This is a genomic window from Aquabacter cavernae (assembly GCF_003993795.1).
Taxonomy (GTDB): domain Bacteria; phylum Pseudomonadota; class Alphaproteobacteria; order Rhizobiales; family Xanthobacteraceae; genus Aquabacter; species Aquabacter cavernae.
On the sequence record NZ_RWKV01000008.1, the window covers coordinates 568,785 to 795,482 of the forward strand.

Annotated in this window: 216 protein-coding genes, 3 tRNA genes, 1 pseudogene and 1 riboswitch (1 of these 221 cut by a window edge); of the genes and pseudogenes, 103 read left to right on the forward strand and 117 right to left on the reverse strand. The window is 66.9% G+C overall.

Features of this window, described 5'->3' with window-relative positions; all coding sequences use genetic code 11:
• Positions 1-39 precede the first annotated feature (39 nt).
• Complete coding sequence (locus tag EJJ38_RS07295) at positions 40-1,323, forward strand: O-acetylhomoserine aminocarboxypropyltransferase (RefSeq protein ID WP_127089429.1); 1,284 nt, start codon at positions 40-42, stop codon at positions 1,321-1,323.
• A gap of 123 nt (positions 1,324-1,446) precedes the next feature.
• On the forward strand, positions 1,447-1,962 hold the full coding sequence (locus EJJ38_RS07300) for a hypothetical protein (protein WP_127089430.1): 516 nt from the start codon (positions 1,447-1,449) through the stop codon (positions 1,960-1,962).
• An 18-nt stretch (positions 1,963-1,980) separates the two neighbouring features.
• Here EJJ38_RS07300 and EJJ38_RS07305 read toward each other — a convergent pair whose 3' ends face one another.
• Positions 1,981-2,862: a LysR family transcriptional regulator gene (locus tag EJJ38_RS07305; RefSeq protein WP_127089431.1), complete on the reverse strand. Its 882-nt coding sequence runs from the start codon at positions 2,860-2,862 to the stop codon at positions 1,981-1,983.
• A gap of 112 nt (positions 2,863-2,974) precedes the next feature.
• On the opposite strand from EJJ38_RS07305, the gene EJJ38_RS07310 reads away from it, so the two are divergent.
• Complete coding sequence (locus EJJ38_RS07310) at positions 2,975-3,388, forward strand: CidA/LrgA family protein (protein ID WP_127089432.1); 414 nt, start codon at positions 2,975-2,977, stop codon at positions 3,386-3,388.
• On the forward strand, positions 3,375-4,073 hold the full coding sequence (locus EJJ38_RS07315) for an LrgB family protein (RefSeq protein WP_127089433.1): 699 nt from the start codon (positions 3,375-3,377) through the stop codon (positions 4,071-4,073). Before EJJ38_RS07310 ends, EJJ38_RS07315 begins: the two co-directional genes overlap by 14 nt.
• A 4-nt stretch (positions 4,074-4,077) precedes the next feature.
• Here the strand turns inward: EJJ38_RS07315 and EJJ38_RS07320 are convergent, their stop codons facing one another.
• On the reverse strand, positions 4,078-5,160 hold the full coding sequence (locus EJJ38_RS07320) for a COX15/CtaA family protein (protein ID WP_127089434.1): 1,083 nt from the start codon (positions 5,158-5,160) through the stop codon (positions 4,078-4,080).
• Positions 5,161-5,273: 113 nt separating this feature from the next.
• Here EJJ38_RS07320 and EJJ38_RS07325 point away from each other — a divergent pair, with 113 nt between their 5' ends.
• The gene (locus tag EJJ38_RS07325) at positions 5,274-5,498 is read left to right on the forward strand and encodes a DUF2842 domain-containing protein (RefSeq protein ID WP_127089435.1); all 225 of its coding nucleotides are present in this window, start codon (positions 5,274-5,276) and stop codon (positions 5,496-5,498) included.
• A gap of 49 nt (positions 5,499-5,547) precedes the next feature.
• Here the strand turns inward: EJJ38_RS07325 and EJJ38_RS07330 are convergent, their stop codons facing one another.
• Together EJJ38_RS07330 and EJJ38_RS07335 are read right to left on the reverse strand one after the other, a co-directional pair.
• Positions 5,548-6,924, reverse strand: a complete 1,377-nt coding sequence (locus tag EJJ38_RS07330; protein WP_127089436.1) for a hypothetical protein — start codon at positions 6,922-6,924, stop codon at positions 5,548-5,550.
• Between the two features lie 80 nt (positions 6,925-7,004).
• Positions 7,005-7,832 (reverse strand): enoyl-CoA hydratase, encoded by an 828-nt coding sequence (locus EJJ38_RS07335; protein ID WP_127089437.1) that lies wholly within the window; start codon positions 7,830-7,832, stop codon positions 7,005-7,007.
• A 75-nt stretch (positions 7,833-7,907) separates the two neighbouring features.
• On the opposite strand from EJJ38_RS07335, the gene EJJ38_RS07340 reads away from it, so the two are divergent.
• The 3 genes from EJJ38_RS07340 (at position 7,908) to rpsI (ending at position 9,738) form a co-directional block, all read left to right on the forward strand.
• The gene (locus EJJ38_RS07340; RefSeq protein ID WP_127089438.1) at positions 7,908-8,369 is read left to right on the forward strand and encodes a PaaI family thioesterase; all 462 of its coding nucleotides are present in this window, start codon (positions 7,908-7,910) and stop codon (positions 8,367-8,369) included.
• Between the two features lie 435 nt (positions 8,370-8,804).
• On the forward strand, positions 8,805-9,266 hold the full coding sequence (gene rplM / locus EJJ38_RS07345; protein ID WP_127089439.1) for a 50S ribosomal protein L13: 462 nt from the start codon (positions 8,805-8,807) through the stop codon (positions 9,264-9,266).
• A gap of 1 nt (position 9,267) precedes the next feature.
• Positions 9,268-9,738: a 30S ribosomal protein S9 gene (gene rpsI / locus EJJ38_RS07350; protein ID WP_127089440.1), complete on the forward strand. Its 471-nt coding sequence runs from the start codon at positions 9,268-9,270 to the stop codon at positions 9,736-9,738.
• A 149-nt stretch (positions 9,739-9,887) separates the two neighbouring features.
• Here the strand turns inward: rpsI and EJJ38_RS07355 are convergent, their stop codons facing one another.
• Positions 9,888-10,196 (reverse strand): hypothetical protein, encoded by a 309-nt coding sequence (locus EJJ38_RS07355; RefSeq protein ID WP_127089441.1) that lies wholly within the window; start codon positions 10,194-10,196, stop codon positions 9,888-9,890.
• 297 nt (positions 10,197-10,493) lie between these two features.
• Between EJJ38_RS07355 and EJJ38_RS07360 the strand changes: the two genes are divergently transcribed.
• Entirely contained in the window at positions 10,494-11,660 is a 1,167-nt protein-coding gene (locus tag EJJ38_RS07360; protein WP_127089442.1) for a GGDEF domain-containing protein, read from the forward strand.
• Positions 11,661-11,664: 4 nt separating this feature from the next.
• Here the strand turns inward: EJJ38_RS07360 and EJJ38_RS07365 are convergent, their stop codons facing one another.
• Positions 11,665-11,988 carry a YXWGXW repeat-containing protein gene (locus tag EJJ38_RS07365; RefSeq protein ID WP_127089443.1) on the reverse strand — a complete coding sequence of 108 codons (324 nt, stop codon included), beginning with the start codon at positions 11,986-11,988 and terminating at the stop codon, positions 11,665-11,667.
• Positions 11,989-12,265: 277 nt separating this feature from the next.
• Here EJJ38_RS07365 and EJJ38_RS07370 point away from each other — a divergent pair, with 277 nt between their 5' ends.
• On the forward strand, positions 12,266-15,553 hold the full coding sequence (locus EJJ38_RS07370; protein WP_127089444.1) for a right-handed parallel beta-helix repeat-containing protein: 3,288 nt from the start codon (positions 12,266-12,268) through the stop codon (positions 15,551-15,553).
• 167 nt (positions 15,554-15,720) lie between these two features.
• Positions 15,721-16,548, forward strand: a complete 828-nt coding sequence (locus EJJ38_RS07375) for an O-methyltransferase (RefSeq protein ID WP_164738450.1) — start codon at positions 15,721-15,723, stop codon at positions 16,546-16,548.
• 140 nt (positions 16,549-16,688) lie between these two features.
• On the opposite strand, the gene EJJ38_RS07380 is transcribed toward EJJ38_RS07375, so the two are convergent.
• A tRNA-Lys gene (locus EJJ38_RS07380) sits at positions 16,689-16,764 on the reverse strand.
• 142 nt (positions 16,765-16,906) lie between these two features.
• Here EJJ38_RS07380 and EJJ38_RS07385 point away from each other — a divergent pair.
• On the forward strand, positions 16,907-18,070 hold the full coding sequence (locus EJJ38_RS07385) for a M20 aminoacylase family protein (RefSeq protein WP_127089446.1): 1,164 nt from the start codon (positions 16,907-16,909) through the stop codon (positions 18,068-18,070).
• On the opposite strand, the gene EJJ38_RS07390 is transcribed toward EJJ38_RS07385, so the two are convergent.
• Together EJJ38_RS07390 and gltX are read right to left on the reverse strand one after the other, a co-directional pair.
• The gene (locus EJJ38_RS07390) at positions 18,056-18,322 is read right to left on the reverse strand and encodes a sulfurtransferase TusA family protein (protein ID WP_127089447.1); all 267 of its coding nucleotides are present in this window, start codon (positions 18,320-18,322) and stop codon (positions 18,056-18,058) included. The two genes, EJJ38_RS07385 and EJJ38_RS07390, sit on opposite strands and share 15 nt — an antisense overlap.
• Entirely contained in the window at positions 18,319-19,734 is a 1,416-nt protein-coding gene (gltX, locus tag EJJ38_RS07395) for a glutamate--tRNA ligase (protein WP_127090313.1), read from the reverse strand. Before gltX ends, EJJ38_RS07390 begins: the two co-directional genes overlap by 4 nt.
• A 122-nt stretch (positions 19,735-19,856) precedes the next feature.
• Here gltX and EJJ38_RS07400 point away from each other — a divergent pair, with 122 nt between their 5' ends.
• A complete protein-coding gene (locus EJJ38_RS07400; RefSeq protein ID WP_127089448.1) occupies positions 19,857-22,100 on the forward strand; it encodes a ComEC/Rec2 family competence protein in 2,244 nt (747 codons plus the stop codon).
• An 11-nt stretch (positions 22,101-22,111) separates the two neighbouring features.
• Here EJJ38_RS07400 and EJJ38_RS07405 read toward each other — a convergent pair whose 3' ends face one another.
• From EJJ38_RS07405 to EJJ38_RS07425, 5 genes are all read right to left on the reverse strand, one after another.
• Positions 22,112-22,882 (reverse strand): proteasome-type protease, encoded by a 771-nt coding sequence (locus tag EJJ38_RS07405; RefSeq protein WP_127089449.1) that lies wholly within the window; start codon positions 22,880-22,882, stop codon positions 22,112-22,114.
• Positions 22,883-22,984: 102 nt separating this feature from the next.
• Positions 22,985-24,175 (reverse strand): GNAT family N-acetyltransferase, encoded by a 1,191-nt coding sequence (locus tag EJJ38_RS07410; RefSeq protein ID WP_127089450.1) that lies wholly within the window; start codon positions 24,173-24,175, stop codon positions 22,985-22,987.
• A 58-nt stretch (positions 24,176-24,233) separates the two neighbouring features.
• Entirely contained in the window at positions 24,234-25,262 is a 1,029-nt protein-coding gene (locus EJJ38_RS07415; protein WP_127089451.1) for a DUF4424 domain-containing protein, read from the reverse strand.
• A 10-nt stretch (positions 25,263-25,272) separates the two neighbouring features.
• Positions 25,273-26,031 (reverse strand): glycerophosphodiester phosphodiesterase family protein, encoded by a 759-nt coding sequence (locus tag EJJ38_RS07420; protein WP_127089452.1) that lies wholly within the window; start codon positions 26,029-26,031, stop codon positions 25,273-25,275.
• 24 nt (positions 26,032-26,055) lie between these two features.
• Positions 26,056-26,520, reverse strand: coding sequence for a RidA family protein (locus EJJ38_RS07425; RefSeq protein WP_127089453.1), 465 nt, complete (start codon positions 26,518-26,520; stop codon positions 26,056-26,058).
• 175 nt (positions 26,521-26,695) lie between these two features.
• On the opposite strand from EJJ38_RS07425, the gene EJJ38_RS07430 reads away from it, so the two are divergent.
• The 4 genes from EJJ38_RS07430 (at position 26,696) to EJJ38_RS07445 (ending at position 30,024) form a co-directional block, all read left to right on the forward strand.
• On the forward strand, positions 26,696-27,538 hold the full coding sequence (locus EJJ38_RS07430; RefSeq protein ID WP_164738451.1) for a cell envelope integrity EipB family protein: 843 nt from the start codon (positions 26,696-26,698) through the stop codon (positions 27,536-27,538).
• Between the two features lie 5 nt (positions 27,539-27,543).
• Positions 27,544-27,837 carry an acylphosphatase gene (locus EJJ38_RS07435; RefSeq protein ID WP_127090314.1) on the forward strand — a complete coding sequence of 98 codons (294 nt, stop codon included), beginning with the start codon at positions 27,544-27,546 and terminating at the stop codon, positions 27,835-27,837.
• Positions 27,838-28,095: 258 nt separating this feature from the next.
• Positions 28,096-29,544, forward strand: coding sequence for a glycosyltransferase family 39 protein (locus EJJ38_RS07440; protein ID WP_127089455.1), 1,449 nt, complete (start codon positions 28,096-28,098; stop codon positions 29,542-29,544).
• Between the two features lie 27 nt (positions 29,545-29,571).
• Positions 29,572-30,024: an ROK family protein gene (locus tag EJJ38_RS07445; RefSeq protein WP_127089456.1), complete on the forward strand. Its 453-nt coding sequence runs from the start codon at positions 29,572-29,574 to the stop codon at positions 30,022-30,024.
• Between the two features lie 57 nt (positions 30,025-30,081).
• On the opposite strand, the gene EJJ38_RS07450 is transcribed toward EJJ38_RS07445, so the two are convergent.
• The 3 genes from EJJ38_RS07450 to groES form a co-directional block, all read right to left on the reverse strand.
• Positions 30,082-30,315, reverse strand: coding sequence for a DUF2188 domain-containing protein (locus EJJ38_RS07450; RefSeq protein WP_127089457.1), 234 nt, complete (start codon positions 30,313-30,315; stop codon positions 30,082-30,084).
• 376 nt (positions 30,316-30,691) lie between these two features.
• Positions 30,692-32,335, reverse strand: a complete 1,644-nt coding sequence (groL, locus tag EJJ38_RS07455; protein WP_127089458.1) for a chaperonin GroEL — start codon at positions 32,333-32,335, stop codon at positions 30,692-30,694.
• A gap of 48 nt (positions 32,336-32,383) precedes the next feature.
• Positions 32,384-32,671 carry a co-chaperone GroES gene (gene groES / locus EJJ38_RS07460; protein ID WP_127089459.1) on the reverse strand — a complete coding sequence of 96 codons (288 nt, stop codon included), beginning with the start codon at positions 32,669-32,671 and terminating at the stop codon, positions 32,384-32,386.
• A gap of 327 nt (positions 32,672-32,998) precedes the next feature.
• On the opposite strand from groES, the gene EJJ38_RS07465 reads away from it, so the two are divergent.
• The 9 genes from EJJ38_RS07465 (at position 32,999) to recJ (ending at position 42,807) form a co-directional block, all read left to right on the forward strand.
• On the forward strand, positions 32,999-33,268 hold the full coding sequence (locus EJJ38_RS07465) for an usg protein (RefSeq protein WP_127089460.1): 270 nt from the start codon (positions 32,999-33,001) through the stop codon (positions 33,266-33,268).
• A 96-nt stretch (positions 33,269-33,364) separates the two neighbouring features.
• The gene (locus tag EJJ38_RS07470) at positions 33,365-33,967 is read left to right on the forward strand and encodes an exopolysaccharide biosynthesis protein (RefSeq protein WP_127089461.1); all 603 of its coding nucleotides are present in this window, start codon (positions 33,365-33,367) and stop codon (positions 33,965-33,967) included.
• A gap of 138 nt (positions 33,968-34,105) precedes the next feature.
• Entirely contained in the window at positions 34,106-35,179 is a 1,074-nt protein-coding gene (gene queA, locus EJJ38_RS07475) for a tRNA preQ1(34) S-adenosylmethionine ribosyltransferase-isomerase QueA (RefSeq protein ID WP_127089462.1), read from the forward strand.
• Entirely contained in the window at positions 35,176-36,312 is a 1,137-nt protein-coding gene (tgt, locus tag EJJ38_RS07480) for a tRNA guanosine(34) transglycosylase Tgt (protein WP_127089463.1), read from the forward strand. The genes queA and tgt overlap by 4 nt, the downstream gene beginning before the upstream one ends.
• Before the next feature lie 54 nt (positions 36,313-36,366).
• Positions 36,367-37,239, forward strand: coding sequence for a bifunctional methylenetetrahydrofolate dehydrogenase/methenyltetrahydrofolate cyclohydrolase FolD (gene folD, locus EJJ38_RS07485; RefSeq protein WP_127089464.1), 873 nt, complete (start codon positions 36,367-36,369; stop codon positions 37,237-37,239).
• 207 nt (positions 37,240-37,446) lie between these two features.
• Complete coding sequence (locus EJJ38_RS07490) at positions 37,447-38,664, forward strand: LL-diaminopimelate aminotransferase (protein ID WP_127089465.1); 1,218 nt, start codon at positions 37,447-37,449, stop codon at positions 38,662-38,664.
• Positions 38,665-38,685: 21 nt separating this feature from the next.
• Positions 38,686-39,981 carry a homoserine dehydrogenase gene (locus EJJ38_RS07495; RefSeq protein ID WP_127089466.1) on the forward strand — a complete coding sequence of 432 codons (1,296 nt, stop codon included), beginning with the start codon at positions 38,686-38,688 and terminating at the stop codon, positions 39,979-39,981.
• Positions 39,982-39,983: 2 nt separating this feature from the next.
• Entirely contained in the window at positions 39,984-40,967 is a 984-nt protein-coding gene (locus EJJ38_RS07500; RefSeq protein ID WP_127089467.1) for a fructose-bisphosphatase class II, read from the forward strand.
• A gap of 40 nt (positions 40,968-41,007) precedes the next feature.
• On the forward strand, positions 41,008-42,807 hold the full coding sequence (recJ, locus tag EJJ38_RS07505) for a single-stranded-DNA-specific exonuclease RecJ (protein WP_127089468.1): 1,800 nt from the start codon (positions 41,008-41,010) through the stop codon (positions 42,805-42,807).
• 237 nt (positions 42,808-43,044) lie between these two features.
• On the opposite strand, the gene EJJ38_RS07510 is transcribed toward recJ, so the two are convergent.
• Both EJJ38_RS07510 and EJJ38_RS07515 read right to left on the reverse strand, forming a co-directional pair.
• Positions 43,045-44,340: a DNA polymerase IV gene (locus EJJ38_RS07510; protein WP_127089469.1), complete on the reverse strand. Its 1,296-nt coding sequence runs from the start codon at positions 44,338-44,340 to the stop codon at positions 43,045-43,047.
• Position 44,341: 1 nt separating this feature from the next.
• Entirely contained in the window at positions 44,342-44,668 is a 327-nt protein-coding gene (locus tag EJJ38_RS07515; RefSeq protein ID WP_127089470.1) for a DUF3572 domain-containing protein, read from the reverse strand.
• 218 nt (positions 44,669-44,886) lie between these two features.
• On the opposite strand from EJJ38_RS07515, the gene EJJ38_RS07520 reads away from it, so the two are divergent.
• The 3 genes from EJJ38_RS07520 to mfd all read left to right on the forward strand — a co-directional run bounded on the left by EJJ38_RS07520 (position 44,887) and on the right by mfd (position 49,470).
• The gene (locus EJJ38_RS07520; RefSeq protein WP_127089471.1) at positions 44,887-45,255 is read left to right on the forward strand and encodes a response regulator; all 369 of its coding nucleotides are present in this window, start codon (positions 44,887-44,889) and stop codon (positions 45,253-45,255) included.
• A gap of 319 nt (positions 45,256-45,574) precedes the next feature.
• On the forward strand, positions 45,575-45,871 hold the full coding sequence (locus EJJ38_RS07525; protein WP_127089472.1) for an FAD assembly factor SdhE: 297 nt from the start codon (positions 45,575-45,577) through the stop codon (positions 45,869-45,871).
• A 71-nt stretch (positions 45,872-45,942) separates the two neighbouring features.
• Entirely contained in the window at positions 45,943-49,470 is a 3,528-nt protein-coding gene (gene mfd, locus EJJ38_RS07530; RefSeq protein ID WP_245454148.1) for a transcription-repair coupling factor, read from the forward strand.
• A 44-nt stretch (positions 49,471-49,514) separates the two neighbouring features.
• Here mfd and EJJ38_RS07535 read toward each other — a convergent pair whose 3' ends face one another.
• Entirely contained in the window at positions 49,515-51,308 is a 1,794-nt protein-coding gene (locus EJJ38_RS07535; RefSeq protein WP_245454149.1) for an extracellular solute-binding protein, read from the reverse strand.
• Positions 51,309-51,519: 211 nt separating this feature from the next.
• Here EJJ38_RS07535 and EJJ38_RS07540 point away from each other — a divergent pair, with 211 nt between their 5' ends.
• Entirely contained in the window at positions 51,520-52,287 is a 768-nt protein-coding gene (locus EJJ38_RS07540) for an invasion associated locus B family protein (protein ID WP_127089473.1), read from the forward strand.
• Between the two features lie 73 nt (positions 52,288-52,360).
• On the opposite strand, the gene EJJ38_RS07545 is transcribed toward EJJ38_RS07540, so the two are convergent.
• Positions 52,361-53,209 (reverse strand): fumarylacetoacetate hydrolase family protein, encoded by an 849-nt coding sequence (locus EJJ38_RS07545; RefSeq protein ID WP_127089474.1) that lies wholly within the window; start codon positions 53,207-53,209, stop codon positions 52,361-52,363.
• A 459-nt stretch (positions 53,210-53,668) separates the two neighbouring features.
• On the opposite strand from EJJ38_RS07545, the gene EJJ38_RS07550 reads away from it, so the two are divergent.
• From EJJ38_RS07550 to EJJ38_RS07565, 4 genes are read left to right on the forward strand one after another with little or no spacing between them, the layout of a single operon-like run.
• Positions 53,669-54,475: a UDP-2,3-diacylglucosamine diphosphatase gene (locus tag EJJ38_RS07550; RefSeq protein ID WP_127089475.1), complete on the forward strand. Its 807-nt coding sequence runs from the start codon at positions 53,669-53,671 to the stop codon at positions 54,473-54,475.
• Complete coding sequence (locus EJJ38_RS07555; protein ID WP_127089476.1) at positions 54,475-55,542, forward strand: glycosyltransferase family 4 protein; 1,068 nt, start codon at positions 54,475-54,477, stop codon at positions 55,540-55,542. The genes EJJ38_RS07550 and EJJ38_RS07555 overlap by 1 nt, the downstream gene beginning before the upstream one ends.
• Positions 55,539-56,525: a threonine/serine dehydratase family protein gene (locus EJJ38_RS07560; protein WP_127089477.1), complete on the forward strand. Its 987-nt coding sequence runs from the start codon at positions 55,539-55,541 to the stop codon at positions 56,523-56,525. Before EJJ38_RS07555 ends, EJJ38_RS07560 begins: the two co-directional genes overlap by 4 nt.
• Positions 56,525-57,703, forward strand: coding sequence for an MFS transporter (locus EJJ38_RS07565; RefSeq protein WP_127089478.1), 1,179 nt, complete (start codon positions 56,525-56,527; stop codon positions 57,701-57,703). Before EJJ38_RS07560 ends, EJJ38_RS07565 begins: the two co-directional genes overlap by 1 nt.
• Here EJJ38_RS07565 and dgcA read toward each other — a convergent pair.
• Positions 57,700-58,680, reverse strand: a complete 981-nt coding sequence (gene dgcA, locus EJJ38_RS07570; protein ID WP_127089479.1) for an N-acetyl-D-Glu racemase DgcA — start codon at positions 58,678-58,680, stop codon at positions 57,700-57,702. The two genes, EJJ38_RS07565 and dgcA, sit on opposite strands and share 4 nt — an antisense overlap.
• Before the next feature lie 145 nt (positions 58,681-58,825).
• Between dgcA and EJJ38_RS07575 the strand changes: the two genes are divergently transcribed.
• From EJJ38_RS07575 to EJJ38_RS07590, 4 genes are read left to right on the forward strand one after another with little or no spacing between them, the layout of a single operon-like run.
• The gene (locus EJJ38_RS07575; protein ID WP_420836869.1) at positions 58,826-59,962 is read left to right on the forward strand and encodes an ABC transporter permease; all 1,137 of its coding nucleotides are present in this window, start codon (positions 58,826-58,828) and stop codon (positions 59,960-59,962) included.
• Between the two features lie 6 nt (positions 59,963-59,968).
• Complete coding sequence (locus tag EJJ38_RS07580) at positions 59,969-60,775, forward strand: ABC transporter ATP-binding protein (protein WP_127089481.1); 807 nt, start codon at positions 59,969-59,971, stop codon at positions 60,773-60,775.
• A gap of 15 nt (positions 60,776-60,790) precedes the next feature.
• Positions 60,791-61,711 (forward strand): MlaD family protein, encoded by a 921-nt coding sequence (locus tag EJJ38_RS07585; protein ID WP_127089482.1) that lies wholly within the window; start codon positions 60,791-60,793, stop codon positions 61,709-61,711.
• A 6-nt stretch (positions 61,712-61,717) separates the two neighbouring features.
• Positions 61,718-62,344 carry an ABC-type transport auxiliary lipoprotein family protein gene (locus EJJ38_RS07590; protein WP_127089483.1) on the forward strand — a complete coding sequence of 209 codons (627 nt, stop codon included), beginning with the start codon at positions 61,718-61,720 and terminating at the stop codon, positions 62,342-62,344.
• A 624-nt stretch (positions 62,345-62,968) separates the two neighbouring features.
• On the opposite strand, the gene EJJ38_RS07595 is transcribed toward EJJ38_RS07590, so the two are convergent.
• Positions 62,969-68,182 (reverse strand): apolipoprotein A-IV repeat region-like domain-containing protein, encoded by a 5,214-nt coding sequence (locus EJJ38_RS07595; protein ID WP_127089484.1) that lies wholly within the window; start codon positions 68,180-68,182, stop codon positions 62,969-62,971.
• 253 nt (positions 68,183-68,435) lie between these two features.
• Here EJJ38_RS07595 and EJJ38_RS07600 point away from each other — a divergent pair, with 253 nt between their 5' ends.
• The 3 genes from EJJ38_RS07600 (at position 68,436) to EJJ38_RS07610 (ending at position 70,939) form a co-directional block, all read left to right on the forward strand.
• Positions 68,436-68,756, forward strand: coding sequence for a 2Fe-2S iron-sulfur cluster-binding protein (locus tag EJJ38_RS07600; RefSeq protein ID WP_127089485.1), 321 nt, complete (start codon positions 68,436-68,438; stop codon positions 68,754-68,756).
• Positions 68,757-68,819: 63 nt separating this feature from the next.
• Complete coding sequence (gene murI / locus EJJ38_RS07605) at positions 68,820-69,689, forward strand: glutamate racemase (RefSeq protein ID WP_127089486.1); 870 nt, start codon at positions 68,820-68,822, stop codon at positions 69,687-69,689.
• Positions 69,689-70,939, forward strand: a complete 1,251-nt coding sequence (locus EJJ38_RS07610) for a lytic murein transglycosylase (RefSeq protein ID WP_127089487.1) — start codon at positions 69,689-69,691, stop codon at positions 70,937-70,939. The genes murI and EJJ38_RS07610 overlap by 1 nt, the downstream gene beginning before the upstream one ends.
• A gap of 9 nt (positions 70,940-70,948) precedes the next feature.
• Here EJJ38_RS07610 and EJJ38_RS07615 read toward each other — a convergent pair whose 3' ends face one another.
• A complete protein-coding gene (locus tag EJJ38_RS07615; RefSeq protein ID WP_127089488.1) occupies positions 70,949-71,659 on the reverse strand; it encodes a type 1 glutamine amidotransferase in 711 nt (236 codons plus the stop codon).
• A gap of 276 nt (positions 71,660-71,935) precedes the next feature.
• Between EJJ38_RS07615 and rpsD the strand changes: the two genes are divergently transcribed.
• Entirely contained in the window at positions 71,936-72,553 is a 618-nt protein-coding gene (rpsD, locus tag EJJ38_RS07620) for a 30S ribosomal protein S4 (RefSeq protein ID WP_127089489.1), read from the forward strand.
• Between the two features lie 63 nt (positions 72,554-72,616).
• Here rpsD and EJJ38_RS07625 read toward each other — a convergent pair whose 3' ends face one another.
• The 3 genes from EJJ38_RS07625 to EJJ38_RS07635 form a co-directional block, all read right to left on the reverse strand.
• Positions 72,617-73,309, reverse strand: coding sequence for an MgtC/SapB family protein (locus EJJ38_RS07625; RefSeq protein WP_205666119.1), 693 nt, complete (start codon positions 73,307-73,309; stop codon positions 72,617-72,619).
• A gap of 175 nt (positions 73,310-73,484) precedes the next feature.
• Positions 73,485-73,991 carry an SH3 domain-containing protein gene (locus tag EJJ38_RS20435; protein ID WP_205666120.1) on the reverse strand — a complete coding sequence of 169 codons (507 nt, stop codon included), beginning with the start codon at positions 73,989-73,991 and terminating at the stop codon, positions 73,485-73,487.
• A 96-nt stretch (positions 73,992-74,087) separates the two neighbouring features.
• Positions 74,088-74,411, reverse strand: a complete 324-nt coding sequence (locus EJJ38_RS07635) for a DUF1476 domain-containing protein (RefSeq protein ID WP_127089491.1) — start codon at positions 74,409-74,411, stop codon at positions 74,088-74,090.
• 265 nt (positions 74,412-74,676) lie between these two features.
• Here EJJ38_RS07635 and purC point away from each other — a divergent pair, with 265 nt between their 5' ends.
• From purC to grxD, 6 genes are all read left to right on the forward strand, one after another.
• Complete coding sequence (gene purC / locus EJJ38_RS07640) at positions 74,677-75,471, forward strand: phosphoribosylaminoimidazolesuccinocarboxamide synthase (RefSeq protein WP_127089492.1); 795 nt, start codon at positions 74,677-74,679, stop codon at positions 75,469-75,471.
• Positions 75,472-75,539: 68 nt separating this feature from the next.
• Positions 75,540-75,782 (forward strand): phosphoribosylformylglycinamidine synthase subunit PurS, encoded by a 243-nt coding sequence (purS, locus tag EJJ38_RS07645; protein WP_127089493.1) that lies wholly within the window; start codon positions 75,540-75,542, stop codon positions 75,780-75,782.
• Positions 75,779-76,477, forward strand: a complete 699-nt coding sequence (purQ, locus tag EJJ38_RS07650) for a phosphoribosylformylglycinamidine synthase subunit PurQ (protein ID WP_127089494.1) — start codon at positions 75,779-75,781, stop codon at positions 76,475-76,477. The genes purS and purQ overlap by 4 nt, the downstream gene beginning before the upstream one ends.
• A 191-nt stretch (positions 76,478-76,668) precedes the next feature.
• Positions 76,669-78,882, forward strand: coding sequence for a phosphoribosylformylglycinamidine synthase subunit PurL (purL, locus tag EJJ38_RS07655; RefSeq protein WP_420836870.1), 2,214 nt, complete (start codon positions 76,669-76,671; stop codon positions 78,880-78,882).
• Positions 78,883-78,897: 15 nt separating this feature from the next.
• On the forward strand, positions 78,898-79,131 hold the full coding sequence (locus EJJ38_RS07660) for a BolA family protein (RefSeq protein WP_127089495.1): 234 nt from the start codon (positions 78,898-78,900) through the stop codon (positions 79,129-79,131).
• A 142-nt stretch (positions 79,132-79,273) separates the two neighbouring features.
• Positions 79,274-79,612: a Grx4 family monothiol glutaredoxin gene (gene grxD, locus EJJ38_RS07665; protein ID WP_127089496.1), complete on the forward strand. Its 339-nt coding sequence runs from the start codon at positions 79,274-79,276 to the stop codon at positions 79,610-79,612.
• A gap of 75 nt (positions 79,613-79,687) precedes the next feature.
• Here grxD and purB read toward each other — a convergent pair whose 3' ends face one another.
• Positions 79,688-80,995, reverse strand: coding sequence for an adenylosuccinate lyase (purB, locus tag EJJ38_RS07670; protein ID WP_127089497.1), 1,308 nt, complete (start codon positions 80,993-80,995; stop codon positions 79,688-79,690).
• Positions 80,996-81,067: 72 nt separating this feature from the next.
• Positions 81,068-81,904: a hypothetical protein gene (locus tag EJJ38_RS07675; RefSeq protein WP_127089498.1), complete on the reverse strand. Its 837-nt coding sequence runs from the start codon at positions 81,902-81,904 to the stop codon at positions 81,068-81,070.
• Positions 81,905-82,204: 300 nt separating this feature from the next.
• Between EJJ38_RS07675 and thrC the strand changes: the two genes are divergently transcribed.
• The 3 genes from thrC to EJJ38_RS07690 are packed head-to-tail and all read left to right on the forward strand — an operon-like array spanning position 82,205 to position 85,580.
• Entirely contained in the window at positions 82,205-83,617 is a 1,413-nt protein-coding gene (thrC, locus tag EJJ38_RS07680; protein WP_127089499.1) for a threonine synthase, read from the forward strand.
• Complete coding sequence (locus EJJ38_RS07685; protein ID WP_127089500.1) at positions 83,614-84,879, forward strand: M16 family metallopeptidase; 1,266 nt, start codon at positions 83,614-83,616, stop codon at positions 84,877-84,879. The genes thrC and EJJ38_RS07685 overlap by 4 nt, the downstream gene beginning before the upstream one ends.
• Before the next feature lie 44 nt (positions 84,880-84,923).
• The gene (locus EJJ38_RS07690) at positions 84,924-85,580 is read left to right on the forward strand and encodes a GNAT family N-acetyltransferase (RefSeq protein ID WP_127089501.1); all 657 of its coding nucleotides are present in this window, start codon (positions 84,924-84,926) and stop codon (positions 85,578-85,580) included.
• A gap of 33 nt (positions 85,581-85,613) precedes the next feature.
• On the opposite strand, the gene EJJ38_RS07695 is transcribed toward EJJ38_RS07690, so the two are convergent.
• The 6 genes from EJJ38_RS07695 to EJJ38_RS07720 form a co-directional block, all read right to left on the reverse strand.
• Complete coding sequence (locus EJJ38_RS07695) at positions 85,614-87,515, reverse strand: AsmA family protein (RefSeq protein WP_164738454.1); 1,902 nt, start codon at positions 87,513-87,515, stop codon at positions 85,614-85,616.
• Positions 87,516-87,663: 148 nt separating this feature from the next.
• Entirely contained in the window at positions 87,664-89,370 is a 1,707-nt protein-coding gene (locus EJJ38_RS07700; RefSeq protein ID WP_338021863.1) for an ABC transporter permease, read from the reverse strand.
• Positions 89,371-89,459: 89 nt separating this feature from the next.
• Positions 89,460-90,500 (reverse strand): extracellular solute-binding protein, encoded by a 1,041-nt coding sequence (locus tag EJJ38_RS07705; protein WP_127089503.1) that lies wholly within the window; start codon positions 90,498-90,500, stop codon positions 89,460-89,462.
• 184 nt (positions 90,501-90,684) lie between these two features.
• Positions 90,685-91,167, reverse strand: coding sequence for a bacterioferritin (gene bfr, locus EJJ38_RS07710; RefSeq protein ID WP_127089504.1), 483 nt, complete (start codon positions 91,165-91,167; stop codon positions 90,685-90,687).
• 155 nt (positions 91,168-91,322) lie between these two features.
• Positions 91,323-91,559, reverse strand: a complete 237-nt coding sequence (locus tag EJJ38_RS07715) for a (2Fe-2S)-binding protein (protein ID WP_127089505.1) — start codon at positions 91,557-91,559, stop codon at positions 91,323-91,325.
• Between the two features lie 295 nt (positions 91,560-91,854).
• Positions 91,855-94,365, reverse strand: coding sequence for a PAS domain-containing protein (locus EJJ38_RS07720; RefSeq protein ID WP_127089506.1), 2,511 nt, complete (start codon positions 94,363-94,365; stop codon positions 91,855-91,857).
• 323 nt (positions 94,366-94,688) lie between these two features.
• Between EJJ38_RS07720 and EJJ38_RS07725 the strand changes: the two genes are divergently transcribed.
• The 9 genes from EJJ38_RS07725 to EJJ38_RS07765 all read left to right on the forward strand — a co-directional run bounded on the left by EJJ38_RS07725 (position 94,689) and on the right by EJJ38_RS07765 (position 103,450).
• On the forward strand, positions 94,689-95,240 hold the full coding sequence (locus EJJ38_RS07725) for a phasin family protein (protein ID WP_127089507.1): 552 nt from the start codon (positions 94,689-94,691) through the stop codon (positions 95,238-95,240).
• A gap of 177 nt (positions 95,241-95,417) precedes the next feature.
• A complete protein-coding gene (locus tag EJJ38_RS07730; RefSeq protein WP_127089508.1) occupies positions 95,418-95,876 on the forward strand; it encodes a phasin in 459 nt (152 codons plus the stop codon).
• Between the two features lie 193 nt (positions 95,877-96,069).
• The gene (gene waaF, locus EJJ38_RS07735) at positions 96,070-97,092 is read left to right on the forward strand and encodes a lipopolysaccharide heptosyltransferase II (protein WP_127089509.1); all 1,023 of its coding nucleotides are present in this window, start codon (positions 96,070-96,072) and stop codon (positions 97,090-97,092) included.
• Positions 97,089-98,177, forward strand: a complete 1,089-nt coding sequence (waaC, locus tag EJJ38_RS07740) for a lipopolysaccharide heptosyltransferase I (protein WP_127089510.1) — start codon at positions 97,089-97,091, stop codon at positions 98,175-98,177. The genes waaF and waaC overlap by 4 nt, the downstream gene beginning before the upstream one ends.
• Before the next feature lie 100 nt (positions 98,178-98,277).
• Positions 98,278-99,279: an ADP-glyceromanno-heptose 6-epimerase gene (gene rfaD, locus EJJ38_RS07745; protein WP_127089511.1), complete on the forward strand. Its 1,002-nt coding sequence runs from the start codon at positions 98,278-98,280 to the stop codon at positions 99,277-99,279.
• A 7-nt stretch (positions 99,280-99,286) separates the two neighbouring features.
• Positions 99,287-100,726 carry a PfkB family carbohydrate kinase gene (locus EJJ38_RS07750; protein WP_127089512.1) on the forward strand — a complete coding sequence of 480 codons (1,440 nt, stop codon included), beginning with the start codon at positions 99,287-99,289 and terminating at the stop codon, positions 100,724-100,726.
• A gap of 103 nt (positions 100,727-100,829) precedes the next feature.
• Positions 100,830-101,363 carry a bifunctional adenosylcobinamide kinase/adenosylcobinamide-phosphate guanylyltransferase gene (gene cobU / locus EJJ38_RS07755; protein ID WP_127089513.1) on the forward strand — a complete coding sequence of 178 codons (534 nt, stop codon included), beginning with the start codon at positions 100,830-100,832 and terminating at the stop codon, positions 101,361-101,363.
• A complete protein-coding gene (cobO, locus tag EJJ38_RS07760) occupies positions 101,360-101,980 on the forward strand; it encodes a cob(I)yrinic acid a,c-diamide adenosyltransferase (protein WP_127089514.1) in 621 nt (206 codons plus the stop codon). The genes cobU and cobO overlap by 4 nt, the downstream gene beginning before the upstream one ends.
• A 6-nt stretch (positions 101,981-101,986) precedes the next feature.
• Positions 101,987-103,450 (forward strand): cobyric acid synthase, encoded by a 1,464-nt coding sequence (locus EJJ38_RS07765; protein ID WP_127089515.1) that lies wholly within the window; start codon positions 101,987-101,989, stop codon positions 103,448-103,450.
• Here EJJ38_RS07765 and cbiB read toward each other — a convergent pair.
• The 4 genes from cbiB to cysQ form a co-directional block, all read right to left on the reverse strand.
• Positions 103,434-104,414, reverse strand: coding sequence for an adenosylcobinamide-phosphate synthase CbiB (gene cbiB, locus EJJ38_RS07770; RefSeq protein ID WP_127089516.1), 981 nt, complete (start codon positions 104,412-104,414; stop codon positions 103,434-103,436). The two genes, EJJ38_RS07765 and cbiB, sit on opposite strands and share 17 nt — an antisense overlap.
• 98 nt (positions 104,415-104,512) lie before the next feature.
• Entirely contained in the window at positions 104,513-106,420 is a 1,908-nt protein-coding gene (gene cysN / locus EJJ38_RS07775; protein ID WP_127089517.1) for a sulfate adenylyltransferase subunit CysN, read from the reverse strand.
• On the reverse strand, positions 106,420-107,367 hold the full coding sequence (gene cysD / locus EJJ38_RS07780) for a sulfate adenylyltransferase subunit CysD (RefSeq protein ID WP_127089518.1): 948 nt from the start codon (positions 107,365-107,367) through the stop codon (positions 106,420-106,422). Before cysD ends, cysN begins: the two co-directional genes overlap by 1 nt.
• Before the next feature lie 3 nt (positions 107,368-107,370).
• Complete coding sequence (cysQ, locus tag EJJ38_RS07785; RefSeq protein WP_420836881.1) at positions 107,371-108,177, reverse strand: 3'(2'),5'-bisphosphate nucleotidase CysQ; 807 nt, start codon at positions 108,175-108,177, stop codon at positions 107,371-107,373.
• A 265-nt stretch (positions 108,178-108,442) separates the two neighbouring features.
• On the opposite strand from cysQ, the gene EJJ38_RS07790 reads away from it, so the two are divergent.
• Both EJJ38_RS07790 and EJJ38_RS07795 read left to right on the forward strand, forming a co-directional pair.
• A complete protein-coding gene (locus EJJ38_RS07790; protein ID WP_127089520.1) occupies positions 108,443-109,789 on the forward strand; it encodes a UDP-glucose dehydrogenase family protein in 1,347 nt (448 codons plus the stop codon).
• A gap of 120 nt (positions 109,790-109,909) precedes the next feature.
• On the forward strand, positions 109,910-110,416 hold the full coding sequence (locus EJJ38_RS07795; protein WP_127089521.1) for a YciE/YciF ferroxidase family protein: 507 nt from the start codon (positions 109,910-109,912) through the stop codon (positions 110,414-110,416).
• 148 nt (positions 110,417-110,564) lie between these two features.
• On the opposite strand, the gene uxuA is transcribed toward EJJ38_RS07795, so the two are convergent.
• On the reverse strand, positions 110,565-111,758 hold the full coding sequence (uxuA, locus tag EJJ38_RS07800) for a mannonate dehydratase (RefSeq protein WP_127089522.1): 1,194 nt from the start codon (positions 111,756-111,758) through the stop codon (positions 110,565-110,567).
• A 51-nt stretch (positions 111,759-111,809) separates the two neighbouring features.
• Complete coding sequence (locus EJJ38_RS07805; protein ID WP_127089523.1) at positions 111,810-112,634, reverse strand: MBL fold metallo-hydrolase; 825 nt, start codon at positions 112,632-112,634, stop codon at positions 111,810-111,812.
• A gap of 223 nt (positions 112,635-112,857) precedes the next feature.
• On the opposite strand from EJJ38_RS07805, the gene EJJ38_RS07810 reads away from it, so the two are divergent.
• On the forward strand, positions 112,858-114,861 hold the full coding sequence (locus EJJ38_RS07810; RefSeq protein WP_245454150.1) for an AI-2E family transporter: 2,004 nt from the start codon (positions 112,858-112,860) through the stop codon (positions 114,859-114,861).
• Here the strand turns inward: EJJ38_RS07810 and EJJ38_RS07815 are convergent.
• Positions 114,840-114,917, reverse strand: a tRNA-Pro gene (locus EJJ38_RS07815). The genes EJJ38_RS07810 and EJJ38_RS07815 overlap by 22 nt on opposite strands.
• A 546-nt stretch (positions 114,918-115,463) precedes the next feature.
• Here EJJ38_RS07815 and EJJ38_RS07820 point away from each other — a divergent pair.
• Positions 115,464-116,078 carry a septal ring lytic transglycosylase RlpA family protein gene (locus EJJ38_RS07820; RefSeq protein WP_127089524.1) on the forward strand — a complete coding sequence of 205 codons (615 nt, stop codon included), beginning with the start codon at positions 115,464-115,466 and terminating at the stop codon, positions 116,076-116,078.
• A 1,411-nt stretch (positions 116,079-117,489) separates the two neighbouring features.
• On the opposite strand, the pseudogene EJJ38_RS20600 reads toward EJJ38_RS07820, so the two are convergent.
• The 6 genes and pseudogenes from EJJ38_RS20600 to EJJ38_RS07850 all read right to left on the reverse strand — a co-directional run.
• A pseudogene (locus EJJ38_RS20600) lies at positions 117,490-117,840 on the reverse strand (MerR family transcriptional regulator); the annotation flags it as partial.
• 103 nt (positions 117,841-117,943) lie between these two features.
• Positions 117,944-118,261 carry an integration host factor subunit alpha gene (locus EJJ38_RS07830; protein ID WP_127089525.1) on the reverse strand — a complete coding sequence of 106 codons (318 nt, stop codon included), beginning with the start codon at positions 118,259-118,261 and terminating at the stop codon, positions 117,944-117,946.
• 86 nt (positions 118,262-118,347) lie between these two features.
• Complete coding sequence (locus tag EJJ38_RS07835; protein WP_127089526.1) at positions 118,348-119,322, reverse strand: beta-ketoacyl-ACP synthase III; 975 nt, start codon at positions 119,320-119,322, stop codon at positions 118,348-118,350.
• Entirely contained in the window at positions 119,319-120,392 is a 1,074-nt protein-coding gene (gene plsX / locus EJJ38_RS07840) for a phosphate acyltransferase PlsX (RefSeq protein WP_127089527.1), read from the reverse strand. Before plsX ends, EJJ38_RS07835 begins: the two co-directional genes overlap by 4 nt.
• A 98-nt stretch (positions 120,393-120,490) precedes the next feature.
• The gene (locus EJJ38_RS07845) at positions 120,491-121,024 is read right to left on the reverse strand and encodes a DUF177 domain-containing protein (protein WP_127089528.1); all 534 of its coding nucleotides are present in this window, start codon (positions 121,022-121,024) and stop codon (positions 120,491-120,493) included.
• The gene (locus EJJ38_RS07850) at positions 121,017-121,565 is read right to left on the reverse strand and encodes a ubiquinol-cytochrome C chaperone family protein (protein WP_127089529.1); all 549 of its coding nucleotides are present in this window, start codon (positions 121,563-121,565) and stop codon (positions 121,017-121,019) included. Before EJJ38_RS07850 ends, EJJ38_RS07845 begins: the two co-directional genes overlap by 8 nt.
• A gap of 193 nt (positions 121,566-121,758) precedes the next feature.
• On the opposite strand from EJJ38_RS07850, the gene EJJ38_RS07855 reads away from it, so the two are divergent.
• Entirely contained in the window at positions 121,759-122,208 is a 450-nt protein-coding gene (locus EJJ38_RS07855; RefSeq protein ID WP_127090320.1) for an outer membrane protein assembly factor BamE, read from the forward strand.
• Positions 122,209-122,386: 178 nt separating this feature from the next.
• Here the strand turns inward: EJJ38_RS07855 and tpiA are convergent, their stop codons facing one another.
• Positions 122,387-123,142, reverse strand: a complete 756-nt coding sequence (gene tpiA / locus EJJ38_RS07860) for a triose-phosphate isomerase (RefSeq protein WP_127089530.1) — start codon at positions 123,140-123,142, stop codon at positions 122,387-122,389.
• Between the two features lie 155 nt (positions 123,143-123,297).
• On the opposite strand from tpiA, the gene EJJ38_RS07865 reads away from it, so the two are divergent.
• Entirely contained in the window at positions 123,298-125,190 is a 1,893-nt protein-coding gene (locus EJJ38_RS07865; protein ID WP_164738455.1) for a peptidylprolyl isomerase, read from the forward strand.
• A 7-nt stretch (positions 125,191-125,197) separates the two neighbouring features.
• Entirely contained in the window at positions 125,198-126,709 is a 1,512-nt protein-coding gene (trpE, locus tag EJJ38_RS07870) for an anthranilate synthase component I (protein WP_127089532.1), read from the forward strand.
• Between the two features lie 16 nt (positions 126,710-126,725).
• On the opposite strand, the gene EJJ38_RS07875 is transcribed toward trpE, so the two are convergent.
• On the reverse strand, positions 126,726-127,889 hold the full coding sequence (locus EJJ38_RS07875; RefSeq protein ID WP_127089533.1) for an MFS transporter: 1,164 nt from the start codon (positions 127,887-127,889) through the stop codon (positions 126,726-126,728).
• 252 nt (positions 127,890-128,141) lie between these two features.
• Between EJJ38_RS07875 and EJJ38_RS07880 the strand changes: the two genes are divergently transcribed.
• Positions 128,142-129,680: a DEAD/DEAH box helicase gene (locus tag EJJ38_RS07880; RefSeq protein ID WP_127089534.1), complete on the forward strand. Its 1,539-nt coding sequence runs from the start codon at positions 128,142-128,144 to the stop codon at positions 129,678-129,680.
• A gap of 125 nt (positions 129,681-129,805) precedes the next feature.
• Here EJJ38_RS07880 and EJJ38_RS07885 read toward each other — a convergent pair whose 3' ends face one another.
• From EJJ38_RS07885 to fumC, 44 genes are all read right to left on the reverse strand, one after another.
• A complete protein-coding gene (locus EJJ38_RS07885) occupies positions 129,806-130,147 on the reverse strand; it encodes a TfoX/Sxy family protein (RefSeq protein WP_245454151.1) in 342 nt (113 codons plus the stop codon).
• A gap of 3 nt (positions 130,148-130,150) precedes the next feature.
• On the reverse strand, positions 130,151-130,918 hold the full coding sequence (locus EJJ38_RS07890) for an ATP12 family chaperone protein (protein ID WP_127089535.1): 768 nt from the start codon (positions 130,916-130,918) through the stop codon (positions 130,151-130,153).
• Between the two features lie 65 nt (positions 130,919-130,983).
• Entirely contained in the window at positions 130,984-131,670 is a 687-nt protein-coding gene (locus tag EJJ38_RS07895; protein WP_127089536.1) for an HAD-IA family hydrolase, read from the reverse strand.
• A complete protein-coding gene (locus EJJ38_RS07900) occupies positions 131,667-132,305 on the reverse strand; it encodes a zinc ribbon domain-containing protein (RefSeq protein ID WP_127089537.1) in 639 nt (212 codons plus the stop codon). Before EJJ38_RS07900 ends, EJJ38_RS07895 begins: the two co-directional genes overlap by 4 nt.
• A gap of 81 nt (positions 132,306-132,386) precedes the next feature.
• A complete protein-coding gene (locus EJJ38_RS07905; protein WP_127089538.1) occupies positions 132,387-133,472 on the reverse strand; it encodes an RluA family pseudouridine synthase in 1,086 nt (361 codons plus the stop codon).
• Between the two features lie 155 nt (positions 133,473-133,627).
• Entirely contained in the window at positions 133,628-134,014 is a 387-nt protein-coding gene (gene crcB / locus EJJ38_RS07910) for a fluoride efflux transporter CrcB (RefSeq protein ID WP_127089539.1), read from the reverse strand.
• 28 nt (positions 134,015-134,042) lie between these two features.
• Positions 134,043-135,032 carry an alpha/beta hydrolase gene (locus EJJ38_RS07915; RefSeq protein WP_127089540.1) on the reverse strand — a complete coding sequence of 330 codons (990 nt, stop codon included), beginning with the start codon at positions 135,030-135,032 and terminating at the stop codon, positions 134,043-134,045.
• 39 nt (positions 135,033-135,071) lie between these two features.
• The gene (locus EJJ38_RS07920) at positions 135,072-136,382 is read right to left on the reverse strand and encodes a replication-associated recombination protein A (protein ID WP_127089541.1); all 1,311 of its coding nucleotides are present in this window, start codon (positions 136,380-136,382) and stop codon (positions 135,072-135,074) included.
• Positions 136,383-136,420: 38 nt separating this feature from the next.
• Entirely contained in the window at positions 136,421-137,848 is a 1,428-nt protein-coding gene (locus EJJ38_RS07925) for a Do family serine endopeptidase (RefSeq protein ID WP_205666122.1), read from the reverse strand.
• A gap of 122 nt (positions 137,849-137,970) precedes the next feature.
• Positions 137,971-138,390, reverse strand: a complete 420-nt coding sequence (rplQ, locus tag EJJ38_RS07930) for a 50S ribosomal protein L17 (protein ID WP_127089543.1) — start codon at positions 138,388-138,390, stop codon at positions 137,971-137,973.
• A gap of 77 nt (positions 138,391-138,467) precedes the next feature.
• Complete coding sequence (locus EJJ38_RS07935) at positions 138,468-139,493, reverse strand: DNA-directed RNA polymerase subunit alpha (protein ID WP_420836871.1); 1,026 nt, start codon at positions 139,491-139,493, stop codon at positions 138,468-138,470.
• A gap of 127 nt (positions 139,494-139,620) precedes the next feature.
• Positions 139,621-140,010, reverse strand: a complete 390-nt coding sequence (gene rpsK, locus EJJ38_RS07940) for a 30S ribosomal protein S11 (RefSeq protein ID WP_127089545.1) — start codon at positions 140,008-140,010, stop codon at positions 139,621-139,623.
• A gap of 123 nt (positions 140,011-140,133) precedes the next feature.
• On the reverse strand, positions 140,134-140,502 hold the full coding sequence (rpsM, locus tag EJJ38_RS07945) for a 30S ribosomal protein S13 (protein WP_127089546.1): 369 nt from the start codon (positions 140,500-140,502) through the stop codon (positions 140,134-140,136).
• Between the two features lie 188 nt (positions 140,503-140,690).
• A complete protein-coding gene (locus tag EJJ38_RS07950; protein WP_127089547.1) occupies positions 140,691-141,281 on the reverse strand; it encodes an adenylate kinase in 591 nt (196 codons plus the stop codon).
• Complete coding sequence (secY, locus tag EJJ38_RS07955) at positions 141,278-142,612, reverse strand: preprotein translocase subunit SecY (protein WP_127089548.1); 1,335 nt, start codon at positions 142,610-142,612, stop codon at positions 141,278-141,280. Before secY ends, EJJ38_RS07950 begins: the two co-directional genes overlap by 4 nt.
• 226 nt (positions 142,613-142,838) lie before the next feature.
• Positions 142,839-143,327, reverse strand: coding sequence for a 50S ribosomal protein L15 (gene rplO / locus EJJ38_RS07960; protein ID WP_127089549.1), 489 nt, complete (start codon positions 143,325-143,327; stop codon positions 142,839-142,841).
• An 11-nt stretch (positions 143,328-143,338) separates the two neighbouring features.
• A complete protein-coding gene (gene rpmD, locus EJJ38_RS07965) occupies positions 143,339-143,533 on the reverse strand; it encodes a 50S ribosomal protein L30 (protein WP_127089550.1) in 195 nt (64 codons plus the stop codon).
• A 28-nt stretch (positions 143,534-143,561) separates the two neighbouring features.
• Positions 143,562-144,119 carry a 30S ribosomal protein S5 gene (gene rpsE, locus EJJ38_RS07970; RefSeq protein ID WP_127089551.1) on the reverse strand — a complete coding sequence of 186 codons (558 nt, stop codon included), beginning with the start codon at positions 144,117-144,119 and terminating at the stop codon, positions 143,562-143,564.
• 17 nt (positions 144,120-144,136) lie between these two features.
• Positions 144,137-144,499 carry a 50S ribosomal protein L18 gene (rplR, locus tag EJJ38_RS07975; protein ID WP_127089552.1) on the reverse strand — a complete coding sequence of 121 codons (363 nt, stop codon included), beginning with the start codon at positions 144,497-144,499 and terminating at the stop codon, positions 144,137-144,139.
• Positions 144,500-144,511: 12 nt separating this feature from the next.
• Entirely contained in the window at positions 144,512-145,045 is a 534-nt protein-coding gene (rplF, locus tag EJJ38_RS07980) for a 50S ribosomal protein L6 (RefSeq protein ID WP_127089553.1), read from the reverse strand.
• Between the two features lie 18 nt (positions 145,046-145,063).
• The gene (gene rpsH, locus EJJ38_RS07985; protein ID WP_127089554.1) at positions 145,064-145,462 is read right to left on the reverse strand and encodes a 30S ribosomal protein S8; all 399 of its coding nucleotides are present in this window, start codon (positions 145,460-145,462) and stop codon (positions 145,064-145,066) included.
• Positions 145,463-145,472: 10 nt separating this feature from the next.
• Positions 145,473-145,778 (reverse strand): 30S ribosomal protein S14, encoded by a 306-nt coding sequence (rpsN, locus tag EJJ38_RS07990; protein WP_127089555.1) that lies wholly within the window; start codon positions 145,776-145,778, stop codon positions 145,473-145,475.
• 98 nt (positions 145,779-145,876) lie between these two features.
• The gene (gene rplE, locus EJJ38_RS07995; RefSeq protein WP_127089556.1) at positions 145,877-146,434 is read right to left on the reverse strand and encodes a 50S ribosomal protein L5; all 558 of its coding nucleotides are present in this window, start codon (positions 146,432-146,434) and stop codon (positions 145,877-145,879) included.
• Complete coding sequence (rplX, locus tag EJJ38_RS08000) at positions 146,427-146,744, reverse strand: 50S ribosomal protein L24 (protein WP_127089557.1); 318 nt, start codon at positions 146,742-146,744, stop codon at positions 146,427-146,429. The genes rplE and rplX overlap by 8 nt, the downstream gene beginning before the upstream one ends.
• Positions 146,744-147,112 carry a 50S ribosomal protein L14 gene (gene rplN / locus EJJ38_RS08005; RefSeq protein WP_029006297.1) on the reverse strand — a complete coding sequence of 123 codons (369 nt, stop codon included), beginning with the start codon at positions 147,110-147,112 and terminating at the stop codon, positions 146,744-146,746. Before rplN ends, rplX begins: the two co-directional genes overlap by 1 nt.
• A 156-nt stretch (positions 147,113-147,268) precedes the next feature.
• Positions 147,269-147,517 (reverse strand): 30S ribosomal protein S17, encoded by a 249-nt coding sequence (gene rpsQ, locus EJJ38_RS08010; RefSeq protein ID WP_127089558.1) that lies wholly within the window; start codon positions 147,515-147,517, stop codon positions 147,269-147,271.
• Between the two features lie 9 nt (positions 147,518-147,526).
• Positions 147,527-147,733 carry a 50S ribosomal protein L29 gene (gene rpmC, locus EJJ38_RS08015; protein WP_127089559.1) on the reverse strand — a complete coding sequence of 69 codons (207 nt, stop codon included), beginning with the start codon at positions 147,731-147,733 and terminating at the stop codon, positions 147,527-147,529.
• Positions 147,734-147,743: 10 nt separating this feature from the next.
• Positions 147,744-148,157 carry a 50S ribosomal protein L16 gene (rplP, locus tag EJJ38_RS08020; protein ID WP_127089560.1) on the reverse strand — a complete coding sequence of 138 codons (414 nt, stop codon included), beginning with the start codon at positions 148,155-148,157 and terminating at the stop codon, positions 147,744-147,746.
• A 29-nt stretch (positions 148,158-148,186) separates the two neighbouring features.
• Positions 148,187-148,927, reverse strand: coding sequence for a 30S ribosomal protein S3 (gene rpsC / locus EJJ38_RS08025; RefSeq protein WP_127089561.1), 741 nt, complete (start codon positions 148,925-148,927; stop codon positions 148,187-148,189).
• Positions 148,927-149,307: a 50S ribosomal protein L22 gene (rplV, locus tag EJJ38_RS08030; protein ID WP_127089562.1), complete on the reverse strand. Its 381-nt coding sequence runs from the start codon at positions 149,305-149,307 to the stop codon at positions 148,927-148,929. Before rplV ends, rpsC begins: the two co-directional genes overlap by 1 nt.
• Before the next feature lie 6 nt (positions 149,308-149,313).
• Positions 149,314-149,592: a 30S ribosomal protein S19 gene (rpsS, locus tag EJJ38_RS08035; RefSeq protein WP_127089563.1), complete on the reverse strand. Its 279-nt coding sequence runs from the start codon at positions 149,590-149,592 to the stop codon at positions 149,314-149,316.
• Positions 149,593-149,603: 11 nt separating this feature from the next.
• Positions 149,604-150,437 carry a 50S ribosomal protein L2 gene (rplB, locus tag EJJ38_RS08040; protein ID WP_127089564.1) on the reverse strand — a complete coding sequence of 278 codons (834 nt, stop codon included), beginning with the start codon at positions 150,435-150,437 and terminating at the stop codon, positions 149,604-149,606.
• Between the two features lie 22 nt (positions 150,438-150,459).
• On the reverse strand, positions 150,460-150,768 hold the full coding sequence (locus EJJ38_RS08045) for a 50S ribosomal protein L23 (protein ID WP_127089565.1): 309 nt from the start codon (positions 150,766-150,768) through the stop codon (positions 150,460-150,462).
• Positions 150,765-151,385 (reverse strand): 50S ribosomal protein L4, encoded by a 621-nt coding sequence (gene rplD, locus EJJ38_RS08050; protein WP_127089566.1) that lies wholly within the window; start codon positions 151,383-151,385, stop codon positions 150,765-150,767. The genes EJJ38_RS08045 and rplD overlap by 4 nt, the downstream gene beginning before the upstream one ends.
• On the reverse strand, positions 151,385-152,119 hold the full coding sequence (gene rplC, locus EJJ38_RS08055; RefSeq protein WP_127089567.1) for a 50S ribosomal protein L3: 735 nt from the start codon (positions 152,117-152,119) through the stop codon (positions 151,385-151,387). The genes rplD and rplC overlap by 1 nt, the downstream gene beginning before the upstream one ends.
• Positions 152,120-152,141: 22 nt before the next feature.
• Complete coding sequence (gene rpsJ / locus EJJ38_RS08060) at positions 152,142-152,450, reverse strand: 30S ribosomal protein S10 (RefSeq protein ID WP_012113701.1); 309 nt, start codon at positions 152,448-152,450, stop codon at positions 152,142-152,144.
• Positions 152,451-152,514: 64 nt separating this feature from the next.
• Positions 152,515-153,708: an elongation factor Tu gene (tuf, locus tag EJJ38_RS08065; protein ID WP_127089568.1), complete on the reverse strand. Its 1,194-nt coding sequence runs from the start codon at positions 153,706-153,708 to the stop codon at positions 152,515-152,517.
• A gap of 53 nt (positions 153,709-153,761) precedes the next feature.
• Positions 153,762-155,837, reverse strand: coding sequence for an elongation factor G (gene fusA, locus EJJ38_RS08070; RefSeq protein WP_127089569.1), 2,076 nt, complete (start codon positions 155,835-155,837; stop codon positions 153,762-153,764).
• A 17-nt stretch (positions 155,838-155,854) separates the two neighbouring features.
• The gene (gene rpsG, locus EJJ38_RS08075; protein WP_127089570.1) at positions 155,855-156,325 is read right to left on the reverse strand and encodes a 30S ribosomal protein S7; all 471 of its coding nucleotides are present in this window, start codon (positions 156,323-156,325) and stop codon (positions 155,855-155,857) included.
• Between the two features lie 17 nt (positions 156,326-156,342).
• Positions 156,343-156,714 carry a 30S ribosomal protein S12 gene (gene rpsL, locus EJJ38_RS08080; RefSeq protein WP_127089571.1) on the reverse strand — a complete coding sequence of 124 codons (372 nt, stop codon included), beginning with the start codon at positions 156,712-156,714 and terminating at the stop codon, positions 156,343-156,345.
• Positions 156,715-157,177: 463 nt separating this feature from the next.
• Positions 157,178-157,708, reverse strand: coding sequence for a TPM domain-containing protein (locus tag EJJ38_RS08085; RefSeq protein ID WP_127089572.1), 531 nt, complete (start codon positions 157,706-157,708; stop codon positions 157,178-157,180).
• 95 nt (positions 157,709-157,803) lie between these two features.
• Positions 157,804-158,601: a TPM domain-containing protein gene (locus EJJ38_RS08090; protein ID WP_127089573.1), complete on the reverse strand. Its 798-nt coding sequence runs from the start codon at positions 158,599-158,601 to the stop codon at positions 157,804-157,806.
• 17 nt (positions 158,602-158,618) lie between these two features.
• Entirely contained in the window at positions 158,619-159,224 is a 606-nt protein-coding gene (locus tag EJJ38_RS08095) for a LemA family protein (RefSeq protein ID WP_127089574.1), read from the reverse strand.
• 109 nt (positions 159,225-159,333) lie between these two features.
• Complete coding sequence (gene fumC / locus EJJ38_RS08100) at positions 159,334-160,725, reverse strand: class II fumarate hydratase (protein WP_127089575.1); 1,392 nt, start codon at positions 160,723-160,725, stop codon at positions 159,334-159,336.
• Between the two features lie 280 nt (positions 160,726-161,005).
• Here fumC and EJJ38_RS08105 point away from each other — a divergent pair, with 280 nt between their 5' ends.
• The 6 genes from EJJ38_RS08105 (at position 161,006) to EJJ38_RS08130 (ending at position 165,640) form a co-directional block, all read left to right on the forward strand.
• Complete coding sequence (locus EJJ38_RS08105; RefSeq protein WP_127089576.1) at positions 161,006-161,194, forward strand: DUF4169 family protein; 189 nt, start codon at positions 161,006-161,008, stop codon at positions 161,192-161,194.
• On the forward strand, positions 161,191-161,466 hold the full coding sequence (locus tag EJJ38_RS08110) for a ribbon-helix-helix domain-containing protein (RefSeq protein WP_127089577.1): 276 nt from the start codon (positions 161,191-161,193) through the stop codon (positions 161,464-161,466). The genes EJJ38_RS08105 and EJJ38_RS08110 overlap by 4 nt, the downstream gene beginning before the upstream one ends.
• 194 nt (positions 161,467-161,660) lie before the next feature.
• The gene (hflK, locus tag EJJ38_RS08115) at positions 161,661-162,812 is read left to right on the forward strand and encodes an FtsH protease activity modulator HflK (protein WP_127089578.1); all 1,152 of its coding nucleotides are present in this window, start codon (positions 161,661-161,663) and stop codon (positions 162,810-162,812) included.
• Entirely contained in the window at positions 162,809-163,735 is a 927-nt protein-coding gene (hflC, locus tag EJJ38_RS08120) for a protease modulator HflC (protein WP_127089579.1), read from the forward strand. Before hflK ends, hflC begins: the two co-directional genes overlap by 4 nt.
• A gap of 13 nt (positions 163,736-163,748) precedes the next feature.
• The gene (locus EJJ38_RS08125) at positions 163,749-163,934 is read left to right on the forward strand and encodes a DUF2065 domain-containing protein (protein WP_127089580.1); all 186 of its coding nucleotides are present in this window, start codon (positions 163,749-163,751) and stop codon (positions 163,932-163,934) included.
• Positions 163,935-164,152: 218 nt separating this feature from the next.
• A complete protein-coding gene (locus EJJ38_RS08130) occupies positions 164,153-165,640 on the forward strand; it encodes a DegQ family serine endoprotease (protein ID WP_127089581.1) in 1,488 nt (495 codons plus the stop codon).
• Between the two features lie 93 nt (positions 165,641-165,733).
• Here the strand turns inward: EJJ38_RS08130 and serB are convergent, their stop codons facing one another.
• Positions 165,734-166,633 carry a phosphoserine phosphatase SerB gene (gene serB / locus EJJ38_RS08135; protein WP_127089582.1) on the reverse strand — a complete coding sequence of 300 codons (900 nt, stop codon included), beginning with the start codon at positions 166,631-166,633 and terminating at the stop codon, positions 165,734-165,736.
• Positions 166,634-166,661: 28 nt separating this feature from the next.
• Here serB and miaA point away from each other — a divergent pair, with 28 nt between their 5' ends.
• On the forward strand, positions 166,662-167,597 hold the full coding sequence (gene miaA, locus EJJ38_RS08140) for a tRNA (adenosine(37)-N6)-dimethylallyltransferase MiaA (protein WP_127089583.1): 936 nt from the start codon (positions 166,662-166,664) through the stop codon (positions 167,595-167,597).
• On the opposite strand, the gene EJJ38_RS08145 is transcribed toward miaA, so the two are convergent.
• The 3 genes from EJJ38_RS08145 to EJJ38_RS08155 form a co-directional block, all read right to left on the reverse strand.
• The gene (locus EJJ38_RS08145) at positions 167,598-168,347 is read right to left on the reverse strand and encodes a hypothetical protein (protein ID WP_127089584.1); all 750 of its coding nucleotides are present in this window, start codon (positions 168,345-168,347) and stop codon (positions 167,598-167,600) included.
• A gap of 63 nt (positions 168,348-168,410) precedes the next feature.
• Complete coding sequence (locus EJJ38_RS08150) at positions 168,411-169,301, reverse strand: protein-methionine-sulfoxide reductase heme-binding subunit MsrQ (protein ID WP_127089585.1); 891 nt, start codon at positions 169,299-169,301, stop codon at positions 168,411-168,413.
• A 127-nt stretch (positions 169,302-169,428) separates the two neighbouring features.
• Positions 169,429-170,223, reverse strand: a complete 795-nt coding sequence (locus EJJ38_RS08155) for a thymidylate synthase (protein ID WP_127089586.1) — start codon at positions 170,221-170,223, stop codon at positions 169,429-169,431.
• 268 nt (positions 170,224-170,491) lie between these two features.
• On the opposite strand from EJJ38_RS08155, the gene tssA reads away from it, so the two are divergent.
• The 16 genes from tssA (at position 170,492) to EJJ38_RS08235 (ending at position 189,510) form a co-directional block, all read left to right on the forward strand.
• On the forward strand, positions 170,492-172,183 hold the full coding sequence (gene tssA, locus EJJ38_RS08160; RefSeq protein ID WP_127089587.1) for a type VI secretion system protein TssA: 1,692 nt from the start codon (positions 170,492-170,494) through the stop codon (positions 172,181-172,183).
• Positions 172,184-172,206: 23 nt separating this feature from the next.
• Positions 172,207-172,701 carry a type VI secretion system contractile sheath small subunit gene (gene tssB / locus EJJ38_RS08165; protein ID WP_127089588.1) on the forward strand — a complete coding sequence of 165 codons (495 nt, stop codon included), beginning with the start codon at positions 172,207-172,209 and terminating at the stop codon, positions 172,699-172,701.
• A gap of 47 nt (positions 172,702-172,748) precedes the next feature.
• Complete coding sequence (tssC, locus tag EJJ38_RS08170; protein WP_127089589.1) at positions 172,749-174,233, forward strand: type VI secretion system contractile sheath large subunit; 1,485 nt, start codon at positions 172,749-172,751, stop codon at positions 174,231-174,233.
• Between the two features lie 53 nt (positions 174,234-174,286).
• Positions 174,287-174,718: a type VI secretion system baseplate subunit TssE gene (gene tssE, locus EJJ38_RS08175; RefSeq protein WP_127089590.1), complete on the forward strand. Its 432-nt coding sequence runs from the start codon at positions 174,287-174,289 to the stop codon at positions 174,716-174,718.
• Positions 174,719-174,722: 4 nt separating this feature from the next.
• Entirely contained in the window at positions 174,723-176,471 is a 1,749-nt protein-coding gene (tssF, locus tag EJJ38_RS08180; protein WP_127089591.1) for a type VI secretion system baseplate subunit TssF, read from the forward strand.
• Positions 176,472-176,494: 23 nt separating this feature from the next.
• A complete protein-coding gene (tssG, locus tag EJJ38_RS08185) occupies positions 176,495-177,508 on the forward strand; it encodes a type VI secretion system baseplate subunit TssG (RefSeq protein ID WP_164738456.1) in 1,014 nt (337 codons plus the stop codon).
• A gap of 229 nt (positions 177,509-177,737) precedes the next feature.
• Entirely contained in the window at positions 177,738-179,492 is a 1,755-nt protein-coding gene (tagH, locus tag EJJ38_RS08190) for a type VI secretion system-associated FHA domain protein TagH (RefSeq protein ID WP_205666123.1), read from the forward strand.
• Positions 179,492-180,010: a type VI secretion system lipoprotein TssJ gene (gene tssJ / locus EJJ38_RS08195; RefSeq protein ID WP_127089594.1), complete on the forward strand. Its 519-nt coding sequence runs from the start codon at positions 179,492-179,494 to the stop codon at positions 180,008-180,010. Before tagH ends, tssJ begins: the two co-directional genes overlap by 1 nt.
• A 43-nt stretch (positions 180,011-180,053) precedes the next feature.
• Complete coding sequence (gene tssK, locus EJJ38_RS08200) at positions 180,054-181,394, forward strand: type VI secretion system baseplate subunit TssK (RefSeq protein ID WP_127089595.1); 1,341 nt, start codon at positions 180,054-180,056, stop codon at positions 181,392-181,394.
• Between the two features lie 14 nt (positions 181,395-181,408).
• Positions 181,409-182,299 carry a type IVB secretion system protein IcmH/DotU gene (gene icmH / locus EJJ38_RS08205; RefSeq protein WP_127089596.1) on the forward strand — a complete coding sequence of 297 codons (891 nt, stop codon included), beginning with the start codon at positions 181,409-181,411 and terminating at the stop codon, positions 182,297-182,299.
• A 9-nt stretch (positions 182,300-182,308) separates the two neighbouring features.
• Entirely contained in the window at positions 182,309-185,896 is a 3,588-nt protein-coding gene (tssM, locus tag EJJ38_RS08210; RefSeq protein WP_127089597.1) for a type VI secretion system membrane subunit TssM, read from the forward strand.
• Complete coding sequence (gene tagF, locus EJJ38_RS08215; RefSeq protein ID WP_127089598.1) at positions 185,893-186,633, forward strand: type VI secretion system-associated protein TagF; 741 nt, start codon at positions 185,893-185,895, stop codon at positions 186,631-186,633. The genes tssM and tagF overlap by 4 nt, the downstream gene beginning before the upstream one ends.
• On the forward strand, positions 186,630-187,358 hold the full coding sequence (locus EJJ38_RS08220; RefSeq protein WP_127089599.1) for a PP2C family protein-serine/threonine phosphatase: 729 nt from the start codon (positions 186,630-186,632) through the stop codon (positions 187,356-187,358). The genes tagF and EJJ38_RS08220 overlap by 4 nt, the downstream gene beginning before the upstream one ends.
• Complete coding sequence (locus tag EJJ38_RS08225) at positions 187,342-188,313, forward strand: serine/threonine-protein kinase (RefSeq protein ID WP_127089600.1); 972 nt, start codon at positions 187,342-187,344, stop codon at positions 188,311-188,313. The genes EJJ38_RS08220 and EJJ38_RS08225 overlap by 17 nt, the downstream gene beginning before the upstream one ends.
• Position 188,314: 1 nt before the next feature.
• Positions 188,315-188,749, forward strand: a complete 435-nt coding sequence (locus EJJ38_RS08230) for a hypothetical protein (RefSeq protein ID WP_127089601.1) — start codon at positions 188,315-188,317, stop codon at positions 188,747-188,749.
• Positions 188,746-189,510, forward strand: a complete 765-nt coding sequence (locus tag EJJ38_RS08235; protein ID WP_127089602.1) for a MinD/ParA family ATP-binding protein — start codon at positions 188,746-188,748, stop codon at positions 189,508-189,510. The genes EJJ38_RS08230 and EJJ38_RS08235 overlap by 4 nt, the downstream gene beginning before the upstream one ends.
• A 61-nt stretch (positions 189,511-189,571) precedes the next feature.
• On the opposite strand, the gene EJJ38_RS08240 is transcribed toward EJJ38_RS08235, so the two are convergent.
• The 11 genes from EJJ38_RS08240 to EJJ38_RS08290 form a co-directional block, all read right to left on the reverse strand.
• Positions 189,572-190,882 carry a serine/threonine-protein kinase gene (locus EJJ38_RS08240; protein ID WP_127089603.1) on the reverse strand — a complete coding sequence of 437 codons (1,311 nt, stop codon included), beginning with the start codon at positions 190,880-190,882 and terminating at the stop codon, positions 189,572-189,574.
• 167 nt (positions 190,883-191,049) lie between these two features.
• The gene (locus EJJ38_RS08245) at positions 191,050-192,687 is read right to left on the reverse strand and encodes a sigma 54-interacting transcriptional regulator (RefSeq protein WP_127089604.1); all 1,638 of its coding nucleotides are present in this window, start codon (positions 192,685-192,687) and stop codon (positions 191,050-191,052) included.
• A gap of 6 nt (positions 192,688-192,693) precedes the next feature.
• Positions 192,694-195,450, reverse strand: coding sequence for a type VI secretion system ATPase TssH (tssH, locus tag EJJ38_RS08250; protein WP_127089605.1), 2,757 nt, complete (start codon positions 195,448-195,450; stop codon positions 192,694-192,696).
• A 202-nt stretch (positions 195,451-195,652) separates the two neighbouring features.
• Entirely contained in the window at positions 195,653-196,168 is a 516-nt protein-coding gene (locus tag EJJ38_RS08255; protein WP_127089606.1) for an Hcp family type VI secretion system effector, read from the reverse strand.
• A 259-nt stretch (positions 196,169-196,427) separates the two neighbouring features.
• Positions 196,428-196,766: a hypothetical protein gene (locus tag EJJ38_RS08260; RefSeq protein WP_127089607.1), complete on the reverse strand. Its 339-nt coding sequence runs from the start codon at positions 196,764-196,766 to the stop codon at positions 196,428-196,430.
• Entirely contained in the window at positions 196,763-198,550 is a 1,788-nt protein-coding gene (locus EJJ38_RS08265; RefSeq protein ID WP_127089608.1) for a tetratricopeptide repeat protein, read from the reverse strand. Before EJJ38_RS08265 ends, EJJ38_RS08260 begins: the two co-directional genes overlap by 4 nt.
• A gap of 6 nt (positions 198,551-198,556) precedes the next feature.
• The gene (locus tag EJJ38_RS08270; protein WP_164738460.1) at positions 198,557-199,207 is read right to left on the reverse strand and encodes a DUF3540 domain-containing protein; all 651 of its coding nucleotides are present in this window, start codon (positions 199,205-199,207) and stop codon (positions 198,557-198,559) included.
• Positions 199,208-199,233: 26 nt separating this feature from the next.
• Entirely contained in the window at positions 199,234-201,732 is a 2,499-nt protein-coding gene (locus EJJ38_RS08275) for a type VI secretion system Vgr family protein (protein WP_127089610.1), read from the reverse strand.
• Between the two features lie 23 nt (positions 201,733-201,755).
• On the reverse strand, positions 201,756-202,160 hold the full coding sequence (locus EJJ38_RS08280; RefSeq protein WP_205666124.1) for a DUF4150 domain-containing protein: 405 nt from the start codon (positions 202,158-202,160) through the stop codon (positions 201,756-201,758).
• A complete protein-coding gene (locus tag EJJ38_RS08285; protein ID WP_127089611.1) occupies positions 202,161-203,267 on the reverse strand; it encodes a pentapeptide repeat-containing protein in 1,107 nt (368 codons plus the stop codon). It lies immediately after the preceding gene.
• The gene (locus EJJ38_RS08290) at positions 203,260-206,388 is read right to left on the reverse strand and encodes a DUF2169 family type VI secretion system accessory protein (protein WP_127089612.1); all 3,129 of its coding nucleotides are present in this window, start codon (positions 206,386-206,388) and stop codon (positions 203,260-203,262) included. The genes EJJ38_RS08285 and EJJ38_RS08290 overlap by 8 nt, the downstream gene beginning before the upstream one ends.
• A 125-nt stretch (positions 206,389-206,513) precedes the next feature.
• Positions 206,514-206,649, forward strand: a riboswitch (TPP riboswitch).
• A gap of 90 nt (positions 206,650-206,739) precedes the next feature.
• Here EJJ38_RS08290 and thiC point away from each other — a divergent pair.
• Positions 206,740-208,590: a phosphomethylpyrimidine synthase ThiC gene (gene thiC / locus EJJ38_RS08295; protein ID WP_127089613.1), complete on the forward strand. Its 1,851-nt coding sequence runs from the start codon at positions 206,740-206,742 to the stop codon at positions 208,588-208,590.
• Between the two features lie 71 nt (positions 208,591-208,661).
• Here the strand turns inward: thiC and EJJ38_RS08300 are convergent, their stop codons facing one another.
• Positions 208,662-209,048 (reverse strand): TFIIB-type zinc ribbon-containing protein, encoded by a 387-nt coding sequence (locus EJJ38_RS08300; RefSeq protein ID WP_164738461.1) that lies wholly within the window; start codon positions 209,046-209,048, stop codon positions 208,662-208,664.
• Positions 209,049-209,215: 167 nt separating this feature from the next.
• Between EJJ38_RS08300 and EJJ38_RS08305 the strand changes: the two genes are divergently transcribed.
• The 4 genes from EJJ38_RS08305 (at position 209,216) to EJJ38_RS08320 (ending at position 213,518) form a co-directional block, all read left to right on the forward strand.
• Positions 209,216-209,569 (forward strand): DUF1428 domain-containing protein, encoded by a 354-nt coding sequence (locus tag EJJ38_RS08305; protein ID WP_127089615.1) that lies wholly within the window; start codon positions 209,216-209,218, stop codon positions 209,567-209,569.
• 126 nt (positions 209,570-209,695) lie between these two features.
• On the forward strand, positions 209,696-210,736 hold the full coding sequence (locus tag EJJ38_RS08310; protein WP_164738462.1) for an HlyD family secretion protein: 1,041 nt from the start codon (positions 209,696-209,698) through the stop codon (positions 210,734-210,736).
• 7 nt (positions 210,737-210,743) lie between these two features.
• Positions 210,744-211,832: an FUSC family protein gene (locus tag EJJ38_RS08315; RefSeq protein WP_127089617.1), complete on the forward strand. Its 1,089-nt coding sequence runs from the start codon at positions 210,744-210,746 to the stop codon at positions 211,830-211,832.
• A gap of 294 nt (positions 211,833-212,126) precedes the next feature.
• Positions 212,127-213,518, forward strand: a complete 1,392-nt coding sequence (locus EJJ38_RS08320) for a GntP family permease (RefSeq protein WP_127089618.1) — start codon at positions 212,127-212,129, stop codon at positions 213,516-213,518.
• Positions 213,519-213,602: 84 nt separating this feature from the next.
• On the opposite strand, the gene metG is transcribed toward EJJ38_RS08320, so the two are convergent.
• The 5 genes from metG to EJJ38_RS08345 form a co-directional block, all read right to left on the reverse strand.
• Positions 213,603-215,159, reverse strand: coding sequence for a methionine--tRNA ligase (gene metG / locus EJJ38_RS08325; protein WP_127089619.1), 1,557 nt, complete (start codon positions 215,157-215,159; stop codon positions 213,603-213,605).
• Between the two features lie 77 nt (positions 215,160-215,236).
• The gene (locus tag EJJ38_RS08330) at positions 215,237-216,265 is read right to left on the reverse strand and encodes a DNA polymerase III subunit delta' (RefSeq protein ID WP_127089620.1); all 1,029 of its coding nucleotides are present in this window, start codon (positions 216,263-216,265) and stop codon (positions 215,237-215,239) included.
• On the reverse strand, positions 216,262-216,927 hold the full coding sequence (gene tmk / locus EJJ38_RS08335) for a dTMP kinase (protein ID WP_127089621.1): 666 nt from the start codon (positions 216,925-216,927) through the stop codon (positions 216,262-216,264). Before tmk ends, EJJ38_RS08330 begins: the two co-directional genes overlap by 4 nt.
• Positions 216,924-218,162, reverse strand: a complete 1,239-nt coding sequence (locus EJJ38_RS08340; RefSeq protein ID WP_245454152.1) for a D-alanyl-D-alanine carboxypeptidase family protein — start codon at positions 218,160-218,162, stop codon at positions 216,924-216,926. The genes tmk and EJJ38_RS08340 overlap by 4 nt, the downstream gene beginning before the upstream one ends.
• Positions 218,149-219,108 carry a septal ring lytic transglycosylase RlpA family protein gene (locus tag EJJ38_RS08345; protein WP_127089622.1) on the reverse strand — a complete coding sequence of 320 codons (960 nt, stop codon included), beginning with the start codon at positions 219,106-219,108 and terminating at the stop codon, positions 218,149-218,151. Before EJJ38_RS08345 ends, EJJ38_RS08340 begins: the two co-directional genes overlap by 14 nt.
• 437 nt (positions 219,109-219,545) lie before the next feature.
• Here EJJ38_RS08345 and EJJ38_RS08350 point away from each other — a divergent pair.
• The 4 genes from EJJ38_RS08350 to EJJ38_RS08365 all read left to right on the forward strand — a co-directional run bounded on the left by EJJ38_RS08350 (position 219,546) and on the right by EJJ38_RS08365 (position 221,579).
• Positions 219,546-219,635, forward strand: a tRNA-Ser gene (locus EJJ38_RS08350).
• Positions 219,636-219,993: 358 nt separating this feature from the next.
• Complete coding sequence (locus EJJ38_RS08355; RefSeq protein ID WP_127089623.1) at positions 219,994-220,269, forward strand: hypothetical protein; 276 nt, start codon at positions 219,994-219,996, stop codon at positions 220,267-220,269.
• A 150-nt stretch (positions 220,270-220,419) separates the two neighbouring features.
• Positions 220,420-221,151 carry a DUF2161 domain-containing phosphodiesterase gene (locus EJJ38_RS08360; protein WP_127090324.1) on the forward strand — a complete coding sequence of 244 codons (732 nt, stop codon included), beginning with the start codon at positions 220,420-220,422 and terminating at the stop codon, positions 221,149-221,151.
• An 80-nt stretch (positions 221,152-221,231) separates the two neighbouring features.
• Positions 221,232-221,579: a hypothetical protein gene (locus EJJ38_RS08365; RefSeq protein ID WP_127089624.1), complete on the forward strand. Its 348-nt coding sequence runs from the start codon at positions 221,232-221,234 to the stop codon at positions 221,577-221,579.
• 184 nt (positions 221,580-221,763) lie between these two features.
• Here the strand turns inward: EJJ38_RS08365 and EJJ38_RS08375 are convergent, their stop codons facing one another.
• Together EJJ38_RS08375 and EJJ38_RS08380 are read right to left on the reverse strand one after the other, a co-directional pair.
• Positions 221,764-223,167, reverse strand: coding sequence for an enolase-like domain-containing protein (locus EJJ38_RS08375; protein ID WP_127090325.1), 1,404 nt, complete (start codon positions 223,165-223,167; stop codon positions 221,764-221,766).
• 53 nt (positions 223,168-223,220) lie between these two features.
• Positions 223,221-224,078: an IclR family transcriptional regulator gene (locus tag EJJ38_RS08380; protein ID WP_127089625.1), complete on the reverse strand. Its 858-nt coding sequence runs from the start codon at positions 224,076-224,078 to the stop codon at positions 223,221-223,223.
• Positions 224,079-224,297: 219 nt separating this feature from the next.
• Here EJJ38_RS08380 and EJJ38_RS08385 point away from each other — a divergent pair, with 219 nt between their 5' ends.
• The 3 genes in view from EJJ38_RS08385 to EJJ38_RS08395 are tightly spaced (at most 20 nt apart) and all read left to right on the forward strand, a layout consistent with a single transcriptional unit that may run on beyond the window.
• Complete coding sequence (locus tag EJJ38_RS08385) at positions 224,298-225,341, forward strand: NAD-dependent epimerase/dehydratase family protein (protein ID WP_127089626.1); 1,044 nt, start codon at positions 224,298-224,300, stop codon at positions 225,339-225,341.
• 20 nt (positions 225,342-225,361) lie between these two features.
• Positions 225,362-226,051 (forward strand): hypothetical protein, encoded by a 690-nt coding sequence (locus EJJ38_RS08390; protein WP_127089627.1) that lies wholly within the window; start codon positions 225,362-225,364, stop codon positions 226,049-226,051.
• On the forward strand, positions 226,048-226,698 hold the 5' portion of the coding sequence (locus EJJ38_RS08395; protein WP_127089628.1) for a fumarylacetoacetate hydrolase family protein. It continues 189 nt past the right edge of the window; 651 of the gene's 840 nt are visible here — the first part of the coding sequence; it begins with the start codon at positions 226,048-226,050; the stop codon falls past the right edge of the window. The genes EJJ38_RS08390 and EJJ38_RS08395 overlap by 4 nt, the downstream gene beginning before the upstream one ends.

Genomic DNA, 226,698 nt, shown 5'->3' on the forward strand with positions numbered 1-226,698 from the left:
TACATACTGATACGCGAATAAGGCACTGGAGGACCCGCCATGACCCATCGTGAACCCGGTTTCGCGACCCTCGCCGTCCATGCCGGCGCGCAGCCCGACCCCACCACCGGGGCCCGCGCCACGCCCATCTACCAGACCACGTCCTTCGTGTTCGACGACGTGGACCATGCGGCGGCCCTGTTCGGCCTCCAGACCTTCGGCAACATCTATACCCGCATCGGCAACCCCACCACGGCGGTGCTGGAGGAGCGGGTGGCGGCGCTGGAGGGCGGCACGGCCGCGCTCGCGGTGGCCTCGGGCCATGCGGCCCAGCACCTCGTCTTCCACACCCTGCTGACGCCCGGCGACGAGTTCGTGGCTTCGCGCAAGCTCTATGGCGGCTCCATCAACCAGTTCACCCACGCCTTCAAGAGCTATGGCTGGAAGGTGGTGTGGGCGGACCCGGAAGACCCGGCCTCCTTCGAGCGCGCCATCACAGACAAGACCAAGGCCATCTTCACCGAGAGCATCGCCAATCCCGGCGGCGTGGTGTGCGACATCGCCGCCATCTCGGCCGTGGCCAAGCGCGCGGGCGTGCCGCTCATCGTCGATAACACGCTGGCCAGCCCCTATCTGTGGCGCCCCATCGAGCACGGCGCGGACATCGTCATCCATTCCGCCACCAAGTTCCTGGGCGGGCACGGCAATTCCATCGGCGGCGTGATCGTGGACGCGGGCACCTTCGACTGGTCCGCCTCCGGCCGCTATCCCTTCCTCTCCCAGCCCCGGCCCGAATATCAGGGCATGGTGCTGCACGAGACCTTCGGCAATTTCGCCTTCGCCATCGCCGCCCGTGTGCTGGGCCTGCGCGACCTCGGCCCGGCGCTCTCGCCCTTCAACGCCTTCCTCATCCTCACCGGCATCGAGACGCTGAGCCTGCGCATGAAGCAGCACAGCGAGAATGCCCTGGCGGTGGCGAAGTATCTCGCCGCCCATCCGGCGGTGGAATGGGTGAGCTATCCCGGCCTTGAGGGCGACCGCTATTACGGCCTCGCCCGCAAGTATCTGCCGCGCGGCGCGGGAGCCGTGTTCACCTTCGGCCTGAAGGGCGGCTATGAGGCCGGCGTCGGGCTGGTCTCCAAGGTGCAGCTCTTCTCGCATCTCGCCAATATCGGCGATACCCGCTCCCTCATCATCCATCCCGCCTCCACCACCCACAAGCAGCTCTCCGACGACGCCAAGCGCGCCTCGGGCGCGGGGCCGGAAGTGGTGCGCATCTCGGTGGGCATCGAGGATGTGGGCGACATCATCGCCGATCTCGACCAGGCGCTGGTGGAGGGTTGATCCACCCTGGCTGCGCCTCCTGCGTATAATATCTCTGCCCTCCGGCGACGGCCGCAGGGCAATGACCTGCCGATGAGGCTTCGCTGACGGCGAAGACACCACACGAACCACAAAGGCCATTTCATGTTCAACGCCGGATCTCTGGCCTCAACCGCACGTTCCGCCATTCTGGTCTGCGCCATGGGCATCGCCTCCGTGGCGTCCGCCCACGCGCAGACGAAACCCTTCGGTCCCGGCTTCGACGGCTGGTCCTTCACGGCGACCACGGAAAAGCCCGGCCTTGTGGTTTGCCGCGCCACGCGGACGGCGGGCAACCGGGAGGACATCCTGGGCATGCGCAACGACCTGAAGCCCTATTTCAGCGTCAAGGCGGAAGGCCGGAAGGGCAAGTGGCCGGGCACGATCATCAATGTCCCCGGCAAGCCGAGAGGCGTGCTCGAATGGACCAGCACGGGCGAGGCCAACGGTATCCGCATGTGGTTCCCCCTGCCGACCAGCGCCGTAGACAGGATCGTGGAGGCGGGGGCTTTCGAGTTCAGCCTCCCCGACACCGAGGATTCCGGCAAGGTCAACCTCGGCAAGCGGGCCATGGACGCCTGGGTTCGCGTGCATGAGTGCGTCAAGGCCAATTCCCGCTGACGGGTGAGGGCGGGCCGTTCATGCGTGATAATGCTCGCGCACCAGATCGAGCCAGGCGCGGGCGGCATCGGAGAGATAGCCGCCCCGCCGCCAGATGAGCGCCATGCTCCAGTCTGTGCCCGGCTCGTCCAGCGGCACGCGCGCGACGCCCTCATGGGCGCGCTGCTCGGCGATCATGCGGGGCAGGAAGGCGATGCCGAGGCCCGCCGCCACCAGGGCCACGATGAAGTCGATCTGCGCGCTCCGGGCCACCACTTCGGGGGTGACGCCGCGCCGCTCGCAGGCGTCCAGCAGGATGGCGTTGAGCGCGAAGCCGCTCTCGAACAGGATGAAGGGAGAAGGGGCAAGCTCCTGAAAATTCACATGTCTTGCATTTTGGAAAGGATGGTTCGCGGGCAATAGGGCCACCAAAGGCTCGCTGCGCACCGGCTCCGCCTCGAACGCATCCGGCACCGGCATGAGGGAAGCGGCGAAGTCCACCTCGCTCGCCTGCAGCATCTCCTCCAGGCGCTTCGACCCATGCTCCACCAGCCGGATCTCGATGCCCGGATAGCGGCTGCGGAAGCTGGCGAAGAGCGGCGCGAACAGGGTCGGAGACCCCAGCGGCGGCAGGCCGAGCCGCAGCGTGCCGCGCTTCAGCCCGCGCAACTCGTCCAGCTCGGCGATGAGGTCGTCCCGCTCCGCCAGCATGGCGAGCGCCCGGCGATAGACGATCTCGCCCGCGGCGGTCAGCGTGGAGCGGTGGCCGTAGCGCTCCAGCAGCGGGATGTTCAACTCGTCCTCAAGCTGCTTCACCGCCTTGCTCACGGTGGACTGGGTGGCGAACACCACCTTGGCCGCCTGGGAGAACCCGCCCTGGCGCACCACTTCCACGAAGGCCCGCAAGGTGCGTAGCTCCATCGCCCTATTCCATTCTCGACTGATCTGAATTCATTCAATTCATTTTGAGCATATCGCAGTGCAGCGTATCTTCCATCCCTAGGGAGCGCTGGGCGCTCCGGGATTCATCGACATGACACTCGCAGCTCTCCGCCTGCGTGCCGTGCTTCGCCGCACGCGCCTGCTCCAGATCCTGTTGATCGCCGCCATCTGGCTGGCGGGAGATGCGCTGGTCCGCATCCTCGGCCTGCCCGTGCCGGGGGGCGTGGTGGGGATGGTGGGCCTGCTGGTGCTGCTGGCGCTGGGCTGGGTGAAGCCTGCCAGCGTGCGGCTCGGCGCCTATTGGCTGCTGGCGGAAATGCTCTTGTTTTTCGTGCCCGCCGTCATCGCGGTCATGGACCATGGCGAGTTCATGGGCGCGCTCGGCCTCAAGGTGGCCCTGGTGATCGTGGTGGGCACGCTGCTGGTCATGGCCGGCACGGCGCTCACCGTGGACCTGCTCTATCGCTGGCGGATGCGCGATCGGATGCGCCATGCGGTGGAGTGACCCGACGCTCCATCTCCTGTTCTGGCCGCTGGCGACCGTGGCCATCTATATCCTCGCCAAGCGCCTCTACAGGCGCTGGCATTATTGGTGGACCGGCCCGCTGCTGGTGACGCCGCTGGCGGTATTGGCGCTGCTGGCGATCCTCGGCGCGGACTACCGGCAATATATGAGCGGCACCCATTGGCTGGTGCTGATGCTCGGCCCGGCCACGGTGGCGTTCGCCATCCCCATCCATGAGCAGCGGACGGTGATCCGCCGCCATTGGCCGGTGCTGCTGGTGGGCGTGCTGGCGGGCAGCTCCATCGCGCTCGCCTCGGCCTGGGCGCTGGCCCATGCGCTGGGCGTGCCGGACGCGGTGGGACGCAGCCTGATGCCGCGCTCCACGACGACACCATTCGCCATGGCCATGTCGGGCGAGATCGGCGGCGTGCCCCAACTCACGGCGGTGTTCGTCATCCTCACCGGCGTGTGCGGAGCGGCCATGGGCGAGGTGATGCTGAAATGGCTGCCCCTGCGCTCGGCATTGGCGCGCGGCGCCCTGTTCGGCATGGCCGCCCATGGCGCGGGCGTCGCCAAGGCCACTGAGATCGGCCGCGAGGAAGGCTCCATCGCCGGGCTGGTCATGATCCTGGCCGGGCTGCTGAACCTGATGCTCGCCCCGCTCGTGATGCTGGCGCTGCGCTGACCCCTCAGGCCGGCAGCGCCCCGCCGCGCGCGGGTACCGCGGTCAGGTCGCACCAATGCTGCGTGGCGTAGACCAGCACCACGGTCGCCCCGAACTGGTGGGCGAGGGCGATGTCGATGGGCACCACATAGAGCAGCGTGAGGATGCCGAGGGCCGCCTGGAGCGTCACGAGGCCGAGCAGGATCCACGCCTGCCGCGCCGCCGGGCCGCCGCGCATGCCAGCATGGAGCGCATGCAGGAGTGCCACTGCCCAGATCGTGTAGGCGATCATGCGGTGCTGGAATTGCACCGTCATCACATTCTCGAACAGGTTGCGCCAGCCGGGCGAGATGACGCCCAGCTTGTCCAGCGGCGGGATGACAGACCCGTCCATGAGCGGCCATGTGTTGAAGGTCATGCCCGCATCGAGCCCGGCGACGAGCCCGCCAGAAAAGATCTGGAGCAGCACCAGTCCCACCAGGACGACCGCCCCCAGCCGTACGCCCGGTCCGGCGACGATGAGCGCGCGCCCCTTGAGGCTCCGGGCAACCGCCACGGTGGCGGCGAGGATCACGCAGGCGAGGGTGAGATGCACCGCCAGCCGGTACTGGCTGACGGACACGCGCTCCGTGAGGCCCGAAGCCACCATCCACCAGCCGATGGCGCCCTGCAGCCCGCCCAGCACGAACAGGCCGAAGCATTTCCACAGCAACGGTCCGCGCAGCACGCCGCGCGCCGCGAAATAGAGGAAGGGCAGCAGGAAGGCGAAGCCGATGACGCGGCCCAGCAGGCGATGGGCCCATTCCCACCAGAAGATGCGCTTGAAGCTCTCCAGGCCCATCCCCTTATTGAGGATCTCGTATTGGGGAATGGTCTTGTACTTGTCGAACTCGGCCTGCCACTGGGCCTCGGACAAGGGGGGCAGGGCGCCGGTCACGGGCTTCCATTCGGTGATGGAGAGGCCCGATTCGGTAAGCCGCGTCGCGCCGCCCACCACCACCATGGCCACGATCAGGGCGGCGACCACCGCCAGCCAGATGCGGACGCCCGTGAAGCCACGCGCTCCGGCCTGCCGCGATGTCGTGCCCTGCGCCAGTGTCTGCGCCATCTACCCGCGCTCCGTTTTGGCCCCCGCGTGGGTTCCGTTATAGAGGCAGAGCGCTCCGGACAAGACGACCGGCTGTCGCCGGGGGACGGAAAGGCCGTCCGAGGGGGAAACGGATGCCTCAACGCCTGCGGAAACTGATGGGCACGGTCCTGCTGCTGATCCTTGTGGTGGTCTGGGCGCTGGGAGCGATGGCGGTAGCGCAGGGGCGGGTGACCGATCTGCCCTGGGGACTCCAGACCATCAGCTACATCCTGCTGGGCACGCTGTGGGTGATCCCCGCCGGTCTCCTCATCCGCTGGATGGAGCGGCCCGATGACCGAAATTCAACCAAGACGTGACCTGAGGATTTTCAGCTAATCTCTTGGTATGTCATCGAGAAGGCTGAGTTCAGGCGGCGCTCAAAGTCGGGAGCATGCTGCGCCCCACGGGGCGCGCGACCGCTTCGGGCTCGTCCATGGCACGCACCATGAGCACCCGGTCGAACCCTTGGGCTGCCAGTGCGGCATAGGGCTCGACGCTGGGCTCGTCCGCGCAGGGCGGCTCGACGCAGACCACATAGGGCGAGAGGCGCGCGAGCTTCACGGCCTCCGGAGCCGCGCCGAGCACGGGCGCAGCGACGATCACGAAATCGTAGGTCTCCCGCAGGGCGGTGAGGATCAGGCCCAGCCGATCCGCGCCGACAACGCCCGGCCCGCCGCGCGTGTCCCGCCCCGGCGGGATGACATGGGCGCGGGAGAGAGGGTCGCGATAGATGGTCTCGCCGAATCCGGCGACACCGAACAGCATCTCGGCCATGCCCGGTGCCCAGGGGTCCGAGATGAGGGCGGACAATTCCCCGGAGAGACCGTCCAGCGCCACCAGGGCCACGCGGCTGTCCTCGGCCAGATGCCGGGCGAGCGTGATGGCGAAGGTGGCGGGCATTTCGGAGGGCATGTCCGAGGTCGTGATGATAAGCTGACGATCCCGGGGCGCGGCGGCGATCTGGTCCGCCAGGAGATGCGCGGCCCGGCGGCAGGGCAGGCCCGCACCACGGCCCGCATCGAGCCACGCGACGCGCGGCGCGGCCTCATGGGCGCGGGGCAGATCTTGGCGTTTGCCTTGGGGCTCCATAGGCGTAGGACGGGGGCGGCCGGACACCAGCAGAAGCGCCAGCGCGCATCCGCCCGCCGCCAGGAGAAAGCCGAGGGAGGGCGGATCGCGCCGCGCCGGGGCGGCGGGACCGCTGCTCACGGAGAGGCGGGGCAGGGCCGCTTCCGCCTGTTCCGGCGCACTGTTCCGGGCACCCGCCTGCATGGCGCCGAAGGCCGCCACATAGGCGCGGACCACCTCGGAGGCGAGGCGCGGGTCTGAGGCGGTGATGGCGATATCCAGCAGTCGCCCGCCCTGGCGGGGCTCGACGGACAGGCGCGCCAGCAATCTGGCGGCGGCCCGCTCGCGGGGCACCACGGGGTCGGCGCCCAGCCAATCCTGGAGCGGGGCGAGGGGTGTCGTGAGGCGTGCCGCGTCCGCCGGGGGCAGCCGGTCCAGCACCTCCAAGGCGAGGTCGCGGGAGGTGAGGACCTGGGTGATGCCGCGCACGGTGGCGGGGGGCGGCTGAACGGCCACGTCGAAGGACAGCACCGCCTGGGCGGTATAGCGGGCGGGCAGCACCACGAAGAGCACGGTTATGGCCAGCAGAACCCATCCGGCCGCCAGCCAGTAACGGAAGGCTGTTCCCCGACCGAGTGTGCCGGCGTGCCGACGATCGGCCCATCCTGCTGCCATGGGTGCGTTCCCGCTTCCTCCCGACGACATGCCGGGAGACTTGAGAATGCGACCTTATGGTTTAGGGAAGGTAAATCCGCTCACCGGTCCTCCCAGACCGGGTGGCGCTTGGCGAGTACTGCCGAGATGCCCTCGTCGGCGTCGCGGGCCAGCATGTTGGTGGCCATCACGTCCGAGGCGAGGGCATACGCCTCGTCCAGCGTCATCTCCGCCTGCCGGTAGAAGGCGGCCTTGCCGAGCTTCACGGGCACCTGGGATTTCGCCGCGATGCGCGCTGCCATTTCGCGGGCGGCCGCCAGTGCCTCGCCCTGCGCCACCACGCGGTTCACCAGCCCCATGCGCAGGGCCTCCGGGGCCTCCACCCATTCGCCCAGCAGCAGCATTTCCATGGCGTGCTTGCGCGACACGGCCCGCGACAGCGCGACCATGGGCGTGTGGCAGAACAGGCCGATATTCACGCCCGGCGTGCAAAAGCGCGCGGCAGCCCCCGCCACGGCCAGATCGCAGCTCGCCACCAGCTGGCAGCCGGCGGCGGTGGCCATGCCTTCCACTGCGGCGATGACGGGCTGGGGCAGGCGGACGATGGCGGTCATGAGCGCGGAGCAGCGCTTCAGCACATCCTGGTAATAGGCCCGCCCCCGGTCGGCATCGCCGCGATGGGCCTGGATCTCCTTCAAGTCATGCCCGGCGGAGAAGACCGGCCCCTCTGCCGTCAGCACCACGGCGCGCACGCTTTTGTCTTCCGCAATGTCGGCAAGATGGGCGGTGAAGGCCGCCATGGTGGCGTCGGACAGGCTGTTGCGACTCGCCGCGCGAGCCAGGGTCAGGGTGGCCACATGGTCCGCATCGGAGCGAAGCACCGGCGCGTCCATGGGATCGGCCACCGGGGCGAGGTTCGAGGCGGGCATGACGCTTCCTTCCATACGTTGATCTTTTCGCGGCCTACTTTAAGCAAGTTCGACTTCAATAAGCGAGGCGAACGCATGAACACGCAGGGTGGGGCGACGCGGAATAATGGGGGTGTCGCGGTCACCCTTGCGGAGTTGGAGGCATTCCTGGCGCGGGAATTCCCCCAGGCCTTCGGGCCCGGCCGCCCTCATGCGGTGGAGAGCATCGGCCCGCGCATCGCCACGGTTCGCCTCGATGCGGGCGAAGAGCAGTTGCGGCCGGGCGGCACCATTTCCGGCCCGGCCATGATGGGGCTGGCGGACGTGGCCGTTTATGTGGCGCTGCTCGGCCAGATCGGCCTCGTGCCCCTGGCTGTTACCACCAACCTGTCCATCAACTTCCTGCGCAAGCCGGCCCCCGGCGCCCTTTATGCGGATGCGCGCCTGATCAAGCTGGGCAAGCGGCTGGCGGTGGGGGATGTGGGGATTCGCGGGGCGGAGCGGGACGACTTGGTCGCCCACTGCGTCGCCACCTATTCCATTCCCGACCGGGCGTGAGGGGCGGGCACTCCTGATGTTATGGCGGAAGTTCAGGAAGCGTTCGGCGGGTGTTTCCCCTCTGTCGCGATTACATGCCGGCGGCTCTTAAGGGGCTGCTCGAACAGGCCTCCCGTCCGGGATTTGCCTTCCGCCCAAAAGCCGCGCGGCTTTCCCGAGGCGAAGCTCTGGCGCGCGCGCCTCGACGGCGGAGCGGAGGGCGGGGCCACGGAGGTTATGGGACGAGAGACCGGACGAAAGGGCTGAAAAACCCCGTGTTTCAGCGCCTTGATTTATGGTGTTAAAATACCATTTTTTCAAGCCATTGAAATCATTGATTTATTATCCGCCTTCGCGCGTTGACCGGTGTTCGTGCTTGGGCTAAAAGCCGCTCCATCGCCGGATCGTGCCGCGCCTCGCGTGGTGCTACCGGCTTTCTTATTCGGAAAACGACCCATGAAGACGTATTCGGCCAAGCCTGCCGAAATCGAGAAGAAGTGGGTGGTGATCGACGCTTCCGGCCTCGTGGTTGGTCGCCTCGCGACCATCATCGCCATGCGCCTGAAGGGCAAGCACCGCCCCATCTACACCCCGCACGTTGACTGCGGCGACAATGTCGTCGTGGTGAATGCCGAGAAGGTGGTCCTCACTGGCCGCAAGCGCGACCAGAAGGTCTATTACCACCACACCGGCTTCCCCGGCGGCATCAAGGAACGCAGCGCCAAGTTCATTCTCGAAGGCCGCTTCCCGGAGCGGGTCATCGAGAAGGCGGTGGAGCGCATGCTCGCCCGCGGCCCGCTCGGTCGCAAGATCATGGGCAACCTGCGCGTCTATAAGGGCCCGGAGCACCCCCACGAGGCTCAGCAGCCCGTGGCGCTGGATGTGGCGAGCCTCAACCGCAAGAATGTGAGGAACTGACATGACCGAGGTTCTGCAGTCCCTCGATTCCCTGAACACCCGCTCCGAGCAGGAAGCGCCGGTCCACGTCCAGAAGCTGGACAAGTTTGGCCGCGCTTATGCCACCGGCAAGCGTAAGGATGCCGTGGCCCGCGTGTGGGTTCGCCCCGGCACCGGCAAGATCACCGTCAATGACCGCGACGTCGAAGTCTACTTCGCTCGTCCGGTGCTGCGGCTCATGATCAACCAGCCGTTCCAGACCGCTGCCCGCGAGGGCCAGTATGACGTGGTGTGCACCGTTTCCGGCGGCGGCCTTTCCGGCCAGGCCGGCGCGCTGCGCCACGGCATCTCCCGCGCTCTGACCTTCTACGAGCCCGAGCTGCGCTCCCCGCTCAAGAAGGGCGGCTTCCTGACCCGCGACAGCCGCGTGGTCGAGCGCAAGAAGTACGGCCGCGCCAAGGCTCGCCGCAGCTTCCAGTTCTCGAAGCGCTGATCGGCGTCCATACGGATACGGAAAAGGCGGGGCTTGGCCCCGCCTTTTTTGTTTTGCCCGATGCGGTGCTTGTCGCTGGCCCCTTCAAAAGGATCGGGCGCCGCTCTCGAAAGAGAGGGCGCCCGCATATTCCGCGCAAGCTCGGCCGTTCAGAAGCTCGGCGTATCGCCGGGCAAGGGGCTCCACTGGCCATTGGCCGTGGGATCGCCGGGCGGGGACGAGCCCATCCACCCGTCGAGGTTCGGCGGGAAGACGTAATCCTCGTTCCGACCACCGCCGATGCTCACATCCGGCTTGATGGCGGCGCCCGGGCCGGGATCGAGATAGCTGCCCTGCGGGATCACCGGCAGGTTGATGATGTTCGGATTGTGCGGCGTGATGGGGATATGCGGCGCACTGGTGCTCTGCGCCAGCGCCGGGGCGGCGAGGCCCGCGCCCATGGCGAGACCCAGTCCCATCAGAGCGCAACCGATCCACGAAAATTGCGTCCGCATCGAACCCCCCGGAAGACCAAGCGACATTCGGCATAGGCGAGGGCGAGGGGATTGGCAAGGCGAGCCTGATCCCCGCCGTTTCGGCGATGCCGCCCACAAGAGGTGCCATTGCTGTGCCTATGCCATCCGCGTGAAATTTCGTATCATTTGAATCAAGATGGAACCGTTAGATCACGGCGCCGTCGAGCTTGCCGCTATGGAAGCCGCTCATCGGCGATCCGTTGCGGCCACCGCAGGTCCCAAGCCGGTCCGTGTGGGGACATGAAGATCGACCTGTTCACGGTTCATGTGTTCCTGCTGTGCCTGGGACTGACCTTCGCCTTGGCCTGGGTGGTCCTCTGGCGCGCTTTCTCCCATGTGCGCGGCGTCGGCTTGTGGTCGATGTCCGTCTGCGTGCTGGTGCTGGGCGGCGCCTTGGTGGTGCGCCGCTATGTGCTTTATGGCTATGGCGAAGCCTTTCTCGGCCATCTGCTGGTCATCATCGGTTTCAACCTGTCCTGGATCGGCACGTGCCGCTTCTACGGACAGGCGGCGCCCTGGCGTACCTTCCTGCTGCTGACAGCCCTGGGGGCCGCGGCGCTGCTGGCGGCGGGGACGAACCTCCAGTTTCTCGATTTCGTCTATGCGACCACCGCCTGCATTCCCTTCATGCTGACTGCCCGAACCGCCTGGCCTCAGATGAAGGTGAGCCTGGCGGCGCGGGTGATCGTCATCGCCCTGTGCTTTGCCGCCATCGGAGAAGTGGTGCGCATGCTGGTGGTGCTGTCGTTTTTCGTCGATACGATCCCAGCCGTCATCACCCGCCCGCCGGCGGTGATGGTGATCATGGCGATCGCGGTCGGCTGGACGGCCAGCATGTTCGGCTTCATCCTCGCCCTCATGGAACGCGAGCGCTCCATCCTGTCGGCGCTTGTGGTCGAGGATGATCTGACGGGACTCGCCTCCCGCCGGCACTTTTATGTGCGCCTCGCGGAGGAATGCGCCCGCTCGCAGCGGAGTGGCACGCCCTTCTGCCTGTTGATCCTGGATCTCGACGGCTTCAAGACCATCAACGACGCCTATGGCCATGCGGCCGGGGATGCCTGCCTGCGCACTTTCGGGGCGATTCTGACGGGGCGCCTGCGGCGCAGCGACGTGGCCGCGCGCATGGGCGGGGACGAGTTCGGCATCCTCCTGCCGGACACATGCATCGCGGATGGGCTTCAGGTGGCCGAGAGCCTGCGCCGGGCGGTGCGGAGCGAGAGCGTGCCCTGGAAGGAGGGGGCATTGCCGCTCTCCGTCTCCATCGGCGTCGCCCAATGGGACCCCGCGTCACGCACCAGCCAGGATGACCTGGCCGCCGAGGCCGACAGGGCACTTTATAAGGCGAAGCAGGACGGGCGAGACTGCGTGGGCTGCATCTCGTCCCTCCTGCCGCAGTCGGGCTGAGCGCTCAGCGCACCCAGCGGCCGGGCACGTAGACCCAGGTGCCGCCGCGCCGGACCCAGCCGGACGGCACATAGCGCCAGCCGGGACGCGAGGGCATCCACGTGCCGGACACCCAGACATAACGCTGCGCGCGCGGGCTCCAGCGCCAATAGCCCGGCGCCCACGTCTGGCCCCGGCGCGGCGGCGGGAAGGGCTCGCGGCGCGGCGGAGGCGGGGGCACCCGGACGATGACCTGGGCGTCCGCCTCGGACGCGCCGAGCACGGCCGCAGCCGGCGCCAGGGCGGCAGCGCCCAGCAAGGTACCTATGAAACGTCTGCGCGACAGCATGTGCGAATCCTGTCTGAATGAACCGGGAGAAAGCTTCCACCGAACAGCGGCCGAACCGCGAGGGAAGTAGGGCGAAGGCGCGATTGCGGGAACAGGGTTAATGCAATGCCACGGGCGTCCGCAAGCGGGACAGTCAATTCGATAGAGTTGAAAAATCAATTTATTAGCCGCGAAATTTGACTGGGATCACGGCCTGTCACGCGCCTTTCCCATGCGTAGGACATAAAGCCGGTGGAAATTGCCGGCGCTGCGGCGTGGGGAAGTGGGAGGGACGGCTGTGGAGTTCTGGGTTTCGGCGAACGGCACCGCGTCGGGTAACGGCACGCGCGAAAATCCCTTCGCCACCATTGAGGCGGCCCAGGCGGCGGTGCGCGCGGTCTTGGCGTCGAGCGCGCCCCTCGCCAGCGACATCACGGTCCATATCGGCGGCGGCACCTACCAGCTTTCGCAGCCTCTCACCTTCACGGACGCGGATTCCGGCCGCGACGGGCATGTGGTGCGCTATCAGGCGGTCGCGGGTGAGCATCCGGTGATTTCAGGCGGGCAGGCCGTCACCGGCTGGACGGCCGTTTCCGATCCCCATCTGACGCTCGCGTCCGGCACGCAGCTCTGGGAGGCGAATGTCGGCCTCGGCGTGGACAGCGCCCAGCTCTATGTGGACGGCGTGCGCGCCACCGTGGCGGAGAGCAATTCGGCCGATATCTATCCCGAAGGCTTCCGTCCCACCTATTATGACCTGCCGGGCGTGTCCGGCATCCAATATGCGGTGGATTCGTCCAACGGGACCAACTGGCAGGACCCCACCACCTGGACCAATGTCAGCGACATCTCCGCCGTGGTCTATACACAGTGGAAGATGATGTCGGTGCCGCTCACCAGCGTCGCGGCGCCCTCGTCCAGCATTCCCTCGCTCAATCCGGTCGATGCCCCCACCGTGGGGCTGATCTCGCTCCTCGATCCGGCCTGGACCAACGCCAACCTCATTCGGAGCATTCCCACAGGCACCTCCACGTCCGACCCGTTCGTCATCACCCTGGATGGAACGCTGGCCGCCACCGAGATCCAGGTCGGCATGACGGTGGCGATCACTGCCTCCGGCAACCAGCAAGATCTGGGCATCATCACCGGGGTCGATCCGGTCACCAACCAGATCTCCGTCAGCCTGCCGGCCATCCTGTCCGCCGGCACGGACGTGACCTTGAGCATCATCGATCCGCTCACGGGCGAACAGGTGCTCGGCCAGCCCAATGAATGGAGCTTCTGGCGGGTCACCAAGTTCATCAATGCCTATCAGTTCATGGACGAGGCCGGGGAATGGTATCTCGACCGCTCCACCGGCAAGATCTATCTGGTGACGAAGGCGGGAGATAATCCCAACAATCACGACGTGCAGCTTCCCGTGCAGGAGACGCTGATCTCCGGCAACGGTGCGTCCAACCTCACCTTTGACGGCCTCACCTTCCAGTACGCTACTTGGCTCGACGCGGCCGAGAACGGCTATGTGAGCGACCAGGCGGGCTTCCACCTGACGGGCAGCGGCCACGAGGTGAACCAGATCGGCCATTTCGAGGAGGTGACCCGCACGCCGGGCAACCTCTCCTTCGTGAACGGCACCGGGATCACTTTCTCGAACAACGTGTTCGCCCATCTGGGCGGCGCGGCGCTGGACTTCTCCGGCGGGGCCCAGGACAATTCCATCCTCAACAACATCTTCAAGGATATCTCGTCAGCCGCCATCCAGATCGGCGGCGTGAATGCCGAGGATGCGCGCCCCGCTACAGATGAGGGCATCACCCGCAACAATGTGGTGGATGGCAACGTCATCCAGAATATCGGCGTCGATTATATCGACGTGCCGGCCATCTTCCTCGGCTATTCGCAGAACAGCCGCATCAGCAACAATTACATTGCCGATGTACCGTGGTCCGGCATTTCCATTGGCTGGGGCTGGGGGCTGCGGGACCAGTGGCTGGTCTATGACCCGTTCACGGGCACCTATGTGGACATGGGCAGCTTCCCCGGCCTCGACGGCGCCCTGCCGGGGCAATGGGGGGACAACACAACCCCCACCATCATGGGCGGCAATGAGATCACCGGGAACACCATCACCCGCTTCCTCCAGGTGGCCTGGGACGGAGGGGCGATCTACACGACCGGCTTCCAGGACGGGAACCCGTTCGACATCGGCCTCGACGGAACGGTAATCGCCAACAACTATGCCTATGACAAGGCGTCCTATGCGGGCGGAAATGTCTTCTACACGGATGGCGGAAGCCGGTTCCTGGAGCTGATTAACAACATCTCGTTCGGCAACGCGGTGGGCACGTTCAATTTCGGCCCGCTCTTCTCCGCCGATGATCCGCTCAACGCGAACAACCCTTTCAAAGTCTTTCCCGAGGGCAATAGCCTCAGCTACGGCAGCGATATCGGCGGCTGCGTTACGTTCGGCGACATCCTCTATGTGGCGAACCGCTGGGAGAATTGGTGGCTCGCCAATGTCTTCAGCGAGAACCCCTCCGCCTTCCCGTTCAACCCGCTTTATTACGACCCCGGCCGGCGCGGCACCACGTTCGACCCTTGGACGGACACCTTTCCGCTGCCGGGCGCGCCTTATCCGGCGAACCTTGAATTCCTCGGCAATATCCAGGTTTCCGGCTGGTGGGGCGCTCCCCTTCAGAATGTCTCGGTAAACGACGTGCTGGCCTTCGTCCGGCCCACCGCCTTGTCCGCCACCCGCGACGACGCGCTCGGCGGGGTGGCCACCTTCGGGCTGCAGTCCCTGGACGATGCCAGCATCCACACCGTGCTGGAGAATGCCGCCTCGCGCAGCGCGGCTGCACTCTCCTATGATGGCGTGACCCATGCCGCGTGGCTCGCCTCGGAAGGGCAGGCGGTGGGCACCATGTCCACGGTGCCAGGCGGGCAGATGGGGGCGGGCGTCTGGTTGCCCGTCGCCATGGTGGACGGGCAAGCGCTTGCCCTCACGGAACTGCACGCGGACGGCAACAGCGCGCACGCCACCTTCGAGGGCGGTTACGAATTCACCTTCACGCTGGGCGGCAGCCGCTCCATCGCCACGGGCGTGCTGCTGGATCAGCCCACGGTCACCGTGCAGCGGCTGGCCGCCTTCGAAAACGGGCTGGCTTTCTATGAGGCCGACCAGAGCACCGGCCAGATCACTTATGATGGCCAGACCTATCTTCCCGGCGACGAGGGCTACCTGGCCGCCGCGCTTGCACTCGCCGAGGGGGCTGATCTGGTCCTGCATGCGGACGACCTGCCGGATTTCGGCGGGCAGGCGTCATTCGACCAGCTCGGCCTCAACCCCGCGCGTAATTACGGCCTGCTTCTGCTGGTGAATGATGAGTCCACCAACCTCCTGTCTTCCTATGCCGCGGCCAATCCCGGCGGCATGGTGCAGGTGATGGCGCTCGGCCAGAGCGATGGCGGGGTCACGTTCGGCATCGAGGACACGCTCGTGACGGACGCCCATTCGGACCGCGACTATAACGACCTCGTGGTCACGCTGGGCTTCAGCCAGGGGACGAGCGACTGGTTGATTTAGGTCCGATCTGAATCCAGGGCACCCCGTCCCCAATCCCATACCTTTTAAGCTGAGCTTGACGAAGCTTGCAGCGACGCGCAAGCATTCAACGAGGGGATGCAAGCCTTAGAATGCTTGCGCTTGCATGAATGCGTACCGAGGTGCGCATCGATTTTATGGGACGGGGAATGAAGCATCATCTGGCCGCGGTGGGGGACCGTATCTTTTCCTCCATCTCTCACATCGCTGACTGGAGATGGTATAATGATCCGCTCGGCGCCGCCCCACGGGCAAGTGCCGAGGAATATACCCGGCTCTTCCAGGCCGCCCGCAAAGCGGAATACTCCCAGATCGATGCGTTGGAATCGGAGATCGGATTTTCCATCGACCGCGAATGGATGGATAGCTTGGCGCTGCATACGCAGATAACAGTCAAGAAGAGCGATCTCGCCTATCCTCACGGTAGGATTCTCTACAGCTTGCTCAGGAAATATATCGCTGAGCATCCGGGCGAATATATCACCATTATCGAGACCGGGACGGCGCGGGGCTTCTCCATACTCTGCATGGCCAAGGCGCTTATGGATGGCGGCGCGCAAGGGCGCCTGATCACGCTCGATGTCCTGCCCCATCATCAGAAGATGTACTGGAACTGCATTGACGATTCCCAGGGGCGCAAGACCCGTGCGGAATTGTTGAGCCCCTGGTCGGACCTTCTCAAATACGTTGTTTTCGTTCAGGGCGATTCCCTGCTCCAACTCCCGAAAGTTGGCGTCGATCGCGTGAATTTCGCCTTCATTGACGCTCAGCACACGAAGAAAAATGTCCTGCTTGAGTATCAGGCCGTGTCCAAGCTCCAGGAAAAGGGCGACGTGATCGTCTTTGATGATGTGACGCCGGGCACGTTCGACGGCGTGGTCGAAGCGGTGAAGGACATTGATACCGGGGGGCGCTACACCATGCGCTATCTCACGGCTTCCAAGCAGCGGGCTTATGCGTGGGGCACGAAAACGTAGCGAGCGCCCATCTGAGGGTAGGGCCGGCGCCGCGTCCACGCCCCGCCGGAGCTGAGGTGCATACGGTGACCTTGTGCCGCCGGCACACCATCCACCTGCCGCGCCTATAGCGCAAAAGTTTCAAAGTCATCGGAAGTTCATGGTGAGCCCGTTGGGATTCGAACCCAAGACCCCATGATTAAAAGTCACGTGCTCTACCGACTGAGCTACGGGCTCACTGAGGGCGCGTTCGTAGGCCGGTGGCGCCGCAGGGTCAAGGGCCGTTTCCGGGAAATGGCGGTGCCGGGGCAAGGTCGCCCGGCCGGCCGCCATTGACCCGATTACCGTGGGCGCGCACCATCGGGCCAAGGAGCCCATTATGCCTGTCAACAACCGCCTTGCCGACGCCCTGGAAGACATGACTGCGTGGCGGCGCCGTCTGCATGAGACCCCCGAGCTGATGTACGACCTGCCCGAGACCTCGGCCTTTGTGGCCGGGCAATTGAAGGCGTTCGGATGCGATGAGGTGGCCACGGGCATCGGCCGCTCGGGCGTCGTGGGCGTCATCAAGGGCCGTGGCGAGGGGCGGGTGATCGCGCTTCGCGCTGACATGGACGCCCTGCCGATTCGCGAGATCACCGGCGCCTCCTATGCCTCCAAGGTGCCCGGCGTGATGCATGCCTGCGGGCATGACGGCCACACCACCATGCTTCTGGGTGCGGCGCAGCATCTCGCTGACACGCGGGCCTTCGCAGGCACGGCGGTCGTGGTCTTCCAGCCCGCGGAAGAAGGCGGCGCCGGGGGCAAGGCCATGCTGGATGACGGCCTCATGGAGCGCTTCGGCGTCGAGGAGGTCTATGGCATGCACAATCTGCCGGGGCTGCCCGTGGGTCGCTTCGCCATGCGCCCGGGCCCCATCATGGCCTCGGCGGATCATGTGGAAATCACCATCGAGGGGAAGGGCTCCCACGCGGCCAAGCCCAATGAGGGCATCGACGTGGTGCTCACGGGCGCGGCCATCGTCACCGCGCTCCAGCAGGTGGTTTCGCGCAATGTGGACCCACTGGCGTCCGGCGTCGTCTCCATCACCATGTTCCATGCGGGCGAGGCGGACAATGTGCTGCCGCCGCGCGCGGAACTCACCGGCACCATGCGCAGCCTCGGCGCCCATATCCGCCAGCAATTGCGGGACCGGGTGAAGGAGGTGGCGGAGGCCGTGGGCGGCGCCTATGGGGCGAAGGTGAGCGTAAAGATCGTCGAGGGTTATCCCGCCACCGTCAATCACGCGGCCCAGACCGCCTTTGCGCAGGACGTGGCGGAGGACGTGGCGGGCACGGCGAACGTGGATCCCATGGCGCCCCCGCTCATGGCGGCCGAGGACTTCGCCTATATGCTGGAAGCGCGGCCCGGTGCCTATATCTTCATCGGCAATGGCGACAGCGCGGGCCTTCACCATCCCGCCTATGACTTCAACGATGCGGCCCTGCCGCTCGGGGCGTCCTATTGGGTGCGCCTCGTGGAGCGGGCGCTACCTCTGGTCTGACGCCAGGGGACGGCGCAGGAGGCGGAATGTCAGCACGCCGTCGGCCATTTCCTTGGCCTCCAGCGCGTGTCCGGTCTCATGCACCAGATGGGGAATGTCGATGGCCGACATGGGGTCCGTGCAGCGCACCACGATGCGCGTGCCGGGCGCCGCCTTGGCCAGCGCCTTGCGGGCATGAAGGACGGGCAGGGGGCATTTGAGCCCCCTCAGGTCCAGATGGACCGTCCCGTCGTCCGGCCCGGCCTCTGTCACGCCGCCTGATCCCGCAGCCGGGCGAGGCTTTCATCGCGGCCCAGCACGATCAGCACGTCGAAGATGGGCGGCGAGGTGGTGCGGCCGGTCAGCGCTGCCCGCAGGGGCTGCGCCACGGCGCCCAGCTTCACGCCGGTCTCCTGGGCATAGGCGCGCACTGCCGCCTCGGTGGCTTCCTGGGTCCAGTTCGCAGCTTCGAGAGCCGGGAGCAGGGCCGTGAGGTGCCCGCGCGCTTCCGCCGTCAGCAGGGCGGCAGCCTTCTCCTCCACGGGCAAGGGGCGCTCGGCGAACAGGAACTCGGCATTGTCCAGAAGCTCAATCAGGGTCTTGGCACGCTCCTTCAGGCCCGGCATGGCCATGAGCAATTGCGCGCGGCGCTCGGGCGTGAAGCGGGCGACGCGGGCCGCGCCGTCGGGCAGATGGGGCATGAGCGCTTCCACCGCCGCCAGCAGATCCGTGTCGGACGCCGCGCGCATATATTGGCCGTTGAGGTTTTCCAGCTTCTGGAAATCGAACCGGGCGGCGGAGCGGCCCACGCGGTCGAGATCGAAATATTCGATCATCTCGGCGGTGGAAAACAGCTCCTGGTCACCATGGCTCCAGCCGAGGCGCACCAGATAATTGCGCAGCGCCTCCGGCAGATAGCCGAGGTCCCGGTAGGCATCCACGCCCAGCGCGCCGTGGCGCTTGGAGAGCTTGGCCCCGTCCGGCCCGTGGATGAGTGGGATATGGGCCATGGCCGGCACGTCCCAGTCCAATGCACGGTAGATCTGGGTCTGGCGCGCGGCATTGGTGAGATGGTCGTCGCCCCGGATGATGTTGGTGACGCCCATGTCGTGGTCATCAACCACCACGGCCAGCATATAGGTGGGCGTCCCGTCCGAGCGCAGCAGAACCAAGTCGTCCAGATCCTTGTTGGGGAAGGTCACGGTGCCCTGCACCATGTCCTCAATCACCGTCACGCCGTCCTGCGGCGCCTTCAGGCGGATCACGGGCTTGCGGTCGGTGGGGAATTCGGACGGGTCGCGGTCGCGCCAGCGGCCGTCATAGCGCGGCGGCCGGCCTTCCTTGCGGGCCAGTTCGCGCATCTCGTCCAGCTCCGCGGGCGTGGCGAAGCAGGGATAGGCATTGCCGCGCGCCAGCATCTCCTCCACCGCCGCGCGGTGACGCTCGGCGCGGGCGAACTGGTAGATCACCTCGCCGTCCCAATCGATGCCGATCCAGGACAGCCCTTCCAGGATGGCGTCGATGGCCTCCTTGGTGGAGCGCTGCCGGTCGGTGTCCTCGATCCGCAGCAGCATCCGGCCGCCCTTGGCCTTGGCATAGAGCCAATTGAACAGCGCGGTGCGGGCGCCGCCGATATGCAGGAAGCCGGTGGGGGAGGGAGCGAAACGGGTGACGATCTCAGACATCGCGGTCCAGTCGGGCGGGTCGGGAAACGGGGTCGCCAGGAGGGCGCGCATGTCGCGCGGCGGCCCATGGCGCTCGGGCGGCGCCCATGTAGCATAGGAGCCGCCTTGAAGGAACTTGATGGGTGGCCGAGCCCCGCGAGAGACCCGTCCCGAAAGCGCGCGCCCTGGCGGCGGCCGTGCGGGGCGCCGCTTATCCCGGCGCAGGGATGGGGCAGGTGCTGGAAGCCCTCCTCTCCCGCCTCACCGGCCGCCTGGAGGCAGATGCGCGGGCGGAGGTCCTGTCCGGTCGGCTGATCCTCTGGCTGCCCGTGGCCTTCGCAGGCGGCATCCTCATCTATTTCGCGGCGGAGCAGGAGCCTTCGCTCATTGCCGCGCTCCTGCTGGCCGCTGTGCTCAGCGCCGCCTCCTTCGTCGCGCGTATGCGCCCGCTGGCCTTCGGAATCCTCCTCGGGTTCACCGCGCTCGCCTGGGGGTTCGCCATTGCCACGGTGCAGACGGCGCGCCTTGACCGGCCCGTGATCATCCCGCCCACGGGCGCGGTACGGCTCACGGGCCATGTGGAAGGGGTGGAGCGCCGGGCCAATGCGGACCGCATGCTGCTGCGGGTCACCTCCGCCGAAGGGCGCGGGCTGGAGCGCCGGCCTGATTTGGTGCGCCTGTCCGTGCCCAAGGGCGGCGCGCCGCCGCCGGGAAGCGCCGTGTCGCAGCTTGCGCGCCTTCTGCCGCCGCTCAGTCCCGCCGAGCCCGGCGCCCATGATTTCGGGCGGGGGCCATGGTTCGACGGCATCGACGCCGTGGGCTACGGCCTTGGGCGGCCGAAGCCTGCCCGGATCGCGGGCGATCCGCCCTGGAGCGTCAAGGTCGCGACCTTTGTGGGCGAGGTGCGCACGGGGCTTGCCGCCCGCATCCGCGCTTCGCTGAGCGAGCCCTCCGCCGGGATCGCCGTGGCGCTGGTGACGGGGGACCGCTCGGGCGTCTCACCCGCCATCGAGGACAGCATGCGCAGCTCGGGCCTGACCCATGTGCTGTCCATTTCCGGGCTGCATATGGCATTGGTGGCCGGAACCCTGTTCGCCTTGGTCCGCGCTCTGCTGGCGCTCTCGCCCACATTGGCGCTGGGGTTTCCGGTCAAATCCTTTGCGGCCGTGGTGGCGCTGGCGGGCAGCGCCTTCTATCTGCTCCTGTCCGGCAATGACGTTCCGGCCCAACGCTCCTTCATCATGACCGCTCTGGTGCTGCTGGGCGTAATGGTGGGACGGCGGTCTCTCAGCCTGCGGACGGTGGGAGTGGCCGCATTCGTCGTTCTGGCGCTGTCGCCGGTCTCGGTGCTGGAGGCGGGCACGCAGATGTCGTTCGCCGCAACGCTGGCGCTGGTGGCCGCCTATGAACGAATTCAGCCGCTCAGGGGCCGCAAGCCGCCGGAAGGGCTTTGGGGGCGCCTCGCTTTCAAGGTGCTGGTCTTCTTCGCGGCGCTCGCCTTGACCTCTTTGGTGGCAGGGCTCGCCACGGCCCCGTTCGGGGCGCTGCATTTCCAGCGGCTCGCACCCTATGGCCTGCTGGCGAATCTCGCGGCCATGCCCGCCGTCTCCCTGCTGGTGATGCCGTTCGGCCTTCTGGGCGTGCTGCTGCTGCCCTTCGGGCTCGACGGCCTCGCCTGGCCCGTCATGGGAATTGGGCTCTCCATCATGACGCTGGTGTCCGACCATGTGGCGGCCATGCCGGGTGCCTCGCTCCATATGTCGGCCATCGGCGTTCCCTCGGCGCTGGCGGCGGCATTGGCGCTGTTCTGCCTCTGCCTGCTGCGGGGAAGCCTCGTGCTCCTGGCCGTCATCCCGGCGGCATTCGCCATCCTGCTGGCGGGCGCGCCGCCCCGTCCGGACGTGTTCGTGAGCGCAGATGGGCGCACGGTGGCGGTGCGCGGGGCGGATGGTCGCCTGTCCGTGGCTGGCGCGTCCAGCAACAAGATGGTCGTCTCGCAATGGCTCGGGCGGGACGGGGATATCCGCAAGGCGGATGACAAGACCCTCGGCGGCGCGTTCCGGTGCGACAGGTCCGCCTGCCGCGCGCCTCTGCAGCGGGGTGGCACACTCACGCTGCTGCGCAAGCGGGATGCTCAGCCGGGGGCGTGCGGCCAGCACGATATTCTCGTCACGTCTGCCCGCGAGGCGCCGCCCTGTGCCGGGCGCGTCTATTCGGGCGCGAGCCTCGGCCGGACGGGAACCGTGGCGCTATATGGGCAAGAGGCGGGGTGGCGCGAGGTGCCGTCGCGGGATCCGCGGGTGCAGCGTCCCTGGATGGCGCCTCTACCGGCGCAGGCGCCGGACCGAGCGTCCGAGGGCGACCCGGCGGCCGACGCCGCCGAATAGCCGCCCCTTTTTCACTCGCCGGAGTGGCGCTCCGTGAGGCCGTGCTTCAGGTAAGGCGGGCGGGGAATGGAGGCGTGCGCGGCCCGCAGCGCGGCGGACCAACGCTCGCGCAGATCGTGGAAATAGGGCTCGCCCGGCTCGATCCGGTATTTCATCTCGGCCTGGAGCGCATCCGGCACCACCACCATCATGTCGATGGGCAGGCCCACGCCCAGGTTCGAGCGCATGGTGGAATCCATGGAGATCAGGCTGGCCTTCAGCGCTTCCGAGATGTCCATCTCATAATTCACCGCGCGATCCAGCACCGGCTTGCCGTATTTGTGCTCGCCGATCTGGAGGAAGGGCGTGTCGGTGGTGCATTCGATGAAATTGCCCGCCGAGTAGATCATGAACAGGCGCAGCGGGCCGCCCGCGATCTGGCCACCCAGCAGGAAGGACACGTCGAAGCTCACATTGCTCTGGTCGAGCGCGCCGCCATCCACCTGATGCACCTGCCGGATGGCGCGGCCCACCAGCTGGGCGGCCTGGAACATGGTCTTGGCATCGCGCAATTGCTGGCGCTCGCCCGCCTCATGGTCCTCGACGCCTTCATGCAGGAGGCTGATGACCGACTGGGAGACCGAAAGGTTGCCGGCGGAGGCGATGGCCATGATGTAGTGGCCCGGCTCCTCGAAAATATGGAGCTTGCGGAAGGTGGAGATGTTGTCGAGCCCCGCATTGGTGCGGGTGTCCGCAATCATCACCAGGCCGTTTCGGACCAGAACCCCGCAACAATAGGTCATCACCATCCCCTTCGCTCGGCACGATTTATACCGAGCGGAGGCCCCTTGCCGCAATCGTATGTGCACATATTGCAGGCGAAAAATCGCTTTGCGTGAAAGAGGCTAGTCCTGCTCCTCGGGAGCGGCGCCGCGGCGGAACGGTCCAAGGTCCGCCAGTTCCTCGCCCATGCCGCGCACATGGGCCCGTTCCCGCTCCAGATAACGGGCGACAGCACGCCGCAGGTCCGCATTGGCGATCCAGTGGGCGGAATGGGTGAGACGCGGCAGGTAGCCGCGCGCCAGCTTGTGCTCGCCCTGCGCCCCGGCCTCCACCACCGACAGTCGCCGCGCGATGGCATAGTCGATGGCCTGATGGTAGCAGACCTCGAAATGCAGGAAGGGATGGTGCTCCACGGCGCCCCAATAACGGCCATAGATCGTGTCCGCGCCGATGAAATTGAGCGCCCCGGCAATGTAGCGGCCCGCGCGCTTCGCCATGACCAGCAGGACCTGATCGGCCATCCGCGCGCCGATCAGAGAGAAGAAGGCCCGGTTCAGATAGGGCTGGCCCCATTTGCGCGAGCCGGTGTCCATGTAGAAGGCGAAGAAGGCGTCCCAGGCCGATTCTGTCAGGTCCGGGCCGGTCAGGGCTTCGATGGTGATGTCCTCACCCAGCGCCTCCCGCCGCTCCCGGCGCAGCGCCTTGCGCTTGCGGGAGGCGAGGGCCTCCAGGAAATCCTCGTACGAGCCATAGCCCTGGTTGAGCCAGTGGAATTGCTGGTCGATGCGCTGGAGGAAGCCCAGATCTCCCAGCTTCTCCCATTCCCCCTGGGTGGCGAAGGTGACATGGGCCGAGGAGGCATCATGCCGCCGGGCAAGCTGCACCAGACCCGCCCCGAGCACGTCCATGGCAGCCGCATCGGACGGATCCCGCGTCAGGAGACGGCGCCCGGTCACGGGTGTAAACGGCACGGCCACCTGGAGCTTGGGATAATAGCTGCCTCCCGCGCCCTCAAACGCCTCCGCCCACCCCTGGTCGAAGACATATTCGCCGCGCGAATGGCTTTTCAGATAGGCCGGAACGACGCCTGTGGGCGTGCCGTCCGCATCCGCGAGCATGAGATGCTGCGCCATCCAGCCCGTGCGCCGGCCCACGCATCCTGCCTCCTCCAGCGCGGAGAGGAAGGCATGGCTCACGAACGGTTCCGGCCGCTCCGCGCCCCCGGCGGCACAGGCATCCCATGCGGCGGCGGGGATATCGGAGATCCGGCCGAGGACCTGGAGCGTGACGTCGTGGCGTGTCGTCTCGGGCATGGAGCGTCAAAGATGGGTCCCGCCACCGGGTGACGGCAGCGCGGTGGAAGGTCGCAGCTTACTTGGGATAGGGCTTCAGGATCAGGATGTTCAGGTCAGTCTCGGGCGTGAAGTCCTTGGCCTGCATCTGGAAGGTGGTGGGGCCGATCTTCTTCACGCCCGTGCCGCAGAAGCTCACCAGATTCTCCGGCGCGCCCTTGTCCACGGTCAGGGTGAAGCTGGAGATGGGGCCGCTCCAATTGGCGCCGGTCTTCAGGATATAGCCCAGCCGAACCTCGCTGAGATTGGGCAAGGACGAGCCCTGCATGCGCGGCACCTTCGCCGCCGCCGCTTTGAAGGCGCTGTCGATGCAAAAGGTCTCGTCCATGCGGCGCAACTCGCGGCGGGCATAATCGTCGGGTTTCGTATCGCCCACCAGCGTGCCCACGGACATGCCCACGCTCGGGGCATAGTGGTGCTCCACCTTCAGGTCGCGCTTCGCGGGGAAGGTCTGGGTCCAGTAATAGGTGGTCTTCAGGGTCCAATCGAGCGGCGCCAGATGACGCTCCCAGCCCTTGCCGGCATCATATTCGTCCACACGGACGAGGCCGATTTCGAGAAGCTGTCGCTTGGCCTCGTCGGGCAGGGCGTCAAGCGCGGCCACCGTCTTCCGCCATGTGGGATCCAGCGGGATCTTCAGGTCTTCCAGGAGCTTGGTGCGATCGAGCCCGAAGCTGATCACGCGCCGCTCCATCTTCGTCTCGACCGGCTTTCCGTCGATCCGGGTCTTGAAGTCGAGGAAATTATCCACGTCCGGGAAGGGAATGGAGATGGGGCTCTCGGAATAGGCCAGGTCCGGCATGGGGAAGGCCACCAGCAGGGTCACGTCCTTGTCCGAGGTGTTGCGGAACAGGTAGCGGACCCGCACCTCCTTCTCGGAGACGAACAGGTCCTCCGAGACCATGGAGACCACCTCGTTCGGCACGAGCACCAGCCCTCCGGCGCGCAATTCGGCACTGGAATCGTTCGCCGCGGCCGGTCGGGCAATGCCGGTGGCAAAGAGCGCGGCCAGGGCGGCCACCGGAACCCACTGCTTCACGCGCCGCATCACGCTCTCCTCACTCGGGCGGATGGCCCGGAACGAAACTCTCGAAAATGATCTGGTCGGCAAGGGTCGCTCCCCGCGCCCGCTGCTCCGGCGTGCGCACCGTCCAGGCGAAAACCGGGATGCCGAGCCGCCGCATGAGGCGGGGCGTGCCATCTCCCAGGTCGCGCACCCGATAGGCGACGAAATCGAAGCGGGTGCGCGGCCAATGCAGCAGGCGGGGCAGGCTGCGGCGCAGGCGGTTGGAGAGGTCCGGCCATTCCCGCTCATCGTAGCGGCCCTCCGCGACGATCCCGCGAAGGATGGACGGCGCCGTATGCCGCACATGGGCGATGAGATCGGGATCGAACGACATGAGGGCGAACGGGCCCGCATAGTCCGCCAGCAACGCGACGCAGGCATCCGCGAGCCGCATGTCGCCGTCGAAGGCGCTCTTCATCTCGATCAGCAGAGGGGAACGGCCCGCGACGATGTCCAGCACATCGCGCAGCTTCAGAATGTGGTCGGGCGTGTCCAGCAGGGTCATGCCGTGGAGGGTCGCGGCGGGCTGTGCATTCACGGCCCCGCGCCCCTGCGTGAGGCGGTCGAGGCTCGTGTCGTGGAACACGACCACCTTGCCGTCCGCGCTCAGCTGCACGTCGATCTCAACGCCGAAACCGCCGGCCACGGCCGCGGAAACGGCGGAACGCGAATTCTCCACGATGCCGCGCGCGGCATCGTGGAGGCCGCGATGGGCCACCGGCTGACGGGTGAAGAGAGTCAGGTCGCGCATGGACGGCCCGTTGCGAAGAGTGCCTCAGGCGATCTCGACGATGGCTTCCACTTCCACGGCGGCGTTGAAGGGCAGGGACGCGACGCCCACGGCCGAACGAGCATGGCGCCCCTTGTCGGCGAACACCTCGACCAGCAGGTCCGAGCAGCCGTTGATGACCGCGGGCTGGTCGGTGAAGTCCAGCGAGGAGTTCACGAAGCCCACCACCTTCACCACCCGCACCACCTTCTCGAGATCGCCGGTGGCGGCCTTGATCTGGGCGATGACATTGATGGCGCACAGGCGCGCGGCGGCGCGGCCGTCCTCGATGCTCAGGCCCGCGCCCAGCTTGCCGGTGGTCACCGTACCCGCGCTGTCCAGCGAGACCTGGCCCGAAATGAACAGGAGATTGCCGGTCCGGACCACCGGAACATAATTCGCGACGGGCGGCTTGGGGGAGGGCAGGGCAATCCCGAGATCGGCGAGCTTCTGGTCAATGGACATGCGCATCTCCTGCGGCGATGAGGAAAATTCGGACGTCAACGCGGAGGGCGCCATGGAAATGGCATGAAAATCCGCGCAAATCTCTTGGCTGAACACGACTCGGCGCGCAAGTCGTCGGTCAGCCGGGTCGGCATATGAGCACAGTTTTGCAAGGAGAACAGGAATGATGCGGATGCGCCGGATGCCCGTCCTCGGTCTGGCCGCGGGCTTGGCCGTACTCGCGTCCCATGTGCCCGCCTCTCTTGTGCTCGCCCAAACCACCCCGGCCGCCCCCGCCATGCCCCTTCTGGCGCACCGGGCCAGCTACATGCTCGGGCTCGACGCCTCGAAGCCCTCCGTGAAGCTGGAGAGCGCCAACGGGCGGATCGACTATGAAATCAAGGGCGATGCCTGCAAGGGCTATGACGTGAAGCTGCACCAGGCCAACGAGGTGGATACGGGCGAGGGCGCGACCGCCAAGAGCGACATGCTCTCCACCAGTTGGGAGGACGGCGATGGCAAGTCCTATCGCTTCCAGACGGTGAACCGCACCGGCAGCCGGGTGAGCAGCGATGTGGCCGCCACCGTGAACCGCGTGCCGGACGGCCTCTCCATTGACGTCACCAAGCCGCGCCGCGAGCTGTTGGAGCTGAAGGGGCAGATCCTGCTGCCGACCCAGCATGTGATGAAGGTGCTCGATGCGGCCCGCAGGAACGAGACCACCCTGGAGGCGCGGGTCTTCGACGGCTCCGACGATGGGGACAAGGTCTATGACACCCTCGCCGTCATCGGCCAGGGGACCAAGGATGCCCGCAACCTGCCGGACGCCGCCAAGCTGGTTCTGTCCGGCATCACCTATTACCCGGTCTCCGTGAGCTATTTCGATGCCGGCTCCGACAGCCAGACCCCGGCCTATGTCATGTCCATGACCCTCTATGAGAACGGCGTCATCGGCGACATGAAGATCGACTATAACGACTTCATCCTGAGGGGCCGCATCGAGACCCTGGAGACCTTGCCCGCCTCGGAGGGCTGCCAGCGGTGACCGAGATGCGCATCGTCCATCTGACCGTGCGCGGGCGTGTCCAGGGCGTCGGCTATCGCGCCTGGTGCGCGCGCGAGGCCGGCACGCTCGGCCTGCGGGGCTGGGTGCGCAACCGCAGCAGCGGTGCGGTGGAAGCGGTGATCGCGGGGCCTGTGTCCGCCGTCGATGCGATGACCGATGCATGCCGCTCCGGCCCGCCGGGCGCGCGGGTGGACGACCTGCTGGCCCATGAGGCGGCCGACACGGCGCTCGCGGCAGGCGGCGGCGGGGCCGGTTTCCACATTCTCGAAACCTTGTAGATGCCGGACTATCACCGCATTCCGCGAGATGAGTGTATCCCTGGCGCTACGGTTGCGGGTTTCCTGCGTGGCGGCAGGGACGACATATGGCGATCAGCCCGGCGCGGCGATATACAAAAAGTGGCCCAGCTTCCGGAGTGAGACGTGCCCGCGACCGTTCCGGCCGAGCGCAGTCTGCTTCGGCCTCCCGTCTTCCCCAAATCCTGGGGATATCAAGAAACCGTCCCGTCCGCCCCCTGGTGGGCGACGCCGACTGGCGTGGCGGTCATCGTCGGGCTTTGGGCCCTCATCCATGGTGCCATCTCGGTGTTCATGGAAGGGGCCATCAATGTCGATGACTCCATCGAGAGCTACCTCGTCCAGTCCTTCGAGATCAGCTATGTGCCTCGCAATCCGCCAGTCTTCGACTGGCTGCTATGGGCCATCCAGCGGGTCACGGGGCCGGGGCCGCTCTCCTTCGCCCTGCTGCGCTACGGCCTGCTGTTCGCCTGCGCCATGCTGGTCTACCGGGTGGCGCGGCACGCGCTGACGGACCCGCGCCTCCAGGCGCTCGCGGTCTTCTCGCTCTCCTGCTTGTGGGTGGTGGGCTATCACAGCCACCGCATCCTCACCCATTCCAACGTGATGATCGTCGCCATCGCGGGCTTCATGCTCACGCTGATGGCCATCGCGCGGGGCTCGCGCTCGCCCTGGCTCTATGCCGGGCTGGGCGGGTGGATCGTGGTCGGCGTGGTCGGGAAGTTCGGCTTCTTTGCCTTCTTCATCGCGCTGTTCCTCGCCGCCATGCTGGAGCCCAGCTTCCGGCGCGCCTTCCTCAATCCGCGCTTCGGCATCACGGTGCTGGTGGCGGCGGTGCCCATCGGCCTCTATGCCCTCGCGCTCCATCTGCTGAAGCAGGATGTGGTGGCCGCCACGGCGGACGTGGTGGCGGGCGATCCTGCCGCGCGCATGTTCAAGGTGCTGGATACGTTCATCAGCGCCTGGGTCGGTTATCTGCTGCCCTTCCTCGGCCTCGCGGCCCTCGTCTTCCTGCCCTGGAACCGGGGCGAAGGCGCACGGGAGGGTACGTCGGAGCAGGCCTCCATCCGCCATATCCTGCGTTCGCTGATCCTCATCGGCACCATCGGAACGCTGATCGGCGTTCTCGCCATGGGCTCCACAAGCCTGCGCGACCGCTATTTCCACGTCTTCTTCCTGTTCGCGCCGGTCTATGTGTTCATGGAACTGGAGCGGCTGGGCGGATGGCAGGACCGGGTGCGGATCTACCTCACCCTGCTGTTCCTGGTGGCACTGGGCGTCGTGGGCGCGCGCGCGGCCATCACCCTATGGCCCGATCCGCGCCTGTGCGGGCGCTGTGTGGCGGCCGAGCCCCTCGCGGCCTTGCGTCCGGTGGTGCTGGAGAAGTTGGGCGCCCATCCCACCCTCGTGGCGGCCGACCGCAATGCCGCGGGACGCCTGCGCGCCGCCATTCCGGAGGCCCGGGTCGTCATCGTCAACGAGCCGACCTACCGGCCTCCGGCGCGGCCGGCGACGGGATGCGGGCAGGTGACGGGCGTCATCAATGGCTCGGGCGCGCTCGCCCCGCCGCGCATGGAAGGCACCGCCATCGATGTGTGGGCGAAATGGTGGGCGCCGCTCATGAAGCCGAAGCGCGAGAGCTTCTGGCAGATCACGCCGCTGCCCCTCGATAGCGAGTTATGCCGGTAGAGTGCGCAAGCTGGAGGTGACGGTCCCATGAAGTTCGTTGCGATCGTCACCCGCACCCTGAAAGCCGGCAAGACCTACGACGATTATCGGCAGGCCTGGTTCCACAGCCGTGGCTTTGGCGTGCCCACCGCTATGTACACGGTGATCAACGCCTTCAATCCCCGGGAGATCATCTCCATCGGGGTCATCGACTGCACCCTTTCGGAATTGACGGCGGGGATGGAGATCGAGGTGGAGGATCGCCTCGGCAAGCCCATGGACGATGTGATCGAGACGACCATCGTCCGGACATTCGGGCTGGTTGCGGCGGTGGACGATTTTTCGGCCGCCGGCGAACTGGCCTATGTGCCTCCGTCCGTGGACGGCGTACCGCAATCCTTCGACGAGATTGCGGGGATGCTCGAAACCGTGGCGAGCGAACTGCGCGCCGCGAGCGCCCGGCGCGATGTGCTGAAGGCATCCCTTTCCCCTAAGGGGTAAAGGAAGATCGCCACTCGGCATTTAAGCCGACCCACAGGGCATCTTCGTGACGGCGGATCAGCCCGGCGGTGGATAGGGATCGTTCCCGTAAGTCCATTCCGTCCGGAACTGATTATCCATGCCTTGCACAAGCACTTGGGCGGAGCGTCCATTGTTTCCGGTCTGCTGCGCAGCATCCACCGCGATCCGGATCGCCATTTTCTGTGTGTCGTACGGGCCGTAGTGTGTCCCGTCCAGTTTGACCTTCCATGCACCATCCTGGTGCACAACGAAATAATGAACCCTTGGCATTTTCGAGCCCCCGAAATACTGGGATCACGCCTGAAAACATCACGCAGAACGCGCACTTACGAAGACCTGCCAACAGCGTGTGAGCAGGGTGTCTTTAGAGTTGTCACAAACAATTATGAATTGATTTTACGCGGGAATATCACAATCAAGAATTGTAGTCACGTCGAGATCGGCGGACCGCCGGATCGACTGCGGAACAGCATTAAAAAAGGGCGCAGCTTTCGCTGCGCCCTTTGATTTTGAGCACCCGAAGCCGGCGCTGCCGGCCTCGGCACTGAGAACTGTTGGTTGGATGGACGTCCTCAGAAGTCCATGCCGCCACCGAAGCCGGCGCTGCCGGCCTCGGCCCTTAGAACTGTTGGTCGGATGGACTTCCTCAGAAGTCCATGCCGCCCATGCCACCCATGCCGCCGCCCGGCATGGCCGGAGCAGCCGACTTCTTCGGCAGCTCGACCACCAGGGCCTCGGTGGTGATGAGCAGGCTGGACACGGAAGCCGCATCCTGGAGCGCGGTGCGCACCACCTTGGCCGGATCGATGATGCCGGCCTTCACCATGTCCACATAGGTGCCGGTCTGGGCGTCGTAGCCGAACGAATACTCGGCGTTCTCCAGCACCTTGCCCACGACCACGGAGCCGTCGTCGCCGGCATTCTGGGCGATCTGGCGAGCCGGGGCCTGGATCGCCTTGCGGACGATCTCAACGCCGGTCTTCTGGTCCGCATTGGCGACCTTGATGCCCTCAAGAGCCTTCGAGGCACGCAGGAGCGCCACGCCGCCACCGGGCAGCACGCCTTCCTCGACCGCAGCGCGGGTGGCGTGCAGCGCGTCGTCAACGCGGTCCTTCTTCTCCTTCACCTCGACCTCGGTCGCGCCACCGACGCGGAGCACCGCGACGCCGCCCGCGAGCTTGGCCAGACGCTCCTGGAGCTTCTCACGGTCATAGTCCGAGGAGGTCTCCTCGATCTGCGCCTTGATCTGGGCCACGCGGGCTTCGATCTCGGCCTTGTCGCCGGCGCCGTCCACGATGGTGGTGTTTTCCTTCTCGATCACCACCTTCTTGGCGCGGCCGAGCATGGAGAGGTTCACGTTCTCAAGCTTGATGCCGAGATCCTCGGAGATGGCCTGGCCGCCGGTCAGGATCGCGATGTCCTGCAGCATGGCCTTGCGGCGGTCGCCGAAGCCGGGGGCCTTCACGGCAGCGATCTTGAGGCCGCCGCGCAGCTTGTTGACCACCAGGGTGGCCAGAGCCTCGCCTTCCACGTCCTCGGCCACGATCACCAGCGGCTTGCTGGACTGAACCACGGCCTCAAGGACCGGGAGAAGCTCCTGGAGACCGGAGAGCTTCTTCTCGTGGATGAGGATGTAGGGATCTTCGAACTCAACGCGCATCTTCTCGGCGTTGGTGACGAAGTAGGGGGAGAGGTAGCCGCGGTCGAACTGCATGCCTTCCACGACATCCAGCTCGGTCTCGGCGGTCTTGGCTTCCTCGACGGTGATGACACCCTCGTTGCCGACCCGCTGCATCGCCTCGGCCAGGAACTTGCCGATCTCGGCGTCGCCATTGGCGGAGATGGTGCCGACCTGCGCGATCTCCTCGTTGGAGGTGACCTTCTTCGCGTTGGCGGCGAGGTCCTTCACGATGGCTTCCACCGCGAGATCGACGCCGCGCTTCAGGTCCATGGGGTTCATGCCGGCGGCAACCGCCTTGGCGCCTTCCCGCACGATGGCCTGGGCCAGCACGGTGGCCGTGGTGGTGCCGTCGCCGGCCAGGTCATTGGTCTTGGAAGCGACTTCGCGAACCAGCTGCGCGCCGAGATTCTCGAAGCGGTCTTCCAGCTCGATCTCCTTGGCGACGGTGACGCCGTCCTTGGTGATGCGCGGGGCGCCGAACGACTTCTCGATGACCACGTTGCGACCCTTGGGGCCCAGCGTCACCTTCACCGCATTGGCGAGGATATCCACGCCGCGCAGCATCTTCTCACGGGCATCGCCCGAAAATTTCACGTCCTTGGCAGCCATGTGCCGTCTCCTAAATCAGGAAAAAGGGAAAGGCGGAGGGAGCGATGCTCAGGCGACGACGCCGAGAATGTCGCTTTCCTTCATGATCAGGAGGTCCTGACCGTCGATCTTCACTTCGGTGCCGGACCACTTGCCGAACAGCACGCGATCACCAGACTTCACGTCGAGGGCGACCAGCTCGCCCTTCTCGTTGCGGGCGCCGGGACCCACGGAGACCACCTCGCCCTCCTGGGGCTTTTCCTTGGCGGTGTCGGGGATGATGATGCCGCCGGCCGTCTTCTGCTCGGCTTCGATGCGCTTCACGACGACGCGGTCGTGCAGGGGGCGGAAACCCATCGGGAAAACTCCGGTTTGATTGTATCTGCCTGGGCGCCGGTTTCTCGGCGTCCGGCGGGCATCTAAGGACGCGCCGGGGCGCCCGCAAGAGGGGTAGGGCAAAAATCTGGCACTCTTGAGTTGGGAGTGCCAAGGCGCCCTGTGAAGAAGCCCTCGGATTCGATCGTCCCGCCCCCGATTGTCAGCACTGTCCGGGCATCGCTGCTAACGCATTGTTTTTAAACAATTAAACCAAATTTTCATCTGGCGACCCCAGGCTTATGAGCCGACAATCGACCTGTCCTTCGGAAGAAGGCGGCGTGTCGCGTGAAGCATGGAGGTCGAAACATGGTTTCCGACGGCTTCGTTAAGCAGATGTCCGGTTATGGTCTCGCCACAGCGCGGATCCTTTATCACCTGCCTGATCATCCCAGCTTCCTGCAGGCCTATGTCTGGCAGGATTACGACCTCTGCCCGCACTTTCCCGAGCTGCGGAAGTTCCTGGAATTCTGGCAGCGGGAACTTGAGGGGAAGCTGCATTCCGTCGCCGTCGCCCATAATCAACTTATCAAGCCAGCGGAGTTCCGTGCGGTGGAAGGCCTCGTCAGCCTGCATTGACGGGCGTCAGGGCGGGGGCTGTGGATACGTCCGCAAAACCCGCCCTGACACCGCCGCTTTCTCGGTGCTAGAAGGAGCCGAGCACCGAGGATCGACGTGGACCACCGCACTCCGAGAACTTCTGAACTTCTCGCCGCCGTCCTGGCTTCCCAGGAAGGGGACAAAGTCGCCATCGGCGATCTCGTCAACGCATTGCGCAATCGCGCCTTCGGCATTCTCTTTCTGATTTTTGGCATCCCCAACTGCATCCCCATGCCTCCGGGCGTCCCGGTGATCTGCGGCATCGTGCTGGGGCTCATCGGCCTGCAGATGGCCATGGGGCGGCAGGAATTGTGGTTGCCCGAGCGCCTCGCGCGGCAGACCTTCTCGCGCTCCATGCTGGACGCCATCGTCACCAAGTCGCGGCCCTATATCGAGAAGTTCGAGCGCTTCTCCCGTCCCCGCATGGAACAGTTCGCCGGCCCCATCGCGCGGCGCGTGGTGGGCGCGACGGTGGTTCTGCTGGGCTTCATCCTGCTCCTGCCCATCCCTTTCCTGGGCAACCTGCCTCCCGGATTCGCCGTGTGCATCTTCGGCCTCGGCCTTGTGGAGCGGGACGGGGGCGTGATCCTCGCGGGCTTCTTCGCCACCGTGCTCGGCCTGCTCATCACAGCCGCCATGAGCTGGGCCATCTGGCAGGGCGCCGTCGCCATCTTCTGACCGGCGGTAGCCCTCCTTTTCACACCTGCCAATTCACACCTGCCATGCGTGCCAAGGCTTCCGTCCCCGTGCGAAGCGATCTAGGAGAGCGCGCACGTAGAGGACGCCCGCCACCGGCGGGTAATGGCCCGAGGCTCCATGCGCGTTGACGCATTCGATTTTCCACTCCCGCCGGAGCTGATCGCCCTGCGGCCCGCCGAGCCGCGCGAGAGCGCGCGGCTGCTCGTGGTGCGGCCCGGCGGCGAACCGGACCTGTGCGACCTGCGCGTCGGCGACCTGCCGTCCTTGTTGCGGGCAGGGGACGCGGTGGTGGTGAACGACACGAAGGTCATCCCCGCGCGCCTCGACGGCACCCGCACGCGGACGGGTGGAAGCCCTGTTCATCTGGAAGCGACCCTGGTTCGCCGCCTCGCTGAGGATCGCTGGACGGCGCTTTGCCGTCCCGCCAAGCGCCTCGCGCCGGGAGACCGCATCATCTTCGCCAAAGGCGAGGCGCGCCTCGAAGCCGAGGTTCTGGCCAAGGGCGAGGAGGGCGCCGTGGACCTGGGCTTCGCCCTGTCCGGCCCCGCATTAGACGGCGCCATCGACGCGGTCGGCCACATGCCCCTGCCGCCTTACATCGCCGCCCGCCGCCCCGAGGACGAGCGCGACCGGGCGGACTACCAGCCTTTGTTCGCGCGCGTCGAAGGCTCGGTCGCGGCCCCCACGGCCAGCCTCCATTTCACGCCCGCCCTCATGGAGGCCGTGACGCAGGCGGGCGTGAGCGTGCACAAGGTGACGCTCCATGTGGGGCTCGGCACCTTCCTGCCCGTGAAGGCCGAGGACACGGCCGACCATCGCATGCATGCGGAATGGGGCGAGGTGACCGCCGAGACCGCCGACGCGCTTAACGCCGTGAAGGCGCGAGGCGGGCGCATCCTCACCGTGGGCTCCACCTCCACCCGCCTCATCGAGACCGCCGCCGCGGGCGGCGCGATCGCCCCCTATCGGGGCGAAACCGATATCTTCATAACGCCCGGATACCGCTTCCGGGCCGTGGACCTGATGATGACCAATTTCCATCTGCCCAAATCCACCCTCGTCATGCTGGTGGCCGCCTTCGTGGGACACGACTTGCAGGCGCGCGCCTATGCGCATGCGGTTGCCGAGGGCTATCGCTTCTATTCCTATGGCGATGCCTGCTTCCTCCAGCGCGCGGGAGAGCCGGCATGAGCGAGGGCTTTTCCTTCCGCCTGAACGCCACCGACGGCACGGCGCGCACCGGCGTCGTCTCCACCCCGCGCGGCGACATCGCCACCCCGGCCTTCATGCCCGTGGGCACGGTGGCCACCGTGAAAGGGGTCTATCCCGAGCAGGTGCGTGCCACCGGCGCGGACATCCTTCTGGGCAACACCTACCATCTGATGCTACGCCCCGGCGCGGAGCGCATCGCGGCGCTCGGCGGGCTGCATAAGTTCATGCGCTGGGACCGGCCCATCCTGACCGATTCTGGCGGCTTCCAGGTCATGTCCCTGTCCGAGTTGCGCAAGCTGGACGAGAACGGGGTGACGTTCCGCTCCCATATCGATGGGGCGATGCACCAGCTCACGCCCGAGAGGGCCATGGAGATCCAGGGGCTTCTGGGTGCGGACATCCAGATGCAGCTGGACGAGTGTGTGAAGCTGCCCTGCACGGACGAGGAGGCGGCGCGCGCCATGCGCCTGTCGCTGCGCTGGGCGGAACGCTCCAAGCGCGCCTTCGAGCAGCAGCCCAAAGGGCGGGCCGTGTTCGGCATCGTCCAGGGCGGCGCCGTGGAGGCGCTGCGCATCGAATCCGCCCGCGCCCTCGCGGATATGGACTTCCCCGGCTATTCCATCGGCGGTCTGGCCGTGGGCGAGCCGCAGGACATCATGCTGCGCATGATCGAGACGGTGGAGCCGCACCTGCCCTCCACCAAGCCGCGCTATCTCATGGGCGTCGGCACACCGGATGATCTCATCGAGGCGGTGGGGCGCGGCATCGACATGTTCGACTGCGTGATGCCCACCCGCTCGGGCCGCCACGCGCTGGCCTTCACGCGCTTCGGCCGCATCAACCTGAAGAATGCGCGCCACCAGAACGATCCCCGCCCGCTGGACGAGGAAAGCGACTGCCCGGCGCTCCGGGACTATTCGCGGGCCTATCTGCACCACCTCATCCGCTGCGGCGAGATGCTGGGCGGCATGCTGCTCTCCTGGGCGAACCTGCACTACTATCAGGACCTCATGCGCGGGGCCCGTGCCGCCATCGCCGAAGGGCGCTACGAGGCCTACAAGGCGCAGACCAAGGAGGGATGGGCGCGCGGCGACATTCCTCCTGTTGAATAAAATTATTTTCTCTTTAAGAAAAAAATCGAACCCGAACCTGGTGCGGAGGCATGCGTGACGCAGACACGGATCATCGACGGCAAGGCCGTCGCGGCGGAACTGCGCGGCGAGATCGCCCGTGAGGTCGCGGGCCTGAAGGCGAGGGGCCTCGTGCCCGGCCTTGCGGTGGTGCTGGTGGGCGAGGATCCGGCGAGCCAGGTCTATGTGCGCAACAAGGGGGCCCAGACGCTGGAATGCGGCATGGCCTCCTTCGAGCACAAGCTGCCCGCCGACACGGCCGAGGCGGACCTGCTCGCTTTGGTGCAGCGTCTCAACGCCGACCCTGCCGTGCACGGCATCCTCGTCCAGCTTCCGCTGCCCGGTCACATCGACAGCATGAAGGTGCTCTCGACCATCGACCCGGCCAAGGATGTGGACGGCTTCCATGTGGTGAATGCCGGCCGCCTCGCCGTGGGCCTGGATGCGCTGGTGCCCTGCACGCCGCTCGGCTGTGTCATCCTGCTGAAGCGGGAGCTTGGCTCGCTGGCGGGCCTGAAGGCCGTGGTGGTGGGCCGCTCCAACATCGTGGGCAAGCCCGCCGCCCAGCTTCTCCTGAAGGAGGACTGCACCGTCACCATCGCCCATTCGCGCACCCGCGACCTGCCGGGCGAATGCCGCACCGCCGATATCCTGGTGGCGGCCGTGGGACGGCCGGAAATGGTGCGCGGGGACTGGATCAAGCCCGGCGCCACTGTCATCGACGTGGGGATCAACCGCATCGCCAAACCCGAGGGCGGCACCCGCCTCGTGGGCGACGTGGCGTTCGCGGAGGCCCAGGGAATCGCCGGGCGCATCACCCCCGTGCCGGGCGGCGTCGGTCCCATGACCATCGCCTGCCTGCTCCAGAACACGCTGACGGCGGCCAAGCGCCAGGCCGGTCTCGGCTAGAGCTTTTCCAATGGATGCGTGACCGGCCGGCGTGAATTTTTCATTCATCGCCGACGGGTAGTATAAGATCCGTCATGCCCCTCGCGGGTGCATGCCTCCACTGCCGCCACTTCGATGCGAAAACGCTTTCATGCGTGGCGGCGGCGATCTAGAAAGCCCGTTCGCCGCGCGGGAGACTAAAGACGCGGCACTTGGAGCTTGAGTGAGATGACCGATTTTCACCGTATTCGCCGGCTGCCGCCCTATGTGTTCGAGCAGGTGAACCGCGTGAAGGCCGCTGCCCGCAACGCCGGGGTGGACATCGTCGATCTCGGCATGGGCAATCCGGACCTCGAAGCCCCCGCCCACGTCATCGAGAAGCTCAAGGACACCATCGGCCGCCCGCGGACCGATCGCTATTCCGCATCCAAGGGCATTACCGGCCTGCGCCGTGCCCAGGCGGGCTATTATGAGCGCCGCTTCGGCGTGAAGCTCAATCCCGATACGCAGATCGTCGCCACGCTGGGCTCGAAGGAAGGCTTCGCCAACATGGCGCAGGCCATCACCGCCCCGGGCGACGTGATCCTGACCCCCAATCCGTCCTATCCCATCCACGCCTTCGGCTTCCTCATGGCGGGCGGCGTGATCCGCTCCGTGCCGGTGGAGCCGGGTCCGGGCTTCTTCCACGCCATGGAGCGGGCGGTCCAGCACTCCATTCCCAAGCCCATCGCGGTGGTGCTGTGCTATCCGTCCAATCCCACGGCCACCGTGGCGAGCCTGGATTTCTACAAGGACGTGGTCGCCTTCGCGAAGAAGAACGACCTCATCATCCTGTCCGACCTCGCTTATGCGGAGCTGTATTTCGACGGCAACCCGCCGCCCTCCGTCCTCCAGGTGCCCGGCGCCATGGACGTGACGGTGGAATTCACCTCCATGTCCAAGACCTTCTCCATGGCGGGCTGGCGCATGGGCTTCGCGGTGGGCAATGAGCGGCTGATCGCCGCCCTGTCACGGGTGAAGTCCTATCTGGATTACGGCGCCTATACGCCCATCCAGGTGGCGGCCACCGCCGCGCTCAACGGGCCGCAGGACTATATCGGCGAGATGCGCGAGACCTATAAGCGCCGCCGCGACGCCATGGTGGACAGCTTCGGTCGCGCCGGCTGGACCATTCCCGTGCCTGCCGCCTCCATGTTCGCCTGGGCGCCCATTCCCGAGCCCTTCCGCGAGATGGGCAGCGTGGAATTCTCCAAGCTGCTCATTGAGAAGGCGGAAGTAGCCGTGGCGCCGGGCGTCGGCTTCGGCGAACACGGCGACGACTATGTCCGCATCGCTGTGGTCGAGAACGAGCAGCGCATCCGGCAGGCGGCGCGTAACATTCGCCGCTTCTTCGACACCGCCGGCACCACGCTCCACAATGTGGTTCCCCTGAGCGCTGCCCGCTGATCCCAATTTGACGGTTCGACAATGCGTGAGATGAAAGTTGGGCTGGCCGGCCTCGGAACGGTCGGGGCTGGCGTGGTGCGGATGCTGGAACGGCAGGCGGCGTCCATCGCCGTGCGCACCGGCTGCACCCTCAAGGTGGTGGCCATCGCCGCCCGCGACCGTACCCGTGACCGCGGCATCGATCTGTCCGGCATGCGCTGGTTCGACGATCCCGTGGCGCTGGCGCGCGACCCGGACATAGACGTGTTCGTGGAGCTGATGGGCGGCGACGGCGATCCCGCGCGGGCCTCCGTCGCGGCGGCCCTGAAGGCGGGCAAAGCCGTCGTCACCGCCAACAAGGCGCTCCTCGCCAAGCATGGCGTGGAGCTGGCGGCTCTCAGCGAGGAGCACGGTGCGTCCCTGCGCTTCGAGGCGGCGGTGGCGGGGGGCATTCCCATCGTCAAGACGCTGCGCGAGGCGATGGCGGGCAACCACATCGCGCGGGTCTCGGGCATCCTCAACGGCACCTGCAACTACATCCTCACCCGCATGGCGGACGAGAAGCTGTCCTTCGACCTCTGCCTCGCCGATGCCCAGCGCCTCGGCTATGCGGAGGCGGACCCGACCTTCGACATCGACGGCTACGACACCGCCCACAAGCTCTCCATCCTCACCAGCCTCGCCTTCGGCACGAAGGTGGATGCGGAGGCCATCTATGTGGAGGGCATCCGCTCGCTCACCCTGGCGGACCTCGAAGCGGCGGATGACCTTGGCTACAAGGTGAAGCTGCTGGGCGTCGCGGTGCGCACCGACGAAGGCGTGGAGCAGCGCGTGCACCCCACCATGGTGCCCAAGCACTGGCCCATCGCCCAGGTCTCCGGCGTGACCAATGCGGTGGCGGTGGACGGCGACGCCGTGGCCCTGACCCTGGTGGGTCCGGGCGCGGGCGGCGATGCCACCGCCTCGGCCGTGGTGGGTGATCTCTCCGACCTCGCCGCGGGCGGCGGCGGCTTCGCCTTTGGCGCGCCCGTGGCGGCGCTGGTGGCCGCTGAGCGGGCGCCCATGCAGCATCACGAGGGCGGCTACTACATCCGCCTCGCCGCCGTGAACAAGCCGGGCACCGCCGCGACCATCGCGCGCCGTATGGCGGACGAAGGCATCTCGCTGGAATCCATCGTCCAGCGCCGTCCTGAGCGCAGCCGCAGCGACGAGCCCGCCAGCGTCATCCTCATCACCTATGCCACCACCGAGGCCGCCGTGCGCCGCGCGGTGGCGGCCATCGATGCCGACGGCGTCCTTGCCTCGGTGCCCCAGGTCATCCGCATCGAAAAGGATTAGCGATGGACACTCGCCCCGCGCCCGTCCTCGACCGCCGTCTCGCCATCGACGCGGTGAGCGTGACCGAGCGCGCGGCGGTGGCTGCGGCCCGCTGGCGCGGCCGGGGCGATGAGCCCGCCGCCGACGAAGCCGCCATCCAGGGCGCCCATCGCGAATTGCTCCGCGCCGCCTTGTCCGGTTGCATCGTCATGGGCGAAGGCGGGCAGGGGGAGACCGAGCGCCTCCATGTGGGCGAGGCCGTCGGCACCGGCGGCATCGAGGTGGACATCGCTATCGATGCCCTCGAAGGCACGACGCTGTGTGCCAAGAACATGGCGGGCTCCATTTCCGTCATCGTGCTGGCAGAGCCCGGCTCCCTGCTCCAGGTGCCCGCCGTCTATATGGAGAAGGTGGCCATCGGCCCCGGCTATCCGCCCGGCACCGTGTCCCTCTCCGTGACGCCGGAAGCGAATATCAAGGCGGTGGCCGACGCGCGGGGCGTCTCCCCCTCCGAGATCACGGCCCTGGTGCTGGACCGGCCCCGTCACGGCGCCCTCATCGAGGCCATTCGCGCCACCGGCGCGTCCGTGCAGTTCATCACCGATGGGGACGTGGCGGGCATCATCCACACCACCAACCCGCAGGCGAGCGGCGTGGACATCTATCTCGGCAGCGGCGGGGCGGCCGAGGGCGTGCTCGCGGCGGCCGCGCTGCGGTGCCTCGGCGGGCAGATGGAAGGCCGCCTGATCCTCGACAGCGACGCGAAGCGCAAGCAGGCCAAGGCGCTGGGCATCAAGGATATGTCCGCGATCTACGGACTTGCCGACATGGTGCGCGGCGATTGCCTCATGGCCATTTCTGGCGTCACGGACGGCCCGCTCCTCTCGGGCGTGCGGCTGCTGCGCGACAGCGTGGAAACCCACACCCTCCTCATGCGCGCCGCCACCGGCACCGTGCGACGCATCTCGTCCACCCATCGCGACCTCGGGCGGTTCGTCTCCGAGTGACGGTCTCGACGGCGGCGGCTGTGTCTGGCTTCATACGCCTGTGAACGTTCATTCGCCGAATCGCTTCTTCCTTGGCGTCTCCGCGTCCGCCACCGGGCGGGGCTGGAGCGACCGGCTGGACGCGCGCGCCTCACAGCTGGCGCTCGCCATCGCCCAGCGCCACAACGTGCCGGAGATCCTGGCGCGGGTGCTGGCCGGGCGGGGCGTGCCGCTGGACGAGGTGCCCGGTTATCTCGACCCATCCATCCGCGCCCTCTTGCCCGACCCGCTCGTCCTCACCGGCATGGCGGACGGGGTGGAACGCATCGCGCAGGCGGCGCGCTCCGGCGAGCGTGTGGCGGTGTTCGGCGACTATGACGTGGACGGCGCCACCTCCACCGCGCTGCTGGTCAGCTTCCTGCAGGCCGCCGGGCTCGATCCCCTGTTCCATATCCCGGACCGCATCTTCGAGGGCTACGGCCCCAATATCGGCGCCATCGAGCAATTGGCGGCGAAAGGCGTGAGCCTGCTTGTGACGGTGGATTGCGGCACCACGAGCATCGAGACCCTGGCCGCCGCCAAGACGCTGGGCGTGGACGTGGTGGTGCTCGACCATCACCAGGCGGGCGAGCACCTGCCCGACGCCGTGGCCGTGGTGAACCCGAACCGGGCAGACGATTTGTCCGGGCTCGGCCATCTGTGCGCGGCGGGCGTCGTGTTCATGACCCTGGTGGCGCTTTCCCGTCGCCTGCGGGAACTGGGCCACTGGAATGATCGCCCCGCGCCCGACCTGCTGCAGAGCCTCGATCTCGTGGCGCTGGGAACAGTGGCGGACGTGGTGCCGCTGCGGGGACTCAACCGCGCCTTCGTCTCCAAGGGCCTCATTGCCCTCAAGCGCCGCCAGCGCCTGGGCCTCACCGCACTCATGGACGTGGCCCGGCTCGACGGGCCGCCGCGCCCCTGGCACCTGGGCTTCCTGCTGGGGCCGCGCATCAATGCGGGCGGGCGCATCGGCGACGCGGCATTGGGCACGCGCCTCATGCTCACCGACGATCCGGTGGAGGCCAAGCGCATCGCCGCAGAGCTGGACCGGTTGAACACCGAGCGCCAGGAGGTGGAACGCGCCATCCTGGCGGCGGCGGAGGGCGAGGCCATCGCCGCCGTGGGGCTGGAGGACACCGGGGCGACGGTGGTCGTGACCGGAGACGGCTGGCATCCCGGCGTGGTGGGCCTCGTGGCCTCTCGCCTGAAGGAGCGCTTCAACCGGCCCGCCTTTGCCATAGCCTTCAACGGCGAGACCGGCACGGGCTCCGCGCGCTCCATTCCGGGCGTGGATGTGGGCCGCGCCGTGCATGGAGCGGTGGATGCGGGGCTGCTGCGCAAGGGCGGCGGCCATGCCATGGCGGCGGGTCTCACCGTGGAGCGCGGCCAACTCGGTGCCCTGCGGGCCTATCTTGAGGAAACGCTGGCCACCGCTGTCATGAAGGCCCGCGCGGATCGCACCCTCGCGCTGGACGGCGCCCTGACGGCGAGCGGCGCCACCATTTCTCTGGTGGAGCAACTGGCCAAGGCCGGCCCCTTCGGCGCGGGCAATCCCGAGCCCGTCTTCGCCTTTCCCAACCACAAGCTCGCTTATGTGGAAGCGTTCGGCGCGGGCCATGTGCGCGGGCGCCTCATGTCCAATGACGGCACGGCGTTGAAGATCATGGCCTTCCGCATCGCCGAGGAGCCGCTGGGCAAGGCACTCCTCGCATCGCGCGGGCGCATGATCCATCTCGCCGGTACGCTGGACCTGGACCATTGGCAGGGCGAGACGAAGGTCTCGGTGCGCATTCGGGACATGGCCGAGGCGCACGGGTAGGGGCGGGGTCTTTTCCCCTCCCAGTGGCTTTTCCCCCTCCCAACCCTCCCCCGCAAGCGGGAGAGGGCTACCTGCTCCGGGGGAATGAGGCGGCCTTTTCTCGATGCCGCAGTTGCTTGCCGGCGAGGGAGCCTCCATCGCGTGTGAAAGAGCCACATCTCCTTTCGCACACCGCAAAGCCCTCTCCCGCTTGCGGGGGAGGGTTGGGAGGGGGAAACCGCCCCAAGAGGCACATTCTCACTCCCGCGTCGGACGCCCCCGTTTCCCCGTGCCCAGCAGGATGCCCCGCGCCACCGCGCCGTCGCCGAATTTGGAGCGCAGCGCTTCCATGGCCTGCTCGGTAGCCTTCAGCTTGGGCGTTCGGGTGTCCAGAAGGTCCGCCTGGTCCGCGTCGGCCCCATCGCACAAATCGGACACACCCACGCCCACGAGGCGGAAGAAGGTGCCGTCCGTCTCGCGCAGCAGCAGGTCGTGGGCGGCGTCATAGATGCGCGCCGTGAGTTGGGTGGGATCCTCCAGGGTGCGGGCGCGCGTGCGGGTGCGGAAATCCTGGGTCTTCAGCTTCAAGGTCACGCTGCGCCCGGCAATGCCCTTGCGCCGCAGGCGGCCGCTGACTTCCTCCGCCAGGGCATAGAGGGTCTGCTCCAGCGGGCGCAGGTCGCGGATGTCGGTGTCGAAGGTGGTCTCGGCCGAAACGCTCTTGGCCTCCCGCTCCGGATTGACGCTGCGCGTGTCCATGCCGCGCGCCAGCCGCCACAGGCGCAGGCCTTCCGCCCCGTAGCGCCGGGCCAGATCGGAATCGCCCATGGCCTGGAGATCGGCGATGCGGTGGATGCCGTCCTTGGCGAGCCGGGCACCGAAGGCGGGGCCGACGCCCCAGATGAAGGTGACGGGCCGGTCCGCCAGGAAGGCCATGGCCTCCTCTTGCCCCAGCACGGAGAAGCCGCGCGGCTTGTCCAGGTCCGAAGCAGTCTTGGCGAGGAACTTGTTGGCGGCGAGGCCCACGGAGATGGTGATGCCGATGTCCCGCTCCACCTCCGCCGCGAACCGCGCGAGGCAGCGGCCGGGGGAAAGGCCGTGCAGGCGCTCGGTGCCCGACAGATCGAGGAACGCCTCGTCGATGGAGAGCGGCTCCACCAGGGGCGTCAGCGCCTGCATCTTGGCGCGCACCTCGCGCCCCACCTCCACGTATTTGCGCATGTTCGGCTTGACGATCACCGCCTCCGGACAGAGCGCACGGGCCTTGAACATGGGCATGGCCGAACGCACGCCCTTGATGCGCGCGATATAGCAGGCGGTGGACACCACACCCCGCACGCCGCCGCCGATGATGACAGGGACATCGCGCAGGCGTGGGTCGTCGCGCTTCTCGATGGTGGCGTAGAAGGCGTCGCAATCCACATGGGCGATGGAGAGTGTGTCGGCCAAGGGGTGGCGCACCAGCCGGGGGCTGCCGCAGGCCGTGCAGCGCGGGCCGGAGCCCGCATCCGCAAGGCAATCGCGGCAGAAGCCTCCGCCCGGCAGGCCGCCCATGTCAGTCGCCTCGGCGCACGGGCGCGTCAGGGTCGAACGGAGGCTCCAGCACATGGAAGGCGTGGACCACGTCCTGGGGGCGCAGGGTCGTGTCCGCCGCGAAGGCGAGGAGCAGGGCCTCGTCGGACAGGAGATAGGAGAGGATGGCGGCACCGAAGGCCGGTTCCTGGGCGCGGACGCGCAGGTCGCCGGGGCCCATCCCGCTCTGGGCGAGGAAGCCGCCGATTCTCTCCATGTCCTGCGCGAGCCAACCCAGCGCGCGGATGGCAAGGGCGCCCGCCGCCTCACGGGCACGGGCTTGGGACGGCGTCTTCTCTCGGATCGGCATTTGCGCTTCCGCAAGGAATTGTCAGTAGAGTCTGATCCGATCAGATTGAATCAATCGGATCGGTGAATCAGCCTCTAAATTATCGATCGAGAGCGATTCACGATCATCATCGAAGCGCAGGCGCTTCGATGATGATCGATCGCACTCTTGTCAGCGAAGATGCATCATGTCCGATCCGCGCGCGCCTGCGAAGCGGCTGCGGAAGGCGGGGAACGGAAATGGCCAAGACAGTGATGATTGTTGAGGACAACGAACTCAACATGAAGCTCTTCCACGATCTGCTGGAAGCGCACGGCTACCGCACCGTCGAGACGCGGAACGGCATCGAGGCCGTGGGGCTGGCGCGCGAGCACATGCCGGACCTGATCCTCATGGACATCCAGCTGCCCGAGGTGTCCGGCCTGGAAGTCACCAAATGGCTGAAGGCGGACCCGGAGCTGAAAGCCATCCCGGTGGTGGCCGTCACCGCCTTCGCCATGAAGGGCGACGAGGAGCGCATTCGGGCGGGCGGGTGCGAGGCCTATCTCTCCAAGCCCATTTCCGTCGCCAAATTCCTGGCGACCGTCAAAGAATATGCGGGCTCCTGATTCTCGTGATTTGATTTCGCGGATGGTTCGGATACCCTCAGGGGCATCGGGAAAGAGAGCCTTGGAAGCGCTTGCAGGCGCTCAGGTTCGTGACAACCCTACGGGGTGCTCAGGTCCGCCGCATCTCCTGGGTCCGTGGGGTTCGGCCGGCGGTGGGACGCATTCGGGAGGCCTCCCCGCGCGTTCCCCGCCGGCCACCCGCCCCCGGTGGCCCTTCCGAAATGCAGAAGACTGGCCATCCCCGCCGGTTTCCCCCTATAAGCGCCGCTCCAGAGCCGCGCGCCGATCCTTGAGCGCCCGCGCGAAAGGAAGCTGAACCATGACGGGAACCGTGAAATCCAGCGCCGGCCTCGATGTGCGGCGGCGGCGCATCCTGTTCCGCTCCTGGCACCGGGGCACCCGTGAGATGGATCTGCTCATGGGCCGCTTCGCGGACGCCATGATCGAGGACCTGACGGAGGAGGAGGTGGAAGCCTTCGAAGTCCTCATCGAGGTGCAGGACCCCGATCTGTTCGCCTGGATCAACGGCTCAAGCCCCGTGCCGGCCGACATGGACACGCCCATGTTCCGCAAGTTCAAGGACTGGCACCTGTCCGGCGTCGGCGTGCCGGACTGAGGCGCCGCGCCCCATCCCTGGAATTGGAGGCCGGCGCGGCGCGCCGCCTCGTGTCTTATCTGGATCGTCCCGTGAAGCGTCCCCGTCTCCTTGCCGCCGATATCGCCCCCGGTCGCCCGCTGACCTTGTCCCGCGTGCCGGACGGCATGGAAGGGCTCGTGGTGGCGGACATCGCCCGCACCATCGCGGCCCAGAAGGATGCGCCCTGGCCGAGCCTTGCCGTCATCTGCCGCGACGGCCAGCGCATGGCGGCGCTGGAGCGCGGGCTCGCCTTCTTCGCGCCCGAGATCGAAGTGCACGGCTTTCCCTCCTGGGATTGCCTGCCCTATGACCGGGCCTCTCCGAACGCGGCCATCACCGCCCAGCGCATGACCACGCTCGCCCGCCTCGCGCGGGTGAAGGGCGGGGCGGCGAGCATCCTGCTCACCACGGTGAACGCCACCGTCCAGCGCGTGCCCGCCAAGGCGCTGGTGGCGGCCCAGTCCTTGTCCGCCGCTCCCGGCAACGCCATCGCCCTGGACGGGGTGGTGGAATGGGCGGAGCGCAATGGCTATCTGCGCACGCCAACGGTGCGCGACACCGGCGAATATGCGGTGCGCGGCGGGCTCATCGACCTGTTCCCGCCCGGCCTGCCCCAGCCCATCCGCCTGGATTTCTTCGGCGACACGCTGGAGAGCATCCGCTCGTTCGATCCGGAGACCCAGCGCACCTCCGGCCAGATGCGGGCGCTGGACCTCGTGCCCATGGCGGAGTTCCAGCTCACCAGCGACACCATGCGCAAGTTCCGCATGGCCTATCTCGCGGAGTTCGGCGCCAACACCAAGGGCGACACGCTTTATGAGGCGGTGAGCGAGGGGCGGCGCCATCCCGGCATGGAGCATTGGCTACCGCTGTTCCATGAGGGCCTGGACACGCTGTTCGACTATATCGACGGCACGCCTTTGGTGGTGGACCCGCTCACCGAAGAGGCGGCGGGCGAGCGCATCGCGCAGATCCGCGACTATTACGACGCGCGCCGCGAGGCGCTGGCCCAGGCGGGCACGCAGCCCGGCTCCGGCTCGGTCTACAAGCCGCTGCCGTCTGACCGGCTCTATCTGAAGGGCGCCGAATGGACCGGGCGCCTGAAGGATGCCGCCTGCGTGCGCATCAGCCCCTTCGCGCTGCCGGACGGCGGGCAGGGGAAGATACTGGATCTCGGCGGCGTCCAGGGCCGTTCCTTCGCGGCGGAGCAGGCGGACCCGGAGGCCAATGTCTTCGATCTGGCCGTGGAGCACATCCGCGCGCTCCAGAAGGAGAAGAAGGTGGTTCTGGCCGCCTGGAGCGAAGGCTCCCGCGAGCGGCTCGGCACGGTGCTGGCCGATCATGGCCTGAAGAACACCACCGCCATCTCCCGCTTCCAGCTGCTGGACGCGCTGCCCAAGACCCAGGTGGCGCTGGCGGTCTATGGCGTGGAATCCGGGTTCGAGACCGACGACTTCGCCCTTGTGGGCGAGCAGGACATTCTGGGCGACCGCCTGGTGCGCCCGAAGCGCAAGGCGCGCCGCCCGCAGGACGTGTTGTCCGAGCTGACGGCGCTCACCGCCGGCGACCTCGTGGTGCATGTGGACCACGGCATCGGCCGCTTCGTGGGCCTCAAGGCCATCGAGGCCATGGGCGCGCCCCATGACTGCCTGGAGATCCATTATGCCGGCGGCGACAAGCTGTTCCTGCCGGTGGAGAATCTGGAACTCCTGACCCGCTACGGCTCCGAGGAGACTGAGGCGCAGCTGGACAAGCTGGGCGGCGTCGGCTGGCAGACCCGCAAGGCGCGGATGAAGAAGCGCATCCGCGAGATGGCGGGTGAGCTGATCAAGATCGCCGCCGCGCGCCAGCTCAGCGAGGCGCCGCGCCTCGTGCCCACCGCCGGGCTCTATGACGAATTCCGCGCCCGCTTCCCCTATGAGGAGACCGAGGACCAGGAAGCCGCCATCGAGGCGGTGCTGGACGACCTCGCCGCCGGTCGCCCCATGGATCGCCTCGTGTGCGGCGACGTGGGCTTCGGGAAGACCGAGGTGGCGCTGCGCGCCGCGTTCGCGGTGGCGCTCTCGGGCAAGCAGGTGGCGGTGGTGGTGCCCACCACGCTTCTGGCCCGCCAGCATTTCAAGACCTTTTCGGAGCGCTTCCGGGGCCTGCCGGTGAACATCGCCCAGGCCTCGCGCCTCGTGACCGGCAAGGATCTTTCGGCCATGAAGGCCGGGCTGCAGAGCGGCGGCGTGGACATCGTGGTGGGTACCCATGCCCTGCTCAGCAAGAGCATCCATTTCAAGGATCTCGGCCTCGTCATCGTGGACGAGGAGCAGCATTTCGGCGTGGCCCATAAGGAACGGCTGAAGGCCCTGCGCTCGGAAGTGCATGTGCTGACGCTCACCGCCACGCCCATTCCGCGCACCCTGCAACTGGCCATGACCGGCGTGCGCGAACTCTCGCTCATCGCCACCCCGCCCGTGGACCGGCTGGCCGTGCGCACCTTCATCACGCCGTTCGACCCGCTCATCGTGCGCGAGGCGCTGCTGCGCGAGCGCTATCGCGGCGGCCAGAGCTTCTATGTGGTGCCGCGCATCGACGATCTCGCCGAGGTGCGCGAATTCCTGGAGAAGAACATTCCCGAGGTGAAGGTGGCCGTCGCCCATGGGCAGATGAGCGCCACCATGCTCGAAGACATCATGTCCGCCTTCTATGACGGGCAATATGACGTGCTGCTCTCCACCACCATCGTGGAAAGCGGGCTGGACGTGCCCAACGCCAACACGCTGATCATCCACCGCGCCGACATGTTCGGCCTTGCCCAGCTCTACCAGCTGCGCGGCCGTGTGGGCCGGGCGAAGGCGCGGGCCTATGCCATCTTCACCGTGCCCGCCGCCAAGCCCATCACGGCGCAGGCGGAACGGCGGCTGAAGGTGCTGCAATCCCTGGAGACGCTGGGCGCGGGCTTCCAGCTGGCGAGCCACGATCTGGACATTCGCGGCGCCGGCAATCTGCTGGGCGACGAGCAGTCCGGCCATATCAAGGAAGTGGGCTACGAACTCTACCAGGAGATGCTGCAGGAGGCGATCACCAACCTGAAGGCCGGCATCACCGACCTCGCCCAGGACAAGTGGTCGCCCAACATCACCATCGGCATGCCCGTGCTGATCCCGGAAGACTATGTCCAGGACCTGCATGTGCGTCTCGCCCTTTATCGGCGCCTCGCGGATATCGACGATGACCAGGCGCTGGACGCCTTTGGCGCGGAGATCGTGGACCGCTTCGGAACCGCGCCGCCCGAGGTGGACCACCTGCTGCGTCTCGCCCAGATCAAGGCGCTGGCCCGTAAGGCCAATGTGGGGAAGGTGGATGCCGGGCCGAAGGGCGTGGTGCTCACCTTCCGCGAGAACCAGTTCGCCGATCCCTCCGGCCTCGTGGCCATGATCCATGCGGAGGGGCCGCAGGCCAAGGTACGGCCGGACTTCAAGGTGGTGTTCCTGCACGACTGGCCCACCGCCGCCGCGCGGTTGAAGGGCACCCACGCCGTGCTGAAGAAGCTCGCCGCTCTGGCGGAGAAGAAGAAGGTTCTGGCCTGATATCGAGGCCGGGGTGTTTCAGGCCGGAACGGCGTCGATCCGCCCTAACGCCCCTCGGCCCGCCACCATGTGTCCGGCAGCGTGCCGTAGAGCGAAAGAGGCGCGGGTCGGCGGATATGGCTCCAGCGCGCGAGCCATTGGCCGGGCGCATAGAAGAGCGGCACGCCATAGGCGCCGGAAATGAGCGCCCGGTCGATGACGCGAGCGGAGGTTTCGAGATCCGCCCGGCCCGTCGCCCCCGCGAGTGCTTCGATGGCCGCATCCGCCGCAGCGTCCCGCATGCCCATATAATTGCGCGTGCCCGGCGTCCCGGCGGCGTCCGAGCCGAAATAGAAAGCCTGCTCGTTGCCCGGCGACAGGGACTGGACCCAGGTGAAGGGCACCATGTCGAAATCATAGGATGCCCGCCGCGCGTCGAACTGGACGGCATCCACCATCTGCACCCGGGCCTCGATGCCCGCGCGGGACAGCTGGCTGGAGAAGGCCAGCGTCAGGCGCTCCTGTTCGCGCGTCGTCACCATGATGGAAAACGCGAAGGGCTGCCCGTCCGCATTCAGGAGGCGTCCGTCTTTCGGCTGCCAGCCGGCCTCCGCGAACAGCGCCAGGGCACGGTGCAGCTGTGCCCGATCCCGCCCGCTGCCGTCCGCTTCGGGCGAGGTGTAGGTGCCGTCCATCACCTCCGGAGGGACACCGAGGGTGCTGCGCGCCAATAGCGCGCGCTCTTCCGGAGTGGCGGAGCGGCCGACGGAGGAGAGGTCCGAGCCGTCGAAGAAGCCCGTGGTGCGGGCATAAAGGCCGTGGAACAGGTTGCGGTTGATCCAGGGGAAGTCCAGCAGCTCGATGACGGCGCGGCGCACGCGCACATCCGCGAAGAGCGGGCGGCGGGTGTTGAAGACCAGCGCGTAATGGGGCTTCGGCAGTTTGGTGGGGATGGTCTCCTTGATCACCGCGCCGTCGCGCACCGCCTGGAAGTGGTAGCCGGTCTCCCAGCGCGTGGGGTCGGTCTCGAAGCGGGCATCCACGAGGCCGCGCTTGAACGCTTCGAACTCGGTATTTCCGTCGCGGAAATACTCGAACCGCAGCTCGTCGAAATTATAGAGGCCGCGATTGACCGGCAGGTCCGCGCCCCAATAGGCCCGGTTGCGCGCGAGCGTGACGCCTGCGCCGGGCTGGACGGCTGCCACCACATAGGGCCCGGACCCGAGGGGAGGGGCGAGGCTGGTCGAATCGAATGTCGCCTCATCGGTGGCATGGCGCGGCAGCACGGGCATGAGGCCCATGATGAGCGGCAATTCCCGGTCCGGCGCCGCGAAAGTGAAGCGCACCGTGCGCGCGTCCAGCGCCTCCGCCTGGGTGACTTTCCCGTAATAGAGCTTGTAATTGGGCCGGCCCTTGTCGCGCAGCAGGGCGAAGGAGAACAGGACATCCTCAGTGGTGACCGCCACTCCATCCGAGAAGCGCGCCCGGGGATCCAGGGTGAAGGTCACATAGCTGCGCGCATCGTCCGTCTCCACGCCCGAGGCCAGCAGCCCGTAGAGGGTGAACGGCTCCCCATAGCTGCGCGCCAGCAGCGACTCGAACACGGCGCCGCGCACGAACGGCGTCGCAGATCCCCGGACAATGAAGGGGTTGAGGCTGTCGAACGTGCCCGTGACGGACAATGTGAGGCGCCCGCCCTTGGGCGCGTCGGGGTTCACATAGGGAAAATGCGCGAAGCCGTTCGGAAAGTCGGGCGCGCCGTGCATGGCGATGGCGGATGCCGAATGCGACATGTGCGCGCCGGCCCCGGAAAACACCACTGCCAGAATCGCTGCCGCCACCGCCCGGATGCTTGCCATGCCTCGCATCATGCAGATTTGTGCGCTCGAGACCACGCTGTCGCGCGGAGGCCGCAATTTCAAGCGATTCAGGGCTTCGGCCGAGGAACAGGCGGTGTCACCGTCTTGCCTCATTTGACACGGAAATAGCCGTCGCTAAGACGTGACCAGGCTCGCCTCCGCGTTTTTTCTTGCCCGGCCTGGCGTATCGCATCACGGGGATCGTTCCGGAATGACCAAAGCCACCATCTTGCGCCGCGCGAGCGGTTTGGCCGCTGTTGTGGTGGCCCTCGGATTTGCCGGCGGCGCGCTGGCGCAGACCACTCCCGCCGCGCCGGCCAAGCCCGCGCCCGCCAAGCCTGCCCAGGCGGCCCCCGCCCAGGCCGCTCCTGCCCAACAGCAGCAGCAGGCCCAGGGCGCCGCGGCGGCCTCCGTCGCCGTCCCCGGCATCAGCACCGCCTGGACCAAGGTGTGCGGCAACGATCAGGCTGCCGGCAAGCAGATCTGCATGACCACCCAGGACTTCACCGCCGAGACCGGGCAGCCGCTCGCTTCCGCCGGTATCCGCGAGGTGAAGGACGATCCGAACAAGAAGTTCATCGTCTCCGTGCCGATCGGCATGCTCGTGCAGCCCGGCACCCGCGTGATCCTCGACCAGCAGCCCCCGCTGGCGCTGAAGTACGAGATCTGCTTCCCCAATGGCTGCTTCGCCAGCATGGATGTGAATGCGGACTTCGTGAACAAGCTGAAGAAGACGCAGACCATCACCATCCAGGCCCTGCAGATGGGCGGCCGCACGCTGAACTTCCAGCTGCCCGGCAAGGACTTCGCCAAGGCGTATGACGGCCCGCCGTCCGACCCGAACGCGGTTGCCGCCGAGCGCCAGAAGATGGCCGAGGAACTCCAGAAGCTCGCGCAGAAGAAGGCCGAAGAGCGCGCCGCCACCGGCGCCGCCGCTCCCGGTGCCACGCCCGCCGCTGCGGCTCCTGCCAAGCAGTGAGCCTCGCTCAAAGGTCGCAATAAAGAAGGGGCGGCACCCACGGGTGCCGCCCCTTTCGTTTGTGCGGCTTCCGTCAGAGCTTGAAGGGCACCACTTTCTGGGTCTGCACGCCCAGCCCCTCAATGCCCACCCGCATCACGTCGCCCGCCTTCAGGAAGCGCGGGGGCTTCATGCCGAGGCCGACGCCCGGCGGGGTGCCGGTGGTGATGAGATCGCCCGGATCCAGCACCATGTACTGGCTGATATAGGAGACCAGGTGGGCGACGCCGAAGATCATGGTCTTGGTGGAGCCGTTCTGGACCTTCTCGCCGTTCACCTCCAGCCACATGGGCAGGTTCGACGTATCGGGCATCTCATCGGCGGTGAGCAGATAGGGACCGATGGGGCCGAAGGTCTCGTTGCCCTTGCCCTTGGTCCACTGGCCGCCGCGCTCGATCTGGAAATTGCGCTCCGACACATCGTTGCAGATGGAATAACCGGCCACATGCTTGAGCGCGTCGGCCTCGTCCACATAGCGGGCGCGCGCGCCGATAACGATGAGCAGCTCCACTTCCCAGTCGAGCTTGGTGGACCCGCGCGGGATCATCACGTCGTCATCGGGCCCGACCACGCAATTGGGGGCCTTGTTGAACAGGACCGGCTCGCTCGGGATGGGATTGTTGGTCTCCGCCGCATGGTCGGCGAAGTTCAGGCCCACCGCGACGAAATTGCCCGGCCGGGCCACGCACGATCCGAATCGGACGCCGGGGGGCACCACCGGCAGGGAGGAGGGGTCCACGGCGCGGATGCGGTCGAGCCCGGCGGGCGTGAGAACATCGCCCGCAATGTCCGGAACAATGCCGGAAAGATCGCGAACTTGGCCGGTCAAATCGATTAAGCCGGGCTTTTCTTGCCCTTTCTCGCCGAATCGGACGAGCTTCATGGAGGATCTCCCTGGATGTCGTTGAGGGTTGCGGGCGCGATTGCGCTCGGCCGGAAAGCTCGCGCGCGACGCCTGGAAGGTCAATGCCAAAGGTGCAGGATTTGCGGCCCGCTGTTACGGGCTCACCATGACTTTAGGGGAATCGGCCCCGCTCGGCGGAGTTGTGGCGCCCCCTTACGTAGAACAAGTGCTGCGGCGTTGCTTCGCCTTACCCCGCTGGCCGCCCGCATTCCCCGGCACCGATTGCGCATCTGGACACAAGAGCGACGCTTACCTCGACCGATCAACCCGTTATCCGGCGTTTCCCTACTTTCGTAGGGTCGAAGCTGATCTTTCGCAGGTGGTCGCCGAGGGGTCAAAACCCTGTCATTTCGCGGGTGCGTCATAAAAGGGATACACGACTCCGGCTAATTCCGACAGAATGCTCCCGGTAAGCATTGCTTCGAGAAGGGATGGCACGTGAGCGAGACCCCTGAGCACAAACATTACCGCTCGTTGTTCATCTCCGATGTCCATCTCGGCACGAAGGGCTCGCAGGCCGACCTGCTGCTGGACTTCCTGAAATACAACGATTCCGACACCCTTTATCTGGTGGGTGACATCGTGGACGGATGGCGCCTGCGCTCGTCCTGGTACTGGCCCCAGCAGCATAATGACGTGGTGCAGAAGCTGCTCCGCAAGGGCCGCAAGGGCACCCGGATCGTGTACCTTCCCGGCAATCACGACGAATTCCTGCGCGATTATTACGGCACGCATTTCGGCGGGATCGAAGTGGTTGAGACCTGCATCCACGAAGCGGCCGACGGCAAGAAGTATCTGGTGATCCACGGCGATGTGTTCGACGTGGTGGTGCGCCATGCCAAGTGGCTCGCCTTCCTGGGCGACGGCGCCTATACGCTGGCGCTGGGCATCAACACCTATATCAACCTCGTGCGGCGCAAGCTCGGCCTCACCTATTGGTCACTCAGCCAGTGGGCGAAGCTGAAGGTGAAGAACGCCGTCAATTATATCGGCAAGTTCGAGGAAGCCGTCGCCGACGAGGCGAAGCGCAACGGAGTGGACGGGGTCATTTGCGGCCACATCCACCACGCCATGATCCATGACCAGTTCGGCGTGCGCTACATCAATAGCGGCGATTGGGTGGAGAGCTGCACCGCCGTGGCGGAGCATGAAGACGGGCGCATGGAAATCATTTGCTGGACCCGGCGCCAGCCTATGCTATCGCTGGCCACATCGGATGTGGAGACCGCCCGCGCGGCAGCTTGATGCGCATTCTTGTGGCCACCGATGCGTGGCATCCTCAGATCAACGGGGTCGTGCGCTCGCTTGAGCATACGGCCCACGAAGCCGCCAATCTGGGCGCACAGATGGAATTCCTGACCCCTCAGGAATTTCGCACGGTGCCTCTTCCCACCTATCAGGAAATCCGGCTCTCCCTGGCCACGCCCCGCATGATCATGCGGCGCATCGAGGCCATGCAGCCGGACTTCGTGCATGTGGCGACGGAGGGTCCCATCGGCATGCTGGTGCGGCGGGCCTGCATCGCGTCCAAGCGCACCTTCACCACGTCCTACCACACGAAATTCCCGGAATATCTCTCCGCCCGCGCACCCGTGCCGGAGCGGCTGACCTATGCCTGGCTGCGCAGCTTCCACAATGCGGGCGGCGGCGTCATGGTGGCCACCGCCACCCTGGAGCGGGAGCTGGAGCAACGCGGCTTCAAGCGCCTGATGCGCTGGTCGCGCGGTGTGGACGCGGAGATGTTCCGCCCCCGCCCCGAAGTGAATCTGGGCCTGCCCGGTCCCGTCTTCCTTTATGTAGGCCGCGTGGCGGTGGAGAAGAATATCGAGGCATTCCTCGCGCTCGACCTTCCCGGCTCCAAGGCCGTGGTGGGCGGCGGCCCCGCGCTCGCCAGCCTCAAGGAACGCTTCCCCGAAACGCGCTTCTACGGCCCCAAGGAGGGCGAGGAGCTGGCGGAAATCTATGCGGGCAGCGACGTCTTCGTCTTCCCGAGCCGCACCGACACGTTCGGCATCGTCCTGCTGGAGGCCATGGCCAGCGGCCTGCCCGTGGCGGCCTATCCCGTGACCGGCCCGAAGGACGTGCTGAGCGAGGCGACCGAGCCCGTGGGCGTTCTGGACGAGGATTTGCGGACCGCCTGCCTCAAGGCCCTGGAACTCTCGCCGCGCGCCGCGCGCGATTTCGCCTTGCGCTATACATGGCGTGAATGCGCCCGGCAGTTCCTCGACAATGTGCTGATCGCGCACGATTTCGGCCCCGTCGCGAGACGGTTTCGCCTGTTGCGCCGCTCCAGGCTGGCCTCCCTCGCATGACCGCGCGCACCACACCCCCCACCGCCGCCGATATCCTCGCCGCTGCCGCCCGCCTGAAGGGCGTCGCCGTGCGCACGCCGCTGATTTCGTCCCCGATCCTCGACGAGGTCACCGGTGCCCGCGTCTTCCTGAAGCCCGAGACGCTCCAGCGCACCGGCTCCTTCAAGTTTCGCGGCGCCTATAACCGCATCGTCCAGATTCCGGCCGAGCGCCGCGCCACAGGCGTGGTGGCCTGCTCCTCGGGCAACCATGCCCAGGGCGTGGCCGCCGCCGCTCGTCTTCTGGGAATGCCGGCCGTCATCGTCATGCCCAGCGACGCCCCCGCGCTCAAGCTGCGGCGGACCCGGGATCTTGGCGCCCAGGTGGTGGAGTACAATCGCGTCACCGAGGACCGCGACGCCATCGCCAATGCCATCGCGGCAGAACGCGGCGCGGTGTTCGTGCCGCCCTATGACGATCCGGACGTGATGGCCGGGCAGGGCACGGTGGGCCTGGAAATCGCGGAAGACCTCGCGGCGCTCGGCATCGCCCCGGACATCGTGAGCGCCAACGTCTCCGGCGGCGGGCTCATTTCCGGCATCGCCCTGGCGGTGAAGGCCCGCTTCCCGCAGGCGCGCGTGGTGGCCGCCGAGCCCGAAGGCTTCGACGATCACGCCCGCTCCTTCCGCTCCGGCCAGAGGGAGCGCAATCCCGCTCCCACCGGCTCGTTCTGCGACGCGCTTCTCGCGCCCACGCCCGGCGCGCTCACCTTCCAGGTGTCCAGCGTCCTGGTGGGCGAGGGGGTGCAGGCGAGCGATGCGGAAGTGGCGGCGGCCGTGAGCTTCGCCTTCCGTGAGTTGAAGCTGGTGGTCGAGCCGGGCGGCGCGGTGGCGCTGGCGGCCCTGCTGAACGGACAGTTCCAGGCGGCCGGAAAGACGGTGGCCATCGTCCTGTCCGGCGGCAATGTGGACCCGGAGACGTTCGGGGCCTGTCTGCGCGCCTGATGCGCGTCGCCATGCGTCTCCTCTCCCAATCGTCCGAGCGGCCCGTGAAGCTCGCGCTCGCCAGCGCCTACGGCACGCTGTTCTTCTCCTTCGGCATCTACATGCCCTTCTTCCCGCTCTGGCTGACGGATCGGGGCATGACGCCGCAGCAGATCGGGGCGGCCATCGCCATTCCCATGTGCGCGCGCCTCGCGGCGACGCCGCTCCTCGGCATCCTGTCGGACCGGGTCGGACGGCCAAAGGCGGTGCTCGTCATCCTCGCGTTCGCGGCCACCCTCTTCATGGCCGTGCTCAGCCTTGGCCACACGCCGCTCGCCATCTATGTCGCCCTGAGTTTCGGGGCCATGGCCTGGAGCCCCAGCTTCGCGCTGCTGGATGCCTATGCCACCCGGCAGGCCCGCGCCGGGCGGGTGGATTATGGCCGCAGCCGCCTGTGGGGCTCCGCCACCTTCATCGCCGCCAATCTGGTGGGGGGCGTGCTGATCGCGCAGGCGGGCGCCTCCATGGTGCTGCTGCTCATGATCGCAGGGCAGGCGAGCTTCGTCGTGGCCATGCTGGTCCTGCCCGAGCTGCCTCGCCCACCCGTCCACACCACGCCCCATCTGTCCCTGCCGCGCACGCGGGCAGTGTTGGTGCTCGGGGTTCTGGCATCGGCCCTGATCCAGGCCAGCCACGCCACGCTCTATGCCTTCGCCACCGTTCATTGGACGGAGCGGGGCTTCTCCCTCTCGGTGATCGGCGGCCTGTGGGCGCTGGGCGTGGTTTCGGAGATCGTCCTGTTTCGCTACGGAACCTGGATCGTGGCCCGCATCGGCCCCTCGGCCCTGCTGGCGGCAGGCGGGCTTGCGGCGCTGGTGCGGTTCGGCATTCTCGCCATGGATCCGCCCATGTGGATCCTGCTGCCGCTCCAGGTGCTTCACGGGCTCACCTTCGGCGCCGCCTTTCTCGGGCTCGTGGAACTGGTGGCGCGCAATACGCCCGAGCATCGCGCGGGCACCGCCCAGTCACTGGCAGCCTGGACGGGCAGCCTCGCCATGGCCTGCGCCAGCTTCGCGGCGGGCCAGCTCTGGGTCGCCTACGGACATTGGGCCTTCCTGGCCTCGGCGGCGCTTGGGCTGGCCGGAGCGTGTCTCGCCCTGGCTTCCCACCTCGCCAACAAGAAGCGTCCCGTTCTTTAGCCCCACAGCGTGGGCGGTGCGGGGAAGACGGTGGCGCCCTCATAATGCAGGCCGCCCTCCCGGTCCCGCGCCAGAAGCAGCGGGCCGTCCAGATCCACCACCTGCGCGCGCTGGGCCACCAGCAGCGCGGGCGCCATGGCGAGCGAGGTGGCGAGCATGCAGCCCACCATGACGGAGAAGCCCAGGCCATGTGCCGCCTGGGCCATGGCAAACGCCTCCGTGAGCCCGCCCGCCTTGTCGAGCTTGATGTTCACCGCGTCATACTTGCCCACGAGGCCCGGCAAGCTGGCCCGGTCATGGACGCTCTCGTCGGCACAGACGGGCAGGGGGCGGACGATGCGGCGGAGCATCTCGTCATCGGCGGCGGGAAGGGGCTGCTCCACCAGCTCCACGCCGGCCGCCGCGCAGGCGGCAAGGCGCGCCTCCAGTGTGTCGGGCGTCCAGCCTTCATTGGCGTCCACGATGAGGCGGGCTGCGGGGACCGCGTCACGGATCGCCGCGAGCCGGGCCGCATCGCCGTCACCGCTGCCGAGCTTCAGCTTGAGCAGCGGCCGGCCCGCCGCCCGCGCCGCCGCCGCCATGGCTTCCGGCGTGTCCAGGCTGAGCGTGAAGGCGGTGACCAGGGGCTTCGGCTCCGGCAGGCCGAGGCGGACATGGACGGGAATGCCAGTGCGCTTCGCCTCCAGGTCCCAGAGCGCGCAGTCCAGGGCGTTGCGGGCAGCACCTGGGGGCAGGCGCGCCTGCAGGGTCGCATGGTCCAGTCCAGCGGCAATGTCCGGGGCGAGCGTCGCGATGTCGGCCCGCACCTGCTCCGGCGTCTCGCCATAGCGGGCATAGGGGACGCACTCTCCACGTCCCGTGAGATGTCCGTCTCGCAACTCCACGACCACCACCACGGCCTCGGTCTTCGAGCCGCGCGAGATGGTGAACGTGCCGGATATGGGAAAGCGCTCGATGCGCACGTCGAGGGAGGTCATTTGCATAAGGTGTGGTAGGTAGAGAGGAATCGTCGCGGGCGCTGGGGCGCGGGGATGGATTTTGGTCCACCCTCGACGCCATGTCGTGCTGCGAGTATGACCATCGTGTGCAGCGCACTCAAGCCATGCACGCACCGACAGGGAATTGTCCGTGGCGCCTGCCTCGCTTCTCGATGTCCGACGTGACGGCGATGAGCTGAAGGCCATCGGCTCGGGCGTCTGGACATCGGAAAACGCCGATGCGCTGGAACAGCTCGTCACGAACGCAACTCAGGCGCCGCCGCCCGAGACCCATTCCGCCCAGATCGACCTCAGCGGCGTCGAGCGCATGGACACGTTCGGCGCGCTGCTTCTGGAACGGCTGCGCCGCGCCTGGACCCAGGAGGGCATTGAGCCCCGCGTGGTCGGGCTGAAGCGCCGCTACGGCGTGCTGATCCAGGAAATGAGCCGCACCGGGCGCGAGCCCCATCCCGAGCCCCGTCGCCAGGAAGCCACGGTGGAGCGGCTCGGCCACAATATGGTGGATATCGGCAAGGACGCGCGGCTCCTGCTGAACTTCGTCGGCGCCACGGTGGCCGCCATCCTGCGCATGGGTGCGCGGCCCCGGACCTTCCGCTTCACCTCCATGGTGAACCAGATCGACCGGGTGGGCCTGCGCGCCGTGCCCATCATCATCCTCATCACCTTCCTGATCGGCTGCATCCTGGCCCAGCAGGGCATCTTCCATTTCCGCCGCTTCGGTGCCGACATCTATGTGGTGGACATGGTGGGCGTGCTCGTGTTGCGCGAGCTGGGCGTGCTCATCGTCTCCATCATGATCGCGGGCCGCTCCGGCAGCGCCTACACGGCCGAGCTTGGCTCCATGCGCATGCGCGAGGAGGTGGATGCCTTGCGGGTCATGGGGTTCGACCCCGTGGAGATCCTGGTGATCCCGCGCCTGTTCGCGCTGCTCATCGCCCTGCCGCTGCTCACCTTCATCGGCTCCATGTCGGCTTTGGTCGGCGGCGGCCTCGTGGCGTGGTTCTATGGCGGCATCCAGCCGGGCGTGTTCCTCGACCGGCTGAAGGACGCCATCTCCATCGACCATTTCATGGTCGGCATGATCAAGGCGCCCTTCATGGCGGCCGTCATCGGCATCGTCGCCTGCATGGAAGGACTGCGGGTGGGCGGAAGCGCGGAATCGCTGGGCGCCCACACCACCGCCTCGGTGGTGAAGGCCATCTTCCTCGTCATCGTGATGGACGGCCTGTTCGCCATGTTCTTCGCGTCCATCGACATGTGAGGGGGCATGGACGCTGTGGCAGGCCAGGACGACACCGATATCGACGGCAAGCGCGATGTGCTGATCTCCGTGCGCGACCTTGTGGTCGGGTTCGGCGATCGCACCATTCTCGACCATCTGAACCTCGACATTTATCGCGGCGAGATCCTCGGCTTCGTGGGCACGTCCGGCGGCGGCAAGTCGGTGCTCACGCGCACCATTCTCGGCCTCGTGCCGAAGCGGTCCGGCGTCGTGGAGGTATTCGGGCAGGATCTCGACACGCTCTCCGAGGAGCAGCGCTCGGCGGTGGAGCGGCGATGGGGCGTGCTGTTCCAGCAAGGCGCGCTCTTCTCGTCGCTGACCGTGAAGCAGAACATCCAGTTTCCGCTGCGGGAGAATCTCAAGCTCTCCCAGGCCCTCATGGACGACATCGCCTACGCGAAGCTCGAAATGGTCGGGCTGAAGACCGATGCGGGCGAGAAGCTTCCCTCCGAATTGTCCGGCGGCATGATCAAGCGCGCGGCGCTCGCCCGCGCCTTGGCTCTTGATCCCGACATCCTGTTTCTGGACGAGCCCACGTCCGGCCTCGACCCCATCGGCGCCGGTGATTTCGACGAACTGATCCGGACCCTGCAGCAGACTTTGGGCCTGACGGTTTTCATGGTAACGCACGATCTGGACAGTCTGCATACGGTCTGCGATCGAATCGCCGCGCTGGGCGACGGCAAGATCATCGCGCAGGGTACGATCGAGACGATGATGGAATCCCACCATCCTTGGCTGCGGGCCTATTTCCACGGAACCCGCGCCCGCGCGGTCCGTTCCGACCGGTGAAGTGAGGAAGGGCGGATGGAGACACGGGCCAATTACACCATAATCGGCGCCTTCACCCTCCTCGTGCTCGCGGGGGCTTTCGGCTTTGTCTACTGGTTCATGCGTCCCCTGACCTCGGACAACCGGCGGGCCTACGAAATCGTCTATGAGGGCACGGTGAGCGGCCTGCGCCAGGGCAACAGCGTCACCTTCAACGGTATCCCCGTGGGCCAGGTGGCGAGCCTGGGCCTGCTGCCGGACCGGCCCAATGAGGTGCTGGTGCGCGTGGACGTGGACGCCAACGTGCCGGTCCTCTCCGACGTGCAGGCCGGCCTGGAATCCCAGGGATTGACGGGCATCGTCATCGTGTCGCTGCGCGGCGGCGAGCCGGGCGCCAAGCCCCTTCCGCTCGGCCCCAACGGCGTGCCGCGCATGGAAGCGGAGGGCGGCACGGGCATGGCCGGCCTTATCTCCACCGTCCAGGACGTGGCGCGGCGCATCAACGGCATTCTCGACGCCGTCGATCCCGGCCAGGTGAAGCAGATCGTCGCCAACGTGACGACCTTCTCCCAGGCCCTGTCGGACCATTCCGAGGACGTGGGCAGCCTGCTGAAGCGCTCCAACGAGATTGCCGGGCAGCTCCAGGATCTGGCCACCAAGGCCGATTCCATCGTCTCCGATCTGAAGAAGGCGTCCAGCGAGCCCACCGGCCTGCTCAATCAGGCCACCGAGGCGGCCACGTCCGTGCGCAAGCTCGCCGACAATATCGACGCCCGCACGGCGGAATTGTCCGCGCAGCTCAGGCAGTTCACGGGACCGGGCCTGCGCCAGTTCGAAGCCCTTGCAGTTGACGGACGCCGCACTTTGTCGGACATCGACCGCACCTTGAGAAATTTCGAGCGCAATCCGCGCCAGTTCCTTTTCGGCGGCAATACGGTGCCGGAATATAGGCGGTAGGCAATCATGAGTCGTCAGGGGATGGGTGCGAAGGTGCGCCGCTTTCCACGTGTCACCGCCTTCGCTCCCGGCGCCGCTTTGGCGGCGGCGCTTGCGCTCGCGGCCTGCGGCTCCACGCCGACCCCCACTTTCGACCTCTCCGCTCCCACCGCCTTCGCCGCGCGTGGGGCAGGCGAGGGGCAGCTGGTGGTGGTGACGCCCACCGCGCTTGCCGCCCTCGACACCGAGCGCATCCTTGTCGAGCCGACGCCCGGCCAGATCACCTATCTGCCCGACGCCCAGTGGAGCGACCGCCTGACGGCTTTGCTGCAGGCGCGCACCATCCAGGCTTTCGAGAATGGCAGCAAGCTGCGCCGCGTCGCCCGCCCGGGCGATGGCATCCAGCCCGACTACCAGCTCAATCTCGATATCCGCACCTTCGGCGTGAAGGTGACCGCTGGCGCGCCGGAAGCAGTTGTGGAACTGTCGGCCAAGGTAATCGGCGTCACCGCCGGCAAGATCCTCGCCGCCCGCGTCTTCAGCGCCCGCGTGCCCGTCACCGCCATGAACGGCGCAGGCGCCACGGCGGCGCTCGATACGGCCTCCAACAAGGTGCTCACCGACGTGGTGATCTGGGCGTCCTCCCGGTTCTGACGGTTCTGACGGTTCGGCGTTTTCGGGATGCGGATGTCCCGTTGCGCCTGGGGCTGATCGGCCGTCACGGCGTTGGCGGGCTTTCGCCTATTCAGGCTCGTCATGGCGGGGCTTGTGCTGGGCACCCACGCCTCTGCGTCGAGCGCGCACTTGCCGGAATTTCATAGATGGCCGGGACAAGCGCGGCCATGACGTTGCTCTGTTAGACAAGCCGCTCACACCGCTTGGATGTCGATGCGAAACTTAGGGCGGCCCCGTTGAGGGGCTGTCCGTCTACCGCATTTGCCATGTCGGTATTTGAGCACGCACGACGATCCCCCTCGACCTTCCCCCTCCCAACCCTCCCCCGCAAGCGGGAGAGGGCTTCGCGGTGCGCAAGCTGGAAGAGCGCCCCGTTGCCTTCAACGCAACAGATCCCCTCTCCCGCTTGCGGGGGAGGGTTAGGGAGGGGGCGAGTCGCGAGACGAGCCAAGACCACCGCTCGCTCTCAATGAATGAGAGGCTGTGCAGCCGATCCGCCGCTCAGCCGAAAACGCAAACGGCCCGTGAGCGGGGCTCACGGGCCGTTTGCAGTGACATCCGGCAATCCCCCCGCCTCCGGCGCGAAGACCGGAGGCGATTGCCTCAGTCGAAGTGACCGGCCGCGTGGGCCAGCATGGTGTAGACCTTGCCCGTATCCGAGGTGAGATAGGTCTTGGTCAGCACATTGCCGCGGTCATCCGCCCCCACCTGCTCCAGCAGGCGGTCGAACTCTGCGATGTAGCGGTCCACCGTGTCGCGGAACTCGGCATCGGTGCGGTACTTGCGGCGCAGCTCGTCGAAGGTCTGCTGCCCTTGCATGGTGTAGAGGCGGCGGGTGAAGACGTTGCGCTCGCCGCGCTTGTAGCGGTCCCACAGTTCCACAGCCGCGTTGTGGTCCATCATCCGGGCGATATCCACGGACAGGGAATCCAGGGATTCGATGGTGTGCCGCGGCAGGCGGGTGCGGGTGGGCTCGGCCCGGCGGGGCGGCTCCGCCACGGGGGCCGGGACATCCGCCAGATCGCCGGAGGCGCGGGCCAGAAGCTCGGAGAGCCAGCTGTCGCGGCCACCCTCGGCCTCACGGGGAGGCTGGGCGCGCTCGACGGGAGCCCGCTCCTGCGGGGCCGGGCGCTCGGGAGCCACCTCGGCACGGCGCGGGGGCAAAGGCGACATGCGACGCGGCGGCTCGCTCTGGGCCGGCGGCTGGACCGGGGCTTCGGCGCGCGGGCGCACCGGGGCGGGACGGTCCATCGCGGGACGTTCCACCGGAACGCGCTCCGGCTGACGCTCCACAGGCCGTTCGACCTGTCGCTCCACCACGCGCTCAACCGGGGCGGGACGCTCGACCGTACGCTCGACGGGCGCGGGGCGCGGGGCCTCGCGGGTCACGATCCGGCCCGGCGCGGCGGACACGTCCACCGACTGCCCCTGGCGGGCGACGATCTCGTTCAGTTCCGCGAGCGCCTTGATCTGCTCGGCCACGGCGCGGCGCATGGAGGCGGCGGTCGCCTCGGTCTCGGCGGGGAGTTCGAGGATGCCCTTCTTCATCTCCTCGCGGGCCAGCTCAATGGAGCGCTGCACGTCGCCGGCCGCGCCCTTGAACTGGCGCGACACTTCGGTGAAGCGGCGCCCGGTCTCCTCGAACATGCGGTTCACCTCGCCGAGCGAGTCCTGGTAGGAGGCGCGCAGCAACTCCGCCACGCGCTCGCGCTCCGCACCGGAGGCGTTGCGCACCTGCTCGAACTGGGTTTCCAGCGCCTTGGTGGTGTTCGCGGCGGAATTGACCACGGTGTTGGAAATGTCCTGCGCGCGCCGCTGGGCGGCCATGAAGGACTGTTCCAGCATGCCCTGGAAGGTGGAGAGCCGCCCTTCCAGATCCTGCGCCTGCTGCGACAGGTCCAGACCGAGGGCGTCGATGGCCGCCTTGCGCTGGGTGAGCACGGCTTCCACCTGCTCGTTGGTCTGGCCGAAGGCCTGCGAGCTTTCCTGCACGGCCCGCGCCTGCGCCTCGAAGCGCTGGGTGAGGGCGCCGATCTCCACGAGCGCCCCATCGCTGAGGGCCCGCAGATTCTCCACCTCGATGCCGAGCTGGCCCACGGTGCCCGCCGCGGAATTGTTCAGGGCGCGCGCATTGTCCTGCAGCGCCTGGACCTGATCGGCGAAGCCGGTCTCGAAATGGCCGAGGGCGGCCACCACGCTGCTCATGGCCTGCTTGAACGAGCTGTCCGTCTCGCCCAGGCGCTGGATCATGGCGTCCACGTCGCCCTTCACCGAGGCATTGGCCGCAGCGATCTCGAAGGCGGTGCGGCTCGCCGCATCCTGGAGACCGGAGAGGAACTGGGCGTTCTTGCCGTCGATGGCGTCGGTGAGTTCCTGCAGACGATCGGTGAGCGCCTGGGAGATGGCATCCGCCTGCCCGCTGAGGGTCACGCCCACATTCTGCGCAAGGCCCGACAGGGTGAACTCCACCTGGGCGGCGTCCTGGCGCAGGCGGGACGAGACCGCCTCCACCTTGCCGATGAGGTTCTGGGTGACGGCGGTGCCGCGCATCTCCAGGGCGGCGGAGACGCCTTCCAGGCGGTTCGCGACAAGATCCTCGATCCGCAGGACGCGGTGGTCGATCTGGTCGGCAATCTCCTGGGCCCGCGACGCCAGCGTGTCGTTGACGAAGTCGGTGCGCTCGGTGAGCAGGGCGCCCACGTCCTGGGCGCGGGCGGTAAGGGTGTCGCCCAGCGCCTGGGCCTGCGCGCTCAGCATGTCGCCGACGCTCTGCGCCCGATAGCCGAGGCTGGCGCCCAGATGCTCCGCCCGCTCGTTCAGCAGGGCGCTGATGGACTGGGTGCTCTGGGTCAGGGTCGTGTCGAAGCGGCTCGACTGCTCCGAGAGGACGTCCGAGATGGCGCGGGTGCGCTCGGCGAAGAAGCCGTCGAGGCTGGACAGCGCCTGATCGACACCGACGCCGGCCGAGAGGGCACCGGCCGACAAGGCGCGGTCCAACTCGCCGGAGCGCGCATCGAGCGTGGCGGTGAGGGTGTTGGCGCGCTCCGTGAAGACCGCCTCCAGGTTCGCCACGGCCTGGTCGAGGCCGTAGGTGGCCATCTGCGCGCCCGAGGAAATGGACTGCGCCAGATCGCTGGAGCGTGCATCAAGCGCCGCGGTGAGGCTGTCGGCGCGCTCCGTGAAGACCGCCTCCAGGTTCGCCACGGCCTGATCGAGCCCATAGGTGGCCATCTGCGCGCCCGAGGAAATGGACTGCGCAAGCGCGTTGGAGCGCATGTCGATGGCATCGGTGATGAAGCCGGTGCGTTCGGTGAAGAAGGTATCGAGGCTCGCGAGGGCCTGATCGACGCCTGCATTCGCCGAGAGCGTGCCGGAGGAGAGGGCACGGTCCAGCTGGCCGGCGCGCGAATCCAGCGCGGCGGTGAGCGTGTTGGCCCGTTCCGTGAAGACCGCTTCCAGGTTCGCCGCCGCCAGATCCAGACCGTCGGTCGCCATCTGCGCGCCCGCCGTGATGGACTGCGCCAGCTCGCTGGAGCGGGCGTCGAGGGCCGAGGTGAGCGCGCCGGCGCGCTCGGAGAAGAAGCCGTCGATGGTGGCGAGCGCCTGATCGAGGCTGTCGGTGGCCGCCTGGGCGCCCTGCGTCACCGCGCTCGACAGCGCATTGGAGCGCGCGTCCAGGGTGGCGGTGAGCGCCTCGGTGCGCTCGGAGAAGAAGGTGTCGATGGTGGCCAGAGACTGGTCGAGGCTGTCGCCGGTGGTCTGGACGCCGGTGGCCAGGGCCTGGGAGAGCTGGCCGGCACGCTGCGCAAGGCTATCGGCCAGTGCACGGGTGCGGGTCTCCACCACGCGCTCCGCCTGGGTGAGGCGGGTGTCGATGGCGCCGGTGAGGGCTTCCGCCGTGGCGTCGAGCCGCTGGTCGAGCCCGTTGAGCGTGCTCTGGAGGCTTTCGTTGAGCACGTTGATCTGCGTCGAGAGGCCGTCCACCAGGGTGGGCGCATGCTGGCGCAGGGTGGAATCCAGGGTCTCGACGCCCTGCCGGACGGCCTGGGCCATGAGCTGGCTGTCATGGCCGATGCGCTCGGCGAGGTTGGCGCCGTCCACGGTGACAGTCTCCTCGATGCTGCGCAGGCGGTCGGACAGCATCTCGCTGAGCGCGTCGCCCTTGGCACCGATGGAGGCGAGGACATCCTCGGCGGTCTCGCCGAAGGCCTCGGTGATGCTGGCGCCCCGGGCGCCAATGGATTCGGTGACTTCCAGGCCCACCGTGCCCAGGCGATCGGACAGGTCGGAACCGGCGGAGGCGAGGGCCTCGGCGATCTCGTCGCCCTTCTGGAGCAGGGAGGTGGTGACGTCCTGTCCGCTGCGGGCGAGGGCCTCGGTCAGGCGCTCGCCGGTCTCCGCCAGACGCGCCTGGAGGTCTTCCCCATGCACCGCCACGGCGTCGTGGATGCGGTTGCCCGCCGCCTCGATGCGATCGGCCAGATCTCCGCCATGCACCGCAAGCGTCTCGCCGACGCGGGTGCCGGTCGCCTCGATCTTGCGCACGAGATCGCCGCCGCGCTGGGAGAAGTCCTGCACCATGCCTTCGCCGGCTTCCCGGAAGGAGGTGGTGATTTCCTCGGCGCGCACCGCGATGTCGTCGGAGAAGCGGGCGCTGTTGGCTTCCAGCGCCTCGACCACCGCGTTGCGGTTGAGATCGGCGCCGGTCGCGACTTCCTCGCTCCAGCGGGAAATGAGCACCGCCACTTCGGTGGAGGAGGAGAGCAGGCTGGCGCTCAGCTCGTCCGTGCGGGTCTTCATGGTGGTGGCGAGCGTGTCGGAGGCGCGGGTGAGGTTGCCCTCCAGCGTGGCGCCGATGGCCTGGAGCCGGTCGATCAGGTCGCCGCTCTTGCTGCTCAGGGTCTCGGCCACGTTGTCGCCGGCGCTGGTGAGGGCGGAGGTCAGTTCCGCCCCGCGCTGGGTGAGCATCTCGTTCGCCTGGTCAAGGGCGGCGGTCACATTGTCCTGCACCCGGTCCGCGACCTCGCGCACCTCGGTGGAGAGCATGGTCTCGGCATCCAGGATGCCTTCGCGCAGCCGCTCGGTGTGGTCGAGGATGTTCTGGCGCTCGCCCTGAAGCTCCTCGATCAGGTGGCGGATGCGGATCTCGTTGTCCTCATAGGCGCGCTCCAGGATGGAGACTTCGTTGCGCACCACGGTCTCAAGCTCGGCGGCCCGGGCGATGGCGCGGTCGAGGCCCTCGCCCATGGCGGCCACCTCGCGGCGCACGGCCTGGCCCACGGTGACCACGGCGTCGATGCCGAGGGATTCCGGCTGGGCGAGCCGCAGCGCCACTTCCGTCATGGAGCGGCCGATGAGCTGAAGGTCTCGCGAGCGGCGCACCATGGCGGCCAGGGCGAAGAAGGCGATGGGCGGCAGGATCAGCCCGGCGAGAATGGCGAGCAGAGCAGGGGAGGCGAGCAGGGCGTCAATGCCGGAGACGCCGGTGAAGGCGGCCTTCTGTGTGGCGATGGCGTAGGGGGCGCCGAAGCCGAGCCACAGGATGGCGAAGCCGGCGGCCCACCAATAGGGCGCGGCGGAAGAGCGGCGCTGAAGCTGGCTGAGGAGCTGGCCGACGGTCTGCCGGTCGTCATTGGCGGCGCGGCGGTCGGCCACTTCCACACGGGTACGGCGGGGCCTGGGCTCCCGGCTGGGGGCGACGGTGCGCTCCTCGGCCGGAGGCGCGCTATCCGGATTGTCCATCTGGAGCGAGAGGGCTTCCTGAATGGCCGACAGAGCTGCCTCGGTCGGATCCTGGATCTTACGCGGTTGCTTCATGTTCGCCTCGTCGCCCCCGGTGCGGCTGTGCCGCACGGTTACATTCGTCTGGTCTCGCGCTCCGCCGGACTGCGCATACAATCCGGCAAGAGTTTATTTACCTTGCTGCATCCTACCTTTGAGGGGCGACTCATTGAAACCGCCCCCTGCCGCAGTTGTGAAGATATCGTTAACGCGCGCATCGCCCCGCGATCTCGTCTTATCGGAGCGAAGCCGCTATAGGGACGCCCGGACCACAGGACATTCTTCGCACATGCCTCGCATTACGTTCGTTTCCTTCGATGGCGCGGAACGCACCGTGGAGGCCCCCGCGGGGGCGACCGCCATGGAGGCGGCGGTGAAGAACCGGGTGCCGGGCATCGACGCGGAATGCGGCGGCGCCTGTGCCTGTGCCACTTGCCATGTCTATGTGGATGAAGCGTGGCAGGCGGCGGTGGGCGAGCCGGAGCCCATGGAAGAGGACATGCTGGACTACGCCTTCGACGTGCGCCCGTCCTCGCGCCTGTCCTGCCAGATCTCGCTGACCCCCGCCTTGGACGGCCTCGTGCTGCGGGTTCCCGAACGTCAGGGATAAGTCCCGCGCTCATGCTTCGTTTACCGGGAGGCCACATTATTGCCCGGGGGATGAGGACAGATCATGACCCGTGCCATTGCTTCGGCTGAGAGATATCCCGCCGTGCCGTCCGCTGACCTGCGCTCGCCCACCATCCTCGTCTTCGATTCCGGCCTCGGCGGATTGTCCGTCTTCCGCGAGGTCGCCCGCGTCCGTCCGGACGCCCAGTTCGTCTATGCGGCGGATACGGCCGCCTTTCCCTACGGCGCCTGGAGCGAAAGCGCGCTCACCGGGCGCGTGGCGGAGGTGATGGACGGCCTGATCACCCGCTACCGGCCGGATCTGGTGGTGATTGCCTGCAACACGGCCTCCACTTTGGCTTTGCCGGTGCTGCGCGCCCAGCACGCCATCCCCTTCGTCGGGACGGTGCCCGCCATCAAGCCGGCTTGTGCGACATCCATCTCAAAACATATCAGCGTGCTGGCGACCCCCGGCACGGTGCGCCGTGACTATACGGCGGCGCTAATCCGCGACTTCGCCAGCGCCTGCAAGGTAGCCCTGGTGCCCAGCGATCGCTTGGCGGGCCTCGCCGAGGCAGTGATGAATGGCGATCCGGTGGATGACGCCGATATCCGCGCGGAGATCGCGCCCTGCTTCGTGAAGGCGGACGGCGGACGCACCGACACCGTGGTCCTGGCCTGCACCCATTATCCGCTCATTCTCGACCATCTGAAGCGCCTCGCGCCCTGGCCCGTGACCTGGGTGGACCCCGCGCCCGCCATTGCCCGCCGCGTCGCCTCGCTGCTCGGTCCCACCAGCCGCGCCTCCAGCCCCAAGCCTGTCCTTCTGGCGGCAACAGGGGAGACATTGGACGCCCGTCTCGTGGGTGGCCTGTTGCAGCGGCCCATTGAACGCTCCGACCTCTTGGACGAACCCCGAAGGATCGCCTCTTGATGACCGGTGGACGCCTCGTTACCACGCGCCGCACCTTCCTCACCGGCCTTGCCGGCGCAGGTGCCCTTGCCGCATTGGGCGGCAGCGCGCTGGCGCAGAGCAGCAATCTGAGCTTCCATGCCTGGGTGGCCAAGTTCAAGGCCCGCGCCACCGCGCGCGGCATCAATGATCAGGTCTATGCCAGTGTCATGCGGCAGGTGGTGCCGGACACTTCGGTTTATGCGGCCGACAAGGCCCAGCCGGAATTCCAGGAAGAGGTCTGGCAATACCTGAATCGCCGGGTCTCCGATTGGCGCATCTCCACTGGCAAGCAGAAGGCGGTGCAATATGCCTCGCTCTTCGCGCGCATCGAGACTGAGTTCGGCGTCGATCGCCGCATCATGCTCGGCTATTGGGGCATGGAATCCGCCTTCGGTCAGGTGGTGGAAAATCCCCAGCATATGAAGCCGGTCTTCAACTCCCTCTCGGCACTCGCCTGGGGGGAGCCGCGCCGCCGCAAATATTGGGAAACCGAGCTTCTGAACGCTTTGGTCATTGTCCAGCGGGGCTGGGGGACGCCAGATGAGATGGTCGGCTCATGGGCCGGCGCCATGGGGCATACCCAGTGGATGCCCGAAGTCTGGCTCAATATGGGCGTGGATTTCGACGGCAACGGCCGCATCTCGCCCTTCGGCCGCCCCGACGATGCGCTGGCGGGCACCGCCAATTATCTGGTGAAGCGCGGCAAGTATCGGCGCGGGGAGCCTTGGGGCTTCGAGGCGCGCGTGCCGGAGGGCTTCGACAGCCAATTGGCGGATAATCGCACCTGGCGTTCGCTGGATGCCTGGGCCGCGCGGGGCGTGACCACGGTGGAGGGCGGCTCGCTGTCGGGCTACGACGCCGAGGCGCGCATGTGGCTGCCGGGCGGGCCGGGCGGACCGGCGCTGCTGCTGTTGCACAATTTCTACGCCGTGCGCTCCTACAATCCGTCCTCCAGCTATGCCCTCGCGGTCTGCCATCTGGGCGACCGGGTGGTGGGGGAGGGGCCGTTCCTCACCCCCTGGCCCGGCGGCGAGCGGACGCTGAGCCTTGCCGAAATCCAGGAAATCCAGGTGCGCCTGACCCGCGCCGGCTTCGACACGGGCGGCACGGATGGGCGCGTCGGCACCGGCACCATGCGCGCGGTGCGGGCCTTCCAGGAGCGGGCCGGCCTCCAGCCCGCCGACGGCTATCCCGGCCTCAAGGTGCTGGTGGCATTGCGGGGCGCATAAGCCTCGCACTCACGAGATGGCAGTCTTGAAATTTCCGTAGAGCAACGCTGCCGCCGCCTGGAGTTCCGCCAGACGCTCGGCCGCCGCGCGCTCGAACCATTCCTGCCCGCCCGGACCTGTGATGGATTCCAGCGCGGCCTTGTATTCGGGAATGGCGCCCCAGTCGCTCACCGTGCTGTCGATGATCTCCACGTGATATTGCGTGCTGAAGGCGCGCGGCCCCACCTGCAGCGCCTGGATGGCGCAATGGTCGTTGGCCGCGAGAATACGCGCACCAGAGGGGGCAGTCGTCACCGCCGCGCCATGCCATTGCAGCGTGGGAAAGCGGCTGTCGAACCCGGCGAGAAATGGCGCCTCCCGGCCTTCGACGGTGAGATGAACGTCGCATATACCCACTTCGGGGCGCGCCATTTTCTCCACCTTGCCGCCCAGCGCATCGGCCAGAAGCTGGTGGCCCAGGCAGATGCCGAGATAGGGCCGCTCCTTCGTCACCCAGTTGCGGATGAAGGTCTTCTCCGCCCGCATCCAGGGAAGGATGTCGTCGTCCCACACATCCATGGGGCCGCCCAGCACCATCAGCGCGTCATATCCATCGGGGGAGGGGATCGGGTCGCCCATGTCCAGCGCCACCGTGTCCCATTGGAAGCCATCGGCCCGCATCATGTCGCGGAAACTGCCGGGATGCTCGGAGGCGGCGTGCTGGAAGACGAGCAGGCGCATGGACTGTCCTATGGAGTGGCACCAGGATAAGCTAACGGAAGCCTCCCGAAGCCGGAAGCCGCCTATGCATTGACTTTGCGGCGGCACGCCCTTAGAAGCCTGCACTTCGCTGGCCGGGATCTCCTGGCCGGTGAAAAGGCATTTGGCATTTGCACCCGTGGTCTTTCCGGCAGCGCGCCGGCGGGCCTGTCAGTGGTTCCGGGATCCTTGATCCCACGGGCCACAGAGGAGGGGCGCGATCCAATCCATAGAACGTAACAATGGGATCAGCGTTACATGAGCAAGCGCATCGCGGCGAAGCATAAGCTCGACCGCCGCATGGGTGAGAATATCTGGGGCCGCCCGAAGAGCCCCGTGAATCGCCGCGAGTACGGCCCCGGCCAGCACGGTCAGCGCCGCAAGGGCAAGCTGTCCGACTTCGGCGTGCAGCTGCGCGCCAAGCAGAAGCTGAAGGGCTATTACGGCTCCATCGGCGAGAAGCAGTTCCACGCGGTCTACGTGGAAGCTGGCCGCATGAAGGGCGACACCGGCGCCAACCTGATCGGCCTGCTGGAGCGCCGCCTCGACGCGGTCGTCTACCGCGCCAAGTTCGTGCCCACCATCTTCGCCGCCCGCCAGTTCGTGAACCACGGGCATGTGAAGGTGAACGGCCGCCGCGTGAACATCGCCTCCTACCTTGTGAAGGTGGGCGACGTGATCGAGGTGAAGGACGCTTCCAAGCAGATGGCCCTGGTCCTCGAAGCCCAGCAGCTCGCCGAGCGCGACGTGCCGGACTATATCGAGCTGGACGCCAACAAGCTGGCCGCCACCTTCGTGCGCGTGCCGGACCTCAACGAGGTGCCCTATCCGGTTCGCATGGAACCGAACCTCGTGGTCGAGTTCTATTCGCGCTGATCGCCCGACGATCCGCCGACAGTTCGAAAGGCCGCCCCTCGGGGCGGCCTTTCTTGTTTCAGACTACATGTCCCAGTCCAACTGCTCGACCCCCGGCTTCGTGCAGAGCGCGCCCACCAATGCGGGCGCTTCCCCGGGCCGGGCCGCGCACCACAGGGTGAAGCGGTAGTCCCGCCGCCCGCTCGCCGGCTCATGGCGGACGAACATCCGGCGGATTCGCGCCCGCGACTGCCCGATGATCTGCCGGATCTCTTCCTCCGAGGGGCCTTCCCGACCCAGCGTCAGGGTCAAGGTGGCCTCGCGCCAGCGGTGGAGCCACGTTTCGACGCGCTTCAGTCCCCAGAGCGTGGCAAGGGCCAGCGCCCAGGCGAGCCCGCCCAATATGAGCTGGCCGGAGCCGAAGCACAGGCACATGACGGTGACGAACCAGAGCGTCGCGGCCGTGGTGACGCCCTGAACCAGCCCATCGGCCCGGCGCATGATGGCGCCCGCGCCGATGAAGCCCATGCCGGTCAGGATGCCCAAGGGCAGGCGCAGCACATCCATGCGGGCGAAGTCCTGGGACTGCCAGCCCTGGGTGGCCAGCATCAGATTCGCGCTCATGGCGGCCAGGCAGGCGGCCAGCCCCACGAGAATCGTGGTGCGCATGCCCGCCGCACGCTCCTGCCACTCGCGGTCGAGGCCGATGGTCAGGCAGGCGAGAAAGGCGCAGACGAGCCTGAGGCCGAGATCGGTCCAGTCGGGATTGAACGGCACGATGTCCTCCTTGGACGGAGGAGCTTAAAGCGCGTTCGGGTCAGATGGCATCCATCCATCGGGGGAAATCACTCAAAGGGTGCTCAATGCGAGCCCCACAGACAGATAGGGCGCTTCGCGCGATCGCACGAAACGCCCCAGCCGAAGATCGAGAAAGCCGGAAGGGAAGCGGTGGCTACCAGCCGCCTCCGCCCCAGACGCCCCAGGCGCCGTAATAGCCGGGCACGGGTCCGGGCGGGTTCACGAACACGCGGGAGGGCGGGCCGTAATAGACCGGGGGAGGCGGCACCACCACCACGGAGGCCTGCGGCTCTGCCACCACCAGCGGCACGCCCGGCACGGTGCCGGGCATGGCGGGAACGGGAACGGGGACCGCGATGGGAGCGGCCGGCACCACGGGCACGCCGACCGGGCCGCTCGCATAAGGCGGCGGGCCGTTGAAGCCGAGATAGGCGGCGGACACGAAGGCCGCGTTCGGCCAGGCGATGCTGCACCAGGCGGGAGTGCAGCCGACCACTTCGATATTGGTGCCGCCGCGCACGCTGCCGATCACCCGGAAATTGGTGCCCGGCCCGGCGCGGACGTTCAGGTCGCGCAGAACCACGGCCGAAGCCGCGAACGCAGGAGCCGCGGAAAGCGCGACCAGCACGCCCGCCATCACCCAACCGATTGAACGTCCCATACCGACCGCTCCGAAACTGCGCGCGCCCCGTGTCCGGGATCGCGCCAGTCTAAACCGGCCAAACTTGCCCCGGACTTGCGGCGCGGCGTCGGCGGCTCACTCGGCGGTGCGCACCGCCTGGACCGCCTGGGTCAGGAACTCGTCCATGTTGCGACGAATCTGGTGGTCGGAGATGTCCAAGCCCTTGGCATCGAAGTCGGTGCGCAGCTTGCGGAACACGTCTTCGTCGCCGTGCTCCTCAAGATCGGCGACGACCACTTCCTTGGCGTAGGCCTGCGCCTGCTCCTCGGAGAGGCCGAGCTTCTCCGCAGCCCACAGGCCGAGCAGCTTGTTCCGCCGCGCCAGGGCCTTGAACCGAATCTCCTCGTCCAGCGCATAAGCCTTTTCAAAGCCGTCCTCGCGCTTGTCGAAGGTGGTCATGGCTGCCCTCATAATGACGTTTTTGTGACCCATGGGGGTAGGGAACACCCCACCATCCCGCTCAGCGCCCTTGAATATAGGGGAGGTTCCCCTAGATCAACGGCAAGGGTGTCGCCGTCTCGACGCAGGGGCGGGGATGGCTGACAGCGCGTTGTAACCCGCTCGCCAATGGGCTAGTGTCCGAAAGGGTGTCGCGTGCGCCGCAGCAACGGCTATCGATGCACCTCGCCGAGGAGCGTTACATGAACGGAGCCTTGGCAAACCCATGGATTTCCTCAATCGACGGTATACCCCTATGAGCCGCCGCCGCCGCATCTATGAAGGCAAGGCGAAGGTCCTGTATGAAGGCCCGGAGCCGGGCACCCTCATCCAGCACTTCAAAGATGACGCCACCGCCTTCAACAACAAAAAGCATGACGTCATCGACGGCAAAGGGGTCCTGAACAACCGGATCTCGGAATATATCTTCTCGCGACTGAATGAGATCGGCGTTCCGACTCACTTCATCCGCCGGCTCAACATGCGCGAGCAGTTGATTCGTGAAGTGGAGATCATTCCCCTCGAGATCGTGGTCCGCAATGTCGCGGCCGGCTCCCTGTCCACCCGCCTCGGCATCGAGGAAGGGACGGCGCTGCCGCGCTCGATCATCGAATTCTACTACAAGAACGACGCGCTGAACGATCCGCTCGTCTCCGAGGAGCATGTGACGGCCTTCGGCTGGGCCACCACCCAGGAGATCGACGACATCATCGCGCTGGCGATCCGCGTGAACGACTTCCTGTCCGGCCTCTTCCTCGGGGTCGGCATCCGGCTGGTGGACTTCAAGATGGAGTGCGGCCGGCTGTGGGAGAACGACATGATGCGGATCGTGGTGGCTGACGAGATCAGCCCCGATTCGTGCCGCCTGTGGGACATCAAGTCCTCCGACAAGTTGGACAAGGACCGCTTCCGCAGGGATATGGGCGGCCTCGTTGAAGCCTATTCGGAAGTCGCCCGGCGGCTCGGGATTCTCGCCGAGAACGAACCGACACAGGGTAAGGGTCCGCTCCTGGTGAAGTGAGCGGGACATCTTGATCGAAACCTGAACGGGGGGCATAACGCCCCCCGCTTCCGTTACGAGTGGTGCTCATGAAAGCGCGTGTGATCGTCACGCTGAAATCCGCGGTGCTGGACCCCCAGGGCAAGGCGATCGAGGGCGCGCTGCGCTCACTCGGCGTCTCCGGTGTCCAGAGCGTCCGCCAGGGCAAGGTGTTCGACGTGGAACTCTCCGGCAACGACAAGGCGTCGGCCGAGACGGTCCTGAAGGATGCCTGCGACAAGCTTCTCGCCAACACGGTCATCGAGACCTATCGGGTCGAGTTCGCCGAATGAAATCCGCCGTCATCGTCTTTCCGGGCACCAATCGCGAGCGCGACATTCAGCGCGCGCTCTCGCTGGTGTCCCACTCGAAAGTGGTGCCGGTCTGGCATGCGGAGACCGACCTGCCGTCCAACACCGATCTGGTGGTGCTGGCCGGCGGCTTCTCCTACGGCGACTATCTGCGCTGCGGTGCCATCGCCGCGCGGGCGAAGATCATGGACTCGGTGCGCGCCCATGCGGAGCGCGGCGGGCTGGTGCTCGGCATCTGCAACGGCTTCCAGATCCTGTGCGAGGCGGGCCTTCTGCCGGGCGTGCTGGTGCGCAACGCGAAGCTTCGCTTCGTGTGCCGGGAAGTGAACCTGCGGGTGGAGCGGGCCGATACGCCCTTCACCAAGGCCTATCGGAAGGGTGAGCTGCTGCGCATCCCCGTGGCCCATGGCGAGGGCAACTACACCGCCGACGAAGAGACCATCCGCCGCCTGGAAAGCGAGGGCCGCGTGGCCTTCCGCTATGCCCGCAGCGACGGTGAGATCGACGAGACGGACGGCCCCAACGGCGCCATCAACGGCATTGCCGGCATCTATTCCGAGAGCCACAACGTGCTCGGCATGATGCCGCATCCGGAAAACTACATCGAGCCGGAGATCGGCCCCATCGACGGGCGCGGACTGTTCGAAAGTCTCGCGGCCGCGCTGAAGGCGGCCTGACGGACGCCGCGGGCCGAAGCCTCACCGCTTCCGGCCCGGACCGCGCGACGCTGGAACGAAACCCGCCCGGCGCCGGTCATGGACCGGAGCCGGCGGGACAAAAGACTGAACCGGGACGATTGGCCCCTGGCAGAGGATCGAGGCGGCCGCCGGCTTGCGGGCCGGGGCACGCCGGACGGGATCGGACGGACGTGAACCTTATTCCCAACACCCCGAACATCACGCCTGAGCTGGTGGCCGAGCACGGCCTGAAGCCGGAGGAATATCAGCGCTTCGTGGAGCTGATCGGCCGCGAGCCCTCGGTCACGGAGCTGGGCATCGTCTCGGCCATGTGGAACGAGCACTGCTCCTACAAGTCGTCCAAGGTCTGGTTGCGCACCCTGCCCACCAAGGGCGCCTGCGTCATCCAGGGCCCGGGCGAGAATGCGGGCGTGGTCGATATCGGCGACGGGCTCGCCGCCGTCTTCAAGATGGAAAGCCACAATCACCCGTCCTTCATCGAGCCCTATCAGGGCGCGGCGACGGGTGTAGGCGGCATCCTGCGCGACGTGTTCACCATGGGCGCCCGCCCGGTGGCCGCGCTCAACGCGCTGCGCTTCGGCGACTGTCACCACCCCCGCACGCGCCATCTGGTGGCGGGCGTGGTGGCGGGCATCGGCGGCTACGGCAATTCCTTCGGCGTGCCCACGGTGGGCGGCGCGGTGGGCTTCCACGAGCGCTATAACGGCAACATCCTCGTCAACGCCATGGCGGTGGGCCTCGCCCGCACGGACGAGATCTTCTATGCGGCGGCGAGCGGCGTCGGCCGCGCCATCGTCTATCTCGGCTCCAAGACCGGCCGCGACGGCATCCACGGCGCCACCATGGCCTCGGCGGAATTCGGCGAGGGCGCCGAGGAGAAGCGCCCCACCGTACAGGTGGGCGACCCCTTCGCGGAGAAGCTGCTGCTTGAAGCGTGCCTTGAGATCATGAAGGCGGGCTGCGTGGTGTCCATCCAGGACATGGGCGCCGCCGGCCTCACCTGCTCGGCCGTGGAGATGGGCGCCAAGGGCGACCTCGGCATCGAGCTGAACCTGGACGCCGTGCCGTGCCGCGAAACCGGCATGACGGCCTATGAGATGATGCTGTCGGAGAGCCAGGAGCGCATGCTCATGGTGCTCGCGCCCGGCAAGGAAGAAGAGGCCGAGGCCATCTTCCGCAAATGGGGGCTCGATTTCGCCATCATCGGCCACACCACCGATACGCTGCGCTTCGTGGTGAAGCATAAGGGCGTGGTGGAAGCGGACCTGCCCATCAAGGAATTGGGCGACGAGGCGCCGGAATATTACCGCCCGTTCGTGGAGAGCGAGCCCCGCAAGGTGCTGAAGCCCTCCGACGTGTCGGATGCGGTGTCCGTGCCCGACGCTTTGGACAAGCTCATCATGTCCCCGGACCTGTGCTCCAAGCGCTGGATCTGGGAGCAGTATGACCATCTCATCCAGGGCAACACCGTGCAGAAGCCGGGCGGCGACGCCGCGGTGGTGCGCGTGGAAGATGGCCCGAAGGCGCTCGCCCTCACGTCCGACGTGACCCCGCGCTATTGCGAAGCCGATCCCTTCGAGGGCGGCAAGCAGGCCGTGGCCGAGGCGTGGCGCAACCTGACAGCCGTGGGCGCGATCCCGCTCGCGGTCACCGACAACCTCAATTTCGGCAATCCCGAGCGCCCCGAGATCATGGGTCAGTTCGTGGGCTGCGTGAAGGGAATCGGTGCGGCCTGCGAGGCGCTCGACTTCCCGGTCGTGTCCGGGAATGTGAGCCTCTACAACGAGACCAACGGCAAGGCGATCCTGCCCACCCCCACCATTGGCGGCGTGGGCCTCGTGGAGGATCTCCACAAGAGCATGACGCTCGGCTTCAAGGCCGCGGGCGAGGCCATCTATGTGGTGGGCAAGACCGAAGGCTGGCTCGGCGCCTCCGCCTATCTGCAGACCGTCTGCGACCGGGAAGAGGGCGCGCCCCCGCCGGTGGACCTGGTGGCCGAGAAGCGCAACGGCGACTTCGTGCGCTCCCTGATCCGCGATGAAGTGGTGACGGCCGTGCATGACGTCTCCGACGGCGGCCTTCTGGTGGCCATCGCCGAGATGGCCATGGCCGGCGAGCTGGGCGCTTCCCTGGACAAGCCCGCGAGCATCCCCGCCCACGCCTTCTGGTTCGGCGAGGATCAGGCGCGCTACGTCATCGTCGCCGCCCATGGCGAGGGGCCGGACATCGTGCGCCGCGCCGAGGCGGCGGGCGTGCCGCTGCTCAAGCTCGGCAAGACCGGCGGCGACCGCATCCTCCTGCCCGGCGAGCGCTCCATCTCCGTGGAGGGCCTGCGCGACCGGAACGAAACATGGCTGCCCATCTATATGGGCGCCAGCTCCTGACGAGGGGATAAGACCATGGCTATGGCCGCCGCAGATATCGAGCGCCTGATCAAGCAGGCGCTCCCCGATGCCGAAGTGACCATCCAGGACCTCGCCGGAGACGGCGACCATTATGCCGCGACCATCGTGTCGGAGGCATTCCGGGGCAAGTCGCGGGTGCAGCAGCACCAGCTCGTCTATGCCGCCCTCCAGGGCAATATGGGCGGCGTGCTGCACGCGCTCGCGCTCAAGACCTCGGCCCCTGCCTGAGGTTTCGGCTGCCTGAGCCTGCGGCGAACCGCGACAGGCAGCCATTTTCCCGTGGCCGTCACCGCCCCTTGCGCTTTGACGGCCGAGCCCCGATCTTCAAGGCCATATACCGGCGCCGCCGGGCCATATTCGGACGAACGACATGAGCATTCGCGAATTCATCGACCGCGAGGTCAAGGGCAACGATGTGGTGGTGTTCATGAAGGGCACGCCGCAATTCCCCATGTGCGGCTTCTCCGGTCAGGTCGTCCAGATCCTCGACCATGTCGGCGTGCCGTTCAAAGGCATCAACGTCCTGGAGTCCGACGAGCTGCGTCAGGGCATCAAGGATTATGCGAGCTGGCCCACGATCCCGCAGATCTATGTGAAGGGCGAGTTCCTGGGCGGCTGCGACATCGTGCGCGAGATGTTCCAGGCCGGAGAGCTGATCCCGCTCTTCGAGGAGAAGGGCATCGCCGTGCGCGATCGCGCCATCGGCTGACGCCATCCAGCACATGACGTGAATAAAAAAGCCCGGGCGAGAGCCCGGGCTTTTCTTTTGGGAATGCGCCGGCGATCAGGCCCGGCCGAACACCCGCTTGAAGATCGTATCGGCGTGCTTCAGGTGGTAGCCGAGATCGAACTTCTCGTTGATGTCGTCTTCCGAGAGGAAGTTGCGCACGTCCGCATCATTCAGCAGGAAGGTGCGGAAGTCGCCTTCGCCGCGCCAGACCTTCATGGCGTTGCGCTGCACGAGGCGATAGGAATCCTCGCGGCTCGCGCCCTTCTGGGTCAGCGCCAGCAGAACGCGCTGGGAGTGGATGAGCCCGCCCAGCTTGTCCATGTTCTTCTGCATGTTGTCGGCATGGACAACCAGCTTGTCCACCACGCCGGCGAGCCGCATCAGCGCGAAGTCCAGGGTCACGGTGGAATCGGGGCCGATCATGCGCTCCACGGAGGAGTGCGAAATGTCGCGCTCGTGCCAGAGTGCCACATTCTCCATGGCGGGCAGGGCATAGGCGCGCACCATGCGGGCAAGGCCGGTGAGGTTCTCGGTCAGCACCGGGTTGCGCTTGTGCGGCATGGCCGAGGAGCCCTTCTGGGCCTCGGAGAAATATTCCTCCGCTTCCAGCACCTCGGTGCGCTGCAGGTGGCGGATCTCGGTGGCGAGCCGCTCCACGGACGAGGCAACGACGCCAAGGGTGGCGAAGAACATGGCGTGCCGGTCGCGCGGGATCACCTGGGTGGAGACGGTCTCCACCTCCAGGCCCATCTTCTGCGCCACATATTCCTCAACGCGGGGATCCACGTGGGCGAAGGTGCCCACCGCGCCGGAAATGGCGCAGGTGGCGACTTCCGCGCGGGCGGCCACGAGGCGGGCGCGGCTGCGCTGGAATTCCGCATGGGCGATGGCCAGCTTGATGCCGAACGTGGTGGGCTCGGCATGGATGCCGTGGGAGCGGCCCACGGTGGGGGTGAGCTTGTGCTCGAACGCCCGGCGCTCCAGCACCGTCAGAAGCTGGTCCACGTCCGCGATCAGCAGGTCCGCCGCGCGGGTGAGCTGGACGGCAAGGCAGGTGTCCAGCACGTCGGACGAGGTCATGCCCTGGTGGACGAAGCGCGCTTCGGGGCCGACGATCTCGGAGAGATGGGTGAGGAAGGCGATAACGTCGTGCTTCACCTCGCGCTCGATGGCGTCGATGCGCTCCACGTCGAACTGGGCGTCCCGGCCCTTCTCCCAGATGAGCGCGGCCGCCTCCTTGGGGACGATGCCGAGGTCCGCCATGGCCTCAGCCGCATGGGCCTCGATCTCGAACCAGATGCGGAACCGGGCTTCCGGGGTCCAGATGGAGGCCATTTCAGGCCGGCTGTAGCGGGGGATCATGGCTTGGCTCGCTTCAGGAGGTGTTGGGCTGCGCTCTAACAGATTGGAGCCCTCTCCGGTAGCGCGCCGATGTCAGGGCGGCCCTGCGCGGCGCAGCAGGCGGGCGGCGAGGGGACGCAGCAGATAGGGCAGGAGGTAAATGGGGAATTGAGCCAGGGCCACATAGAGCCAGGTGGTCTCCGGCAGGACACCACCGGCCGCAGCCACCATGAGGCCGAAATTCCGGTTGCCCGCCGCATAAGCGAGCATCAAATCCTGTCCCGCCTCCACCCGCCGGAACAGTGCCAGTGTCGCCAGGAGCGCGCAGACGGACACCAAAGCGGCGAGCCCCGCCATGCCCAGCACCAGCCAGGGCTCCACGAGAAGGCGTGCCGTCACCCCATCCATGAAAGCGACGGCAAGAACCAGCAGCAACAGGGCGTTGAGGCCGTTCAGCTGGTCGTTCCAGCGCACCATCCGCACCGGCCCGATGAGCCCGCGCAACAGGAGGCCCGAACCCGCGCAACCGGCGATGATGAGCACAAGCCGCCCGCCGAGCGCCATCCCGTCCAGCGCCAGCGCGCCATCGGTGAAATAGGCCACGAACACAGGGGCCGTGAAGGGCAGGATGCACAAGGCCAGCAGCATCACCGCGAGGCTGAGCGCCGCATCTATCCCCAGAAGCAGCGCGAAAGCAGGCGTGGACATGATGGGCGGCGCGGCGGCCTGCATCACCAGGGCCAGCATGAGGCCGTTATCGGCCGGCGGCAGCAGGCGGTTCACGGTGAAGCCGAGGGCGAGCGGCAGCACGCCCATGATCCAGACCAGCGCCCCCGCCAGCAGCAGGGCATGACGCCCCCCGGCCATCTGGCGCAGGTCGGTGCGCATGAAGGACATGGCCAGCAGGCATAAAATGCATGGCACCAGCACGGGCTTGGCCAGAGCCGCCAGAGGCGGCAAGGCGAGACCGACGAAAATGCTTGCGGCAACGGCCTTTGTGCCCTGTCTGCCGATGACCGCAAGCAGGTGGGAAAGCAGTGAAATCAATGATAGAAATCCGTGCAGGCAGATGCGGCATCCTGGTCCGCCCCGCGTCGGCGGGCAAGGCGGACTGGCATTCCCGCGCAAGGGCGGATAAGAGCGGCACAAATCGCCGTGTCAGCGCTTTCAGTCACTGACGAGACCCGGCGTATCCCGTTTCGGCGCGCGACGCCCACCCGGAGCGACACGGTGCACTACATTTCCACCCGCGGCGAAGCGCCGCTCCTGGGCTTTTCAGATGCCTTGCTCGCGGGACTCGCCCGCGACGGCGGGCTTTATGTGCCCGAGGATTGGCCCACTCTGTCCACGCAGGAGATCGCCTCCCTGGCGGGCAAGTCCTATGCGGACGTGGCGCGCCGGATCATCACCCCCTTCGTGGGCGACGCCATTCCCGCCGCCGCCCTCGATGTGATGATTTCGGACGCCTATGCGGGCTTCCGGCACACGGCCACCACCCCCCTGCTGCAGGTGGCGCCCAATACCTTCGTGCTTGAGCTGTTCCACGGCCCGACGCTGGCCTTCAAGGACGTGGCGATGCAGTTGCTCGCCCGCCTCATGGACCATGTCCTCTCCCAGCGCGGCGCACGGGCGACCCTGGTGGGCGCCACGTCCGGCGACACGGGCAGCGCCGCCATCGAGGCGTTCCGCCACTCGGATGCGCTCGACGTCTTCATCCTCTATCCCCACAACCGGGTCTCGGAGGTGCAGCGGCGCCAGATGACCACGGTGGGCGGGCAGAATGTTCACGCGATCGCGGTGGAAGGCACGTTCGACGACTGCCAGGCCCATGTGAAGGCCATGTTCAACAACCACCTGTTCCGGGATCGCATGTCCCTGGCCGGGGTCAATTCCATCAATTGGGCCCGCATCGTCGCCCAGGTGGTCTATTATTTCTATTCCGCCGTGGCGCTGGGCAGCCCCCATCGGGAAGTGTCCTTCGTCGTTCCCACCGGCAATTTCGGCGATATCTTCGCGGGCTGGGTGGCCAAGCGCATGGGGCTTCCCATTCGCGACCTGACCGTCGCCACCAATGTGAACGACATCCTGGCCCGGACCATCGAGACCGGCCGCTACGAGGTGCGTGGCGTGCACGCCACCTCCTCGCCCTCCATGGACATCCAGGTCTCGTCCAATTTCGAGCGCCTGCTGTTCGAGGCCCTGGACCGCGACGCCGAGATCGTCCGCCGGTTGATGGCCTCCCTCGGCCAGTCCGGCAGCTTCACCATCCCGCGCGACGCCTTCACCGCCATCGTCAGCGACTTCTCCGCCGGCCGCGCCGATGAGCCGGAGACCGCCGCCACCATTTCCCGCCTCTATCGCGAGGCCGGATACATGCTCGACCCGCACACCGCCGTCGCCATGAACGTGGCGGGCAAGGTGGAGCATTCCGCCTCCGTGCCGCAGGTCATCCTGTCCACGGCCCATCCTGCGAAGTTCCCGGACGCCGTCGAGGCCGCCACCGGAAAGCGCCCGGCCTTGCCGCCGCACATGGCGGACCTGCTAACGCGCAAGGAGCGGTTCACCGTGCTGCCCAACGATCTCGGGGCCATCCAGTCCTTCATCACCACCCACGCCCGCACCGCTTCGGGGGCCGCCGCGTGAGCGTGCGCCTTACCCGTCTCGACAACGGAATCAGCGTCGTCACCGATGCCATGCCGCATTTGGGCACGGCCTCCCTGGGCATCTGGGTGGGCGCGGGCGCCCGCGATGAGAGCGAAGGCGAGCACGGCATCTCGCACCTGCTGGAGCACATGGCCTTCAAGGGCACGCGCCGACGCTCCGCACGCGGGATCGCGGAGGAGATCGAGCAGGTGGGCGGCGACATCAATGCCGCCACCTCGGTGGAGCAGACCTCCTACAATGTCCGCGTGCTGGGCGAGGATGTGGGGCTCGGCCTCGATATCCTCGCAGACATCCTCACCGAGCCCGCCTTCGCGCCGGACGAGCTTCAGCGAGAAAAGAACGTCATCGTCCAGGAAATCGGGGCTGTGATGGACACGCCCGACGACCTGGTGTTCGACCTGTTCCAGGAGGCCGCATTCCCCGGCCAGAGCGTCGGCCGCTCCATTCTCGGCACGCCGGAGACCGTGCGCGGCTTCGACCGCGACCGGCTCGGCGCCTATCTGGCCCGCACCTATCGCGGCCCGGGCATGGTGGTCGCGGCGGCGGGTGCCGTGGATCACGACCAGCTTGTGGCGGAAGCCGCCGCGCGCCTCGGCTCCCTGAGCAGCGCGGGCAAGGCCGAGCCGCCGCCCGCGCGCTTTGCGGGCGGGACGACCCTCACCCCGCGCGACCTGGAGCAGGTCCATGTGGTGCTGGGCCTGGAAGGGCTCTCCTACAAGGATCCGGGCTTCCACGCGCTCCAGGTCCTGGCCAATGTGCTGGGCGGAGGCATGTCCTCGCGCCTGTTCCAGGAAGTGCGCGAGGAGCGAGGCCTCTGCTATTCCATCTATGCGTTCCACTGGCCCTATGCCGATGCCGGGCTGTTCGGGATCTATGCGGGCACCGACGATGGGGATGTGGGCGAGCTGACCAATGTGGTCATCGACCAGTTGGAGGCGGTCGCCCGCGACGCCAGCGACGTGGAGGTGGCCCGCGCCAAGGCGCAGATGAAGGTGGGCCTGCTGGCGGCGCTGGAAAGCTCCGGCGCGCGGGCCGATCAGCTGGCGCGTCAGATCCTGGGTTTCGACCGCATCATCCCCGTGGAGGAGATCGTCGCCAAGGTGGAGGCCGTGGACGTGGCGGCCGTGCGCGCCGCGGCTGAAGGTCTCCTGGGCGGCGGACGGCCGGTTCTGTCCGCCATCGGGCCGGGAAGGGGGCTTGAACCCGCGGCCCGGGTGGTGGAACGTCTGCGAGTGAGCTGACGCCGGGGCGGGGACCGGCTGAGGCGTGCGTAAAGAGCTTGGGCATGTGGCTCCTGTCCTCGATCCTCTCGCCCGATGTGCTCCCCGCCGTGAACGGGGATGGCGTCTATCTGCGCGTGCCGCAGATGCGCGACTATGACGAATGGCGTGAGCTGCGGGAGACGAGCCGCGCCTTCCTGACGCCGTGGGAACCCATCTGGGCCGCCGACGACCTCACCAAGCCCGCCTTCCGGCGACGGCTGCGCCGCTACGCGCGGGACATGGTCCGCGACGAGGCCTATCCGCTGTTCCTGTTCCGCGCCTCGGACGACCGCCTCATGGGCGGGCTGACCCTGTCCAACGTGCGCCGGGGAATCTGCCAGGCGGCGAGCCTCGGCTATTGGATGGGCGCGCCCTTCGCCGGGCAGGGCTATATGCGGGCCGCGGTGCGCACCATGTTGCCCGTCGCCCATCAGGCGCTCGGCCTGCACCGCATCGAAGCCGCCTGCATGACCAACAACACCCCGTCCATCCGGCTGCTGGAGGGCCTGGGATTCGTGCGGGAAGGTCTGGCGCGCCGCTATCTGTGCATCAACGGGATGTGGGAGGACCATTTCCTGTTCGCGCGCCTTGCGGACGATCCGCCGGGCGCGGTGGCGTCACCCGCGCGCAACGATTTGCCCCTGGAGGCGACGACGGCAACCACCATCGCCCCCGCCTGAGGGACGCTTCGGACGGACGCGAGGAGCGGGAAATCAGTTCGCCGGTTTCGCCGGGGGCAGGGCGGTGGGCTTGGCCAATTGCTCGATCACGGAACGAACGGCGGCCTCGCCGCTGGGGCCGCGATTGCGCACCGCTTCCAGAAGCGGCTGGGCGGCCCCGGAGCGCTCGATCAGGCTGCGCGGGTCCAGCATGACGAACGGGCTGCTCCAGGGACCCTGGATGATGAAGGGCAGGTCGAAAGGCGCACTGCGTTCCGCCGACGCGGACGGCAGCAGGATCGCCCGCCCCTGGAGATCGATGTCGCGCGAGCCCACATCCACCGCGCCGTCGAGGGCGAGGTTCACCTGCTTGCCGGACATCTGCGCCTGGATCAGGCGGGCGACGCCGTCGGTCAGGTTGATCTTGGCCACCAGCCGGTCGAAGGGGGTGCGCCCGCCGCGCAGGTCGCCGCCGCCGGAGAGGGGGCGCCGCTCGATGCGCCGCATCACCTGCGCCACGTCGATGCCCGCGATGGAGCCGTTGGTGGCCTGCAGCAGCACCATGCCGGACAGCGCCTGGGCGATCTCGTAATAGCTGTGGCCGGCGCCTTCCAGCACCGCTTCCACGTCGCCCGTGCCTTCGATGCGCCGGATGCTCAGCAGGTCGCCGAAGGCGCGCTCAAGGGCGATGCCGGTGCCGGTGCCCTGGAATTTCAGGGCCGTGCCCTCGGCGCCGCCATTGGCGACGATATCCAGCGAAGCCCGCACCGAGCCGCCCCACGCCTGCGCGGTGCCGAGCGCCAGGACCAGATGCCCCGAGCGCAGGACGGCGCTGGTGGCCACCCGCTCGAACACACTGTCCTCCACCTTCATGCGCGCGGCGGAGAGGCGCAGGTCGAGGTCGAGCCGGGAGAGGGGGCGCGGATTGAGGTTGGTTCGGTCCCAATCCCCGTCGGCCCGCTCGGTCATGGCGATCCGGCCATAGGGGGTCAGGTCCACCGCATTGGCGGCGAACGTGCCTTCCAAAGAGGGGCGGGGACCGCCGAGCTTCAGCGTCAGCGCGCCTTCGCTCTTGTTGCCGTCGAGGGTGGCGACGACCGGAGACAGTTGGACCGATTCACGATCCGCTTTCACCGAGCCGGAAAAGGCGAACTGGTTGAACCCGCCGGAAATGGGCAGGGATGTTCCGGCCCAGGTGAGCAGGCCGCGCAACGCGCCGGTTTCCCCGCTCACCTCGCCCGCCAGTTTCGCGGCGGGGCCTGCGGCGGCCTGCCCCCGGAAGCGTAGCCAGGAATCGCCCGTGGCCACATGGGCCTTGGCGTCCGTCGCCTCGCCGGTGAGGAAGGCGCGCGCGTCGGCGATTTCCAGTTCGGCGCGGGTCGTGCGGTCGCGCCAGGTGAAGGAGAGCTGCGCGGTGAGCCCGCCGCCCACCAGGGAGCGCTCCACATGCGCGTCGATGCCGCTCACCAATTCCTCGGTCAGGCCGTCCGCATTGCGCATGGCGACCGTGCCGCCATGCAGGCGCAGCTCCGGCAGGTCCGGCCCCGCCAGAAGCGAGACAAGCGCGGGCGCGAGGAGGGGGGAATGGCCGGTGATGACGAGGGTGGGACGCTCCAGCGTCACATCCGCCACTTCCACACGGCCGGTCAGCAGGCCCAGCAGGCGCAGACGCGCCACGGCGCCCTGCGCATCCAGCGCCATGCGCCCCGGCATGGGAAACGCCACCTTCTCCAGGATCACGGAGGGGACGGGAAAGAGCGCGAGGCGCGGCTCGCCCGAAATGCTGGCGCGATGGCCGGTGGAGCGGGCCAGCGCATCGGTGACCACCCGGCGCAACTCCGCCTCCGGCACCAGGCTCGGAGCCAGCGCCAGAAAGCCGAGCCCGACCAAAGCGAAAGCTCCGGCCGCAGCAGCGGCGGCCAGAACGGCCCTGCGGGTGTTCGCGCCTGAAATCACACTCAAATCTTCCGATCGTTCGGGAATGGTCCGCAGCGCCGCCTCGCGCATAAATGACCGATTCTCCCGTTCGCGAGAGGCCCGGCACATAAAAGCCGGTCTGTGTCGCTTTCAAGGCTTTCAGAATGAGGCGACGGCACCGCTGGCCTCACCCGCTCCGGCTGCCCTGCGCAGCGCCCGCGAGGGAGGTATAGGACAGGCGCGCCAGCATCAGAACGGGCACGAGACCCACCAGAACGATGAGCAGCGCTGCCAGGGCACCGTCCTCATAGGTGCCGCGCGCGGCCTCTCCATAGACGTGGGTCGCGAGCGTCTCGACGCCCAGCGGCCGCAGCAGAAGGGTTGCGGGAAGCTCCTTCATGCCGTCCACGAACACCATGAGCGCCGCCGTCGCGAGGGCGGTGCGCATGAGGGGCAGGTGGACATGGCGCACAGCCCCCCGGCGCGAACGACCCAGGCTCCGCGCGGCCATGTCGAGATTGGGCGAGATCTTCCCATATCCCGCCTCCAGCGCGCCCACGCTGATGGCGAGGAAGCGGATGGCATAGGCGATGATGAGGGCTGCGCCCGAGCCGGAGATCAGCAGCCCGGTGGAGATGCCGAAGGTCTGGCGCGCCGCCTGGTCCACCAGATTGTCGAACCCGGCCAGCGGCGTCAGCAGCCCGATGGCCAGGACCGTGCCGGGAATGGCGTAGCCGAGCGTGGACAAGCGGGCGAGACCGGCGGTGAGCCCGGACGGGACGAGGCGCTGCGCCAAGGTGACCAGGAAGCCAAGGGCCAGCGCGAGCACGGTGCCGCCGCCCGCCAAGAGGGCGCTGTTTCGCGCCTCCACCAGCAGGTTGGGCGAGATGCCGCTGAACTCGATTCTCTTGATGGCGGCGAACAGGAGGTGAAGCAGCGGCACGCCGAAGCCGAGCAGGACCGGCACGAGGCAGAAGAGGCAGGCCGCCACCCCTGCCATGCCCGTCAGCGGCACGAGGGCGGGCGGGCGGGCGCTGCCCCCGCCGCCATAGCGGGCCCGGCTCCGGGCCGCGCGCTCGGCCGCCACCAGAACGAGGACGAACATCATCATGACCAGCGCGATCTGCGCCGCGCCGGGCAGGTTCGAGCGGTTCACCCAGGTGGTGTAGACGGACACCGTCAGCGTGCGCATGCCGAGGAATTCGGACGCGCCGATGTCGCCCAGCACTTCAAGTAGCGCCAGCGTGAGGCCCGCCACGATGGCGGGGCGCGCCATGGGCAGGGCGACGCGCCACACCGTGCGCCACCGCCCCGCGCCCAGCGCCCGCGCCGCATCCAGCGCGCTGGCGGACTGGACCAGGAAGCTCGCCCGGGCGGACAGATAGACATAGGGGTAGAGCACGCAGGACAGCACGAAGATGCAGCCCCAGGCGGACCGCACGTCGGGAAGCTGGAAGCCGCGCGGGCTGGAGATGCCCAGCATCCAGCGCAGCGCGCTCTGCACCGGGCCGAGGGGATGGAGCACGTCCAGATAAGAATAGGCGACGATATAGCCGGGCAAGGCGAGCGGCAGGAGCAGCCCCACCTCCAGCCATCGGCGGCCGGGAAAGGCACAGGTGGCCACCAGCCAGGCGCACGGCACGGCCACCAGTGTGACACTGATCCCCACGCCCACCAGCAGCACGCCGGTCTGCCACAGGGCCGTGGGCAGCACATTGTCGATGAGATGGGGCCAGAGATCGCCGGACCCTTGGGCGGCGATGGCGATCAGCGCGAGAACCGGCAGCAGCACGAAGGCCGCCACGCCGAAGGCAGCCGCCACCGGCAATGAACGAAGCCGCCGGGCGATGCGCGCCGGCGGCCGGATCCAGGATTTCGCAGAAAAGTCGGTCAAGCGGAAGGTCCCACCAAAGGCCGATAAGCAGGGCTCATGGGCCTTTGGTCACGCCAGCGCGGCCCCGGCCGGAGCCGGGGCCGACCACATCAATTGTCGAAGCCGACGCGGTCGATCAGCTCGCTCGCCTTCTTGCGGGCCTTGGCCATCTCCACCAGGGAGATGGGATCGACCTTCAGCGGGCCGAGCGCGGCAATCACGGGATCGACCTGCGCGCCCGCAATCACCGGATACTCGAAATTGGCCTTGGCATAGATGGCCTGCATCTCGGGCGAGACAGCGAACTCGAGGAAGCGGACCGCATTGTCCTTGTTGGGCGCATTCTTGGCCACCGCCGCGCCGGACACGTTCACATGGGTGCCGCCGCCCTCGAACACGGGCAGGACCACGTCGATGGCATCGGCCCACTTCTGCTGCTCGGGGCCGCCCTTGCCGGAGCGCATGAGGCCCACATAGTAGGAATTGCCGATGGCGAGATCGCAGATGCCGCCGAGAATGTCGCGCGCGCCTTCGCGGTCGCCGCCGGTGGCCTTGCGCGCGAGATTGGCCTTCACGCCCTTCAGCCATTCCTCGGTCTTGGCCTCGCCGTGATGCACGATATAGGCGGCGGTCAGCCCCACATTGTAGGGGTGCTGGCCCGACCGGATGCAGATCTCGCCCTTCCACTTGGGATCGGCGAGATTCTCATAGGTCATGGAGGAGAGCTTGAGGTCCTTCGCCGCATAGAGAAGGCGGGCGCGCAGCGAGAGCGCGAACCAATTGCCGTTCGGATCCCGCAGATTGGCGGGGATCGCCGCAGTGAGGACGGGGCTGTTCACCGGCTGGGTGACGCCGGCATCCACCACGTCCAGCAGGTTGCCCGCATCCACCGTCATGAGGATATCGGCAGGGGAGGCGCTGCCCTCGGCCTTCACGCGCTCGGCGAGGCCGTCCTTCACGAACACGCTGTTCACGGTGATTCCCGTGGCCTTGGTGAAGGCCTCGAACACCGGCGCGGCGAGGCCGGGCTCGCGGGTCGTATAGACGTTCAGCACACCCTGCGCCGAGGCGGCGCCGGACAGAAGCAGGCCCGCGGCGGCGGCGAGCACCGCATGGCAGACTCGGGTTCGGCTGGGCAGTTTCCTGAACATGGCGTTCTCCGGACGGCCTGCTTGATGCGGCCGATCGGACTTCGCGTAACGTCAGCCAACGGCTTGCGTCAATCACGAGCGCAGGAACGAGAAAAGATTAGAGAATGTCCAATTCTAAACTGGCCAAACAAAAAGCCCGGCGCAAAGGCCGGGCTTCCTGATTTCCGGAACGGGTCCGAAAAGGTCAGTCGTCTTCCAACTTGCCCATATGGTGCTGCGCATAGAGCTGCACACCGAGACGCGCCACGAGGTCGAGCTGGGTCTCAAGGAAGTCGATATGGCCTTCCTCGTCCGTCATCAGTTCCTCGAAGAGGTCGCGGCTGGGGAAGTCCTTCACCGAGCTGCTGTAGGCCGCGGCTTCCTGGTAGAGGGCGCGGGCTTCCTGCTCGGCGGCGAGGTCGGCCTCAAGGATTTCCTTGATGTCCTGACCGATACGCAGCGGATCGAGCACCTGCAGGTTCGGAAAACCGTCCAGGAACAGGATGCGATCCACGAACTTGTCGGCGTGCACCATCTCCTCGATGGATTCGGCGCGCCACTTCTTGGCGAGGTCCTTGAAACCCCAGTTTTCCAGCATGCGATAGTGCAGCCAGTACTGGTTGATCGCCGTCAGCTCCGACCGAAGGCCACGATTGAGATACTCGATGACCTTAGCATCGCCCTTCATTGTAAGCTCCTTCGCCCAAGTCCCTGGGCCCAAGTCCCTGCGCCCAAGTGCCTGAGCGTCTCGTGCTACCCTGAAATCAGACTTAGAGGAATTCTAAAGAAAAGACAAGCAGGACCCCCACGCCCCCCGTTCCCGGGGTGATGCGACAAAGCCGCCTATTCGGCGGCGACCAGCTTCGTGGAGAGCGCGGCGCCCGGGCATTCCACCGGGCAATCGGAGCAGGAGCCGTGCACCTGATCAAGAATCGCCCGGATGGTGCGGGCACAGCGACCGCATTGCGGCGAGCAGCCCAGGCACCGATACACCTGTCCGGGGGAGCGCACGCCCGACGAGTTGGCGAGCACGTCCCGCACTTGGTGATCGGAAAAGACGTTGCAAGAGCAAACAATCATCGAGCGACCGGGCGTTCTAGTTTAGATTCTTTCTAAACCACTGGATTGTCTCTATTTTTTGCCTGTCACCGGGTCCCGCGTCAATCCCGGCGACACCCTCGCAAGGATCAAAACAGCGCGAAAGAGGGGCCCCAAACCGTACTTTCTAATCATTCTATTTTGCGGCCAGCCAACGATCTCTTTGCCCATCAAGAAGAAAACAGCCTGTCGAACCCGCGTGACTGCCGCATGGGTGCCGACCCTGGTAGAATTGCGTAGGGCATAATCCCGTAGCCGAAACGGAAAGCCGTACGGCTCAGTCGGGCAGGTGGATCTCGCAGAGCATGCCCATCTCCACGCCGCGCCTCAGGCGCAATTGCGCGCCGTTCGCCTGCATGAGCGCAGCAAGCCGGGCCATGCGGAACGGGCGGCCGCTGCCGGTGAAGCGATCGGAAACGGCGGCGGTTTTGAATGGCGAAAGGGCAATGGCGATCTCTTCCTCGCTCAGCCCGCGCCCGCCGTCGCGCACCAGGATGACCACTCCCGCATGGGTAGCCGGATCGGCACGGCGGGAGGAGACGAGCACCTGCCCTCCGGCCGGCGTCGCCTGGACGGCCTCCTCCAGCAGCAGGCGCAAGCCCTCGTCGAGAATTGCGGGATTGAACCAGGCATCGAGGTCGTCGGCCATGTCCCCGCGCAGCAGGACGCGCCGGCGCTTGGCGCTCGCCTGGACATGGTCGAGCGCCAAGCGTGTGGCGACGGAAACGTCCACACTCGTGCGCGGGTCCACAGCCGCCGCCGCATTCAGCGCCTCGATATCCGCAAGGCTCGCCAGCAATTGCTGCGCGGCGATCGCCGCAGCTTCCGCCTGCTTGGCATAGCGGTTGTTCCCCACGGGGCCGAAGGTGGAGCCGCGCACGGCATCCACGAAACCCATGATGGAGGTGAGCGGCACGCGAACCGCATGGGAGACCCTCCGCACGAAAGGCTCCATGGCCACCGAAAGATCGGCGTCCGCGGCGGCGACCCGGGTTTCGGGACGCCGCGTGGCGGGATGCGCCGCCAGGGCGCCGTCGTCCGCACGCTCTTTCGGCTCGCGCAGGATGAGGCAATAGCGGCCCGAACCCCGGACAGCGCGAACGATCAGCGCATCCAGCTCCGTCTCGATACCCAGCCGATGCCGGGCCCGAAGCGCCCCTTCGCGTGGGGCCGCATCGTCGGGCGATTCGACCGCCGCATCCAGCAGCGCCACCGCATCCACCTGGCTTCCGGGGGCGAAAGTCAGGGTGAAGGGCTCGCCTTTCAGCTCGGTGGCCGTGAAGCCGCACAATTCAGCGGCGGCAGTATTCATCTCCTCGATGATCCCGGAGGCATCCAGCAGGAAGACGGGGAAGGGGATGACATCCAGCGCCTCTGCCCGCCCGCGCGCCCGTTCCGCGGCCACATCCACCTGCGGCGCGATCACCACGGGCGGAGGAGGGGCGACAGGCGGAGGTGGAGGCGGCGGAAGGGGCTCCAGCGCCCGCAGCGTATGGATGATGGCCGTCTGCCCGCGCCAGGGCGCCGAGAGCAGCCGCACATCCACGGAGCGGCCAGGCCCCGCGAGGGATTTCAGTTCCAGCCGCCCATCGCCGCCACGCACCAGCAGGCGTCCGAGCCCGCCGGCATCGCGGAAGGCGTCGGCATCCGGCGTGCCCACCCATTCCAGCAGCGTCTCATTCACATGGACGATGGCGCCCCGCTGCTGGACGGCAAGGCCGATGGGCAGGCGGTCGAGAAGGCCATCCTGCCAAGAGGTCTGCTCGACGGGGGCGGCAGCGGGCTGCGGGACAACAGGGGCGGGCACGGGCTCAGGCAGGGGCGCGCTCGGTTGAGGCGCGTAGGCGATCGGCTCCTCCCGCCGTGTCTCCGGAGGCGGCGGCTCGTGTTCCACGGGCGCGTCGGTGCGCGGCGCATCCTGGGACGGGGATGCGACCGGGGCGGGCTTCGGCCAATTGTCGATGGCTTCGTTCAGGGAGCGGGCGATCTCGTGGAACGCGGTTCGCTCGCGGGGCGAGAGGGCGCCGCCGCGCAGCGGCACCACGTTTTCCGGAGCCCGGGGCGGGGCGGGCGGACGGGGAGGGGCCTGCCAGATGAGGCCGAACCCCCGCACGCCGATGCGCCGGCGGGCGGCATCGAACAGCGGGACGCCGCCGATCTCGATGCGCCGCGGCGGGTCTTCCCCGGTCCACAGCACCGCATCGGAGAAGGTGGCCCCGCCCATGAGCATGTCGGAGACGCGGGCCGTGTCCTTCAGCACCCCGTCTGCGGCGAGATCCGAAAAGGTGCGGCCCTGCCAGGCCCGCAGGCGCGGGCCGAGCGCCTCGATGAAGGATGCGGAGAGGGAGAGGATGCGCCCCTCGCCGTCCGCCTCCCATGTGAAGCGCACGGGGCGCGCGGGCGGCGGCTCCGGCTCAACGGTCGCAGCAGGCGCCGCCGGGGGCGGCGGGGCCTCGGCCATGGCGGCGGGGTCGGCAAACAGCACGACCGGGCCGATGGGCGTGGTGAGGGCGAGGCAGGAGAAGACACGCGGGACAAAGGCGGACGGCAGGCGCACCCGCTCCAGCCGGGGGGTATGGCCCGGGAGCGCCGCCACATGCCGGGCGATGGCGGCGACGCTGGCGGGCGCGGGCGCGTCCTCCGTGACGCCGAGCGCGGCGCAGGCGGAGGTGGCTGCGACAACACGCCCGTCGGACAGCAGCACGAGAAAGGACGCAAGATCCTGACGGCGCAGCGGAGCGAACGCTGGCTCGTTGAGCGACAGGAGACGGGACGTGTGCTCGCTCATGACCTCAGACAGAACGCGGGCCCGCAGGCCCTTCCAGGTGCGACCGCGCCTGTACCGCAACTATTCCACTCAAAGATTAACGTCCCGGCAATCGCATTCCCGTCGTGAAACGGCACCAAGATGCGACGGAACGACGCCGAAAGAGCGCCGTGCGCCGGGAAATGGCCGGCCCAAGCCTTGAACGGGCGGACTAAACCCTTGAACATGTAAAACTAAATGTCCGTTCGTTTACATGAAGCCAATTCCATCCCGCGCAAACCATCACTAAGATCGCACCGGAACCGCCGGTTCGGAGGATCCCCAACGCCCGAGGAGTGACGACGATGAGCAGCAAGTTCGGTCCCGACCTCGAGTTGCCCGCTGAGTTGCGGGTCATCGCGGAGAAGAATGTGGCGCAGGCGCGCCAGGCTTTCGACACCCTGTTCGATTCCGCCCGCAGCGCGGTCGGAGATTCCGAGGAGCGGATCAAGGAAGTGCAGTCCGGCATCAAGGAACTGCGCGCCAAGACCATCGGCCTCGTGGAAGCCAATGTGAATGCCTCGTTCGATTTCCTGAACAAGCTCGTCCAGGCGAGGAGCCCGCAGGAAGTGCTGAGCCTCCAGGCGGCCTTCGTCACCGAGCAGGTGCAGGCTGTCGCGGCCCAGGCCGCCACGTTCGGCGCGGATGCCCGCACGCTGGGCGAATCCACCATCCGCTCGCTGGATGAGCACGCCCGCGCTTTGGCCGATCGCCTCCAGACGCTCACCACCGCCGCCACGGCCCATGCCAAGTCGGTGGCGGAAGACTTGCAGACTGCGGGCGCCGCAACCGCGAAGACGGCGCAGTCGGCATTCGAACAGGCCACCAAGCCGAACGATCCGAACCAGACCTACTGACGCTTACGTCATCCGGCTCCTCGATTGTGCGGCGCAAAAAACCATTTTGTGCCGCACCTATCGTGCGTTATGATCCATTTGGGATCGGAAAGAGCGCGGTGCACACCTGTGCGATTGCATAGGGGAGGTACGGCGGTCTTCACGGCGTCGTAAACCGACCAGCGCACCGAGGAAGTCATGAACGAGAGCTTTGCCAAAGCGTTCCAGGATCAGATGGCCGCTGCCAGCAGCGCCTTCTCCAAGTTCGAGATGCCGGCCCCCTTCCGCGACATGGCGGAAAAGGGCGTGCTGTCGGCCCGCGGCAACTACGAGAAGTTCAAGGAAGCCGCCGAGCAGACCTCCGACATGTTCGAGGGTTCCTGTTCCACCGCCGCCAAGGGCGTGGCTGAGTACAATCTCAAGTCCCTGGAAATCCTGCGCTCGAACATGAACACGGCGTTCGATTTCTTCGCCACCGTTCTGTCGGCCAAGACCCCCTCCGAGGCGGTCGAGCTGTCCACCTCGCACCTGCGTTCGCAGTACGAGACCCTCCAGAGCCAGGCCAAGGAACTCTCCACCCTCGCTCAGAAGATCGCCACCGACAGCTCCGAGCCCCTCAAGGCCGCTGCCGAGAAGACCTTCCGTCCCGCCGCCTGAGCCGGACCTTCTTCCAGTCTGAAAGGGCGCCGTTTCGGCGCCCTTTTTCGTCTGTCGCTCACGCTCCGCCGACGCGACCCTTGACCGGACGGGCCCGGCTTGCGAAGACGCGACATCGATCCCATCTGCGGTTTCATCACCGGGTGGGGATCCCGGTTCACTCCATGGCCTTTTCGGGGGGCGAGTGCCGCCCATGCGCGCGTTAGGTTCGGTTTCCCCCATCCTGGTGGTCGGCCCCTCCTGGGTCGGCGATATGGTGATGGCCGGCAGCCTCATAGAAAGCCTCCGCCTGCGTGAGCCCGGCCGCCCCATCGACGTCATCGCCCCCGCCGCCGCCCTTCCCATCGCCAAGCTCATCCGGGGTGTGCGCCGCACCATTCCCCTGGCGCTCGGCCACGGGCAGTTCAGCGTGGTGGCCCGCTGGAAAGCCGGCCGGGCGCTGAAGGACGAGGGCTATGGCAAGGCCATCATCCTGCCGCGCGCCTTCAAGGCGGCCATCGTTCCCTTCGCGGCGGGCATTCCCGAGCGCATCGGCTATGCCGCCGAGGGTCGCAGCATCCTGCTGACGGAAGCGCGCCCCGACCGCGACCGGAAGACCGCCCGCACCATCGACCGCTTCGTGGCCCTGGGCGCCCCGAAGGGTGAGCAGATGCGGGCGCCGCGCCCGGTTCTCTTCCTGCCGGACGGCGCGCGGGAACAGGCGGACGGGCGGTTCCCGCTGCCGGGGGAGGGGCCGATCATGGCCTTGTGCCCCGGCGCGGAATACGGCCCGGCCAAGCGCTGGCCGGCGGAACGCTTCGCCCGCCTCGCGGACATGGCGCGCGCGGCGGGCTATCGCGTCCGCATTCTCGGCGGGCCCAAGGATGCCCCCATCGCGCAGGAGATCGTCGAGCGGGCGGGCGGTATCCCCGACAATCTGGCGGGACGCACAAATCTGATGGAGGCGGCGGCGATTCTCGCCGGGGCCGACGTGGTTGTCTCCAACGATTCCGGCCTCATGCATGTGGCGGGCGCGCTCGATCGTCCCCTCGTGGTGCTCTACGGCTCCTCCTCGGAAAAGATGACCCCGCCCACGGGGCCGCGCTCCACGGTCGTGTCCCACGATCTGCCGTGCCGCCCCTGTTTCAAGCGCGAGTGCCCGCTCGGCACGCTCGCCTGCTTCGAGGCGATCCAGCCGGCCGAAGTGCTGGCCGCTGCCGCGCGGATCCGGGGATGAAAATCCTCATCGTCAAGCTGTCGTCGCTGGGGGATGTGGTCCACACCTTCCCGGCCCTGACCGATGCGGCCACCCGCATTCCCGGGCTCACCGTGGACTGGGCGGTGGAGGAGGCGTTCGTCCCTCTCGTGCGCCTGCATCCCGCCGTGCGGCACGTCATTCCCGTTCCCATGCGGCGGCTGCGCAAATCCCCCATCGCCGGCTGGCGCTCGCCGGAGGGGCAGACAGTGCGCGCCGCGTTGAAGCAGGAGCGCTATGACCGGGTGATCGACGCGCAGGGGCTGCTGAAGAGCGCCGCCATCGCCTGCTTCGCCTCCGGCCCGCGCCACGGCTTCGGGCGGGGCTCGGCGCGCGAAGGGCTGGCGCCCTTCTTCTATCGGCGCGGACACCATATCCCCGAGACGGAGCACATGGCCCTGCGCATCCGCAAGCTGTTCGCGGCGGCGCTCGGCTATGATCTGGAGGGGCTGCCCATCGATGCGGGGCTCCATCTCGCCCCGGCCCCGGCCACCGCGCCCTATCTTCTCCTGCTCCACGGCACCACCTGGCCTACCAAGACCTGGACGCCCCATCGCTGGCGGGAACTGGCCGGGATCGCCCACGAGGCGGGCCTCGAATCCCGCATCTTCGCGCTGGGGGATGCGGAACGGGTCCGCGCCGACGCGATCCGTCGCGACCTGCCCTTCGTCCATGTGGAGCCGCCGGGACCCATCGACGAGATCGCCCCGATTCTTGCGGGCGCGCAGGGCGTGGTGGCCGTGGATTCGGGCCTCGGTCATCTGGCGGCGGCCCTCGGCGTGCCCACGGTGGGCCTGTACGGCCCCACCAATCCCCGCCTCACCGGCCTTTATGGCGCCAAGGTGCTGGAGGTACGGTCCTTCCGCCCGTGTGCCCCGTGTGAGAAAAGTGCCTGCAAGGTGGCGCCGCACACGGTGGAAGGACCACCTTGCATGGTGGATCACGGGGCCCAGGCGGCCTGGCGCAGCCTCAACGTGCTGCGGTTCGGCCATGCGGACGCCATGGACAAATCGCGGCGGGCCATGGCACAGGAAGCCGGCTCTGCGCCGCGTCCACGGCCTGCGTGACACCGAACGCCCGCGCGGCGCTTGAGCGAGCCCGTTCGGCACCGGGTAACCGGCACCAGACGGCATGAAACGGAGCGCATCGCTCCCTGAGGTGGCGTCCATGACCGTCTACGGCAATCGCGACACGGTGCTGGTCACCGGCGGCGCAGGGTTCATCGGATCGAACATCGCGCGCGCCTTCGCGCAGGACGGCTACCGGGTTGTCGTGGCCGACTGGCTCGAATCCGGCCCCAAATGGCGCAATCTGCAGGACGTGCTGGTTGACGACGTGATCCGCCCCGAGGCCGTTTTGCCCTTCTTGGAGCGGGACGGCGGACGGGTTCGCGCGGTCATCCATATGGGCGCCATCTCCGCCACCACCGAGACGGACGGCGACAAGATCGTCTCGCAGAATATCCGCGCCAGCCTCGATCTGTGGGAACTGTGCGCGCGCAAGGGCCTGCCCTTCATCTATGCCTCCTCCGCCGCCACCTATGGCGACGGCAGCAGGGGCTTCGGGGATGCGGAAACCCTCGCGGACCTCATGAGCCTCGCCCCCCTCAATCTCTATGGGTGGAGCAAGCTGATGGCCGACCGGCGGTTCCTGTCGGACGTGGCGGCCGGGCGCGCGCACCCGCCACAATGGGCGGGTTTGCGCTTCTTCAACGTCTACGGGCCGGGCGAGGAGCATAAGGGCGACATGCGCTCGGTGATCCACAAGATCTACCCCACCGCGGCGGCGGGGGAGGCGGTGACGCTCTTCAAGTCCCACGATCCCGGCTACGCGGATGGCGGGCAATTGCGCGACTTCGTCTATGTGGCCGATTGCGTGGCGGTGGTGCGCTGGCTGGTGGAGACGCCGTCCGTGAGCGGCATCTTCAATATCGGCACCGGCACCGCCCGCTCCTTCGCGGATCTCGCCCGCGCGGTCTTCTCGGCGGCGGGGCGCGAGCCGCGCATCGATTATGTGGACATGCCCGAGCGCATTCGGGGCGCCTACCAGTATTTCACGCAGGCCGACATGACCAAGCTGCGGGCGGCGGGCTTCCATCAGCCCTTCACCTCCCTGGAGGACGGCGTGAGCCAATATGTGAGCGCGCATCTGCGCGCCCGGAACGGGTGAGGGCGCCATGTTCTCGCAAAGCCGCCTCGGCCCCATCGCCGTCATCGGCGACATCATCGTGGATCATTATGTGACCGGCAGCGTCTCGCGCATCTCGCCCGAGGCGCCGGTCCCGGTTCTGGTCCACGGCTCCGACCGGCTCGTGCCGGGCGGCGCGGCCAATGTGGCCGCCAACATCGCCGCCATGGGCGCGTCGGTGATCCTGGTGGGCCTCGTGGGGGCGGATGCGCGCGCCGATGACCTGTGCACGGCGCTCGGGGCCTATCCCGACATCGCCCTCGATCGGCTGGTGGCCGATTCCGCTCGGCCCACCATCACCAAGACGCGGGTCATGAGCGGGCGCCAGCAGATCGTGCGCATCGACGCGGAGGATACAAGCGCCCCGGATCGGGAGCTGGAAGCGCGCCTTGTGGTCGCCGCGCGGGCCGCTGTCGCGGCATCGCGGGTGGCGGTGCTCTCGGACTATGCCAAGGGCGTGCTGGGCGACACCGTCATCGCCGCCGTAATGGACGAGGCGGCCAAGCATGATGTGCCTGTGATCGTGGACCCCAAGCGGCGCACGTTCGAGTCCTATCGGGGGGCGCGCCTCGTGACCCCCAATCGTCGCGAACTTGCGGAAGCCACCGGCCTGCCGGACGAGACGGACGAACAGGCGGCGCAGGCCGCCGCCGCTGCCGGCGCGCAGTTCGGCGGCGACGTGCTGGTGACGCGGGCGGAGAAGGGCATGACCCTCTGGCGCCAGGACGGCCCGATCCTGCATGTGGCGGCCGAGGCCCGCGAGGTGTTCGACGTTTCCGGCGCGGGCGACACGGCGCTGGCGGCGCTGGCCACCGCGCTGGCGGCGGGCGAGCCCATGGAGGCGTGCGTGCGTATGGCCAATGCGGCGGCCGCCATCGCCGTGGGCAAGCTCGGCACGGCGGTGGTGACGCGGGCCGAGATCGCCGCCGCGCTCGACCGCGCGCTGCCCCAGGTGGAGCCGCCGGGCGCGCTGGTGCCCTTGGACCGCGCGCGGGAGATCGTCTCCGGCTGGCAGGCGGCGGGCGCACGGGTGGTGTTCACCAATGGCTGCTTCGACCTTGTCCATCCCGGCCATGTGGCGCTTCTGGAAGCCGCCGCCGCCGAGGGCGACCGGCTGGTGGTGGCGCTCAATACGGACGCCTCCACCAGGCGCCTGAAGGGGCCGACACGCCCGCTTCAGGACGAAACCGCGCGCGCCCGCGTCATCGGCGCCATGCGCTGCGTGGATCTTGTGGTGCTGTTCGAGGAGGACACGCCGCTGGAGACCATCCGCACCCTCCTGCCGGACGTGCTGGTGAAGGGCTCGGACTACAAGCCCGAGGACGTGGTGGGCGCGGACGTGGTGCTCGCACATGGCGGGCGGTTGGTTCTGGCTGATCTGGTGGCGGGCCGCTCCACCTCCTCGCTCGTGGCCAAGGCGCGGCAATGAGATGAGGGCGTCGTTGCGACGCCGGTCACGGGCGGTATAGTTCCGGGGAATCGTCGGGTCCGGCGAGAGCGCGGCGCGGGATGTTCCTGAAAGGGCAGGGCCATTGCAGGAGGATCATCGTGGGCCGCTCGTCCTCGTTCTCGGTGGCGCGCGCTCCGGCAAGAGCCGCCACGCGGAAGCGCTGATCGAGCGCGGGACGCCGCCTTTCCTCTATGCCGCCACCGCCCAGGCACTGGACGGGGAGATGGAGGCGCGCATCGCGCTCCATCGGTCGCGACGCGATGACCGCTGGATCACCCATGACTGCCCGCTCAATCTGGCGGCGCTGATCGCTGAACTTCCACAAGAGGCTCCAGTGCTGGTGGACTGCCTGACCTTGTGGCTCACCAATCACTTGCTGGCGGATCATGATCTTGCGGCGGAACAGGAGCGCCTCGTGGCGGCACTGGGACGGCGCGCCGGGCTCACGGTCCTCGTGGCCAACGAAGTGGGGCTGGGAATCGTCCCCGACAATGCCCTTGCCCGGCGGTTCCGCGATGCGGCGGGGCGGCTCAACCAGCAGGTTGCCGCGCGCGCCGACCATGTGGTCTTCATGGTGGCGGGGCTGCCCATGACGGTCAAAGGACAGATGCCATGAGCGATACCGTGGACGAGAAGGACGCCGCCCGCCATCGCGAGAAGATGGCCAAGCGCAAGGCGGTTCAGGATGCGGAGGTCGCCGGCAAGACGGTGACCGAGAAGGGCCTGCTCATCGTCCATACCGGCCTCGGCAAGGGCAAGAGCACGGCCGCCTTCGGCCTTGCCCTGCGCATGCTGGGGCGCGGCGGCAAGGTGGGCGTGGTGCAGTTCATCAAGGGCGCATGGCAGACCGGAGAGCAGGACGCCTTCGCGGCCTTCGGGGACCGGGTGCGCTGGCATACAATGGGGGAGGGGTTCACCTGGGAGACCCAGGACCTCGCCCGCGATAAGGCCGCCGCCGCCCGCGCCTTCGCCAAGGCGGAGGAGCTGATGGCCGATCCCGACATCCGCCTGCTGGTTCTGGACGAGCTGAACATCGCGCTGCGCTACGATTATCTCGATCTCGGCCATGTGGTCGCCACCCTCACCGCGCGGCGGCCAGACCTCCATATCGTCGTCACCGGCCGCAACGCGAAGGCCGACCTTCTGGAGGCGGCGGACCTCGTGACCGAGATGGGCCTCGTGAAGCATCATTTCTCCGCCGGCGTGAAAGCGCAGGCGGGCATCGAGTTCTGACCCGCCATGCCCGCCTTGATGTTCCAGGGCACGGGATCGAATGTCGGCAAGTCGCTGCTGGTGGCGGGCTTCTGCCGGGCCTTCGCCAATCGCGGCCTCGCGGTGCGCCCCTTCAAGCCGCAGAACATGTCCAACAACGCGGCGGTGACGGCGGACGGCGGCGAGATCGGCCGCGCCCAGGCGCTCCAGGCCCGCGCCGCGCGTGTCGCGCCGTCCGTGCACATGAACCCGGTGCTGCTGAAGCCCCAGAGCGAGATCGGCGCCCAGATCGTCGTGCAGGGCCGGGTGGTGGGCACCGCGAAGGCGGCGGCCTACCAGTCCCTGAAGGCCGGTCTGTTGCCTGCGGTACTGGAAAGCTTTAGCCGCCTTAATGATGAATCAGATCTTACCATCGTCGAGGGGGCGGGGAGCGCCTCGGAGGTGAATCTGAGGACCAATGACATCGCCAATATGGGCTTCGCACGTGCAGCAAACTGCCCTGTGATCCTTATCGGGGATATCGACAGGGGCGGGGTCATTGCCAGTGTCGTGGGCACGAAGACGGTCATTGACCCCTTGGATGAACCGCTCATAAAAGGCTTCATCATCAATAAGTTTCGCGGCGATCCTCGCCTCTTTGATGAGGGCATGCGGATCATCTCGTGTCACACGGGCTGGGCGGCGCTGGGCCTTGTTCCGCACTTCGCCGGCGCCGCGAACCTTCCCGCCGAGGATGCCCTGGCGCTGGAGGCCCCCACCGCGCGAAAGGCGTCCGCGCGCCGGACCATCGCGGTGCCGATCCTGCCCCACGTGTCCAATTTCGACGACCTCGACCCCCTGGATGCCGAGCCGGCTATTAACCTTATTCGCCTGCGCGCCCATGAGGCGCTGCCGGTGGAGACGGACCTCGTCCTGCTGCTCGGCTCGAAGGCGACTTTGGGCGATCTCGCCGCCTTGAAGGCGGGCGGCCTCCATCACGACATCATCGCCCATGCCCGGCGGGGCGGGCGCGTGCTGGGGTTGTGCGGAGGCTATCAGATTCTCGGTCGCCGCGTGGAAGACCCGGAAGGGCTGGAAGGCCCGCCCGGCGCCGCAGACGGGCTTGGCCTGCTGGACGTGGTCACCCGCCTCACCCCCCATAAGCGGCTGGAGGCGGTGACGGGCCGCTCGCGCCTCGACGCGCCTTTTTCGGGCTATGAGATGCATATGGGCGAGACGGAGGGGCCGGACCGGGCCCGCAGCTTCGCTCACCTCGCACGGGCGGGCAATGAGGAGCCGGAGGGCGCGGTGAGCGCGGATGGCCGCATCATGGGCACCTATGTCCACGGCCTGTTCGCCGACGATGCCCAGCGCACCGCCTGGCTTTCGCTCCTGGAGGCCGGTCCCGCGCACATCGCCTATGAAGCGCAGGTGGAGGCGACATTGGACTCGCTCGCTGCCCATCTCGCTGAGCATGTGGACCTGGACCGCCTGCTCAGCCTCGCACGCTGAAGGCGATAAGCGCGCAAAGGCAGAGAAGGCCGACGCCCAGCCCATCCGCCCAGCGATAGAGCCGGAGCGCCGCGCGGATGTCCGCCGCGCCGATTTCCCGCCGCCCGTCGCCCATATAGGCGGCCGGCGCCTCGACGCCCCCATAGCTGCGCGGCCCGGCGATGGAAATCCCCAATGCGCCCGCCATGGCGGCTTCCGGCCATCCCGCATTGGGCGAGCGATGCCGGGCCGCGTCCCGCCACATGGCAATCCAGGCCCCCTTGGGCGATGCGCCGGGCAAGATGGCCGCCGCCGCGATGATGAGCAGGCCGGACAGGCGGGACGCGGGCAGGTTCACGAGGTCGTCCAGCCGCGCCGCCGCCCAGCCGAAGGCTTCGTGACGGGCCGTCTTGTGGCCGATCATGCTGTCCGCGGTGTTCAGCGCCTTGTAGGCGGCAGCGCCCGGCAACCCGCCGACCGCCATCCAGAAAGCGGGCGCCACGATGCCGTCGGAAAAATTCTCCGCGAGGCTCTCGATGGCGGCGCGGGAGACGCCGGCCTCGTCCAGCCGCTCCGGATCCCGCCCCACGATGCGCGACACGGCCCGGCGCCCGGCCGCAAGCCCCTCCCGTTCAAGGGCGGTGGCCACATCGGCCACATGCGTATGCAGCGCCCGCTGCGCCAGGAGCGATGACCCGAGAAGCGCGCACAGGAAAAGGCCCACCGGCCCGGCCAGCGCCCACAGCGCCCATTGAACGGCGAAGGCGGGCCCGATCGCGCAGCCCAGCAGCAGGATCACCGCCAGCACGCCGCACGCCCGGCGCCCGGCAAACCCAAGCGCCTCGCGGTTCAGTGTCCGGTCGAGCGCCGAGATGAGGCGCCCGGCCCAGATGACGGGATGGCCGATCCAGCCCAGGAGGCGCGCCGGATAGCCGGCGGCAGCCTCAATCAGAAGGGCGAGGGCCGCCAGGGCAAGGTCGGGCACGGCATCTCCACGAGCGGGATCGAGCTGCGCCGACGCACGGGGGCGGTTTCGCGCGGCGCGTTACGCCTTCTCTCACAGATTGAGGGAGAGCACGGGACTCAGATGATCCAGTCCCGGTTCTCCGGCCCTTCCAGATAGCCGTTGTCGGCGAGATAGGCGACCACCCGGTCGGCCAGCTCTTCGGCCGTCTGATTGGCGCCGTCGAGACGCAGCTCCGGCGCCTCCGGCGGCTCATAGGGGCTGTCGATGCCGGTGAAGTTCTTGATCAGGCCCGCCCGCGCCTTGCTGTAGAGGCCCTTCACGTCGCGCGCCTCGGCCACCGCCAGGGGCGTGTCCACATGGATCTCCACGAATTCCCCTTCCTGCAACAGGTCGCGGGCGAAGCGACGCTCGGCGCGGAAGGGAGAAATGAAGGAGACGATGGTGATGAGGCCCGCATCCACGAACAGCTTCGCCACCTCCGCCACGCGGCGGATATTCTCCACCCGGTCGGCGTCGGTGAAGCCGAGATCCTTGTTGAGGCCGTGGCGGACATTGTCGCCGTCCAGCACATAGGTGTGCCGGAAGGCGGCGTGCAGCTTCTTTTCCACCAGAGCGGCGATGGCGGACTTGCCCGCGCCCGACACGCCGGTGAACCAGAGCACCACGGGCTTCTGGTGGTTCAGCGCCGCACGGGCCGTCTTGGAAACCTGCAGATCCTGCCAGTGCACGTTGCTGGCCTGCCGCCGGGCCCTGCGGATCATGCCCGCGCCCACGGTCTGGTTGCTCATGCGGTCGATGAGGATGAAGGCGCCGGTGCCGGGAATGATGTCGAACGGATCGAAGGCGATGGGATCGCGCAGGCTGAACTGCACGGATCCGACCTCGTTGAGCGCCAAGGTCCGGGCCGGTTCCTCGCCATAGGTGGTGACGTTGATCTTGTGGTGGAGCGCCGCGACGCTGGTGCCCACCGTCCGCGTGCCCACCTTCATCAGATAGGCGCCGCCCGGCGTGAGGGGCGTCTCGGCCATCCAGATCACATGGGCGTCCACCTGGTCCGCCAGTTCCGGGCGCGCCGTGGCGGCGCTGAGGATATCCCCACGCGAGACATCCACCTCGTCCGTCAGCGTCAGCGTCACCGACTGGCCCGCCACCGCGCGTGGCAGGTCGCCGTCCGCGGTCACGATGGCCTTCACCCGCGAGGAGCGGCCGGAGGGCGCCACGATGACCGCATCGCCGGGCGCGACGGCGCCGCTGGCGATGGTGCCGGAGAAGCCCCGGAAATCCAGGTTCGGGCGGTTCACCCATTGCACGGGCAGGCGGAAGGGCAGGCGCTCCGCATCCCGCGCCACGTCGATGGTTTCCAGATGGCGCAGCAGGCTCGGCCCCTCATACCAGGGGGTGCGATCGCTGCCCGCAATGACATTGTCGCCGTGGCGCGCGGAAATGGGCACCGCCTGCAGGGTCTCGAAGCCGAGCCCGGCCACCAGCGCGCGATACTCCGCGACGATGGTGTCGAAGGCGTCCTGCGCGAAATCCACCAGATCGATCTTGTTCACCGCCAGCACCACATGGCGGATGCCCAGCAGCGAGACGATGAAGGAATGGCGCCGCGTCTGGGTAAGGATGCCCTGGCGGGCATCCACCAGAATGACGGCGAGGTCCGAATTGGAGGCCCCGGTGGCCATGTTGCGGGTGTATTGCTCGTGGCCGGGCGTGTCGGCGACGATGAACTTCCGCCGCTCGGTGGCGAAGAAGCGATAGGCCACGTCGATGGTGATGCCCTGCTCACGCTCGGCGGCGAGCCCATCCACCAGCAAGGCGAAGTCGAGATCGTCGCCCGCTGTCCCATATTTGCGGGAATCGCTGGCGAGCGTCGCCACCTGGTCGTCGAACAGAAGCTTGGTGTCGTAGAGCAGGCGGCCGATGAGCGTGGACTTGCCGTCATCCACGCTGCCGCAGGTCAGGAACCGCAGCAGGCTCTTGGTTTCGGGCCGGAACAGGTCGGCGGGGAGGGCGGCATTCATCAGAAATAGCCCTCGCGCTTCTTCTTCTCCATGGAGGCGGCCTCGTCATGGTCGATGAGGCGGCCGGAGCGCTCGGAGGTGCGGGCCACCAGCATCTCCCGCACGATGGCCTCCAGCGTGTCCGCCTCGCTGTCGATGGCGGCGGTCAGCGGATAGCAGCCCAGCGTGCGGAAGCGCACCTTGCGCTGCTCGGGCACCTCGCCGGGCGCGAGCGGAAGGCGTGTGTCGTCCACCATGATCATCTGCCCGCCGCGCCACACCACCGGGCGTTCCGCCGCGAAATAGAGCGGGACGATGGGGATGTGCTCGGCCAGGATGTATTGCCAGATATCCAGCTCGGTCCAGTTGGAGAGCGGGAACACCCGGATGGATTCGCCCGGCTTCACCCGGGCGTTGAACAGGTTCCACAATTCCGGCCGCTGGCTCTTGGGGTCCCAGCCGTGATTGGCGGTGCGGAAGGAGAAGATGCGCTCCTTCGCCCGGCTCTTCTCCTCGTCGCGCCGCGCGCCGCCGAAGGCCGCGTCGAAGCCGTGCAGGCTCAGCGCCTGCTTCAGCGCGTCGGTCTTCATGACGGTGGTGTAGAGCGACGAGCCATGATCGAACGGATTGACGTTCTGGGCCGCGCCCTCGGCATTGGTGTGCACCAGCAGCCGGAAGCCCAGCTCGCGCGCCATGCGGTCGCGGAAGGCGATCATCTCGCGGAACTTCCAGCCGGTATCGATGTGCAGGAGCGGGAAGGGGGGCGGGGAGGGATAGAAGGCCTTCACCGCCAGATGCAGCATCACGGCGGAATCCTTGCCGATGGAATACAGCATCACCGGATTGGCGAACTCGGCCGCCACTTCCCGCATGATGAAGATGGATTCCGCCTCAAGGCGCTGGAGATGGGTCAACCGGTCGGCCGGGAGCCCGGACGAGGCCGTGAGGGACGTTTCAAGCGCAGACATGATCTACCCTGCTCGGGCGGGGGCGGGGTCCAGCACCCGCCGGTCGCCGAAAGCGATGAAGAAGGGATTGGCATAAGGCGCGTCGTCCTGCGGCGCGTCCTTGCCGTAGCGCAACGGCGCCCCGTCAAGGGTCACCACCCCGCCGCCGGCCGCCCGCAGCACCGCGTCGCCCGCCGCCGTGTCCCATTCCATGGTGCGGCCGAAGCGCGGATAGACATCCGCCGCGCCTTCCGCGAGCAGGCCGAACTTCAGCGAGGAGCCGGCCGAGCAGAGGCTGGCGATGGGCCGCGCATCCAGCCAGGCGCCCGTCTGCCCGTCCGCATGGGAGCGGCTGGCAATGGCGCGGACGCCGGAGACATCGCAGGTGTTCACGCCGATGCGCTGGGGCGCGCCCAGTTCATCGCCCACCGTGCGCTTGTGGGCGCCATGGCCCGCCGCGCCGGCATAGAGGATGCCGAGGGCAGGGGCGTAGACCACGCCCAGAACCGGGATGCTGTCCTCGATCAAGGCGATGTTCACGGTGAACTCGCCATTGCGGGACACGAATTCACGGGTCCCGTCCAGCGGGTCCACGAGGAAGAAAAGGGGCGTCGCGCGCGGGCAATGCCCGGCCGCCACCTGTTCCTCGGCCACCACGGGCACACCCGGCGCGAGGCGCGCGAGGCCATCGAGGATCACTGCTTCCGCGCGGGTGTCGGCTTGCGTGACCGAGGAGGCGTCCGCCTTCTGCTCCACCGTGAAATCCGTGCCGTACACCGCCAACACTTCCCGCCCGGCCGCGAGGGCGAGGTGCTCCAGGTCGGCGAGCAGGAGAGGAACGTCGAAAGGCGGCATCGCGGCGGGTCTCGGCGCAGGGTCTGGGATACGCGAACTCGATCGTGATTACCGCCGCATGTCCTGCTTTGCAAGATTTCTCGGGAATTATTATAATTCACATGAATGAATGTGTTTTTGTAAATCCGGCGCCGGCAACATTTCCGGGGACCCTGCCGTCTTCCTGTTATAAGGACACGCCATTCTGCCGCCTAACGGACAAGAGGTCGGCGCACGGACGGGCGCTTAAAGGGATTGGACAATGCGCGTTGCGATGATCGGTACGGGCTATGTGGGGTTGGTCTCGGGAGCCTGCTTCGCGGATTTCGGGCATCACGTAACCTGCATCGACAAGGATTCCGGCAAGATCGCCATGCTGCGCGAGGGGCGCATCCCCATCTTCGAGCCCGGCCTGGACGAACTGGTGGCGCGCAATGTCGCCGCCGGACGGCTCGATTTCGATACCGACCTGACGCAGGCGGTGAAGGAAGCCGAGGCGGTCTTCATCGCGGTCGGCACGCCGTCCCGCCGCGGCGACGGCCATGCGGACCTGTCCTATGTGTTTGCCGCGGCCCGTGAGATCGCGGCGGCGGCGGACGGCTATACGGTGGTGGTCACCAAGTCCACGGTGCCGGTGGGCACGGGCGACGAAGTGGAGCGCATCATCCGGGAAGCCCGGCCGGAGGCCGACATCTCGGTGGTCTCGAACCCCGAATTCCTGCGCGAAGGCGCGGCCATCGAGGATTTCAAGCGTCCCGACCGCGTGGTGGTGGGCGCCGAGGACGAGCGCGCCCGCGCCGTCATGACGGCGCTCTACCGGCCCCTGTCGCTGAACAACCTGCCGCTCATGTTCACGGCCCGGCGCACGTCCGAGCTGATCAAATATGCGGGCAACGCCTTCCTCGCCATGAAGATCACCTTCATCAACGAGATGGCGGACCTGTGCGAGCAGGTGGGTGCCAATGTGCAGGACGTGGCGCGCGGCATCGGCCTCGACAACCGCATCGGCTCGAAATTCCTGCATGCCGGCCCCGGCTATGGCGGCTCGTGCTTCCCGAAGGACACGCTGGCGCTGACCCGCACCGCCCAGCAGGTGGGCGCGCCGCTGCGCATCATCGAGACGGTGGTGGCGGTCAATGACGTGCGCAAGCTGGCCATCGGGCGCAAGGTGGAGCAGGTGCTGAACGGGCAGGTGAGGGGGAAGACCGCCGCCGTGCTGGGCCTCACCTTCAAGCCCAACACCGACGACATGCGCGAGAGCCCGGCCATCTCCATCGTCAACTCGCTGCTGGATAAGGGCATGCGGGTGAAAGCCTATGACCCCGAAGGGATGGAGGAGGCCAAGCACCTCCTGCCCGCCACGGTGGAATATGGCAGCAACCCCTACGAGATCGCCGAAGGCGCCGACTGCCTCGTCATCATCACCGAATGGGATGCGTTCCGCGCCCTCGATTTCGAGCGGCTGAAGACGATCATGCGCCAGCCGGTGCTGGTGGACCTGCGCAACATCTATGTGCCCGAGCAGATGACCGAGCTGGGCTTCATCTATGAAAGCGTTGGACGGCCCGCCGCCAATGCCGCGCGAACCCAGCTCACGGCCGCCGAATAGAGCAGGGGGCCGCCCTACTCCTAACCTTAGCTAAAGGAACCCAGCGACGCCCCAGACGTTTGATCAACAGGCTGCGAATTTCCCGCAAGCCGTTGAAACAACTCGAACGGGAGCGTCGCCATGGGACTTTTCTCCAAGGATATCGAAACCATGGACGATCTGTTCGTCCATACGCTTCGGGACATCTATTACGCTGAGAAGCGCATCTTGAAGGCTCTGCCCAAGATGATCGACAAAGCGAGCCACCCGAGCCTCAAGAACGCTTTCACCACGCATCTCGCCGAGACGGAGACCCACGTCATCCGCCTGGAGGAGGTGTTCCGCATGCACGGCGCGGACGCCAAGACGGTGACGTGCCCGGCCATCGACGGCATCATCGACGAGGCGGAGGAGATCTCCAGCGAGGTGGCCGACCAGGAAGTGCTGGACGCCGCGCTGGCGGCCGCTGCGCAGGCCGTGGAGCATTACGAGATGACCCGCTACGGCACGCTGGTGGCCTGGGCGAAGCGCCTCGGCCGGGCCGACTGTGCCCGCGTGCTCGAAAAGACGCTGGCCGAGGAGAAGGCGGCAGACCAGGCGCTGACGGAACTCGCGGAGGCCAAGCTCAACATCCGTGCCGCGGAGTAGGGCCGCGACCGAGCGGAAAATGCGCCAGGGCAGCGGAGGGCAGCGTTACGACGCTGCCCTCTCACTTTGAACACACGATTCGCATAAGAGATATTATGGAATATTTTTTCCTATGCGATCCTAGAGCCTTACGTTCCGAGCTACCGGATCAGGCGTCCACGGCCTCCAGCGCCCGGATGGCGCCGCGCAGCTCAGCGAGGCCCCGCAGGCGGCCGATGGCGGTGTAGCCGGGATTGGTGCGCTTGCTCGCCGCAAGGTCGTCCAGCATGCGGTGGCCGTGATCGGGCCGGAAGATGATGGTCTCGCCCTCCGCCCGCCGCCGATCCTCGGCCAGGAGCACACGCAGCACGGCGATCATGTCCACGTCGCCATCCAGATGATCGGCCTCGTGGAAGGACAGCCCGTCCGCCGCCCGCTTGGTAGCCCGCAAATGGGCGAAGGCGATGCGCGGCGCGAATTGGCGGGCGATGGCCGGCAGGTCGTTCTGCGGCCGCACGCCCAGCGAGCCCGTGCAGAAGCACATCCCGTTGGCGCGCGAGGGCACCGCATCGAACAGCGCCGCATAGTCCTGCGCGGTGGAGGCGATGCGCGGCAGGCCGAACAAGGGACGCGGCGGATCATCCGGGTGCAGCGTCAGGGTCACGCCCAGCGCTTCCGCCACGGGCGTCACGGCCTCCAGGAACTCCACCAGATTGCGCCTCAGGCGCGCGGCGTCCATGCCTTCATAGGCCCGCAGCTTCTCCCGGAAGCCCTCAATGGTGAGCGGCTCCGTGGTGGACCCGGGAAGCGCGCTCGCGATCACGCGGACCAGTTCGTCCTTGTCGGCCTCGCTCATGGCCTCATAGGCGACGCGGGCACGCGCCTGCGCCGGGGCGTCATAGTCCGCCTCCGCGCCGGGGCGCTGGAGCAGGAACAGCTCGAACGCCGCATAGCGATCCTGGTCGAAGCGCAAAGCCTTGGCGCCGTTTGGCAATTCCCATTCCAGATCGGTGCGCGCCCAGTCGATCACCGGCATGAAATTGTAGCAGATGACCCGGATACCGCAGCGGGCCACCGCCTCCATGCTGGCGATCCAGGTTTCGATGGATGCCTTCGCCCCCGCGCCCATGCGCTTCACATCGTCGGGGATGGGAATGGATTCGACCACGCTCCAGGCGAGGCGGCTGCGCTGCGGCGCGGCCTCCTCCACCTCCCATTTGCGGCGGGCAACCTCCGCCTCGGTCCAGGCCGTGCCGATGGGAATGTGGTGCAGCGCCGTGACCACGTCGCTGGCGCCCGCCTGGCGCACATCGTCCAGGCTCACCGGATCATCCGGCCCATACCATCTCCATCCCTGGCGCATGACCCCTCCCCTGATATTCGTTCTTTTTGATGCGTGAGCAGAGCGCCGATCTCAGGCGCCCGACAGGACCGGCTCGGCCGCCTCCACCTCGAACGCCAGCATGTCATAGGCGGGCGTGACCCCGTCCGGCAGGCGCGCGGCGAGGGCGGTGTAGTCCAGATCCGTGTGCAGATTGGTGAGGATCGCCCGGCGCGGCCGCATCAGGGCGATATGCTCCAGGGCCTCCTCGACGGTGAAATGGGTGGGATGGGGAATGTCGCGCAGCGCGTCGAGAATCCAGACATCCAGCCCATGGAGATCATCCAGGCTGTTCTGCGGAAAGGCATTCACGTCGCTGGAATAGGCCACGCCACCGAACCGGAAGCCGAAGGAATCGATCTCGCCATGGCGCTGCCGGAACGGCAGGGCCGAAATGACGCCCCCTGCCCCCTTCACCTCGATGGCGCGCCCCTCGTGAAAGCGATGCTCGTTCAGGATGGGCGGATAGGTGCCGTCCGGCGGGGTGCGGAAGCAATAGCCGAACCGGGCATGGAGCGCCTCGGAGGTCTCCGCGTCGATATAGGCGTCGATGCGCCGGCGGTTATGGATGACCAGCGGGCGCACATCGTCGATGCCATGGGTGTGGTCCGCATGGGCATGGGTGAAGAGAATGGCGTCGATGTCGCTCACGCCGGCATCCAGAAGCTGCTCCCGCAGGTCCGGCGAGGTGTCCACGAGAACGGTCGTCACCCCGCCGGGGCCGCGCTTCTGGACCAGCAGCGAGCAGCGGCGGCGGCGGTTGCGCGGATCATTCGGATCACAGGCGCCCCATCCCTGGCCCACGCGCGGCACACCGCCGGACGATCCGCAGCCGAGAATGGTGAAAGTGAGAGACATGGACCCGCTCCGAACCGTGCCTGGACTGTACCCGACCTGACCTTCCGGTCGGGTGCGAAGCGCCAGGGCGCTCCTGCTGCGGCCGAAACTGATTAGCGCCGCCATCGACCAGCATAAAGGCCCCACGGCGATTTGTGCGCAACCAACTCCCCCGGCCCGCGTTGTCCGCAAGCTCAGCCATTGAGCGGAGCGGCAAGCGGCAGGGTCGGCATATGGAAACGCGATGGGGGACACGGAAGCGGCCAGGGATGCGCGGAGCGTGACGGACATGGAGATCCTCCCGCCCGCCCGCACCTCCGGCTTCGAGCCTCAGCGCGAGGACATGCGCCCGCCGCGCAGATCCTCCGTGGAAACGGTCGCGGCCTTGCTGGGCTTCATGGCCATCGTCGCCATGCTGTCCGTGGCGCGGGACGTGTTCGTTCCCATCGCGCTCGCGGTCCTGCTCAGCTTCGTCCTGTTCCCGGTCATCATTCTGCTGCGCAAGGTGCGGGTGCCCCGGACCCTGGCCGTGGTGGCGGTGGTCCTGGTGGCCCTGTCCGGCATCCTGTCCCTCACCGCCGTCGTCGCCCTCCAGGTGGCGGATCTTGCCAGCGAGCTGCCGCGCTACCAGCAGACCATCCGCGAGAAGGTGCGCACGCTGAAGGGCGCCACCGAAGGAGCGGGCACCTGGGACCGCCTGTCGGCGATGCTCGAAGATCTCGGCCACGAATTCGAGGAGCGGTCGCCGATCCGTCCGGAAGGCGCGCCATTGCCCGTGGAAATCCACGAGCGGGCGCCGGGAACCCTCGGCATGGTGCAGACCGTGGCCGAGCCCCTGCTCCACCCGCTCGCCACCATCGGCATCATCTTCATCTTCACCATCTTCATCCTGCTCCAGCGGGAGGACCTGCGAAACCGCCTGATCCGTCTCGCGGGCGCGCACGACATCCAGCGAACCACCGCCGCGCTCGACGATGCGGCGGCGCGGCTCTCGCGCTTCTTCCTCACCCAGGTGATGCTGAATGCCGCCTTCGGTGCCGTGATCGGCGTGGGGCTCTGGCTGATCGGCGTCCCCAGTCCGGCCTTGTGGGGGCTATTGGCGGCGGTGCTTCGCTTCGTGCCCTATGTGGGCGCCATCATCGCGGCCGTCCTGCCGCTGGTGCTTGCCATGGCGGTGGATCCCGGCTGGAGCATCGTCATCGCCACGGCGCTTCTGTTCGCCGTGGTGGAGCCGCTGGTGGGCCACATCATCGAGCCGCTGGTCTATGGCCGGAGCACGGGCTTGTCCCCGGTCGCCGTGGTGGCATCCGCCACGTTCTGGACCTGGCTCTGGGGGCCCATCGGCCTTGTGCTCTCCACCCCCCTCACCTTGTGCCTCGTGGTGCTCGGCCGCCATGTGGAGCAGTTGGACTTCCTGGACATCATGCTGGGCGACCGCCCTCCCCTCACGGCGGCGGAGCTGTTCTACCAGCGCATGCTGGCGGGCGACCCGGTGGAGGCGACCACCAAGGCCGAGGAATTCCTGAAGGAAGGCAGCCTCGCCGACTATCTGGACGAGGTCGCCCTGCCCGGCTTGCGCCTCGCCCAACGGGATGCGGCCCGCGGCGCCATCGATCATGCGCGCATGCAGCGGATTGAGGAGAGCGTCCGCGAGATGCTGGATAATCTCGCCCTGTCCGACGATCCGAGCGGCGGGCGGACGGACGATCCGGAGGCGGAAGCGGCGCTGGAGGCTGCCGGGCGCGTGCCGGACGCCTCGCCCCCCGCGACACGCGGCAGCCTGGCGAAGGGATGGCCGAGCGGAGCGCCCGTCCTGTGCCTCGCCGTGCGCTCGCCTCTGGATCTGGCGGCGGCGGGCCTCGTCCGGCATCTCCTGGCGCGCCATGGCGTGGACGCGCAGGTGGGAAGCGCCGAATCGTTCGGCACGCAAACGATCCCGCCGGAGGGTCCGGCGCCGGTCGTGCTGCTGTCGTCGCTGGAAATGCGCTCGTTCGCCCTGCTGCGCTATTCGGCGCGGCGGATCCGACGCCACGCGCCGCACGGACATCTGGTTCTGTGCGCCTGGGGCGCCCCCGCCAATGCCGGCCTGCGCGCAAACCTCGCGAGCCTTGAGGACACCGATGCGCTGGTGGAGCGGATGGCGGAACTTGAACGCCTTCTGCCGGAGCAGAATGTGCCGTCCAATGAAGATGAGGAAAGCCCCGCCCCGGTACGGCAGGAAAGAAATGGTCGGAGCGAGAGGATTTGAACCTCCGACCCCTAGTCCCCCAGACTAGTGCGCTAACCGGGCTGCGCTACGCTCCGACGAGGGGCGGACGTTTAGACCATGCTGCCCCCCTTCACAAGTCCCTCCCCGCGCCACGCACAGCTTCTCTTGGGAAAAGTGCGGATTTTCGGAAAAATGCAAAACCTCCCTCGGCGGCATGATCCGGGGCGGTTCGCCGCAGCGGAAAATTCCTTAACGGTCGAGCGGCGCTTTTGACACGTCATGCGCGCCAAAATCAGTCCGAACACCCACCGCGAGCATACATCTCAAAAGTGGAGGGCATTCGATTCTTCTTCTTCCACGACACCCGCCTTCTTCCCTCTGCGCGGGAATGCAGAACATCCATGTATTCATGTTCGAGCGTAATGTAATCGTATAATTAAATGAAACGCTGCCAATCCAGCGGTAGGAACGTAACATCCCATGACATTAGGGGATGGGATTAGGTTTGAAATATCAATCATTTCGGGTATATCTTGGCACTGCAGAGTTAGCGCGCCATCTTTTAGCCTATAGCCCGTGACATTGTCGCCTTATTGCCTGGGCATTCAGCAGACTTCCATCAACAATCTGGAGGTCTTGGCATGGTGGTTGGCACGCGGATCGCGTTGGCAACGCTCGCACTCACTTTTACAGGCGCGGCTTATCCGGCTCTCGCCGATACCGGCCAGACGGGAACCGCATCCTATTATTGGCAGGGACGGGGAACCGCGAGTGGTGAGCGTTTCAATGCGAACGCCATGACGGCCGCCCACCGTTCCCTGCCCTTCAACACCAAGGTCAAGGTCACGAACCTCGGGAACGGCCGTTCGGTGGTGGTGCGAATCAATGATCGCGGCCCGTTCATCCGCAGCCGAATCATCGATGTGTCACGGGGTGCGGCGAACGAGCTGGGCTTTACCGGCCGTGGCCTGACCCAGGTGAAGCTGACGGTGCTGGGTACGGATGCGCCCGTGACAACCGAGACGGCCACTGTGGAGCCCGCCAAGGCGACTGATGCCAAGGTGACTGAGGCTAAGGGAACCGAGACCAAGACCGCGGAAGCCGCCAAGGGCCGCACCCGCGTCGCCTCGCTGGCGCAGGCCACGCCTGATTCCCCGGCCGGAAGCGCCTCGGCGACCAATAACGGATGGACGGTCGTCCCCTCGCCCGGCGCCCAGGCCCCGACCCAGGATCAGCAGACCCAGCCGACGCCCTGACAAGCGCCGTTAGGCCGATCGATATTCAGGCGGTCGGGCGTGTGTGTCCAAGACTGTAGCGTCATGGCCGGGCTGGTCCCGGCCATCCACGCGGTTCCGCCATATGTCCGCTCGATGTGGAAGCACGGATGCCGCGGATACGACCGGGCATGACGCGCCTTGAAGGCTTGAACCCGTCCATGTTTCGGACTGTCGATCCGCCCCAGGGCGTTTCAGAGTTGCGACGGGATCGTGGAGCGAGGCCGTCTCGACACATCCGGCTCTCAGGAAAACACGACCCGCGACGGGCTGACGGCCTGTCGCGGGATCGCGCGCGTCCCTATCCCTGCTCCATGGCAGAGGTGAGCAGGCGACGGCATTCCCCCAGCTCATAGAGCGTTGCCTGGAGACGGTGCATGTCGTCCCGCGACAGGACCGGCTGCGGCGGATGGGCCGGCGCGGCGGTCATGCGCGGCTCGGAGCGCAGGTGCGGGGGAAGATATTGCTCCGGCGGCCCCTGGCGACGCGGCTCAGGCGGCGCATAGGCGGGCGCGCCGACGCTCTCGCCCCAGCCGTCTTCCTCGAACTCCGCCGGCCCCACATCCTCCAGCGGCGCGGTGAGCGGACCCACGCGGCGGCGCAGAACCGGCTCCTCCTCGCGCGGCGTATGCTCTTTCAGGCGGCGGATGCGCGCATCCAGCGGCTCGGAAATGACATCGTCATCGCTCTCCCGCATCTCTTCATCGAAGAAGGGCAGGAGCGGGTCCTCAAGCTCCGGCTGCATCACCGGATCCGGAATCCGGGAAGCGGGGCCACGGGTCGGCCGCCGAAGAGGCGCCGGCCGCACGGCGGCGACTTCGGGCGCACGCGCCTGCACCGGAGGGGGAGCCTCGGACGGCACACCCGGCTCGAACCAATCCTCCTCCTCGTCCTCCATCGCCACGAACGGAGTGGGGACGCGGGGAGCCTGCTCTCTCGGTGCGTGGTCCCGAGACGCCTGCAAATGAGGCGTCTGCGCGCGGGAGGGGAATCCGTGATCGACCGGCGGGGCGCGCGGCGCCTCGAATTCCGGCTCCATGTCATCAAAGGGGAGGCCGGGCTCTTCAGGCGCCACTTGGGCAGGCGGAGCATAACGCGGCGGCCGGGCACGCGGCGCGGGCGCGTCGTCGTCGCGCTCATATCCGCCATCCGGATCCGCGCGGGCATCACGGGCCGGCGGCCGCGCCGGCCCGGCATCGAGGCGCGGCCATGCGCGCTCCTCGCGAACGGTGCCATAGGTCGTGTCGGACGCCTGCGGAACGGGGGGGAAGAGCGGCTCCATGTCCGTCACGAAATCCGCGTCCGGCTTGCTCCGCTCGCGACGGCGCGGCAGGAGGCCGCCCAGCAGGCCCCGCGCCCCGCCTTCACCCGCCTGCGCGGCAGGCGCCGGGCTTTTCGGGGCCGGCGCGGGCTTCGGCGCCGGCTGGCGGAGGTCTTCCAGGGGGCGGCCTTCCAGGAGGTCCCCACCCATGGCCTGGATGGTGCGCGTGCCCTGGTCCTTCAGGACCTTCTGGACACCCTTGATGGTGTAGCCTTCGGTGTAGAGCAGATGGCGGATGGCCCGCAGGAGATCCACATCCTCCGGCCGATAGAAGCGCCGGCCGCCGGCCCGCTTGACGGGACGGATCTCGGGGAACTTCGTTTCCCAGAACCGCAGGACATGCTGGGGAAGGTCGAGATGATCCGCCACCTCGCTGATGGTGCGGAAGGCGTCGGGCGACTTGTCCGAAAGCCTGTCTGCCACGTGAAGACCGCCCCGATCAGGTCAGCGGGCGCCGGAGCGCCGCAAAAGCGATGCGACCCCGGTCAGGGCGCACGGCTTGGTGGATAAGGATGCGGACGACGCCTCAGTCGTCGTCGCCTTCTCCACCTGTGCGCCCGTTTATGCGATTCTTCAAGATGCTGGACGGCTTGAACACCATGACCCGGCGCGGTGCGATGGGCACCTCTTCGCCGGTCTTGGGATTGCGCCCGACCCGCTGGCCTTTCTCGCGCACAACGAACGAGCCGAAGGAAGACAGCTTCACGGTCTCGCCACTGGCGAGGCAATCGGCGATCTCACTTAAAACGGCTTCGACAAGCTGCGCTGACTCGGTCCGGGAAAGCCCCACCTGCTGGTAGACGGCTTCGCACAAATCCGCTCGCGTGACGGTCTTCCCAGCCATGTGTCTCCCCGGCCCCACGAGAGAACGACTTCAACGATGGAACGTACCCACGTCAGACGAGACTGGTCAATGTGGTTAATGGGTTATTACCACCTGACAAGTGCAGACGCCCACGTGAATCCGCCCCCCATCGCCTCCAGCAGGACCAGGTCGTCGTCCTTGATCCGGCCGTCCTTGCGCGCCACGTCGAGCGCGAGAGGGATGGAGGCGGCGGAGGTGTTACCGTGCCTATCGACGGTTGTCACCACTTTCCCAGGCGCAATTTGCAACTTTTGCGCGCTGGCATCGATAATGCGCCGGTTGGCTTGGTGCGGCACGAACCAATCGATGGTTTCCGCACTCTCCCCGCTCGCCGCAAAAGCGTCCTCGATCACGTCCGTGATCATGCCCACCGCGTGGCGGAACACCTCGCGTCCCTCCATCCGTAGATGGCCGACCGTCTGGGTGGAGGACGGGCCTCCATCCACGAACAGCTTGGACCGATGGCGTCCATCGGTGCGCAAATGGCTGGTGAGCACGCCGCGCCCGCCGGCGGCATCCACGGCAACCGCCTCCAGCACCACGGCCCCTGCCCCGTCGCCGAACAGCACGCAGGTGCCGCGGTCGGTCCAGTCCAGGATGCGCGAGAAGGTCTCGGCGCCGATCACGAGGGCCCGCTTGAACATGCCCGTGCGCAGATGCGCGTCCGCGGTGGAGAGGGCGAAGACGAACCCCGAGCACACCGCCTGTAGGTCGAACGCCGCGCCCTGGGTGATGCCGAGCTGCGCCTGGATGGTTGCAGCCGTCGCCGGAAAGGTCTGGTCAGGCGTGGACGTGGCGAGCACGATGAGGTCGATGTCGCCCGGTTCGAGGCCGGCATCGGCGAGCGCGCGCAGCGCCGCCTCCCGCCCGAGGTCCGATGTCATCTCGCCCTCTGCGGCGATATGGCGCTCGCGGATTCCGGTGCGCTGGACGATCCACTCGTCCGACGTATCCACCCGGGACGCGAGATCCGCATTGGTGACAAGCGTCGCGGGCAGATACGAACCGACCCCCCGGACCACCGACCTGATGACGCTCACGATTGTCCTTCCGCCACAGCGGCCTCCGCCGGCCCGGAAGCGGCCCTGGCGGCCGGCCGGCTGAGGAGGCTCTTTTCGATCCGCGTCAGCAATTGATGACGCACCATGTCGTAGCCCAGATCCACGGCCGCAGCGAAGCCTTCCGCATCGGCCCCCCCGTGACTCTTGATGACCACGCCGTTCAATCCCAGGAACACGCCGCCGTTCGACCGGCGCGGGTCCATTTTCTCGCGCAGCATCTGGAAGGCGTCGCGCGCCAGCAGATAGCCCAGGCGCGCCCGCCAGGTGCGACCCATGGCGGCGCGCAGATAGGTAGCGATCTGCTTGGCGGTCCCTTCGGCGGTCTTCAGCGCGATATTGCCGGAGAAGCCTTCCACCACCACCACGTCCACGGTGCCGGCACCGATATCGTTGCCCTCGACGAAGCCGTGATAACGCATGTCGGAATGGGTGTCCTCCTTCAGGAGACGCCCCGCTTCCTTCACTTCCTCCACGCCCTTGATTTCCTCGACGCCCACATTCAGCAGGCCCACGGACGGCTGGGGAATGTCGAAGATGGTGCGGGCCATGGCCGCACCCATGATGGCCATTTCCACGAGGCTCTGTGCCGTGGCGCCGATGGAGGCGCCCATGTCCAGCACGATGCTCTCGCCCTTCAGGGTGGGCCAGATGGCCGCGATGGCTGGGCGGCCGATTCCCGGCATGGTCCGCAGATTGACCTTCGCCATGGCCATGAGCGCGCCGGTATTGCCCGCCGAGACCGCCGCGTCGGCCTGATGCTGCTTCACGGCATCGATGCAGCGCCACATGCTGGATTTGTAGCGCCCCGCCCGCAGGGCCTGGCTGGGCTTGTCGTCCATGCCCACCACCACATCCGTGTGGACGATGCGCGAGACCGCCGCGAGCGCGGGATAGGAGACCAGAACCGCCTTGAGCCGGGACTCGTCGCCGAACAGGACGAATTCGGTGTCCGGATGCCGCGCCTGGGAAATGGCGACGCCCTTGAGCACGACCTCTGGCCCATGGTCGCCGCCCATGGCGTCGATGGATATGCGGACGGGTACGCTCATTTCGGCAGAGGTTCCGGTTTCTTCGGCGTCGAGCGGCCGTGCGGCGCGCGCCGGGACAATAGCGTCTCGCAGGCTGGCCGCAACTCCACCCTGGCGGATCAGCCTTTATCCTTAAGCGGCGCGAGAGCCGCGAAGGGCGAGGCACCCGATTCGTCCTCGTTCGCAGGCTCGAAAAGCTCCCCCGGCCGGCGCGGATAGGGATCGATGCCAAGGGCGAGGAATTCCGTCACCAGCGCGCCAAGATCGATGGCCCCATCCACCACCGCGTCGGGCGGGTCGATCTCGGGGTCCAACTCCTCTTCCGGCACGGCGGGCGCCGGGTCGGCCTGAGGCATGAACTTGACATCCACATCCTCGGAAACCTCGGTGTCGAACTCCTGGAGCGAGACCACCGACACCTGACGCACCTCCGCCATGACCCGGCCGGTCACGCGCGCGCCGTCGCCGGCGATGGGAGTGACGGTGAGGTCGGCGGTGAGCGCGTGGAGCGCCACGACCCCCACATGGCGCGCGAGGCGCTCCAGGGTGCGCGCATCGGGCTCCATGCGGACGACGCGCCCGCCGGGCGGCAGGTCCAGGACGCGGATATACTGCGCATAAGGCGGGAGAGCGGGGCTGGTGTCCTCAGGCATTGTCCGGAGTCTCGCATGTGGCCGGGTTGGGGAACGCCACCTCCCCCCTCAAAAGCACCGAAACCTCGGTCGCGGCCAAGCGGTCGGCCGCCGCGCGCGCATAAGCGGCAAGGCGGAGGGCGGCAGGGTCCGTCGGCGAACATTCGAGCACGTTTCGGGCGAGCGCGGTGGGCAGATCCTCATTCTTGGTTTCGAGCGCTGAATCGTATGCCGCGGTGCGTCCGTAGAAGGCTTGTCCAATCTTCTTCATCCGCTTGGGAACCGTGAGGTCTCCGGTCCCCATTTCCCGCAACGTGCGATCCATGTCGTCCAGAAAAGCATCAAATAGCTCTTGCGAGGCTGACTTGGCGGTGCCCACCTCGCCCTTTAGGCGGTGGCACACCAGAAAAGTATGCAGGAGAAGAAGCTCGAAGCGCCCCTCTATGGTATCGGGCACCCCAAAGTCGGTATAGAAGGCCGGAAGCCGTGCCTGTGCCACGATCGCGCCATACAGGCGCCCGATGGTGGGGTGTGGTTGGTTTCGGCGAAACAGGCTGAACATCTTAGCTTGGCGTTTTTGGGGTTGGCCGCCTGTCGCGGAGGCTCAAAGTCGCAACATGAGCGGCGTAGCCTGCCCAGGGCGCGCTGGCAAGCGGAGCCGGACTTCGCACGGCGAATACGAGGATTGAAGCGTGGTGTCTTCGGAACTTGGATCCCTGGCCGGACGCGGCCGCCTGGCCGTGTGCGCGCTCCTGATGGCGGGCACACTGGCAGGATGCGGCTCAGGCGGCGGCATTAATTTGGTGGGCGGTTCCGGCACATCCCTGAGCGGCGTGGTGCGGACCTACCAGCGCGGTTATGTCCTGAGCGAGGGCGCCCTGGAACAGGTGCCCGTGGGATCGAGCCAGGAGCAGGTCCTGCTGGTGCTCGGCACCCCCTCCACCGTTGCCACCGTGAGCGGCGATGTCTTCTATTATATCTCCCAGACTCAGACGAAGGTCGCCTTCCTGAAGCCGGAAATCACCGAGCAGAAGGTGCTGGCTGTTTATTTCGACAAGAACCGCCGCGTCACCCGCATCGCCAATTACGGTCTGCAGGACGGCAAGGTCTTCGACTTCATCTCGCAGACGACGCCCACCTCGGGCGAAGAGCTGAGCGTGCTGAAGCAGCTCATCCAGGCGACGAACTTCTCGCCGGGCCTCTAGGTCGAATCGACATTCAAGCGGTCCGGAGGGCTCTCATAAGGGCCATCGCCATGCCGGGGGTTGTCCCGGGCATGGCGGACCGCAAGACGTTCGAATTTATCCATCAGCCTGAATGTCGGTCAGGCTCTCAATCAAGCAAAGACGGGGCGCGCCGGAAACGGCAGCGCCCCGTCTTTTGTCAGCGGATGGCGCCGGCGATGGCCAGGAAGTCGGCGGCCTTCAGGCTCGCGCCGCCCACAAGCGCCCCGTCCACATTCGCGACGCCCAGAAGCTCGGCCGCATTGTCCGGCTTCACCGAGCCGCCATAGAGAATCCGCATGGCGGACGCCGCCGCCCCGAACCGTTCGGCGAGCACGGCGCGAATCTGCGCGTGCATGGCCTCCACATCGGCAATTGTGGGGACAAGGCCGGTGCCGATCGCCCAGACCGGCTCATAGGCAACCACGAGGGTTTCGCCCGTGGCGCCGTCCGGCACGGAATTGCGCACCTGTGCGGAGACCACCGACAGGGCTTCCCCCGCTTCCCGCTGGGCGCGCGTCTCACCCACGCAGACGATGGCCACGATGCCCGCCCGCCAGGCCGCCTCGGCCTTGGCGCGCACCACCGCGTCGCTTTCGCCGTGGTCGGCGCGCCGCTCGCTATGGCCGACAATGACGAATCCGGCGCCAGCATCCGCCAGCATCTCGGCGGAAATGTCGCCCGTATGGGCGCCGCTCACCGCCGTGTGGCAATCCTGGCCGCCCATGGCGATGGCCGATCCGTTGGCCTGCGCCGCGAAAGCCGCCAGCAGGGTGGCCGGCGGGCAGATGAGCAGATCCGCCGCCTCGGCGAGCGCGCCGCTGCCGGCGATCATCCCTGCCAATTCCTCTCCCGCCGCGCGCAAACCGTTCATCTTCCAATTGCCAGCGATGAGCGGGCGGCGTGACGGGGGCATTCGGCATCTCCGGAAAATTAAGGCAGGCCGCCGCGTAGCAGAGCCGTGAGCCCGCTGCAAACTGGGCCGTCACTGTCCGTTGCGACATGGCGCCCCCCTCCCTATTATGCGCGCCTTCCGCGCCGGGCTCTCCGCGCTCCTCCGACAGAAGCACGATGGTACTCCAGAAACTCCGCAAAGGCGCCTCGGGCCTCATCGCCAAGGCCTTCCTGATCCTCCTCACCGTCAGCTTCGTCATTTGGGGCATCGCCGACGTCTTTCGCGGCTATGGCACGAGTGCGGTGGCCCAGGTGGGCGATACGGAAATTCCCGTCGCCACCTTCCGCCAGCAATATCTCGACCAGGTCCAGCGCATCAGCCGCGCCACCGGCCGGCCGATCACCCCCGATCAGGCGCGCGCCTTCGGAATCGATCGGCAGGTGCTGAACCAGATGATAGGCGAGGCAGCGCTCGACGACGACATCAAGCGTCGCGGCCTTGCCTTGTCGGACGCCGATATCGCGCGCGAGATTCGGGCCAATCCGTCCTATCGCCGCCCCGGCGCGACGGAGTTCGAGCCCGTTTATTTCGAGCAACTGCTGCGCTCCAACGGCCTCACCGAAGCGCGCTTCCTCACCATGGAGAAGCAGCGCGTTCTGCGTCAGGCCATCGTCGAATCCCTGGCGGGCGACGTGACGGCGCCCACGATCCTGACGGACGCCATCCATCGCTTTGAAAGCGAGCAGCGCGACGTTGCCTATGTGCTGGTGGGGCCCCAGGCCGCCGGCACCCTGCCCGAGCCCACCGAAGAACAGCTCAAGGCGTTCTACGAGGCTCACAAGGTGACGTTCCGCGCGCCTGAGTTCCGCAAGCTGGCGGTGCTGGCCCTCACCCCTGCGACGCTCGCCCCCTGGATCCAGGTGTCGGACGCGGACCTCAAGGCCGCCTATGACGCCAATCCCAACCGATTCGGGACGCCGGAGCGCCGTCAGGTCCAGCAGATCGTGTTCTCCAACGCCGCGGACGCCGAAGCCGCCGACGCGAAGATCAAGGCGGGCGCGACCTTCCTCGACATCGCGCAGGCGCGTGGCCTCGGGCCGAACGACATCGATCTCGGCCTCGTGACGCGGTCCGACCTCATCGATCCCAAGATCGCGGAATCCGCCTTCTCCCTGCCCCTCGACGGAACGAGCGGCCCGATTCCGGGCGCCTTCGGCTCGGCGCTGGTGCATGTGGTGAAGATCGACGCGGCGCAGCAGAAGCCCTTCGACGACGTGAAGGAGCAGCTGCGCAAGGAAATCGCCACCGAGCGTGCCCGTCGGGAGCTTCTCGACAAGCATGACGCGGTGGAGGACGAGCGCGCCTCCGGCTCCACCCTGACGGAACTCTCGCAGAAGCTCGGCCTCAATCTTGAGACCATCGACGCCGTGGACCGCTCCGGCCGCGACGAGACGGGCGCTGAGATCGTCGCCATTCCCGGCGGCGGCGAAGTGGTGGCGGGCGCCTTCTCCGGCCGTCCCGGCATCGAGACCGACGCGGTGCAACTGCCCCAGAATGGCGGCTATGTCTGGTACGACATCGTCGAAGTGACGCCCTCTCGCGAGCGGCCGTTCGAGGAGGTGAAGGACCTCGTGAAGACCCGCTGGACCGAGGACGAGACCGTGAAAGCGGTGGAAGCCAAGGCCAAGGCCCTGCAGGAGGCCGCCCAGGGCGGTCAGTCTCTGGCGGACGTGGCGAAGGGTGCCGGGCTGGAGGTGAAGACCGCCGATGCCCTGCAGCGCGGCCGCGCCGCCGGTGACTTCTCCACCGACACGCTGAACAAGATCTTCGACGCGAAGGTCGGCGGCTTCGGCGCCACGGCGGGTGCCTCCCCCACGGAGCGGGTCGTGTTCCAGGTCACCAAGATCACCGTCCCGCCCGCCGGCCCTGCCGACGCCATGATGGCGGCCCAGCTCGGCGAGCAGATGGAAGGCGATCTGCTCAACCAGTATGTGGACGCGCTGCGCAAGCAGTTCGGCGTCTACATCAACGAGCGGTCGTTCCAGATCGCCGTGGGCGGGGGCGAGTGATCCAGCCATGAACGCGCCCACGGATTTCGACGCCTTCTCCCGCCGCTACGCAAACGGCGAGGCCCAGGTGGTCTCCACCACCCTGATCGCCGATCTTGAGACGCCCGTCTCGGCTTTCCTCAAGATCGCCGGCGAGCGGCCCAACGCCTTCCTGCTGGAATCGGTGGAAGGCGGCGAGACGCGCGGGCGCTATTCCATGATCGGCCTCGACCCGGACGTGATCTGGCGGGCCAACGGGGATGCGGCGGAGATCAATCGCTCCGCCCTCACCGACAAGACCGCCTTCGTGCCCTGCGCCGAGCCCCCGCTCACCGCGCTGCGCTCTCTGTTGGCGGAATCCGCCATCGACCTGCCGGCGGGCGCCCCCCCCATGGCGGCGGGGGTGTTCGGCTATCTGGGCTACGACATGGTGCGCCAGATGGAGCGCCTCAGCCCGGCCAAGCCCGACCCCATCGGCGTGCCCGAGGCCCTGCTGATCCGGCCCACCATCATGGTGGTGTTCGATGCGGTAAAAGATGAGATCACGGCCGTAACACCCGTGCGTCCGCTAGAAAATGTCAGTGCTCGGGCGGCGTTCGAGGCTGCTCGCGACCGGCTCGACGGCATCGTCGCGTCCCTGGAACAGCCCATCGCCCACCCGGCGCCGGAGCCCTTCCACGGCCATGTGGAAGCGGCCTCCAACACCGAAGACGCCGAATTCTGCGCCATGGTGGACAAGGCGAAGGACTATATCCGGGCCGGCGACATCTTCCAGGTGGTGCTCTCCCAGCGCTTCGAGAGCCCCTTCACCCTGCCGCCCTTCGCGCTCTACCGCGCCCTGCGCCGGGTCAACCCCGCACCGTTCCTGGTTTATCTGAACTTCGACGGCTTCTCCGTGGTGTGCTCCAGCCCGGAAATCCTGGTGCGCCTGCGCGACGGCAAGGTCACCATCCGCCCCATCGCCGGCACCCGCCGCCGCGGCGCGACGCCCGGCGAGGACGACGCGCTCGCCGCCGAGCTGCTGGCCGATCCGAAGGAGCGGGCCGAGCATCTCATGCTGCTGGACCTCGGCCGCAACGATGCCGGGCGCGTCTCCCAGATCGGCACCGTGGAAGTCACCGACAGCTTCTTCATCGAGCGCTACAGCCAGGTGATGCATATCGTTTCCAACGTCGAAGGCACGCTGGACGGGCGGTTCGACGCGCTGGACGCGCTGGCGGCCGGCTTCCCCGCCGGCACGGTCTCGGGCGCGCCGAAGGTGCGGGCCATGCAGATCATCGACGAGCTGGAGAAGGACAAGCGCGGCATCTATGCGGGCGCCATCGGCTATTTCGGCGCCAATGGCGAGATGGACACCTGCATCGTCCTGCGCACGGCCGTGGTGAAGGACGGCCGCATGTATGTGCAGGCCGGTGCCGGGCTGGTCTATGATTCCGTGCCCGAAAGCGAGCAGCAGGAATGCGTGAACAAGGCCAAGGCCTTGTTCCGCGCGGGCGAGGAAGCGGTGCGCTTCGCGGCGCGCGCCGGTCGCGGCCAGTAGAGCGTTTCCGGGCGCCCTACCCGGCCGCCCGCCGCTCCCTCGCCCGCCGCGCCAGCAGGACGGCGGGCCACGACAAGGCCGCAAGGCCGAGCCCAGCACCGATGAACATGCCCTCGGCGCCGACCCACGGCACCGCCTGCGCGGTGATGACCGCGCCAACCGCCTGCCCGGTCCAGAAGCTCGTGGCATAAAGCGCCACGGACGAGCCGCGCGCCGACGGCACCAGTTCCGTCGCCAGGATCTGGATCATGTTGTGCAGCATGTAGAAGCCGAACCCGGCGGCGGCGAACAGAACCAACAGTACCGGAAGCCAGCCGGTCTCTGCGATGGCCACGAATGCCAGACCGGCCAGCAATGCCCCGCTGCCGCCCATGGCCGGAAGGCCGAAGCGTTTCGTCAGCCGGCCGACGGACATGGTGTAGGCGATGCCGCCCACGCCGAACGCACCAAGCGCGATCCCTGCTTCCAACGCCCCGGCGAAGCCCTTCTCCATGAAATGGGCCGCGACGAAGGGAAAACAGCCGAAGATCAGCGCGCCCTCGATGGCGACGATGACGAACAGGCGGGTGGAGACGGGATTTTCCAGCACCACCTTGTAGCGCTTCAGTGATTCGGAAAACGACGCCTTCCCCCTGCTGGCCGTCTCCTGGACGAAGGCCATCATGCCGAATCCGGCCACGGCGGTGATCACCACCGATACCCAAAACACCGAGCGCCAGCCGAAATGGGTCGCCAGGATTCCCGCGACGGCGGCGCCGCAAAGCTGCCCGAGCACAATGAAGGTGAGGACGCGCCCGAGCGCAGCGGGCCGCTGATCGAATGCGAAGCGATCGCCAACCAGAGCGAAGGAAACCGGGATCACCCCGCCCGCCCAGCATCCGGACAGCACCCGGGCCGCGAACAGCGTGACGTGATTCGGCGCCAGGGCGCACAGAATGAGGGACAGGCTGAGCATGGCGAGGGTGACGCGCATGACGCGCACCTTGCCCATGGCGTCCGCCACCGGCCCGAAAACGAGCTGGGTGGCGGCATAGGGCATGGCGAAGGCGGACGAAAGCAGCGCAGCCTGCTGGAGCGTCACGTTCATATCGCCGGCGATGAGAGGCAGGGTCGGCTCCACCGCGCGCATGGAGAAGGCGCTCGAAAAGCCGGCGAGGCCCAGCAGGAATGTGAAGAGCATGGGGCTGCCAAAAAGAAGGAAGCCTTACTTTTCCTGCGCGCAAGATCCTGTCAAGAGCGTTGAAAAGCTCCAGAAAGAGGGGGTGTGACACACCCTTCCGCTTCCGCTGATTGACACCATGCACAAAATCCTTATTTTGCAACGTGTCGTCCGAGCTTTCTCGAACCCAAGCGCGCCGGCCGACGACCACTCGCAGCGCCTCCTCGGCATGGGGCACGCGATAGGCGGGGCGCAGCCGCATCAAGCGACGCAATGTCATTTTCTGAACTCGGCCTGAGCGAAAAGGTCCTCGCGGCCGTAGAGGCTACTGGCTACACCCAGCCGACGCCCATCCAGGCGCAAGCCATCCCGCATGTTCTCGCGCACAGGGACGTCCTCGGACTCGCCCAGACCGGAACCGGCAAGACCGCAGCGTTCACGCTGCCCATGCTCACCCTGCTGGAGCAGGGACGGGCTCGTGCGCGTATGCCGCGCACCCTCATCTTGGAGCCCACGCGCGAGCTGGCCGCCCAGGTGGAGGAGAGCTTCGTCCGCTACGGCAAGAACCATAAGCTCAACGTGGCGCTGCTGATCGGTGGTGTTTCGTTCGGCGACCAGGATTCCAAGCTGCTGCGCGGCGTGGACGTGCTCATCGCCACCCCCGGGCGGCTCCTGGACCATGTAGAACGCGGGCGCCTGCTTCTCTCCGGCATCGAGGTGCTGGTGATCGATGAAGCCGACCGCATGCTGGACATGGGCTTCATCCCGGACATTGAGCGCGTCTGCAAGCTGGTGCCCTTCACCCGGCAGACGCTGTTCTTCTCCGCCACCATGCCCCCCGAGATTCAACGGCTGGTTTCCCAGTTCCTGTCAAATCCGGTGCGCATTGAGGTGGCCAAGCCCTCTTCCACCGCCACCACGGTGACACAGGTGCTCGTCGCGTCCGGCCATGAGGATTACGAGAAGCGCGATGTGCTGCGCGGCCTCATCAACGAGGCCGAGGCGCTCCAGAACGCCATCATCTTCTGCAACCGCAAGCGGGACGTGGCGGTGCTGCACCGCTCGCTGCAGAAGCACGGCTTCAACGCCGTGTGCCTGCATGGCGACATGGACCAGCATGCCCGCATGGCGGCGTTGGAGCAGTTCCGCTCCGGCGAGGCCAACCTCCTCGTCGCCTCCGACGTGGCGGCGCGCGGCCTGGACATTCCGGCCGTGAGCCACGTCTTCAACTATGACGTGCCCCACCATGCGGAGGACTATGTCCACCGCATCGGCCGCACCGGCCGCGCCGGGCGCAGCGGCACGGCGCTCACCATCGTCACCCATGACGATGCCAAGTCGCTGGCCGCCATCGAGAAGCTCATCGGCAATGCGGTTGCCTGGAGCGGCGAACCGCTGGGAGAAGCCCCGCCCCGCGCGCGTCGCGAGCGGGACGACAAGCGCGGCGGCGGTCGCAGCGACAAGCATCGCGCCTCCGGCCGGGGCCGGGAGCGCGACCCGAAGGACCGCGAACCCAAAGAGCGCGAGGCTCGGGAGCGCGACCACCAAGAGCGGGAGCCCCAGGTGCGGGAGCCCCAGGTGCGCGAGCACAAGGAACGGGAGCCCCGGGAACACAGGGAGCCCCGCGAGCGCAAAGAGCGCGCGGCTCGCCCCCCGAGGGACGAGGCCGCGGAACGGACCCGCGCGAAGAGCCCGGAGGTCCGCGAGGACAATGGCCGCGGCCGCCGCGAGCGGGACCGTTCGGCCAGCGAGCCGGCGGACATGTCCCACCTCCCCGCCTTCCTCCTGCGCCCGGTGCGCGTGAAGGCGTGACGCGACGTTTCCGAGCGGGGCAAGACATGCCCGGCTCGGAAAATTCTTTATAAAAATGGGAATTTAAAGCGCATCACTGCTTTCCTGGAGCGGTGAAGGGCTTTTTCATTTCACGGATGGGCGTTCTATGTGCCGCCCTTGCGCTTCGCCTCCGCGGCGCGCCGTGCCACCGCAAGGGCGCGGCGGGACAGGTCGGCGAGATCGTCCGGATCATCCAGCACCGCCTCGGGGACGGACCAGAAACCCAGGCGCACCCTCCGCCCTTTCGCCTCGTATGTGAAACGCCCTGCGCCGCGCGCTTCGAGTTCCGCGCCGAACGCGGCATCCGCCTTCAGGAACAGACCCTCGCTCGTCTCCAGGGCGAACATCAGGCCGTCCGCATAGAGACCCGCCCCACCGAACATGCGCTTGCGCCGCACCGGGCCGAATGCGGCAAACAGATCGCCGATCTCATCATCCGACAGCATGGCTCACGCCATCAGCGCGACAAGCCGGGCGGCCGCGCGCATCTCCTCCTCGCGCGCGGTGCGCCGTGCCGTGGCGGCTTCGTCCTCGCCCCACTGATCCCGGTTCCAATCCTCGTCCACATGGGCGGCTGCCCATGCCGCTTCCGCGGACAGGCGACCTTCGAGCACGGCGAGCGCCAGCACGGCGGATCCCATGAGGGTGGTGAGGGACACGAGGGCGGCGAGGCGGAACGGATCGTGGGGCACGCGGCTCCGAAACCGGGCCAGGGCCTCCTCCGGCTGGGTCACATGGAGAATGCCGGCACTCAGGATAAGGCGGATGCCGTGTTCGGTGCGCAGCCAGTCCAGCACGGGGTCCCAGTGCGCCCCCTGCCGCTCCACCAGCCGATCCGGCCCCTCGGCCCGATAGCAGACAAGGTCCGTGCCCGCATAACGCACCACTTCGTCGGCCGTGTCCTGCATATTGGCGGCGACACCATCGATGGCCACATTGGCAAGCCGCGTCAGGGGCATGCGAAAGGGATCGATTTCGGTTTCCTGCGCCCGCCATTCGTCGGCGACCGCTTCCGCAAGCGCGACTGACGGCACGGCGAACACGGCGCGGGCCGGCGTGCGCAAAGGGCGCCCATCCAGGGTCACCCCATAGCCGCCCTCGGTCTCAGCGACGCCCACCTGCTTATAGAAGCGCTTGGGGAGCGCACGGCGTTGTCCCGACCGTGCCGCCTCTCGCGGATCCAGGCTGCTCTCCAGGTCTTCCAAAAAATCGCGCATCGGGCTGTCCTCTGGAGGTCTGGAGCCTGCGCCCGCTCAAAAGGCGGCGCAGACCGGACCCATCTCTAACGATCGGCACGCCCCATGAGAGCACGGACGGCCTCGACCAGATCGGCGGGCGCGTCCACCAGCATGTCCGCGCCGGCAGCCACCAATTCGTCCCGGGTATGGTAGCCCCAATTGACCCCGAGCGCCCAGGCACCGGCGGCCTTGGCCATCTCCATGTCATAGGACGTATCGCCGATCACCAGTGTGCGCGGCGGCGTGCCGCCCAGTTCCGCCATGGCTTGGCGAACCATGGCCGGGTGGGGCTTGGAGGGGGCATCGTCCGCCGTCTGGATGCTGGAGAACCAGCCTTCCATGGCATGCGCCTCCAACACGCGCCGCACGCCCCTTTGGGACTTGCCCGTGGCGATGCCGAGCAACGTATCCACCTCGCCGCGCAGGATCTCCACGGCATCGCGCACGCCGGGGAACATGGGCTCGGTGGGATGGCTCTCCCGCAGGCGGAAGAAGGCAGTCTTATAGCCGGTGACCAGCGTCTCGATGGGGAAGTCGGGATCCCCGCGCGACAGGGCGATGAAGGTCTCCGGCAAAGAGAGGCCGACCACGGAGAGGATGACCTCGCGCGGCGGGGGCTCAAGCCCCTGCTCGCGATAGGCGTCCGACATGGCGCTGACGAGCAGATGCTGGCTGTCCACCAGCGTGCCGTCGCAGTCGAACAGCAGCAGGAAGGGAACGCTCTCGCTCATTTGGCCGTCAGCTTCTCGGTGGCGAGGTCATAGGTCCAGGCCCCGCCCGCCGGATCGGTGAAGGCGATGGAGGTGAAGCCGCGCAGCTTGCACTGGCGCGGAAACGGCCCGGATACGATCAACTCGACCGCCGTCTTGGCGGGGAAGGAGAACGCCATCGAGATCACCCGCCCCTGGGGACCGCCGGACGTCACCTTCATGTCCAGGCCGTTCTGGACGAAATTCTCCTGCGTGGTCCGGGCGAATTCCTTGCGCGCCGTCTCGTCGGCCGCCGGGCCCGCCATGTCGGCAGGCACATGGGGCAAGGGAAGCGGGGCGTCGGCCACATCCGCCGGATTTATCGGCGGGGCGGCGGGTGCCGGAGGAGCAGCGGGCGCCGGAGCGACAGGAACCGGGGCCGGCGCGGGAGGCTGCATCTGCGCCTGCGGCGGCGGGGCGGGCGGACGCTCGCCGGGGCTGAGCAGCATCCACACTCCCACTCCGGCGGTCAGCGCCACCACCACGCCCACCACGCCCGCAATCAGGGGCAGCAGAACCGGGCGCCGGGTGATCGGCTCACCGCACTCCGGGCATTCCACTTCATTCGGATGCACGTCCGCCCCGCAAGCGGGACACCGGCTCAGCCTTCCGGCCATGCATCTTTCTCCTTCAATTCGATCCGGCCGGGATTTACCGCCCGCGTCGCGCGGGAGCAAACGCGGGGGGCGCGGGCCGGATCAGGCCTCGGGGGCATCCAGAATGGGATCGAACTGGGCAGCATCGAAGCCGAGGACGGCAAAGGACTGCGCCATGTGCGGGGGAAGCGGGGCGGACACATCGATGAAGCCGCTGCCGCGCGGATGGGGAATGATGATGCGCCGCGCCAGCAGATGCAGGCGGTTCTGAAGGCCGCCGGGCAGTTCCCAATTCTCGATGTTGAAATATTTGGGATCGCCCAGGATGGGGTGGCCGATATGGGCCATGTGGGCGCGCAATTGATGGGTGCGGCCCGTGACGGGCTTCAGCGACACCCAGCTCATCTTCTGCGCCGCCTGGTCCACGATGGCGTAATAGGTCAGCGCGTGGCTCGCCTCGTCCTCGCCGTGGCGGGCGACGCGCATGCGCTCCTCGCTCTCCTCGCGGGCGAGATAGGTGGAGATGCGGCCCTGGCGCGGCTTCGGCACGCCGGGCACCAGCGCCCAATAAATCTTGCGGGCCTCGCGCGAGCGGAAGCTCTTGGCGAGCACCGAGGCAGCAAGGCGCGACTTCGCCACCAGCAGGCAGCCCGCCGTGTCCTTGTCGATGCGATGGACGAGGCGCGGCTTCTGGCCGTCCTTTCCGCGCATGGCCTCCAGCATCCCGTCAATATGCCGGTAGGTGCCCGAGCCGCCCTGCACCGCAAGGCCGAACGGCTTGTTGAGCACCATCACGTCCTTGTCCTCGAACAGGATGATGGAACGCAGGAAGTCGAGATCGCTCACCTGACCGGGCTTGCCTTGGCCGGGTTTGCCTTGGGCAGCCGCCCGCGCGGGCTTCGTGCCGCCCTCCGCACCCTCGGCATTGCGCGGGCCGGACTGGCCGGCCTCCTGCGCGGAGCCTTCGGCGGGCGCGCCGCCATCGTCGCCGAGCGGGGGCACGCGCACCGTCTGGCCGGGTTCGAGCCGGGTGGCGGTCTTCACCCGCCCGCCGTCCACCCGCACCTGGCCGGTGCGCACGAGCTTCTGGAGATGCCCGAAGGACAGGTCCGGGAAATGGGTCTTGAACCATCGGTCGAGGCGCATGCCCGCCTCGTCCTCGTCCACTGTCTTCAATTCGACCGCCATCGGCCTGACCCTCGCTACGGTCGCACTTACTGCGTTCTTCTAGTGCGCGATCGCCTCCGATGGAAGCGCCCCGGTATATCCGTCTGTATCGCGAATCGCCCACCGGCAAAGGCTTGGAGCCCGTTTCGCCGGTCGGGCGTCACCGCGCCGCCGTCTCACGCGAAGCTGCGCACCAGGAACAGTCCGGCGAATACCCCGATGAGGCAGAGCACGAGCGTGCCTCCGGCATAAAGCGCCGCATGCACAGGCTCGCCACGCTCCACCAGCACCGCGAATTCCAGCGAGAAGGTGGAATAGGTGGTGAAGCCCCCCAGCATTCCCGTGGTGAGGAACAGCCGCACATGCTGGGGAATGCCGCTTCCCGCCGGGCTCATGAACCAGGCGGTGAAGGCGCCCATGACGAAGCAGCCAAGGATGTTCACCGCCATAGTGGTGAAGGGAAAGTGCGCGAAACCCACCAGCCGCACGCCAATGAGGTTTGCGACGTGACGGAACAGGCCCCCCACGCCCGCGCCGAAGAACACCACCAGAGCCGCCGTCATCCGATCCCCCGCCACTAAAGGCCCGCGCTCAAACCAGAAATCCCCGTGCCGCGATCCAGTCCCGGACCATGCCGGCGATCAGGTCGCTATTGTCGTCCATCATCAGCGCATGGCTGTTTCCCGCAATGCCCCGCGCGGGAAGGTCGATCCATTCCACGGCACATCCCGCCTTGGCGAGGGCTTCGGCCCACCGTTCCACATTGGGGCGATACATGACCCAGAACGGGCTGCCGTCGAGATGATCGCCCCACACGAACAGGTGCGGCACATGGGCGAGGCGGCTGGCATCGGCCCGGGCCGGGTCCGGCGCGCCGGACGGTTCCAGCGCGATCACCGCCTTGACGGTGTCCGGCGCATGAAGGGCGGCATTGAACCCGAAATTGCCGCCCTGGCTGTGCATCAGCAGCAGGCAGGCGCCGACCCGAGAGACGAGCGCATCATAAGCCGCCTGGGTGCGGGCATCATTGCAGCTCCAGCGTGGCACGCACCCCTTCATGAAGGTCTCGAAATCCGCGAGGGGAAAGCGGCTGTCGGCGTAAGGACGGCGCAAGGCCGGATCGGGCGCATAGGAGCCCATGGGCCCGAAACGGAACACCTCTTCCCAGGCCTCCTGCGCCGTTCGGAAGAAGGGGGCCTTCGGATAGACCTGCGGCGAGGGCGCGAAACCGGAGCGACCGCGCTCCACGGCGTCGGACACATAGACATCGAGACCGGCCCGCAGAAAAAAGCCCTGCCAGCCCTCCCGGCCGTCCGGCGTGCTCTCCCAATTGGCTCCGGTCATCCCGCCGCCGTGCCACATGAGGAGGGGATAGGGTCCGCGCGGGTTCGCGAGACGGATGTATTGCGCGTACATCTGGCCCACGGCCATCTCGCCGTTCGGATCCACCGGATGCACCGGGCCGCCCGGCGTGCTCACGCGCTGGCGCGGCGGCAGGCCCGAGAGCGTGACCATCTCGCCCCCCACATGGAAGGAGCCCATGTCCCGCACCAGGAACGGCTGCTTGTGATCGCCCGCCATGGTCCCTCCCCCACACTGCACATCGGCTGAAAGCGGGACTTAAGGCTCGCCGCGCTCGGCGCGCAGGCGCGCCCAATAGTCCAGGCGCTTGCGCACGTCCCGCTCGAAGCCGCGCTCCACCGGATGATAGAAGCTCCGGCGCCCGATCTGCTCGGGAAAATAATTCTGGCCGGAGAAAGCGTCCGGCTCGTCATGGTCGTAGCGATAGCCCGAACCATAGCCTTCCTGCTTCATCAGCCGGGTCGGCGCATTGAGGATATGCTTGGGCGGCATGAGGGAGCCACCCTCCTTCGCCGTGCGCATGGCCGCCTTCCAGGCGGTGTAGACGGCGTTGGATTTCGGCGCCGTGGCCAGATAGACGGCCGCCTGCGCCAAGGCCAGTTCGCCCTCCGGCGTGCCGAGGAAGTCATAGGCATCCTTGGCGGCATTGGCGATGACGAGGGCATTGGGATCGGCGAGGCCTATATCCTCAACCGCCATGCGCACCAGCCGCCGGGCGAGGAAAAGCGGTGTCTCACCCGCATCCAGCATGCGCGCGAGATAATAGAGCGCCGCATCCGGATCCGAACCCCGGATGGATTTATGCAAGGCCGAGATGAGGTTGTAATGCCCATCCTCGCTCTTGTCGTAGATGGGCGCGCGCCGCTGCACCACATCCTGAAGCCCTGCCGGGTCGAAGACTTCCTCGGGCCGCGCGGCGCGCCAGACTTCTTCCAGCAAGGTGAGCGCCGCCCGGCCGTCCCCGTCCGCGAGCCGCAACAGCACATGCCGGGCATCCGCGTCCAACGGCAGCGGCTTACCTTCCAGTTCTTCCGCGCGGCTGATGAGGCGTTCGATGGCTGCATCGTCCAGGGGCTGGAACACCAGCACGCGGGCGCGGGACAGAAGCGCCGCATTCAGCTCGAAAGAGGGGTTCTCGGTGGTCGCCCCCACCAATACGACGGTGCCATCCTCCATCACGGGCAGGAAGCTGTCTTGCTGGGCGCGGTTGAAGCGATGGATCTCGTCCACGAACAGGAGCGTGCCCTGCCCCATGGCGCGGCGATGGCGCGCCTGATCGAACAGCTTCTTGAGGTCGGCAACGCCGGTGAAGATGGCGGAGATCTGCTCGAACTTGAGATCCGTCGCCTGCGAGAGCAAGCGCGCGACGGTGGTCTTTCCCGTGCCGGGCGGTCCCCACAGAATGAGCGACCCGAGCGAACGGGACTCGATCATCCGCGTCAGGATGCCGTCAGGCCCAACCAGATGAGACTGCCCAACCACATCCGCGAGGCGCTGGGGGCGCATACGGTCGGCGAGCGGGCGCGGCGCCCCCTCTTCCAGCCCCGCCGCCTCGAACAAACTGGCCATGCCCATTGCCTCTGAACCCTACTGCCCCGCGAATCCGATCACCCGCCAAGAACGGCGGTGATTGTGCGTCCGCCGCGCGTCACCGTCACCCTCCAGGAGCGGGCGGTGCCGCGCGTGGCCAAGTCGAGGTCCTTGGTGCTGGCGACGCGCGTGCCATTCACGTCCACGATCAGGTCGCCCGGCCGGAACCCGGAAGCCTGCGCGGGTGAATTGTCCGCCACCTCCATCACCGCGACGCCCGCGCCATCCGTATCGATGCGCAGCTCCTCCGCCACGGCGGGCGAGACATTGACGGCCTTGATACCGGCGAAGGGTGTGCGACCGCGCAGTTGCACTTCCTCTCGCGGAACGGTCTCCGGGGCGGGGGCGAGCACGATGGTGATCCGGCTCTCCGTGCCGCGCCGGTTCACCGTCAGGTTCACCGAACCGCCCAAAGGCTGGGTGGCGAGGCGGTAGTTCAGGGATTCGGGATCATCGATCCCCTGCCCTTCCACAGCGACGATCAGGTCGCCCACCTTCAGACCCGCCTTCTCCGCCGGGCTCGCGGCCGACACCGTCTGCACGAGAACACCGGTGGGCCGGGCGAGGCCCAGCCCCTCCGCGATTTCCGGCGTGACGCGCTGGAGCCGCGCGCCCAGCCAGGGGCGACGCACGGACTTGCTGCCGGCACGCGCGCTTTCCACAACCACCCGCACCATGTTGACGGGAATCGCGAAGCCAATGCCGTGCGAGCCGCCGGAGCGGGAGAAGATGGCCGTGTTGATGCCCACGAGCCGGCCCGCCATGTCCACCAGGGCGCCGCCGGAATTGCCGGGATTGATGGCGGCATCCGTCTGGATGAAGAACTGGTAGTCGGAAATGCCCACCTGGGTCCGCGCCACGGCGGAGACGATGCCCTGCGTCACGGTCTGCCCCACACCGAAGGGGTCGCCGATGGCCAGCACCAGATCACCCACGGCGAGCGTGTCCGAATTGCCCAGATCCAACTTCGGGAAGCGGGTCTTCCCGTCCTCCTTGATCTTGAGCACCGCGAGGTCCGTGCGCTGGTCGCTCAGCACCACGTCGGCATCGAACTCGCGCCGATCCGCCAGCGCGATGCGGATCTGATCGGCGCCCGCCACCACATGGTGGTTGGTGACGACGAAGCCGGTCTCGTCCACGATCACGCCGGAGCCGAGAGAGCGCTGCATGCGCTCCGGCCCGCCAAGGCCCGGGCCGCCGCCAAAGAAGCGCCGGAAGAACGGATCCTCCATGAACGGATTGCGCTGGGCGACGCTCTTCAGCGCGTAGACGTTCACGACCGCAGGGGCGGTCTTCTCCACCACGGGGGCGAAGGAGAGGGAGATCTCGGCCTGGGAGGCCGGAACCTGAGGCGCTGTCCCTGGCGACTGAGCCGGCTGCGCGAGGCCGAGTGTCGGCGCGCCGACCAGAGCGAGACACAGAAGACCCAGACGAACAGCCCGCATTCCCATCTCCACTCTCATAATCGCGACGCCCCGGCCGCTTGTCCGGCCTTGCCTTGCGATTGAAACAAAAAAAGGGCGGCCGAAGCCGCCCTTCTAAACGACCAGAGGTCGCTTGGGATCCGTCAGGCCGCCACGGCGGCTTCGGCCTCGGTGCGGGCCCGGTCGGCGGCGCCCTTGGCGTCCACGTCGCGGTCAACGAACTCGATCACCGCCACCGGGGTGGAGTCGCCATAACGGAAGCCCGCCTTGATGATGCGGGTGTATCCACCGGGACGTCCCTTGTAGCGGGGCGCGAGCACGTCGAAGAGCTTCTTCACGATCGCCTGGTCGCGCAGCTCGGCGATGGCCTGGCGGCGCGCGTGCAGGTCGCCACGACGGGCGAGGGTCACGAGCTTCTCCACCACAGGACGCAGGTCCTTTGCCTTCGGCAGCGTGGTGACGATCTGCTCATGGGTGATGAGCGCGCCCGCGAGGTTGGAGAACATCGCCTTGCGATGCTCCCAGGTGCGGTTGAACTTGCGGTGTACCTTGCCGTGACGCATGACGGCGAACTCCTAAAATGCCTCCGGCGTTTCGAGCCGAGATTGGTTAAGCGGCTCGAGCCGCGGGGTGAAGAGGGTCAGTAATGGTCCTCGAAGCGCTTCGCGAGCTCTTCGATGTTCTCCGGCGGCCAGCCGGGCACTTCCATGCCCAGGTGCAGACCCATGGAGGCCAGCACTTCCTTGATCTCGTTGAGCGACTTGCGGCCGAAATTCGGCGTACGGAGCATCTCCGTCTCGCTCTTCTGGATCAGGTCGCCGATATAGACGATGTTGTCGTTCTTCAGGCAGTTCGCCGAGCGGACCGACAGTTCGAGCTCGTCCACCTTCTTCAGGAGCGCCGGGTTGAAGGGCAGTTCCTGGATGGCCGCGCTCTCGCTCTCGCGCTTGGGCTCCTCGAAGTTCACGAAGATCTCAAGCTGATCCTGCAGGATACGCGCGGCATAAGCGAGCGAGTCCTCGGCGGTGATCGAGCCGTCAGTCTCGATCTGCATGGTCAGCTTGTCATAGTCGAGAATCTGGCCCTCACGGGTGTTCTCGACCTTGTAGGAGACCTTGCGGACCGGGGAATAGAGGCTATCGATCGGGATCAGACCGATCGGGGCATCCTCAGGCCGGTTGCGCTCGGCAGGAACGTAGCCCTTGCCGGTATCGACGGTGAACTCCATCCGCAGCTCCGCGCCCTCGTCGAGGGTGCAGATCGGAAGATGGGGGTTCAGCACCTGGATGTCGCCAACGGTCTGGATGTCGCCGGCGGTGAGCACGCCGGGACCCGTCTTCTTGGCCACGAGGCGCTTGGGGCCATCGCCGACCATCTTGATGGCGATGTCCTTGATGTTGAGGATGATATCCGTCACGTCCTCACGGACGCCCGGAATGGACGAAAACTCATGCAGCACGCCGTCGATATGCACCGACGTCACTGCAGCGCCCTGCAGCGAGGACAGCAGGATGCGGCGCAGCGCATTGCCGAGCGTCATACCGAATCCGCGCTCCAGCGGCTCGGCGATGACGGTGGCAAAGCGCCGGGGATCGCTGCCGGGGCTCACCTGCAACTTCTCGGGCTTGATCAGCTCTTGCCAGTTCTTCTGAATCACTTGCGTCACCTTGCCTTCTCGCCGGGCCGCCGCGCTCGAAGGGAGACCTCCCCTCCAAGGCGCTGACCCGTCCCACCATCGGGGGAGGAAACGGGCACAAGACCCACCGGACGAAGCCGGCGGGCCACTGGTACGCTCAGACGCGCCGACGCTTGCGCGGACGGCAGCCGTTGTGCGGGATGGGGGTGACGTCGCGGATCGAGGTCACCATGAAGCCCGCGGCCTGCAGCGCACGAAGCGCGGACTCGCGTCCCGAGCCGGGGCCGGAGACTTCCACCTCAAGGGTGCGCATGCCGTGCTCGGAAGCCTTGCGGGCCGCGTCCTCGGCCGCAACCTGCGCCGCATACGGCGTGGACTTGCGCGAGCCCTTGAAGCCCATGGCGCCGGCAGACGACCAGGAGATGGTGTTCCCCTGCGCATCGGTGATGGTGATCATGGTGTTGTTGAACGACGCATTCACATGCGCGACGCCCGAGGCAATATTCTTGCGTTCACGGCGCTTAACGCGAGCAGCTTCCTTAGCCATCTTGTCTTCGATCCTTCAGGCGCGCCCGTAACTCCAGGCGCTCGGGACAATGCTCCGGTGGGAGCGGTACAAAGGAAGGCCGGGATCAACCGGCCTTCCGAAACCGGGCGGACGTGCCGCCGATCACTTCTTCTTGCCGGCGATGGCCTTCGCCGGACCCTTGCGGGTGCGGGCATTGGTGTGGGTCCGCTGACCACGCACCGGGAGGCCGCGACGGTGACGCAGGCCGCGATAGCAGCCAAGGTCCATGAGCCGCTTGATGTTCATCGACACTTCGCGGCGCAGGTCGCCTTCCACGATGTAGTCGCGATCAATGGTCTCGCGGATCTGGAGCACTTCCTGGTCGGTGAGCTGGTTGACACGGCGTTCCAGCGGGATGCCGACCTTCTCCACGATCTCTTCGGCCTTCTTGGCGCCGATGCCGTGAATGTACTGAAGCGCGATGATGACGCGCTTGTTGGTCGGAATGTTTACGCCTGCAATACGAGCCACGTGTCTCTCCATGAGCGCGACCCGCCTGGCGGGTCGCCGGTTGTCTCCGCGTCCGGTGGAGGCCGGCCCTTGCGGAGGAATTAGATCCTCGGATGAACAAAGCCGCGCGCCCTGCTCCTCCTTCAAGGGAAGCAAGCCACGCGGATCGCATGAGGAAGCCGGGCGGATAGCCGATATTCACGGCCCCGTCAAGCGGTCGCGGCTTCCAGCACCTCGGCGATGGCCGTCGTGACCTGGTCGATGGGCTGCATCCCGTCGATCTGGCGAAGCTGGCCACGCGCCTTGTAGTAAGGCGCCACGATGGCGGTATCCCGGTTATAGGCGTCGAGCCGGTGCTTGAAGACCTCCGGATCATCGTCCTTGCGCACGGCCTCGCCGCGGGCGCGGGTCTCTTCCGCGCGACGCATGATTCGCTCCGTGAGCGCCGACTGGTCCACCACCAGCTCGATCACGGCGTCGAGCTTCAGGCCCTTGTCCTTCAGCATGACGTCCAGCGCTTCGGCCTGGGCAACCGTGCGCGGAAACCCATCCAGGATGAAGCCCTTGCGGGCATCCGGCTCGTCCAGGCGATCGGCGATGATGCCGATGACGATGTCGTCCGAGACGAGATCCCCCGCCTCCATCACCGCCTTGGCCTTCTTGCCGATGGCGGTGCCGGCCGCCACGGCGGCCCGCAGCATGTCACCGGTCGAGAGCTGGACGATACCGTGCTGAGCCACCAGACGCTGCGACTGGGTTCCTTTTCCCGCGCCAGGAGGCCCGAGCAGAATCAACCTCATTTTCTTTTCCCCCCCCGGAGCTTGGCCTTCTTGACCAGCCCTTCGTATTGGTGGGCCAAGAGATGGCCCTGGACCTGCGCCACCGTATCCATGGTGACGCTCACCACGATCAGAAGTGATGTGCCGCCAAAATAGAACGGGACGGCCGCGTAGGAAATCAGCAGTTCGGGGAAGAGACACACTGCCGCGATATAGGCCGCGCCGACCACGGTGATTCGCGTCAGCACATAATCGATATATTCCGCCGTCCGCTCGCCGGGACGGATGCCCGGAATGAAGCCGCCATGCTTCTTGAGGTTGTCCGCCGTCTCCACCGGATTGAACACGATCGCGGTGTAGAAGAAGCAGAAGAACACGATCAGCACCACATACATGAGCATGTAGAGCGGCTGGCCGTGGCCCAGAAGGCGCGTGGTCGTGTTGAACCACTCCGGCCCGGCGCCCTGCGTGAAGCTGCCGATGGTGGCCGGGATGAGCAGCAGCGAGGACGCGAAGATCGGCGGGATAACGCCCGACGTGTTCAGCTTGAGCGGCAGGTGCGAGGACTGGCCCTCATACATGCGGTTGCCCACCTGGCGCTTCGGATACTGGATCAGAAGGCGGCGCTGGGCGCGCTCCATGAACACGATGAAGGCGATGATCACCACGGCCATGACCAGCACCGCCAGGATGAGCGGCGTGGACAGTGCGCCCTGCCGGCCCAGCTCCAGGGTGCGCGCGAAGGCGCCCGGCAGCTCGGCCACGATGCCGGCGAAGATGATCAGCGAAGTGCCGTTGCCGATGCCGCGCGAGGTGATCTGCTCACCCAGCCACATCAGGAACATGGTGCCGCCCGTCAGGGTGATGACGGTGGAAATGCGGAAAAACCAGCCGGGATCCGACACAACGGCGCCCGAGCTTTCGAGGCCCACGGCAATGCCGTACGCCTGGAACAGCGCCAGGACCACGGTCAGGTAACGGGTATACTGGTTGAGCTGCTTGCGCCCGCTCTCGCCTTCCTTCTTCAGCGCCTCCAGCGTCGGCGAGACGCTGGTGAGGAGCTGGATGATGATGGAGGCGGAGATGTAGGGCATGATGTTCAGGGCGAAAATGGCCATGCGCTGCACGGCACCACCCGAAAACATATTGAAGAGGCCGATAATCCCCTGCTGCGCGTTCCGGAAAACGTCCTGCAGCGCGTCGGGATTGATACCGGGCAGCGGGATATACGTCCCGAGGCGATAGACGAGAAGCGCGCCGAGGGTGAACCAAATGCGCTTCTTAAGTTCCTCGGCCTTGCCGAGAGCACCGAAATTCAGGTTCGCTGCGAGTTGTTCCGCCGCCGAGACCATGCCTTGCTCCGCTTGGGCCGGTCGGAAGAAGCCCGGCCTTCGAGTATGAGCGCGCGGGCGCCGCGAACAAAGCGCGCGCCGTCAATCAAAGGACGGTCATAGCCGCAAGCGGTGCGTGAGGCCATGGCCCGGATGCCGCGCCCGACAAAACGACCGCCGCCCCGCAGAGCGGGACACGGCGGCCAAACAGAAAAAGGAGGGCAGATCCTGCCCTCCCCTTCTCACATCACTCAGCCGGAGCGTCCTCGGCCGGAGCCGGGGCGGTCATGGACACAGTGCCACCGGCCTTTTCGACCGCGGCGACTGCCGACTTGGTGGCATAGGCCACGTCGAGATTCACCTTGGAGGTGAGCTCGCCGGAGCCGAGCACCCGGACCCCATCCTTGGCGCGGCGCAGGACGCCGGCAGTGATGAGGGCCGCTTCGGTCACCGGCTGGGAGGCATCGAGCCGGCCCGCCTGGACGGCGGCCTCAATGCGACCGAGGGTGACCTCGTTGTAGTCGAGGCGGAAGATGTTGTGGAAGCCGCGCTTCGGCAGACGCCGGTGCAGCGGCATCTGGCCACCTTCGAACCCCTTGATGGCGACGCCGGTCCGGGCCTTCTGACCCTTTACGCCGCGACCACCGGTCTTGCCCTTGCCGGAGCCGATGCCCCGACCCACCCGCATGCGCTTCTTGCGCGCGCCGGGATTGTCTCTGATCTCGTCGAGCTTCATCTCGCCTCTCCTCAGTCCACGACGCGGACGAGATGAGCGACTTTCGCGATCATCCCGCGCACCGCCGGGGTGTCCTGCAGGGTCGAACGGCGATGACGCTTGTTCAGCCCGAGGCCCACGAGGGTTGCTTCCTGGTCAGCCGGACGGCGGATCGGAGAACCGACCTGCTCGACGGTGACGGTTTTGCCTTCAGTCGCATTCGCCATGGCGCGCTCCTATTTCTAAAGAGCCCGCTCAGTCGGTCGCTTCCGCGTCTTCGACGCGGCGGCGGGACTGGAGCTGCGACACCTTGATGCCACGACGGGCGGCGACGGAACGCGGGCTGTCCTGATTCTTCAGGGCATCGAACGTGGCGCGCACCATGTTGTACGGGTTGGAAGACCCGAACGACTTGGCAACCACGTCATGTACGCCCAGCGTCTCGAAGACAGCGCGCATCGGACCACCGGCGATGATTCCGGTACCAGCCGGGGCGGCGCGGAGCACCACCTTGCCGGCGCCATGGTGACCATGCACGTCATGATGCAGGGTCCGGCCTTCGCGCAGCGGCACGCGGATCAGCGCGCGCTTCGCGCTTTCCGTGGCCTTGCGGATGGCCTCGGGAACCTCACGGGCCTTGCCGTGGCCGAAGCCGACGCGGCCCTTCTGGTCACCCACCACAACAAGGGCGGCAAAGCCGAAACGACGGCCGCCCTTCACCACTTTCGCGACGCGGTTGATGTGGACGAGCTTGTCCACGAACGTGTTGTCGCGGTCCTCGCGCTCGCCGCGATTATCCCTTTCACGGGCCATTTCGTTCGTCCTTCGCGTCAGAACTCGAGGCCGCCTTCGCGGGCGCCCTCGGCGAGCGCCTTGACGCGCCCGTGATAGATGTAAGCGCCACGATCGAACACGACCGTGGTCACGCCCTTCGCGGTGGCGCGCTCTGCCACCAGCTTGCCAATCGCCTTCGCGGCATCAACGTCCGCGCCGGTCTTCAGCGAGCTGCGCAGGTCCTTCTCGAGGCTGGAGGCGGCGACAATGGTCTCGCCCTTCGCGTCGTCGATGATCTGCGCGTAAATGTGTTGCGAGGTGCGGTGCACCGACAGGCGCGGACGCCCGTTGGCCGCTGCGCGAAGAGCGCGACGCACCTTGGCCTTGCGACGCTCAAGCGCCCCGATATCTTTAGCCATGGTTCGCCTCCGTCACTTCTTCTTGCCTTCCTTGCGGAAGATGAATTCGCCAGCGTACTTGACGCCCTTGCCCTTGTAGGGCTCGGGGCCGCGATACCCGCGGATCTCCGCGGCGACCTGGCCGACCTGCTGCTTATCCACGCCGCTGACCACGATCTCCGTGGGCTTCGGCGCAACGATCTGGATGCCTTCCGGGATCGGGTAGATCACGTCATGGCTGAAGCCGAGGGACAGGTTGAGGTTCTTGCCCGCGACGGCGGCCTTGTAGCCGACGCCGGTGATCTCAAGCTTCTTCTCGAAGCCCTTGGTCACGCCTTCCACCAGGTTCGACACAAGGGTGCGGGACATGCCCCACATGGCCTTGTGACGATTGGTTTCGCCGCGCATGGACACCTTCAGCTCGGAACCGTTCAGCTCCGCGCTCACTTCCTCGACGAGGGTCACCTGAAGAGCGCCCTTGGGCCCCTTCACCTTCACCGTCTGGCCTTCCACATTGGCGCTCACGCCAGCGGGAATGGCGACGGGATGCTTGCCGATCTTCGACATGTCTTTCTCCGTCGCTCGTCAGAACACGGTGCAGAGCACTTCGCCGCCGACATTCTTGTCGCGGGCGTCGTGATCAGCCATCACGCCCTGGGGCGTGGAGACAATCGCGATGCCGAGACCGTTGGCGACGCGGGGGAGGTTCTTCACCGACGCATAAACGCGACGGCCGGGCTTCGACACGCGAGAAATCTCGCGGATGACCGGCTGGCCGTCGAAATACTTCAGTTCCACCTCAAACTCGGTCCGGCCATTGCCGTGCTCCGTGGAGGTGTAGCCGCGGATGTAGCCTTCGTCGCGCAGGACGTCGAGCAGGCTGGCGCGCAGACGCGAGCCGGGCGTGGACGTCTTGTCCTTGCGGCGCATCTGGGCGTTGCGGATGCGGGTGATCAGATCGCCGATGGGATCATTGATGGACATCGGACCCTCCTCACCAGCTCGACTTCACCAGGCCCGGAACCAGGCCCTGGGAGCCCAATTCGCGCAGCGCGATACGGCTCATCTTCAACTTGCGGTAAAACGCGCGCGGACGACCGGTCACTTCGCAGCGGTTACGCACCCGGATCCGCGCCGAATTGCGCGGCAGTTCCGCCAGCTTGAGGGTCGCCGCAAAGCGCTCCTCGATCGGCAGTTCCTTGTCGTTCACGATCTTCTTGAGACCAGCGCGCTTCGCACCAAGCTGCTGAGACAGCTTGCGGCGACGCTCGTTCGTCTCGATCGCGCTTTTCTTCGCCATTTCCTGCTCCTGTTCTCCGCGTCTGAGGGGATGGTCCCTCACAGCCGGAAAGCATTCCAAATCGTCATGCGACGGGGGAAGCCGCCGCTAATACACCGTCACTGGCGGAAGGGGAAGTTAAAGGCCTTCAAAAGAGCCCGCGCTTCGTCATCCGTCTTGGCGGTCGTGCACACGATGATGTCCATGCCCCACATCTGCTCGACGCGGTCATAATTGATCTCGGGGAACACGATGTGCTCCTTGATGCCCAGGGCGTAGTTGCCGCGGCCATCGAAGCTCTTGGGGTTCAGGCCGCGGAAGTCGCGCACGCGGGGCAGAGCCACGGTCACGAGGCGGTCCAGGAACTCATACATGCGGACCTTGCGAAGGGTGACCTTCGTGCCCACAGGCTGATTCTCGCGCAGCTTGAAGTTCGAGATCGCCTTGCGGGCGCGCGTCAGAACCGGCTTCTGGCCGGCGATGAGCGCGAGATCCGCGGCAGCGGTGGTCGCCTTCTTGGTGTCGGCAGTCGCCTCGCCCACGCCCATGTTGATGACGATCTTGTCGATCGAAGGCACCTGCATGGGGTTGGCGTAACCGAACTGTTCGATCATCGCCGCGCGCACGACCTCATCATAGAGGGTGCGCAGCCGGGGGGTGTAATTCGCCTCAGCCATCGATCTTCTCCCCGGAACGCTTGGCCACGCGGACCTTGCGACCGTCTTCCAGCACTTCGAAGCCGACGCGGGTCGGCTTGCCGTCCTTGGGATCGGCGACCGCGATGTTGGACAGGTGGATCGGGGCCTCCTTGGAGATGATCCCGCCTTCCTGGTTCGCGGTCTGGCGCTGGTGGCGCTTCACCACATTGACGCCGCGGACGAGCGCACGGTCTTCCTTCGGCATCACCTGAATGACCTCGCCGGTGCGACCCTTGTCACGGCCGACGAGCACGACGACTTTGTCGCCCTTCTTGATCTTAGCGGCCATCACAGCACCTCCGGCGCCAGCGAGATGATCTTCATGTGGTTCTTCGCGCGAAGCTCGCGCGGAACCGGCCCGAAGATGCGGGTGCCCACCGGCTCCTTCTGGTTGTTGATCAGAACGGCCGCATTGCGGTCGAAACGGATCACCGAACCATCAACGCGACGGATGTCCTTGGCCGTGCGAACCACGACCGCCTTCATCACGTCACCCTTCTTCACTCGACCGCGCGGAATGGCTTCCTTGACCGACACCACGATGATGTCGCCCACGTGAGCGTACTTCCGCTTGGACCCGCCCAGCACCTTGATGCACATGACGCGACGCGCGCCGGAATTGTCCGCCACGTCGAGATTGGTCTGCATCTGGATCATGACGCACCTGTTCTCGTCATCCAGCGCCGCCGGCAAACCGGCATTGCCCGTTCAACATGCCCATGCCCGCTCATCGAACATGGGTTTTCCGCCGCGACGCGGTCTCCACTCTTCCCCTTTGGGGCGAAGACGGACCCTGCGTCGGAGCGATTTCTATCAGACCGCCAGCCGCTTCTCGCCCTGGACCACGATCCAGTTCTTCAGCTTAGACAGCGGCCGGTGCTCTTCGATCCACACCGTATCTCCCACATGCCAGGCATTGCCTTCATCATGGGCGTGATACTTCTTGGACCGACGAACGGTCTTCTTCAGCAGCGGATGGGTAAAGCGACGCTCCACCCGGACCACAACCGTCTTATCCTGCTTGTCGCTCACCACGACGCCTTGGAGCACGCGCTTCGGCATCGCTCGACCTCACTTCGCCTTCGCGGCATCGCCGCGCTTGGTGTTCTGCACGGTCTTGACCCGCGCGATATCGCGGCGGACCTGCTTGCTCCGTGCCGTGTTCTCCAGCTGACCCGTCGCCTTCTGGAAGCGCAGGTTGAACTGTTCCTTCTTCAGCTTCAGCAGCTCGTCGGTGAGCTGATCGGTGCTGAGGGTCTTAATGTCCTCGGCCTTCATGATCTACTCCTCACTCGGCGATGCGCTGGATGAAGCGCGTCTTGATCGGCAGCTTGGCGGCCGCCAGGGTCAGGGCCTCACGGGCGATATCGACGCTTACGCCATCGATCTCGAACATGATGCGGCCCGGCTTGACCTTGGCCGCCCAGTAGTCCGGGGCGCCCTTGCCCTTACCCATACGGACTTCCGTGGGCTTGGACGAAACGGGCACGTCCGGGAAGACGCGGATCCAAACACGACCCGCACGCTTCATATGGCGTGTGAGCGCGCGGCGCGCGGCCTCGATCTGACGGGCGGTGACGCGCTCCGGCTCCACGGCCTTCAGGCCGAATTCGCCGAAGCTGAGTTCCGTGCCGCCCTTGGCGACGCCGTGAATGCGTCCCTTGAACTGCTTACGGAACTTGGTGCGCTTAGGTTGCAGCATGGCTTATCTGCTTTCTTATCGTTCGCCCGTCAAGCGGCATCGCGATCACGACCGTGGTCGCGATCGCCGCGCTCACGGCGGGGCGGACGGCCGCTCGGACCTTCACCCTCGGCCAGGCGCTTGTCCTGTGCCATGGGATCGTGCTCGAGGATCTCGCCCTTGAAGATCCAAACCTTCACGCCGCACGTCCCGTAGGTCGTGAACGCCGTGGCGGTGCCGTAATCCACGTCCGCACGCAGGGTGTGCAGCGGAACGCGGCCCTCGCGGTACCATTCAAGGCGCGCAATCTCAGCCCCGCCGAGACGGCCGGAGCAGTTGATGCGGATGCCTTCGGCGCCGAGACGCATGGCGGACTGCACGGCGCGCTTCATGGCGCGACGGAAAGCCACGCGGCGCTCCAGCTGCTGGGCGATGGACTCGGCGACAAGACGCGCGTCGATTTCCGGCTTACGGATCTCGACGATGTTGATGAAGACTTCCGACTTGGTCATGTCGGAGACCTTCTTGCGCAGCTTGTCGATGTCCGCGCCCTTCTTGCCGATCACCACGCCCGGACGGGCGGAGTGGATCGTCACGCGGCACTTCTTGTGCGGCCGCTCAATCACCACCTTGGACACCGCAGCCTGCTTGAGCTGCTTCATCAGCATCTCGCGGATCTTGATGTCCTCGTGAAGCAGCTTGCCGTACTCGCCCTTATTGGCGAACCAGCGGCTGTCCCACGTGCGGTTAATGCCGAGCCGCAGCCCGACCGGATTGACCTTCTGACCCATCAGGCCCGCTCCTCGACTTCCCGCACCACGATGGTGATGTGGGCGAAGGGCTTCTCGATCCGGGACGCACGACCGCGCGCCCGGGGGGAGAACCGCTTCATCACCAGACCCTTGCCCACGTGCGCCTCGGCGACGACCAGGTCATCGACGTCCAGCTCGTGGTTGTTCTCGGCGTTCGCGATCGCGCTCTCGAGGCACTTCTTCACGTCGCGGGCAATCCGCTTACGGGAGAATTCGAGATCGGCGAGCGCGGTCGCCACCTTCTTGCCGCGGATCAGGCCCGCGACAAGGTTGAGCTTCTGGGGCGAGACACGCAGATTGCGCGCAACCGCCTTTGCTTCGTTATCCGCGAGAGCGCGGGGCTTTGCCTGCTTGCTCATTGCCGATCACCGACGCTTCGACTTCTTGTCGGCCGCGTGCCCGTAATAGGTACGCGTCGGCGCGAATTCGCCGAACTTATGGCCGACCATGTCTTCCGAAACATGAACAGGGACATGCTTCTGCCCGTTGTACACGCCGAAATTGAGGCCCACGAACTGCGGGAGGATCGTGGAGCGGCGGCTCCAGATCTTGATGGTCTCGCTGCGGCCCGAAGCGCGCGAGGCGTCTGCCTTCTTGAGCAGATAGCCGTCGACGAACGGGCCCTTCCAAATCGCTCTTGACATATGTCAGGCCCTCACTTCTTCCGCTTGTGGCGGCTGGTGACGATGAACTTGTCCGTCGCCTTGTTGTTGCGGGTCTTCTTGCCCTTCGTGGGGAGGCCCCACGGAGTGACGGGATGACGGCCGCCCGAGGTGCGGCCTTCGCCGCCGCCGTGCGGATGGTCAACCGGGTTCATGGTCACACCACGGTTATGCGGCTTGCGACCCAACCAGCGCGAACGACCCGCCTTGCCCAGCGAGATGTTCATGTGGTCAGGGTTCGACACCGCGCCCACCGTGGCATAGCAGGCGCCATGCACAAGACGCTGCTCGCCGGAGTTCAGGCGAACGATGACGTAGCCCTGGTCACGACCGACGATCTGCGCATAGGCACCCGCCGAGCGCGCGATCTGGCCGCCCTTGCCGATCTTCATCTCCACATTGTGCACGATGGTGCCAACGGGGAGGCTGGAGAGCGGGCCGGCATTGCCGGGCTTCACGTCCACCTGGTCGCCGGCGATCACAGAATCACCGACCGCCAGACGCTGCGGCGCCAGGATATAGGACAGTTCACCGTCCTGATACTTGATCAGGGCGATAAAGGCCGAGCGGTTCGGATCATATTCGATCCGATCCACCACCGCCGACACGCCACGCTTGGAGCGCTTGAAATCGACGAGGCGATAGGCCTGCTTATGACCGCCGCCGCGGAAGCGGACGGTGATGCGGCCATTATTGTTGCGTCCGCCCGAGGAACTCTTGCCCTCGGTCAGGGTCTTGACCGGCTTGCCCTTGTACAGGCCGGAACGGTCAACGATCACGAGCTGGCGGAGGCTCGGCGTGACCGGCTTGAAATGCTTCAGCGCCATGGTCTTGGCTCCCGTCTCTCGCTCACAGACCGGTCGTGATGTCGATGGTCTGACCCGCTTCAAGGGTCACGACCGCCTTCTTCACATCGGACTGAACGCCCTTCCGACCCTTGAAAATCTTGACCTTGCCCTTGCGGACCAGGGTGTTCACGCTCTTCACCTTCACGTCGAACAGACGCTCCACCGCCTCCTTGATCTGGGGCTTGGTGGCCGTGCCGGCGACGTTGAAGACGACCTTGCTGTATTCGCTCGCCGCCGTCGCCTTCTCGGTGATGACGGGAGACAGGATCACGTCGTAATGACGTGCCTCAATGTTCGGCTGCGGGCTCATTTGAAGCGCGCCTCCAGCGCGTCGACGGCCGCCTTGGTCAGGACCAGGGTGTCGCGCCGAAGAATGTCATAAACGTTGATGCCCTGGATCGGCAGCACGTCAACATAGGGGAGGTTGCGCGCGGCCAGAGCCACGTTGGCCTCGACCTCGGCACCGTCGATGACGAGCACGGAGGCAATCCCCAGCTTCTCGAACCGATCCTTGAGCGCCTTCGTCTTGGCATCGTCGAGCGAGACCTTGTCGAGGACGATGATCTGGTCGGCCTTGGCCTTGGACGACAGCGCATGCTTCAGAGCCAGCGCGCGCACCTTCTTCGGCATGTCGATGGCGTGCGAACGCACCACCGGGCCGAAGGCGCGACCGCCGCCACGAAACTGCGGAGCGGACGCCGCGCCGTGACGGGCATTGCCGGTGCCCTTCTGCTTGTACATCTTCTTGGAGGTCCGATTGATCTCGGACCGTCCCTTGGTGCGGTGCGTGCCAGCCTGACGGCGGGCCAGCTGCCAGGTCACGCAGCGGTGCAGAATGTCCGCGCGCGGCTCAAGGCCGAAGATCTCGTCCGAGAGGGTCACCGAGCCAGCGTCGGCGCCATCGAGCGTCTTGACAGTGAGTTCCATCACGCGCCCTCCTCGTTCGCAGCTTCAACCGCGACTTCCGCCGCAGCGCCATTGGTCTCGCGCAGCTTGAACGCGCCCGGCTTGGGGGCCTCGTTCGGCAGACGCTTCTTCACGGCGTCACGCACCATGATCCAGCCGCCCGCATGACCGGGGACGGCGCCCTCGACCGCGATCAGGCCGCGCTCGACGTCGGTCATCACGACCTTCAGGTTCTGGGTGGTGACGGTCACGTCGCCCATGTGACCCGGCATCTTCTTGTTCTTGAAGGTCTTGCCGGGATCCTGACGGCCACCGGTCGAGCCGATGGAGCGGTGAGAGATGGACACGCCGTGAGAGGCGCGCAGACCACCGAAATTGTGGCGCTTCATACCGCCGGCAAAACCCTTACCGATGGTGGTGCCCGTGACATCCACGAACTGGCCCACAACGAAGTGGTCAGCGGTGATCTCGGCACCCACCGGGATAAGGTCCGCCTCGGCGACGCGGAATTCCGCAAGCTTCCGCTTGGGCTCCACCTCGGCAATGGCGAAGTTGCCGCGCTCGGCGCGCGTCACATTCTTCGGCTTGCGGCGGCCAGCTCCAAGCTGGAGCGCCACATAACCGTTATTGTCGAGCGTACGGTGGGCAACCACCTGGCAGCTCTCAACTTTCAGCACCGTGACCGGAACATGTTCACCGGCATCCGTAAAGATGCGGGTCATGCCGACCTTCTGGGCGATGACGCCTGACCGCATGGTCGTGTCTCCTCGCCTCACGTCAGAGCTTGATTTCGACGTCAACGCCGGCGGCGAGGTCGAGCTTCATCAGCGCGTCCACCGTCTGGGGCGTCGGATCGACGATATCAAGCAACCGCTTGTGAGTACGCATCTCAAACTGCTCGCGCGACTTCTTATCGATGTGCGGAGAGCGATTGACGGTGAACTTCTCGATCCGCGTCGGCAGCGGGATCGGGCCGCGGACCTGAGCGCCGGTGCGCTTGGCCGTGGCGACGATCTCGCGCGTCGAGGCGTCGAGAATACGATGATCGAACGCCTTGAGGCGGATCCGGATGTTCTGGCCGTTCATGGCTCTGTGGCTCCAACAAAAAGAGGCGCGCAGGCGACCTACGCGCCCCGTTTTATTTAATCATTCACTCGATGATGGCGGCGACGACGCCGGCGCCGACGGTACGACCACCTTCACGGATGGCGAAGCGCAGCTTCTCCTCCATGGCGATCGGGACGATCAGCGTCACGTCCATGGACACGTTGTCGCCGGGCATCACCATTTCGGTGCCTTCCGGCAGCGTGCACACGCCCGTCACGTCCGTCGTGCGGAAGTAGAACTGCGGGCGGTAGTTCGTGAAGAACGGCGTATGACGGCCGCCTTCTTCCTTCGTCAGGATGTAGGCTTCGGCCTTGAACTTCGTGTGCGGCTTCACCGTACCCGGCTTGCACACCACCTGGCCGCGCTCCACGTCCTCGCGCTTCGTGCCGCGAACCAGGATGCCGACGTTGTCGCCGGCCTGGCCCTGGTCGAGCAGCTTGCGGAACATCTCGACGCCGGTGACCGTGGTCTTCTGCGTCGGACGGATGCCGACGATCTCGACTTCCTCGCCCACCTTCACGATGCCGCGCTCAACGCGACCGGTCACCACCGTGCCGCGGCCCGAGATCGAGAACACGTCTTCGATGGGCATCAGGAACGGCAGGTCAACGGGACGCTCGGGCTGCGGGATGTACTTGTCCACCTGCGCCATCAGCTCGAGGATCGCCTCGGTGCCCAGCTCAGGGGACTTGTTCTCCAGCGCCATCAGCGCAGAGCCCTTCACGATCGGGATGTCGTCGCCCGGGAAGTCGTAGGACGAAAGCAGCTCGCGCACTTCCATCTCCACGAGCTCCAGGAGCTCCGGATCATCGACCATGTCGCACTTGTTCAGGAACACCACCAGCGCGGGCACGCCCACCTGGCGGGCCAGCAGGATGTGCTCGCGGGTCTGCGGCATCGGGCCGTCGGCAGCCGACACAACCAGGATCGCGCCGTCCATCTGCGCCGCGCCGGTGATCATGTTCTTCACATAGTCGGCGTGGCCAGGGCAGTCCACGTGCGCATAGTGGCGGTTCGCGGTCTCGTATTCCACGTGCGCCGTGGAAATCGTGATGCCGCGCGCCTTCTCTTCAGGCGCCTTGTCGATCTGGTCATACGCCGTGAACGTCGCGCCGCCCGAGGTCTCGGCAAGAACCTTCGTGATCGCCGCCGTCAGCGACGTCTTGCCATGGTCAACGTGACCAATCGTGCCGATGTTGCAGTGCGGCTTGTTGCGCTCAAATTTTGCTTTGGCCATGGGACTCTCCGTTGGGTCTCGCTGGCGAATTCAGTTCGGGTTCAGGGTGAGGCTCAGGCGTATTTCGCCTGAACCTCCTGAGCGACGTTCGACGGCACCTGCTCGTAGTGGTCGAACTGCATGGTGAAGGTCGCGCGGCCCTGGCTGAAAGAGCGCAGGGTGTTCACGTAACCGAACATGTTGGCCAGGGGCACCATGGCGTTGATGACATTCGCGTTGCCGCGCATGTCCTGGCCCTGGATCTGACCACGGCGGGAGTTGAGATCGCCGATCACCGAGCCCGTATAGTCCTCGGGGGTGACGACCTCGACCTTCATGATCGGCTCCAGCAGCACCGAGCCACCCTTCTGAAGGGCCTCACGGAATGCCGCGCGGGACGCGATCTCGAACGCCAGGGCAGACGAGTCCACTTCGTGATAGGCGCCGTCGATGAGCTGCACCTTCACGTCCACCACCGGGAAGCCCGCCAGCACGCCCGCACCGAGCACGCTTTCGAGGCCCTTCTGGACGCCGGGGATATATTCCTTCGGCACCGCGCCACCGACGATGAGGCTTTCGAACTCGAAGCCCTTGCCCACTTCGTTCGGCTGGACCACGAACTTCACCCGGGCGAACTGACCGGTACCACCGGTCTGCTTCTTATGGGTGTAGTCCAGCTCGGTCTTCTTGGTCAGCGTCTCACGATAGGCAACCTGCGGGGCGCCCACGTTCGCGTCGACCTTGTAGGTGCGCCGCAGGATGTCCACCTTGATGTCGAGGTGCAGTTCGCCCATCCCCTTCAGGATGGTCTGGCCGCTCTCGTGGTCGGTGGACACGCGGAAGGACGGATCCTCAGCAGCCAGCTTCGACAGCGCGATACCGAGCTTTTCCTGGTCCGCCTTGGACTTGGGCTCGATCGCGATCTCGATGACCGGCTCGGGGAACTCCATCTTCTCAAGGATGACCGGCTTGTTGGTGTCGCACAGCGTATCGCCGGTGCGCACATCCTTCAGGCCAGCCAGGGCGACGATGTCGCCGGCATAGGCTTCCTTGATGTCTTCGCGGTTGTTGGCATGCATGAGCAGCATCCGCCCGACACGCTCGCGCTTGTCACGGGTGGAATTGAGCAGGCCCATGCCGGCTTCCATCACGCCGGAATAAATCCGGCAGAAGGTGATCGTGCCGACGAAGGGGTCGTCCATGATCTTGAACGCGAGCACCGAGACGGGCTCGCTATCAGTCGGGGTACGGACGGTCTCTTCTTCGGTCTTGAAGTCGATACCCTTGATCGCGCCGCGATCGATGGGGCTCGGCAGATAATCCACCACCGCGTCGAGCAGGGGCTGCACGCCCTTGTTCTTGAAGGCGGATCCGCAGAACACCGGGTTGAACTTGCGCAGGACGACCGCCTTGCGGATCAGGGACTTGAGGGTCGCCTCATCCGGCTCAACGCCGTCCAGGTAGTTGGCGAGCGCGTCGTCATCCAGCTCCACAGCCGCTTCGATCAGCTTGCCGCGATACTCGACAGCCTTGTCGAGGAGATCCGCAGGGATCTCTTCGTCATGGAACTTCGCTCCGAGGGCTTCGTCTTCCCAAACGACCGCCTTCATGCGGACGAGGTCGATGATGCCCTTGAAGTTGCTCTCGGAACCGATCGGCAGCTGGCAGCAAACGGGGTTGCCGGCCACGCGGTCGATGATCATCTCGACGCAGCGGTAAAAGTCGGCACCGATCTTGTCCATCTTATTGACGAACACGATACGCGGCACGTTGTACTTGTCCGCCTGGCGCCACACGGTCTCGGTCTGGGGCTCGACGCCCTGGTTGCCGTCCAGCACGCACACCGCACCGTCGAGCACACGCAGGGAACGCTCGACTTCAATGGTGAAGTCCACGTGCCCGGGGGTGTCGATGATGTTCAGGCGCTTGCCTTCCCAGAAGGCGGTGGTCGCAGCAGAGGTGATCGTGATGCCACGCTCCTGCTCCTGCGTCATCCAATCCATGGTGGCAGCGCCATCATGGACTTCGCCGATCTTGTGGCTCTTACCCGTGTAGTAAAGAATCCGCTCGGTGGTCGTGGTCTTGCCGGCATCGATGTGGGCCATGATGCCGAAGTTGCGGTAGTCTTCGATGGCGTGAGTGCGGGGCATAGCTCAGTCCTCTCCGATCACCAGCGATAATGAGAGAAGGCACGGTTGGCTTCCGCCATACGGTGCGTGTCTTCGCGCTTCTTCACCGCGTTGCCGCGATTGTTGGCCGCGTCGAGCAGCTCGGCGGAGAGACGCTCCACCATGGTCTTCTCGTTGCGGGCGCGGGCCGAGGTGATGAGCCAACGGATCGCGAGGGTCTGGCGGCGCTCAGTGCGCACCTCGACGGGAACCTGGTAGGTCGCGCCGCCGACGCGGCGGGACCGCACTTCAACGGCGGGGGCGACGTTCTCAAGCGCCTGGATGAAGACCTCGACCGGATCGTGCTTGGCTTTGGACTCGACGGTGTCGAGAGCGCCGTACACAATGGACTCGGCAACCGACTTCTTGCCGTCGCGCATGATGGAATTCATGAACCGGCTGAGGGTGAGGTTGCCATACTTGGCGTCGGGGATGACTTCGCGGCGCTCGGCCCGATGACGACGAGACATTTTCGGATCTCCTCAGATCACTTCGGACGCTTCGCGCCGTACTTCGAACGGCGCTGCTTACGGTTCTTCACGCCCTGGGTATCCAGGACGCCACGGAGGATGTGGTAACGCACACCGGGAAGATCCTTCACACGGCCGCCGCGGATCATGACCACGGAGTGCTCCTGAAGGTTATGACCCTCGCCGGGGATGTAACCGATCACTTCGTAGCTGTTGGTCAGCCGCACCTTGGCAACCTTACGAAGCGCCGAGTTCGGCTTCTTCGGGGTCGTGGTGTAGACGCGGGTGCACACACCACGCTTCTGCGGGCTCTCCTGCAGGGCGGGAGCCTTGTCCCGCGCCTTCTGCGCTTCCCGCGGCTTCCGGATCAGCTGGTTGATCGTCGGCATGTACGCCTTCGCCTCGTCCTGACCTGCGGCTTTCGCCGCATTCTTGAATTTATGCGGTCCCGAGGGACCGCGCTCATCTGCGACCTATCAAGGCCGCGCAAAACAGTTGTCGCGCCGAAGGGCTGACGCCCCTCGGCGGTCCAGGAACGGCCAGACGTGCCGGGATGCCGAAGCACCGACCCGTCTCGTTCGCGACAGAGGATCACGCCACTATCCCCAGAGGGGAGGCGCCGCGATCATGCACCCTTGTCTCGCAGTGCTGTTCCTGGCAGCGTTTCGGCATTCCGATCGGGGCGCCCGTTTGGGTTTGCCGCACCGATCATTGGAGGCGCCGACCGCCTGCCTCGAAGTGGATGGGCTTCTACCGGGAGAGTCGCCGTGCGTCAAGGCCCGGCAGGCAGGACCTTAGCAAAATAGCTACCTTTCGAGCCGCCTCTGCCCGAAATCGCCGCCAAGCGACAGATTATAACAAGACCACCCGGTCGTTGATCTCGTTTCTATCATCCGCCGCGCGTGGAAAGGGGCCGCTCAGCAGGTCTCCGGCAAGAACAACCGCCGCTTCGATTCCCAGTGTCAGCTCGCCCTGCCCTGCCCGCTCGGAGACGGCCGCGCAGATTCGCCGCCACGCATCCGCGCCAAGTCGGGCATGAATCCCTTCGTCCGCCACCACTTCCACCAGTCGCTCGCCGGGGGCCACCAGAATCAGCAGGCCCGTCCGGCCGGATGTCTGGTGCAGGCCGTGGGAGAGGAAGACGGTTCGGGCAAGCTGCCCGGCCGCAAGGCGTGCCTCGCGGCGCGGCACCAGCCGGCGGGCGAGTGGCGGCAGGGCGAAGACGAGGCATAGGAGAACGAACAGGCCTGCCTGCCCGGCCAGCAGCCATGCGGGAGAGAGCTTGAGCAGCAAGAACGGCCACGGCGCCGCCAGGGCCGCCAGAGCCGCCCACAAGGCCGCATGGTAGCTGTGCGTCACCAAAGGAGCACTTGTGACGGCCACGCGAATCTCCGCGGACGTGCGGGCCTCTGCGGCAGCCACGGCTGCCTCTATGCGGGCGCGGCTTTCCTCCGAACGGAGCGAGGGCTCGGTCATGCTCACCATCCCCCCGAGGCGCCGCCGCCGCCGGACGAGCCCCCTCCTCCCGAGAAGCCGCCGCCGGAGGAGCCGCTGCTCCACCCGCCACCCGATGTGGGGAACGCGATGGCGCCACCCCGGCGCCGGGTGCGCCGACCGCCGCCGCGAAAGATAATGATGAGGAAGATCACAAGCATGATGAGGAAGATGATGCCGAGGATCCACGCATCCGGATCCTCGCCCTGGTCCAGCGCCTCGGCGCGACGGCGGGCCTCCTCGGGATCGAGGTTGAGAATCTCGATGACGGCGTCAGCCCCCTTCACCACGCCTGCGGCCATGTCTCCGGCCTTGAAGGACGGGACGACGGCGGTGCGGATGATGGTGCCGGCCACGGCGTCTGTGATGACGCCCTCCAGCCCGTATCCCACCTCGATCCGCACCTTGCGCTCGTTAGGTGCCACCAGCAGCAGGATGCCGTTATTCTTCTTTGCCTGCCCCAACTTCCAATGGCGGAACAGCTGGTTCGCGTAATCCTCGATGGAAGTGCCCTGGAGCGAGGGCACGGTGGCCACCACGAACTGGTCGCTCGCCTTCGCCTCCTGCGCCGCCAGCTTGCGGTCGAGCGCCACCAGCGTGTCCCAGTCCAGCACATGCGCCGCATCCACCACGCGCCCGCTGAGCGGGGGAAAGGTGAGATCGGCTGCGGCGGGAAGACTCGCGAACAGCAGGACGAGGGCGGCGAGCCACACGCCGAAGCCACGCAGCACTGCCGGAGAGGCAGTCCTGCGTCGCGCTTGAAGCGTGGGGCGTGCGGTCATGGCGGCGGCTCCGCCAATCAGAACTTCACCTTCGGCACCTGCATCTGCTGCTCGGAGATGGTGAAGGTCTCCATGGGCTTGGCAGAGCGATGGATGGTGGACGCCCAGACCGCGCCCGGGAAGGTGCGCAGCTCCGTATTATAGACGCGCACCGCCTCGATATAATCGCGCCGCGCCACAGCGATGCGGTTCTCGGTGCCCTCGATCTGCGACTGGAGGGCCAGGAAGTTCTGGTTGGACTTCAGGTCCGGATAGGCTTCCGCCACGGCGATCAGCCGCCCGAGGGCGCCCGAGAGCTGGGACTGGGCATCCTGGAACTGCTTGAACTGGGCCGGGTCGGTAATGGTGGAGGCATCCACCCGCACGGAGGTGGCCTTGGCCCGCGCTTCCACCACCTGGGTGAGCACGTCCTTCTCCTGCTGGGCGTAGCCCTTCACGGTCTCCACCAGATTCGGGATCAGGTCCGAGCGGCGCTGATACTGGTTCAGCACCTCGCTCCAGGCGGCCTTGGCCCGCTCCTCCTCCGTGGGGATGGCATTGATCCCGCATCCGCCCAGCGAAAGAGTGGCGAGCAGGAGGAAAATGGGAGCGGTGCGGCGAAGCGCGGATGCTGTGAAAGCCATGTCGGACCTCATGTGCCGTGAGACCTCGGGTGCCGCCGGACCCCGGCGGGCCCGGTGCGGCGGCGGCGCCCGGAGGCGCCGCCGGCTGTCATCGGTTGGCGGCGTGCGATCAGCCGGGAGAGATCATCTTTTCGGGACGGACGACCGCGTCGAACTCCTCGTTCGTCACGTAGCCGCCGCCGACCGCCTCGTCGCGCAGCGTGGTGCCGTTCTTGTGCGCGGTCTTGGCGATCTTGGCCGCCGCATCGTAGCCGATCTTCGGCGCCAGCGCCGTCACCAGCATCAGGGAGCGCTCAAGCGCCGCCTTGATGTTGTCCTCGCGCGGCTCGATGCCCACCACGCAATGCTCGGTGAAGCTGTTGGCGGCATCCGCCATGAGCCGCACGGACTGGAGGAAGTTGTAGGCCATCACCGGGTTGAACACGTTCAGCTCGAAATGGCCCTGGCTGCCGGCGAAGGTAAGCGCGGCATTGTTGCCGAAGATCTGCACGCAGACCTGCGTCATGGCCTCGCACTGGGTGGGGTTCACCTTGCCCGGCATGATGGAGGAACCGGGCTCGTTCTCCGGCAGCGACAGCTCGCCGAGGCCCGAGCGCGGGCCCGAGCCGAGGAAGCGGATGTCGTTGGCGATCTTGAACAGCGAGGCCGCCACCGTGTTGATGGCGCCGTGCGAGAACACCATGGCGTCATGAGCCGCCAGCGCCTCGAACTTGTTCGGCGCGGAGGTGAAGGGCAGGCCGGTGATGGCGGCGATGTGCTCGGCCACCATTTCGGCGAAGCCCACCGGCGCGTTGAGGCCGGTGCCCACGGCGGTGCCGCCCTGGGCGAGCGCCATGAGCGCCGGCAGGGTCATCTCGATGCGCCGGATGCCGTTCTCCACCTGCGTGGCATAGCCGGAGAATTCCTGGCCCAGCGTCAGCGGGGTGGCGTCCTGGGTGTGGGTGCGGCCGATCTTGATGATGTGCGCCCACAGCTTGGCCTTGTCGTCCAGCGCCGCATGCAGGGTGCGCAGCGCGGGCAGCAGCCGGTGAACGATCTCTTCCGCGCAGGCCACATGCATGGCCGTGGGGTAAGTGTCGTTGGACGACTGGCTCATATTGACGTGGTCATTGGGGTGGACCGGCTTCTTGGAGCCCATCTCCCCGCCCAGCATCTCGATGGCGCGGTTCGAGATCACCTCATTGGCATTCATGTTGGACTGGGTGCCCGAGCCGGTCTGCCAGACCACCAGGGGGAAATGATCGTCCAGCGTGTTGGCGATCACCTCATCCGCGGCCCGGATGATGGCAGCGCCCAGATTGGCGTCCAGGCGACCGAGCGCCATGTTGGTCTCGGCGGCCGCGCGCTTCACAATTCCGAGAGCACGGACCACGGGAGCGGGCTGGCGTTCCCAGCCGATCTTGAAGTTGCCCAGCGACCGCTGCGCCTGCGCACCCCAATAGCGATCCGCGGCGACTTCGATGGGACCGAACGTATCGGTTTCGGTGCGCGTGGCAGTCATGGGCAGTTTCTCCACCTGGTCCGTATTCCGGGAGGCTTCTAGAGCCACACGCGGCTGGAGGGAAGCGGATCGGCTTCAATGCCGTCGGCAAATGTAAAATAGTTACGCGGAGGTAGCCTGAGAAGGCGAGCGAAGCAGAGAATTGCCATAGCTTCGCCCTCTATCGCAGGCTTACTGCGAGGGTTCGCAGCGTCCGTGGCAGGGGAGAGGGCCTTGGGCGCGTTCTGCGGGCGAGACCCGGCTGGTTCTGGGGAAACCAAGCCACCTATCGAGGTTTGAAGTGGGCGAGCTCGTCAATCTGGGCCGAGTGCGCAAGTCAGCCGCGCGAAGCCAGGCCGAGGTCACTGCGGCTGAGAACCGCCGCAAGTTCGGCCGCACAAAGGCCGAGCGCGAGGCGGAAACTGCCGAGCAGGACGCGCAGCGGCGCAAGCTTGACGGCCACTCGCTCACGAAGAGGGAACAAACATGAAAAGCCCCGTGGTGAAACGGTCGATCGTTATCGCCGGACACAAGACCAGCGTGAGCCTGGAAGATGCGTTCTGGGATGCTCTGAAGGAAATCGCCGCGAGCCGGCGGCTCACCTTGTCGGATCTCGTCGCGACCATCGATTCTTCGCGCACCCAGGGCAATTTGTCCTCCGCCATCCGGCTTTTCGTGCTCGATCACTATCGGGGATTTGCCAGCAGTGGCCGTTCTCATGGCGCAAATGAGCGCGGCACCGCCAGCGCTACCGTTGCGTAAGGCGGATAGCTCACCTATCTGAGGGACATGCGGGCACGCGCCACGTTGAATCGTGACGCGTGCCTTTCTATAACCCGCTGCCTCCGGGCCGCATCGGAACCGCCCTCGGGCGGGCCGCGCGGCAGGGCCGGATGGTGGCGGAGACGCAGGTGATTGGACTGCCGCATGCGCGGCGATCCGATGGGAGACGGCGGATGTCGTGGAAGAATCAGAGTGGAGGTCCATGGGGAAATGGGCCTCGCGGACCCTGGGGTTCAGGGCCCTCCTCATCGGGCCCGACGCCGCCGGACATTGAGGATCTGATCCGCCGCAGCCAGGACCGGCTCCGGCACATGCTCCCCGGCTCCATGGGCGCCAAGGGCATCATCCTCCTGGTGGCCCTGGCGATCGGCGGCTGGCTGCTCTCCGGCTTCTACCGGGTCGAGCCCGACGAGCAGGGCGTGGTCCTGCGGTTCGGCAAGTTCGTCCAGCTCACCCAGCCGGGCCTGAACTATCACCTCCCCTACCCGGTCGAGACCGTGCTGACCCCCAAGGTCACCCGCGTCAACCGCATCGACATCGGCATGCGCCTCACCGACGACCCGCGCCGCGGCAGTGCCGTGGTGCGCGACGTGCCGGAAGAGAGCCTGATGCTCACAGGCGACGAGAATATCGTCGATGTGGACTTCGCGGTGTTCTGGGTCATCTCGGACGCGGAGCACTTCCTGTTCAACGTCCAGAACCCCGAAGGCACCATCAAGGCCGTGGCCGAGAGCGCCATGCGCGAGGTGATCGGGCGTACCAACATCCAGCCGATCCTTACCGGCGCGCGCCAGACCATCGAGACCGGCGTGCAGGACCTGATGCAGCGCACCCTTGACCAGTACAAGGCGGGCGTGCGCGTCACCCAGGTTCAGCTCCAGAAGGTGGATCCCCCGTCGCAGGTCATCGACTCGTTCCGCGACGTGCAGGCCGCCCGCGCGGATGCCGAGCGCGCACAAAACGAGGCGCAGACCTACGCCAACCGCGTCCTGCCGGAAGCGCGCGGCGAGGCTTCGCGCATCGAGAACTCCGCCCAGGCCTATCGCGAGCGCACCGTCGTGGAGGCGCGCGGCCAAGCGTCCCGCTTCATCCAGATCTACGAGCAGTATGTGAACGCCAAGGACGTGACGCGCCAGCGCATGTATTTCGAGACCATGGAGCGCGTGCTCGGCCCCATGGACAAGGTGCTGCTCGACGCCGGAACAGCCGGTCGCGACAATGCGGGTGGCGTGCTGCCCCTGCTCCCGCTCGGTGAACTCGGGCGTCGTCCCCAACCGTCCGGCACGCCGGCTCAAGGTACCTCCAACCAAGGAGCCGTCCGGTGAAGAACTCCTTCCTCGGCGGCATCGCCGTCGTCGTCCTGATCCTGGTGGCGGTGGGCCTCTATTCGTCCGCCTTCATCGTCAACCAGACCCAGCAGGCCCTGGTGCTGCGCTTCGGTAACCCGCAGGCGCCCGTCACCACGCCCGGCCTGCACTGGAAGCTGCCGTTCATCGACAACGTGGTCTATGTGGACAACCGCATCCTGGACCTGGAAAACCCCCAACAGGAGGTGATCGCCTCCGACCAGAAGCGGATCGTGGTGGACGCCTTCGCGCGCTACCGGATCACCAATGCGCTGAAGTTCTACCAGTCGGTCGGTACCGTGGAGGCGGCCAATTCCCGCCTCGCCACCATCCTCAACTCGGCGCTGCGCCGGGTTCTGGGCGAGAGCACCTTCGTCCGCGTGGTGCGGGACGAGCGCGAGGCGCTCATGGCCCGCATCGGCGAGCAGGTGAACCGCGAGGCGGCCAATTTCGGCATCACCATCGTGGACGTGCGCATCCGTCGCGCGGATCTGCCGGAGGCCAACAGCCAGGCGGTATTCCAGCGGATGCAAACCGAGCGCCAGCGTGAAGCGGCCGAAATCCGCGCCCAAGGCAACGAAGCGGCCCAGCGCACCCGCGCCCGTGCCGACCGTGAGGCGGCCGTGGTGGTGGCGGAAGCCAACTCCAAGGGCGAGCAGGTGCGCGGTGAAGGCGATGCGGAGCGCAACAAGATCTTCGCCGACGCCTTCGGCCGGGATCCGGACTTCTTCGGGTTCTACCGCTCCATGCAGGCCTTCGAGGCGAGCCTGCGGTCGAACGATACGCGCCTGGTGATCAGCCCGGACTCCACGTCGTTCTTCCGCTACTTCGCCGATCCCATGGGTGGGGCGCCCGCGGCGCCGGGTGCCACTGCGGCCCCGGCTCCCGTGCCGGCACGCTGAGGCGCGGTCTCGCATGCGGGACCTTCTCGCGGCGGTGGGCTTGGTCCTCGTTATCGAAGGACTGGTCCTCGCCGCGTTTCCCGGCGCCTGGCGCAACGCCGTCAAGGCGGTGCTCAAGGCGCCGGAGACCCCTTTGCGCATTTCAGGGCTGATCGTCGGCGCCGTTGGCGTGATTGTGGTTTGGCTCGTGCGCGGCTGATAGGGCACTCTGGACGCGCTGCATTGCCCACGGGCGATTCAGCGCCGGGGTCCAATGACCGGCGGCAACCGTCTTCCGCCTCGTAGACATGTCTGGTCACGGGCGGTGCGGGACAGGGGCGATGCTTCGCCCTCGGATTGCCCCGGTTTGATTTGACCTTGGCTGTGTTTTGACCTTGGCCCAGCGGCAGCGCCGGGGCCGGGCTGCGAGGAGACGTCATGTCCGCTGGAAGCCGCATCTGGTCCGCGCCGGCCGTCGCGCTGGCCCTCTGTCTCTCCGCCGCCGTCGGCGTGCTGCCCGCGGCAGCCGCCGCCACCAAGGGACCGGATACGGTCGCCGACACCGCCGCCGTGGTGATGGACGCGGTGGTGAATATCTCCACGTCCCAGAATGTGGCCGCCTCCCGGGGCGTGCCCACGCCCCAGCTTCCGCCCGGCTCGCCCTTCGAGGACTTCTTCGAGGAGTTCTTCAAGCGGCGCCAGCAGCCGGACGATGACGGCAACAATAACGGCCAGCGCTCGCGCCGCGTCTCTTCGCTCGGCTCCGGCTTCGTGATCGATCCCTCGGGCCTGATCGTGACGAACAATCACGTCATCGCCGACGCGGACGAGATCTACGCCAATTTCAACGACGGCTCGAAGCTGAAGGCGGAACTGGTGGGTCGCGATCCCAAGACCGACCTCGCCTTGCTGCGGGTAAAGCCGGAGAAGCCGCTCACCGCCGTGAAGTTCGGCGATTCCGACAAGCTGCGGGTGGGCGACTGGGTGATGGCCATCGGCAATCCGTTCGGCCTGGGCGGCACGCTCACCGTGGGCGTGGTCTCGGCCCGGAACCGCAACATCAATTCCGGCCCCTACGATAATTTCATCCAGACCGATGCCTCCATCAATCGCGGCAATTCCGGCGGCCCGCTGTTCAACATGGAAGGCGAGGTGATCGGCATCAATACGGCCATCATCTCTCCCTCGGGCGGCTCGATCGGCATCGGCTTCGCGGTGCCCTCCGCCACTGCGGAACCCATCCTCACCCAGTTGCGCGACTTCAAGGAGGTCCGGCGCGGCTGGATCGGCGTGCGCATCCAGGGCGTCACCGACGAGATCGCGGAAAGCCTCGGCCTCGGCAAGGCGCGCGGTGCGCTGGTGGGCGGCGTCACCGATGACGGCCCCGCCGCCAAGGCCGGCCTGAAGGCCGGCGACGTGGTGGTGAAGTTCGACGGCAAGGATGTGAAGGAGATGCGCGACCTGCCGCGCATCGTCGCCGACACGCCGGTGGGCAAGGAAGTGGACGTGGTGGTGATCCGCAAGGGCAAGGAAGAGGCCCTGAAGATGACCATTGCCCGCATGCCCGAGGACGAGAAGCAGGCCTCCGCCGCCAAGGACACGCCCGCCCCTGCCCCGAAGGCAGCCACCCAGCGCCTGCTCGGCATCGAGCTGGCAAGCATGAGCGACGACCTGCGCAAGCGCTTCAAGATCAAGGACGGCGTGACCGGCGTCGTCATCCTCAATGTGGAGCGCAACTCCGCCGCCGCCGACAAGGGCCTCAAGACCGGCCAGGTGGTGCTGGAAGTGGGCCAGGAGACGGTGGCGAGCCCGGACGACATCCAGAAGCGCATCGACGCCCTGAAGAAGTCCGGACGGAGCCATGCCTTGTTGCTGGTCACGGACTCCGACGGGCAGAATCGCTACGCGGCCATCCCGCTGAACTGACCCGCCGGATCATCTCAGGTTTGCGCGAGGGGGCACTCCCCCTCGCCTTCCCTCCGACGCGAGGACTGGCCCGCGCAGGGATTTCTGCCGTGCTCAGAGCCGCGTGAATTCCTCGTGGGTGTAGCCCTGCATGTAGAGCAGCGCGGTCAGGTCGCCATGGTCGATGCGCACATGCGCTGCCTCGGCCACCTTCGGCTTCGCATGATAGGCGACGCCGATCCCCGCCTCCCCGAGCATGCCGAGGTCGTTGGCCCCGTCTCCCACCGCCAGGGTTTCGGACGGGGAGAGGCGCAGGCGGTCGCGATATTCCATGAGCGCAGCGGTCTTCGCCTCGCGGCCGAGGATCGGCTCCACCACATGCCCCGCGAACACGCCGTCCGCGACCACCAGCCGATTGGCGCGGTTTTCGTCGAAGCCGATGCGCGCGGCAACCGCCTCGGTGAACAGGGTGAAGCCGCCGGACACCAGAACCGTATAGGCCCCGTTGGCCTTCATGGTGCCCACCAGCTCAGGCCCGCCGGGCGTGAGATGGATGCGCTCGCGAAGCAGTTGATCCACGACACCCACCGACAGTCCCTTCAGCAAAGCCACGCGCTCGCGCAGTGCCGGCTCGAAGGCGATCTCGCCGCGCATGGCCCGCTCGGTGATCTCGGCCACATGCGCCTTGAGACCCGCAAGGTCGGCCAACTCGTCGATGCATTCCTGGCCGATCATGGTGGAATCCATGTCCGCCAGGAACAGGCGCTTGCGGCGGTCGGCAGCCAGTTGCACGACCACGTCCACCTTCGCGCCGCCCAGCGCGTCACGCACTTGCGCCGCCAGTTCGCGGGGCTCGGCGCCCAGCGGCGGATCGAAGGGAATATCCACGGCGATGTCGGTATGCAGCACATGGCCCTCGCCCGCCGCGGGCAGGGCAGCGCGCGCCGCCGCCACCACGTCGCGGGACACCAGCGCTTCGGACGGATTTGAGATAAGGGTCGCCACATAGACCATGGAGAAACACCCGAATGAGGACGTTCTGATGCACGCCGCCCCAGTGTGCAGCGCAATACCGGAAGCTGTGCTCATCGCAGGTCCGACGGCGAGCGGCAAGTCCGCGCTCGCCATGGCGCTCGCGGAAAAGACCGGGGGCGTGATCGTGAACGCCGATTCCATGCAGGTTTACGCCGATCTGCGCATCATCACGGCCCGTCCGAGCCAGGAAGAAGAAGCGCGCTGCACCCACCGCCTGTTCGGCCATGTGGACGCGGACAGCGACTATTCGGTGGGCCGCTGGACCACCGACGCCGCCGAGGTGCTCGCCGCCATCCGCGCGGCCGGGCGCCTGCCCATCTTCGTGGGCGGCACGGGGCTCTATTTCCGGGCGCTCACCCAGGGCCTTGCGCCGGTTCCCCCCATTCCCGAAGAGGTGCGCGCCCGCATCCGGCTGGAGGCGGAAGCCGACACGGCCCAGGTGCTTCACGCCCGCCTCGCCACCCGCGATCCCCTGACGGCCTTCGGCCTGCGCCCCACCGACCGGCAGCGCATCCTGCGCGCACTGGAAGTGGTGGAGGCCACCGGCAAGCCCCTGGCCGAATGGCAGGCGCAGGCGGGCGCGCCGCTGCTGGACGGCGGCACCAGCCTGCGGGTCGTGCTGGAGATGGACCGGGACCAGTTACGCGCCCGCATCGACAGCCGCTTCCAGGACATGCTGCGGGCAGGCGCGCTGGACGAGGTGGCCGTCCTCATGGGCCGCGACCTGCCGCCGGAGCGCACCATTCTCAAGGCCCATGGCGTGCCCGCGTTGATGCGGCACCTGCGCGGTGAACTGGACCTTGCCTGCGCCGCGCAGGAGGGTCAGGCCGATACGCGCCGCTATGCCAAGCGCCAGCAGACCTGGTTCCGCCACCAGATGCCGGACTGGGAGCGCCACGCGCCGGACACCGCCCTGCCCGCCCTCCTCGCGCGCTTCGCCTGATCAGCCTGCCGCCGTCACGACGCTAGGTGCCCGGGGCGCGGCCGAAGGCATGCTCGCCAGCCGGATCCACGCGGCAGCGATGACGAGCAGCGCGAAGCCGATGGGGCCGTGCGGGCTCGCATGGCTCACCTGGATCTCCCAGCCGAAGCCGATCAGCAGGATCAGGGCCGGCCAAGGCGCCTTGCGCGTCAGGAAGAGCGCCGCTGCCGCGAACACCGAGGCGGCGAAGATGGCCCAGGACCCCGTGAGGCTGACGACGGACCCCATGCCGCCGATCCAGGGATCGGCCCAGTTGGTTTCGAGCAGGAGCACCGCGCCGTCCATCTGCTGGGCGTTGAGCTTTCCGGCAGCTTCCAGCGCCTGCATGTTCAGCATGGTGCGACCGAGCCCGATGCCACCGATGGAATCAAGCGAGGTGTAGCTGAGAAGGAAGATGAAGGTGGCGATCCGCGAGAGCCATGCGCAGACGGCAGCAATGCCGTCCTCAATGCCGTGCATGGTCAGCCAGAGGCCCACGGATACGAGACCCAGCAAAGGAAGCTGGATGACATGAAGGGTGAACCACCATTCCGGCCCGAAATAGCCGAGGGCCCAATAGCGCGGATTGTAGGGCTGGCTCGCGCACAGATAGGCATACATGCCGGGATCCTTGCTGAAGCCCGACGGATGGAACAGCTCAATGCCCGCCAGCACGAGCGGGGCCGTGCACAGGCACAGCCACCACAACCCACTCCTGATCACCGCCCCCATGGTCCCCTCCTCCATTTTTGGAGAAAGATAACCCGGCTTCGGACTTTGCTGAATGCCCCTCCCTCAGGACAAAGAGCGGGTGGCACGCTCCGTCTGCGATACAGGCCGCTCCATCCGCGCCTTGGCCGGCGGCTTGGGCGGCGAAAGGCGCCGCCGAACGATGGCGGCGAGGGTCAAAGCGGTCCCCGCCGTCAGCACCCACAAGGCGGGGCTGATGCCCTGTGCGGGCTGGAAATTGGCCTCCAACACCAGCCGGGGATCGATGCCGGTCGCCGCCGCATACCAGCCCACCTCCATCGCGGCGGTCATCAGGGCAGAGCCGAGCACCACGCACGCAAGCAGCGGGATGGTCACGTTGTTGGTGATGCGGTGGGCGACGCGATAGGCGAACAGGAAAACCAGCAGCCCCCCCATCAGCACCGCTTCGCTCACATCCAGCTTGGACTGGATGAGGAAATGGACGACAGCAAGAACCGCGATGGCATAGACGCTGGCATGCAGCGCGTTCCAGCGCTTGGCGCCCATGCGGCGGATCACCCGGTCGAAGGAGGTTCCGCCCAAGGCCAGCAGCAGCGCCACGGCCAGTGCGCCGATGGTGAGATAAAAGCGCAGGGCGATCTCCCGCGCCGCCGCGCCGAGATCGAAGCCGAGATCGGCCACATAGAGCCCCAGATGCAGGGCCGCGTAAGCGAGCGCCGCCAGCCCCAGCGTGCGCCGCGCCAGCACCAGCTTGGGCCAATGGAAGATGCGCCGAAACGGCGTGACGGCAAGGCTGACCAGAAGGAAGCGCACCGCCCATAGGCCGGTGAAATGGATAGCTGCCGTCACCGGGCGCGCACCGAGATCACCCGTCAGCGCGAGCGCCGCGAGCCAAACGGCGGGCGCCACGGACGCGACCAAAGCGATGGTCTTCTCCGGAGAGAATTTGCCGGACTTCTCGTGGAACAGCGGCATCAGGCGCTCCGCGCTTGCCACCCCTGCAGGGGCGGCCCTCAGTGTGCGCCCCTCATGGCCGACCCGGCAGGCAAAGTCAGGGCAGCGAGCCGCACAAGCGCGTGAGAATGGGGCTCCGCGCCGCTGGTCAGACCGCCACTTGCGCCTTGATGGCGGGATGAGGCGCGTAGCCCTCGAACGCGATGTCCTCGTAGCGGAAGGCGAACAGGTCGGTGATTTCCGGATTCAGCTTCAGCACGGGAAGCGGACGGGGCGGGCGCGACAGCTGCTCGCGCGCCTGGTCCAGATGGTTGAGATAGAGGTGCGCGTCGCCGAGCGTATGGACGAAATCGCCCGCCTTCAGCCCGCACACCTGCGCCACCATCTGGGTGAGCAGCGCATAGGAGGCGATGTTGAAGGGCACGCCCAGGAACACATCCGCCGAGCGCTGGTAGAGCTGGCAGGAGAGCCGGCCGTCCGCCACATGGAACTGGAACAGGCAGTGGCACGGCGGCAGCGCCATCTTCGGCACGTCCGCCGGGTTCCAGGCGGTGACGATCAGGCGGCGGGAGTCCGGATTGCGCCGGATGTCCGTCAGAAGCTGCGCTATCTGGTCGATGGCCTGCCCGTCAGGCGTCGGCCAGGAGCGCCATTGGTGGCCGTAGACCGGCCCCAGCTCGCCCTGCTCATCGGCCCACTCGTCCCAGATGGTGACGCCGTTCTCATTGAGGTAGCGGATGTTGGTGTCCCCGGCCAGGAACCAGAGCAGTTCATGGACGATGGATTTCAGGTGCAGCTTCTTGGTGGTGACGAGGGGAAAGCCCTCCTCAAGGGGAAAGCGCATCTGGTGGCCGAACACGGACAGGGTTCCGGTGCCGGTCCTGTCATCCTTGCGCGCGCCCTCGTCAAGAATGCGCTGGAGGAGATCGAGATAGGTCCGCATCGCGCGCTCCCGCCGGGTTCCGGCTGCCGGCCCCCTGCCTGACTTCGGCATATGCCGTTCCATATGGCAACGGCCGCTGCCGTTATCCATCCTCCGCGCGCTCCGTTCCAGCGGGCGGCCGCTCTCGCGGGCGGCTTTTCCTCCGGTATTTCGCGGGCACCGTCGCAAGAACGCAATTCAGGTTTCATGACACCGTCAAACAAGGCGGGGAAAACGGCAGGCGGTTTCCGCTCCGACGCCCTGGGCGCCGGGGCAAGGTCGAGGCGACATGAGCGAGGATTCCATTCCGGCGTTTGAGGATGCGCGAAGCGTCGCGCTCGCCGCCCCGCTGTCCCCCGATCCCGTCGGCGCAGATCTGCGTGCCACGCCCCGGTTCGAGGAATTGGAAATCGAGGTTCGCCGCATCGAGACCGAAGGCCCCGGCGCCGTGCGCTGGGACAAGGTGAGCCGGGACGCCCTGGACCTTCTGAACCACCAGGGGCGTGACCTGCTGGTGGGCGCGTGGCTCACCTATGCCCTCCTCCAGACAGAGGGCTGGCGGGGCTTCGCCGTGGGCCTGGACGGTCTTCACGCCATGGTGGCGGACCTTTGGGACAGCGTGCCCCCCAAGCGCGAGCGGGCGCGGGTCGGCGTGCTCGAATGGCTGGTGGGCCGCGCGACACCCGTGGCAGCGGGCCTGCCGGTGACCGAAACCGACATTCCCGCCCTTCTTCATGCGGCCAGCCGCCTGGAAGACCTGAACATTCTGGTTCCGGAAAAGCTGGTGAAGGAACAGGTCGCCCTGGGCGAATTGGTCCGCGCCGTGCGCCCCAAGGCCCAGGAGGCGCGGGACATGCTGGCGCGCGCCCAGGAAGAGCGCGCCCGGCAGGCCGCCCAGGCCGAAGCCGAGGCCCAGGCTGCGGCCGCCGCGGAGGCACAGGCCGCAATGCCGGCCCCTGCGGCGCCCGAGACTGCCCCGTCTTCCGCGCCGGCCGCACTCGGGAGCCTCCTGCCTTCCCCCACACGCGCAATTGCCCCTCCGCCGCCGCCGTCCGCCCCCAGCGGCGCGGTGGGCGCAGACCTTGAACGGGCCGTCAGCGCGCTGTCCGACAGCATGCGCCAGCACGCCGCCCAGTTGCGGGACGCGGACCTCTCCGACCCCCGCAGCTTCCGGCTGGCCCGCACTGCCTCCTGGCTGGACATCACCGCCCCCCCGGATGCGAAGGCCGGCACCACGCCGCTCATGCCTCCCTCCGCCCAGCGCCGCCAAGGCGTCGAGGCCCTGCGCCGCGCCGGAGAGCACGAGGCGGTGGTGCGCGACCTGGAGGGACTGATCGGCTCGGCACCGTTCTGGATCGATGCGAATCGCATGTCGGCGGAAGCCCTGCTGGCGCTCGGCCCTGCGTATGCCATGGCGGTGGAGGCTGTGATCGATCTCACCCTCGCCTTCATTCGCCGGCTACCAAATCTCGTCGAACTGACTTTCCAGGACGGCACGCCCTTCGCGGATTCCGCGACCCGTGCCTGGCTGGAACAGCACACGCCTGCGGCCGGCCCAGCCGGCAGCGACATCGCCTCCGAGGGACTGGCGGACCTTGCCGCCGACGTGCGCGACATGGTGGGCGCGGGCCACAAGACAGAGGCGCTGGAACGCCTTTCGTCGGCCCATGACAGCGCGCTCGGTGCACGGGCGCGGTTCGACGTGCACCTGCTCCAGGTCCAGACCTGCCTCGATCTTGATTTACCGGCTATCGCCCTGCCGCTGGTCCAGCACCTCGAAACCGAGGCCGACCGGCGCGAGCTGGACGGCTGGGAGCCGGGGCTGGCGCTGCGCTGCGCCGGCTTGGCGCTGCGTGCCTATCGTCATCCGTCCGCCGAGAAGCTGCTGGGCGATCGCGCCCTCAGGTCCGGCATCGAAGGCGCCCAGAGGCGCATTGCCCGTTTGGATCTTCGCACCGCCGTCCGGCTGGTTCACGCCTGAGGCATCATTAGGGGGAATGGAACATGGCTGACTCTGTCGCACCCAAGGAACGCGTCAACATCCGCTATCGCCCCGCAACGGGGAACGCCAAGGAGGAAGTGGAGCTTCCCCTCAAGCTTCTGGTGGTAGGTGACTTCACCCAAAAGCCGGACGAACGCCCCGTGGAGGAGCGCAGCCTCGTCAATGTCAACAAGGACAATTTCGACGAGGTGCTCAAGGCACAGAACCTGTCCCTGGACCTGTCGGTGGACGACAAGCTCAGCGAGGCGGGCCAGGACGAGAAGGTCTCGGTCAGCCTCAAGTTCGACCGCCTGAAGGATTTCGAGCCGGAAGCCATCGTGCAGCAGGTGCCGGAACTGAAGAGGCTTCTGGAGCTGCGCGAGGCGCTGGTGGCCCTCAAGGGCCCGCTCGGCAACATTCCCGCCTTCCGCAAGATGATCCAGAGCGTGATCGAGGACGATGCGGCGCGCCAGCGCTTCCTCTCCGAGGTGACCGACACCACCCAGAACAAGGGCTGATCCGATCCGGGCACACCCTGGGTTCGAGACATTCGGAGACCTCTTCCATGAGCACGCCTGAAACCGCCGAAGCCCTGGCCGGATCCGTTTCCACCACGGAAGCATCCATGCTGGACCAGATCCTCCAGGAAACGAAGCTGCGCCCCAGCGACGAGGGCTATGATGTCGCCCGTCGCGGCGTCGCCGCCTTCGTGTCCGAGCTTCTGAAGCCGACCCGTGGTGACGAAAAAGTGAACAGCGCTGTGGTGGATCAGATGATCGCCGCCATCGACAGCAAGCTGTCCGCCCAGTTGGACGCCGTCTTCCACAACGAGTCCTTCCAGGAACTCGAATCCGCCTGGCGCGGCCTGAAGTTCCTGGTTGATCGCACCGACTTCCGCCAGAACATCAAGGTCGAAGTGCTCTCCGTCGCCAAGGCAGACCTGCTGGCCGACTTCGATGATTCCCCCGAAGTGGTCCGCTCCGGCCTCTATCAGCACGTCTACACGGCCGAATACGGCCAGTTCGGCGGCGAGCCGCTGGGCGCGGTGGTCACCAATTACGACTTCGGCCCCGGCCCCCAGGACGTGAAGCTGCTCCAGTACATGGCCAGCGTCGGCGCCATGTCCCATGCCCCGGTCATCGGCGCCGCGTCCACCCAGATGTTCGGCGTGGACACGTTCGAGGAACTGCCGAACCTCAAGGACCTGCAGTCCATCTTCGAGGGTCCGAAATACGCCAAGTGGAACAGCTTCCGGCAGAGCGAGGATGCGCGCTATGTGGGACTCACCGCTCCGCGCTTCCTGCTCCGCCTGCCTTACGGGCAGGACAGCAACCCGGTGAAGTCGTTCAACTATTCGGAGTCTTCCGCCGGGGCGACGCAGAACTATCTGTGGGGCAATGCGGCGTTCGCCTTCGCCACCCGCCTCACCGAGAGCTTCGCCAACTTCCGCTGGTGCCCGAACATCATCGGCCCCCAGTCCGGTGGCGCGGTGGAGAACCTGCCGCTGCACACCTTCGAGTCCATGGGCCAGCTTCAGGCGAAGATCCCCACCGAGACCCTCATCTCGGACCGCCGGGAATATGAGCTGGCGGAACAGGGCTTCATCGCGCTGACCATGCGCAAGGGCACGGACAACGCCTCCTTCTTCTCTGCCAACTCGGTGCAGAAGCCGAAATTCTTCGGCAACAGCGAAGAGGGCAAGGCGGCGGAGCTGAATTACAAGCTCGGCACGCAGCTTCCCTACATGTTCATCATCAATCGCCTCGCGCACTACATCAAAGTGCTCCAGCGCGAGAATATCGGAAGCTGGAAGACCCGCGTCGAGCTGGAGACGGAGCTCAACAAATGGATCCGCCAGTATGTGGCGGACCAGGAGAATCCCTCCGCCGAAGTGCGCTCCCGCCGCCCGCTGCGCGCCGCGCAGATCAACGTGGAGGACGTGGAAGGCGAGCCCGGCTGGTATCGCGTCTCCATGGCCGTCCAGCCCCACTTCAAGTACATGGGCGCCGACTTCACGCTGACCCTCAAGGGTAAGCTGGACAAGGCCTGAGCCTTGGAGGTGGCGGGCCCGTCCCGCCACCTTCCCACCGGGATTTCCGCGCCATGGCGAACCGCACCCTGATGGAACGGCTGACGGCGCCCGAGCGACTGCCGACCGAGCATCTCGACCCCGAAATCGTCCGCAAGTCGGACGCCGTGGACGTCATGACCTCGGTGCTGGGCAATTTGCGGCACGTCCTCAATTCCCGCGCCGCCTGCTGTCAGTCCCGCCCCGATTTCGGCATGCCCGACTTCAACGACCTCGCGGGCAAATTCCCCGACGCCCTCGCCATCATCGCCTCGGCGGTGCGCGAGCAGATCGAGAAGTTCGAGCCCCGTCTTTCCCAGGTGACCGTGCGCCACGTACCCGACCGTTCCAATCCCCTGCGGCTCGCCTTCCGCATCCATGCCACGCTCAATCTGGAGGAGGGCGGCCAGCGCCTGTCCTTCGACACGGTGCTGAACAACAACGGCTTCGTGAACGTGAGCGACTGAGACCATGGCCCTCAACCGCTACTATCAAGACGAGCTGTCCTATCTGCGGGACCTGGGCGACGTGTTCGCGCGGGAAAATCCCAAGCTCGCGGGCTTCCTCTCCCGCAAGGCCGCCGATCCCGATGTGGAGCGCCTGCTGGAGGGGTTCGCCTTCCTGACCGCCACCCTGCGCCAGCGGCTCGACGACGACCTGCCGGAACTGGTGCATGACCTGCTGCGGCTGATCTGGCCCGCATATCTCCAGCCCATTCCGCCCACGACGACGCTGTGCTTCCGGCAGGCGCCCGGCGGCGACGGAAGCGCGCTGTCAGTGCCGCGCGGGACGCAGGTCCGCTCGCTCGCCATTGATGGGACAAGCTGTCCCTTCATCACCTCGTTCAACCTCGATGTCCTGCCGTTCGAGGTGCGCAATGTGGTGCTGGAGAATGCCGGTACACAGGCCGAGCTGACCTGCGAGCTTGCATGCCTTCCGCAGACCAGCTTCGCCGCCCTCGCGGAACATCCGCTGCGCTTCCATTTCGCTGAGTTGGGCGACCCCCGGCAGGCCCGCAACCTCTATCGCGGCATGTTCGGCCACCTGAAGCGCATCAGCGTGCGGGCGGGCGAAGATACGGTCCTGACACTGGGGCCGGATGCCATCCGCCCCGTGAGCTTTGCGCCCGACGAGGCCGTTCTTGCCCAGCCGCTCAATGCGGTAGAGGGGTTTCGGCTGCTCCAGGAATATCTCCTGATCCCGGAGAAGTTCCTCTATGCGGAACTGTCCGGCCTCGAACCCCTGGCGGAGCGGCCGGAGCGGAGCGTGAAGCTCCATTTCCAATTCGAGCGCCCGTTCCCCCAGCAGGTGCGGGTGCCGCCCGACTGCCTGCGGCTCAATTGCACGCCCGCCGTGAACCTGTTCCCCGCCGATGCACGGCCGCTGAACATGGACGGCGGCAAGACCGAATACCGCCTCGTCCCGCTTCAGGGAGAAGGCGCGACCATCCACACGGTGGACAGCGTCACCGGCTATATCCAGGGCTCGTCCGAGCGCATCGTCTATGAGCCGTTCGAGTCCTTCCGCCACGATTTGCCGGGCGACACCCGCGCCACCTCCTATGTGCGCGTGCGCGCCCGCCCCTCGGTCGCGGGACGGCGGATCGACCATTATCTCTCCTTCGTGGACCGGCTGGACCGGCGCCAGGTGCCGAAGGCGGAGACCGTGTCCATCGCCCTCACCTGCTCCAACGGGCGGCTCGCGGAACGCCTCGCGGTGGGCGCCGTTTGCCAGCCGGGCAACAACACGCCCAACGGCGTGCAGTTCGAGAACATCGCCCGCGTCACCTCGGAAGTGCCGCCCCCGCTTGCGGATGGCCTGCTGTGGCGGCTGGTGGCGGCGCTGGCCTGCTCGTTCAATTCCATCGCCGACGTGACGGCGCTGCGCCAGTTGATCGCCACCTTCGATTTCCGCTCCGTGCAGGATGAGCAGAGCCGTCGCCGGCTGGACCTCCTGCTATCGGGGCTCGAACGGTTCGAGAATGCATCGGGCGACATCCTGGTGCGCGGCATGCCCATGCGCATCCGCCATTTCACGCTGGTGTGCCAGGAGAGCAAGCTCGGGGGCGAGGCGGAAATGTTCCTGTTCGGCACGGTGCTGGACAAGGTGCTGAGCGCCTTCGCCACCGTGAACAGCATGCACCAGTTCGCCCTCAGGGGCAGCGAAACCAATGTGACCTACGAATGGAAACCGAGGCGCGGCGTCAACAACCTCCTGTGACAGCGCCCGGTCCCGGCGCCGACGTGCCGACCCCGGTCGGCGCGGACGGAGGCGGCGTGCCCGCGCCGCTGGACCTGAAGGGCCTGGAGACCTGGGCCTTCTTCTCCCTGGTGGAGCGGCTGGCGGCGCTGTTTCCCGATATCGCCGAGATCGGCGGCACGGGCGACCCCAATCTCGAGCACATCCGCTTCAAGGCCAATCCGAGCCTCGGCTATCCCGCACGCGACGTGCAGTCCCTCGACTGGCAGGCGCAGGCGGAACGGCTGGACATCTATGTGAACTTCCTCGGCCTGTTCGGCCCCTCCTCGCCGCTGCCGCCCTTCTATACGGAAGAGGTGATCCGCGACCTCGACACGGGCGGCGGCTTCGCGGCGTTCCTCGATTTCTTCAACCATCGCCTCGTCTCTCTGCTGGTGCGCATCCACAAGCACCAGCGGCACTTCCTGCGTTACCGGGCGGGCGCGGGAGACCCCATCTCGCGGGCGGTGGGGGCGCTCATGGGCCTTCTCCCCACGGGCGGGGAGGAGGACCGGGTCGCGCTGATGCCCTATGCGGGCCTGTTGAGCTGCTACAGCCTGTCGGCCTCCATCATCGGCACGGTCATCGCCCATTGCACGGGCCTGCCGGCGCGAATCGAGGAGTTCGTCCCGCGTACCGTTCTCATTCCCGAGCACCGGCAGTCGCGCCTCGGCGAACGGGCGCCCGAGCTTGGGGTGGATTTCATCGTCGGATCACAGGTGCGCGACACGCTGGGCAAGTTCCGCGTGGTGCTCGGCCCGCTGGATCAGGCCAGCTTCCTCAGGGCCCTGCCGGACCAGCCCTTGTTCACCCAGGTGGTCGAGCTTGTTGAACTGGCACTACGCGACCCGCTCGCCTTCGACATCCGCCTGGAACTGGAACCCGGCGCCGCGCCGGCCTTCGTGCTGGGCGAAGGGCGGCTGGGGTGGAACACATGGCTCGACCCGTCCACGGACCTGGACAGCGACATTTCCCCCTTTGCCGACTTCGCTGCGAACCGGTTCGCACAGGCCATGTGAGCCCCGCGCGCACGTCCCCACGTTAACCTTACGCCCGCACCGTTATCCATCTGTCACCGTTCATCATGAAGGTAGCGCCGGAGCCGGGCCGGATCGGTCGCTGGGGCTTGCTTCGTGCTGTTTCCATGCCGACGGCGCCTGCGCCGGACCGCCTGGCAGGCTTGCATCTCCAACGGTTCGGATGGGGATCCGGGGGATTCGGCGTGGGTTCACAGTGGGGGCGCAAGACGTGGCGTTGAAAGCGAGGCTCACTGTCACCGGAGAACAGGGGCAGGGCCTTGGGTCACTCGGCTCGCACGAATTCGGCGCGACAGGCGGCATTATCGGCCGGTCCACGACCTGCGACTGGCGTCTCCCCGACCCCACCAACACGCTCTCCGCCCGCCATGCCGAAATCCGCTTCACCGGGCAGGGTTTCACGGTGGTGGATCTGTCCACCAACGGCGTCTACGTGAATGTCACCGACGCGCCGCTCGGCCGAGGCAACAGCGCCCTGCTGGTGACGGGGGACCTCGTCTATCTCGGCCCCTATGTGATCTCCGTGGATGTGCGGCGCGTGGCGGATCCCCCCCCGCCTCAAGTCCTGCCCCAGGCAGCCCCTCAGTTGGCGCCTCAGCCGATGTCCCGCCCGGCCCCTTTTGCCGCCGCCCCTGCGCCGCTGCGCACAGGCGGGTTTGCGCGTCCGCGTTCGATCGATCCAGGCCAGCGTACGCCGCTCGATCCTCTTGCGGCGCTGGACGGCGAGGACACGCTCCAGGAAGGCGAGAACCCGTTCAAGGATCTGGGCATCGGCAAGCGGGACCGCGACCGCAGCGACTTCGGCCTGCGCTCAAGCAAGGGCGCGCAGCCGGGCGCCATGCCGCAGGCTCCGGGTGCGATCCCGGATTTCAACTTCGCCCCGCAGGCGCCCGCCGTTCCGCCCGCCTTCACGGCTCCGCCGGCGGCACGTCCGGACCCCATTCCCGTTTCCCCGCCCGTGATGGTGCCTCCCCCCGTGATGGCGCCTCAACCGCTCCCGGCCGCACCGCTGCCCGTGGAGCCGGCGGTGATTCCCTCCGATTTTCTCGATGAGCTGTCGGCTCTGATCCCGCGACTGGCGGAGACGCCGCTGCCGCCGCAGGCCGCCCCTGCCCCCCTGAGGCCAGTTGCGCCCCCACCGGCTCCCGCTTTCATGCCGCTGCCCGAAGCACCGGGGCCGGATGATCCGGAAGCCATGGTGACCATGCTGCGCATGCGGAGTCGTGGAAAACCTGCGGGCACGGGCCTTGCCGCCCCCCCGGTGCCGCCCATGGCGCCCCCTGTACCGGCCGCGCCGCCCGCCTTCGCGCAACCGGCGCCAATACCGCCGGTTGCCGCGCTCCCGACTTATGCTCCCCCTCCCTTCCCCTCTCTCGCCCCCCAAGGGACGTTCTGGGACCTGTTCGGCATCGACCCCACCCATTTGTCGGCCGAAGAGCGGGACCGCGTCCTCACGGATGCGGCGGGGCTTATTCGCGGGCTGGTCTCGGGCCTGCTGGAACTCCAGGCCACGCGCCGCCGCATGAAGAGCGAACTCAGCCTTGATGCCACGCAGGTGGTGGGCGACGACAATCCGTTCCGCGTTGCCGCCTCCACCGAGGATGCGATGCGCCGCCTGTTCGCGGCCGAGGGGCTGGGCCGGCGCGATCCGGGCGGGCAGGCCCGCGCCGTGTTCCGCGAGATGCAGATCCATGAGCTTGCCGCCATGGATGCCATGCAGGCCACCATCTCCCGCCTCATGCAGCGCATCAGCCCCGCCGCCATCACCTTCGAGATGGAAGGCGAGGGCCAGAATGGCGGCGTGTTCGCCCGCCGCATCGACAAAGCCAAACTGTGGGACCGCTATCTCGTGATGCACGAACGGCTGGTAGATGCCCTCGACGTGCTGAGCCCCGAACTGGTCGGCCAGGAATTCGCCCGCGCCTATGCGCATCACGTCCAGACCATGCGCGGAGGGCAAGGCTGATGGTTCACCTGATCACCCGGCGCACCGCGCTGCTTGGGCTGCTGGCAGGCGGCACAGGCGTGGGCCTTGGCGCCTGCGCCTCCCCCGGCCCGCCGCCGCCCGTGGAGACGCCCACCAAGATCACCGTGCGCGCGGACGCAAACATCAATCCCAACCAGTCGGGCGTTCCGTCTCCCGTTGTCATCAAGCTTTACGACCTGAAGGCGCAGAACAACTTCATGGCCGCGACCTTCTTCGAGCTGTTCGACAACGACATCGCCCGGCTGGGCCCGGAAATGCTGTCGAAGGAAGTGCTGGAGATCGTGCCGGGCGCGACGCAGGACGTGGATCACACCATCACCGGCGACGTGAGATATCTGGGCGTGATCGCGGGCTTTCGCGACATCTCGTCCGCGCAGTGGCGCTCCATCGTGGAGCTGACGCCGGCCAAGACCAATTACCTGCTCGTGACGGTGACCAGCCTCGCCGTGACGGTGGAACTCAACGCAACACGAGGCAAGGGCTGGTTCGGCTGGTGAGCCGCCTGTCCCACCTCTTTCCCGCTCTGGAGAGCATGCGCGCATGTCATTGACGAGCAAACCCCTTTGGTTTGAAGGCATGTTCGTCAAGCCGCAGCATTTCCAGCAGCATGACCGCTGGCTGGAAAACCTCATGGAGGCGCGCGTCGCCGGCCTGCAACCCAATGGCTGGGGGCTGCGCGCGCTGGTGCTGGACGAGGCGCTTCTGAAGCTGGGCCAAGTGGCGGTGGCCCGCTGCGAAGCGGTGCTGCCGGACGGCAGCGTCGTGGAAATTCCGAGCCAGATGGCGGCTCCGGCCCCGCGCCGTGTTCCGCCCACCCTCAAGCGCGGGCTCGTCTTCCTCGCAGTGCCCGCCCGGGCGCGCGATGCGGTGGAGGTGGCGGAAGCGGGCGCGAACCTGCGCCGCCTGCGCGCACTGGCCCAGCCCGTGCGCGACACCAGCGCGCCGGAGCGCGAGCCCGTCGAGCTGCGGCTCGGCCAGCTCAACGCCGCCCTGGTCTTCGAGGGCGAATCCCTGGACGGCCTCATCGTGCTGCCGCTCGCCCGCATCGAGGAGGTGCGCGCCTCCGGCTCCGTGGAGTTGTCCCCCACCTTCATCCCGCCTTGTCTCGACTTCCACGCCTCCTCGCGCCTGCTCCAGGTGATGGCGGAGGTTCACGGGCTGGTTCATGCCCGGGGCGAGGCGCTGGCGGAGCGCTGCGATCCCAGCCGCATGTCCGCCGACAGCGCGGGCCTCATCGACATCCTGTTGCTGCGGGTGATGAACGCGGCGCAGACGGTGCTGCACCATCTGGCCCGGCTTCCGGGCACCCATCCGGAAAGCATTTTCCGCGAACTGGTGCGCCTTGCGGGCGACCTGTCCACTTTCGACGTGCACCGACGCCGCCCGGCGATGCTCCCCCCTTACATCCATGACGATCTGGAAGAGAGCCTGGAGCCGGTGCTGGAAATCCTGCGTCAGGCTCTGAACCTCGTGATCGAGCGCACCGCCGTGTCCCTGCCGCTCCAGGAGCGGGGTTACGGCATCCGCACGGCCACCATCATGGACCGCTCCCTGCTGGCCGGGGGGCGCTTCGTCCTCGTCGCTTCCGCCGGTATCCCGCACGAAATCCTGCGCACGCAGTTTCCCGCCACCACCAAGGTCGGCTCGGTCGAGCAGATCCGGGATCTGGTCAATCTCCAGCTTCCCGGCATCCCCCTGCGCTCCCTGCCCGTGGCGCCGCGCGAGCTGCCCTATCTCCAGGGCGCGGTCTATTTCGAGCTGGACCAGGGGCATGAGCTGTGGCGCAGCCTGACGCGCTCGGCCGCCTTCGCCTTCCATGTGAGCGGCGACTATCCCGACCTTCATCTTGAGTTCTGGGCGATCCGGGCGGGGCAATCGTGACATACGATCCGACGATGGGGGACGACGAGCCCACCGTGATCGGGCACCGGCCCGTGGCCGTGCCGCGGTCGGGCGCCGCGCGGGAAACCAGCGCCGCGTCCCGTCCGTCTGAGCCCGCAGCCGCGCCGCGGCCCATTCCCCAGCCGTTCGACGGGGCGGGCACGGAGACCACGGGTGGCGGTTCCGCCCTGCCGGACCTCACCATCGCCCCGGACCCCTCCCATCCGGAAGAGACCATCGCGGCGGCCGCAACGCCCCTGCTGGCGCTGGTCGCCCAATTGCGCCAGGCGGTGGAGCATGCGGACGCCGCCGCTTTGCGCGCGGAAACCGTGGCGCAGATCAAGAAATTCGATGAGCGGGCCATCAAGCTGGGCGCCCGCGTGGTGGACGTGAGCGCCGCGCGCTACGTGCTGTGCTCGGTCATTGACGAGGCGGTGATGACCACGCCGTGGGGGGCCGCCAGCAATTGGAGCACCCACAGCCTGCTCAACCAGTTCCACGGCGAGACCTGGGGCGGCGAGAAGGTGTTCGCCATCCTGGAGCGGGTGCGGGCCAATCCCGTGCAGCATCTGGCCCTGCTGAAGCTCATCGACCTCTGCCTCGCGCTGGGCTTCGAGGGCAAATACCGCGTCATGGAAGGCGGCCAGTATCAGCTGGAAGAGTTGCGCGACGAGTTGGGCCGCCTCTGGCGCACCCATGCCAAGGCCAATCTGGACGACCTTTCCCCCCGCTGGCAGGGCGTCTCGGTGCGGCGCAAGCTCTCCAACGTGCTGCCGCTCTGGGTGGTCTTCGCGGTGGCGGGGGTGGTCCTGCTCATCATCTACACCCTGTTCGCCTTCCGACTCGAACAAGGTCTCGCCCCGGTCGAGGATCGCCTCAACCGGTTCGGCACAACCCAATCCTGAGGGCTAACGATGCTCGCCGCCCTCATCGCGGACTTCCTGCGCATCCGCACCCTGCTCATGCTGGTGGGGCTGCTGTGCCTCGCCATCCTGATCTGGTTCGTCGGGCCTTATATCTCGGTGGCGGGCATCACGCCGCTCGCCGGGGCGAGCGTGCGCATGACGGTCATTGCGAGCCTGTTTGCCGCGGTGCTGCTGTCGCTGGTGCTGCGCATCTGGCTGTCGCGCCGGGCCAATGCCCGCGCCATCAAGACCCTGCTGGATTCCGACGGCCTCGCCCTGCTGGCAAGCGAGCAGTCCAGCGACGAGTTGGAGATCATCCGGGAACGGTTCGAGGGCGCCATGCGCGTCCTGAAGGACAATGCAATCGGCCACGAGGCCGGGCGCAATTACATGATCCAACTGCCCTGGTACGTGATCCTGGGGCCGCCCGGTGCGGGCAAGACCACTATCCTGAAGAATTCCGGCCTCAACTTCCCCTTGGCGGACCGGGTGGGCGACGACCCGGTCTCGGGTGTCGGTGGCACCCGCTATTGCGACTGGTGGTTCACGGACGAGGCGGTGCTGATCGACACGGCCGGCCGCTACACCACGCAGGACGTGAACAGCGAAGTGGATAAGGCCGCATGGCGCGGCTTCCTGGAGCTTGTCCGCAGCCACCGACCGCGCCGTCCCATCAACGGCGTCATTATCGGCATCAGCCTCGCGGACATTATCGGTACCAGTGACGCACAGCGGCGCAAGCATGCCGAAACCATCAAGCTGCGCCTGCAGGAATTGATGCGCTTCTTCGGCATGCCCGTGCCGGTCTATGTGCTCGTGACCAAATGCGACCTGCTGAGCGGCTTCAGCGAATATTTCGACGAGTTGGACGATACCGGCCGCGCCCAGGTGTGGGGCACCACGTTCCCGTTGGAAATCAACGCTTCCCAAGTGGAGGCGGAGTTCGACCGGAATTTCGTGGATCTCGTCTCCCGCCTTGAAACGCGCCTGATGAGACTATTGCATCAGGAGCGCGCCCTTGCGCGGCGCTGCCGCATGTTCAACTTCCCGAAGGAATTCGCCAGCGTCCGCGCTCCGCTGGCCGATTTCACCTCCTCCATCTTCAAGACCACGCGCTTCGAAATGCGCCCCATCCTGCGCGGCGTCTATTTCACCTCGGGCACACAGGCGGGCGCGCCCATGGAGCGCCTGCTGGGCGCCATGAGCCGCAATTTCGGCCTCTCGGGTGGTGCCAGGCGCAGCCAGTCCGGCACGGGGAAGGCCTTCTTCATCAAACGTCTCCTGTCGGACGTGATCTTCGACGAGCAGGGCCTCGTGGGCGCCAACCGGGGCCTCGAGCGTCGCCTCTCCGCCGTTCGCGCCGCCTGTTTCGTGGCGGTGGCGGGCGGCTCGCTGGCCCTTGCCTCCGGCTGGATCTTCGCCTCCTCCCGCGCCGACATCCGCATCGGCGAGACTCGTGTCGCACTGGATGAGTTGGACGGTGCCATGCGCACCCTTCCCCGCACGCCGACCTATACGGCGGTGATGCCGGTGCTGGCTTCGGCCGGTCACCTGGAAAAGGTGGCGGACGGCTCCAGTTCCTGGATCAATGCGGATATTCTCGGCATCTCGGCCGCCCCGCGGCTGGGGACCGCCGCGCAGAATGCCTATGATCAGGTGCTGCTGCACCGTCTCCTGCCCGCCTTCACGTCCCGTCTTGAGACGCGCATCTCTCAAGATCTCCAGGCCAATACGCCCTCCGCCCTGGAGGACATGCGCACCGCCCTCGCCACCTATCTGATGCTGGGGGATCCGGCGCGCTTCGATCGTGCGACCGTGCTCGAGATGGCCAAGAGCGAGGCGGCTCTGACCTACCCGCTCCAGCCGGACCAGCAGAAGGCCCTGCGGACCCATCTGGACAATATGGTGGCGCTGCTGCCGCGCCGGTCCGAACTGAACAACCCGTTGATCGCCGAGGCACGGACCCGCCTCGCGCGCGTGCCCCAGGTGGACCAGATCTATGCCCGCCTGCTGCGCGAGGGCTACCAGAACGCCCAGCTCCAGAGCGTGGATCTCGGGCAAGTCATCGGCACCCGCAGCGTCGCCGCCGGCCCGCAGGCCCAGACGAGCGGGGCCCTGGTCATTCCCGGCATCTTCACCCGGACCGGATTCTACAATTTCTTCCTGCCCAAGCTGCCGGTTCTGGTGAGCGAGGCGCTGGGGGCGGACTGGGTGGTGGGCAGCGGCTCGCAGCCCCAGTCCCAGGGCCTCGCGCGCCAGATCGCGGACCTCTATGTGCGCGACTATATCGCCGCCTGGCAGGGTGCCCTCTCGCAGATCACCGCTTTGCGCTTCACCACCCTCCCCCAAGCCATGGCCGTGCTCCAGAACCTCGCGGGCCCGCAATCGCCCATCGATGGGCTGGTGAATGCCGTGCGGGAGAACACCGACCTTCCCCCGCCAGGCCAGCAGAGCAACGTCCCCGTGCCGGCCGGACAGGCCGGAGCCCCCGGCCCCGCCGCCCTTCCGGGAGGCGCGCTGGCCCAGAGCGCCATGGGCGCGGCCGGAAACGCCGCAGCCAACGCCGCCTTGGGCGATGGCCCGTGGCCGGGCAAGGCCATCACCCAGCCCTTCATCCCCTTGATCCAGCTCGCCCTGCCCGGCTCAGGCGGCCAGCCCCAGGCCACCGCCCATATCCGGGACCTGGTCTCCAGCGTCTATGGCGTGCTGGCGGGCGTCGCCAATGCGGCGCAGCCGTCGGTGGCGGCCTTCCAGCTTCTGTCCAGCCAGGGCAAGCCGCAGGGCAATGATGCCTTCCAGGCGCTGCGCACGGATTCCGCCCTGCGCCCCGAGCCGGTGCGCACCATCCTCATGTCGGTGGCGGACAATTCCTGGAACACGCTGCTCGGGCTCGGCTACCAGAACGTCAACCAGGCCTGGAAGCAGGATGTGCTGCCGGTCTGCGAGGCCGCCATCGCCCGCCGCTATCCGGTCTATTCCGACGCCAAGGACGAAATCACCCTTGCCGACTTCACCGACTTCTTCCGGCCCGGAGGCACGCTGGACACCTTCTTCCAGCAATATCTCTCCAGCCTCGTCACCGAGCGGCGCGGCACCTATGTGCCGCTCGCGCAGGACGGCGCGCGCATCCCCGTGAGCCAGGCGACGCTCGCCCAGTTCAGCCGCGCCAAGCAGATCCGCGACGCCTTCTTCCCGAACAAGGGCCCGACGCTGCAGGTGAAATACGGCCTGACGCCGGTATTCCTCTCGCCGAACCTGCTACGCTCCACGCTGATCATCGATTCCACCACCATCGTGTATCGGCATGAAGCGCCCCGGACCTTTGACATGGAATGGCCCAACAAGGGCGAGGCCAGCACGGTGTCTGTGACCCTCATCCCCGTTGAGGGCAACGAAACGTCCGTGCAGCGCGCCGGTCCCTGGGCCCTCTTCCGCTTCATCACCGCCTCCGCGCCGCGCGGCCGGGCCGACCGCCAGACCTTCACGGTGAACGGGCCGGACGGGCAGAGCGCGAGCTATGAATTGCGGGCCGCCAGCGTGAATAGCCCGTTCGGGCTCGGCGCGCTGAGCGGTTTCCGGTGCCCGGACGAGCTATGAGCCCGGGTGGTGCCTCCCGTGGGGGTTTGTTCGGGAAAATTCCGTCCAAGGACGATTTCGTGCGGAGGCATTTGCCCGTCGCCTTCGTCACCCCCTGGGATGCGTGGCTCTCGCGCATGATGGTGGCCGGCTCGCAGAAGGCGGGAAGCGCCTGGAACTCCGTCTATCTCACCAGCCCGCCCTGGCGCTTCGCCCTTGATCCCGGCATCGCCGGGCCGGAGGGCTGGATCGGCGTGTTCGCCTCCTCCCTCGATCGGTTCGGCCGCGCCTTCCCCCTCACCGTGGCCGTGCCCTTCGTGCGCGAGTTCGGCGTGCTGGATTTGAAGGAAGAGACCCGCCCGCTCACCAGCCGCCTGGAAGCTCTCACCCTTCAGGTGATCGAGGGCAGCCTGGACGTGGAGGCTGCCGCCGGGGCCATCGTGGATTTCGCGGACCGCTTCCTCCCCGCCCCGGCCCCCGAGACCGTCCGGCGGCTGGTGCTGGACGGGCCGAACCGCACCGACCGCGTCTGGGTGGTGAGCGGGCGGCGCCATGCCACCGTGGCCGATGCGGCGGGCGACCTCCTCACCTGGACGCTGCGGGCGGATGCGGACCGGCCGGTGGGTCTGTCCTGCTGGTGGCATGAAGGCTGGGGCGACTTGCCGCCGGTCTGGTTGATGACGCGCGGCCTGCCGGGCGCGGACGCTTTCGAGCACATGATGAGCGGCCGCTGGGATGCCGCCGGGGGACGCGCATGATGTCGGCCACTTCCGCGCTCCACCCCCATGCCAGCGCCGCTACCCGCACCGGCCCGCTCCATGTGCAGAACGAGGACGCCCACCTCAAGCTGCCCGAAGCCGGCCTCTATGTGGTGGCGGACGGCATCGGCGGGCTTGCGGACGGCGCCGTGGCGAGCCGCGTGGTGGTGGAGATGCTCACCCGCATGGTCGTGCCCGGCGACAGCCTGGACACGCGCGTGCAGCAGGCGCGCGATGCCATTTCCCGTGCCAATACCGCCCTCTTCCTGGCCGGCCGCGAGGCCCAGGCCGCCATGGGCACAACGGTGGTGGTGGTGCTGGTGGGCGAGGATTGCGCCGTATGCCTCTGGGCGGGGGATTCGCGCGGCTATCTCATGCGCCAGGGACAGCTTCACCGCGTCACCACCGACCATGCCATCTTCGCCCGCATTTCCGACGAGCTGCCCCCGCGCAGCATGGTGACCCGCGCGGTGGGGCCGGACGAGAGCGTGGACCTTGATTGCGTTGTGTTCGACCTGGAGGTGGGGGATAGTCTGTTCCTGTGCACGGACGGGGTCTGCGGCAGCGTCCCGGAGGAGCGGCTGGAAGCGCTTCTTGACCTCGGAGTGCCCGTCACGGCGGACCATCTGGTGGCCGAGGCGGTCACCCGTGGTACACGGGATGACGCAACGGCCGTTGTGATCCGGATGTGCGGGGAGGAGGCAACCCATGTCACGCACGGTTGACCCCCGGCTCACACGCACTGCCGCCCAGTCTCGCCCCACCATCCTGCCGCCCCATCTCGGCACGCGCCTCAAGGGCCGCTATGAGCTGATCCAGGTGATCGGGCGCGGTGGCATGTCCACGGTCTATCATGCGGTGGACCATGTGCGGCTGCGCGCCCGCGCGCCCCAGCCCCATGTGGCCATCAAGCTCGCCGCCCTCGCCCCGCCCTATGACGAGGCGGCCCGCGCCCTGATCCACAAGGAAGCGCACCGCACGATGGAGATGGTCCATCCCCATATCGTGCGCGTCTATGACAGCGACCAGGACGGGGAGAGCCATTTCCTCGTCATGGAGCTGCTCCAGGGCCGGACGCTCGCCGCCGTGCTGCGCGAGACCGAGGGCAAGGGCTTGGAATGGCGCCAGGTCCGGGGCGTGGTGCAGTGCGTGGGGTCGGCGCTCGCCTTTGCCCATGCGCGCGGCATGATGCATGGCGACCTCAAGCCGGGAAACGTCTTCGTGTGCCTGGACGGCAGCGTGAAGGTGCTGGATTTCGGCCTGTCGCACGGCGCGCCGCAGGGAGAAGCGGAAGAGGATTCCACCATCCGCCTGCTGGATCTCGTGGGCGCTCTCACCCCCACTTTCGCCTCGCCCGAACGCCTTGAAGGCGCGGACCCGAGCCCCGCCTGCGACCTGTTCGCCTTCGGCGTGCTCATCTACGGCATGGCCAGCGGCCAGCATCCCTTCCAGCGCCGCAATGCGCTGGAGGCGCGCGAATCCGGCGCCGAGCCCATGCGGCCCGAAGGGCTATCCGGCGCGCAATGGAGCGCGCTCAAGAGCCTGCTGGCGTTTGATCCCGCCACCCGCCCGCGCCGCATCGAGGATTTCACCGCCCGCTTCCTGGCCGAGCCCTGGAGCCTGCCGCGCCTGCGCGGGCGGCTGCCTCTCACCGCGCCTTTCGCTCCGGCCCGCAGGTGACATGGTGAGCCAGACGGACCACGCCCTCCTGACCTTGGAAACCCTGTGCCGCGAGATCGCGCGCGGGCAGTACGACCATTCCGACGACCTGTTCGCCCTCACCGCCGCCGACGATGCGCCGGAGACCGTGCGGCATCTGGCTGAATCCTTCGGCTTCATGCTGGTGAGCGTGGAGGCGCGCGAAATGCGCCTCACCCATCTGGTGGAGGAGCTTCAGGACCTTCAGAAGCAATTGGAGACGGCCAATGCCCGGCTCGCCAAGGAGAATGCCACGCTGTCCTCCGCCGTGGCGGAGCTGACCGTTGAGATCGACCGGCAACGCTTCAAGCGGGAAGTCGGCGCCATCACGGAATCGGATTATTTCCAGGACCTGCAAAGGCGCGCCCGCAACCTGCGTGCGCGCCACAAAAACACGGAGCCGGGGGACCGGGAATGACACGCATCGTCTCCACCCATTCCTATCGGGGCGGCACGGGAAAATCGACCATCACCGCGAACCTCGCCTTCCTGCTGGCAAGCCAGGGCGCGAAGGTGGGCGTGGTGGACACCGACATTCTCTCGCCCGGCATCCATGTGCTGTTCGGGCTTGAGGCGGGAAGCACGCCCTATACGCTCAACGACTATCTCTGGGGTCGCTGCTCCATTGAGCAGGCGGCTGTGGACGTCACCGCGCGCGTCTTCCCGAACGGTGGGCACAATGGCGGGTGCATCCATCTCCTGCCGTCCAGCATGCAAACCGGGGAAATCGCCCGCGTTCTCAAGGAAGGCTTCGAGGTAGACCTGCTGAATGACGGGTTCCACGCTCTGTGCGAACGGCTGGAGCTGGACTACCTGCTCATCGACACCCATCCGGGGGTGAACGAGGAGACGCTGCTCTCCATCGCCATATCGGACACGCTGCTGCTGGTGCTGCGGCCCGACCATCAGGATTACCAGGGCACGGCCGTGACCCTGGAACTGGCGCGGCGGCTGGATGTGCCGCAATTGCTGCTGGTGGTGAACAAGGTGCTGCCCGCTTTCGACCAGCGCGAATTGTCCGACCGCATCTCCACAGTGTTCCGCACCCCGGTGGCCGCCGTGCTGCCGCTGAACGAGGATCTGGTGCGCCTCGGCAGCTCCGGCATCCTGGCGGCGCTGTCACCCAACAGCGATTATGTGAGCGCGCTCCGGACGGTGTCGAAGCTGGTCCAGTCCTGACCGGACGAGCCTGGGCGGCGGGGCGTCTCGTGTGACACGAACCGCCCGTCGCTCCTGAGCCTCACCGCCCCTGGAAGGCCGCGAGGAAAGCCCCCGCATCGGGATGGCGCTCGTCCTGCCGGAAGGCCAGGGCAGCGTCCACGGCGGCCTGCATGGCGTCCGTCAGCCCCGCAATCACGGGCGGCTCCATCCCGCGCTCCTGGGCCTCCGTGGCCGGTGTCCGGTCGAACGGGTGCTTGCGCGTCAGCATCAGGTGGATGATGCAGCCGAAGGCATAGACATCATCGCGCGGATCGCGCGGGCCGCCCCGTAACTGTTCGGGGCTGGCATAAGCGGGCGTCATGGCATCCAGCGCCATGACATCGAAATCTCCTGCCCGCGCGGCGCTGGCGATGCCGAAATCCAGCACTTTCAGCGGCCCCTCCTGGGAGAGGAAAAGGTTCGCCAGCTTGAGGTCCGCATGGGTCACGCCCCGCGAATGCGCATGGGCGAGGGCCGAGAACATGTCGCGGATCGCCCGCCATGCGGCGGGGCTGCCCGCGAAATCGCTGTCCCCGCGCAGGCACACGTCCAGGGAGCGCCCTTCCAGCAGTTCCATAACGATGAAGGGGTGCGTGCCGTCCCGGTCAAAATCATGCACGGCGACGATGTTGGGATGGGACAGGTCCTGTGTGCGCCGCGCTTCCGCCTCCATGGCGCGCAGCGCGTCGGGATGGGCGCCGAAATTGCCGTTCAGCAGCTTGATGGCCACATAGGGACGGCTGTCCGCCGCCTCCACCCGCCGCCGGTCCACGGCACGGTAAACGACGCCCATGCCACCGCGTCCCAACTCCGCGTCCAGCACGAAGCGGTCTCGCAGGATCTGGCCGACACGGTTCTCCTCGCGCCCGTCCCGCCCCAGCATGATGGGGCGCCCCGAGCCCGCCGCGCTCTTGCGCGCATCTTGGCGCAGGCGGGCGGAGCGGAACGCAGCCAGGGCATCGTCGAGCTGACGCTGGTTCTGCCGCTCCCGCGCCTCCCCGCCTTTGCGCAAATCCTTGAACTGGCCGAGCAGCGCGGACAGCACCACCGAATCCACCCGCTCCCGCAGGGTCTCCTCCCGGTTGTCCTCCGCCTCTCCAACCGGAGGAAGCTCCGGCAGATCACGCGCGGGCTCCTCGGCCGGACGCCCCGCCTCCTGGAACAGCAGCATGGCAAGGTCATAGGGCATGCGGCCCAGATTGATCTGTTCCTGCAGCGCCGAGGACAGGCCCGACAGCATGGGATCGTGGTCGCGGCAATAGCCTCGCACCTCCAGGGTGAGCTGGTCGAAGGTGCGGCGCCCCGCGAAGAAGCCCGTGAGGATCTGGTTCAGGCGCGGATCAATGGCCACTTCTTCTTTGCCTCATACCCTCGGTCCGCGCTTCGGGCGGTTCCGAGTGGGTTTCGCCCCCGCAGCTCAGATCGTCTGAGTTGCGTCCTCAAGAGCCGGTTCGGACAGGCCGGGCCGGAGCGTCGCGGACGCGACCTGGATCCCGAAGGGCATTCGGGAGCTTGGTATCACATGCGGCTGGGCTGACGGATATCGTACCGCGAGAGCTTCTCCACCAGGCTGCGGCGGGAGATCTTCAGCAGGTCCGCCGCCCGGCTCTGATTCCAGCCGGTCTCCCGCAGCTTAACCTCAATGATGGCCGCCTCGTAATTCTGCACCATCAGGCGCAGTCCCGCATCCTCTTCGCCCGCATTGAGCACCGGCGCAGGTGTTCCGGCTCCGGTGGAAAGATCGGCGGGCAGATGGTGCAGATCAAGCCGCCCGCCGTCGCACAGCAGCACCGCCCGCTCCATGATGTTCTTCAGCTCGCGGATATTGCCGGGGAAGCGCCAGCCCAGTAGGCGGTCCAGCGCCTCCGGCGACAAAGCGGGCGCGCGGCGGCCGAGGGAGGCGCAGGCCAAGGTGAGGAAATGGTCGATCAGAGCGGGGATGTCGTCGGTGCGCTCGCGCAAGGGCGGCAGCGTGATGGGAAAGACGGAGAGGCGGTAATAGAGGTCTTCCCGAAACTGGCCCTGGGCGATCTTGGCGGGCAGGTCCGCATTGGTGGCGGCGACGATGCGCACATCCACGATCTCCGTGCGCGTGTCGCCCACCGGGCGCACCTCACCCTGGCCCAGCAGCCGCAGGATCTTGGCCTGGAGGCCGAGGGGCATGTCGCCTACCTCGTCCAGAAACAGCGTGCCCCCGTTGGCGGCATGGACGAGGCCCGGCCTGTCCGCATGGGCGCCCGTGAAGGCGCCTTTCCGATAGCCGAACAGCTCGCTCTCCAGCAGATGCTCCGGCAAGGCCGCGCAGTTCTGCACCACGAAGGGCCGCCCCGCGCGCTGGCTTGCGGCATGGAGCATCTTGGCGAATACCTCCTTGCCGGTGCCGGTCTCGCCCAGGAGCAGGACGGGCACGGTGGCGGGTGCCGCGCGCTGGAGGAGCGCTTGCGCCACCTGAAAGCCCGCGCTGGCGCCGATCACGCCGTCGCCGGCCGCGCGCTGCTGCTTGAGGCGGGTATTCTCCTCCTCAAGGTCGCTGCGCGCTCGGTCGAGCTGGCGGATCAGCCGCCGGTTCTCGTCGAACAGGCGGGCATTGGAGATGGCCACCGCCGCATTGGACGCGAAGCAGCGGACCATGCGCTCTGAGCGCTCGCTGAGCGCCCGGCCGTCCCCTTCCGCCTCCATGCGCACATTGGTGAGCTGGAGCACGCCCAGCGTCATGCCTTCCAGGGAACGCAAGGGCAGCGCCACGAAGGAGCGCGTGCGGAAAGCGGTGCGGGCCTCCCGCACATAGAGGGCCGAGAAATCGAAGCCTGTATAGGCCCGCACATCCGCGATGTTCACCACCCGGCCGGTCACCGCCGCAAACGCGCTGGGATCGTCCAGGTTGAAGGAATTGGCGGCGCGATAGAGCGCCACGCTCTGGTCGAGCCCCGCCAAAGCGGGCTCGGCCTCGTTCTGGCCCACGAGACAGTGCAGCTCGCGGCCAGTGCGGTCCAGAACCAGCACGCGACCGCCCTCCGCCGAGGTGAGGCGGCGGGCGGCGCTGACGATGGCATTGAGAAGGCTCTCCAGCCGCCGCTCCGTGGCGAGGGCTGTGGTCACCTCCATCAATTCCTCAAGCGCCGCCAGCGGGTCGTTGGCCACTGCGTCCACTGTCACGCGACCTCAGACCAGTTCGGGAGCGGACTGGGTCTCGGGCTCGAGCTGCGTCTCCTCCTCCACCGGCTCCGGCGTTCCAACGGTATCGGAGAAGATGTAGGCGAAGCGGCCATCCGCGCCGAGGTCCACATGCAGCGCGTCCGCCTGCTTCTCCTCGCTCATGCGGGCCAGAAGCTCGGTGGCGATCTCCGGCAGCAGGGTCTTGGAGACGATGTGGTCGATGTTGCGCGCGCCCGTCTCCACCTCGGTGCAGCGCTCCGCGATCTGGCGCACCACGGCGTCGGAATAGGAGAAGGCCATCCTCTGGCTCTCCTTGAGGCGCTTGCCCACCCGGTCCAGCTTGAGGCGCACGATCTCGCCCAGCGTGTCCCCCAGCAGCGGAAAGAAAGGCACGATCTGCATGCGCGCCAGCAGCGCGGGCTTGAAGTGCCGCGACAGGGCCGGGCGGATGGCGGAGACGAGGTCGTCCACCGAAGGGCGCTCCTCGGCGAGGCCCATCTGCGTGATCTGGTCGGTGGCGAGATTGCTGGTGAGGATGACGATGGTGTTCTTGAAGTCGATGACGCGGCCCTCGCCGTCCGAGAGCACGCCCTTGTCGAACACCTGGTAGAAGAGGTTCATCACCTCCGGGTCGGCCTTCTCCACCTCGTCCAGCAGGACGACGCTGTAGGGGCGCTGGCGCACGGCCTCCGTGAGGATTCCGCCCTCGCCATAGCCCACATAGCCGGGCGGGGAGCCGACCAGCTTGGAGACGGTGTGTCGCTCCTGGAACTCCGACATGTTGATGGAGACGAGGAAGCGCTCGCCGCCGAACAGCAGGTCCGCCACGGCGGTGGCCAATTCCGTCTTGCCGACACCCGAGGGGCCGACGAACAGGAACACGCCCATGGGCTGGGTGGGGCTGTTGAGCCCCGCCTTGGCGGCCCGCATGCCCTCGTCGATGGCGCTGACAGCCTGGGACTGACCCTTGATACGGCGGGCGAGATTATCGGCCAGCGCAAGGACAGAGGCCGCCTCGTCGCGCACCATGTTGCCCATGGGAATGCCGGTCCAGTCGGCGATCACCTGACCGATGGTCTCCGGCGTCACTTCGTAATGGAGCAGGCCCGCGCGGCCCTGGTGGGCGCGCAGCTCCGCGATGGCCGTGGAAAGGCCCGCGCGAATGTCGGTCTCGGCCGGGGCTTCGGCCGGCGGCGCGTCTTCCTCGCCTTCCGGCTCGGCGGTGCCCTCGTTCAGCGCGTTCAATTCCTGGCGCAGGGTGAGGATGCGGTCCACCAGCGCCTTCTCAGCCTGCCAGCGAGCTTCCATCTGCGCGATGTCGGCCCGCAGGAGCACGATATCGGCCTCGATCTCGGCGCAGCGGGGATTGTCGCCGCTACCCAGCGTGGCGCGGTCGCGATGCAAGGCGGCAAGCTCGCGCTCCAGCATGGCGATGCGCCGCTCATTGCCCTCCAGCGCCTGGGGGCGGCTGGAGAGGGAGAGCTTCACGCGGGCGCAAGCGGTGTCCAGAACGTCCACCGCCTTGTCGGGCAACTGGCGGCCGGAAATGTAGCGCGCCGACAATTGAGCGGCGGACATCACCGCATCGTCGCGCACATAGACATTGTGGCTGCGCTCATAGATGGGCCGCAGGCCACGCAGGATGGTGGCCGCGTCCGCCGGGCTCGGCTCGTCCAGCTTCACCACCTGGAAGCGACGTTCCAGCGCCGCGTCCTTCTCGAAATACTTCTTGTATTCGCTCCAGGTGGTGGCCGCGATGGTGCGCAGCTCGCCGCGCGCCAGAGCGGGCTTCAGCAGGTTGGCCGCATCGCCGCCGCCCGCCGGGCCGCCCGCGCCCACCAGCATGTGCGCCTCGTCGATGAAGAGGATGATGGGCGTGGGCGAGGCCTTCACCTCCTCCACGATCCCCTTCAGCCGGTTCTCGAACTCGCCCTTCACCCCGGCGCCCGCCTGGAGCATGCCGAGATCGATGCCCACCAGGTCCACCTGCTTGAGGAAGTCCGGCACGTCGCCTTGCGCGATCTTGAGGGCCAGGCCCTCCACAACGGCGGTCTTGCCGACGCCCGGCTCGCCCACGCAGATGGGGTTGTTCTTCCGCCGCCGACCCAGAATGTCGATCATCTGCTGGATCTCGCGATCACGGCAGAAAACGGGATCGATCTTGCCCGCCTTGGCGAGCGCGGTGAAATCCGTGGCGAAGCGGCCGAGCACGCTGTCCGGCGAGCGGGAGGTGATGCCCTCCCCCTTGCGCGGGGCCTCGCTTGCGCCCGCAATGGCCGGACCCGCCTCTTCCGCCGAGGCGGCGAGAAGATCGCGGAACTTCGCCTTCAACTCGCCCGCCGGCACCTGCCGCACCACATCCCACCAGTCGGACAGGCTGAAGCGGTTGGCATTGTTGAGGATGGCCAGCAGCACGGTGCCGGACCGGATGGACCCCAGCTTCAGCTCCACAGAGCCCAGGAGCCATGCGTCGGTCAGAATCTCGATGAGGCTCGGCGCGAAGACCGGGCGGCCGGGATTGCCGGACTTCATGTCCTCCACGGCGCGCTGCAGTCGGCGCTTGAGGCCTGGAATGTCGGCCTCGAAACGGCGCAGCGCCAGGACCAGATCGCGGTCGGCATCATCCACCATGGTGAGCAGGAAATGCTCGACCGTGACCTCATAATTGCCCCGTCCCACCGCCAGGCCCGCGGCCGTTTCCAGGGAGCGCTTGGCATAGGGGCCGAGGCGATCGAGCAGGGACTTCAGATCGAGCGAGAGCATGGACGCCTTTCCCCGCAGGGTCGTGCCGTCATCCCCCTTCGGGTGCGGCGGACCTTGAGTGCGGAGGGCGGGCCGCAGCATGCCGAAACGCCACCCTCACGGCGCGCAGAAAAGCGGTAGTACGTGACCTCGCAATGACATCGAACGCAAAGCGGGCCGGACCCGCGAAGGTCCGGCCCGCAAAAGTCGGTCAGGCCGCCGATCAGGTGGCGGGCTTGCGCCAGTCGTCGGAACCGGAGGTGCCGGCCTTCTCGTGCGTCCAGGTCACCTTGCGATAGGTGAAGGACCACTCTTCCATGTGCTGGAGCTGCGCGTTCTCGGTCAGCAGCACGTTGGGGATGATGGCCTTGCCGTCCACGAGCACAGCGTCTTCCCACTTGATGGTGAAGTACTGTTCCTGCTGGCCCTTGGTGGAGGTGCGCCAGAACTTCAGGGTCACGTTGGTCAGCACTTCGCCGGTGGCGAGCGCCTGCCACAGCAGGGGCGACGCCTTGTCGAGATACTTCACCAGCGTGGCAGGCTGATGCACGCGCTGGCCGGAGGGCTGGCCGGACTGGGGATCGCGCGGGATGATCACATTGCTGCTGAACGCCTGGACGATGGACTCGTCCTCATGGCCTTCCTGCCACAGGTTGCCGACGCTGTCGGCGGTGAAGGCGCCCTTGGTGATGTCGCCCTGCTTTTCGCCGGTGATGCTGACATAAGCGGGAGTAGGCATTTTCGGTCTCGTCACTTGCAGGCCGGCGTGGTGCCGGCGCAAAAGAGAGAGCAAAGGCGATGCCAAACTACTTTCACGAACACGTCATATTACGCAAAACGTTTCGGGGCAGTGCTTTTCAGTGGAATCTGAATTCCTGATCACACTCCGATATCATCTTCGATCACCCACCCATCTGCGCGGGTTTCCGCTCAGATGCGGATGGTGAGCGGGTTTCCGCTCAGTGTCACGATACCGTCTCCGGCCCGAGGGCGTTCCGTCACACGGCACCGACCGGCACCAGCCGACAGGTCACGTCGAGAAAGGCACGGGTCTTCAGATCGATAACCGCACGCCCCTCGCAGCGATATCCCGTGCGCCCGCTCAGTGCCTCTCCGCCGACATCATAGGTGAGCGCGGCGCGCCCCTGGTGGCTCACGGCCTCGCGCGGGGCGACACGCAGAAGCAGGTTGAGCGCCATCCCGTCGGACCTCAGCTCCCGCCAGGTCTGGGCAGCCCCGCCGTTTCCCGCCGGATGGGCGAGGATGGTATCGCGGACGGCCAGGGACAGAAGCTTCTCGAAGGGGTCGATATCCCGCTCGGGCGGCTGCCAGGTCATTCTTCCTCTCCCCCTGCCCCCGCAAGCACCGCGCGGGCGAAATCGGCGCAGACGGCCGGATTGGCATCGAGCGTGCGCGCAACGTCCCGGCCGCGCACCACATGCAGGCTCGGATACCAGATGGATCGCCCCTCCCGATGCGCCCAGGACCAGGGTTGGGCGGGCGGCACGGCGACGATGCCCGGCCGTCCCAAAGCGCCCGCCACATGGGCCGGCAGGCCATCCGCGCAGACGGCGAAATCGAGAAGGGCGACGCAGGCCGCCAGATCCTTCGCATCGCGGAACCGGGCTCCCGCATCGAGGATGGAATCGCGGCCCTGCAGGTCCTGCCGCCGTCCGTCGAAGGCAAGGGAGACCAACGTCGCGCACTCCGGCCCTACGCTTTCCACCCACGCAGCAAGGGATGCGAGATCGAACCCCGCCGCATCGTCCCAGTAGAGGCCAATCCACGGTCGCTTGAATGCCTCCAGGGCCTGACGCCACATATCCAGGCGGCTCGCCTCCACCGCCAGATATGGCGGCTGGGCCGTCGTCCCCCTGCGGCGCGGGAGTTCGCCCAGGGAAATGGCCTCGGGTGGCGCGGGTTCCACGGAAAGCCGCAGGCCGGGCACCCCGTCCAGCAGCGGCACGAGAGCCGCCTCCAAGTGGCAGACCGGCGGTTCCGCCGATGTCGTTCCCTGCGCGAAGCGCGCGAGCAGCAAGGCCTCCCCGGCCGGAATGCCGGGCGGGACCAGAACCGCATCCGGCATGTTCGGGACATCCGCCCGGACGGGCCACACCTCGTCCACCCGGCCAAGAGCCAGCTTCAGTTCATCCCGCCACGTCTCGAAGGAGGGCGTGGACGGCGCGCGGCGTGCCGCCTCGCTTGCGCAGGCCAGGGCCTTTTCCAGATCGCCCGTCAGGCGCAGCAGCGTCGCCATGCGCATGAGGAGATCGGCATCATCGGGCACGCGCCGCACCAGGGCCGCGAACGGCGCCAGCGCCTCGGCCGTCTCGCCCCGTGCGATGCGCGCATGTGCCAGCAGGAAAGCGGCCTCCACATGGAGGGGCGCGACAGCGACGGTGCGCACCAGATGGCGCTCCGCCTCCTCCATCCGTCCAGCCTCCATGAGCCGCCGCGCCAGAAGGCAGACGCCATCATGAGAGGCGGGCGCACGTAGATAGGCCAGTTCGGCTGTCTCCAGCGCCGCCTGCCGCTGTCCCGTCTGGGCCAGGGCATCGCTGAGAAGGATCAGGTCGCCCTCCTCCTCCGGCCGCAGGGCCAGGGCACGCCGCACCGCTCGCTCGGCGGCGGTGGGGCGGTTCTCCAGCAGCGCGATGCGCGCGTCGAGGCCGTGAATTTCTGCCTGCAGGGCTATGTCAGCCTCGAGCCCCTCCAGGGCCGCAACGCTGCGCAGGCGCTCGCGGGCCGCGTCGATATCCCCCAGCGACAGCAGGATGCTCACAAGGGCGCAGCTATAGGCGCCTTCGGCGGGCGCGAGATCCACCGCGCGCTCATAGCAGAAGCGCGCCTCGGCTCCCCGCCCCTCCACGCGATGCAGCAGGCCGAGATTGGCGCTGACATCCGCCCGCTCCGGCGCCGCTTCCGCAAGCCGCCCCAGCAGGACGAACGCGCGCTCCCGATCCCCGGCCGCGATCAGGACGGCGCTTTTCAGCACCAGGGCATCCATGTCACGCGGGGAATCAGCCAGCAGGTCGTCGGCAAGCCGGTCCGCCTCGGCGTGGCGGCCCTCGGTCATGAGGCGGCGGGCGGCATCGAGGCGCATCGGTCGCGACAGGCCCATGCGCGCTCAGCCCACCGTGACGCGCTTGGCGTCGAGGCGCACATCCTCGCGGGCAACGATGACCGCCGTGGCCGCGCTGCTGCTGGAGACCGTGTCCACCTGCTGCACCAGCGTTCCCGCCTGCACCACATCCGCGCCGCGCACGATTGTTGTCCGCTCGTCCGCATGGAGAACCACCGTCCGGGCCGTGGTTTCCTGGCGCCGGACAACGGAGCGAACCTGATCCATCACCTGCGACAGCAGCCGCCCGACAAAGGAGAGCGTCTCGGCCTGGATGGTCACGCGCCGACCGCGCACCAGCGCATCCTCCGCCCCGGCAAGAACAAGGCGCTGCCCCGCTTCAAGGTTCAGGGTGGGTGCCGAGACCGTCAGTTCGGCCCCGCCGGGAACGGAGACGCGCGCGGCATCGCCCACCAGCCGATCAAGCACCGAGAGGATGAACACCTCTCCTCCCACCTGGGCTACGAGCACCCGATCGCCAACGGCTGGCTCCACAAGGCAGCCGAAGGCGCGGCGCGCCGCCACCTCGTCTTCCTCAACGGCCACCCTCAGGCCGCCCGCGACGGCAAGGACTCGGCCGGCGCACAGGTCCGGCGCACCCGCAGCCGGGCGCTCAGGCGCGGCGGACGGGGATGCAGAACGCACGCAGGGCAGCACGGACCTCTCCTCTTCCGGCATGGCCATCACATAAAGCTTTCGAGGGTGACGAAATTCACCTTCATCTCGGTCTTGTTCGAAGCGGTCATCAGCTTCTTGAACATAAGCTCGCCCTGCTCGGCCGTGAATTTGTCCGAGGCGACCTTTGTGTTGGTGTGCTCAAGCACTGTGTTGGCGAACTTCCCATCGAGACCACTGACGACCTTGAAGTCCTCGTTCGCGATCTTCATGTCGGAGTTGGTAATCTTCATATCGGAGGTAGTTATCTTCATGTCGCCCTTCCCCATGCAGAGCTTGCCGGAAGAGCCGATGATCAGGTCCCATTTTCCGCCGATGACGATGGAATTGTAGATTCCGATAGTCGTGGAATTATATCCCGACAATTGCAACGTGATGGAAATGGCTGCCTTGATGGTCTGCTCAAAGCCGAGGAACATCGTGAAGGACTCGCCCATCGTATATTTGGTCGAGGTGCCGGAAATCCACTGATAGGTGTCGCCGCCGGACTTGGTCGAGACGGTGTTCGTGGCGGAGATGCTGATGTCCGCCATCTGCGTGTTCGCGCCCACGGTGCCGGCCTTTAGCGTGATGCCGTTATAGGCGGTCACCTTGAACTGCCCGGTATCCACCTGGTGGGTCACATCGCCCGCGCTCACCTCGGTGGCCTGGCCTTTGCCGATCTTCATCACGCTGGCGCCAAGGATGTTCGTGTCCACATCCTGGTCCGTATAGATCAGGACGCCGTTTCCCGAGATGTTCGCACTGTTGGTGCTCACGGACGATTTGGACGTGGCCTGCTTGTTGGAGGAGGCTTTGTCGAAGCCGCCGTTATAGTTCCAGTCCTGCCCGTCCTGGCTGACCGTGGATGTGGAGTATTTCACCCCCGATTGGACGGCCTTGTCTCCATCGACCAGGGCGCCGAGGCGCAGATAGGTGCCGGTGGGCGGGGTGTCGTCCACCTTTGCCGGCACGTCGAAGCGGATGAAGCGGGGATCGGTGTCGGTCTTGCCGTCATCCATCTCCAGCAGAAGGCCGCCGGTGGTGCGCAGCCGGTTCACGGTGCTGCCGGCATTGTTGACCACGTTACCGTTCTTGCTGTTGAACGCCGAGCCCAGGATCACCGGGCGGTCGGGATCGCCATTCTCGTAGCTCACCAGCACTTCGGCGGTCCGCACCAGCGGAACATGCAGGCCAGCCACCACGCTGTTGGCGCTGGCCCCCGCATAAGGCTGGCTCTGGCGCACCGGCGCCGAGCCCTTGCCGGGCGTCGCCTTGGAGGCCCCTTCATTGTAGCGCAGCGCGATGCGATAGCGGCCCATGGAATCCAGCACGGCCCGCTTGTCCGCGGAATCCTCGCTGTCCACTACCGCATTGAACACGCCGGGCATGACCGGCCTGGGCGTCACCCGGCGCGGACGGAAGGCCTGGCTCTTGCGGATGGCGGTGAAGGCGTTGGAATAAGGCTGCGTGGCATAGCCCGCCTGATAGCCGTCCGGCCCCTCCTGCCCCGCCATATGCCGGGCCGCGATCACCACATAGTCCGTATTGAAGGACGAGATGGGGTGGCTGGTGAGGGTGAAAACGGTTCCGGTGCGCAGGGAGGCGATGGTGCTCTCGCACTCGAAGACCTGCGCCTGCCACGCCGCCTCTTCCGCGCGCAGGGCCACCAGCTTGTTGCCCTCATCCACGCTCGGATAGTGGTCGCCATATTCGACCACCGCTCCGATGCCATCCCCTTGGCTGGAGCGCACCAGAAGGTCGGTCTCGGCGGACTCATAATTGTAGTCGCGCAGATTGTAGCGCTGGAGCTGGGGACGGGAGACGCTGGTGAGCGAGGTCACCACCTGCTCCTCCACCGAGGTGGTGGTGGCGGCCGCCTTGAACTGGACGCTGGCCATGTCGGCGGGCGCGAAGGCGGCGTTCAGCGCCCCCAGCACCACCTTGTCGGTCACGGACGTGTCGGAGGCGGAAAACTCGAAGAAATAGAAGACACCGTAGGTCTCGCAGGTCCGCGAGAAGAACTGGAAGTCGCTTTCGTTGAATTTCGTGATGTTCTTGCGAGCATAATCGTCGCCCACGGAATCATGGAGCTGATACTCGATGGTGACGCCCCGGCTGCCCTCGGTGGCGCTGGAGGAGAGGGAGCCGTCCAGCACGCCGGATAGGAGCTGCTTCAAGGTCAGCGCACTGTCCGTGGCGAAGATCTCATTCTGCCGGGTCCGGTCCAGCAGCGCGAGGCGCGGCACCAGCACCACGGCGTAGCTGTAGCTGTTCACATCCACCTTGTTGAGGACGCGGAATTCCAGGATCACCCCGCCTATGGCCCGGCTGGTCTCGTTCACCGTCACCTTGAAGGCGGCAGGCTTGCCCGCGATCTGCTCCTGGGAAAAGTCGCTGGTGGAAACGAACACCGCCTCCAGCCGGAACGGGCTGGACACGCCCTCATCCAAGGTGAAGGCGGCGCAGGCGGCATCCGTCAGCTTGAGTGCCGGGATCGAGAGCTGCAGAAGCTGGGTATTGGACATGACAACCTCTCCTTCTGCGCGGCTCAGCGCATGCTCATCAGCTTGGTCTGGGACGGAGTCGAGGTAAGACCCGGCACGTTCGGGCTCATGCCGTTCTGCTTGCTGGGCGAGGTCAGCTTGATGGCCGGCGCCCCGCCGATGATCAGATTGGTGGAGCCCATGGCGGCGGACTTCGGGCCCATCACCAGATTGGAGACGAGGCCCATCAGGACGCCCGCATTGTCGCCATTGGAAAGCGGCGTCTGCGTGCTGAGATTATGGGCCGGCATGCCCATCAGCAGCACCTTGGTCTGCGTGGGCACCGCCGTGTTGGAGAGGGCGATGTTGGGATAGGGGATGGGCACCACCACCGGGCCCGCGGGGGTCTTGCACACATCGGGGAAGGCCATGCTCATGGCGGGCGAAGGCCCTTGCGATGTAACGAACATTCAACCCTCCATGGCCGTCGCGCGGACGTATTGGGGAACATAGCTTTCCGCCACCGCCTTCTCGGGGTCGGTGGGAAGCTGGCTGCCGCTGGCGCCCAATTGCAGCAGGCCGTCAGTGGCGGCCAGATGTAGATCGGTGCGCAGGAACCGGGCTTTCGACGCATCCACCCCGTCGAGCCGGGCATGGGCGAGCTGCGTATAGGACAGGTTCGCGCCCACGAAGCGGGCGCCGGGAGCCTGCGCCCCTGTCATCACCGCCATGTCGAGATCGGCGCCGGAGAAATCCGCCCCGGCAAGGCGGCTCTCCTGGAAATTCGCACTGCCGAGCTGCGCCCCGCCGAAGCGGGCGCCGGTAAGGTCGGACTTGGAGAAATGGGCGCTGTGCGCGATCGCGCCCGAAAAGTCCGCGCCAGGCGCCGTGCATTGCATGAGGAAGCTACCGGACAGGTCCATGCCGGAGAGATTGGCTCCCGACAGGTTCGCCCCCATGAGGTTGCAGCGGGCGAGGCTGAGGGTTCGCAAGTCCCGCTGGGACAGGTCCACCTCCGGAAACACCCCCATCTCGCAGGAGAAGCCATCGAGCTTTGCGGAGCGCAGGTCCGCGCGCGCCGCAAACAGGCGGGCGGTGCGCGCATCCGACAGGTCGATGTCCTCCACGTCACAGTCCATCAGCGCCGCGCCGTCCACCTGCGCGGCACGCCAGACGCTGCCCGTGAGATCGCAGTTGAGGAACGACCCGTCGCTCACCAGCGTGCCGGAAAAGCGCGCGCCGGCGAGTGCGCAGCCGATGAAGGCGCCCCCCGATATGCGCGCCTCCTCGAAGGCCGCGCCGCCCATGGCACAGGACACGAAGCGGGTGCCGTCGAGCATGGCCGCCCGGAACACGGCGCCTGTGAAATCGCAGTTCACGAACGTCGCGCCGCCAAGGTCCGCGCCGTCAAACCGGGTGCCGCGGAACGCGGTCTCACGAACCGTGGCACCCTTCAGGTCGGCCGTGGCGGTCCAGTCGGTGAGCGAGAAGTCGCCCTTCGCATAGGGCAGGCCCAGGGCCACATGGTTCAGGAGATCGGCGCGCTGCGCCCGGTTGCCGGCGGGACGGTCATCCATGGGCCGTCTCCAGCGCGAGGGGGGAGTTGAGGAGGTTGGCACCGCTCAAATCCGCACCGATCATCACGGCGTCCGACAGATCGGCGCCATAGAGATTGGCCTTGCGCAGAAACGCGGCGGAAAGGTCCGCACGATGGAGCTGGGCCTCCATGAGCTGCGCCCCCCCGAAATCCGCGCGGACGAGCCCGGCATTATCGAGCAGCGCACGCCGCAGGGAGGCGAGCCGGAAGTCGGCATCCGCGAGACCCGCCTCGCAGAACAGGGTCCGGTCGCACACCGCGCGGAGGAAACGCGCGCCGCTGAGGTCGGCACCCAGAAAGCTCGCCTCGCTGAGAAGGCCACCGGAGAAATCCGCCCCCGCCAGCTTCGCGCCGCCCAGGAAGGATGTGCCCCGCACGTCCGCCTGCGCCGCCCGCAAGCCGGGCGCCGTCAAGGCGAGGAAAGCGCAGCGATCCAGGAAGCCGCCTTCGAGGCTCGCACCGGAGAAGTCGCATTCCAGCGCCTGGCATTGTCGCAGGCTGGCCCGGTCGAGGCGCATTTCCGACGCCTGAACCCGCATGAACACCAGATCCTGCAGCCGCGCCTCGGAGAAATCCGCCCCGGCGAGCCGCGTCGCGATGAAGCGCATGTCGGAGAAGGCCGCACCCACCGCGCTCACGCCGGAAAAGTCCGCATCCAGCACGAGGCCGCCACCGAAGCGGGCGCGGTCGAACCGGGCTCCCGCCGCCTTCACGCGGGAGAGATTGGCCCCTACCAGGACGGCATCGCTGAAATCCGCTTGCTCCAGCCGGGCCTCGGTCAGCACCGCTTCGGAGAGGTTCGCGCCGCACAGGCGCGCACGGGCGAGATTGGCCCGCTCCAGAAAGGCACCCGTCAGGTCCGCTCCCGAGAGATCCGCACCCGCCAGATCGACACCCGCAAGGTCGCGGCCGCGCAGGTCAATCCCGGCCCGCGCTTGATCGAGCACGAAATCGCCGAAACGCTTGGCGATGCGTGGCGCCAGCGGCCGCTCGGGATAGGCCGCCTGGGGCGCGGCGCGGCGCATCTGGGCGGTGCCCGCCTCCAGGACCGGCGCCAAGGAATCGATAATGCCGAGTCCATCGTCCATCTGCGCCTGCGCGGCGGACATCCGCTCCTGGGGCGAGGCGGCCGGAACCTGAGGTGCCGTGGAAGCCAAGTCGGCGAGGAGCGCGTCCAGCGCGCTGCCTCCCCCCGTCTTGGACAGGCCCGGCAAGGCAGCGGCGATCTGCCGGTCAGCCTGCGCGAGCCGCGCATTCACCGATGCCGCGCCTGCGGCCGGAACATCCGGTTCAGCGGCGATAGCGTCCAACAGGCCGCCAATGGAGGCCTGCACGGGCCCGGGCGTGCCGAGCGGCGGCGCATCCGGTGGCAGGTCCGGCATTCGCACATTGCTCGCCGCCGCAAGGGAGGCCCGCACCTCCGCCAAGGGCGCGGCTTCCGGCAGACCCAGGAAACGGGCTTTCGCCTGTTCCAGTTCGGCCTCGTGGTCGGCGCCAGGGAGGTTGTCCAATATGGTGGCGCGCCAGTCGAGCGCGCCTTGCGCCTTAGCGAGTGTGGCAGCGTCGCTCAGGTCCGCCTCGCCCTCAAGGCCGGGAATGTCGGCGCGCCCCTGGGCGGAGGCCGCATCCAGCGACGCCACCAGGGCGCCTCCGTCATAGGCTTCCAGCGCCTTCAAGACCGCGTCGAGTTCCCCCGCTCCGGCGCCGGGCGCATCGATGCGGGCCATGGCGGACAGGAGCGGTTGCCCCTTCTCCGCCTCCAGGCGCACCTGTTCCTGGGCCGCCGCGCTCTTCGCCTCGATCATGTCCAGCAGGTCGCCGAGATCGAAATCCCCCTCCGCAAGCTCCTCCGGCGTGGGCAGAGGCAGCGGGTCGGGATCGGGCTCCGGCGGCGGCGGACGCAGGGAGAGCGGGAGGCCCATGGCATCCATCTGCCGGTCCCGCAGGAACACCATGGCCTGCGTCTGCCGCTCGGCCCGTTGGCGGGCGAGCGTCATTCGCGCCGCCCGGCGCCGCTCTTCCTCCGCGCGGTCCACCGGCGGCGTGAGCTGCCACTCGGAGAATGCGTAGCGCGGCCCAAGCTCGGGATCGCGCCGCAGGCGCCGCACCTCGGCATAATGGCTCAGGGCGCGCGGGGCGTCCGTCAGCCGCTCGCGGGCAAGCATGATGTCGGTGACATCCTTGCCCTCGATATCCTCCACAGGCACCACGCCATGCCAGATGAGCACGCCGCGCCGGGCGCCCGCCATCAGCCAGAGGGTGTCGAGGGTAAGCTCGGCCTCAATCCAGTGCCCGTTCTCCAGCCCTGCGAAGGCACGCGGACGCACCCCCGGCAGGCGCCCTTCGAGATAGGGCGCGGAGGCGGAGAAGTTCCGCAGCCGGTAAGGCTCGTCACCCGCCAGATACGCACCGAGGCGCTGGTCCGGCGGGGCGGTGAGGAAGAAGTCGGGATGGATGTCGTCCGCGAGAGCAGGCGCCACGTCCCGCGCCCAGGCAGCGTCATAGGTGCCCGCGAGCCGCTGGCGCTCCGGCGACATGATATCCAGCGGGCCGAAGGCAGCCGGGAGCGGCACTTCGTCCGGGGCATGGATCAGCCGGTCCGGTCGCTCGATATTGGGCAGTTGCACTGCCTCTCCCGTGCCGATGCGTTCCACGGCGGCAAAGCCCATCCCCGCCGGATTGGCGGCATGGCCTGCGCCGCCGAAGGCCCGTGCGGGCGACAGGAGCAGGTCGCGGATCGGCCGGGGAGCGGTCGGCACATAGGCGCCGCCCGCAATGGTCCACCAACGGTCGCCGAACACCGCTAGGGACTTGCGGACGGTCCCGACCTCGGCTTCCAGCAACAAAGCGTCCGCATGCGGGGCATCGACCTTGCCGCCGATCAGCACCTCTGCCCGCGGCTTCGGCATGCACATGTCCAGCGGACTGCCTTCGGGAAGGCTGGCGGCGGCCATGGTCCAAAGCGCCTGCTCGCCGTCGAGGCGAGCCGGATCGGCAAGATCGAAGGCGGCGATCACGCAGAGAATCAGTCGCGCGCCGTCCCGACGCCGCTCGACCTTGTGCAGCAGACCCAGCGTGCGCGGCTTGATGACGAGAGGCATGAGACCTGACAGACGGAGGGGACTTCCGAATCTCGCCTTTTAGAGGTGCGTCTTTACAGCCATGCGACGGCGCGCGGCATGCTGCACCGCAGCGTTGACAAGGGGGCGGGCAACCAACAGTGTGAAGCTATTCCAAGGGGAGCCCTGCGAGGGGGCTGAGAGATCGCCTTTCGGATTGGTCGTCATGACCGCCGACGCCGCGATGACCCTTTGAACCTGATCCGGGTCATGCCGGCGAAGGGATCGGAACAGCCACCCTGGGGACGTTCTCCTTGAAGGGATCATGGCGCCAGCCGTCTCCTGAAGCTCATCCCGGATCTCATTTGAAGCGCAAGCTGAAGGAGATCCGCAATGCTCGACGAAGCCTCCACATCGTCGCTGAAAGTCACCACGGGGCCCCTGCCCCACTCCCGCAAGGTCCTGATCGCGGGAAGCCGCCCCGATATCCAGGTGGCGATGCGAGAGATCGTCCTCTCCGACAAGTCCGAGCCGCCTGTGCGCGTCTACGACACGTCCGGCCCCTACACGGACGCCAACGCCCTCATCGACCTCACCAAGGGCCTGCCCGAGCTGCGCCGCAAATGGGTTCTGGAGCGGGGCGACGTGGAAGAGGTGGAAGGCCGCGCCCGCAAGCCGGAAGATGACGGGCTGAAGGCGGGACAGGTGAGCCACCTGCCGTCGTTCGACCGCACCGGCCGCCAGCCCCTGCGCGCCAAGGCCGGCAAGCGCCCGACCCAGATGGCCTATGCCCGCGCGGGCATCATCACGCCCGAAATGGAATATGTGGCCGCGCGCGAGAATCTCGCCCGCGCCAATGGCGGCGCCCATCCCAAGCACCAGGCGATGGGCCTCGGCTCCGCCATTCCGGTGGACATCACAGGGGAGTTCGTGCGCCAGGAAGTGGCGCGCGGGCGCGCCATCATCCCCAACAACATCAATCACCTGGAAACCGAGCCGATGGCCATCGGGCGGAACTTCCTGGTGAAGATCAACGCCAATATCGGCAATTCCGCCGTCACGTCCGGGGTCGCGGAAGAGGTGGACAAGCTGGTGTGGGCCACCCGCTGGGGCGGCGACACGGTGATGGATCTCTCCACGGGGAAGAACATCCACACCATTCGCGAATGGATCATCCGCAACTCGCCCGTGCCCATCGGCACCGTCCCGATCTATCAGGCGCTGGAGAAGGTGAACGGCGTCGCCGAGGACCTCACCTGGGAAGTCTTCCGCGACACGGTCATCGAGCAGGCCGAGCAGGGCGTGGACTATATGACCGTCCATGCGGGCGTGCGCCTGCCCTATGTGCCGCTCACGGCCAACCGGGTGACGGGCATCGTCTCGCGCGGCGGCTCCATCATGGCCAAGTGGTGCCTTGCCCACCACAAGGAGAGCTTCCTCTACGAGAATTTCGAGGAATTGTGCGAAATCCTCTCCTGGTATGACGTGGCCTTCTCCCTGGGCGACGGCCTGCGCCCTGGCTCCATCGCGGACGCCAACGACGCGGCCCAGTTCGCCGAGCTGGAGACCCTGGGCGAGCTGACCCAGGTGGCCTGGAAATACGATGTCCAGGTGATGATCGAGGGGCCGGGCCATGTGCCCATGCACCTGATCCGCGAGAATGTGGAGAAGCAGCTGAAGATCTGCCACGAAGCGCCGTTCTACACGCTCGGCCCGCTGGTGACGGACATCTCCCCCGGCTACGACCACATCTCCTCCGCCATCGGCGCGGCCATGATCGGCTGGTTCGGCACGGCCATGCTCTGCTATGTGACGCCGAAGGAGCATCTGGGCCTGCCCAACCGCGACGACGTGAAGGCGGGCGTCATCTCCTACAAGATCGCCGCCCATGCGGCGGACCTTGCCAAGGGGCACCCCGCCGCGCGCATCCGCGACGACGCGCTCTCCCGGGCGCGCTTCACCTTCCGTTGGCGCGACCAGTTCGCCCTCTCGCTGGACCCCGAGACGGCGGAAGCCTTCCATGACGAGACCCTGCCCGCCGAAGGCGCCAAGGTGGCGCACTTCTGCTCCATGTGCGGCCCGAAATTCTGCTCCATGAAGATCAGCCAGGAGCTGAAGATCGAGGCCGCCGACATTGCGGGGACGCAGGCTGGCATGGACGAGATGGCGCGCAAGTTCCGCGAGGGCGGCGGCCAAATCTACCACGCCGCCGATGCCGAACTGGCGCCCCCGCCCTCCGCCTGAGGTCGGCCCCACGCCGAAACGCAAAACGCCCGGCCATATCGGCCGGGCGTTTTCATTTCAGGCGCCGAAGCTCAGTCGAAAAGCTCTTCAAGGAAGGACTTTTTCCGCTTGGGCTTTCCATGGCCGCCATAATTCCCGTAGCCACCTTGGCTGTAGCCACCTTGATTATATCCGCCTTGGCCATGGCCGGCCCCATAGGGCTGGTCATAGCCCGGCGCGGGCTGGGCGAAGCCCGGACGGGGTTGGGGCTGCTGATGGACCGGCTGCGGAGCAGGCTGCTGGGGCGCAGACGGAGCCTCCTCGCGGAGGCTGCGCTCGATGATCTTGTCCATCTCACCCCGATCGAGCCACACGCCTCGGCATTGCGGGCAATAGTCGATCTCGACTCCCTGCCGTTCGCTCATGACCAGCGGAACCTTGCAGACCGGGCACGGCATTCCCGCGGCGGGATTGGTCATCGTCATCTCCTGAACCAGGGCGCACTTGCGCCGACCCATGACGTAGGGTCATGTGACCAGGGTCGCAAGGCGGCGCGCGGATGAATTCTTGTCCACATTCTTCGCGCCCTGTGTGGATCGAGGCCCGTCCCATGTGTCCTCGGGAAGGAAGCAACCAGGAGGCACCCATGCCCTATGTCGATGGATTCGTTCTCGCCGTGTCCAAGGCCAATCTGGAGGCCTACAAGGCCGTCGCCGCCAATGCGGGCGCCATCTGGATGGATCACGGCGCGCTGAGCTATGTGGAATGCGTCGCGGACGACGTTCCCGACGGCAAGCTGACGTCCTTCCCCATGGCCGTGAAGGCCGAGCCGAACGAGGTGGTGGTGTTCTCGTGGATCACCTATCCCTCCCGCGCCGCGCGCGACGAGATCAACAAGAAGGTGATGGAGGATCCGCGCCTGGAGATGGAACCGTCCAAGATGCCCTTCGACGGCAAGCGCATGATCTATGGCGGGTTCGAGAGCCTCATCGACCTGTGAAGGCATGCCCCGCAGCTGCGACCTTAACGGATTGCGCGGTTTAACTTCGTTTGCAGGGGCGGGTGTCCGCTACCAGCTTCGCGCGCTATAAGGTCCAACCTCCATTGGCGCGCGAGGCTTTCCGCAGTGGCGACATCCCCCTCCCCCGAGACCGCCGCGCCCGAGGCCGCCGCTCCCCAAAAACCCGAGGTGCCGGCCTCCAATTCCCGTTTCGCCCGTCTCGTCGCGGTGGTGATCGCCCTCGGCGTGTTCCTCTATTTCGTTCCGGGCCTCTTCATCGCCTATACCGAGGACGCCTATGTGCGGTCGGACTTCGTGGCGGTCGCCCCGGAGATATCGGGCATTGTGGAGACCGTCTCGGTTACCGACGATCAGGCGGTGGAGGTCGGGACGCCCCTGGCCATCATCGACACCCGCCCGTTCCAGCTCGAAGTGGAGCTGAAGCAGAAGCAGGTGGAAAGCGCCCGCGCCGCCGCCAAGGTCCAGAAGGACACCGAAGCCGTCCTCAACGCCAATCTCGATGCGGCCAAGGCTGGCCTGACCCTGGCCCAGCGCGAATATGACCGTGTCGCGGCCCTGGTGAAGGACCAGACCCTCTCCCAGGAGATGATGGACCGCACCACCGACCAGCGGCAGGCCGCCTCCGACAAGGTGGAGCAGGCGGAGGCCCAGGTTCGGGTGAATTCCGGCGAAGTGACGGCCGCGCAGGCGCAGGTGGATATCGCCCAGGCCCAGCTCGCCATCGCCCAGTACAATCTCTCGCGCACCCGCATCACCGCCCCCGTGAAGGGCTATGTCACGAATCTCTCGCTCCGGCCCGGCGCCTATGCCAGCGAGGGCACGCCGCTGGTGGGCATCGTCGATGACACGCAATGGCGGATCATCGCCAACTTCAAGGAATATGTGGCGTCCGACCTGAAGCCCGGCATGCGCGCCTGGGTGTGGCTCGACAGCCATCCCTGGCACCTGTTCCCGGCCCGCGTCGCCGGCATCGGGCGCGGCATCGCGCGCGAGCAGCAGGCCGAGCGGCTTCTGCCTTATGTGGCCCCCACCACCGACTGGATCCGCCTCGCCCGCCGCATGCCGGTGACGCTGGTGCTCGATCCCCGGCCCGAGGGGCTTCCCCTCTTCATGGGGGCGGACGCCCGCGTCGTGCTGTTCCCGTGAGGCGCCGGTGAAGCACCGCCATTACCACTATCGCTTCGGCGCCGCGCTGCGCCGGGAGCTGGGGGTATTGTCCGTCTCCGGCCCCACGGCCTCGCTCGCCTTCCGAACGGCCTTGTCCTGCGTGCTGGCCATGATCCTGGCCATGATGCTCCACCTGGATAATCCCTCCTGGGCGGGCATCACCGGCCTTGCCATCATCCAGAAGGATTTCGCCGCCTCCTTCCTGCGCTCGGTGGACCGGTGCCTGGGCACGCTGGTGGGCGCGGCGGTGGGCTATGCGGGCGCCCATTTCGTCGCCGACCACTTCATGTTCCAGCTCATCTGCTTCGGCGCCGCCGTCTTCGGCATCTACGGCATCGAACGCACGACCCACGGCTATGCCGCCCTACTTGGCGCCATCACCGTCATCCTGGTGATGTTCGGCTCCCTCGGTGCCCCGGAGACAGCGCTGAACGTCGCCGTCTACCGGGCGCTGGAAATCATCGTGGGCGTCGGCGTCTCGTTCGCGGTGGATGCCATCTTCGCCCCACCTTCGGCCCACAAGCCGGCCCCCGCCAAGCCCGGCATCTTCGTCCGTCCCATCGACGAGGACCTGCTGATCACCGCCATTACCGGCGGCATCGCCATCGCCGTCATCCCGGTCATCTGGGAGAAGCTGCAGCTTCCCGGCCTCGGCCAGACGCCCGTCACTGCCTTCGTGATCCTGGTGATGATGCGCCGCGAACCCATATGGGCCGCCGTGAACCGGCTGGCGGGCTGCATATTGGGCGGCGCCTATGGGCTGATCTGCATGCGCCTCGTGGGGGACAATATCGTCCCCTGGCTCGCTCTGCTCTTCCTCGGGCTCTACGTGACCTGTTACGTCAAGCACGGGGATGGGGACGCGGCCTATAGCGGCCATCAGGCGGGCATTGCCGTGATCATGGCCATGGTCCAGGGCCTCGCTCCCAGCCCGGATATCCTGCCCGCCATCGAACGGCTGGTGGGCATCATTGGCGGCCTTGTGGTGGTCGTGGTGGCGCAGGCCCTGCTGTGGCCGCTCGTGGCGCGAGCCCTGCCGCTGGTGCTCGGAACACGAGAAAAATCAGCGCCCTGAGGGGTTCGCCTTCGCCTTTGGGATAAGGCCGCATGCCATTTTCATATGGCAGCCTTGGTATTAGAAAGCGCTTACAGAAGACTCAAGGACCAGGGGCCTTGCGGGTTTCATCCGCGAGCCCTTGGGCAAGCCCCGCGCGGCGCCGCAGCGAAGTTCGCCCGGCATCGATCAAGATGGGGCGAACGGCATCAGAGGAAGCGTCATCTCGGATCACGGGCGTCACCCAATGGTCCGGCCAGCGGCAGTGCTGCGCCGGCTTCCGGTCCTCGGATTTCAAACCCGGAACTGATCCATATGAGCTTTCTCATCTGTCTCGGCGCGCTCGCCTTCCTGATGTTCGTGGCCTATCGCGGCTTCAGCGTCATCCTGTTTGCCCCGGTGGCGGCGCTCGCCGCCGTCCTCCTCACCGACCCGTCCGCCGTTCCGGTCCTCTATACCGGCCTGTTCATGGAACGGATGGTGGGCTTCCTGAAGCTCTATTTCCCGCTCTTCCTGCTGGGCGCCGTGTTCGGCAAGGTCATCGAGCTGTCCGGCTTCTCCCGCGCCATCGTCTCGGCCATCATCCGCATTCTCGGCGCGGGGCAGGCGATCCTCGCCATCGTGCTGGTGGGCGCGGTGCTCACCTATGGCGGCGTATCGCTGTTCGTGGTGGTGTTCGCGGTCTATCCGTTCGGCGCCGAATTGTTCCGGCAGGTGGGCATCCCCAAGCGCCTGCTGCCGGCCACCGTCGCGCTGGGTGCCTTCTCCTTCACCATGGATACCCTGCCGGGCACCCCGCAGATCCAGAACATCATCCCCACCACCTTCTTCCACACCACGGCCTATGCGGCGCCCATCCTCGGCTTCGTGGGCTCGGCCTTCATGCTGGTGCTGGGCGTCGGCTATCTGGAGTTCCGGCGGCGCCAGGCCCTGCGCAAGGGCGAAGGCTACGGGGCGGGGCACACCAACGAGCCCGAGGCCAATACCGGCGAGGTGGGCATCCATCCCCTCATCGCCATCCTGCCGCTGTTCGTGGTCGGCATTTCCAACCTGGTCCTCGGCTGGCTGATCCCGCTCCATTACGGCGAGACGGCCCGCGCCCTGCTGACCCCCGGCACGCCGGAAATCTCGCTGGGCGTGAAGTCGGTGGCGGCCATCTGGTCGGTGGCCGGCGCGCTGCTGCTGGGTATCCTGACCGTGTTCCTGTTCGCCTTCCGCCGCGTCGCGGGCCAATTCGCCATCGGCACCCAGGCGGCGGTTTCGGGCGCGCTGCTGGCGGGCCTCAACACAGCGTCGGAATACGGCTTCGGCGCCGTCATCGCCGCCCTGCCCGGCTTCCTCGTCATCCGCGACGCGCTCAGCGCCATTCCCAATCCGCTGGTGAACGAGGCCATCTCCATCACGGCGCTGGCGGGTATCACGGGGTCCGCATCCGGCGGCCTGTCCATTGCGCTCGCGGCCATGTCGGAACAGTTCATCGCCGCGGCCAATGCGGCGGGCATTCCCATGGAAGTGCTGCACCGGGTGGCATCCATGGCCTCCGGCGGCATGGACACCCTGCCCCATAACGGCGCGGTGATCACGCTGCTGGCGGTCTGCGGCCTCACGCATCGGCAGTCTTATGGCGACATCTTTGCCATCACCCTGGTGAAGACCGCTGCCGTGTTCTTCGTGATCGGCTTCTACTACCTCACCGGCCTCTACTGAAAACAGAACGGGCGCGCCGACCGGAAGGCGGCGCGCCCGTTTTTCCTCGTTCTACCGTCGTCTGGAACGAACGGGCGTGAAGCCTCAGGCCGTGGCCTCGGGCTCCACATAGCGGGGGAACACCCCAACCGGCGCGGGCAGCGTGCCGCCGGACGCCAGCCGATGCGCCGCGCCGAGGCGGGCAAAGTCCCGCTCGCTCTCCGGGAGGGCCAGAAGGTCCAAAAGCTTTCCGGCACTCACGGGCATGACCGGCTGGGCGAGGATGCCGACCTGCCGGATGACTTCGGCCGTCACCCACAGCACGGTGCCCATCTTCGCCGGGTCCGTCTTGCGCAGGGCCCAGGGCGCGGCGGCGGCGAAATAGCGGTTCGCCTCCGCCACCACGTTCCAAACCGCCGCCAGATAGTGGTGGATAGCCTGGACCTCCATGGCCTCCCGCGCCTTCTCCAGCATGCCGTCTGCGAGCGCCAGCATGGCCTCATCCTCCGGCGACAGCGGACCGGGCTCGGGCACCACGCCATCCAGATTCTTCGCGATCATGGACAAAGAGCGCTGGGCGAGATTGCCCAGGTCGTTGGCGAGGTCCGCATTCATGCGCAAGACGATGGCCTCGTGGCTATAGGAGCCATCCTGGCCGAACGACACCTCGCGCAGGAAGAAATAGCGCACCGGATCCACGCCGTAGGCGGACACGAGGTCGAACGGATCGACCACATTGCCCACGGACTTGGACATCTTCTCTCCCCGGTTGAACAGGAAGCCGTGGCCGAACACCCGCTCGGGCACTGCGAGCCCCGCGGACCACAGGAAGGCCGGCCAATAGACCGCGTGGAAGCGGATGATGTCCTTGCCGATCACATGCAGGTTCGCCGGCCAATACGTGCGGAACAGCTCGCCTTCCGTGTCGGGATAGCCCAGCGCGGTGATGTAATTGGTAAGCGCGTCCACCCACACATACATGATGTGCTTGGGATCTCCGGGCACGGGGATGCCCCAGTCGAACGTGGTGCGCGAGATGGAGAGATCCTGGAGCCCGCCCGACACGAAGCTCACCACCTCGTTGCGGCGCGCCTCCGGCATGATGAAGCCGGGATTGGCCGCGTAGAAGTCGAGCAGCTTCTGCTGGTAGGCGGAGAGGCGGAAGAAATAGCTGTCCTCCTCCACCCATTCCACCGGCGTGCCCTGGGGACCGAGCCGCACGCCGTCCGGGTTCAGCGTGGTCTCGTCCTCGGCGTAATAGGCTTCATCCCGCACCGAATACCAGCCGGCATAGGTGGATTTATAGATGTCGCCATTGGCGGCCATCTTCTCCCAGATGGCCTGGGCGGAGGCGCGGTGGCGCTCTTCCGTGGTGCGGATGAAATCGTCATTGGAGAGGCCGAAGCCCTCCACCATGGCCTTGAACCGGGGCACGTTCCGGTCCAGCAGCTCACGCGGGGTGAGACCCGCCTTCTGCGCCGTCTGGAGCATCTTGATGCCGTGCTCGTCGGTGCCGGTCAGGAAGCGCACGTCATAGCCGTCGAGGCGCTTGAACCGCGCGATGCAGTCGGTCGCGATGGCCTCATAGGCATGGCCCATGTGCGGCACGCCATTGGGATAGGCGATGGCGGTGGTGATGTAGAAGGGCTGCTTGGACGACATGGGCCCCTGTCCGGTCTGGAGACGCCCAATACATCCGGCATCGGGCGATCTTGAGAACCCGCCTCGCGCGCCGCGATTTATGCGCGCGCGGCATCCGCGAGTTCGGTGAAGATGCGGAAGACCAGCGCCTTGCGGTCAAGATTGAAGGTGTCCGCTTCGGCAGCCGTCCGCCGCACCTTCTCCCACACCTCGCCCAGGCGAACAAGGCGGCGCCGGTCCCAGCGCCCCTCCGTGACGACGCCCGCGATCCAGTCGCTCACCGCTTCCACGAACAGGTCGAGCCCGTCCGCCCGGTCGCCCTGGAGGCGCGCGCCCAAAGCGTGCATCTCCTCCATGCGCGCGTCGGGCATCTGGTCCAGCAGGCGCAAGGTCGCCGCACGCACCTCCAGGCCGGCGCCCCGCGCCAGGACGAGGCCGCGCCGCACGCTGCCATCAGCCGACGCAGCGGCGGCCGCGAGCGCAGCGGGGTCGATATCCTCCACCTCGGGGCCGAGCCCCTGGAGCGCGGTCAGAACATCACTGTCAGACAGGGCGCGCAGACGCACCATGCGGGTGCGCGAGCGGATGGTGGGCAGGACACGGCCGGGCGAATGGCAGACCAGCAGGAACAGCGCGCGCGGCGGCGGCTCCTCCAGAGTCTTCAGCAGGGCATTGGCGCCGAAGGCATTGAGATCATCCACGGCATCCACGATGCAGACCCGCCAGCCCCCGCCCGCGGCGGTGGCGCCGAAGAAGGCCCGCACCCGGCGCACCATTTCGGCCGGAATGACGGTGGGCACCTTCTCGTACTCTCCCTCCGCCGCGCGGCGCAGCACGAGGAGGTCGGGATGGGTGAGCGCTGCCACCTGCCGAAAGGCGGGATGGCCCTCCGCCAGCTCGAAATCATGCTGGTCCGCGGGCGCATGCCCTCCCGCCAGGACAAAGCGGGCGATGCGATAGGCGAGCGTCGCCTTGCCGATGCCTTCCGGGCCGCCGATGAGTAAAGCGTGGGGAAACCGGCCGCTGCGCCAATCCGCCATGAGATCGGCCTCATGGGCCGCATGTCCCACGAGCACCGAACGGGTGCGCGGATGAGGGGCGCCGGGAAGAAGATCGCCCTCGCTCATGCGGGCACCGTTTCCGACAGGGCCTCGGGGAAGCGCGCGCGCACCGCCTTGGCGATGTCGATCGCGACCATGTCCGGCTGACGCCCGGCATCAACAACCACGCACCGTTCCGGATCCGCTCCAGCCAATTCCAGGAAGGCCGTTCGCACGGCCTGATGGAAGGCCATGCCCTCGCGCTCGAAGCGATCTCCCACCTGCCCCTGCGCGCGGGCGGCGGCGCGGGCCAGCCCTGCCTCGGAGGAGATATCCAGCAGCAGCGTCAGGTCCGGCCGGGCCGGGCCAATCGCAACCTGTTCCAGGGCGTTGAGAAGCGGGGCTTCCACTTGCCCCACGGCGCCCTGATAGACGCGGGTGGAATCAATGAAGCGGTCGCAGATCACCCACTGGCCACGCGCCAGAGCGGGCGCGATGGTCCGGTCCACATGATCGGCACGAGCGGCGGCGAACAGCAGGGCTTCCACGTCCGACCCATAGGGCTTCACCGCCCCCCCGAGCAGCGCCGCGCGAACGGCTTCCGCGCCGGGAGACCCACCCGGTTCGCGGGTCAGGACAACATCGAGGCCATGGGAGCGAAGACGCTCGGCGAGCCGCTTCGCCTGGGTGGACTTGCCGCTTCCCTCACCCCCTTCGAGCGTGATGAAGCGACCGCGCGGGGAACTCATTTGCCGATCTTCGCCAGGACCTTCTGGCCGAGATCGCGCGCCGCATCGCCCACCAGCACACCGGCGCCGTCCACGGCGCGCTGCCAGAGAGTGCCCACCGGCACGTCCTCGGTGGTGACCAGCGGCACCTCCATGACCTTGAGCGGGCCACGGGAAATTTCCAGCTGGGCGATTTCCGTCCCCTTGGCGACGGGCGCCTTCAGCGGGCCGGTATAGGTGACCTTGGCCACCAGCTTGTCCTGGCTGTTGCGCGGCATCAGCAGCGTGACGGGACCACGCGCCGCGAGCGCCACGCTGCCCTGCGTGCCGCCGAACACGGTGGCGCGTCCGATCTCCGCATCCGCGGCGAAAAGCTGGCGATGCTCGAAGGAGTGGAAGCCCCATTCCAGAAGCCGCTTGGCTTCGTCGATGCGTTCCTTCTCGCTCTTCGCCCCCATCACCACCACGATCAGCCGCTGATTGTTCTGGAGCGCGGAGCCGACGAGATGATATCCGCCGTCCTTGATCCAGGCGACCTGCAGGCCATCCGCGCCGACACCCGCATTCAGGAGCACATTGCGGTTGCGCTGCTTGACCTTGCTCCACTCGATGTCCGGCACCGAGAACATGGGATAGAGGCTAGGGAAGGTGCGGATGATGTAGCGCGAGATCTGCGCCATATCCCGAGCCGTGGACTTTTGCGCGGGATCGGCAAAGCCCGTGGAATTGCGGAAATCGGAGCCGGTGAGGCCGAGCTGCTGCCCCGCCTCGTTCATCTTGAGCGCGAAGGCGCTCTCCGTCCCGGCCACGCCTTCGGCCAGCGCGATGGCGGCGTCGTTGCCGCCCACCGTGATCATGCCGATGAGCAGGTCACCCACGCGGGTGGCGCTCTTCACGGGCACGAACATGGCCGCGCCGCCGGACGGACCGCCGCCGCGACGCCAGGCATTCTCGCTGACGATGAAGGTTGTATCGGTATTGATCTTGTTCAGCCGGATCTCGTCGAACACGACGAGGGCGGTCATGACCTTTACCGTTCCGCCGGGCGCGAACGGCTTCTCGCTGTCCTTCTCGAACAGGATGGCGCCCGTGGCGAAGTCCACGAGAATGGCGCTGGGCGCGGGGGTCTGGAACGCGCTCTGCGCGGCCACCCCGGAAACGGCGAGGGCGGACAGCGCAACAGCGGCGGAAAGCCTCGCGGCGCCCGCACGAACCTTGCGGAACACGCGCGAGAAAGAGCCCTCAGCGCCCGCCATCGACCGAGACGCCCGAATAGCTGAGGCCGGAAACAGGCGCGGCGCCGGCGGACCAGCCCACGGCGGCAAAGGTGGTGCGGACCGGAGCGGGATCCACCGGGCGGAAGCTGGACGCAGCCTGGGCCGTGGTGCGAGAGGAGGCAGCCGGCGCGGCGGGAACCTGCGTACTCGCCATCTGGGCCACCTCGCGATCCAGTTCATGACCCAGATCATAGGGACGCTGCGAGGGCATGGGGACGGCGCCCTCGGACATGGTCGCCGGCATCGCGCGCGGCAGCGACGGCACGAAAGGCGTGGCGGAGGCCACCATGACGGCGGAACCGGAGGGCAACTCGGCCGGCACATCGTCGCGCAGCGAGGCCATCAGCACGCGGTCGTCGGAGCCTTCCAGAGGCGCACGGCCCACATATTCCACCTTGACCTGGGTGATGCCGCTGCTCTGGAAGCCGAGCAAGTCCGCCGTCTTGTGGGAGACGTCGATAATGCGGTCCCCATGGTAGGGGCCGCGATTATTCACGCGCACGATGATCGATTTGTCGTTCTTCAAATTGGTGACGCGCACATAAGACGGCATGGGAAGCGTCGGATGCGCAGCACTGATGCTATTACGGTCGAAAATCTCGCCATTGGCCGTGAGCCGCCCGTGGAACGCATCGCTATAGTAGGACGCGGTGCCGATGGCCTTATAATTGGGATTTTCCGCAGGGTAATAGGTCCGGCCGGCGATCTTGTAAGGCTTTCCAACGCGATAGGCGCCGGTCCCCTTCGGGATGGGGGCGCCATCCGCCACGACGCGCGGGCTGGCCGAGACACCGTATTTCGGATCGATCTTGGAGAGAAGGGAATTGCCGCCGCTGCAGCCGGCCAGCGCAAGACACAACATGCTCACACCCAGTGCGCCACTGAGGGCGCGGGGGCCGAGGCCAGTCTCAGTCTCTCGCGTCATGTGCGTCCTGTTCCCTTGCGAAACGGCAACTGACCGACTCGCCGATCCAATCCCTTGGAGCGCCATAGTTTATGGCATGGCACCGGCCCGTTGGACAGAAGTGTGTCGGACAAGGCGGCAAAAATGCGGCACGCCTATGCCCATGGTAAACAAAGCGTTGCACGCGGCCGCCTTGCCTTAACATTAACAGACAGGCCGCATGTGCCTGTCACCTAAGGGAAAACGGCACAGGCGACGAATCTTCCAAAAGCCGGACGATATGACGGCCACCCGTCGAGGGATCTGCCATTCGACAACCTCAACCTGGGCGCGCAGAAGGCACACCCAGTGACTCGCAACAATCCCGCAGCCAACCGGATGTGAAGCGAAGCCGGAAATCCGACTTCGAAAGCCGACTTGGGGAACGGCGCGACTTGGTTTAAGCAGACGCACCGGCTGGAAGGGTGGCCGAGTGGTTTAAGGCAGCGGTCTTGAAAACCGCCGTGGGTGCAAGCCCACCGTGGGTTCGAATCCCACCCCTTCCGCCATCCCCCGCGTCAGACCAGGGATATGTCGATGGGCAGCTTAGCCTTTCGCGTACACATCTGGCGTCACTTGATTGGATCCCCTGCGTGATCGCAGTAACCCTGCACACTCCCGACACAGCGTTGGCAGGTATCTTGAAGTGTGGGCAACTTCCGGCGTCTCGGACAGCGTCCTCGACGCCGCCCATCGGGAGGTGAAGACGGAGCAGGGACAGATGGAGGCGAGCAGGTCGCCATCGACGGCGATGACTGATCGGAATGCCATCGCGCTTGCGCTTGGAGCCCATCTCACCTTAGGGAAATCAGCCCCTGAAATGCGGCGCGCGACGCGACCACCGAACAAGGACGCAGGACTTAAGACATGCATGACTTCTTTATTGCGCTGATATCGTTCTTCATCGTGGATCCGCTCGATCAGGCGCTGAGAGAACAGCTCTCGCGAGCCGCGATCTCCGAGCAGCGTATGGCGCAGGTCACCAGTTGCCTCCAGGCGGAAACCCCGGCCATCCTCGACAAGGCCGCCGGCGATCCCGTGTGGGTGATCGTGACCGCCGCGAAAGTGTGGACGGGAATGGTCACGCCCCAGACCGCGCTCAATGAGATAGCGCCCAGTTGCAGCACCGCAGCGGTCATATAGGTGTTTACGGCAAGGTGGAGGTCCTCCGCCTTGCCCATGCTCCGATGCGCCGATGCCGATCGGACATTCGCGACCTCGACGCAGTTCAGGAAAATCTGCCATCAAGCGGAAAAACGCCGCTGTTTGCCGCTCCTAAACCTCTGGCGCGTCATGTTCCACGCGGACCGCAACCAGAGGCGTGATGTGGAAACGTCGCTTTATGACCCCGTCAAACGCTTCCTTGAGCAACTCGGCTACACCGTCAAAGGCGAGGTCGGCCATTGCGACATCGTCGGCCTGCGGGATGATGATCCGACGGTGGTTGTGATCTGCGAACTGAAGCTGGTGTTCAATCTCGAACTCATCCTTCAGGGCGTCGATCGGGCGGCCATCGGAGACGAGATCTGGCTGGCGGCGCAGCTTTCCGCCAAGGGCAAGGGGCGGGAAAGCGATCCACGCTATCGCAATCTCTGCCGACGCCTCGGCTTCGGGCTGCTGGGCGTTTCAAAGTTCGGCCATGTCGAGATCCTCGTTTCCCCGGTCGCCCCATCGCCACGCAAGGATGCCCGACGGCGCTCAAGGCTGGTGGAGGAACATCGGCGACGCCACGGGGATCCCGTCGCGGGCGGAGGCACGCGCAAGCCCATCATGACAGCCTATCGGCAGCAGGCCCTTGCCTGCGCCGCAGCGATGGCAGCCTCCCCGCAGCGACCGCGCGATCTGAAGCACTCATCCCCCGATGCCCAGAAAATCCTGCGTCGCAATGTGTATGGCTGGTTCGAGCGTTCGGAGCGCGGCGTCTATGCATTGACCGATATAGGCCGTAGCGCGTTGGCCTCCTGGTTGCCTGACCCACCCGCATCCGCTGAACGCGACGGTATGGAAAAGGGTGACGCTCCGTAGGCGAAACTTGGCCTCTTTACGATATTTCCCCCCTGTCCGACTCAGGATAAGACCAAGGGGTTCTTAGCTGGGGCCACGTCATGTTCTCAGTGTTTACAATCATTTACGCAGCACTGGCGCTCGCAGGCGGGTGGCTCGGCGCCAGTCTTTCCAAGGCCAGTGTCCAGTCCGGCGTGATCGCATCCGGCGCAGGCTTCATCGCCTCGTGCGTCGCCCAGCTTGCCGGGGCACAGATTGCCGGCGCGGTTGCCGCGTTCGCCATTGTGCTGGTCGTCGTCAGTGCAATCGTCCGCCTCAAGCCCGCCCAGATCGCGGCCGTTCTGGTTGCCACATTCATCGTGTCGGGCGCCGGCGCGTTCATCGTCGGCTTTATCGGCGGCTTCGAGAGGGGCTTCTCCCACGCATGGACCCATGCCGAGAAGAAGTGACCGTCAGTAGACCAAAGCCGGTTGCGGGAGCGCTTCGGCGTCGGGTGGTCGCCCGCCCTTACCCGCCACGGAACAGGATGTGGCCGAGACCATCTGGAACGCCGCCCCTGATGAAACAGGGCGCGTTCACTTCCCGGCGGGAGCGGATGCGGTGGCACTCGCTTGGCAAGCTGGGTAGCGAACGCTAGTCCAGCCGCCCCGGCGCGATGGCACAGCCGAATCCGGGGCAGTCCAGCGAAGCGATGGCGAGGTCCCCGCGCGAAATCCGCAGCCGCGCGGGATGCCCCGCCGCGCGATGATAGAGATCGCCGTGAGCCGCGAGAAAGGCTGCCTGCTCGGCCTCCGGCGCAAAGGTCATACCGTCAATATAATGATGGCCGTTGCGCTCCACATGGGTCAGGCCCAGCAGCGACACCAGCGCCAGATCCTGCTGGGTGCACAGGCCCGGCCAAGTGGAAAGATCCTCGGCGGAGAGGAAATAGCGCCCGCTTCCCTGCTCCCCATTCAGCCGGGCGGCGTGGGCGGTGTTCAGGATGGATTTGTAGAACCCCTTGCAATTCTTGCTGGAAACCCCGCGATAGCCAAGCGCGATCGCCTTCGGGAAGGCACCGATGTCACCGTCCGATTCGTCGATGATCAGCGGCTTTTCCTGCCCCAGCGGGGCGACGGAGCGTTCCAGCGCCACCGCGCGCTTGATGGGCTGCTCGATGAGCAGGACGGAAGCCACGAGCCTGCGCAAAGCGGGCGCCTCCCCCATGCGTCGCCACAGCTCGGTGATGCCGTCCACCGTCTCATACTGCTCGTTGCCGTCGAGGGTGGTGAGATAGTCCCCCGCACCGGCATCCAGCACGGCGGCGATGCGCGACAGGCGATCCAGATCGGCCTCCACATCGCCGCCCACCTTCAGCTTGTAGTAGCGGCCGCCATAAGCCCGCACCACGTCCTCCAGCGTCTCCGGCAGGCCATCGTTCCGCCGCTCGCTGACATCCGCGTCGTCCAGCGCATCCACCAGCCCCACCGTGTGGCGCACCGCGATGGAAGGCGCGGTGGAAAGGCCCGCGAGAAAACCGGGAAGGTCGAAACCCGCAAGGTCCGGGGTGAGATCGCCCACGTACAGGCCCGGCAGGTTGGCGCGGATCATCTGCGCAAAGGACAGGCCGAGAATGCGGCCGAGAGCATCGATCACCGCCCGGTCCACGAGCGCGGGCCCGTAGGACGCCACAAGCGGGTTCAGCCCCTGCGCGGCGCATCGCGCCTGCTGCTCCCTGTAGAGATGCGCACTCTGGCCGAAGGCCGTGTCGAATCCCGCCTCCAGATAGAGCTTCAGCGCGATGGCGAGCGAGGTCCGCAACTGGTTCATGTTGTCGGCGTCGGAGAGTGTCAGCTTCTTGTCGAACCATTTGGGCAGAAGGCTTTCGGCGGCATGCCCCTCCCCGCTGCGCCCGTCCTTCAAGGCGATTCGGACCGTGAGGGTGATCTGCGTCGCCCGCGTCACTGTCGCGACGCCGAAGCGGAACGGCAGACGCAGATCGACCGTCCGCTCTTGGGTGCGGAAGGTCTCCACCTTCAGCAAGGGGCTGTCGGGCATGGCGGGGCTATGAGGCGAAGGCATGGGATTGCTGTGCTCCGGAGGGCGCGCGCTCAGTCCACCCGGCGGGGAAAGGCCCCGCTGCGGGCACGGGCTTCCAGGGGCCATGTCTCCCCGAGGCGGGTGGTGGTGGCGACCACGATGAGGCCATAGGATTCCAGGTCCGAACGGCTCATGCGGTTGGACGGCGCGGCAAGACTCACCACGCCCACGCATTCCGGCGCGCCGCCCAATGTGGAGGCGCGAATGGGCGCCGCCACCGCGCCCACGCCCAGCTCATTCTCCTCATAGCTCAGGGCGAAGCCGCGCCGCGCCGCCTCTTCCAGCTCCGAACGGATTTCCGCGACGGAGGTCTTGGAATGGGGCGTCAGGGGGTTCAGGCCCTGCTGGAGAAGCAGTTGGAGAGCCTCCGCGAACGGCAAGGTGGAAAGCCAGGCCTTGCCGGTGGCGTGGGTGTGAAGGCCGATCTGCAGCGAATAGTTCGGATCGATGCGCAGCGAGCGTTTGCTGCCCGCGAAGGATTGGACCCAGACGATGCGCTGGCCGCCCGGCTCCACGATGGCGAGGCGCACCAATTCCCCGGTTTCCTCCGCCAGTTGCCGCAGCGCCGCGGAGCACTGGTCCAGCAGCCGGCTCGTCTGAAGGTGGCGCAGGCCGAGATTACTGACCCGGTAGGTGAGGTAATAGCGTTGTGCCCGCTCGTCCCGCCACACCAAACCCAGATTTTCCAGCGTGTGCATGATCTTGGTGACGATCGCCTTGTTCAGCTCCAACTGGCGTGAAATCTCGGCCAGGGGCATTCCATCCACCGAATCCGCCAGCATTTCGATGACCTCGAAGGAGCGGGCAACGGAGATGATGGTCTCGTCCAATTTTTCCGGGCGACCCTCGGCCGGGGCAGGCTTTGACATGCGCTTCTCTGCGTGTGGGAGAATTTTTCAATAACGATGTTACCCCTCTTTTTGGCGCGATCAAGCAAAGGTTTCCGTCATTTTTATATCATTCGATCTATTGACAACCATTTTTCGGCGTGTGCACGATCATATCAATGGTAACGATGTTACCGATAAAAATTGCAGCCAATGACGGCGTCCACGCCGCATCCGAGACTGCTGACATGGGAGTGAAACGTGTCGGAGCGTTTGACGTTTGAAAGCCTGCCGCACCTGATCGAGACCGAGGAGGCTCTTGAAGAGCTGATCTCCCGCCCCACCCAAGGGCTGGTGGATGACCTCGCGGACGTGCCCGGCGACATCATCGTGCTCGGCGTCGCCGGCAAGGTCGGCCCGTCCATCGCACGCATGGCGAAACGCGCCGCGCCGGGCAAGAAAGTGATCGGCGTCGCCCGCTTCTCGGACCCCGACAGCCGCCGGGAGCTGGAGCGCTGGGACATCGAGACCATCAAGTGCGACCTGCTGGACCGCGAGGCCGTCTCCCGGCTGCCCAAGGTGGCGAACGTCATCTACATGGCCGGCAAGAAGTTCGGGACCAATGAGGATCCCTCCTTCGCCTGGGCGATGAACACCACGGCCCCCGCCACGGTGGCCGAGCATTACCGGGCGTCCCGGATCGTCGCCTTCTCCACCTTGTGCGTCTATCCGTTCGGCGTCGTCGCCCATAACGGGTGGGACGAGAGCGTGGAGCCCAAGCCGCTGGGCGACTATGCCAATTCCTGCGTCGGGCGCGAGCGCGCCTTCCAGTACGGCTCCCGCGTCCACGGCACGCCCGGCCGCATCATCCGGCTGAACTACGCCATCGACCTGCGCTACGGCGTGCTGCACGACATTGCCAGCTGGGTCTATCGCCGCGAGCCCATCCCCATCGCCACCGGCCATGCCAGCGTCATCTGGCAGGGGGATTCCAACGCGCAGATCCTGCGTGCCCTCAAGCACTGCACCCTGCCCACCTCCCCGCTCAATATCGGCGGGCCGGAACAGGCCAGCGTGCGCGCCATCGCCCATGCGTTCGGTCAGATCTTCGGCAAGGAGCCGGTGTTCGAGGGCACCGAGCAGCCCAATGGCTGGGTGAACAGCACCTTCCAGGCCCAGCAATTGTTCGGCTATCCCACCGTTCCGCTGGCGCGGATGATCGAGTGGGTGGCGCACTGGGTGCGCAACGACATGCCCATCTATGACAAGCCGACGCGGTACGAAGTCCGCGACGGCCTGTTCTGAGCGCGAGCGAGGCCGCCCACATGAGCGCCAACGGCTTCATGGGCTTCTGGTCGGATATCGATGCCGACTATCGCCTGCGCTATCGCGAATGGCACAATTGCGAGCACATGCCGGAGCGGGTCGGCATTCGCGGTTTCATCGAGGGTCGGCGCTATCGCGCCGCCTCGGACGGCCATGACTTCTTCATGTGCTACGTCACCGAAGGGCCGGAGGTGCTCACGGGCCCCGATTATCTCGGCGCCCTCAACCGGCCGACGCCCTGGACCAAGGAAGCGCTCACGCATTTCCGAAATCCCGAGCGCAGCCTCTATCGCCGGGTCGGCACCCTCGGCGTCGTGCCGGACCATGCGCCCTATATCGTGCTGGTCCGGTTCAACGACGCCCGATCCAATTCCGATCTGCTCGGGCTGCTGGAGCGTGCGTTCGGCACGGCCGGAGGGGACCGCAAGGTGTCCCTCTACGACATGGACACGGACGGCTCGAAGATCATGACCGCCGAGCGCCGCATCTATTCGGCGGGCCCGGGCGAACGGCAATATCTCGTCGCCGCCGAACTGACCGAGCGCGGCGCGGCGCAGAAGACGGCGGAGCAGCTGGTCCGCCTCCTGGACGGGGCAAACGACCTGCACGTCGCCCTTTACTGGCTGGAGATGCGCGTCCGCTCCGCGGACGTCACGCCCTACAATCAAAAAATCGAGGAAACGCCATGAAGCTGGTGCGCTATGGGGAGGCTGGGCGGGAGCGTCCGGGCCTTCTCGACAAGGCCGGGGCGATCCGCAGCCTGGACGGGCATGTGGCCGATATCGACGCCGCCCTCCTGGCCGACGCGGCGGCCCTTGCCGCCCTTGCGAAGCTGGATCCCGCGAGCCTGCCCGTGGTGGAGGGCAATCCCCGCCTCGGCTGCCCGCTGGCGGGCATCGGCAAGATCGTCGGCGTGGGGCTCAACTATCACGACCATGCCCGCGAGTGCGATCTGCCCATCCCTACGGAGCCCATCCTGTTCCTGAAGGCCACGACCTCCTTGAGCGGCCCGGACGACGCCATCCGCCTGCCGGACGGTGCCGAAAAGGCGGACTGGGAAGTGGAGCTGGGCGTGGTCATCGGGCGCACTGCCCGTGGCGTGTCGCTGAAAGACGCCCTGTCCTATGTCTTCGGCTATTGCATCGCCCATGACGTGTCCGAGCGCGCCCATCAATTGGAGCGCGGCGGCCAGTGGACCAAGGGCAAGAGCCACGACACCTTCTGCCCCGTCGGCCCCTGGCTGGTGAGCGCCGACGAGGTGGGCGACCCGCAGACCTTGGACATGTGGTGCGACGTTTCGGGCGTGCGCCGCCAGTCCTCGTCCACCGCGCAGATG

Bases quoted from the DNA above. Each gene is read 5' to 3' on its own strand.
- EJJ38_RS07330 (WP_127089436.1), bottom strand. From the start codon at position 6,924: ATGGCAGCAGGATGGGCCGATCGTCGGCACGCCGGCACACTCGGTCGG.
- EJJ38_RS07310 (WP_127089432.1), top strand. From the start codon at position 2,975: ATGACACTCGCAGCTCTCCGCCTGCGTGCCGTGCTTCGCCGCACGCGC.
- EJJ38_RS07420 (WP_127089452.1), bottom strand. From the start codon at position 26,031: ATGCGCGACCTGACTCTCTTCACCCGTCAGCCGGTGGCCCATCGCGGC.
- murI (WP_127089486.1), top strand. From the start codon at position 68,820: ATGACCCGTGCCATTGCTTCGGCTGAGAGATATCCCGCCGTGCCGTCC.
- EJJ38_RS08340 (WP_245454152.1), bottom strand. From the start codon at position 218,162: ATGGCGGGCGCTGAGGGCTCTTTCTCGCGCGTGTTCCGCAAGGTTCGT.
- EJJ38_RS07920 (WP_127089541.1), bottom strand. From the start codon at position 136,382: ATGGCCAGTTTGTTCGAGGCGGCGGGGCTGGAAGAGGGGGCGCCGCGC.
- EJJ38_RS07690 (WP_127089501.1), top strand. From the start codon at position 84,924: ATGTGGCTCCTGTCCTCGATCCTCTCGCCCGATGTGCTCCCCGCCGTG.
- tssA (WP_127089587.1), top strand. From the start codon at position 170,492: ATGAGCGAGGATTCCATTCCGGCGTTTGAGGATGCGCGAAGCGTCGCG.
- trpE (WP_127089532.1), top strand. From the start codon at position 125,198: ATGAACGCGCCCACGGATTTCGACGCCTTCTCCCGCCGCTACGCAAAC.
- EJJ38_RS08155 (WP_127089586.1), bottom strand. From the start codon at position 170,223: ATGCGGACCTATCTCGATCTCCTCCAGCGCATTCTTGACGAGGGCGCG.
- tuf (WP_127089568.1), bottom strand. From the start codon at position 153,708: ATGGCCAAAGCAAAATTTGAGCGCAACAAGCCGCACTGCAACATCGGC.
- EJJ38_RS07535 (WP_245454149.1), bottom strand. From the start codon at position 51,308: ATGGCAAGCATCCGGGCGGTGGCGGCAGCGATTCTGGCAGTGGTGTTT.
- EJJ38_RS07515 (WP_127089470.1), bottom strand. From the start codon at position 44,668: ATGCCGATCCGAGAGAAGACGCCGTCCCAAGCCCGTGCCCGTGAGGCG.
- tssK (WP_127089595.1), top strand. From the start codon at position 180,054: ATGTCATTGACGAGCAAACCCCTTTGGTTTGAAGGCATGTTCGTCAAG.
- tagF (WP_127089598.1), top strand. From the start codon at position 185,893: ATGAGCCCGGGTGGTGCCTCCCGTGGGGGTTTGTTCGGGAAAATTCCG.
- EJJ38_RS07885 (WP_245454151.1), bottom strand. From the start codon at position 130,147: ATGCTGTCGGATGATGAGATCGGCGATCTGTTTGCCGCATTCGGCCCG.
- EJJ38_RS07660 (WP_127089495.1), top strand. From the start codon at position 78,898: ATGGCTATGGCCGCCGCAGATATCGAGCGCCTGATCAAGCAGGCGCTC.
- rpsJ (WP_012113701.1), bottom strand. From the start codon at position 152,450: ATGAACGGCCAGAACATCCGGATCCGCCTCAAGGCGTTCGATCATCGT.
- cysN (WP_127089517.1), bottom strand. From the start codon at position 106,420: ATGAATGCCGCCCTCCCCGCCGACCTGTTCCGGCCCGAAACCAAGAGC.
- EJJ38_RS08390 (WP_127089627.1), top strand. From the start codon at position 225,362: ATGAGCGCCAACGGCTTCATGGGCTTCTGGTCGGATATCGATGCCGAC.
- rpsQ (WP_127089558.1), bottom strand. From the start codon at position 147,517: ATGCCGAAGCGCGTGCTCCAAGGCGTCGTGGTGAGCGACAAGCAGGAT.
- fusA (WP_127089569.1), bottom strand. From the start codon at position 155,837: ATGCCCCGCACTCACGCCATCGAAGACTACCGCAACTTCGGCATCATG.
- rpsN (WP_127089555.1), bottom strand. From the start codon at position 145,778: ATGGCGAAGAAAAGCGCGATCGAGACGAACGAGCGTCGCCGCAAGCTG.
- tssF (WP_127089591.1), top strand. From the start codon at position 174,723: ATGGCCCTCAACCGCTACTATCAAGACGAGCTGTCCTATCTGCGGGAC.
- rplB (WP_127089564.1), bottom strand. From the start codon at position 150,437: ATGGCGCTGAAGCATTTCAAGCCGGTCACGCCGAGCCTCCGCCAGCTC.
- EJJ38_RS07845 (WP_127089528.1), bottom strand. From the start codon at position 121,024: ATGCCTGAGGACACCAGCCCCGCTCTCCCGCCTTATGCGCAGTATATC.
- EJJ38_RS07450 (WP_127089457.1), bottom strand. From the start codon at position 30,315: ATGCCAAGGGTTCATTATTTCGTTGTGCACCAGGATGGTGCATGGAAG.
- rplF (WP_127089553.1), bottom strand. From the start codon at position 145,045: ATGTCGAAGATCGGCAAGCATCCCGTCGCCATTCCCGCTGGCGTGAGC.
- EJJ38_RS07725 (WP_127089507.1), top strand. From the start codon at position 94,689: ATGAGCAGCAAGTTCGGTCCCGACCTCGAGTTGCCCGCTGAGTTGCGG.
- EJJ38_RS07810 (WP_245454150.1), top strand. From the start codon at position 112,858: ATGGGGGACACGGAAGCGGCCAGGGATGCGCGGAGCGTGACGGACATG.
- purB (WP_127089497.1), bottom strand. From the start codon at position 80,995: ATGATCCCCCGCTACAGCCGGCCTGAAATGGCCTCCATCTGGACCCCG.
- rplC (WP_127089567.1), bottom strand. From the start codon at position 152,119: ATGCGGTCAGGCGTCATCGCCCAGAAGGTCGGCATGACCCGCATCTTT.
- rpsI (WP_127089440.1), top strand. From the start codon at position 9,268: ATGACCGAGGTTCTGCAGTCCCTCGATTCCCTGAACACCCGCTCCGAG.
- EJJ38_RS07905 (WP_127089538.1), bottom strand. From the start codon at position 133,472: ATGGCGGTCGAATTGAAGACAGTGGACGAGGACGAGGCGGGCATGCGC.
- rplQ (WP_127089543.1), bottom strand. From the start codon at position 138,390: ATGCGTCACGGCAAGGTACACCGCAAGTTCAACCGCACCTGGGAGCAT.
- EJJ38_RS08265 (WP_127089608.1), bottom strand. From the start codon at position 198,550: ATGGGCCTGTCGCGACCGATGCGCCTCGATGCCGCCCGCCGCCTCATG.
- rpsK (WP_127089545.1), bottom strand. From the start codon at position 140,010: ATGGCTAAGGAAGCTGCTCGCGTTAAGCGCCGTGAACGCAAGAATATT.
- grxD (WP_127089496.1), top strand. From the start codon at position 79,274: ATGAGCATTCGCGAATTCATCGACCGCGAGGTCAAGGGCAACGATGTG.
- EJJ38_RS07730 (WP_127089508.1), top strand. From the start codon at position 95,418: ATGAACGAGAGCTTTGCCAAAGCGTTCCAGGATCAGATGGCCGCTGCC.
- tssB (WP_127089588.1), top strand. From the start codon at position 172,207: ATGGCTGACTCTGTCGCACCCAAGGAACGCGTCAACATCCGCTATCGC.
- thiC (WP_127089613.1), top strand. From the start codon at position 206,740: ATGCTCGACGAAGCCTCCACATCGTCGCTGAAAGTCACCACGGGGCCC.
- EJJ38_RS07830 (WP_127089525.1), bottom strand. From the start codon at position 118,261: ATGGCTGGGAAGACCGTCACGCGAGCGGATTTGTGCGAAGCCGTCTAC.
- EJJ38_RS08095 (WP_127089574.1), bottom strand. From the start codon at position 159,224: ATGGCTTTCACAGCATCCGCGCTTCGCCGCACCGCTCCCATTTTCCTC.
- EJJ38_RS08045 (WP_127089565.1), bottom strand. From the start codon at position 150,768: ATGAGCCCGCAGCCGAACATTGAGGCACGTCATTACGACGTGATCCTG.
- EJJ38_RS08220 (WP_127089599.1), top strand. From the start codon at position 186,630: ATGATGTCGGCCACTTCCGCGCTCCACCCCCATGCCAGCGCCGCTACC.
- EJJ38_RS08345 (WP_127089622.1), bottom strand. From the start codon at position 219,108: ATGACGCGAGAGACTGAGACTGGCCTCGGCCCCCGCGCCCTCAGTGGC.
- metG (WP_127089619.1), bottom strand. From the start codon at position 215,159: ATGTCGTCCAAGCAGCCCTTCTACATCACCACCGCCATCGCCTATCCC.
- EJJ38_RS08225 (WP_127089600.1), top strand. From the start codon at position 187,342: ATGTCACGCACGGTTGACCCCCGGCTCACACGCACTGCCGCCCAGTCT.
- EJJ38_RS07295 (WP_127089429.1), top strand. From the start codon at position 40: ATGACCCATCGTGAACCCGGTTTCGCGACCCTCGCCGTCCATGCCGGC.
- purQ (WP_127089494.1), top strand. From the start codon at position 75,779: ATGAAATCCGCCGTCATCGTCTTTCCGGGCACCAATCGCGAGCGCGAC.
- EJJ38_RS07510 (WP_127089469.1), bottom strand. From the start codon at position 44,340: ATGGGCGGCCTGCCGGGCGGAGGCTTCTGCCGCGATTGCCTTGCGGAT.
- gltX (WP_127090313.1), bottom strand. From the start codon at position 19,734: ATGTCTGAGATCGTCACCCGTTTCGCTCCCTCCCCCACCGGCTTCCTG.
- groL (WP_127089458.1), bottom strand. From the start codon at position 32,335: ATGGCTGCCAAGGACGTGAAATTTTCGGGCGATGCCCGTGAGAAGATG.
- EJJ38_RS07635 (WP_127089491.1), bottom strand. From the start codon at position 74,411: ATGACCACCTTCGACAAGCGCGAGGACGGCTTTGAAAAGGCTTATGCG.
- tssC (WP_127089589.1), top strand. From the start codon at position 172,749: ATGAGCACGCCTGAAACCGCCGAAGCCCTGGCCGGATCCGTTTCCACC.
- EJJ38_RS07355 (WP_127089441.1), bottom strand. From the start codon at position 10,196: ATGGGACTGGGTCTCGCCATGGGCGCGGGCCTCGCCGCCCCGGCGCTG.
- EJJ38_RS07315 (WP_127089433.1), top strand. From the start codon at position 3,375: ATGCGGTGGAGTGACCCGACGCTCCATCTCCTGTTCTGGCCGCTGGCG.
- EJJ38_RS08110 (WP_127089577.1), top strand. From the start codon at position 161,191: ATGAAAAGCCCCGTGGTGAAACGGTCGATCGTTATCGCCGGACACAAG.
- EJJ38_RS07565 (WP_127089478.1), top strand. From the start codon at position 56,525: ATGCGCGTCGCCATGCGTCTCCTCTCCCAATCGTCCGAGCGGCCCGTG.
- EJJ38_RS07790 (WP_127089520.1), top strand. From the start codon at position 108,443: ATGCGCGTTGCGATGATCGGTACGGGCTATGTGGGGTTGGTCTCGGGA.
- rplO (WP_127089549.1), bottom strand. From the start codon at position 143,327: ATGAAGCTCGACGAGATCAGAGACAATCCCGGCGCGCGCAAGAAGCGC.
- serB (WP_127089582.1), bottom strand. From the start codon at position 166,633: ATGGTCTATGTGGCGACCCTTATCTCAAATCCGTCCGAAGCGCTGGTG.
- EJJ38_RS07305 (WP_127089431.1), bottom strand. From the start codon at position 2,862: ATGGAGCTACGCACCTTGCGGGCCTTCGTGGAAGTGGTGCGCCAGGGC.
- EJJ38_RS07595 (WP_127089484.1), bottom strand. From the start codon at position 68,182: ATGAAGCAACCGCGTAAGATCCAGGATCCGACCGAGGCAGCTCTGTCG.
- EJJ38_RS07340 (WP_127089438.1), top strand. From the start codon at position 7,908: ATGAACACGCAGGGTGGGGCGACGCGGAATAATGGGGGTGTCGCGGTC.
- rfaD (WP_127089511.1), top strand. From the start codon at position 98,278: ATGACCGTCTACGGCAATCGCGACACGGTGCTGGTCACCGGCGGCGCA.
- EJJ38_RS07385 (WP_127089446.1), top strand. From the start codon at position 16,907: ATGCCTGTCAACAACCGCCTTGCCGACGCCCTGGAAGACATGACTGCG.
- EJJ38_RS07445 (WP_127089456.1), top strand. From the start codon at position 29,572: ATGAAGTTCGTTGCGATCGTCACCCGCACCCTGAAAGCCGGCAAGACC.
- EJJ38_RS08130 (WP_127089581.1), top strand. From the start codon at position 164,153: ATGTCCGCTGGAAGCCGCATCTGGTCCGCGCCGGCCGTCGCGCTGGCC.
- EJJ38_RS07765 (WP_127089515.1), top strand. From the start codon at position 101,987: ATGCCCGCCTTGATGTTCCAGGGCACGGGATCGAATGTCGGCAAGTCG.
- EJJ38_RS08090 (WP_127089573.1), bottom strand. From the start codon at position 158,601: ATGACCGCACGCCCCACGCTTCAAGCGCGACGCAGGACTGCCTCTCCG.
- miaA (WP_127089583.1), top strand. From the start codon at position 166,662: ATGCACGCCGCCCCAGTGTGCAGCGCAATACCGGAAGCTGTGCTCATC.
- EJJ38_RS08275 (WP_127089610.1), bottom strand. From the start codon at position 201,732: ATGTCCAATACCCAGCTTCTGCAGCTCTCGATCCCGGCACTCAAGCTG.
- rplN (WP_029006297.1), bottom strand. From the start codon at position 147,112: ATGATCCAGATGCAGACCAATCTCGACGTGGCGGACAATTCCGGCGCG.
- EJJ38_RS08260 (WP_127089607.1), bottom strand. From the start codon at position 196,766: ATGACCTGGCAGCCGCCCGAGCGGGATATCGACCCCTTCGAGAAGCTT.
- EJJ38_RS07525 (WP_127089472.1), top strand. From the start codon at position 45,575: ATGACGGGAACCGTGAAATCCAGCGCCGGCCTCGATGTGCGGCGGCGG.
- EJJ38_RS07705 (WP_127089503.1), bottom strand. From the start codon at position 90,500: ATGTTCAGGAAACTGCCCAGCCGAACCCGAGTCTGCCATGCGGTGCTC.
- bfr (WP_127089504.1), bottom strand. From the start codon at position 91,167: ATGAAGGGCGATGCTAAGGTCATCGAGTATCTCAATCGTGGCCTTCGG.
- rplM (WP_127089439.1), top strand. From the start codon at position 8,805: ATGAAGACGTATTCGGCCAAGCCTGCCGAAATCGAGAAGAAGTGGGTG.
- hflK (WP_127089578.1), top strand. From the start codon at position 161,661: ATGTCGTGGAAGAATCAGAGTGGAGGTCCATGGGGAAATGGGCCTCGC.
- EJJ38_RS07365 (WP_127089443.1), bottom strand. From the start codon at position 11,988: ATGCTGTCGCGCAGACGTTTCATAGGTACCTTGCTGGGCGCTGCCGCC.
- plsX (WP_127089527.1), bottom strand. From the start codon at position 120,392: ATGAGCGTACCCGTCCGCATATCCATCGACGCCATGGGCGGCGACCAT.
- EJJ38_RS07500 (WP_127089467.1), top strand. From the start codon at position 39,984: ATGGACACTCGCCCCGCGCCCGTCCTCGACCGCCGTCTCGCCATCGAC.
- tssJ (WP_127089594.1), top strand. From the start codon at position 179,492: ATGGTTCACCTGATCACCCGGCGCACCGCGCTGCTTGGGCTGCTGGCA.
- EJJ38_RS07890 (WP_127089535.1), bottom strand. From the start codon at position 130,918: ATGCGCGATTTTTTGGAAGACCTGGAGAGCAGCCTGGATCCGCGAGAG.
- rpmD (WP_127089550.1), bottom strand. From the start codon at position 143,533: ATGGCGAATGCGACTGAAGGCAAAACCGTCACCGTCGAGCAGGTCGGT.
- EJJ38_RS08150 (WP_127089585.1), bottom strand. From the start codon at position 169,301: ATGCCGCTGTTCCACGAGAAGTCCGGCAAATTCTCTCCGGAGAAGACC.
- EJJ38_RS08330 (WP_127089620.1), bottom strand. From the start codon at position 216,265: ATGAGCGAGGGCGATCTTCTTCCCGGCGCCCCTCATCCGCGCACCCGT.
- EJJ38_RS07300 (WP_127089430.1), top strand. From the start codon at position 1,447: ATGTTCAACGCCGGATCTCTGGCCTCAACCGCACGTTCCGCCATTCTG.
- EJJ38_RS07560 (WP_127089477.1), top strand. From the start codon at position 55,539: ATGACCGCGCGCACCACACCCCCCACCGCCGCCGATATCCTCGCCGCT.
- EJJ38_RS08360 (WP_127090324.1), top strand. From the start codon at position 220,420: ATGTTCCACGCGGACCGCAACCAGAGGCGTGATGTGGAAACGTCGCTT.
- tpiA (WP_127089530.1), bottom strand. From the start codon at position 123,142: ATGCCCCCGTCACGCCGCCCGCTCATCGCTGGCAATTGGAAGATGAAC.
- rplP (WP_127089560.1), bottom strand. From the start codon at position 148,157: ATGCTGCAACCTAAGCGCACCAAGTTCCGTAAGCAGTTCAAGGGACGC.
- purC (WP_127089492.1), top strand. From the start codon at position 74,677: ATGGATTTCCTCAATCGACGGTATACCCCTATGAGCCGCCGCCGCCGC.
- EJJ38_RS08375 (WP_127090325.1), bottom strand. From the start codon at position 223,167: ATGCCCGACAGCCCCTTGCTGAAGGTGGAGACCTTCCGCACCCAAGAG.
- rpsG (WP_127089570.1), bottom strand. From the start codon at position 156,325: ATGTCTCGTCGTCATCGGGCCGAGCGCCGCGAAGTCATCCCCGACGCC.
- EJJ38_RS07715 (WP_127089505.1), bottom strand. From the start codon at position 91,559: ATGATTGTTTGCTCTTGCAACGTCTTTTCCGATCACCAAGTGCGGGAC.
- cysD (WP_127089518.1), bottom strand. From the start codon at position 107,367: ATGTCTGCGCTTGAAACGTCCCTCACGGCCTCGTCCGGGCTCCCGGCC.
- EJJ38_RS07795 (WP_127089521.1), top strand. From the start codon at position 109,910: ATGGGACTTTTCTCCAAGGATATCGAAACCATGGACGATCTGTTCGTC.
- EJJ38_RS08320 (WP_127089618.1), top strand. From the start codon at position 212,127: ATGAGCTTTCTCATCTGTCTCGGCGCGCTCGCCTTCCTGATGTTCGTG.
- EJJ38_RS07880 (WP_127089534.1), top strand. From the start codon at position 128,142: ATGTCATTTTCTGAACTCGGCCTGAGCGAAAAGGTCCTCGCGGCCGTA.
- EJJ38_RS07915 (WP_127089540.1), bottom strand. From the start codon at position 135,032: ATGGCGGGCGATCACAAGCAGCCGTTCCTGGTGCGGGACATGGGCTCC.
- EJJ38_RS07615 (WP_127089488.1), bottom strand. From the start codon at position 71,659: ATGCGCCTGCTCGTCTTCCAGCACGCCGCCTCCGAGCATCCCGGCAGT.
- EJJ38_RS07495 (WP_127089466.1), top strand. From the start codon at position 38,686: ATGCGTGAGATGAAAGTTGGGCTGGCCGGCCTCGGAACGGTCGGGGCT.
- EJJ38_RS07545 (WP_127089474.1), bottom strand. From the start codon at position 53,209: ATGAAGCTCGTCCGATTCGGCGAGAAAGGGCAAGAAAAGCCCGGCTTA.
- EJJ38_RS08145 (WP_127089584.1), bottom strand. From the start codon at position 168,347: ATGGGGGCGGTGATCAGGAGTGGGTTGTGGTGGCTGTGCCTGTGCACG.
- EJJ38_RS08230 (WP_127089601.1), top strand. From the start codon at position 188,315: ATGGTGAGCCAGACGGACCACGCCCTCCTGACCTTGGAAACCCTGTGC.
- EJJ38_RS08380 (WP_127089625.1), bottom strand. From the start codon at position 224,078: ATGTCAAAGCCTGCCCCGGCCGAGGGTCGCCCGGAAAAATTGGACGAG.
- rplR (WP_127089552.1), bottom strand. From the start codon at position 144,499: ATGGCTAAAGATATCGGGGCGCTTGAGCGTCGCAAGGCCAAGGTGCGT.
- rpsS (WP_127089563.1), bottom strand. From the start codon at position 149,592: ATGTCAAGAGCGATTTGGAAGGGCCCGTTCGTCGACGGCTATCTGCTC.
- waaC (WP_127089510.1), top strand. From the start codon at position 97,089: ATGAAAATCCTCATCGTCAAGCTGTCGTCGCTGGGGGATGTGGTCCAC.
- queA (WP_127089462.1), top strand. From the start codon at position 34,106: ATGCGCGTTGACGCATTCGATTTTCCACTCCCGCCGGAGCTGATCGCC.
- fumC (WP_127089575.1), bottom strand. From the start codon at position 160,725: ATGACTGCCACGCGCACCGAAACCGATACGTTCGGTCCCATCGAAGTC.
- EJJ38_RS07580 (WP_127089481.1), top strand. From the start codon at position 59,969: ATGGACGCTGTGGCAGGCCAGGACGACACCGATATCGACGGCAAGCGC.
- EJJ38_RS07410 (WP_127089450.1), bottom strand. From the start codon at position 24,175: ATGCCCGAGACGACACGCCACGACGTCACGCTCCAGGTCCTCGGCCGG.
- EJJ38_RS08235 (WP_127089602.1), top strand. From the start codon at position 188,746: ATGACACGCATCGTCTCCACCCATTCCTATCGGGGCGGCACGGGAAAA.
- EJJ38_RS07335 (WP_127089437.1), bottom strand. From the start codon at position 7,832: ATGCCCGCCTCGAACCTCGCCCCGGTGGCCGATCCCATGGACGCGCCG.
- waaF (WP_127089509.1), top strand. From the start codon at position 96,070: ATGCGCGCGTTAGGTTCGGTTTCCCCCATCCTGGTGGTCGGCCCCTCC.
- EJJ38_RS07750 (WP_127089512.1), top strand. From the start codon at position 99,287: ATGTTCTCGCAAAGCCGCCTCGGCCCCATCGCCGTCATCGGCGACATC.
- EJJ38_RS07490 (WP_127089465.1), top strand. From the start codon at position 37,447: ATGACCGATTTTCACCGTATTCGCCGGCTGCCGCCCTATGTGTTCGAG.
- EJJ38_RS07865 (WP_164738455.1), top strand. From the start codon at position 123,298: ATGGTACTCCAGAAACTCCGCAAAGGCGCCTCGGGCCTCATCGCCAAG.
- EJJ38_RS07415 (WP_127089451.1), bottom strand. From the start codon at position 25,262: ATGCGGCGCGTGAAGCAGTGGGTTCCGGTGGCCGCCCTGGCCGCGCTC.
- EJJ38_RS07950 (WP_127089547.1), bottom strand. From the start codon at position 141,281: ATGAGGTTGATTCTGCTCGGGCCTCCTGGCGCGGGAAAAGGAACCCAG.
- EJJ38_RS08290 (WP_127089612.1), bottom strand. From the start codon at position 206,388: ATGCCTCTCGTCATCAAGCCGCGCACGCTGGGTCTGCTGCACAAGGTC.
- EJJ38_RS08125 (WP_127089580.1), top strand. From the start codon at position 163,749: ATGCGGGACCTTCTCGCGGCGGTGGGCTTGGTCCTCGTTATCGAAGGA.
- groES (WP_127089459.1), bottom strand. From the start codon at position 32,671: ATGGGTTTCCGCCCCCTGCACGACCGCGTCGTCGTGAAGCGCATCGAA.
- EJJ38_RS07325 (WP_127089435.1), top strand. From the start codon at position 5,274: ATGCCTCAACGCCTGCGGAAACTGATGGGCACGGTCCTGCTGCTGATC.
- cobO (WP_127089514.1), top strand. From the start codon at position 101,360: ATGAGCGATACCGTGGACGAGAAGGACGCCGCCCGCCATCGCGAGAAG.
- uxuA (WP_127089522.1), bottom strand. From the start codon at position 111,758: ATGCGCCAGGGATGGAGATGGTATGGGCCGGATGATCCGGTGAGCCTG.
- rplD (WP_127089566.1), bottom strand. From the start codon at position 151,385: ATGGAACTCACTGTCAAGACGCTCGATGGCGCCGACGCTGGCTCGGTG.
- EJJ38_RS08305 (WP_127089615.1), top strand. From the start codon at position 209,216: ATGCCCTATGTCGATGGATTCGTTCTCGCCGTGTCCAAGGCCAATCTG.
- EJJ38_RS07900 (WP_127089537.1), bottom strand. From the start codon at position 132,305: ATGGCCGGAAGGCTGAGCCGGTGTCCCGCTTGCGGGGCGGACGTGCAT.
- rplE (WP_127089556.1), bottom strand. From the start codon at position 146,434: ATGGCTGAGGCGAATTACACCCCCCGGCTGCGCACCCTCTATGATGAG.
- EJJ38_RS20435 (WP_205666120.1), bottom strand. From the start codon at position 73,991: ATGGGACGTTCAATCGGTTGGGTGATGGCGGGCGTGCTGGTCGCGCTT.
- icmH (WP_127089596.1), top strand. From the start codon at position 181,409: ATGGGGGACGACGAGCCCACCGTGATCGGGCACCGGCCCGTGGCCGTG.
- rpsC (WP_127089561.1), bottom strand. From the start codon at position 148,927: ATGGGTCAGAAGGTCAATCCGGTCGGGCTGCGGCTCGGCATTAACCGC.
- dgcA (WP_127089479.1), bottom strand. From the start codon at position 58,680: ATGACCTCCCTCGACGTGCGCATCGAGCGCTTTCCCATATCCGGCACG.
- EJJ38_RS07465 (WP_127089460.1), top strand. From the start codon at position 32,999: ATGGTTTCCGACGGCTTCGTTAAGCAGATGTCCGGTTATGGTCTCGCC.
- EJJ38_RS07375 (WP_164738450.1), top strand. From the start codon at position 15,721: ATGAAGCATCATCTGGCCGCGGTGGGGGACCGTATCTTTTCCTCCATC.
- EJJ38_RS07430 (WP_164738451.1), top strand. From the start codon at position 26,696: ATGCCCGTCCTCGGTCTGGCCGCGGGCTTGGCCGTACTCGCGTCCCAT.
- tssM (WP_127089597.1), top strand. From the start codon at position 182,309: ATGCTCGCCGCCCTCATCGCGGACTTCCTGCGCATCCGCACCCTGCTC.
- rpsD (WP_127089489.1), top strand. From the start codon at position 71,936: ATGAGCAAGCGCATCGCGGCGAAGCATAAGCTCGACCGCCGCATGGGT.
- EJJ38_RS08280 (WP_205666124.1), bottom strand. From the start codon at position 202,160: ATGTTCGTTACATCGCAAGGGCCTTCGCCCGCCATGAGCATGGCCTTC.
- secY (WP_127089548.1), bottom strand. From the start codon at position 142,612: ATGGTCTCGGCGGCGGAACAACTCGCAGCGAACCTGAATTTCGGTGCT.
- EJJ38_RS07855 (WP_127090320.1), top strand. From the start codon at position 121,759: ATGGCGGGCACACTGGCAGGATGCGGCTCAGGCGGCGGCATTAATTTG.
- tmk (WP_127089621.1), bottom strand. From the start codon at position 216,927: ATGAGTTCCCCGCGCGGTCGCTTCATCACGCTCGAAGGGGGTGAGGGA.
- EJJ38_RS07555 (WP_127089476.1), top strand. From the start codon at position 54,475: ATGCGCATTCTTGTGGCCACCGATGCGTGGCATCCTCAGATCAACGGG.
- rplV (WP_127089562.1), bottom strand. From the start codon at position 149,307: ATGAGCAAGCAGGCAAAGCCCCGCGCTCTCGCGGATAACGAAGCAAAG.
- EJJ38_RS07425 (WP_127089453.1), bottom strand. From the start codon at position 26,520: ATGCGCATGTCCATTGACCAGAAGCTCGCCGATCTCGGGATTGCCCTG.
- EJJ38_RS07540 (WP_127089473.1), top strand. From the start codon at position 51,520: ATGACCAAAGCCACCATCTTGCGCCGCGCGAGCGGTTTGGCCGCTGTT.
- crcB (WP_127089539.1), bottom strand. From the start codon at position 134,014: ATGACGGCGGCTCTGGTGGTGTTCTTCGGCGCGGGCGTGGGGGGCCTG.
- EJJ38_RS07585 (WP_127089482.1), top strand. From the start codon at position 60,791: ATGGAGACACGGGCCAATTACACCATAATCGGCGCCTTCACCCTCCTC.
- EJJ38_RS07720 (WP_127089506.1), bottom strand. From the start codon at position 94,365: ATGAGCGAGCACACGTCCCGTCTCCTGTCGCTCAACGAGCCAGCGTTC.
- EJJ38_RS07820 (WP_127089524.1), top strand. From the start codon at position 115,464: ATGGTGGTTGGCACGCGGATCGCGTTGGCAACGCTCGCACTCACTTTT.
- tgt (WP_127089463.1), top strand. From the start codon at position 35,176: ATGAGCGAGGGCTTTTCCTTCCGCCTGAACGCCACCGACGGCACGGCG.
- purS (WP_127089493.1), top strand. From the start codon at position 75,540: ATGAAAGCGCGTGTGATCGTCACGCTGAAATCCGCGGTGCTGGACCCC.
- EJJ38_RS07520 (WP_127089471.1), top strand. From the start codon at position 44,887: ATGGCCAAGACAGTGATGATTGTTGAGGACAACGAACTCAACATGAAG.
- EJJ38_RS08255 (WP_127089606.1), bottom strand. From the start codon at position 196,168: ATGCCTACTCCCGCTTATGTCAGCATCACCGGCGAAAAGCAGGGCGAC.
- EJJ38_RS08300 (WP_164738461.1), bottom strand. From the start codon at position 209,048: ATGACCAATCCCGCCGCGGGAATGCCGTGCCCGGTCTGCAAGGTTCCG.
- EJJ38_RS07600 (WP_127089485.1), top strand. From the start codon at position 68,436: ATGCCTCGCATTACGTTCGTTTCCTTCGATGGCGCGGAACGCACCGTG.
- rpsE (WP_127089551.1), bottom strand. From the start codon at position 144,119: ATGGCCCGTGAAAGGGATAATCGCGGCGAGCGCGAGGACCGCGACAAC.
- rplX (WP_127089557.1), bottom strand. From the start codon at position 146,744: ATGGCCGCTAAGATCAAGAAGGGCGACAAAGTCGTCGTGCTCGTCGGC.
- rpmC (WP_127089559.1), bottom strand. From the start codon at position 147,733: ATGAAGGCCGAGGACATTAAGACCCTCAGCACCGATCAGCTCACCGAC.
- tssH (WP_127089605.1), bottom strand. From the start codon at position 195,450: ATGCTCTCGCTCGATCTGAAGTCCCTGCTCGATCGCCTCGGCCCCTAT.
- EJJ38_RS07360 (WP_127089442.1), top strand. From the start codon at position 10,494: ATGAAGATCGACCTGTTCACGGTTCATGTGTTCCTGCTGTGCCTGGGA.
- EJJ38_RS07875 (WP_127089533.1), bottom strand. From the start codon at position 127,889: ATGCTCTTCACATTCCTGCTGGGCCTCGCCGGCTTTTCGAGCGCCTTC.
- EJJ38_RS07405 (WP_127089449.1), bottom strand. From the start codon at position 22,882: ATGACCTATTGTTGCGGGGTTCTGGTCCGAAACGGCCTGGTGATGATT.
- EJJ38_RS07590 (WP_127089483.1), top strand. From the start codon at position 61,718: ATGAGTCGTCAGGGGATGGGTGCGAAGGTGCGCCGCTTTCCACGTGTC.
- EJJ38_RS07320 (WP_127089434.1), bottom strand. From the start codon at position 5,160: ATGGCGCAGACACTGGCGCAGGGCACGACATCGCGGCAGGCCGGAGCG.
- EJJ38_RS07435 (WP_127090314.1), top strand. From the start codon at position 27,544: ATGCGCATCGTCCATCTGACCGTGCGCGGGCGTGTCCAGGGCGTCGGC.
- tssE (WP_127089590.1), top strand. From the start codon at position 174,287: ATGGCGAACCGCACCCTGATGGAACGGCTGACGGCGCCCGAGCGACTG.
- EJJ38_RS08365 (WP_127089624.1), top strand. From the start codon at position 221,232: ATGTTCTCAGTGTTTACAATCATTTACGCAGCACTGGCGCTCGCAGGC.
- EJJ38_RS07805 (WP_127089523.1), bottom strand. From the start codon at position 112,634: ATGTCTCTCACTTTCACCATTCTCGGCTGCGGATCGTCCGGCGGTGTG.
- rpsH (WP_127089554.1), bottom strand. From the start codon at position 145,462: ATGTCCATCAATGATCCCATCGGCGATCTGATCACCCGCATCCGCAAC.
- EJJ38_RS08285 (WP_127089611.1), bottom strand. From the start codon at position 203,267: ATGGATGACCGTCCCGCCGGCAACCGGGCGCAGCGCGCCGATCTCCTG.
- EJJ38_RS08355 (WP_127089623.1), top strand. From the start codon at position 219,994: ATGCATGACTTCTTTATTGCGCTGATATCGTTCTTCATCGTGGATCCG.
- EJJ38_RS07925 (WP_205666122.1), bottom strand. From the start codon at position 137,848: ATGCGGGCTGTTCGTCTGGGTCTTCTGTGTCTCGCTCTGGTCGGCGCG.
- EJJ38_RS07610 (WP_127089487.1), top strand. From the start codon at position 69,689: ATGACCGGTGGACGCCTCGTTACCACGCGCCGCACCTTCCTCACCGGC.
- EJJ38_RS07850 (WP_127089529.1), bottom strand. From the start codon at position 121,565: ATGTTCAGCCTGTTTCGCCGAAACCAACCACACCCCACCATCGGGCGC.
- rpsL (WP_127089571.1), bottom strand. From the start codon at position 156,714: ATGCCGACGATCAACCAGCTGATCCGGAAGCCGCGGGAAGCGCAGAAG.
- EJJ38_RS07895 (WP_127089536.1), bottom strand. From the start codon at position 131,670: ATGAGCGAGAGCGTTCCCTTCCTGCTGCTGTTCGACTGCGACGGCACG.